This is a genomic window from Myxococcus dinghuensis, from assembly GCF_024198235.1.
Taxonomy (GTDB): domain Bacteria; phylum Myxococcota; class Myxococcia; order Myxococcales; family Myxococcaceae; genus Myxococcus; species Myxococcus dinghuensis.
This window is the reverse complement of sequence record NZ_JAKCFB010000008.1, coordinates 1-230,686: the sequence shown is the minus strand read 5'-3', so window position 1 is coordinate 230,686 and position 230,686 is coordinate 1. Positions and strand designations below refer to the sequence as shown.

At 70.7% G+C, this 230,686-nt stretch carries 188 protein-coding genes and 1 pseudogene; 83 read left to right on the top strand and 106 right to left on the bottom strand.

All coding sequences use genetic code 11. From position 1 onward, the window contains the following. Positions 1-35: 35 nt before the first annotated feature. The 3 genes from LZ198_RS14395 to LZ198_RS14385 form a co-directional block, all read right to left on the bottom strand. Positions 36-1,301 carry a hypothetical protein gene (locus LZ198_RS14395; RefSeq protein WP_253972523.1) on the bottom strand — a complete coding sequence of 422 codons (1,266 nt, stop codon included), beginning with the start codon at positions 1,299-1,301 and terminating at the stop codon, positions 36-38. Between the two features lie 105 nt (positions 1,302-1,406). Further along, positions 1,407-2,708: a PQQ-dependent sugar dehydrogenase gene (locus tag LZ198_RS14390; protein ID WP_253972522.1), complete on the bottom strand. Its 1,302-nt coding sequence runs from the start codon at positions 2,706-2,708 to the stop codon at positions 1,407-1,409. An 83-nt stretch (positions 2,709-2,791) separates the two neighbouring features. Beyond that, positions 2,792-4,033: an ankyrin repeat domain-containing protein gene (locus tag LZ198_RS14385; RefSeq protein WP_253972521.1), complete on the bottom strand. Its 1,242-nt coding sequence runs from the start codon at positions 4,031-4,033 to the stop codon at positions 2,792-2,794. A 205-nt stretch (positions 4,034-4,238) separates the two neighbouring features. Here LZ198_RS14385 and LZ198_RS14380 point away from each other — a divergent pair, with 205 nt between their 5' ends. After that, positions 4,239-4,637 (top strand): hypothetical protein, encoded by a 399-nt coding sequence (locus LZ198_RS14380; RefSeq protein WP_253972520.1) that lies wholly within the window; start codon positions 4,239-4,241, stop codon positions 4,635-4,637. Between the two features lie 6 nt (positions 4,638-4,643). Here the strand turns inward: LZ198_RS14380 and LZ198_RS14375 are convergent, their stop codons facing one another. Both LZ198_RS14375 and LZ198_RS14370 read right to left on the bottom strand, forming a co-directional pair. Further along, entirely contained in the window at positions 4,644-5,540 is an 897-nt protein-coding gene (locus LZ198_RS14375) for an NAD-dependent epimerase/dehydratase family protein (protein WP_253972519.1), read from the bottom strand. Between the two features lie 142 nt (positions 5,541-5,682). Further along, the gene (locus LZ198_RS14370) at positions 5,683-6,525 is read right to left on the bottom strand and encodes an ion transporter (protein WP_253972518.1); all 843 of its coding nucleotides are present in this window, start codon (positions 6,523-6,525) and stop codon (positions 5,683-5,685) included. Positions 6,526-6,687: 162 nt separating this feature from the next. Here LZ198_RS14370 and LZ198_RS14365 point away from each other — a divergent pair, with 162 nt between their 5' ends. Beyond that, the gene (locus LZ198_RS14365; protein ID WP_253972517.1) at positions 6,688-7,845 is read left to right on the top strand and encodes a TIGR03118 family protein; all 1,158 of its coding nucleotides are present in this window, start codon (positions 6,688-6,690) and stop codon (positions 7,843-7,845) included. A gap of 165 nt (positions 7,846-8,010) precedes the next feature. Here the strand turns inward: LZ198_RS14365 and LZ198_RS14360 are convergent, their stop codons facing one another. The 3 genes from LZ198_RS14360 to LZ198_RS14350 all read right to left on the bottom strand — a co-directional run bounded on the left by LZ198_RS14360 (position 8,011) and on the right by LZ198_RS14350 (position 14,171). Further along, complete coding sequence (locus tag LZ198_RS14360) at positions 8,011-11,199, bottom strand: efflux RND transporter permease subunit (RefSeq protein WP_253972516.1); 3,189 nt, start codon at positions 11,197-11,199, stop codon at positions 8,011-8,013. Continuing rightward, a complete protein-coding gene (locus LZ198_RS14355) occupies positions 11,196-12,383 on the bottom strand; it encodes an efflux RND transporter periplasmic adaptor subunit (RefSeq protein WP_253972515.1) in 1,188 nt (395 codons plus the stop codon). Before LZ198_RS14355 ends, LZ198_RS14360 begins: the two co-directional genes overlap by 4 nt. Positions 12,384-12,788: 405 nt before the next feature. Then, positions 12,789-14,171, bottom strand: coding sequence for a hypothetical protein (locus tag LZ198_RS14350; RefSeq protein ID WP_253972514.1), 1,383 nt, complete (start codon positions 14,169-14,171; stop codon positions 12,789-12,791). A gap of 153 nt (positions 14,172-14,324) precedes the next feature. Between LZ198_RS14350 and LZ198_RS14345 the strand changes: the two genes are divergently transcribed. Together LZ198_RS14345 and LZ198_RS14340 are read left to right on the top strand one after the other, a co-directional pair. Then, the gene (locus LZ198_RS14345) at positions 14,325-14,822 is read left to right on the top strand and encodes a 6-pyruvoyl trahydropterin synthase family protein (protein ID WP_253972513.1); all 498 of its coding nucleotides are present in this window, start codon (positions 14,325-14,327) and stop codon (positions 14,820-14,822) included. Continuing rightward, complete coding sequence (locus tag LZ198_RS14340; RefSeq protein ID WP_253972512.1) at positions 14,815-15,522, top strand: SDR family NAD(P)-dependent oxidoreductase; 708 nt, start codon at positions 14,815-14,817, stop codon at positions 15,520-15,522. The genes LZ198_RS14345 and LZ198_RS14340 overlap by 8 nt, the downstream gene beginning before the upstream one ends. A gap of 10 nt (positions 15,523-15,532) precedes the next feature. Here the strand turns inward: LZ198_RS14340 and queD are convergent, their stop codons facing one another. After that, positions 15,533-15,928, bottom strand: a complete 396-nt coding sequence (queD, locus tag LZ198_RS14335; protein ID WP_253972511.1) for a 6-carboxytetrahydropterin synthase QueD — start codon at positions 15,926-15,928, stop codon at positions 15,533-15,535. A 70-nt stretch (positions 15,929-15,998) separates the two neighbouring features. After that, positions 15,999-17,777, bottom strand: a complete 1,779-nt coding sequence (locus LZ198_RS14330; protein ID WP_253972510.1) for a serine hydrolase domain-containing protein — start codon at positions 17,775-17,777, stop codon at positions 15,999-16,001. Between the two features lie 242 nt (positions 17,778-18,019). On the opposite strand from LZ198_RS14330, the gene LZ198_RS14325 reads away from it, so the two are divergent. Further along, positions 18,020-19,564: a sensor histidine kinase gene (locus LZ198_RS14325; protein WP_253972509.1), complete on the top strand. Its 1,545-nt coding sequence runs from the start codon at positions 18,020-18,022 to the stop codon at positions 19,562-19,564. Next, positions 19,561-20,886 (top strand): M16 family metallopeptidase, encoded by a 1,326-nt coding sequence (locus LZ198_RS14320; protein ID WP_253972508.1) that lies wholly within the window; start codon positions 19,561-19,563, stop codon positions 20,884-20,886. Before LZ198_RS14325 ends, LZ198_RS14320 begins: the two co-directional genes overlap by 4 nt. A 96-nt stretch (positions 20,887-20,982) precedes the next feature. Here LZ198_RS14320 and LZ198_RS14315 read toward each other — a convergent pair whose 3' ends face one another. The 3 genes from LZ198_RS14315 to LZ198_RS14305 all read right to left on the bottom strand — a co-directional run bounded on the left by LZ198_RS14315 (position 20,983) and on the right by LZ198_RS14305 (position 24,639). Next, on the bottom strand, positions 20,983-22,929 hold the full coding sequence (locus tag LZ198_RS14315; protein ID WP_253972507.1) for a M4 family metallopeptidase: 1,947 nt from the start codon (positions 22,927-22,929) through the stop codon (positions 20,983-20,985). A gap of 427 nt (positions 22,930-23,356) precedes the next feature. Then, on the bottom strand, positions 23,357-24,034 hold the full coding sequence (locus LZ198_RS14310) for a hypothetical protein (protein WP_253972506.1): 678 nt from the start codon (positions 24,032-24,034) through the stop codon (positions 23,357-23,359). A gap of 155 nt (positions 24,035-24,189) precedes the next feature. Then, complete coding sequence (locus LZ198_RS14305) at positions 24,190-24,639, bottom strand: hypothetical protein (protein ID WP_253972505.1); 450 nt, start codon at positions 24,637-24,639, stop codon at positions 24,190-24,192. A gap of 112 nt (positions 24,640-24,751) precedes the next feature. Here LZ198_RS14305 and LZ198_RS14300 point away from each other — a divergent pair, with 112 nt between their 5' ends. After that, a complete protein-coding gene (locus LZ198_RS14300) occupies positions 24,752-25,543 on the top strand; it encodes a helix-turn-helix transcriptional regulator (protein ID WP_253972504.1) in 792 nt (263 codons plus the stop codon). A 245-nt stretch (positions 25,544-25,788) separates the two neighbouring features. Here the strand turns inward: LZ198_RS14300 and LZ198_RS14295 are convergent, their stop codons facing one another. The 6 genes from LZ198_RS14295 to LZ198_RS14270 all read right to left on the bottom strand — a co-directional run bounded on the left by LZ198_RS14295 (position 25,789) and on the right by LZ198_RS14270 (position 30,924). Continuing rightward, positions 25,789-26,547, bottom strand: coding sequence for a polysaccharide lyase (locus LZ198_RS14295; RefSeq protein WP_253972503.1), 759 nt, complete (start codon positions 26,545-26,547; stop codon positions 25,789-25,791). A gap of 242 nt (positions 26,548-26,789) precedes the next feature. Continuing rightward, on the bottom strand, positions 26,790-27,311 hold the full coding sequence (locus tag LZ198_RS14290) for a hypothetical protein (protein ID WP_253972502.1): 522 nt from the start codon (positions 27,309-27,311) through the stop codon (positions 26,790-26,792). After that, on the bottom strand, positions 27,308-27,673 hold the full coding sequence (locus LZ198_RS14285) for a hypothetical protein (RefSeq protein ID WP_253972501.1): 366 nt from the start codon (positions 27,671-27,673) through the stop codon (positions 27,308-27,310). The genes LZ198_RS14290 and LZ198_RS14285 overlap by 4 nt, the downstream gene beginning before the upstream one ends. A gap of 72 nt (positions 27,674-27,745) precedes the next feature. Then, positions 27,746-28,801, bottom strand: coding sequence for a serine/threonine-protein kinase (locus LZ198_RS14280; protein ID WP_253972500.1), 1,056 nt, complete (start codon positions 28,799-28,801; stop codon positions 27,746-27,748). Further along, positions 28,798-29,475: an RNA polymerase sigma factor gene (locus tag LZ198_RS14275; RefSeq protein WP_253972499.1), complete on the bottom strand. Its 678-nt coding sequence runs from the start codon at positions 29,473-29,475 to the stop codon at positions 28,798-28,800. The genes LZ198_RS14280 and LZ198_RS14275 overlap by 4 nt, the downstream gene beginning before the upstream one ends. A 192-nt stretch (positions 29,476-29,667) precedes the next feature. Continuing rightward, complete coding sequence (locus LZ198_RS14270) at positions 29,668-30,924, bottom strand: tetratricopeptide repeat protein (RefSeq protein ID WP_253972498.1); 1,257 nt, start codon at positions 30,922-30,924, stop codon at positions 29,668-29,670. Positions 30,925-31,036: 112 nt separating this feature from the next. Here LZ198_RS14270 and LZ198_RS14265 point away from each other — a divergent pair, with 112 nt between their 5' ends. Next, positions 31,037-31,381, top strand: a complete 345-nt coding sequence (locus LZ198_RS14265; protein WP_253972497.1) for a hypothetical protein — start codon at positions 31,037-31,039, stop codon at positions 31,379-31,381. Positions 31,382-31,508: 127 nt separating this feature from the next. Here LZ198_RS14265 and LZ198_RS14260 read toward each other — a convergent pair whose 3' ends face one another. The 7 genes from LZ198_RS14260 to LZ198_RS14230 form a co-directional block, all read right to left on the bottom strand. After that, positions 31,509-31,937: a DUF779 domain-containing protein gene (locus LZ198_RS14260; protein ID WP_253972496.1), complete on the bottom strand. Its 429-nt coding sequence runs from the start codon at positions 31,935-31,937 to the stop codon at positions 31,509-31,511. Beyond that, a complete protein-coding gene (gene adh, locus LZ198_RS14255; protein ID WP_253972495.1) occupies positions 31,937-33,457 on the bottom strand; it encodes an aldehyde dehydrogenase in 1,521 nt (506 codons plus the stop codon). Before adh ends, LZ198_RS14260 begins: the two co-directional genes overlap by 1 nt. A 166-nt stretch (positions 33,458-33,623) precedes the next feature. Then, complete coding sequence (locus LZ198_RS14250) at positions 33,624-35,609, bottom strand: sigma-54-dependent Fis family transcriptional regulator (protein ID WP_253972494.1); 1,986 nt, start codon at positions 35,607-35,609, stop codon at positions 33,624-33,626. 107 nt (positions 35,610-35,716) lie between these two features. After that, complete coding sequence (locus LZ198_RS14245; protein WP_253972493.1) at positions 35,717-35,953, bottom strand: YtxH domain-containing protein; 237 nt, start codon at positions 35,951-35,953, stop codon at positions 35,717-35,719. A 109-nt stretch (positions 35,954-36,062) separates the two neighbouring features. Next, positions 36,063-36,425 (bottom strand): hypothetical protein, encoded by a 363-nt coding sequence (locus tag LZ198_RS14240; protein WP_253972492.1) that lies wholly within the window; start codon positions 36,423-36,425, stop codon positions 36,063-36,065. A gap of 112 nt (positions 36,426-36,537) precedes the next feature. Continuing rightward, a complete protein-coding gene (locus LZ198_RS14235; RefSeq protein ID WP_253972491.1) occupies positions 36,538-37,287 on the bottom strand; it encodes a hypothetical protein in 750 nt (249 codons plus the stop codon). Beyond that, positions 37,284-37,967, bottom strand: a complete 684-nt coding sequence (locus LZ198_RS14230) for a hypothetical protein (RefSeq protein ID WP_253972490.1) — start codon at positions 37,965-37,967, stop codon at positions 37,284-37,286. Before LZ198_RS14230 ends, LZ198_RS14235 begins: the two co-directional genes overlap by 4 nt. 237 nt (positions 37,968-38,204) lie before the next feature. Here LZ198_RS14230 and LZ198_RS14225 point away from each other — a divergent pair, with 237 nt between their 5' ends. Further along, positions 38,205-39,263 (top strand): DUF6600 domain-containing protein, encoded by a 1,059-nt coding sequence (locus LZ198_RS14225; protein ID WP_253972489.1) that lies wholly within the window; start codon positions 38,205-38,207, stop codon positions 39,261-39,263. A 308-nt stretch (positions 39,264-39,571) separates the two neighbouring features. After that, the gene (locus LZ198_RS14220) at positions 39,572-40,132 is read left to right on the top strand and encodes a ferritin-like domain-containing protein (protein ID WP_253972488.1); all 561 of its coding nucleotides are present in this window, start codon (positions 39,572-39,574) and stop codon (positions 40,130-40,132) included. A 61-nt stretch (positions 40,133-40,193) separates the two neighbouring features. On the opposite strand, the gene LZ198_RS14215 is transcribed toward LZ198_RS14220, so the two are convergent. Continuing rightward, positions 40,194-41,195: a fatty acid desaturase family protein gene (locus LZ198_RS14215; protein ID WP_253972487.1), complete on the bottom strand. Its 1,002-nt coding sequence runs from the start codon at positions 41,193-41,195 to the stop codon at positions 40,194-40,196. A 351-nt stretch (positions 41,196-41,546) separates the two neighbouring features. Here LZ198_RS14215 and LZ198_RS14210 point away from each other — a divergent pair, with 351 nt between their 5' ends. Further along, a complete protein-coding gene (locus tag LZ198_RS14210; protein WP_253972486.1) occupies positions 41,547-42,035 on the top strand; it encodes an FBP domain-containing protein in 489 nt (162 codons plus the stop codon). Here the strand turns inward: LZ198_RS14210 and LZ198_RS14205 are convergent. From LZ198_RS14205 to LZ198_RS14190, 4 genes are read right to left on the bottom strand one after another with little or no spacing between them, the layout of a single operon-like run. Further along, on the bottom strand, positions 42,032-43,534 hold the full coding sequence (locus tag LZ198_RS14205; protein WP_253972485.1) for a DUF4388 domain-containing protein: 1,503 nt from the start codon (positions 43,532-43,534) through the stop codon (positions 42,032-42,034). The two genes, LZ198_RS14210 and LZ198_RS14205, sit on opposite strands and share 4 nt — an antisense overlap. A 15-nt stretch (positions 43,535-43,549) precedes the next feature. Next, a complete protein-coding gene (locus LZ198_RS43425; protein ID WP_253972484.1) occupies positions 43,550-45,400 on the bottom strand; it encodes a GGDEF domain-containing response regulator in 1,851 nt (616 codons plus the stop codon). Between the two features lie 36 nt (positions 45,401-45,436). After that, positions 45,437-46,288 (bottom strand): diaminopimelate epimerase, encoded by an 852-nt coding sequence (gene dapF, locus LZ198_RS14195; protein ID WP_253972483.1) that lies wholly within the window; start codon positions 46,286-46,288, stop codon positions 45,437-45,439. Positions 46,289-46,312: 24 nt separating this feature from the next. Next, positions 46,313-52,828, bottom strand: coding sequence for a plectin 1 isoform 8 (locus tag LZ198_RS14190; RefSeq protein ID WP_253972482.1), 6,516 nt, complete (start codon positions 52,826-52,828; stop codon positions 46,313-46,315). 105 nt (positions 52,829-52,933) lie between these two features. On the opposite strand from LZ198_RS14190, the gene LZ198_RS14185 reads away from it, so the two are divergent. The 6 genes from LZ198_RS14185 (at position 52,934) to LZ198_RS14160 (ending at position 66,666) form a co-directional block, all read left to right on the top strand. After that, positions 52,934-53,746, top strand: coding sequence for an IF-2 protein (locus LZ198_RS14185; RefSeq protein WP_253972481.1), 813 nt, complete (start codon positions 52,934-52,936; stop codon positions 53,744-53,746). A 474-nt stretch (positions 53,747-54,220) separates the two neighbouring features. Then, positions 54,221-56,728, top strand: coding sequence for a ribonucleoside-diphosphate reductase subunit alpha (locus LZ198_RS14180; RefSeq protein WP_253972480.1), 2,508 nt, complete (start codon positions 54,221-54,223; stop codon positions 56,726-56,728). A 176-nt stretch (positions 56,729-56,904) separates the two neighbouring features. Continuing rightward, entirely contained in the window at positions 56,905-57,915 is a 1,011-nt protein-coding gene (locus LZ198_RS14175) for a ribonucleotide-diphosphate reductase subunit beta (RefSeq protein ID WP_253972572.1), read from the top strand. A gap of 290 nt (positions 57,916-58,205) precedes the next feature. Beyond that, positions 58,206-58,871, top strand: a complete 666-nt coding sequence (locus LZ198_RS14170) for a site-2 protease family protein (protein WP_253972479.1) — start codon at positions 58,206-58,208, stop codon at positions 58,869-58,871. Between the two features lie 246 nt (positions 58,872-59,117). Continuing rightward, positions 59,118-65,159: an RHS repeat-associated core domain-containing protein gene (locus tag LZ198_RS14165; protein WP_253972478.1), complete on the top strand. Its 6,042-nt coding sequence runs from the start codon at positions 59,118-59,120 to the stop codon at positions 65,157-65,159. 106 nt (positions 65,160-65,265) lie between these two features. Continuing rightward, positions 65,266-66,666 carry a hypothetical protein gene (locus tag LZ198_RS14160; RefSeq protein ID WP_253972477.1) on the top strand — a complete coding sequence of 467 codons (1,401 nt, stop codon included), beginning with the start codon at positions 65,266-65,268 and terminating at the stop codon, positions 66,664-66,666. Positions 66,667-66,731: 65 nt separating this feature from the next. On the opposite strand, the gene LZ198_RS14155 is transcribed toward LZ198_RS14160, so the two are convergent. The 5 genes from LZ198_RS14155 to LZ198_RS14135 form a co-directional block, all read right to left on the bottom strand. Next, complete coding sequence (locus LZ198_RS14155) at positions 66,732-67,364, bottom strand: LysE family translocator (protein ID WP_253972476.1); 633 nt, start codon at positions 67,362-67,364, stop codon at positions 66,732-66,734. A gap of 354 nt (positions 67,365-67,718) precedes the next feature. Then, a complete protein-coding gene (gene aqpZ / locus LZ198_RS14150; RefSeq protein WP_323382562.1) occupies positions 67,719-68,561 on the bottom strand; it encodes an aquaporin Z in 843 nt (280 codons plus the stop codon). A gap of 251 nt (positions 68,562-68,812) precedes the next feature. Then, positions 68,813-69,346, bottom strand: a complete 534-nt coding sequence (gene hpt / locus LZ198_RS14145; protein ID WP_253972475.1) for a hypoxanthine phosphoribosyltransferase — start codon at positions 69,344-69,346, stop codon at positions 68,813-68,815. Positions 69,347-69,359: 13 nt separating this feature from the next. Next, the gene (locus tag LZ198_RS14140; RefSeq protein ID WP_253972474.1) at positions 69,360-70,175 is read right to left on the bottom strand and encodes a uracil phosphoribosyltransferase; all 816 of its coding nucleotides are present in this window, start codon (positions 70,173-70,175) and stop codon (positions 69,360-69,362) included. 41 nt (positions 70,176-70,216) lie between these two features. Then, positions 70,217-70,816: a thymidine kinase gene (locus LZ198_RS14135; protein WP_323382560.1), complete on the bottom strand. Its 600-nt coding sequence runs from the start codon at positions 70,814-70,816 to the stop codon at positions 70,217-70,219. Positions 70,817-71,021: 205 nt separating this feature from the next. Between LZ198_RS14135 and LZ198_RS14130 the strand changes: the two genes are divergently transcribed. The 12 genes from LZ198_RS14130 (at position 71,022) to dnaB (ending at position 80,709) form a co-directional block, all read left to right on the top strand. Continuing rightward, positions 71,022-71,402, top strand: a complete 381-nt coding sequence (locus LZ198_RS14130; protein WP_253972473.1) for a DUF5658 family protein — start codon at positions 71,022-71,024, stop codon at positions 71,400-71,402. 133 nt (positions 71,403-71,535) lie between these two features. Beyond that, positions 71,536-71,835, top strand: coding sequence for a septation regulator SpoVG (gene spoVG / locus LZ198_RS14125; RefSeq protein WP_253972472.1), 300 nt, complete (start codon positions 71,536-71,538; stop codon positions 71,833-71,835). Positions 71,836-71,880: 45 nt separating this feature from the next. After that, a complete protein-coding gene (locus LZ198_RS14120) occupies positions 71,881-72,831 on the top strand; it encodes a ribose-phosphate pyrophosphokinase (RefSeq protein WP_253972471.1) in 951 nt (316 codons plus the stop codon). Between the two features lie 180 nt (positions 72,832-73,011). Then, positions 73,012-73,695, top strand: coding sequence for a 50S ribosomal protein L25/general stress protein Ctc (locus LZ198_RS14115; protein WP_253972470.1), 684 nt, complete (start codon positions 73,012-73,014; stop codon positions 73,693-73,695). Positions 73,696-73,767: 72 nt separating this feature from the next. Then, positions 73,768-74,343 carry an aminoacyl-tRNA hydrolase gene (gene pth, locus LZ198_RS14110; protein ID WP_253972469.1) on the top strand — a complete coding sequence of 192 codons (576 nt, stop codon included), beginning with the start codon at positions 73,768-73,770 and terminating at the stop codon, positions 74,341-74,343. 269 nt (positions 74,344-74,612) lie between these two features. Beyond that, complete coding sequence (rpsF, locus tag LZ198_RS14105; protein ID WP_253972468.1) at positions 74,613-75,089, top strand: 30S ribosomal protein S6; 477 nt, start codon at positions 74,613-74,615, stop codon at positions 75,087-75,089. Between the two features lie 51 nt (positions 75,090-75,140). Continuing rightward, positions 75,141-75,518 carry a 30S ribosomal protein S18 gene (gene rpsR / locus LZ198_RS14100; RefSeq protein ID WP_253972467.1) on the top strand — a complete coding sequence of 126 codons (378 nt, stop codon included), beginning with the start codon at positions 75,141-75,143 and terminating at the stop codon, positions 75,516-75,518. Positions 75,519-75,544: 26 nt separating this feature from the next. After that, on the top strand, positions 75,545-75,988 hold the full coding sequence (gene rplI / locus LZ198_RS14095) for a 50S ribosomal protein L9 (protein ID WP_253972466.1): 444 nt from the start codon (positions 75,545-75,547) through the stop codon (positions 75,986-75,988). Between the two features lie 187 nt (positions 75,989-76,175). Further along, complete coding sequence (locus LZ198_RS14090) at positions 76,176-77,345, top strand: acyltransferase family protein (RefSeq protein WP_253972465.1); 1,170 nt, start codon at positions 76,176-76,178, stop codon at positions 77,343-77,345. Positions 77,346-77,356: 11 nt separating this feature from the next. Then, complete coding sequence (locus LZ198_RS14085; protein ID WP_253972464.1) at positions 77,357-78,475, top strand: sensor histidine kinase; 1,119 nt, start codon at positions 77,357-77,359, stop codon at positions 78,473-78,475. Next, positions 78,472-79,239, top strand: a complete 768-nt coding sequence (locus tag LZ198_RS14080) for a LytR/AlgR family response regulator transcription factor (protein WP_253972463.1) — start codon at positions 78,472-78,474, stop codon at positions 79,237-79,239. The genes LZ198_RS14085 and LZ198_RS14080 overlap by 4 nt, the downstream gene beginning before the upstream one ends. A gap of 99 nt (positions 79,240-79,338) precedes the next feature. Beyond that, complete coding sequence (dnaB, locus tag LZ198_RS14075; protein ID WP_253972462.1) at positions 79,339-80,709, top strand: replicative DNA helicase; 1,371 nt, start codon at positions 79,339-79,341, stop codon at positions 80,707-80,709. A gap of 99 nt (positions 80,710-80,808) precedes the next feature. Here the strand turns inward: dnaB and thiD are convergent, their stop codons facing one another. The 3 genes from thiD to thiE are packed head-to-tail and all read right to left on the bottom strand — an operon-like array spanning position 80,809 to position 82,988. Then, entirely contained in the window at positions 80,809-81,549 is a 741-nt protein-coding gene (gene thiD / locus LZ198_RS14070) for a bifunctional hydroxymethylpyrimidine kinase/phosphomethylpyrimidine kinase (protein ID WP_253972461.1), read from the bottom strand. Then, positions 81,546-82,310: a gamma-glutamyl-gamma-aminobutyrate hydrolase family protein gene (locus LZ198_RS14065; RefSeq protein WP_253972460.1), complete on the bottom strand. Its 765-nt coding sequence runs from the start codon at positions 82,308-82,310 to the stop codon at positions 81,546-81,548. Before LZ198_RS14065 ends, thiD begins: the two co-directional genes overlap by 4 nt. Positions 82,311-82,331: 21 nt before the next feature. Continuing rightward, a complete protein-coding gene (gene thiE / locus LZ198_RS14060; protein WP_253972459.1) occupies positions 82,332-82,988 on the bottom strand; it encodes a thiamine phosphate synthase in 657 nt (218 codons plus the stop codon). A gap of 93 nt (positions 82,989-83,081) precedes the next feature. On the opposite strand from thiE, the gene LZ198_RS14055 reads away from it, so the two are divergent. The 3 genes from LZ198_RS14055 to LZ198_RS14045 are packed head-to-tail and all read left to right on the top strand — an operon-like array spanning position 83,082 to position 84,363. Continuing rightward, positions 83,082-83,399 carry an RNA polymerase subunit sigma gene (locus LZ198_RS14055; RefSeq protein ID WP_253972458.1) on the top strand — a complete coding sequence of 106 codons (318 nt, stop codon included), beginning with the start codon at positions 83,082-83,084 and terminating at the stop codon, positions 83,397-83,399. Further along, the gene (locus LZ198_RS14050) at positions 83,396-83,710 is read left to right on the top strand and encodes a DUF1844 domain-containing protein (RefSeq protein WP_253972457.1); all 315 of its coding nucleotides are present in this window, start codon (positions 83,396-83,398) and stop codon (positions 83,708-83,710) included. Before LZ198_RS14055 ends, LZ198_RS14050 begins: the two co-directional genes overlap by 4 nt. After that, positions 83,707-84,363 carry a hypothetical protein gene (locus LZ198_RS14045; RefSeq protein WP_253972456.1) on the top strand — a complete coding sequence of 219 codons (657 nt, stop codon included), beginning with the start codon at positions 83,707-83,709 and terminating at the stop codon, positions 84,361-84,363. Before LZ198_RS14050 ends, LZ198_RS14045 begins: the two co-directional genes overlap by 4 nt. A gap of 21 nt (positions 84,364-84,384) precedes the next feature. On the opposite strand, the gene LZ198_RS14040 is transcribed toward LZ198_RS14045, so the two are convergent. Further along, a complete protein-coding gene (locus LZ198_RS14040; RefSeq protein ID WP_253972455.1) occupies positions 84,385-84,888 on the bottom strand; it encodes a hypothetical protein in 504 nt (167 codons plus the stop codon). A 263-nt stretch (positions 84,889-85,151) separates the two neighbouring features. Between LZ198_RS14040 and clpB the strand changes: the two genes are divergently transcribed. Further along, positions 85,152-87,776, top strand: coding sequence for an ATP-dependent chaperone ClpB (clpB, locus tag LZ198_RS14035; protein WP_253972454.1), 2,625 nt, complete (start codon positions 85,152-85,154; stop codon positions 87,774-87,776). An 82-nt stretch (positions 87,777-87,858) separates the two neighbouring features. Here the strand turns inward: clpB and LZ198_RS14030 are convergent, their stop codons facing one another. Then, on the bottom strand, positions 87,859-89,262 hold the full coding sequence (locus LZ198_RS14030) for an eCIS core domain-containing protein (protein ID WP_253972453.1): 1,404 nt from the start codon (positions 89,260-89,262) through the stop codon (positions 87,859-87,861). Between the two features lie 204 nt (positions 89,263-89,466). Beyond that, a complete protein-coding gene (locus LZ198_RS14025; RefSeq protein ID WP_253972452.1) occupies positions 89,467-90,060 on the bottom strand; it encodes a sll1863 family stress response protein in 594 nt (197 codons plus the stop codon). A 186-nt stretch (positions 90,061-90,246) separates the two neighbouring features. On the opposite strand from LZ198_RS14025, the gene LZ198_RS14020 reads away from it, so the two are divergent. Genes LZ198_RS14020 through LZ198_RS14010 form a run of 3 tightly spaced genes read left to right on the top strand, consistent with a single transcriptional unit; the run spans position 90,247 to position 94,059 of the window. Then, positions 90,247-90,921 (top strand): spermidine synthase, encoded by a 675-nt coding sequence (locus LZ198_RS14020; RefSeq protein ID WP_253972451.1) that lies wholly within the window; start codon positions 90,247-90,249, stop codon positions 90,919-90,921. Between the two features lie 59 nt (positions 90,922-90,980). After that, positions 90,981-92,300 (top strand): amidohydrolase, encoded by a 1,320-nt coding sequence (locus LZ198_RS14015; RefSeq protein WP_253972450.1) that lies wholly within the window; start codon positions 90,981-90,983, stop codon positions 92,298-92,300. A gap of 22 nt (positions 92,301-92,322) precedes the next feature. Then, on the top strand, positions 92,323-94,059 hold the full coding sequence (locus LZ198_RS14010) for a DUF885 domain-containing protein (RefSeq protein WP_253972449.1): 1,737 nt from the start codon (positions 92,323-92,325) through the stop codon (positions 94,057-94,059). 95 nt (positions 94,060-94,154) lie between these two features. On the opposite strand, the gene LZ198_RS14005 is transcribed toward LZ198_RS14010, so the two are convergent. From LZ198_RS14005 to LZ198_RS13960, 10 genes are all read right to left on the bottom strand, one after another. Further along, a complete protein-coding gene (locus LZ198_RS14005; protein ID WP_253972448.1) occupies positions 94,155-94,877 on the bottom strand; it encodes a hypothetical protein in 723 nt (240 codons plus the stop codon). 44 nt (positions 94,878-94,921) lie between these two features. Continuing rightward, the gene (locus LZ198_RS14000) at positions 94,922-96,691 is read right to left on the bottom strand and encodes a hypothetical protein (RefSeq protein ID WP_253972447.1); all 1,770 of its coding nucleotides are present in this window, start codon (positions 96,689-96,691) and stop codon (positions 94,922-94,924) included. Between the two features lie 54 nt (positions 96,692-96,745). Continuing rightward, on the bottom strand, positions 96,746-98,665 hold the full coding sequence (locus LZ198_RS13995) for a HEAT repeat domain-containing protein (protein ID WP_253972446.1): 1,920 nt from the start codon (positions 98,663-98,665) through the stop codon (positions 96,746-96,748). Positions 98,666-98,740: 75 nt separating this feature from the next. Continuing rightward, a complete protein-coding gene (locus tag LZ198_RS13990) occupies positions 98,741-100,861 on the bottom strand; it encodes a hypothetical protein (protein WP_253972445.1) in 2,121 nt (706 codons plus the stop codon). Between the two features lie 269 nt (positions 100,862-101,130). After that, complete coding sequence (locus tag LZ198_RS13985) at positions 101,131-101,679, bottom strand: ECF-type sigma factor (protein ID WP_253972444.1); 549 nt, start codon at positions 101,677-101,679, stop codon at positions 101,131-101,133. A gap of 313 nt (positions 101,680-101,992) precedes the next feature. Further along, positions 101,993-103,771, bottom strand: coding sequence for a sensor histidine kinase (locus tag LZ198_RS13980; protein ID WP_253972443.1), 1,779 nt, complete (start codon positions 103,769-103,771; stop codon positions 101,993-101,995). Between the two features lie 37 nt (positions 103,772-103,808). After that, on the bottom strand, positions 103,809-104,516 hold the full coding sequence (locus LZ198_RS13975) for a response regulator transcription factor (protein WP_253972442.1): 708 nt from the start codon (positions 104,514-104,516) through the stop codon (positions 103,809-103,811). A gap of 9 nt (positions 104,517-104,525) precedes the next feature. After that, positions 104,526-105,779, bottom strand: coding sequence for a vWA domain-containing protein (locus LZ198_RS13970; protein ID WP_253972441.1), 1,254 nt, complete (start codon positions 105,777-105,779; stop codon positions 104,526-104,528). 100 nt (positions 105,780-105,879) lie between these two features. Beyond that, positions 105,880-106,437 (bottom strand): Uma2 family endonuclease, encoded by a 558-nt coding sequence (locus tag LZ198_RS13965; RefSeq protein WP_253972440.1) that lies wholly within the window; start codon positions 106,435-106,437, stop codon positions 105,880-105,882. Between the two features lie 119 nt (positions 106,438-106,556). Continuing rightward, entirely contained in the window at positions 106,557-106,991 is a 435-nt protein-coding gene (locus tag LZ198_RS13960) for an arginine repressor (RefSeq protein ID WP_323382552.1), read from the bottom strand. A gap of 171 nt (positions 106,992-107,162) precedes the next feature. Between LZ198_RS13960 and LZ198_RS13955 the strand changes: the two genes are divergently transcribed. From LZ198_RS13955 to LZ198_RS13910, 10 genes are all read left to right on the top strand, one after another. Then, positions 107,163-108,173 carry an N-acetylornithine carbamoyltransferase gene (locus LZ198_RS13955; protein ID WP_253972438.1) on the top strand — a complete coding sequence of 337 codons (1,011 nt, stop codon included), beginning with the start codon at positions 107,163-107,165 and terminating at the stop codon, positions 108,171-108,173. A 56-nt stretch (positions 108,174-108,229) separates the two neighbouring features. Next, positions 108,230-109,156 (top strand): acetylglutamate kinase, encoded by a 927-nt coding sequence (argB, locus tag LZ198_RS13950; protein ID WP_253972437.1) that lies wholly within the window; start codon positions 108,230-108,232, stop codon positions 109,154-109,156. Further along, the gene (locus LZ198_RS13945) at positions 109,153-110,214 is read left to right on the top strand and encodes a M20/M25/M40 family metallo-hydrolase (RefSeq protein WP_253972436.1); all 1,062 of its coding nucleotides are present in this window, start codon (positions 109,153-109,155) and stop codon (positions 110,212-110,214) included. The genes argB and LZ198_RS13945 overlap by 4 nt, the downstream gene beginning before the upstream one ends. Further along, entirely contained in the window at positions 110,207-111,556 is a 1,350-nt protein-coding gene (gene argH, locus LZ198_RS13940) for an argininosuccinate lyase (RefSeq protein ID WP_253972435.1), read from the top strand. The genes LZ198_RS13945 and argH overlap by 8 nt, the downstream gene beginning before the upstream one ends. A gap of 24 nt (positions 111,557-111,580) precedes the next feature. After that, positions 111,581-112,774, top strand: coding sequence for an argininosuccinate synthase (gene argG / locus LZ198_RS13935; RefSeq protein ID WP_253972434.1), 1,194 nt, complete (start codon positions 111,581-111,583; stop codon positions 112,772-112,774). 2 nt (positions 112,775-112,776) lie between these two features. Beyond that, entirely contained in the window at positions 112,777-113,838 is a 1,062-nt protein-coding gene (locus LZ198_RS13930; RefSeq protein ID WP_253972433.1) for a DUF1611 domain-containing protein, read from the top strand. Further along, a complete protein-coding gene (argC, locus tag LZ198_RS13925; protein ID WP_253972432.1) occupies positions 113,835-114,902 on the top strand; it encodes an N-acetyl-gamma-glutamyl-phosphate reductase in 1,068 nt (355 codons plus the stop codon). The genes LZ198_RS13930 and argC overlap by 4 nt, the downstream gene beginning before the upstream one ends. 270 nt (positions 114,903-115,172) lie before the next feature. Continuing rightward, positions 115,173-115,496 carry a hypothetical protein gene (locus LZ198_RS13920; protein ID WP_253972431.1) on the top strand — a complete coding sequence of 108 codons (324 nt, stop codon included), beginning with the start codon at positions 115,173-115,175 and terminating at the stop codon, positions 115,494-115,496. 2 nt (positions 115,497-115,498) lie between these two features. After that, positions 115,499-116,371, top strand: a complete 873-nt coding sequence (locus tag LZ198_RS13915; RefSeq protein WP_253972430.1) for an ATP-grasp domain-containing protein — start codon at positions 115,499-115,501, stop codon at positions 116,369-116,371. A gap of 99 nt (positions 116,372-116,470) precedes the next feature. Continuing rightward, a complete protein-coding gene (locus LZ198_RS13910) occupies positions 116,471-118,075 on the top strand; it encodes a Na+/H+ antiporter (protein ID WP_253972429.1) in 1,605 nt (534 codons plus the stop codon). Positions 118,076-118,357: 282 nt separating this feature from the next. On the opposite strand, the gene LZ198_RS13905 is transcribed toward LZ198_RS13910, so the two are convergent. The 6 genes from LZ198_RS13905 to LZ198_RS13880 all read right to left on the bottom strand — a co-directional run bounded on the left by LZ198_RS13905 (position 118,358) and on the right by LZ198_RS13880 (position 124,452). After that, positions 118,358-119,290, bottom strand: coding sequence for a hypothetical protein (locus LZ198_RS13905; protein WP_253972428.1), 933 nt, complete (start codon positions 119,288-119,290; stop codon positions 118,358-118,360). Positions 119,291-119,310: 20 nt separating this feature from the next. Further along, positions 119,311-120,108, bottom strand: a complete 798-nt coding sequence (truA, locus tag LZ198_RS13900; protein WP_253972427.1) for a tRNA pseudouridine(38-40) synthase TruA — start codon at positions 120,106-120,108, stop codon at positions 119,311-119,313. Position 120,109: 1 nt separating this feature from the next. Continuing rightward, complete coding sequence (locus LZ198_RS13895; protein WP_253972426.1) at positions 120,110-121,405, bottom strand: serine/threonine protein kinase; 1,296 nt, start codon at positions 121,403-121,405, stop codon at positions 120,110-120,112. Between the two features lie 37 nt (positions 121,406-121,442). Continuing rightward, the gene (locus tag LZ198_RS13890) at positions 121,443-122,417 is read right to left on the bottom strand and encodes a class I SAM-dependent rRNA methyltransferase (protein WP_253972425.1); all 975 of its coding nucleotides are present in this window, start codon (positions 122,415-122,417) and stop codon (positions 121,443-121,445) included. Positions 122,418-122,430: 13 nt separating this feature from the next. Beyond that, positions 122,431-123,756, bottom strand: a complete 1,326-nt coding sequence (locus LZ198_RS13885; protein WP_253972424.1) for an amidohydrolase family protein — start codon at positions 123,754-123,756, stop codon at positions 122,431-122,433. Positions 123,757-123,903: 147 nt separating this feature from the next. Then, positions 123,904-124,452, bottom strand: coding sequence for a hypothetical protein (locus LZ198_RS13880; RefSeq protein WP_253972423.1), 549 nt, complete (start codon positions 124,450-124,452; stop codon positions 123,904-123,906). 225 nt (positions 124,453-124,677) lie between these two features. On the opposite strand from LZ198_RS13880, the gene LZ198_RS13875 reads away from it, so the two are divergent. Beyond that, positions 124,678-126,183 (top strand): hypothetical protein, encoded by a 1,506-nt coding sequence (locus LZ198_RS13875; RefSeq protein ID WP_253972422.1) that lies wholly within the window; start codon positions 124,678-124,680, stop codon positions 126,181-126,183. After that, entirely contained in the window at positions 126,180-128,711 is a 2,532-nt protein-coding gene (locus LZ198_RS13870; protein ID WP_253972421.1) for a YfhO family protein, read from the top strand. Before LZ198_RS13875 ends, LZ198_RS13870 begins: the two co-directional genes overlap by 4 nt. Before the next feature lie 7 nt (positions 128,712-128,718). On the opposite strand, the gene LZ198_RS43420 is transcribed toward LZ198_RS13870, so the two are convergent. From LZ198_RS43420 to LZ198_RS13855, 4 genes are all read right to left on the bottom strand, one after another. Next, positions 128,719-128,850 (bottom strand): MerR family DNA-binding transcriptional regulator, encoded by a 132-nt coding sequence (locus LZ198_RS43420; protein WP_323382546.1) that lies wholly within the window; start codon positions 128,848-128,850, stop codon positions 128,719-128,721. A gap of 50 nt (positions 128,851-128,900) precedes the next feature. After that, entirely contained in the window at positions 128,901-129,812 is a 912-nt protein-coding gene (locus LZ198_RS13865) for a cupin domain-containing protein (protein ID WP_253972420.1), read from the bottom strand. Positions 129,813-129,973: 161 nt separating this feature from the next. After that, complete coding sequence (locus LZ198_RS13860; protein WP_253972419.1) at positions 129,974-130,231, bottom strand: hypothetical protein; 258 nt, start codon at positions 130,229-130,231, stop codon at positions 129,974-129,976. A 163-nt stretch (positions 130,232-130,394) separates the two neighbouring features. Beyond that, entirely contained in the window at positions 130,395-133,232 is a 2,838-nt protein-coding gene (locus tag LZ198_RS13855; RefSeq protein ID WP_253972418.1) for a fused MFS/spermidine synthase, read from the bottom strand. Between the two features lie 78 nt (positions 133,233-133,310). Between LZ198_RS13855 and LZ198_RS13850 the strand changes: the two genes are divergently transcribed. The 3 genes from LZ198_RS13850 (at position 133,311) to mrpC (ending at position 136,760) form a co-directional block, all read left to right on the top strand. Beyond that, positions 133,311-134,288 (top strand): sensor histidine kinase, encoded by a 978-nt coding sequence (locus tag LZ198_RS13850; RefSeq protein ID WP_253972417.1) that lies wholly within the window; start codon positions 133,311-133,313, stop codon positions 134,286-134,288. A gap of 10 nt (positions 134,289-134,298) precedes the next feature. Further along, positions 134,299-135,750, top strand: a complete 1,452-nt coding sequence (locus tag LZ198_RS13845) for a sigma-54-dependent transcriptional regulator (protein WP_253972416.1) — start codon at positions 134,299-134,301, stop codon at positions 135,748-135,750. Positions 135,751-136,013: 263 nt separating this feature from the next. Next, positions 136,014-136,760, top strand: a complete 747-nt coding sequence (gene mrpC / locus LZ198_RS13840) for a Crp/Fnr family transcriptional regulator MrpC (protein ID WP_234064961.1) — start codon at positions 136,014-136,016, stop codon at positions 136,758-136,760. Positions 136,761-136,899: 139 nt separating this feature from the next. On the opposite strand, the gene LZ198_RS13835 is transcribed toward mrpC, so the two are convergent. The 4 genes from LZ198_RS13835 to LZ198_RS13820 form a co-directional block, all read right to left on the bottom strand. Further along, positions 136,900-137,742, bottom strand: a complete 843-nt coding sequence (locus LZ198_RS13835) for a LirA/MavJ family T4SS effector (RefSeq protein ID WP_253972415.1) — start codon at positions 137,740-137,742, stop codon at positions 136,900-136,902. A 10-nt stretch (positions 137,743-137,752) separates the two neighbouring features. After that, on the bottom strand, positions 137,753-139,012 hold the full coding sequence (locus LZ198_RS13830; RefSeq protein WP_253972414.1) for a LirA/MavJ family T4SS effector: 1,260 nt from the start codon (positions 139,010-139,012) through the stop codon (positions 137,753-137,755). Between the two features lie 212 nt (positions 139,013-139,224). Continuing rightward, entirely contained in the window at positions 139,225-140,796 is a 1,572-nt protein-coding gene (locus LZ198_RS13825; RefSeq protein WP_253972413.1) for an aromatic amino acid hydroxylase, read from the bottom strand. A 107-nt stretch (positions 140,797-140,903) separates the two neighbouring features. Next, positions 140,904-141,812, bottom strand: a complete 909-nt coding sequence (locus tag LZ198_RS13820) for a LysR family transcriptional regulator (protein ID WP_253972412.1) — start codon at positions 141,810-141,812, stop codon at positions 140,904-140,906. Between the two features lie 166 nt (positions 141,813-141,978). On the opposite strand from LZ198_RS13820, the gene LZ198_RS13815 reads away from it, so the two are divergent. Continuing rightward, positions 141,979-143,913: a sulfatase-like hydrolase/transferase gene (locus LZ198_RS13815; RefSeq protein ID WP_253972411.1), complete on the top strand. Its 1,935-nt coding sequence runs from the start codon at positions 141,979-141,981 to the stop codon at positions 143,911-143,913. A 4-nt stretch (positions 143,914-143,917) separates the two neighbouring features. On the opposite strand, the gene LZ198_RS13810 is transcribed toward LZ198_RS13815, so the two are convergent. Together LZ198_RS13810 and LZ198_RS13805 are read right to left on the bottom strand one after the other, a co-directional pair. Next, a complete protein-coding gene (locus LZ198_RS13810) occupies positions 143,918-144,535 on the bottom strand; it encodes a hypothetical protein (protein ID WP_253972410.1) in 618 nt (205 codons plus the stop codon). After that, the gene (locus LZ198_RS13805; RefSeq protein ID WP_253972409.1) at positions 144,535-145,284 is read right to left on the bottom strand and encodes a metallophosphoesterase family protein; all 750 of its coding nucleotides are present in this window, start codon (positions 145,282-145,284) and stop codon (positions 144,535-144,537) included. The genes LZ198_RS13810 and LZ198_RS13805 overlap by 1 nt, the downstream gene beginning before the upstream one ends. 357 nt (positions 145,285-145,641) lie before the next feature. Between LZ198_RS13805 and LZ198_RS13800 the strand changes: the two genes are divergently transcribed. Beyond that, positions 145,642-146,070 carry a hypothetical protein gene (locus LZ198_RS13800; RefSeq protein WP_253972408.1) on the top strand — a complete coding sequence of 143 codons (429 nt, stop codon included), beginning with the start codon at positions 145,642-145,644 and terminating at the stop codon, positions 146,068-146,070. A 22-nt stretch (positions 146,071-146,092) separates the two neighbouring features. On the opposite strand, the gene LZ198_RS13795 is transcribed toward LZ198_RS13800, so the two are convergent. Then, positions 146,093-147,184 (bottom strand): vWA domain-containing protein, encoded by a 1,092-nt coding sequence (locus LZ198_RS13795; RefSeq protein ID WP_253972407.1) that lies wholly within the window; start codon positions 147,182-147,184, stop codon positions 146,093-146,095. Between the two features lie 221 nt (positions 147,185-147,405). On the opposite strand from LZ198_RS13795, the gene dgcN reads away from it, so the two are divergent. The 3 genes from dgcN to LZ198_RS13780 all read left to right on the top strand — a co-directional run bounded on the left by dgcN (position 147,406) and on the right by LZ198_RS13780 (position 151,374). Next, positions 147,406-148,422 carry an N-acetyltransferase DgcN gene (gene dgcN / locus LZ198_RS13790; RefSeq protein ID WP_253972406.1) on the top strand — a complete coding sequence of 339 codons (1,017 nt, stop codon included), beginning with the start codon at positions 147,406-147,408 and terminating at the stop codon, positions 148,420-148,422. Between the two features lie 4 nt (positions 148,423-148,426). After that, positions 148,427-149,413 (top strand): N-acetyl-D-Glu racemase DgcA, encoded by a 987-nt coding sequence (gene dgcA, locus LZ198_RS13785; RefSeq protein WP_253972405.1) that lies wholly within the window; start codon positions 148,427-148,429, stop codon positions 149,411-149,413. A gap of 119 nt (positions 149,414-149,532) precedes the next feature. Next, the gene (locus LZ198_RS13780) at positions 149,533-151,374 is read left to right on the top strand and encodes a MutS-related protein (protein ID WP_253972404.1); all 1,842 of its coding nucleotides are present in this window, start codon (positions 149,533-149,535) and stop codon (positions 151,372-151,374) included. 125 nt (positions 151,375-151,499) lie between these two features. Here the strand turns inward: LZ198_RS13780 and LZ198_RS13775 are convergent, their stop codons facing one another. Continuing rightward, positions 151,500-152,672: a thiolase family protein gene (locus LZ198_RS13775; RefSeq protein WP_253972403.1), complete on the bottom strand. Its 1,173-nt coding sequence runs from the start codon at positions 152,670-152,672 to the stop codon at positions 151,500-151,502. A gap of 78 nt (positions 152,673-152,750) precedes the next feature. Further along, complete coding sequence (locus LZ198_RS13770; RefSeq protein WP_253972402.1) at positions 152,751-155,141, bottom strand: 3-hydroxyacyl-CoA dehydrogenase/enoyl-CoA hydratase family protein; 2,391 nt, start codon at positions 155,139-155,141, stop codon at positions 152,751-152,753. A 131-nt stretch (positions 155,142-155,272) separates the two neighbouring features. Here LZ198_RS13770 and LZ198_RS13765 point away from each other — a divergent pair, with 131 nt between their 5' ends. Then, on the top strand, positions 155,273-157,027 hold the full coding sequence (locus tag LZ198_RS13765) for a M1 family metallopeptidase (RefSeq protein WP_253972401.1): 1,755 nt from the start codon (positions 155,273-155,275) through the stop codon (positions 157,025-157,027). 39 nt (positions 157,028-157,066) lie between these two features. Here the strand turns inward: LZ198_RS13765 and LZ198_RS13760 are convergent, their stop codons facing one another. From LZ198_RS13760 to LZ198_RS13700, 14 genes and pseudogenes are all read right to left on the bottom strand, one after another. Then, complete coding sequence (locus LZ198_RS13760) at positions 157,067-157,948, bottom strand: DNA-methyltransferase (protein WP_253972400.1); 882 nt, start codon at positions 157,946-157,948, stop codon at positions 157,067-157,069. A gap of 213 nt (positions 157,949-158,161) precedes the next feature. Then, positions 158,162-158,431, bottom strand: a complete 270-nt coding sequence (gene rpmE, locus LZ198_RS13755; RefSeq protein ID WP_253972399.1) for a 50S ribosomal protein L31 — start codon at positions 158,429-158,431, stop codon at positions 158,162-158,164. 109 nt (positions 158,432-158,540) lie between these two features. Next, positions 158,541-159,482 (bottom strand): metallophosphoesterase family protein, encoded by a 942-nt coding sequence (locus tag LZ198_RS13750; protein WP_253972569.1) that lies wholly within the window; start codon positions 159,480-159,482, stop codon positions 158,541-158,543. 72 nt (positions 159,483-159,554) lie between these two features. After that, entirely contained in the window at positions 159,555-159,686 is a 132-nt protein-coding gene (locus LZ198_RS42880; RefSeq protein ID WP_256559536.1) for a hypothetical protein, read from the bottom strand. Then, a complete protein-coding gene (locus tag LZ198_RS13745) occupies positions 159,683-160,531 on the bottom strand; it encodes a tetratricopeptide repeat protein (protein WP_253972398.1) in 849 nt (282 codons plus the stop codon). Before LZ198_RS13745 ends, LZ198_RS42880 begins: the two co-directional genes overlap by 4 nt. An 83-nt stretch (positions 160,532-160,614) precedes the next feature. Further along, positions 160,615-162,237: a CheR family methyltransferase gene (locus tag LZ198_RS13740; RefSeq protein WP_253972397.1), complete on the bottom strand. Its 1,623-nt coding sequence runs from the start codon at positions 162,235-162,237 to the stop codon at positions 160,615-160,617. A gap of 7 nt (positions 162,238-162,244) precedes the next feature. Then, positions 162,245-163,300, bottom strand: coding sequence for a chemotaxis-specific protein-glutamate methyltransferase CheB (gene cheB, locus LZ198_RS13735; protein ID WP_253972396.1), 1,056 nt, complete (start codon positions 163,298-163,300; stop codon positions 162,245-162,247). Positions 163,301-163,382: 82 nt separating this feature from the next. Continuing rightward, positions 163,383-165,092 (bottom strand): hybrid sensor histidine kinase/response regulator, encoded by a 1,710-nt coding sequence (locus LZ198_RS13730; RefSeq protein ID WP_253972568.1) that lies wholly within the window; start codon positions 165,090-165,092, stop codon positions 163,383-163,385. Positions 165,093-166,457: 1,365 nt separating this feature from the next. After that, positions 166,458-166,574, bottom strand: a pseudogene (locus LZ198_RS43645) (hypothetical protein); the annotation flags it as partial. Positions 166,575-166,618: 44 nt separating this feature from the next. After that, positions 166,619-168,436 carry a methyl-accepting chemotaxis protein gene (locus LZ198_RS13720; protein ID WP_253972395.1) on the bottom strand — a complete coding sequence of 606 codons (1,818 nt, stop codon included), beginning with the start codon at positions 168,434-168,436 and terminating at the stop codon, positions 166,619-166,621. Between the two features lie 4 nt (positions 168,437-168,440). After that, the gene (locus LZ198_RS13715; RefSeq protein ID WP_253972394.1) at positions 168,441-170,231 is read right to left on the bottom strand and encodes a methyl-accepting chemotaxis protein; all 1,791 of its coding nucleotides are present in this window, start codon (positions 170,229-170,231) and stop codon (positions 168,441-168,443) included. Continuing rightward, on the bottom strand, positions 170,228-170,599 hold the full coding sequence (locus tag LZ198_RS13710; protein WP_253972393.1) for a protein CrdC: 372 nt from the start codon (positions 170,597-170,599) through the stop codon (positions 170,228-170,230). The genes LZ198_RS13715 and LZ198_RS13710 overlap by 4 nt, the downstream gene beginning before the upstream one ends. Positions 170,600-170,601: 2 nt before the next feature. Next, the gene (locus tag LZ198_RS13705) at positions 170,602-171,036 is read right to left on the bottom strand and encodes a chemotaxis protein CheW (protein WP_253972392.1); all 435 of its coding nucleotides are present in this window, start codon (positions 171,034-171,036) and stop codon (positions 170,602-170,604) included. 21 nt (positions 171,037-171,057) lie between these two features. Further along, entirely contained in the window at positions 171,058-171,810 is a 753-nt protein-coding gene (locus tag LZ198_RS13700; RefSeq protein ID WP_323382591.1) for an OmpA family protein, read from the bottom strand. Between the two features lie 221 nt (positions 171,811-172,031). Between LZ198_RS13700 and LZ198_RS13695 the strand changes: the two genes are divergently transcribed. From LZ198_RS13695 to LZ198_RS13675, 5 genes are all read left to right on the top strand, one after another. Beyond that, positions 172,032-173,540 carry a sigma-54-dependent transcriptional regulator gene (locus LZ198_RS13695; protein ID WP_253972390.1) on the top strand — a complete coding sequence of 503 codons (1,509 nt, stop codon included), beginning with the start codon at positions 172,032-172,034 and terminating at the stop codon, positions 173,538-173,540. A 1,212-nt stretch (positions 173,541-174,752) separates the two neighbouring features. Beyond that, positions 174,753-175,109 carry a hypothetical protein gene (locus tag LZ198_RS13690; RefSeq protein ID WP_253972389.1) on the top strand — a complete coding sequence of 119 codons (357 nt, stop codon included), beginning with the start codon at positions 174,753-174,755 and terminating at the stop codon, positions 175,107-175,109. Positions 175,110-176,177: 1,068 nt separating this feature from the next. After that, on the top strand, positions 176,178-178,010 hold the full coding sequence (locus LZ198_RS13685; RefSeq protein ID WP_253972388.1) for a hypothetical protein: 1,833 nt from the start codon (positions 176,178-176,180) through the stop codon (positions 178,008-178,010). Between the two features lie 181 nt (positions 178,011-178,191). Next, positions 178,192-178,770, top strand: a complete 579-nt coding sequence (locus LZ198_RS13680) for a hypothetical protein (RefSeq protein ID WP_253972387.1) — start codon at positions 178,192-178,194, stop codon at positions 178,768-178,770. A gap of 230 nt (positions 178,771-179,000) precedes the next feature. After that, positions 179,001-179,633, top strand: a complete 633-nt coding sequence (locus LZ198_RS13675; RefSeq protein WP_253972386.1) for a cell wall protein — start codon at positions 179,001-179,003, stop codon at positions 179,631-179,633. A 100-nt stretch (positions 179,634-179,733) separates the two neighbouring features. On the opposite strand, the gene LZ198_RS13670 is transcribed toward LZ198_RS13675, so the two are convergent. The 4 genes from LZ198_RS13670 to LZ198_RS13655 form a co-directional block, all read right to left on the bottom strand. Continuing rightward, positions 179,734-181,137, bottom strand: a complete 1,404-nt coding sequence (locus tag LZ198_RS13670) for a hypothetical protein (RefSeq protein WP_253972385.1) — start codon at positions 181,135-181,137, stop codon at positions 179,734-179,736. Between the two features lie 109 nt (positions 181,138-181,246). Beyond that, complete coding sequence (locus tag LZ198_RS13665) at positions 181,247-182,326, bottom strand: DUF6891 domain-containing protein (protein WP_253972384.1); 1,080 nt, start codon at positions 182,324-182,326, stop codon at positions 181,247-181,249. 91 nt (positions 182,327-182,417) lie between these two features. Continuing rightward, positions 182,418-182,726, bottom strand: a complete 309-nt coding sequence (locus tag LZ198_RS13660) for an AzlD domain-containing protein (RefSeq protein WP_253972383.1) — start codon at positions 182,724-182,726, stop codon at positions 182,418-182,420. Further along, positions 182,723-183,457, bottom strand: a complete 735-nt coding sequence (locus LZ198_RS13655) for an AzlC family ABC transporter permease (protein ID WP_253972382.1) — start codon at positions 183,455-183,457, stop codon at positions 182,723-182,725. Before LZ198_RS13655 ends, LZ198_RS13660 begins: the two co-directional genes overlap by 4 nt. Before the next feature lie 29 nt (positions 183,458-183,486). Between LZ198_RS13655 and LZ198_RS13650 the strand changes: the two genes are divergently transcribed. Continuing rightward, positions 183,487-184,059 (top strand): helix-turn-helix domain-containing protein, encoded by a 573-nt coding sequence (locus LZ198_RS13650; protein WP_253972381.1) that lies wholly within the window; start codon positions 183,487-183,489, stop codon positions 184,057-184,059. 63 nt (positions 184,060-184,122) lie between these two features. Then, positions 184,123-185,637 (top strand): Hsp70 family protein, encoded by a 1,515-nt coding sequence (locus LZ198_RS13645; RefSeq protein ID WP_253972380.1) that lies wholly within the window; start codon positions 184,123-184,125, stop codon positions 185,635-185,637. Between the two features lie 72 nt (positions 185,638-185,709). On the opposite strand, the gene LZ198_RS13640 is transcribed toward LZ198_RS13645, so the two are convergent. Beyond that, on the bottom strand, positions 185,710-186,021 hold the full coding sequence (locus LZ198_RS13640) for a hypothetical protein (protein ID WP_253972379.1): 312 nt from the start codon (positions 186,019-186,021) through the stop codon (positions 185,710-185,712). Positions 186,022-186,366: 345 nt separating this feature from the next. On the opposite strand from LZ198_RS13640, the gene LZ198_RS13635 reads away from it, so the two are divergent. Next, entirely contained in the window at positions 186,367-186,756 is a 390-nt protein-coding gene (locus LZ198_RS13635; RefSeq protein ID WP_253972378.1) for a DoxX family protein, read from the top strand. A 3-nt stretch (positions 186,757-186,759) separates the two neighbouring features. Here the strand turns inward: LZ198_RS13635 and LZ198_RS13630 are convergent, their stop codons facing one another. Then, positions 186,760-187,434 carry an SOS response-associated peptidase gene (locus tag LZ198_RS13630; protein WP_253972377.1) on the bottom strand — a complete coding sequence of 225 codons (675 nt, stop codon included), beginning with the start codon at positions 187,432-187,434 and terminating at the stop codon, positions 186,760-186,762. A gap of 198 nt (positions 187,435-187,632) precedes the next feature. Here LZ198_RS13630 and LZ198_RS13625 point away from each other — a divergent pair, with 198 nt between their 5' ends. Beyond that, positions 187,633-188,325, top strand: a complete 693-nt coding sequence (locus LZ198_RS13625; RefSeq protein ID WP_253972376.1) for a hypothetical protein — start codon at positions 187,633-187,635, stop codon at positions 188,323-188,325. A 111-nt stretch (positions 188,326-188,436) separates the two neighbouring features. Beyond that, on the top strand, positions 188,437-189,975 hold the full coding sequence (locus LZ198_RS13620; RefSeq protein ID WP_253972375.1) for an MBL fold metallo-hydrolase: 1,539 nt from the start codon (positions 188,437-188,439) through the stop codon (positions 189,973-189,975). A gap of 23 nt (positions 189,976-189,998) precedes the next feature. On the opposite strand, the gene LZ198_RS13615 is transcribed toward LZ198_RS13620, so the two are convergent. Together LZ198_RS13615 and LZ198_RS13610 are read right to left on the bottom strand one after the other, a co-directional pair. Continuing rightward, the gene (locus LZ198_RS13615; RefSeq protein WP_253972374.1) at positions 189,999-190,796 is read right to left on the bottom strand and encodes a LytR/AlgR family response regulator transcription factor; all 798 of its coding nucleotides are present in this window, start codon (positions 190,794-190,796) and stop codon (positions 189,999-190,001) included. Next, positions 190,789-191,868: a sensor histidine kinase gene (locus tag LZ198_RS13610; protein WP_253972373.1), complete on the bottom strand. Its 1,080-nt coding sequence runs from the start codon at positions 191,866-191,868 to the stop codon at positions 190,789-190,791. Before LZ198_RS13610 ends, LZ198_RS13615 begins: the two co-directional genes overlap by 8 nt. A gap of 189 nt (positions 191,869-192,057) precedes the next feature. On the opposite strand from LZ198_RS13610, the gene LZ198_RS13605 reads away from it, so the two are divergent. Further along, a complete protein-coding gene (locus LZ198_RS13605; RefSeq protein ID WP_253972372.1) occupies positions 192,058-192,513 on the top strand; it encodes a VOC family protein in 456 nt (151 codons plus the stop codon). 3 nt (positions 192,514-192,516) lie between these two features. Here the strand turns inward: LZ198_RS13605 and dgt are convergent, their stop codons facing one another. Further along, complete coding sequence (gene dgt, locus LZ198_RS13600) at positions 192,517-193,911, bottom strand: dGTP triphosphohydrolase (protein ID WP_323382589.1); 1,395 nt, start codon at positions 193,909-193,911, stop codon at positions 192,517-192,519. 272 nt (positions 193,912-194,183) lie between these two features. Between dgt and LZ198_RS13595 the strand changes: the two genes are divergently transcribed. Next, positions 194,184-194,699, top strand: coding sequence for an OmpA family protein (locus tag LZ198_RS13595; RefSeq protein ID WP_253972370.1), 516 nt, complete (start codon positions 194,184-194,186; stop codon positions 194,697-194,699). A 9-nt stretch (positions 194,700-194,708) separates the two neighbouring features. Here LZ198_RS13595 and LZ198_RS13590 read toward each other — a convergent pair whose 3' ends face one another. Then, a complete protein-coding gene (locus LZ198_RS13590) occupies positions 194,709-196,358 on the bottom strand; it encodes a GMC oxidoreductase (protein ID WP_253972369.1) in 1,650 nt (549 codons plus the stop codon). Positions 196,359-196,795: 437 nt separating this feature from the next. On the opposite strand from LZ198_RS13590, the gene LZ198_RS13585 reads away from it, so the two are divergent. Genes LZ198_RS13585 through LZ198_RS13570 form a run of 4 tightly spaced genes read left to right on the top strand, consistent with a single transcriptional unit; the run spans position 196,796 to position 200,552 of the window. Then, positions 196,796-197,248 (top strand): nuclear transport factor 2 family protein, encoded by a 453-nt coding sequence (locus LZ198_RS13585; protein ID WP_253972368.1) that lies wholly within the window; start codon positions 196,796-196,798, stop codon positions 197,246-197,248. A gap of 9 nt (positions 197,249-197,257) precedes the next feature. Further along, positions 197,258-198,331 (top strand): sensor histidine kinase, encoded by a 1,074-nt coding sequence (locus LZ198_RS13580; protein ID WP_253972367.1) that lies wholly within the window; start codon positions 197,258-197,260, stop codon positions 198,329-198,331. Beyond that, a complete protein-coding gene (locus LZ198_RS13575; protein WP_253972366.1) occupies positions 198,328-199,056 on the top strand; it encodes a LytR/AlgR family response regulator transcription factor in 729 nt (242 codons plus the stop codon). The genes LZ198_RS13580 and LZ198_RS13575 overlap by 4 nt, the downstream gene beginning before the upstream one ends. A gap of 56 nt (positions 199,057-199,112) precedes the next feature. Then, on the top strand, positions 199,113-200,552 hold the full coding sequence (locus tag LZ198_RS13570; RefSeq protein WP_253972365.1) for a CHAT domain-containing protein: 1,440 nt from the start codon (positions 199,113-199,115) through the stop codon (positions 200,550-200,552). A gap of 41 nt (positions 200,553-200,593) precedes the next feature. Here the strand turns inward: LZ198_RS13570 and LZ198_RS13565 are convergent, their stop codons facing one another. The 3 genes from LZ198_RS13565 to LZ198_RS13555 all read right to left on the bottom strand — a co-directional run bounded on the left by LZ198_RS13565 (position 200,594) and on the right by LZ198_RS13555 (position 206,059). Beyond that, positions 200,594-202,081 carry a hypothetical protein gene (locus LZ198_RS13565; protein ID WP_253972364.1) on the bottom strand — a complete coding sequence of 496 codons (1,488 nt, stop codon included), beginning with the start codon at positions 202,079-202,081 and terminating at the stop codon, positions 200,594-200,596. Between the two features lie 441 nt (positions 202,082-202,522). Further along, positions 202,523-205,564: a zf-HC2 domain-containing protein gene (locus LZ198_RS13560; protein WP_253972363.1), complete on the bottom strand. Its 3,042-nt coding sequence runs from the start codon at positions 205,562-205,564 to the stop codon at positions 202,523-202,525. 3 nt (positions 205,565-205,567) lie between these two features. Further along, a complete protein-coding gene (locus LZ198_RS13555; RefSeq protein WP_253972362.1) occupies positions 205,568-206,059 on the bottom strand; it encodes an RNA polymerase sigma factor in 492 nt (163 codons plus the stop codon). 241 nt (positions 206,060-206,300) lie between these two features. Here LZ198_RS13555 and LZ198_RS13550 point away from each other — a divergent pair, with 241 nt between their 5' ends. Next, positions 206,301-206,990, top strand: coding sequence for a hypothetical protein (locus tag LZ198_RS13550; protein WP_253972361.1), 690 nt, complete (start codon positions 206,301-206,303; stop codon positions 206,988-206,990). Here the strand turns inward: LZ198_RS13550 and LZ198_RS13545 are convergent. Both LZ198_RS13545 and LZ198_RS13540 read right to left on the bottom strand, forming a co-directional pair. Next, positions 206,953-209,820 (bottom strand): CHAT domain-containing protein, encoded by a 2,868-nt coding sequence (locus LZ198_RS13545; protein WP_253972360.1) that lies wholly within the window; start codon positions 209,818-209,820, stop codon positions 206,953-206,955. The genes LZ198_RS13550 and LZ198_RS13545 overlap by 38 nt on opposite strands. Beyond that, positions 209,808-213,203: a hypothetical protein gene (locus tag LZ198_RS13540; RefSeq protein ID WP_253972359.1), complete on the bottom strand. Its 3,396-nt coding sequence runs from the start codon at positions 213,201-213,203 to the stop codon at positions 209,808-209,810. Before LZ198_RS13540 ends, LZ198_RS13545 begins: the two co-directional genes overlap by 13 nt. Positions 213,204-213,700: 497 nt before the next feature. On the opposite strand from LZ198_RS13540, the gene LZ198_RS13535 reads away from it, so the two are divergent. The 3 genes from LZ198_RS13535 (at position 213,701) to LZ198_RS13525 (ending at position 216,652) form a co-directional block, all read left to right on the top strand. Next, entirely contained in the window at positions 213,701-214,231 is a 531-nt protein-coding gene (locus LZ198_RS13535; protein WP_253972358.1) for a hypothetical protein, read from the top strand. A 155-nt stretch (positions 214,232-214,386) separates the two neighbouring features. Continuing rightward, positions 214,387-216,462 (top strand): carbon starvation CstA family protein, encoded by a 2,076-nt coding sequence (locus LZ198_RS13530; RefSeq protein WP_323382528.1) that lies wholly within the window; start codon positions 214,387-214,389, stop codon positions 216,460-216,462. A gap of 1 nt (position 216,463) precedes the next feature. Continuing rightward, positions 216,464-216,652, top strand: coding sequence for a YbdD/YjiX family protein (locus LZ198_RS13525; protein WP_253972357.1), 189 nt, complete (start codon positions 216,464-216,466; stop codon positions 216,650-216,652). Between the two features lie 87 nt (positions 216,653-216,739). On the opposite strand, the gene LZ198_RS13520 is transcribed toward LZ198_RS13525, so the two are convergent. Together LZ198_RS13520 and LZ198_RS43640 are read right to left on the bottom strand one after the other, a co-directional pair. Further along, a complete protein-coding gene (locus tag LZ198_RS13520; RefSeq protein WP_253972356.1) occupies positions 216,740-217,186 on the bottom strand; it encodes a hypothetical protein in 447 nt (148 codons plus the stop codon). Between the two features lie 225 nt (positions 217,187-217,411). Next, positions 217,412-217,603, bottom strand: a complete 192-nt coding sequence (locus tag LZ198_RS43640) for a hypothetical protein (RefSeq protein WP_407667425.1) — start codon at positions 217,601-217,603, stop codon at positions 217,412-217,414. 169 nt (positions 217,604-217,772) lie between these two features. Between LZ198_RS43640 and LZ198_RS13515 the strand changes: the two genes are divergently transcribed. Next, the gene (locus tag LZ198_RS13515) at positions 217,773-218,612 is read left to right on the top strand and encodes an eCIS core domain-containing protein (protein ID WP_253972355.1); all 840 of its coding nucleotides are present in this window, start codon (positions 217,773-217,775) and stop codon (positions 218,610-218,612) included. A gap of 27 nt (positions 218,613-218,639) precedes the next feature. On the opposite strand, the gene LZ198_RS13510 is transcribed toward LZ198_RS13515, so the two are convergent. The 3 genes from LZ198_RS13510 to LZ198_RS13500 form a co-directional block, all read right to left on the bottom strand. Further along, entirely contained in the window at positions 218,640-219,812 is a 1,173-nt protein-coding gene (locus tag LZ198_RS13510; RefSeq protein WP_253972354.1) for a threonine synthase, read from the bottom strand. Between the two features lie 72 nt (positions 219,813-219,884). After that, entirely contained in the window at positions 219,885-220,739 is an 855-nt protein-coding gene (locus tag LZ198_RS13505) for an alpha/beta hydrolase (protein WP_407667424.1), read from the bottom strand. Between the two features lie 17 nt (positions 220,740-220,756). After that, a complete protein-coding gene (locus tag LZ198_RS13500) occupies positions 220,757-221,527 on the bottom strand; it encodes an exodeoxyribonuclease III (protein ID WP_253972353.1) in 771 nt (256 codons plus the stop codon). 196 nt (positions 221,528-221,723) lie between these two features. Between LZ198_RS13500 and LZ198_RS13495 the strand changes: the two genes are divergently transcribed. From LZ198_RS13495 to LZ198_RS13475, 5 genes are all read left to right on the top strand, one after another. After that, positions 221,724-222,776 (top strand): tetratricopeptide repeat protein, encoded by a 1,053-nt coding sequence (locus tag LZ198_RS13495; protein WP_253972352.1) that lies wholly within the window; start codon positions 221,724-221,726, stop codon positions 222,774-222,776. 98 nt (positions 222,777-222,874) lie between these two features. Then, positions 222,875-225,508 carry a penicillin-binding protein 1A gene (locus LZ198_RS13490; RefSeq protein WP_253972351.1) on the top strand — a complete coding sequence of 878 codons (2,634 nt, stop codon included), beginning with the start codon at positions 222,875-222,877 and terminating at the stop codon, positions 225,506-225,508. Next, a complete protein-coding gene (locus tag LZ198_RS13485) occupies positions 225,505-226,863 on the top strand; it encodes an FG-GAP repeat domain-containing protein (protein ID WP_253972350.1) in 1,359 nt (452 codons plus the stop codon). Before LZ198_RS13490 ends, LZ198_RS13485 begins: the two co-directional genes overlap by 4 nt. Then, entirely contained in the window at positions 226,860-228,230 is a 1,371-nt protein-coding gene (locus LZ198_RS13480; RefSeq protein ID WP_253972349.1) for a periplasmic substrate-binding domain-containing protein, read from the top strand. The genes LZ198_RS13485 and LZ198_RS13480 overlap by 4 nt, the downstream gene beginning before the upstream one ends. 10 nt (positions 228,231-228,240) lie before the next feature. After that, positions 228,241-229,908, top strand: coding sequence for a sensor histidine kinase (locus LZ198_RS13475; protein WP_253972348.1), 1,668 nt, complete (start codon positions 228,241-228,243; stop codon positions 229,906-229,908). 75 nt (positions 229,909-229,983) lie between these two features. Here the strand turns inward: LZ198_RS13475 and LZ198_RS13470 are convergent. Beyond that, positions 229,984-230,686: MXAN_5187 family protein (locus LZ198_RS13470; protein WP_323382525.1), on the bottom strand; the 703-nt coding region annotated here is incomplete at its 5' end.

Below are 230,686 nucleotides of genomic sequence, written 5' to 3'. Positions count from 1 at the left end.
GAATCGCCTGGCCCACCCTCCCGGAGCGTCCGGCCTCACTCCAGCGAGTCGAAGCAGGCGCGCGCCAGCCACGACAGGTCCTTGCCGGACCCGAACGGGACACGGTCGGGCGGAGGCGCCTTCGTGAGCGGCGGAGCCACCTTCTCGGCGATGAGCGCGCTGCCCGTCGTCTTCTCCAACGCCGACGTCCGCTGTTGCCATCGACCATCGTACCGGGGGCGAATCTCCAGCGGCGCTGGAACCTGGGTCGGACATTCGGCGGACACCTCGCCCACGAACTCGCACACCGCATACGGCCCGCGAGGCGTCTGGGCGAGGGACCACACGTAGACGAGCACCCAGGCATCCTCACGGACACGCAGGCTCCAGACGTCGCCGGCCGCGGGAGGGCGGCGCGGCAACGTCTTCGCCCGCCCCTTCTTGCCCGGCACGGGCTCCGCCTTCTTCCGAGCCACCTTCTTCGCGGGCCGCGCGGGCTCCAACGGCGGCGGCGGCGTGCCCTTCTGGAGACCGAACAGGGCCTCCGCGTTCTTCCACTGCACACCGTCACGGCCCCGCCAGAACCCCAGCGGCGCGTCGACCTCCACCCGCACCGAGGGACGCCGCTCGCGCTCGGCGAAGCTCACGAACCGCGTCGCCATGCCCACATGAGGCGGGGCCTCGAGCACCCCCACGAAGGCCAGCGTCTCCACGAGGGAACGCGCCGCCCCCTTGGAGAACCCCACCTCGCGCACCGCCTCGAAGGCCACACCCGGGCTGGCCTCGGGCGGGAGCCCATCGAGGGTGGCGAGGGCCCGCGAGAGGAGCGCGCGCGCCCGCGCCGTCGGCTCCCGCGCGCCCCACTCCTTCCGCTGCGCGAGGGCCACCAGCATCCAATCCATCGCGCCCGGAATCCCCGAGCCATTCCGCTTCCAGGAGAGGAACATCTCGCTCGGCTCGAGGAGCAGCTGCGGTGCGAGCCCGCAGACGCGACACCACGCCGAGGCACTCTCCGGATCCGGCGCATCCAGCGCATGTGCCGGCATGGCGTGCGCGAGCAGCACGGCCTCCAGGAAGCAGCCATGGGGCCCGTCTTCTCCATCCAGGCTGCTCACGAAGGCCCGGCTGCCCTCCTCGACGCTCCAGCCGCGTCCCGAGGACACGACGGACTCCACCACCGCGTCGTGCGACAGCGTGACGAAGGCCCAGGGGTCGAGCCCCACGGTCCGCAGCCACTCGACGTCCGAGGCCGCCATCGTCCGGGGGATGTAGGGCTTGCCGGGCGCCCCTCCGTTCCGAGGGTCATGGATACGACCCAGCAAGGACACCGCCCGGTCGGAGTCCTCGGGAGACAACACTGGCAACGAGAGAGGCAGGCGCGACGTCACGGCGTGAGCCTACCGGACGCCGCGCGTGGCGAGGACACTTCAACGCGGGGTGAGCTTGAGCACCTGCCCGTCGTCTTCGTCCGTCAAGAGGTAGAGCGCGCCTTCCGGCCCCTGGACGACCTCGCGGATGCGCGCGTTGCGTTCGGTGAGCAGCCGCTCCTCGCCCACCACGCGGTCATCCTTCACCACCAGGCGCACCAACGCCTGGCTCGACAGGCCCCCGATGAAGAAGTTGTCCCGCCACTCCGGGAAGAGGTCTCCCGAGTAGATGGTCATGCCCGATGGAGAGATGACCGGGTCCCAGTAGTACACCGGCTGCTCCATGCCCGGCCCCTGGGTGGACTTGTGGATGGGAGCGCCGGAGTACTCCTCGCCGTAGCCGATGGTGGGCCAGCCGTAGTCCTTGCCCTTGCCCACGAGGTTCAGCTCGTCGCCCCCGCGAGGCCCCATCTCCACCTCCCAGAGGCGGTTCTGCTTGTCGAGCGCGGCGGACAGCACGTTGCGGTGCCCCAGCGACCAGATCTCCGGTCGCGCGCCCGGCGTCTTCACGAACGGGTTGTCCGTGGGCACGGTGCCGTCCGGATGGATGCGGACGATCTTCCCGAAGTGGCTCTTGAGGTCGCGCGCCTGGACACGACCGGCCATCACGGAGCGCTCGCCGAGCGTGACGAACAGCGTCCCATCCGGCGCGAACACGAGGCGCCCACCCGCGTGAAGGGTGGAGTCCAACGTGGGCTGCATCCGGAAGATGACCGTCAGGCCCTCCACCCGGGGCTTGTCGCCCTCCACCAGCTTCGCGCGCGCCACCGCGAGCCCGTTGCCGCCCTCGCGCGGCTCGTAATACGTCCAGTAGATGAGCCCGCTCTTCGCGGAGTCCGGGCCCACCTCCACGTCGAGCAGGCCGCCCTGGTTGCGTCCGTCGACCTTGGGGATTCCCGCCACGGGCGCGGACTTCTCGCCCTTCTGCGTGACGATGTAGAGCTTCCCCGTGGGCTTCTCCGTCACCAGCATGCGTCGGTCCGGAAGGAAGGCGATGGCCCAGGGATGGTTGAAGCCGGAGGCCACCTCGGTGACCTGGAAGGCCGTCGTCGTCTTCACGCCCGGCGCCCGCGTCTGTCCGGGGAAGGCCGGCTTGAACTCGGGGACGTTGGGCGGCGCGGTCTCCACGGGGGCCCCCGTGGGGTTGGGCCCCTCCCGCGGTACGGATTGCTGGCTGCCCTCGGCCTTCCCGGGAGCGAGGTTCCCGCCCTGGCGCTTGGAGGTGCCGGCCCCCTGGCCGGAGGCCGTCCCGGCGACGGTCAGGAGGGTGGTACAGGCCAGGGTCTTCAACAACGCTCGCATCGGCGCACTCCTCGGAAACGGGTTCGGGACTCCGGGCAATTAAGCACTCCCGGAGCCACGCGCAGCCCTTTCGTGGGAGGACCTCAACCCCTGTCCGTGTTCGTCAGCACCCCACCGGAATAGCGCCACGAGTCGAAGTCCAGGTCCTGGGCGAAGGACGCCAGCAGGGCCTTGAAGGACGCCGCGACCGGGAGCGAGGGCCCTGTCTTCGGACTCCACCGCAGCACCTGGCCGACCTGCCCTCCCGCGCCCGGGTCCAGGTCGACGACGAGGAAGTCCCCCCGCAAGCTTCTGGCGAAGGGCACCCACCTGGGGCTCCACCACGTCCACCGCACCTGCTTCTGCGTCTTCTTCAACTCCACCGGCCGACGGATGGGCCTGGCCTCCACCAGCGGCTGTTGCCCCTCCCAGTGCGTCACGATGTCCTCCAGCCAGAGGCCATCATGACCGACGAAGAGGGGCCCCTCCCCCTTGCCGCCGCCATACAGCGCCAGCCAGGCACGCAAGTCGATGGGCAACGCCACGGCGAGCCGCTTCTCCAACGCGTCGATGGCATCCGGCTTCGCGGCGCGGGCCTTCAACCACGCGGCGGCGCGAGGCTTCACCCGCTTCTGGAGCTTCCCACCCACGATGGAGCCCAGGGCCTTCACGCGCGCGGTGGCCGCGACCTCTGGCGTGGGGCTGCCCTTCTTCCGCAGCAGCTTGGAGATGGCCGCGTGTCCCTGCGCGTCGGACATGTCCACGGCGAACAGCCCCACGCCGCCATCACGCATCGGGTCGGCTCCCGCGTCGAGCAGCACCTTGACCAGGGGCATCTTGCCGCTGTGGGCCGCGAGCATCAGCGGCGTCTGGCCATAGCCATCCGGCTGGTTCGGGTCGACGCCCGCTTCGAGCAGCACCCGCACGAGCTTCAGCGAGGGAGGCGGCGCGGAGTCCGCGAGGTTCAGCGCGGAGGTCAGCAGCGTGAAGGACCACCGGGGGTCGTCCATCCCGAAGAGCGGCGTCGCCTCTCCGCCCCGGTCCAGCAGCAGCTTCACGACGGGAAGGTGCCCTCCGTCGACGGCCACCGTCAGCGCGGAGAAGTCGTAGTTGCTGCGGAGGTTGATGTCGGCTCCCGCGTCCAGGAGCAGCTTCACCATGGCCAGGTCGCCCTTGTCGGCGGCGTCCAGCAGCACGGGGTAGAACAACTCCGGCTCGTTGACCGTCGTGCTCACGTTCGGGTCCGCGCCCTCGGCGAGCGCCTTTCGCACCGTCTTCACGTCACGCCTGTCGACGGCGTCGATCAGCGACAGGTCCACCTGCGACGGCTTCTTCTTCTTCGCCATGAAGGAAGCACCTGGGACCACCGAGGTCCCCTCCGGACAACGGGTCGGGCTGCGGCTCGCACACTACCCGCAACCCACTTCCCGGCGGCAGGCATTCTGCAACCGGGATACGACAAGGAAGCACCACGGACGCGAAACTCCACGGGGGCTGGTGGAATCCACCTCCGGGAGCGAGAGTGGAGGACGCCACTCCTGGAGCCGCCCCATGACGACGCCACCGCCCCGCCCGCCCCCCATGCCACCGCGCCCGCCCTGGGAGACCGGGGACGAACCGTCCACCCGCCATCCCATGATTCCCGAAGGGAGCGCGGACTACTCCGATGCCCTGGGGGACGCCATCCGCTACAAGGGTGGGGAGCTCTCCTTCGAGGAGCTCCAGCGGCGCGTCCTCGCGCGGAACCTGCCGCCCCATCACCTGGGAGATGAGTACTTGATGGTGACACCCCCACCGCCCCCACCGGGCGTGGTCTTCGACCCCCTCCTGATGCCCTTCGACTGGTGTGGCACCTGGGGGGAGATCGCGATGACCCTCTTCGCGGATCAGCTCACCCGCGAGGAATACGACCGCCTCCACGCGGCGGCGCATCCGACCTGCCGCCGCTGACGCGCCTCAGTCGACCGGCATCTCGTCGCGAATCCAGTCCGTGACGGAGGCGTGGCGCGGAGCCCAGCCCAGCTCTCTCCGGGCCCGCTTCGCGCGCACCCGGCTGTTGGAGCCGAAGGAGTAGCGCGCATGCCCCTCGCCCCACTCGCGAGTGGCCTCCTCGACGCTCCAGTGCCGCACCGGCCCCAGCTTCAGCCGCCGGGCGATGGCCTCGCCGATCTCCGCGTAGGACGCCTCGCCGTTCTCCACGAAGTAGAACGCGCCCGCCGGGGCCTTCTCCAGCGCCAGCGCGTAGAGCGTGACGACGTCGTCGATGTGGACGTTGGACCAGCGGTTGAGGCCCTGACCCACCACCCGCACCACGCCGCTCTTACGCGCCTGCGCCACCAACGGGGGAATCTGCACGCTGTCGCGGCCCAGGCCACGCCCCGTGCCGTAGATCATCGTGTTGCACAAGACGATGCCCCGGGCACCCGGCGTCGCGAGCACCCGGTCGTCCAACGCATGCCGGGCCTGCTTGTCCGGCTCGACGATGAACGGCGTGTCCTCGTCGAAGATGTTGGGCGACAGCGAGTCGCCCCGCGCGTCGTCACCAATCACGCTCGAGCCGCTGGTGTGGAGCAGTGGCTTGCCGGAGCCACGCACCCCGTCGATGAGCGCCTGGAGGGCCTTCTCGTGGTCGCTGCTGGCCGCGTTGATGACCCCATCCGCCCGCCGGGCTTCCGCGAGGAGCGCGTCGGTCGAGTCGAGGTCCCCACGGACCGGCTCGATGCCGCGCGCCTTCAGACGCTGGGCCTTGGCGTCGTCACGCACCAGGCCACGGATGGCGTGCCCCCGGGACTTCAGGTACTCGGCGAGCGAGCCACCGATGAAGCCCGTGGCGCCCGTGATGAAGAGGTTCATCGTGCGGTCTCCAGGAAGCAGGTGGGGCTCAAGGTGGGCATGCCCGGCGCCCGGTTGAAGCCGGGGCCTGGTCGGGAGCCTCCTCCCCGGGGTCGACACCGAGGCCCCGCCCGGCCGCCCGGCGGGAGCGCCTGGCCCGCGCTCACACCTTCTTCCAGTCCAGCTCCGTCCCGCAGTGCTTGCAGAAGCGCGCGTCCAGGTCGTGTCCCTGGGTCCCACAGCCCGGGCAGGCCTGCGTGTCCGGGCGCTGCCGCGCGGCGTTGGCCAGTTCGACGGAGACGATGCCCGTGGGCACCGCGAGGATGCCGTAGCCCATGAGCATGAGCACCGAGGCGAGGGCCTGCCCGAGCACCGTCTTCGGCGTGATGTCGCCGAACCCCACCGTGGTCATCGTGACGATGGCCCAGTACATGGACCGGGGGATGTTGTCGAAGCCGTGCGCGGGGCCCTCCACGATGTACATGAGCGCCCCCATGACGACGTCGATGCTCAGCACGGCGACGAGGAAGACGGTGATCTTCGCCCGGCTGGCGCGCAGCGCCGTCATCAGCACCTCCGCCTGTCCCAGCAGGTGCCCCAGCTTCAGGATGCGGAAGACCCGCAGCAGCCGCAGCACGCGGACCACCAGCAGCGACTGGGCGCCGGGGAACAGGATGCTCAGGAACGACGGGAGCACCGCCAGCAGATCCACCACGCCATAGAAGCTGCGCGCGTAGTCCAGGGGCCTCCGCACCGCCACCAGCCGCAGGACGTACTCCGTCGCGAAGATGGCCGTGAAGGCCCACTCGGCGACGGACAACGCGAGGCCGTACTGCTCACGCACGGAGGCCACGCTCTCCAGCATCACCGCGAGGATGCTGAACACGATGGCCCACAGCAGGGCCACGTCGAACGCCCTCCCCGCCGGCGTGTCGGCCTCGAAGATGACGGTGTGGAGACGGGCGCGGAAACCATCGTGGGGACCCTGCTCGGAGGTGCTGGACACGGCCGGCAGTCTAGCCCGCTCCCTCTCGACGTCCGGAAGCCGTCATTGACGCGAGGTCATCACTTCCTGGTCCGTGGGGGCGGATTGTGACTTCCACCCCGCACTCGCACGTTTTTGTCAGACGGAAGCGTCTCAGTGAAATTCGCACAAGAGAGGTCGACCATGCAGACATCGTCGAGTCGTTCACTGCAACCGCGGTGGGGGGAGTATGTGCTGGGTCTGTCGCTCGCCACCGCCTTCGCCCTGCCAGGACTGGCCGGCGCGCAAGTCCCCAGCGACCTGCCCAACTCCTATACCCAGCGCAACCTCGTCTCCGACGGAGGCGTGACGGCGGACCACACGGACTCCAACCTGGTCAACCCCTGGGGCCTGGCCTTCAACTCCAACGGCTTCGCCTGGGTGGCGGACAACGGCAAGGGCGTGGCGACGCTCTATGACGGCGACGGCAACGCCCAGCCGCTCGTCGTCACGATTCCCGTGCCCGCCGGCGTCACCGACCCGGCGGCGCCCACGGGAATCGTCTACAGCGGCTCCGACAGCGCGTTCGTCGTGAAGAGCGGGGACGCCAACGGCCCCGCCCGCTTCATCTTCGTGACGGAGCAGGGCGTGCTCGCGGCGTGGTCGCCGCAAGCGGCGGCGACGGATGCCATCACGCAGGTGGACAACTCCAGCTCCAACGCCGTCTACAAGGGGCTGGCGCTGGCGACCAACGGCACGGCGCCGTTCCTCTACGCCACCGACTTCCACAACGGGAAGATCGCCGTCTTCGACAGCAACTTCGCGCCCGCCACGCTCTCCGGCGACTTCACGGACCCGAACCTGCCCGCGGGCTTCGCGCCCTTCGGCATCCAGAACATCAACGGCAACCTCTACGTGAGCTACGCGCAGCAGGACGACAAGAAGATGGACGACGTCAAGGGCGCCGGGCTCGGCTACGTCAACGTCTTCGACGCGAACGGTCGCTTCATCCGCCGGCTCATCTCCAAGGGTGACCTCAACGCGCCCTGGGGCATGGCGATGGCTCCGGCGAGCTTCGGTCGCTTCGCGGGGCGGCTGCTGGTGGGCAACTTCGGCGACGGCACCATCCACGCCTATGACGCGGTGACGGGCAAGCTGGACGGCACGCTCCAGGACACCAGTGGCAAGGCGGTGACCATCGACGGCCTGTGGGCGATCGCCTTCGGCAACGGGCTCGACAACCAGCCCGCCGACACGCTGTTCTTCACCTCCGGGCCGCAGGACGAGAGCCATGGCCTCTACGGCCGGCTCGACGTGACGCCCACCAGCGGCACGCACGTCACGCCGCTGCAGGCCCCCTGAGCCAGGCGGCCATCGTCGTTCGCCAGGGGCGCGCTCGCGACGTCGGGCGCGCCCCTCGCGCGTCAGGCCCGCCAGCCGCGCGGCGGGACTCCACGGCGGGAGACGAAGAAGGGGGCCGCCCCGGACCGGGACAGCCCCCTTCATGCCACGCGAGGCCCGGACGCCTCAGTGCCCCTCGGCCCCCGTCGCCCCCGCGGGAATCACGGGCGCGGGCTGGGACTCCACGCCGCGCAGGGCGAGCTTGCGGATGACGACGTAGAAGACCGGCGTCAGCACCAGGCCGAACAGCGTCACGCCGAGCATGCCCGCGAACACCGCGACGCCCATGGCCCGGCGCATCTCCGCGCCCGCGCCCGTCGCCACCGCGAGCGGCACCACGCCCATGATGAAGGCGATGGACGTCATCAGGATGGGACGCAGGCGCAGCCGGCACGCATCCAGCGCCGCCTGCACCACGCCCACGCCTTCATCCTCCCGCGCGCGGGCGAACTCGACGATGAGGATGGCGTTCTTCGCCGCCAGGCCCACCAGCACCACCAGGCCAATCTGCGTGAAGATGTTGTTGTCCCCTCCCACGAGCCACACCCCCGCCAGCGCGCTGAGCAGCGCCAGCGGCACCGTCAGCAGCACCGCCAGCGGCAGCGTCCAACTGTCGTACTGCGCCGCGAGGATGAGGAAGGCCAGCAGGATGGCCAGCGGGAAGACGAACAGCCCCTCCCTGCCCGCGAGCTTCTCCTGGTACGTCAGGTCGGTCCACTCGAAGCTCATGCCCGCGGGGAGCACGTCCCCCGCGAGCTGCTCCATGGCCGCCACCGCCTGCCCCGTGCTCACCCCGGGCGCCGCGGCGCCGTTGATGTCCGCGGACGGGTAGCCGTTGTAGCGCAGCACCTGGTCCGGCCCGAACGACGGCTTCACGTCCACCAGCGCCGCCAGGGGCACCATGCCTCCCTGCGCGTTGCGCACCTGGAGCCGACCGATGTCCTCCGGCTCCATGCGGTGCTGCGCGTCCGCCTGGACGTTCACCTGGTAGGTGCGCCCGAACCGGTTGAAGTCGTTGACGTAGAGCGACCCCAACTGGACCTGGAGCGTCTCGAAGACGGAGCCCAGCGGCACGCCCTGCTGCTTGGCCTTCACCCGGTCCACGTGCGCCTCCAACTGGGGCACGTTGATCTCGAAGCCCGACATCAGGCCCATGAGCCGCGGGTCCCCCGAGGCCCGCTGCACCAGCGCCTGGGTGGCCTCGTACAGCGCCTCCGAGCCCAGGCCCGCGCGGTCCTCCACCTGGAGCTTGAAGCCCGCGAGCGAGCCCAGGCCCGGCACGGGCGGCGGTGGGAAGATGGCCGCGAAGCCCTCCTGGATGGCCCAGAGCTTCCCCTGCAGCCGCCCCGCGATGGCGTTGGCGGACAGGTCCGCGGACTTGCGCTTCTCGAAGTCGTCCAGGATGGCGAACACCACCGCCGAGTTGGGCGCGTTGACGAAGCCGTTGATGGTGATGCCGGAGAAGGCCACCACGTTGGCCACGCCCTCCTCGGCCAGCATGAGCTCCGACATGCGCTTGACGACCGCGTCCGTGCGCTCCAGCGACGCCGCCGGCGGGAGCTGGGCCAGCCCCACCAGGTAGTACTTGTCCTGCATGGGCACGAAGCCCGCCGGCACCTTGGCGAAGCCCGCCCACGTCAGGAAGAGCAACCCCACGTAGACGGCGAGCACCACCGCGCTGACGCGCACCACGCGCTTGACCACCGACACGTAGCCCGCGGACGCCTTGTCGAAGAAGCGGTTGAAGGGCCGGAACAACCACCCGCCCAGCCCCTTCTCCATCAGCCGCGTGAGCCCGTCCTTCGGCCCGTGGTGGCCGCGCAGCAGCACCCCCGCGAGCGCCGGGCTGAGGGTCAGCGAGTTGAAGGCGGAGAGGATAGTGGAGATGGCGATGGTCAGCGCGAACTGCCGGTAGAACTGGCCGGTGAGACCGCCCAGGAACGCGGTGGGCACGAACACCGCGGACAGCACGGAGGTGATGGCGATGATGGGCCCCGTCACCTCGGTCATCGCCCGGCGCGCGGCCTCCTTCGGACTGGCCCCCTGCTCGATGTGCCGCTCCACGTTCTCCACCACGACGATGGCGTCGTCCACCACGATGCCGATGGAGAGCACCAGGCCGAACAGCGACAGCGTGTTGAGAGAGAAGCCCAACATGTGCATCACCGCCGCCGTGCCCACCAGCGACACGGGCACCGCCGCCAGCGGGATGATGGAGGCCCGCCACGTCTGGAGGAACAGCAACACCACGAGCACCACCAGCACCACCGCCTCCAGCAGCGTGCTCACCACGTTGCGGATGGAGGCGCGCACGAAGAGCGTCGGGTCGTAGGCGATGCGGTACTCCATGCCCTCCGGGAAGGCCAGGCGCAGCTCGTCCATCCGCGCGCGGATGCCCGCGGACACGTCCAACGCGTTGGAGCCGGAGGCCTGGTTGATGCCGATGGCCACCGCCGGCTTGCCGTCCAGCCGCGCGCGCACCGCGTAGGAGTTGGCGCCCAGCTCCACCCGGGCCACGTCGCGCAGGCGCGTCACCTGCCCCGCCTCCCCCACCTTCACCACGATGTCGCGGAACTGCTCCTCGTCCGTGAGCCGGCCCTGCGTGGTGACGGTGAGCTGGAAGGCGGAGCGCTCGTCCGGCTGCTGTCCGATGACCCCCGCGGCCACCTGGACGTTCTGCTCGCGGATGGCGTTCACCACGTCGCTGGCGGTGAGGTTGCGCGCCGCCAGCAACTGCGGATCCAACCAGACGCGCATGCTGTACTCGCCCGCGCCCAGCACCGCCACGTTGCCCACGCCCGGCACGCGCTGGAGCACGTCGCGCACCTGGAGCACGGCGTAGTTGGAGAGGTAGAGCGGGTCCAGCTTCCCGTCCGGGGACACCAGGTGCACCACCATGAGCAGGTCCGGGCTGGACTTCTCGGTGAGCACCCCCAGCCGCTGCACCTCGGCGGGCAGGCGCGGCACCGCGCGCGCCACCCGGTTCTGCACCTGCACCTGCGCGGTGTCCGGGTCCACGCCCATGGCGAAGGTGATGGTGACGGACACGCGGCCGTCGCTGGTGGCCTGCGAGGACATGTAGAGCATGCCCTCCACGCCGTTGATCTCCTGCTCCAGCGGCGCGGCCACCGTCTCCGCGATGACGCTCGGGTTCGCGCCCGGGTAGGCCGCGCGCACCACCACCGTGGGCGGGGACACGGCCGGGTACTCGCTCAAGGGCAACTGCACCAGCGACAGCCCCCCGCCGATGAGCAGCAGCACGGACAACACGGCCGCGAAGATGGGCCGGTCCACGAAGAAATGGGCGAACTTCATGGCCGCGCGCCCTCCGCGTGCTCGGAGCCGGCCATGGCCACCACCGTGGGCGTCACCGTCATGCCCGGCCGCGCCAGGCCCTTGAGGACCACGCGCTCACCCGGCGCCAGCCCCGCGCGCACCACGCGCAGGCCCACCTCCGTTCCGCCCAGCTCCACCCGCCGCTGCTCCAGCGACTGGTCCGGCCGGAGGACCAGCACGTAGCGGCCCTTCTGGTCCGTCGCCACCGCGTGGTCCTGGATGAGCACCGTGGGCCGCGCCGCGCCCGTCTCCAGCCGCACCCGCGCGAACAGCCCCGCCGCCAGCTTCCCGTCCGGGTTGGGGAGCACCGCCCTGGCCCGCGCCGTCCCCGTCGCCGGCGACACCTGGTTGTCCAGGAAGTCCAGGCGCGCCTCACGCGTGAAGCCCTCGTCGCCCTTCAGCGCCACGCGCACGGGGACCGGGTTGACGCGTCCATCCTTGCCGCGCGCCCCGGAGTCATGCCCCGCGAAGCGCAGGTACGTGGCCTCGTCCACGTCGAAGAAGACGTGGAACGGCTCCACCGAGGTGAGCGTCGTCAGCAGCGTGGCGTTGGCGCCGCCACCGCTGACCAGGTTGCCGGGCGTGACGAGCGCGCGACCCACGCGTCCGGCGATGGGGGCTCGGACCCGCGTGTCCTGAAGGTCGATCTCCGCCGCCCGCACCGCGGCCCGCGCCGCCTCCACGCGCGCGCCCGCCTCCGCCTTCTCCGCGATCAACACGTCGAAGTCGCTGCGGGAGATGGCCGCCTCCGCCACCAGCTTCTCGCCCCGCTCGAACTTGCGCTCCGACAGCGTGCGGCGCTCCTCCGCCTGCTTCAGGTCCGCCTGCGCCCGGGCCAGCGCCGCCTCGAACGTGCGCGAGTCCAACTGGAACAGCACCTGCCCCGCCGTGACGAAGCCCCCTTCCGCGAAGCGGACCGCGTCGATGAAGCCCCCCACGCGCGGCCGCAGCTCCACGCTCTGCACGGCCGCGAGCACGCCCGTGTACTCGGCGCTCTCCGCCACCGGGCGCGTCACCACCTCCGCCACCACCACGGGCGGCGGCGCCACCTTCGCGCCCCCTCCCCCCTCCTGCGCCCCCGCCTCCCCCCGCGCGAGGACGAAACCGCCCACCACCAGCGGGAGCGCCAGCGCGCCTCCCGCCACCGTACGTCGCCAATTCATCGAAGGACTCCAACCGCCGCGACCCAGGCGGCCCCGGTGGCCCGCGCTCGCGCGGACACACCTCCGGCCACCCGTCACGGAACGAGACGAGGGAAAGACACACGCGCACGTCACCCGTCCGGTGCCGCCACCGGGGACGTGTCGCTTGGGGGGTATGGGGTTTCAGTGGCCGTGACGGCGTCGGCCTCCGGAGCCTGACGAGGCCCCGGTGCGCCACGTGGCGTCCCGGACGGACTTCAGCGAACCAACGTCAGCGTTGGCGACGACAGCAGCGGGGCGCGGGGGACATGGACAGCCTCCTTCCGGAGGTAAATTGCAACATGCGCCATTACTAATTACCCCCGGGTCCGCCGCGCAACGCAATCTTCCCAGGCCCTGGGAAGACGTCCCGGGTCGGCCCTCCCGTCAACGCGGGGTGCCGGCGCAGGAGGCCGGGGCCTTCCAGTCGCGCAGGGCGGAGAGGACGCCGTCCTGCGTCTTCGTCACGCCCTCCGGGGCATCCACGTGGTTCACCGTCGTCGGGCGGGTGAAGTCGAGCGCGTCGAGCGGCGCGGGGCGCTGGGGGCAGCCCTCGACGAAGGTCTTCTCCAGCGCCTCGACGAGGTGGTCCGCGTGGTTCTCCTCGGGAGACGAGGACTCGGGCCAGGTGAACTCACCCCCCAGGGGCTCCGCCCGGTCCGGGGGGAACCAGGACCAGGTGATGCGCGTCTGCCCGGAGTTGCCCCAGACGGAGCCACCCTCGACGCCGCCAGGGATGCCGAAGGGCACGTCCTCGCCCGCCCGCCACTCGAGGGAGAGGCCCTCCGGGACGGGGCGCCGCACGGCGCGAGGCCGCCCGGTGAGCTCGGCCTCGCCGTCGAGCAGGAGCACCCAGGTCAGCTCCTGGAGCTGCTCGGGCGGCAGCCGGCCCGTCTGGACGCGCGGGCGCCGGGCCGCGTCCGTCTTCGCGGCGTCCACGCGCCCCTCGTGTCCGGGGTCCTCGCGCAACACCAGGTCCGAGCAGCTCTGGGAGATCCACGCGGTCCCCGTGCCCAGGTGGTAGGCGCGCACCTCGTCACAGAACGCGTAGTGGCCGCGGCGCCCCCGCAGCACGAGCCACCCATCACGGGGCGCGCGCATCCGGACCAGGGGCATCCGGTACGAAAAGTCGGTGTGCCCGGCCACGCATATCCGCCAGGCCATGTAGCGCCAGCGCGCCGCCTTCTTGCGGGCGAACTTCTCGCACTCGGCCCACATGGGCTTGTGGGAAGGGTCCGCCGAGATGCGGGACTCCGCGCGCTTGCCGGGCAGGAAGGCCTCGTCCAGGCGGGCGAACCACGGCGCAGTCTCCCGCGCGCAGTCGACGTCCTCCACCGCGCACAGCAGCGTCCGCAGCCGGTGGTCCTCGGGCACCTGCCCGCGCGCCAGCACCTCGCGCACCTCCGGCGGCAGCACCACCACGCGCGCGCCGGGCCCGCCCAGCTCCAGGTACGACGCCGCCCACTCGCGTCCGCCATCCCGCCACCAGGCCGCCAGTTGGCTGGAGAGGACCCCCTTCTTCGGGCGCTGCTCGGTCTCCTCGCGGCTCAGCGCGAAGCAGCGCGACGCCAGGGTCTCCTGGAGCGCCGCGAAGGCCTCCTCCGCGTCCGCGTCGTCCGCGAGCGTCCCCAGCCGCGCATCCAGGGCCGTGAACCGCTCGCGCGCGGCGGTCCACTCCGGCGTGTCCCGCTGGCAGGGGACGAAGACCTTCTCGGACGGTGCAGGCTTCGCGGCGAGGACCACACCCAGGGTGAGCAGGGGCAGGAACATGGGTCCGGCAGAATCGCGCAACCCGCCCCCGGGAAGCCAGGGCCCGAAGGGGCGCCCGGGAGATAATCGTCACCGCGTTGCACATCTGGTGGACATCGGGCCGCGCGCGCCCGTTGAGGTGCTCCGGGCTTGATGCTAACGAGGTGGTCGCCCATGCCACGCATGACGACCATCGAGCTCCACAAGGAAGAGATGAAGTTCTCGGCGGGGCACTTCACCATCTTCTCCGCCACGGAGCGCGAGAACCTGCATGGCCACAACTTCACCGTCTACGTCGCGATCACGGGCGAGGTGACGGAGAACGGCATGCTCTCCGACTACAAGCCCATGAAGCGCGCCATCATCGCGCGCTGCCAGGCGTGGAACGAGACGTTCATGCTGCCGGGCCGCTCCCCCCACCTGCGCCTGGAGACGGACGCGAAGGGCGACGTGACGGCGCACTTCAACGGGGAGACGCTGCGCTTCCTCCAGCGCGACATCACCGTGCTGCCCGTGGAGAACGTGACGCTGGAGGAGCTGGCGCGCGTCTTCGGCGAGGAGCTGGTGGGCGACGGCGCGGGGCTGCGGCGCGACCGCGTCTCGCGGCTGGTGGTGAAGTGCGCCTCCGGCCCCGGCCAGTGGTCGTCGTGGGAGTGGTCGGGACATGACTGACTGGGCCATCGTCACGGGGGCCAGCCGGGGCATCGGACAGGCCATCGCCGCGCGCTTCCGCCAGGAGGGCTGGGGCGTGGTGACGTTGTCACGCAACCCCTGCCTCGTGCCGGGCGTGGTCGACGTCAACGTGGACCTGGCCGCGCCGGGTTGGGAGGGCCCCGTCACCTCCGCGCTGCGCGACGCGCTCGGCGCGGCGACGGGCCGGGTCTGCCTGGTGCACAACGCGGCGCTCTACGCGCACGACGACGCGCTGTCGCTCGACGCGGCCCACCTGCGCCAGGTGCTGGAGGTCAACGTCGTCGCGCCCGCGCTGCTCAACCGCCTGACGCGGGAGTACCTGCGCGAGGGCTCCTCCATCCTCTACGTGGGCTCCACCCTGTCGGAGAAGGCCGTCCGGGGCGCGGCGTCCTACGTGACGTCGAAGCACGCGCTCGTCGGGTTGATGCGCGCCACCTGCCAGGACCTGGCCGGCACGCGCGTCCACACCGCCTGCGTATGCCCCGGCTTCACGGACACGGAGCTGTTGCGCTCGCACCTGGGCGGCAGCCTGGAGGCGCTCGCCCTGGCGAAGAGCAAGACGACCTTCGGCCGGCTCATCACCCCGGCGGAGATCGCCGACATCGTCTGGTTCTGCGCGGGGACGCCGACGGTGAACGGCGCCGTCCTCCACGCCAACCTGGGTCAGGTGGAGACCTGACCCGCGGGCGTCACCCCTCCACGGGGTAGACGACACACTGGGACGTGCACGTCTCCGAGACGCGGATCTTCACCACCTTCGCGGTGGGGAAGGTCAGCCGCTCGAAGAGCCAGCCGGCCAGCAGCTCGCTCGTCGGGTTCTCCAGCCCCGGCACCTCGTTCAGCAGCCGGTGGTCCAGCTGCGCGTGCAGCGGCTGCCAGGCGGCGTTGAGCTCGGCGAAGTCGACGATCCACCCGAGGTGGGGGTCCACCGGACCGCGCACGGTGATTTCGATGCGGTAGCTGTGCCCGTGCACCCGCGAGCACTTGTGACCCACGGGGACGTTTGGAAGGCGATGCGCGGCCTCGAACGTGAACTCCTTCGAGATTTCCGTCACCAACGAGACTTTCTTCGAGACAGGCTCCATTGGAGGCGCCTTGTACCCGGTGTCCCTGGCGTGCGTCGAGCCAAGACGCAGCCAGGGCTCCCCTCCCCGCCTACGGACGGGCGGCCGCGAGGATGTATCGCGGCAGCAATTCCTCCCGGAACGTCTTCCAGATGTTGAACTGGGCGTAGTTGGCGCCGGTGAACACCACCGTCAGGTCCAGCTCCGGCACCACCATGACGTACTGGCCGCCGTTGCCGCCCGCCTCGTATTCCGCGTACACGCGCCCTCCCACCCGCAGCTCGTGACGCCACCACGCGTAGCCGTACGTGCGGCCGGGCTCCATCTCCGAGTGCTTCGCGACGGAGCGCTCGACCCACTGCCTGGCGACCACGCGCTGGCCGTTCCACACCCCGCCCGCCAGGTACAGCTGCCCCAGCTTCAGCGCGTCCCGGGGGCGCAGGGACAGGCCGCCGCCCAGGTACGCCTCGCCGTCCGGCATCAGGTTCATCGCGTAGTGGCGGATGCCCAGCGGCGACGCCAGGGTGCGCAGGAAGTGCTCCGGCAGCCACGTCCCCGTGGCGTTGCGCACCACGCCTCCCAGCAGGTTGATGCCCGCCGAGCAGTACACCGCCTTGGGCTCCCCCGGCGCCCGCCCCATGGGGAGGTTCAGCGTGTACGTGTACCAGTCCCCCTCCTGGCTCTGGAGGGTGTTCTCGTTGCCGGGCGACTCGTCGTCGTTGTCGTCGCAGTCGAAGCCGGACGTCATCGTCATCAGGTGCTCGACGGTGAGCTTCGCCTTGCGCGGGTCCAGGGGCCCGGCGGCGGTGTACGCGGGGAACTGCGGATACACGGGCGTCTGGGGACCGAGCTTCGCGCCCTGCTGGATGGCGGTGCCCACCAGCATGGGCGCCACCGTCTTCGACGCCGAGCGCAGGTCGTGCAGGCGCGCCTGGTCGAAGCCGTGGAAGTACTCCTCCACCACCAGCTTGCCGTGCCGGGCGATGAGCAGCCCCTGGATGACGGGCGTGGGCTGGGGGCCCGGCTGCGTGTCGAGGATGCGCTGGATCAACTGGGCGATGGGCGCCGGGTCCATCTTCACGTCCGCGAGCGACGCCGTCGCCCAGCCGTCCGAGTCCGCCACCGGCACCGTGTACGCGTAGGGCGCGGCCGGCGTGCGCGGGTAGAGCCCCACCGCCTGGTTCCGGTCGCGCTTCGTGAAGGCCACGTGCCCCAGGAAGAAGATGGGCACCGTCAGCCGGCCGAGGCGCTCGTCATACGTGCCCTCGAAGACGGTGGGGCCGCGCGGGTCCTCGAGCTTCACGGCGCCGCCGTTCATCGTGACGTTGAACGCGAACTGCCGGCCGAAGCCCTTCTCCGGGTCCCTCAGGTACGCGCCCAGCGAGCCATCCGGCCGCGCGTACACCGTGAGGTACAGCGTGAGGCGGTCCGCCCAGGGGGTGACGTCCCCCCGCCACACGCCCTTGCGCAGGGCCCGCAGCTCCACGGGCGTCGCGTACTGGACGCCCCCCGTCAGGACGCGGGGCTGCACCCAGTGCCCCAGGATCCGCCGGCCATCCGGCGACACCGTCGCGCGCAGCTCGCCCTGCCCTCCGGGCAGCGTCACGGTGAGCGTCGACTTCTCCAGCCGCCCGGGCGCCTCGAAGCCCGCGATGCTCGCCCGCCACGCGTCGCCCTCCCGGGACACCGTGAGGGGCCCCCGGGCCTCGGGGCCGTTGGTGATGTCCCCGGCCCACACGCCCACCAGCTTCTGGGCGGGGTCCGGGGCTGGGGCCGGGGCGGGCCCAGGCGGCTCCGCGTGGGCGACCGGGGGCAGGGACAGCAGGGCCAGGAGTGCGCCCAGGGAGAGGCAGACCGTGGAGGGGTTCACGGAGGAGGGGTCCTTGGAGGGAGGCCGGGTGTGACCGCTCCCCTGCTACGTCCAGGGCCGACCGTCATTGCATCTGGGTTGCAGCTCGTGCAGTCCGGGCGGACTATCCTGGGTTTCATGGACCCCCAGGCCCGGATGGCCGGCCCCCCCGCGGGGGTGCTGGCGGGAGGACGGCTTCGCTTGCAGGCGGCCCCGGGTGCGCGTAGCGATGGCGCCTCGGACGCCAGGCGGCCCGCTCTCGCATGAAGCTCTCCCTCGCCACCCGCATCTTCCTCGGCTACGCGGTGGTGCTCGTCACCTTCGGGCTGGTGTCCCTGTTCAGCGTGGCGGAGCTGCACCGCAACCGGCTGGAAATCCGGCTCGTCAGCCAGGGCTACCTCCAACTCTCCCAGGACGCGGCGGAGATGGAGATGAACCACGCCAACCAGCAGAAGAACACGGCGCGGGTGTTGGAGGAGGACAGCCCGGAGACCCGCCGCGCCATCATCCGGCTGGCGCGCATCTACGTCCCCACCACGCTGATGACGCAGCGGCTGGCCAACGCGCGCAAGCGCGCCGAGGAGGTGCGCGCGGAGGCCCCCGCGAGCGAGGTGCCCTTCATCCGGGAGCTGGAGGCGCGCATGGTGGAGCTGGACTCGCGCTACCAGGAGTACGGTCGCGCCGCGGAGAGTGTCTTCTCCGCGCTGAGCACCCAGTCCCCGGACAAGCTGGAGGTGGACCGCGCCACCGCGGACGTGCTGTCCATGGAGGACGCCATCGGCCGCGAGCTGCGCCTCTTGCGCCTGGCCCTCTCCAACCGCATCCGCGAACGGGTGGACGGCGCCGAGGAGCGCGAGCGCCAGACGGGCCTGGCCATCATCAGCCTGTCGGTCGCCGCCATCCTGCTGGGGCTGGGCGCCACCGCGTGGAGCGCGCGCACGCTGCGCCCGGTGCGCACGCTCATCGAGGGGGTCTCCCGCATCGCCCGGGGCGACTACAACGCCCAGCTGGGCGTGCGGGGTGACGACGAGGTGGCCGTGCTCGCGCGCGAGTTCGACCAGATGGCCCGCTCGCTCCAGGCGCGCGAGGCCCAGCTCAAGGCCCAGGCGGAGGCGCTGATGCGCGCCGAGCAGTTGGCCGCGGTGGGCCGCATCTCCGCGCAGATCGTCCACGAGGTGCGCAACCCCCTGTCCTCCATCGGACTCAACGTGGAGCTGCTCCAGGACGCGGTGGAGCAGGCCCGGTTCGACTCCACCGAGGAGGCCCGCGAGGTGAACCACCTCCTGTCCGCCGTCACCCACGAGGTGGACCGGCTGGCGGACGTCACCGAGCAGTACCTGCGCATGGCCCGCCCGCAGCGGCCGGACCTGGACCCGCGCGACGTCACGGCGGTGCTGGACGGCGTGCTCGACTTCACGCGCGAGGAGTTGGAGCGCGCGGGCGTGGAGGTGGTGCGCCAGTTCGCCCCGACCACGCCGGCGGTGCTCGCGGACGAGGGGCAGTTGCGGCAGGTGTTCCTCAACCTGCTGCGCAACAGCCGCGAGGCGATGCCCCACGGCGGGCAGCTCACCATCGCCACCCGCCCCCTGGAGCAGGACGTGGAGGTGACGGTGCGCGATACCGGACAGGGGATGACGGCCGAGGTGCGGGAGCACCTGTTCGAGCCCTTCTTCACCACCAAGGAGGGGGGCACGGGCCTGGGACTCGCGGTGAGTCAGCAAATCCTCCAGGCCCACGGGGGCTCGCTCTCCTGCCAGAGTATTCCCGGCCAGGGGACGGCCTTCGTGTTAAGGCTTCCCCGCGCATGAGCTTCACATCGTATCGGGACGTGCTGCCCAGCGGGCTGCGCGTCGTCACCGTCGAGACGCCCCACCTCCACACCGCCCTGCTCGCCATCTACGTCCGCACGGGCAGCCGCCACGAGGCGGCCGCCAACAACGGCGTCAGCCACTACCTGGAGCACCTGTTCTTCCGCGGCAGCGAGGGCTGGCCGGACACCGTGCGGATGAACGCCGCGGTGGAAGAGGTGGGCGGCAACCTCAACGGCGTCACCACCCGGGACCACGGGTACTACTACACGCCTTTGCACCCCGCCCACCTGCGCGTGGGCCTGGACATCCTGGGCGACATGCTCACCCGCCCCCGCCTGACGGACATGGAGGTGGAGCGGCAGATCATCCTCGAGGAGATGCTGGACGAGGTGGACGACAAGGGGCGGGACATCGACCTGGACAACCTGTCCAAGCGCCTGCTCTTCCCGGACCACCCGCTGGCGCTGAAGATCGCCGGCACGCGCGAGTCCGTCACCGCGCTGAAGCACGCGCAGGTGCTGGAGCACTTCGCGCAGCACTACGTCACCGGCAACCTGGTGGTCACCGCCGCGGGCCGCGTGCGCCGCGACGAGGTGCTGGAGCTGACCGAGCGCGCCTTCGCGCGGCTGCCCAAGGGCCCGGCCAGCACCGAGGCCCCGCCCCCCGACGCGCTGCCCGGCCCCCGGCTGCACTTCGTCTCCCACGACGAGTCGCAGACGGAGTTCCGGCTGAGCTTCCGCACGGTGCCGGAGCAGCACGACGACTACGCGGCGCTGCAGATCATCCGCCGGGTGCTGGACGACGGCCTGTCGTCGCGGCTGCCGTTCGAAATCGTGGAGAAGCGCGGACTGGCGTACTCCGTCAACGCGTCGCTGGACGCGTACCACGACGCCGGCATCTTCGAGATCGAGGCCGCCAGCGCCCCGGAGAAGGCCTCCCAGGTGGTGTCCGAGGCCTTCCGCGTGCTGGCCGCGCTGTGCGACGAGGAGATCGGCGAGGAGGAGCTGGGCCGCGCCAAGCGCCGTCACCGCATGCTGCTGGAGTTCTCCCAGGACTCGCCGGGAGAGCTGGCCGGGTGGTTCGGCGGCACGGAGCTGTTCCGCCTGCCTGAGACCTTCAGCCACCGGGCGGACCTGGTGGACTCGCAGACCGCCGCGCGCGTGCGCGAGGTGGCCCGGCGCTACTTCCGCCGGGAGAACCTCACGGTGGTGGCGGTGGGGCAGCGCAAGGGCCTCAAGGCGCTGGAGCGCGTGGTGGAGGAGGCCCCGGGCCTGCCCGGCGCCCCCGCGCTGAAGGCGGCCAGCGGCCGCCGTGGGTGAAGTCCGGCAGGAGGCCCTTCGCGACCGCCGCCGCGCGGCTGGAACGAAGGGCCATGTGCCTGGATGCGGGGCCCGCCCTCCCCGCTCCGGCGCCGTTCAGAAGGAATAGCTGAACGTCACGCCGGAGTAGGCCCTGTACGCGTTGATCATGATCCAGTACTTGCCCGCGGTGGGTCGCGCCGTGACGGTGCACACCTCCGTGTTGCCTCCCGTGAACGGACGGCAGTCGTAGAGGTTCTTCGTCGGCGCCGCGCCGAAGCGGACATACAGGTCCGCGTCCCCCGTGCCTCCGCCGATGGTGAACAGCGTGGTGGTGTATGCGCCGGCACTCGCGCAGTAGTACCGGTTCGAGTTCAGCACGCCGCTGAGGTTGGTCACCGTGCCGCTGAACGGGGGAAGGGTCGTGCAGAACACCGGGAAGTTGAGGGGGATGTACACGACCTGCCACGCCAGACTCACGGACTCCACGACGGCCGCGCTGTAGCCGAGCGCCTGCGCCGCGTACTCGGTATAGGTCTTGGCCTGCTCGAAGGTCGTGCTGGAGGTGAAGTAGTCCGTGTTGGCCTTGTAGAAGATGCGAGCGGCGGCCTCGACGCCAATGCCCGGGACTTCGATCGTCGAGCGTCCGCGCGGATGCACGCCGCCGGTGGCCAGCAGCTTGAACGCCAGGTTCGGGATGCCCGAGCCGTAGTGCACGTCGGTGCTGGACGAGTAGTCCTCGTAGGAGTCCAGCGAGGCGCCGTCCAGGGCCGGGTCGTCCATGTACCGGAGGGCGTCATTCGGCGTGGCGGGGGTCCAGATGTCCTCGCCAATCTTCCAGACGTCCGGGCCCGTGGACCACGAGGTCGTCCAGCTCTCGCACGTGGCGGCGAAGATGTCCGACAGGGACTCGCTCAGCGCGCCGGATTCGCCGGCGTAGACGAGGCCGGACTCGAAGTCCGTCACCGCGTGGGTCAGCTCGTGGACCACCACGTCCAGGTCCGTGCACAGCGGCCCGGAGTTGACGCCGTCTCCATCCCCGCACACGAGCTGCGTGCCGTCCCAGAAGGCGTTCACGTAGTTGTTGGAGTAGTGCACGGTGCTGCTGAGCGCGTGGCCCGCGTCGTCATACGAGTCACGCCCGAACAGGGTGCTGAAGCAGTCGTACGTGGTTCCCAGCACGTCGAAGTGGCTGTCCACATAGGCATCCCCCGTGGCCCCCTGGCCCTCGCTGCGCCTGAGCGTCCCCGGAAGGCTGGTGCCGTTGTTCGCGCTGTACACCTTGCGGTTGAGCAGCGCGTGGATCTCCGGCACACGCAGGACGATGGCGGTATCCATGGCGTCCACGTAGACGCGGTCGCGCAGAGGGAGGGCGGTGTGCTTGCCCGTCACCCGTACCTCCCAGGCCAGGCGCAGCGAGTCCTTCTCGGTCGCGCGGACGTAGACGAGGCGGGGCACGCCCTCCAACGCGCTCGCGCCCGGCGTCTTCCTCAAGGCCACCTGCTGGGCGGCCTCCGGAGCGATGCCGGGCTTGGACGACACCTGCTCTCCATCCCGCGCCGAGCCGTTCACCGCGTACACCTGGCCAGACGCGTCCAGGTGCACCACCAGCTCACCTCCCAGCACCGACAGGCCCTCCTTGGTCTGCGCGTACCGCAGATGGGTGCGGCCCTGGGCGTCCCGCGAGATTCGCTGGGGCACGAGGTCGCGCGCGTCCAGACGGAACGACGGGGCGATGCGCTCCAGCGCCGGGCTCACCAGCGCGTGGGCCTGCCACGCCGTGACGCCCGCGAGGGCCTGCCCCACACCGCCCAGCTCGCCATGGATCATGTACGGCACGCCGTCAGGATGTGAGCCCAGGACCTGGACGTCGGGGAACACGCTGAGCGCCGTCGCGATGTCCTGGAGGCGGGCGTCGCTGGTGAGGACCCGCCCCTCCGTCTGCGATGCGTCGGTCTTCGAGGCTTCTGCTCGTGGAGCCTCGGAGGGTTCGAGGGCTCCGGTGCCACATCCCGAAAGCGAGAGCGACAGACATGCGGCGAGCCAGCGGTTGCTGCGCATCATGGTCTACCCCTTTTGCAAGACACGATGGATTGCGTGCACGTGACAGACACGCGAGCTGCCACGACCGCCATCGTGAAGACGCCGCCCCCCTCGTCGGGCGTCTCTTCTGGAGTCGAGGCCGCAAAACGCAAAGCTCGTGCAATGCTCCCCCGGTTGGCAATTCACTAGAATTAGGGAGGAGGACGGCCGCGGTCCGCGACCCAAGGCCCTTCGGGGTCGATTCGCCGGCGCTTCGCGTGAGGCATGGGCGTGCCCTCGTCGTCCTCCGTGCGCTGGGTGGTGAGGGGATTCCAGGCGATGGACAAGGGGCGGCGGCGGCACATCAGGTGCTGGCCCGAGAGAAAATCCAGGGCAGTCAGCTGGTGCTTGAACGAGTCGCCGACGAGCGCCGTCCCGAACGTGGCCTCCCGCTTACCCGTGGGAGGGTTCAGGGCATCAGGGTCGTTCCCGGACGGGCGAGATAGGCGACCGCTTCGACCTCTCCCGCATTCCCGGCCGGTCCCTTGACCGCGGCCATGAAGGGGCCATCCCACGTGGCCACGTCATCGACGAGTCGGTCGCGGATGAACTTCTGGAAGGACTCCAGGCTGGGGTGTGACATCTCGAGCCGGCAGATGGAGCTTCGGCACTCCATCGAGACGATGCGCACGCCACGGGGGAGTTCGGCGCGCAGCCGCTCCGTCCGCTGCTCCGCGTCCCTTCTCCAGGTCGGGTCCACGCTCTCTCCGAAGAAGCGCGCATCGAGCCGGAGGACCGCGTCGTCTGGCGTTGCCTCGCGGGGCGGCGCCGCGGCGTCCTCCCGGGACGCCCCTGGTGGAGTAGCCCCCGCGCCCCCGGAGCCCACGCCGGCGGTCGCGGAGGGCTCCGCGCGAGGTCCCGAGAGCCGCGCTGCCTGGGCGGCGGCCTGGGCCTCCTGCGCCGTCCGCGTGGACTGGGCGACCGCGGCTTTCAACTCCCGGACCTGTGACTCCAGGGCCTGGAGCCCCGCGGCCTGCTCCTCCGAATCCCTCGCACGGGAGTCAGCCGCGCCGAGGAGTCGGTAGACTCCATAGGACAGCGCTCCGGTGAGGAGAATCCCTCCGACCCATGCTCCAATGCGTGTCATGCCGCTGCGCTCCAGGGGTTGTCGAATCACGTCGCTGTCCCGGGCGCATGAGCAGGAATCGCATGGCATGACGCCCGGGACCGAGGAAGAGCGAGGCGGAGTGCCCGCGACCTCATGGGCACTCCACGCTCACCTGGGACCGAATCCCGCGCCTGCTAGGCGTTGTAGTCGATGGAGATGACGAAGGCGCTCGGGTCGACGGAGCAGTTGACGTACAGATAGCCACCCGCCGGGATGTAGGCATCCGTCAGGGTGATGATCTGCGGCGTGCCGAAGCTCGTGAGCCACTTGCGGGCGCCCCCGTAGACGAGCGTCCCCTCGCGATTCATCCCGACCTCGGCGCAGCCGACGCTGTTCGCGGAGGACGCCCCCTGCGCCGCGACGTAGGCCGTCTTGTTGCCGACCGTGTCGACCGGCAGCGGGAACTCGAAGCTCTTTCGGGCCGTGCAGCCGTTGTACATGGTGCTGTAGGTCATGAGGAAACAGGCCCCGTCCGCCCAGACCGCGGGTCTGCCACTGCTGGCCGGGACGGCGCGCGCCATCACCGCGAAAGGCGCCAAGACAACCATCGTGAGGAATGCCTGGGTGAGCCGCTTCTTCATCATGTGTCGCTCCTGAGGGTCGATGTTGCGAGCACCAAACTCGTCCAATGCGACAAAGCTGGCAATTCGCTAGAACTAGGGAACACATCGACGGAGCAACGCGCTCGGAGGTCTCATGAAGGGTGCCCATCTGCGGAGTTCGCACGTGCGTGAGCTGGTGCGTCTCATCAACGAGACGCACGAGTTGCCAGCGGGACCCGGGGCGCGTCCCCGGCATCTGCTCTCCGGGATTTGTCGCATCCTCGGCTCGGACGCCGCGGTCTGTGTCAGGGAAGAGGACTTCAGGCCCGAGGGCACAGGCGCCTTCACGGCCACCGTCCTCGCCGGGTGGGGTACCGACAGACTGTCCGCGGTGCAGTCCCTCCAGCGGATGGGCAGCGCCTGCAATCCCGCCATCCGGGCATTGATGAGGCGACGTCCGGCCCCGGGTTCCGTCGTCACCGCGATGCGACGAGACCTCGTGGGAGACCGTGCGTGGTACTCCGCGCCCTATGTCGAGCACCACCTCCTCCCGACGGGACTCGATGACTCGGTCTACTCGGGACGCTGGTCGGAGCGACCAGGGGTCGTGCAGGGCATCGGCATCCACCGGGGGCGGAGCGGGCGCCGCTTCGACGCCGCGGAGCGGGAGCTGCTGAACCTCTTCCATTCCGAGTGCTGGGCCTTGCTCGGTCCGGTGGAGCAAGACGGAGATCGCCCGCAGGCTGACAGGCTCAGTCCGAGGGAACGGCAGACCCTGACGCTGCTGCTCCAGGGCCTGGGTGACAAGGACATCGCGGCGAGGATGGAGATCAGCCGCTTCACCGTGAACCAATACACGAAGTCCCTCTACAAGCACTTCGGGGTGCGGTCCCGGGCGGCGCTCCTCGCGTTGTTCCTGGAGCGGATGCACAAGGGCCCCGCGTGACGCTCACATGAAGGAGGCGTCACCGCGGGGCCGTCTGGACGCATCCGAGGCGAGGGCAACTGCCTGCGCCGAGCCGTGTCCTCCAGGGACGTGCGGACGTTCGGCCGCTCTCCCAAAGCCCTCCGCGGCGTCGTCCCGGTCGAACGGTCCGCGGGCCGCGCCGCCCCTCGGGACGGCGGCCCGGGGACTGCCGAGGCCTCAGCCCTGGGTGGGCGTGGCGGAGGGGCCCGTTGGTCGCCACCGACCTAGGGCTGCCCGGCGTCCGCCACCGGCGCAGGAGCCGCCGCCTGGGTTGCCTGCGGCATCACGTCCTCGAGGCTCGTCGCCTGCACCATGCCGTCGTGGTAGACGACGCCATCGGCTGCGACGTCCTTGTCCCGGTACAGCCCCTGCTTCAGGTAGTTCTGCATGCCCCAGTAGAGGGTCGCGGCGGGCTGCTTCGGCATGACGAGTTCGCCGTTGTAGTACAGCTCGACGAAGCCGACCTCCTTGTCGGAAGACCACTTCACGTGCAGCACGAAGTCGAGCCACTTGCCGCGCTCCAGCGGCGCCTTCCAGAGGACGCGGTCATCCCGTCCCTCGACGCGCAGGTGGATGGTCTCGCCGCGCACGAAGAACTCCAGGGGCGGCGAGCCGCTGTTGCCGTCGTGGTGCCACTGCGTGAACAACTGCCAGGTATCCACGCTGGGGAAGTCCGGCGCGAACATCGTGCTCCACTTGTAGAAGTACTCCGTCCCTTCGGTCTCGTTGCCGAAGTGGAAGAACTCGTTGCGGTTGCCGCTCGCGTGGATGGGGTCGTCCCCCTGGTGCACCGTCGTCTTCAGGGCGAACCGGCCCTCGCGCACGGGGTCCTCGACGATCTGGAGCCGATCCGCCGCCACGGCGTCGCTGCCCGTCCACTGGGAGAGGTCTCCCGATTCGAAGTCTCCCTTCCACACGGGCGAAGCCCACGTCGTCAGGGGAAGAGCCATCATCAGGAGGGCAATCGTGCCTGCTCGCTTCATTCAAGTCCTTTCCGTGGTGCGTGAGTCAGCGATGCGTGATGCGTGAATGGATCAAGACACACCGCAACGGAGCCCTCTTCCCCGAAGTGGATCGACGGGGCGCGCCGCCCATGGGCTGCAGGGGCCACTGCTGGAGCAAGAGGGGCGCCCATCCCGGGCATGCTCGTCACCCAGCCAGGGGGCCGGGCACTGGGAACGAGGAAGGAACGGGCGCCCTTCGACGCGGCGGACAGGGAGAGGGGCTACCTGCGCCGAGCCGTGCCCTCCAGGTACGTGCGGAACGCCCCGCCGGGAGGCGCCACCTCGAACCTGACGAGGAGCGTGTCATCCGAGGTCCGCAGGTTCGTGAGCCTGAAACGAGGACCTCCTGTTCCCTCCGCCGTCACGAACTCCGCGCCCGGCGGCGAATCCAACGCGCGGACGCCGTACTGGATGACGTGCCCTTCGTTGTCGAAGTAGCTCGCCCGGACGACGCCCGGCTCCGCCACGTAGAGCACCACCAGGTCCTCGTGCTTGCCCTTCGGCGTGGAGGACACGTTGCGCCGGACCAGCACATGCCCCTGGACGTCCGCCTCGAACGTGAAGCGCCCCGCAGACGCTCCCGGCGAGCCTCCGCCCTCGGCGTCCCAGGTGCCCAACAGGAACGAATAGGGCTTCAGCTCACCCACCAACTCGGCGGTCTCCACGCGAGAAGGCGCCGGAGCCGGCGTCCCGGTCGCGCAGGCACACATCCCCTCGAGCATCAGGAGCCCCAGGGACCTCATGACGCGGCCCCCCTGCGAGGCGCCTGTCCGAAGCGCTGCGTGGCGAAGCCCACGATGAGCCCCAGCAGACCGCCCGGGAGCATGATCTGGAAGTAGTGGTGTTGGCCCTGGGCGTCGGGCGTCATCGCCGCGAAGTAGCTCAGCAGCAGCCCCAACGAGAGCCCCAACACGATACCAAGCGGAAGTGATTGCAACCTCCGAGCGACGAAGCCCATCACCAGCCCCGACACCAGGCCCTTGATGGTGGACCCGATGATGATCTGAGCCATCATCGGACCGGCCTCCGGATAGAAGAACGCAGAGAGACCATCCAGCAATCCGAGGACGGTCCCCAGCACGAGCCCCAACAACGGTTTCGACACGACATCCTCCCAGGCCCGATGCGCCATGCAGGGGCCTGCCCCTCCATTACGCGTCGGCATTTCTTCCTTTTTTCAGCGCCCCGCCGCGAGCAGCAACACCACACGCATGGCGAGGTACGCCAGCACCAGCAGGACGACCGTCCTGTTCCGGGACAGCAACCGCGTCACCACGTCCCACGGTGTCTCGCGGTAGGCGGCCACGGGCAGCCCGTCCAGGAACCGGCCCACCTCCGCGGCCAGTTCCCCGGCGGACGCGTACCGGTCCTCCGGACGCCGCGCCAGCGCCGCGCGGCAGATGGCCTCCAGCACTTTGGGTATGGAGGTGTCCCGCCCCCTGAGCCCGGGCGGCTCCGCACGGAGCACCCGCGCCACGACCTCTTCGGCCGATGCGCCCTCGAACGGCGGACGCCCCTCGAGCAAGAAGTAGAGGATGGCCCCCAGCGCATACACGTCCGTCCGCGCGTCCAGCGACGCGACGTCCCCGCGTGCCTGCTCCGGCGACATGTAGGACGGAGTCCCGAGGACCACCCCCTGGAGCGTCGGCACCTCGCCCGGCGGGAAGCCACCCTCCTGCGGACCTCCGGGCACATCCTCCTCGCGGCCCTGCCCCACCACGCGGGCCAGGCCCCAGTCCATCACCAGCGCCTCGCCGAAGGCCCCCACCATCACGTTCTGGGGCTTGAGGTCGCGGTGGATGACGCCGTGCGCGTGAGCGAAGGCCACCGCCTCGCAAATCTTGATGAAGAGCCGCAGCGCCTCCGGACGCGAGGGCCTCGTCTGCGCGAGCCATGCGTCCAGTCGCTGCCCCTCGATGCACTTCATCGCGTAGAAGACGCGACCATCGGGGAGCCTGCCCACGTCGTGGATGGGGACGATGTTCGGATGCTCCAGCCGGGCCAGGATGCGCGACTCGCGCCACAGGCGTGACTCCAGCGCGCCACCGTCATCAGGGGCGACGAGCACCTTGAGCGCCACGTCCCGTCCGAGCGCGGTGTCCCGGACCCGATAGACGCGCCCCATTCCACCAGCACCCAGGCGCCCCACGTATTCGTAGCGGGTCCCCGTCAGGTCGGGCAGCTCCGCCACCTCGCGCAGGTGCTCCAGAACCGAGTCGTCGAGCCACCTCACGGACGCGCCCCGCCCAGCAACAGCCGGGCCTCCTCCCGGAACTCCTCGTCCGTGGCGGTGAGCTCGCGCAGCTTGTCCAACACCACCGCCCGGAACCGGCGCCGCGTCTGGAACAGGTGGTTGGTTACATCCGTCACGGCGATACCGTACTCAGCGGCGAGCCGGGCATAGGTGGGACGGGCATCCGGGTCGCCCAGGACGTCGTACCGCTCGAATACGGTGAAGGCGAGCGACCTCCCTCGGGCCTCGCACTCATCCCGTAACGCATCGAGGGCCAGCGCGAACAGGCTCCGCGTCCACTCCTGCTCGAAGCACCGTTCGATGGACTCCGGGGCCACGGGCTCGAGGCGCGCGAGTTCGCCCTCCGCCAGCTCGAAGTCCAGCGAGAGCAAGGGGACACCGCCGCCGCGCTTGAGCCGCCCCTCGGATTGGACCTGGTTCGCAACGAAGCCGTCCAGACACGTCCGCAGGAAGGTGCGGAAGCGCGCCTTCGACGGGTGGTAGGCTTCGAAGAAGCCCTTGTCCATCGCCTGGGCGAAGAACCCCTGTGTCAGGTCCTTCGCGTCCTCGCGAGGCTTGCGCCACCGCAAACGCAGGTGCTTGTAGATGGGCTTCCAGTAGGCGGCGACGAGCACCTGCCAGGAGCGGTGACGCTCGGCGGCGTCCTCGCTCATGGCGCCTACGAGCGCCGACCCCATCGTCGTGGGGAAACGGGCGCGGGCACCACCGGCACCCGCGCCATGCGAGGAATCGAAGAGGGACATGAACCGGTGCCCCGCATTGGAGGCCACCCGCGCGCGCCCGTCCAGGGACGGACGGCGTTCGAACCCTCGCCCCCGAGCTTGGGAAGCGCTTGCCCTGCTCGCTCAGCGACGACCGCCACGGATGATGAGCGGCCCCTCGGACTTCTTCTTCGGCTTGGGGGCCACGGAGAGGAGCTGCTTCTTCACCTCCTGGTATTCGGTGTTGTCCGGGTCGCGCTTGATGGCCTCGTCGATGAGCTTCATCGCGCGGGTCATCTGCGTCTGGAGCTGGGCGGACAGCCGCGACAGCACGACCTTCTCCTCCAGGGAGGCCTCGCCCATGTCGAGCAGGCGCTCCAGCGAGGTGTAGGCATCCACCTTCCGGTCCGCCTCCAGGTACATCCGCCACAGCCGCCCGTGGACGGGCGAGAAGCGCGGGTCGGCGCTCAGCGCGAAGCGGTAGCTCTCCTCCGCGGACTTGCGGTCGTTCTGCTCCTCCTGAGCACGCCCCCGCACATAGAGCGCCCGGGCCAGGCGAGGCCGGAAGGTGAGCGCGCGGTCCACCAGCGACAGCGCGTCCTGGCGGCGGCCCTGCGCCAGCACCGTCTCCGCCATCCACGCCAGGGCCTCGGCGTTCTGGGGTTCGGAGTCCACCAGCGGCTTGAGCGCCGCCTCCGCGTCCGCCGCGCGCCCCAGCGCCAGCATGACGCGGGCGCGCAGCATGACGACGTCCGCGCGGTTGGCGTCCTTCGGCTCGATGGCCTGCAGGTCCGCCTCCGCCATCTGGGGCACGCCGCTGACGAGGAAATACCGGGCGCGCAGCAGCCGCGCGGCGGTGTGCGCGGGGTTGTTGCCCAGCAGCTTGTCCATGAGGTTGGCGGCGAGCAGCTCGTCGCCCTTCATCAGGAGGACCTCCGCCTCCACCGCCTTCGCCTCCGGGTCGTCCGGACTCTCGCGCAGCACGCCCTCGATGGTGGTGAAGGCGGCGTCCATCTGCCCGTCCTTCGCCTGGAGCCGCGCCAGCGCCAGCACGTCCGCGTTCGTCATCAGCCCGGAGTCACGCAGGGTGGTCAGGATGGTGAGGGCCTCCGCGGTGTTGCCGTTGCCCAGGTACAGGTCCGCCAACTGCTTCTGGATGTTGGGGTCCGTGCCGGGGATGATCGCCTCGGCCTGCTTGAGGGCCATGATGGCGGCGCCAATGTTGTTGCTCATCCGCTGGGCGTCCGCCATCAGCAGGTAGGGCTCCGAGCTGTCGGGCGCGGCCGTGGCGGCGCGCCGGATGGCCGCCAGGGCTGGGGCCGGCTGCCCGTTGGCCAGGTGGGACCTGGCCTCCGCGAGGGCGGTCTGGGCCTGTTGAGCACGGTTCTGGACGGCCGCCACCTCCGGTTCCTTGCAGGCAAGCGGGAGGAGGAGCGCCAGGGTCCACGGGAGCGGTCGAATTCGCCAGTGCATCGCTGAGCCGGAGGGTAGCGGATGTTATCCTCCGCCGTCGATGGACCCATTCGTTCGGCGCCTCGTGGAGAGGCTCCATGACCCCAGCAAGCCGCTGTCGCGCAACCGGCACTTCCACACCTTCGACACCCCCGAGGGGCGCATGGCCCTCAAGGTGTTCCGGCGGCTGCGCAGCCTCCAACGCGACATCCTCGCCTGCCAGGCGGAGGGCCGCCGGGCCCGCATCTTCCGGCACGTCAACCCGGCGGGAGACCACCGCATCGAGCTGACGATGGAGCGCGTCGCCGGGCGGCGCGTCTCCGTCCTCCAGGCCGCGGAGCTGGAGCTGCTCTCCGCCCTGCCCGGCGTCCGGGACGCCCTCGAGATCCTCGACGAGGCGGCCTGAGCCGACGAGGCCCCCGCGCCTCGCCCGCACACGGGATTCACCGTGAACCCCGGACCTCCGCCTGCCGTGGGGTCCCGCGGAGCCCGGAGGGGGTTCGCTCCGGGCCCCGTCGTCCGCTGGGAGGCCCCTACTCCGGTGGCCCCCGTCGGGGTGGTGGCGCCTGCTTCATCTGCTCGTATTCCTCGTCCGTGAAGACGCGGCTCCGGGTGAGGAAGCGCACGCCCAGGGGCGACTCCAGGCTGAAGCCCGCGCCCCGGCCCTTCACCACGTCCAGGGTGAGGTGGGTGTGCTGCCAGTACTCGAACTGCGCGCCGCCGATGTAGACGGGACAGCCCTCCACTTCACCCAGGAAGACGTCCCGCTGGCCGACGCGGAACTCCCCCTGGGGGTAGCACATGGGGGCGCTGCCGTCGCAGCAGCCGCCGGACTGGTGGAACATCAACGGCCCGTGTACGGCGCGCAGCGAGCGGATGACCTCGGCGGCCTCGGGCGTCACCGCCACCCGGGCCACCGCCTCCCGCCCTCCCGCACCGGGGCCGGCGCGGGTGTCGCTCATCAGAAGAACCCCAGGGCCTTGGGGCTGTAGCTCACCAGCAGGTTCTTGGTCTGCTGGTAGTGGTCGAGCATCTTCTTGTGCGTCTCGCGGCCGATGCCGGACTGCTTGTAGCCGCCGAAGGCCGCGTGCGCCGGGTACAGGTGGTAGCAGTTGGTCCACACGCGCCCGGCCTCGATGGTGCGGCCCGCGCGGTAGGCGGTGTTGATGTCGCGCGTCCACACGCCGGCGCCCAGGCCGTAGAGCGTGTCGTTGGCGATGTGCATCGCGTCGTCGAAGTCCTTGAACGTCGTGACGCTCACCACCGGGCCGAAGATCTCCTCCTGGAAGACGCGCATGCGGTTGTGGCCCTGGAAGACGGTGGGCGCCACGTAGTAGCCGCCCTTGAGGTCGCCGGGCAGTTGCACGCGCTCGCCGCCGGTGAGGACCTTGGCGCCCTCCTTCTTGCCGATGTCGATGTAGCCGAGGATCTTCTCCAACTGGTCGTTGGACGCCTGCGCGCCCAGCTTCGTGTCGGTGTCGAGCGGGTTGCCCGGCGCCACCTTCTTCACGCGCTCCAGCGCCCGCTCCATGAAGGCGCCGTAGATGCGCTCGTTCACCAGCGCGCGCGACGGACACGTGCAGACCTCGCCCTGGTTGAGGGCGAACATCGCGAAGCCCTCCATGGCCTTGTCGAGGAAGTCATCGTCCTTGGCCATCACATCCTCGAAGAAGATGTTGGGGCTCTTGCCCCCCAGCTCCAGCGTCACCGGGATGAGGTTCTCGCTGGCGTACTGGAGGATGAGCCGACCGGTGGTCGTCTCGCCGGTGAAGGCCACCTTCGCCACGCGGTTGCTGGACGCCAGGGGCTTGCCGGCCTCGATGCCGAAGCCGTTGACGACGTTGAAGACGCCCTCGGGGAGCAGGTCCTGGATGAGCTCGGTGAGCAGGAGGATGCCCGCGGGGGTCTGCTCGGCGGGCTTGAGGACCACGCAGTTGCCCGCGGCCAGCGCCGGCGCCAGCTTCCAGGCCGCCATCAGGATGGGGAAGTTCCAGGGGATGATCTGCCCCACCACGCCCAGGGGCTCGTGGAAGTGGTAGGCGACGGTGTCCGCGTCCAGCTCACCGGCGGAGCCCTCCTGCGCGCGGATGCAGCTGGCGAAATAGCGGAAGTGGTCGATGGCCAGCGGCATGTCCGCGGCGAGCGTCTCGCGGATGGGCTTGCCGTTGTCCCACGTCTCCGCGAGCGCGAGCAGCTCCAGGTTCTGCTCCATGCGGTCGGCGATCTTCAGGAGGATGTTGGCGCGCGCGGAGGGCGCCGTGCGGCCCCACGAGACTCGCGCCGCGTGCGCCGCGTCCAGCGCCAGCTCGATGTCCTCCGCGGTGGAGCGCGGAATCTCGCTGAAGACCTGTCCGGTGACGGGGGTGATGTTCTCGAAGTATTGGCCGCGCTTCGGCTCGACCCACTTTCCACCGATGAAGTTCTGGTAGCGGGACTTGAACTTCACCTTCGAGCCTGGCTGGTTCGGGGCGGCGTAGATCATGGACGCTCTCCTTCGTGGGCTGCGGGTGGGAACCGGCGCCCGCACAGGGCAACACGCGTGCCATCCACGCCCCATCGACGTCGCGGTGCGTCGTGTCGCGCCTTGCGACACTGTCGCGGACACAGGTGGCGCGGGGCGCGACACCGCGCGACACCTCCTCCACGCGTCAGGAGCGCGGGGGCATGGCGAGGCCGAAGCGCTCCACCATGCGGTAGAGCGTGCTGCGCGCGATGCCGAGCAGCCGCGCGGCCCGCGCCACGTTGCCGCCACTGCGGCTCAGCGCATCGAGGATGGCGCTGGCCTCCAGCTCTCGCAGCCCGACGGGCTCCGAGGCCTCTCGCGTCGGTGAGGGAGGAGGCGGCACGGGGGCTCCCGACAGGGGCGGCAGCGCCTCCACCTCCAGCACGTCCGCGCCCATGGCGCGCACCAGCGCCAGGCGGAGCACCGTCTTGAGCTCGCGCACGTTGCCGGGCCACGCGTGGGCTTGGAGTCGCGCGAGCGCCGAGGGGGACACGACGCACGGAGGGTGCCCGCCCTCCTGCGCGAGTGGAGGCACCAGCGCCCGCACCAGCTCCGGCAGGTCCTCGCGTTCGCGCAGCGGCGGCAACCGGAGGGTGGCGCCTTGCAGCCGGTAGTACAGGTCGCGGCGGAACGTGCCCTCGCGCACGGCGGCGTCGAGGTCCTTGCACGTGGCGCCGATGAGTCGGAAGCGCGAGTGCCGCACGCGCGACTCCCCGACGCGGGAATAGCCGCCATCCTCCAGCACGCGCAGCAACATCACCTGCAGGGCGGCGGGCATCTCCGCCAGCTCGTCGAGGAACAGCGTCCCGCCGTCCGCCGCCGCCAGCTTCCCGTCCGCGCCCGCCGTGCGGGCCCCCGTGAAGGCCCCTGGCGCATGGCCGAACAGCTCGCTCTCCAGCAGCGTGCTGGAGAGCGCGCCGCAGTTGACCGCGACGAACGGCCCGGACGCCATCGCGCTCGCGGCATGGACGGCGCGCGCGAGCAGCTCCTTGCCCGTGCCCGTCTCCGACAGCAGCAACACGGGCAACGCCGTGGGCGCATACCGCGCCGCCTCGCGGAGCGTGGCGCGCAGCCCCGCGTCACTCCCCTTCAGCGCGGCCCAGGCGTCGCCCTCCAGCGAGGGTTCGGTGCCATGCGGCCCCGGGACGGGCACACGCGCCAGCCGGGGCTCCAGCCGGACGAGCACCGCGAGCGGCGCGCCCGAGCCGTCCCCCACCGCCTCCGCGTGGACCCGCCAGCGCGCGCCCGCGCCGGGCAGCTCGGTCTCCACCGGCTCGCCGCGCATCGCCGCGTCCTTCAGCGTGCGCCACGACAACCCGAGCGCCCGGCCCGGGGTCGACTCCAGCCCCGGCTCCACGCCGAGCAGCAGCCGGGCCGCCCCGTTGAGGTGGCTGACGCGCCCCGGCGCCTCGACGAGCAACACCGGCGCGTCCTCGCGGGCCAGCCGGGACGCCAGCGCGCCTCGCGCCGTGGACGCGATGCGGGCCCAGGCCACCTCGCGCAGCCGCGCCTCCGCCGAGTGCGCGATGCTGGCCACCGTCATCAACACCAGCGGGTCCGCGTCGCTCGCGGGCCCGGTGATGTCCAGCACCCCCACGGGCTCGCCGAAGGGGTCCCGGATGGGCGCGGCGTAGCAGACGAGGCCATGGTGTCGCTGGGCATAGTGCGCCGGGCCCACCACCGCGACCGCGGAGCCCTCGGCGAGCGCGGTGCCGACGGCGTTCGTCCCCCGGCACGTCTCGTCCCAGCACGCGCCGGGCACCAGCCGCACGTAGTCCGCGTGGTCCCGGAAGTCGCCGCCGGAGCTGCGGGTGGCGAGGATGACGCCCTCGCGGTCCGCCAGCAGCGCCACGCGCCCCGACGGCAACGGCGTCGCGGCGAGCACGTCCAGGAGGTCCCGGACCTCGTGCCACACCGGCTCCATGCGCGCGCGCCGCTCCACGAGCGCGAGCGCGCCGACACTGGGCCCCTCTTCCGGCAGGCCCGTGCTCGGCGCCCCCAGCGCGCGTGAGCGCTGCCAGCGGGGCAGGATGGGGTGAGTCTCCACACGCGCATCCGGGGCCTCGTCGAACGCGCCGACGAGGAACTGCTCCCACAGATGCGCTGACGCGCTGAGGGTGAGCGCTCCCATGGGGGCGATTATTCGGCCAGGCCCCTCACCCTCGGCAACCCAGGGCCTCCCCGAACCGCGAATGTTGAACCGACGCGGTGCGGCGTAGCGGGGAGGCGGCCGGGCGGCTACCTGTCGGTCGCGTCCTCGATCTTGTCGCCCGCCTCCTCGGCGGCGTCACCGGTCTTCTCCGCCGCGTCCTCGGCCGTGTCCTTGACCTTGTCCGCCGCGTCCTCGGCGGTGTCACCGGCCTCGTCCGCGGCGCGCTCCGCGTCGTCCTTCGCGCTCTCACGGGTGTTGCGGTGGCAGCCCGCTCCGAACGTCAGGGCGCCGAGCACCACGGCCATCAGCAGCTTCGCCTGCACCTTCTGCTCCTCGCGTAGTGACGCCGGGGCTCACGAGCCCGGGCGTCGGGATGAGGGCGGGAAGGTAGGCACGTGCGCGCATGCGCCAAGTGGCGGACGCGCGAAAAGCTCACCAGGCGCAGAGGAAGTTCGAACCACACACGCCCTGCACGCCGTCGCAGACGCATTGCCAGTCCTCGGAGCAGCGGGACACCCCGCACGTCGGACCGCCACCTCCGCCCCCTCCCCCGCCACCACCCTCGTCGGGATAGGTGAACTGGCAATAGAAGTTCACGCAGACAGCGGACTCCGCCTGGGGGCACTGGTTGGCGCACACCCAGTCCTCGGAGCAGCGCGCCACGCCACAGGTGAGCAGCGAGGGGTGGTCGCGAGACACCGGTTCCTCGCCGAGGGACTCGGCGAGGACGGGCGCGGCGAAGGTGATGAGTCCCCAGACAACGGCCCCGGACAGCGACGTGAGACGCGCGAACATGCTCGGGCTCCTCTCCACGAAGCGGTGTGAGCCGTGGGACCCTTCCGTGGGCCCGCACGGAGCCGGCGACGCTACCATGGGCCCCGCGTCGTCCGGGACGGCCGGCGGCGGGTCAGGGGTCCGGACGGGCGACGACGCGTTGGCGCGACAGCAAGGCGGCCAGCTCCTCCTCGTCCACCTTCTTCGGACTCTCCGTCGCCATCATGCAGCGGAAGGCCCCCTCCGTCGCGCGCACCCGCGGGTCCCGGGAGAACACGATGAAGTCCGCCGCCCCCTCGGGCGTCGAGGTCACGAGGATGTGCGAGGCCTCGGCCTTCTCTCGCGAGGTCCTGTCCGCGAGGAGGCGTGCGGGGACCCCCTCGGGTGAGACTCCGGAGCGGACCAGCTCGTGGGCGGGGATGCACAGCCGGTAGGTGGGTTGTTTCTCCATTTCGAGGAGGCCGGACATCGGCCACTTCCGCATCAGGAACTGCGAGCGCCCCGAGGCCAGCCACCCCACGTGGTGGGCGATGCCCACGGTGGCCATCGTCGCGGAGAACAGCAGCACCAGGGAGGCCACCAGCGACAGGCTCCAGCGCAGGGGCCACGGGCGCGCGTTCTCCGCTTCCGCGTGGACCTGACGCCACAGCCACCCCAGGAACAGATGCGTCCCGGCCGCGAGCACGCCCGCCACGAGCAGCGCCTCGACCACCGGGCCCCAGCGGATCGTCACCTCGCCGAGCACGCGCGTCAGGAACGGGAGCCACCCCAGCGCGAGGAAGAACAGCAGCTCCGGCAGCCACTCGAGCCCCGTCACCGCCAGGAAGATGAACCCGACGAAGAGGAGGAACACCGCGAGGAGCGTCTTCACGACGATGTTCACGGCGCGCCCCCCTGCTCGATGGACGCGTGGATGGTCTCGAGGGGTGCGCGGCGCACCTCGCCGTTGGTGAAGAGCACCCACCGCTCGCGCCCGAAGATGCCGGGCTCGTAGGCGAGTGGGGTCGCGCCTTCATCCGCCTTGAGGCCGCCGCGGTAGATGAAGTGCATGCCGGAATCGCCCACCACGGTCCATCGCTCCACGGGCAGCTCGGGGCCCAGGTCGCTCGCGGGGAACGCGCCCCCATGCGCGGCGGCATGCGCCCACAACGCCACGCGCAGCTCCTCCAGGCGCTGACGGCGCGCCTGCCCCACCAGGTCCGAATCCGAGGGCGGCAGGCTCGAGGTGAGCTGATACGTCACGCCCGACCGCTCCCAGGCCCCCGGGGTCATCAGCTCGCGGCCGCCCGCGATCATCGACAGGACGAGGTGGAAGCCCAGGCTGAGCAGGAACACCAGCGCCGCCGCGGAGCGGAAGGTGAGCAGGGGCAGCCGCGGGAAGTCCTTGCGCAGCCGGTTCCACAACACCCGGACCGCCAGGGCCACGAGCGCGAAGACTCCCACGAAGAAGGAGATGGCCTCGACGCGCTGCGAGGCGATGTCCGACAGCCGCACGCTGGGCATGCCCGCCAGGGCCGCGGCCGGGAACAGGAGGAAGCACGGGACGAAGACGCGGGAGCGCACGAGCGCCAGTCTGCCCCACCTCCGCTCGCACGCGCCAACAGCGGGGGAATTTTCGCGACGTGTCGGCGCCATCCTGTGACGACAGTCGCAGGGCAACCGAGCCCATCTCCTCGGACGTCGAGTGCCACATTCTCGAAAGAGCATCCCCATCTTTCGGAGGAAGGTGACCGATACGAAGAAGGGAGCGGGCACATGCGGCCCTGGCATCGAAGCTGGCGATGGATGCGGATAGGAGGCGTGGGCACGGGCGCCCTGCTCATGGCCTTCGGGTGCGCGAGCGCGCAGGAGGACTACGGCGCACAGGTCACCACGAGCTCCACGCCGGACAACGCGCCGGTGTCGACCTTCCGGGACGTGCTGTCGCCGTATGGCTCGTGGGTACAGCTACCGGACGTGGGCTGGGTCTGGCGCCCGGACCCGTCCATCGTCGGCGCTGACTTCGAGCCCTACGTCACCGGGGGCCAGTGGACGTACAGCGATTGGGGTTGGACCTTCGAGACGGGCTGGAGCTGGGGGTGGGCGCCCTTCCACTACGGCCGCTGGTACCTCGCCCCGTCCGCGGGCTGGGTGTGGTGGCCCGATGACGAGTGGGCGCCCTCCTGGGTGGACTGGCGCTGGGGGGACGGCTACGTCGGCTGGCAGCCCCTGGGGCCACCGGGCATCACGGTGGGGCTGTCGTGGAACTTCGTCGGAGCCACGGACTTCGTGAGGCCACACCTGCACCAGTACGTGGTCCCCCGCGACCGTGTCCCGGTCCTCCTCCAGCAGACCCAGTTGGTGGGAAGGCATGTGCCGGCCCGGCATGGGCAGTGGAGCACGGGCCCCGCGCCCGACCAGGTCGCCCATGTCACGGGCCACCCGGTGCCCCGCTCACGGGTGACCGCGCCCCCGACAGGGCATCCCCCCGTGACGGGAACCCATCCGGAGACACCCCGGTCGGCACGCTCCGCGCCCGTGCCCGAGCGCCCGCAGACGAACGTGACGCCCCGGCCTCCGACGCAGGCGCATCCCCAGCCGCAGGCGCATCCCCAGCCGCAGGCGCATCCCCAGCCGCAGGCTCCGGCGCAGCCGCAGGCCCCGGCCCAGCCACCCAAGGAGACGAAGCCCGCGGGAGAAGCGCACCACGGCGGGGAAGAGGAAGCGCCCTGGCCCGAGGAGCCGGCGCACACCGTGCCACGCCCCAAGGCCTCGGAGCCGCCTCCCGAGTCCCATCCCGCCGAAGCGCCGCATCCGACCGAGGCGCCCCATCCGACCGAGGCGCCCCACCCGGCGCCTGCGCCCCACCACGGCCGGTGAACCTCCCGAGGTGGCCTTCCGGAGGCCCCGGCGTCTGGCCTACGGAGGGGGCGCCCCGGGGCCCCACGGAGGGCCCCTCGCCATCACACGTGGCGGCCACCGGGCCCGCGTGGCCCCGAACCGCCCGCAAGCCCGGCGCCCCCTCCGTGAGCCAGGCGCGTTGGTTGGCGCGCGGGCGACATCGTCCTCCGACATGAGGGTGGGGCTGGCGGGCCGCGAGCGTGTCCAGCGCGCGGCGGGAGGGGTGGCCATTCCCGGGCGGGGCGGCGCAGCTTTGCGGCACGCATCCGCCAGGAGGAGGCACCGCCATGTCCGAGTCGCAGCCCTTCGTCAGTGACATCCAGGAGATTCGCCGTCGTGCCCGTGAGCACCTGGAGGAAGGCGCCGTCACGGAGAACTACGAAGGCGATGTCTCGACGACGCTGAAGCTGCTCAACGACGCGCTCGCGACGGAGATCGTCTGCGTGCTGCGCTACACGTCCCACTACATCTCCGCGGTGGGCATCCACAGCGAGGCGGTGAAGGACGAGTTCGGCGCGCACGCCCGCGAGGAGCAGGACCACGCGCTGCGGCTGGCCGAGCGCATCAACCAGTTGGGCGGCAAGCCGAACTTCAATCCCGAGGGGCTGCTGACCCGCAGCGCCAGCCAGTTCGTCGAGGGACAGAACCTGGTGGACATGATTCGCGAGGACCTGGTCGCGGAGCGCATCGCCGTCGAGACGTACCGCGACATGATCCGCTACTTCGCGGACCGCGACCCGACCACGCGGCGGCTGCTCGAGGACATCCTCACGAAGGAGGAGGAGCACGCCAACGACATGCATGACCTGCTGGTGGCGCACCAGGGGCGCCCCATGCTCGAGAATTGAGGTGCCCGGCCCGATGGGCTCCTCGGGCCGGCCCCGAACGAGCCCATCCGGCCGAGGCCCCTCAGGCGCGCGCGGACGCGTCGCGGTAGCGCACCATCCGCCCCAGGTCCGGGTCCCACAGGTTCAGCCGCAGGCAGGCCCGGATGTCCCAGGGCCACAGCGTGGTGACGTGGGCCCGCTGGAGCTCGGGGATGGCGGCCATCGCCTCCGGCAGCCGGTAGAACGGGATGCGCGGATTCAGGTGGTGGACGTGGTGGTAGCCGATGTTGCCCGTGAACCAGGCCATCACCGGGCCGCAGCGCAGATAGCTGGAGGCCTCGAGCGCGGCGTCCGCGTGGGTCCAGGCGCCCTCCGGCAGGATGCTGACCTCGTCGAAGTTGTGCTGGGCGTAGAACAGGTACGTGCCCAGCGCGTACGCGACGAAGAGCGGCCCCAGGAAGGCGCACAGGTAGACCGCCGCGCCGAAGAAGTACAGGAGCCCCCCGGACAACACCCCGTGGACGAGCAGCGCGAGCCCGGACGTCCAGTACCGCCGGGGGTTCTTCACGAAAGGCACCAGGCACAGGCTGAAGAGGAACGCCGTGAAGTAGCCGAACAGCAGCGTCACCGGATGGCGCTCCACCATGTAGCCCAGCCGCTGCCAGCCGGACGCCTGACGCCACTGCGCCGTGGTCCACGTCACGAACGTGCCCGCCGGGTCCGCGGCGATGCGCGCCGTGTTCGCGTGGTGGTGGTTGTGCGTGTCATTCCAGATGCGCGCGGGCGTGAGCGTCAGGATGCCCTGCACATGGAAGAGCACCCTCCCCCACCGCGACGTGGACAGCAGCGCGCCGTGCATGGCGTCATGGAAGAGGATGAACGCGCGGATGAGCACGAGCGCCTCCAGAATCCCTCCCACGATGCGCAGCGGCCACCACGGCGCGGCGACGGCCAGCGCCACCGCCGCCACGAGCGCCGCGTAGGTCGCGACGAGGTTCCACACGGCACGAGCCGACTCCTGCACCGCGAACGGACGGGTCCGCGCGATGAGGTCCTTGCTCGAAACAGCTGCGACTCGGTCCATGGGCAGACACTCCAATGACAGGCGGCGCGAGGGGCCACCGATTCAGGATGCGCGCGAGTCTTGTCCCACTCCCATGTCACGCCAGGGTCAGCCGGCGGACAGCAACAGACACATGCGTCGGCTCACGCGACGATGACGCGCCTGGTCGCGTCCGGTGATGCACATCGCCACCGGAGGGCACCGGGAGTGGAGCCGCCGCCGACGTCCCCGGGCCTGGCGTCGCGGGAGCGGGGGGGCTCCGGGGGCGCGCCTCGGCGGCGCCCGTCCTGCGGGGGGCTCGGCCTCCAGGTCGGTTCAGGTAGAATCAGGTGCTCCTGATTGTTAGGTCCAGACGTTCTCCAAGGAGCCGTCGTGTTCCGCTTCGAGTCCGACCAGGATCTCATCAAGTCCTTCCGCCCCAGGGATCGCCGCGTCATCGAAATGCCCGAAGGCGTGACCTTCCCGCACTTCGTCCGCGACTACCTCGCCTGGACGGAGACCTCCAGGGCGCGCGTGTACCTCGTCTTCTCCGCGCCGGGCAGCCACCAGCCCATCGGCATCATCTTCCGGAGCGAGTCGGCGGGTGGGGAGAACGTCTCGCGGATGTGCGAGTGGTGCCACCACTACGGCTCGTCGAACGAGGTGTCGCTGCTCACCACGGACGTCGACAACAAGCGCCGCGTGGGCATCAGCCTCTGCTCCGACCTGCGCTGCAAGGAGCGGCTGGAAGACGCGGCCAACCGCTCCGGCAAGCACCTGCTCGACGCCCTGGAGCAGCTCAAGGCGCGCATGTACCGCTTCGCGAACGAGGCGCTCGGCATCGAGGTGCCCCGGAGCCAGCCGCCGCGCGACGCCGCCTAGCTCGCCGTCGAGACCGGCGCCCGGTGGACCTGCGGGACGCCGGGCAGCGTGGGCGCGGGGTTGAGGGCCTGCACCAGCAGGGACCGCAGCGCCTCGCTCAGGTCGTCCACCACCGCCACCGCGCCGGCGGGCGCGCCCTGGAGCGACGCGGGCACCTCCGCGCCCACGACGATCACCGGCATCCGCGCCTCCCACGCCAGGTAGTGCGCAAGCCCCACCGCGGCCTCGGACACGTCCAGGAGCAGCGCGCCCACCGCCCCGGCGCTGAACGGCCGCCACAGGGGCCGGGCGGCCTCCGCGGGGGGCAGCACGCAGAAGTCCAGGCGCAGCACGTCGCTGAGCACCACCCGGCCCAGCGTCCCGAAGCCGCTCTTCACCGCGGTGGGCTCGGCCGACAGCGCCTCCAGCCCCGGCACCCGGGACATCACCCGCCGCGCCGCCGCCGCCCCGCTGCCGCAGACGAAGATCTTCGCCGTGGCCACCTTGGCGGGCGCCTTCGTGCGCAGGATGCGACCGCGCAGGGCGTGGACCTCCGCGGCGCCCAGGAGCTCGCTGGCGTTCGCATCCGAGCCGTCCCCATCCGCCAGCCGCGCCACGCCCCGTTGAATCAGGGTGGTGAGCACGCCCAGCACCTCCAGGTCCGGCGCGGGCGCCAGGTCGAGCACCTCTCCCAGCGCGCGCGGCTGGCGCAGCAGGTCCACCACCTGCGCCGTCACCGGGTGCTGGTCCTGCTGGAGGTCCACGTCCGGCGCGAGCACGAGGCGCGTGTGCCGGGGCGGCAGGCCCGGCAGCAGCCGGTTCACCTCGTCCGACTGCCGCATGCCCTCCAGCAGCGCGTCGTCCATGGCGCGGTTGATGCGCGAGCGGACCTGGTTCGTCCCAGGCGAGAAGGTGAAGGTCCCCTCGGCCCACGCCAGCAGGCGGAACAGGGCCTTCTCCCCTTCCACCCGGCCCAGCTTCGCGTTCACCGGGCGGCCCTCCACCACGGCGATCTCCCCGCGCTCGTTGCCGCGCTCCAGCGACAGCCGCCCGCTGCGACGGTTCATGCCGAGCAACTGCATCAGGTCCGGGATGCTGAGCTGGCTGAGCGAACCTTCGATTTCCTGCTGCTCGACCTTGAGGTCCTTGGCCGCCTCGTTGCGCCGGAAGATGTGCTCGATGCGGCTGAGCACCTCGTCCAGGTTGAAGGGCTTGCGCAGGTAGCCGTCGCGCAGGCCGCGGAAGCGGTCCCCGTCGAAGCTCGCCGTGGTGAGCACCACCGGGATGTCTTCCGTGCGCGGGTTGGTGCGGAGGATCTGGATGAACGTCCGCGCCTCCAGGAGCCGGCAGCCCTCGTCGAACAGCGTGAGGTCCGGGTGGCGCAGCACCGCGACCTCCAGCGCCCGCGAGCCATCCGGCGCGTAGTGCACCTGATACCCCTTGGTGCGCAGCGCGCGCGACAGCGCTCGAACGGACTCGAGGTCGGGGTCGGCGATGAGGATCTTCCGGACCTGGGCCACCGTGCGCTCCGCGTGTCAGTACGGCTGCAGGTCGTACTCGGCCTGCAGCTTGGAGATGAGCCCGTCCACCAGCGCGGTGTCCGAGGTATGGAAGCCCCACGTCGCGCCGCGCCCGCGCCGCTGGATGAGCGCGTAGGCCGCGTTCTCCGACAGCCAGAGGATGAACTCGTGGCGCGACACCCGCTCGTCTCCCTCCAGGAACACGGGCGTCAGCGCGGGATGCGACTCCAGGTCCACCCGCCGCCCCAGCAGGTAGATGCGCGAGGACAGGTCCGGCGGCGCCGACTCCAGCCCCGCCGCGATGGGCAGGTCCGCGCGAATCTCCGGCCCGCCCACGTAGAGCAGGCCGCGGGAGCCCGGGTCTCGCATCAGCTCGCGGGCGATCTCCGCCTGGAGCTCGTCGAAGAGGACGTCCGCGACCTTGCCCCGGCGGCTCGGCTCGGAGCGCTCGTCCACGGGCAGCCTGGGGCTGTTGGGCGTGCCCAGCAGCAGGTCCACCTCGTCCCAGAAGGGCAGGCCATCCAGCATCAGCCGGCGCTGGAGCGACGAGCGGCGCTCGTCCATGCGGCGGCGGCAGCGGTGCACCAGCTCGTCGAAGTCCTCGCCGTCCTTGGGGAAGGTGCTCGCCCCGCCCACCAGCGCCAGCGGCAGGCGCTGCTCGACGTCCTGCACCTCCGGCTCCTCGCGCACGGCGGCGACGGCGCGGCGCACGAACATCATCGCGCCGAAGAAGTCCGTCTCCGGCAGCAGCAGGTAGAACTCCTGGTCGCTCGCCTTCGCGATGACGTCCGAGTCGCGGATGATCTTGCTCAGCGCGCGGATGATGCCGCGCACCGCCTTCTTCGCGTCCGCCGCCCCGTGGCGCACCCGCACCAGCGGCAGGTTGTCGATGGAGAACGTCAGGAGCGAGAAGGTCCGGCCATAGCGGCGGGCCTTGTAGATCTCCTTGGAGGCGTAGTCCGTGAAGTAGCTGAGGTTGTACGCGGCCGTCTCACGGTCGCGCAGGCCCAGCCGCTGGAGCGCGAGCATGCGCCGGCCGTTCTTCACGCCGATGGCCGCGAAGTCCGCGAGCACGCGCGCGTCCCGGGAGTGCTCCAGGCGGAACTCGCCGCTCAGCGGGTCCGAAAGCTGGGCGAGGCCGACGATTTCCCCCGAGGCCAGCAGCGGCACGTACATCACCGCGGAGCGCTCGTCCCGGGCGAACCAGGGCTGGGCGTCCTTCAGCCGGCCCTCCAGCGGGCCCTCGGGGCTCATCTTCTCCGCGAGGAACTGCTTGTCGAGCAGGCCCCGGTACGCGCGCAGCACCAGGTCGCCCCGGTCGTCCAGCACCCACAGCGCGGCGCTCTGCGCGTCACAGACGGCGGACAGCTCGGAGATGATGCGCTCCTGGAGCCACTCCAGGTCCGACTGCGAGATGAGGTCCAGGCAGCGCTGGTGCAGGTTGTGGAAGCGGGCGAACTCCAGGTTCTCGTCGCGCAGTTGCGTGCGCTCCCGGCGCAGGGCGGCCCGCTCCAGGGCCCGGTCCACCGCGAGCACCAGGTCCGTCTCGTCCACGGGCTTGGCCAGGCAGTCCGCCGCGCCCGAGCGCAGCGCCATCTCCGAGCCCTTCACGTCCGTGCGCTGGCTCACCAGGATGACCTCCTGGTCCGGGTCGCGCTCGCGCAGGCGCGCCGTGAGGGCGAAGCCGTCCACGCCGGGCATCACCACGTCGGTGATGACCAGGTCGAAGGGCGTGCGGGCCGCCTCCTCGAGCGCCAGCGTGCCGTTCTCCACGGAGACCACGCGGTGGCCGTGGCGGGAGAGCATGTCGCTGGCGAGCTGGCGGAAGAACAGGTCGTCGTCGACGACGAGGATGGGACCGGCCACGCGCTGTCTGACCCGGGTGCGAGAGGGAAGCGGAGGTTACCGGCCCCCAGCAAGCCCGACAACGCCCTCGAAGACGAACGCGACAGGGCCACGGAGGCGGATGTCGGACAGGTCGGGGGGCACGCGGATGCGCAGGTCTCCCCCTGGCAGGGTGACGCGCAGCCAGGTATCCGCCGGCAGCCGCTTCGCCAGCACGGCCGCCACCGCCGAGGCACACGCCCCGGTACCACACGCCTGGGTGAGGCCACAGCCGCGCTCCCAGACGACGACGGTGAGCCCGTCCGCGTCCACCCGGACGAACTCCACGTTGGTCCGGTCCGGGAACGCGGCGTGGTGCTCCAGCGCCGGCCCCAGCCGGCCCGCCTCCTCCAGCGGACGGTCCAGGAGGACCAGGTGGGGGTTGCCCATGCTCACCGCCGAGGCCCGCAGGTCGGGGTGCCCCGGGAGCGGTGAGTCCAGGAAGGGCCGCCCCGTGGCGCCCGACGGCAGGTTGGCCGCGACGAGCCGCGCGGGGCCCATGGAAATGTCCACCGACGCCACACCGCCCACGTCGTAGCCAGGCATGCAGGTGAGCACTCCGGCGCCGGTCTCCACGTCGATGCGGCCGGGCTGCTCGCCGGAGTGGTCCACCAGGTACTTCACCGCGCAGCGCAGGCCGTTGCCGCACATCTCCGCGATGCTGCCGTCGGCGTTGTGGACGACCATGCGGGCCATGCCCCGCTCGGACGGCAGCAGCGAGAGGACGCCGTCCGCGCCGATGCCGAGGCGCCGGTCGCACATCCAGCGGGACGTGGCCGCGTCGATGTCCGCCCCGGAGTGGCGCCGGTCCAGCACCACGAAGTCGTTGCCCAGGCCCTGGTACTTGAAGATGCGCTCGCGAGCTTCCACGGGGGCAATCCTAGTCGCGAGCCATCACTCGTGCTCGTCCGCCTTCTTGGTCGGGGCCGGGGGGAGGTCCAGCGCGGGCACGGCGGTGCGGCCCGGCTTCACCTGGGGAATGGTGGGCATCCGACCGGGCGTGTTCCCCGAGGGGGCCGGTGGGACGGCGCCGGAGCGACGGGACAGCTCGCCCTTCACGGCGTTGAGCTCCGCGTTCGCGCGCTCGTAGATCTCCTGGACGGGGTTGTTGCCGGCGCGGGCGGACTGACGCCGCAGGGCGCCCAGCTCCGTCTCCTGGGAGGCGAGCTTCTCCTGGAGGGACTCCACCAGCGTCTGCAACTGCTCCATCTCCGCGGCCATCTCCAGGACGGCCTCGGGCTGGGCGGAGGCCTTCAGCTCCTCGACGGCCGCGAGCAGCTCCGTGCGCTCGGCGTCGAGCGTGGCGAGGCGGGCCTTCTGGTCGGCCACCACCGACTCCAGCCGCTCCCGCTCGCCGCGCTCGCCCTGGAGGCCCAGCTTCTCCGTCTCCAGGGTCCGCACCTGCTCCTGGGCCCGCGTCAGTTCGCCGAGGACCGAGGTGAGGCGGTCGGACGAGCTGCCCTCGCGCTGCTGGAGCATGCGGCGCGCCTCCTCGAGGGATTCGCTCAGCCGGGTCCGCTCGGCGCGCTCCGTGTCGAGCAGGCGCACCGCGTCCGTGGACGCCGTCTCCATGGCGGTGATGCGCCCCTCGAGACGGACCCGGGCGGCGCGGGCCACCGTCAGGTCCGACTGGAGGCGCTCGCGCTCCGACGTGGCGGAGAGGCGCTCCGCCTCGGCGCGGGACAAGCGCTCCTGGAGGGACTGGAGCGCCGCCGTGGTCTCCGTCGCGGACGTCTCCAGCTCGGTCAGACGGGCCTGCAACTCGGCGGCGCGACCTTCCAGCGTGGTGTTGTCGGCGCGAAGGGCGTCGGAGCCCCCCTCGGCCTCCGCGAGCCGGGCCTCCAGGTCGGCGCGAAGGCCCGACCACTGGGACTCCAGCGTGTCCCGCTCGGAGCGGGAGGATTCCAGGTCGGCGCGCTGCGCCTCTCCCCGGGCCGTGAGCTCCGAAAGCTGGGACTCCAGCTCGGCGCGCTGCGCCTGGGCGTGGGCGACGCTCTCGGCCAGTTGGGCCTCCAGCTCGGCGCGCCGCGCCTCGGCGCTGGTGGTGAGTTCGATGAGCCGGGCCTCCAGTTCGGCGCGCTGCGCCTCGGAGAGCGCCGTGCTCTCGGTCAGGCGGGCCTCCAGGTCCGCGTGCTGGGTCCCGAGGTCGGCGAGTCGGGTCTCCAGTTCGGCCCGCTGGGCCTCTGCCTGGGCGGTGCTCTCCGCGAGTCGGGTCTCCAGTTCGACGCGCTGGGCCTCGGCCTGGGCGGTGCTCTCCGCGAGTCGGGTCTCCAGCTCGGCCCGCTGGGCCTCGAGGCGAGCCACGTTCTCGGTGAGCCCGGACTCCAGCTCGGCCCGCTGGGCCTCACTGCTCGCCTGGAGTTCGGTGAGCTGGTGCTCCAGCGTCGTGCGCTGAGCCTCGGCGCTGGCGAGGCGAGCCTCCGTCGCGGCCCGCTGCGCATCCGCATCGGCGAGCCCCTCCGCGAGCCGCGTCTCCAACGCGGCCCGCTGCGCATCCGCGCTGGCGAGGTCGTCCCTGAGCCGCGTCTCCAGCTCCACGCGCCGCGCCTCGTTCTCCGCGAGCCGCGTCTCCAACTCCGTGCGCTGGCCTTCCGCGCGCGCCTCGTTCTCCGCGAGCCGAGACTCCAGCTCCGCGAGCTGGCGTTGCTGCTCGGCGGAGACCTCGGACCGGGCGACGGACTCCGCGCGCTGCTCCTCCAGATGACGCGTCGTCTCCGCGAGGCGCGTCTCCCAGTCCACCTTCGCGCGACCGAGTTCCTCGGAGGACTCGGCGAGGCGAGCCTCCAACGCCCCGGCGCGCTCCTGCTCCCGCCGCGCGGCCACGATGGCGGCGGCGAGCTCCTGCTCCGCGGCCTCCAGTCGCGACTTCGTCGACTCGAGGGTCGCCCGCTCGCTCTCGAGCGAGCTCTCCATGGCGGTGGCCTTGCCCGCGAAGCGGCGCGCCGTCTCCAACTGCACCATGAGCAGCTCGGCGTTCTCTCGCTGCGCGACGAGCCGCTCGCGCGCATCCACCAACTCCGCGTCGAGCCGGGAGATGTGCATCCCGCGGTCGTGCAGCGCGGCGATGGCCCGCTGGAGCTCGGCGCCCAGGCGCATGACCTCCTGGCGCGCCGCGTTCAGGTGCACGAGGTCCGCGCGCAGCGTCAGCACCTCCTGGCGGGCGGAGTCCAACAGGGCCGCCTCGGACTCCAACGCGGCGACGTGCCGCGCCTCCGACTCTTGAGCCTGACGACGCGTCTCCTCCAGCGCCCCCTCGAGTCCGACGAGCTGCGTTCGGGAGGAAACCTCCTGTCGCTCGAGCGACGCCCGGACCTCGGCCAGCTCCGCCGCGCGAGTGGTCGCGGCCTCGGAGAGCGAGTCAGCCTGCGTCTGGAGTTCCTGCAGCGACCACTCCCGCTCGGAGAGCTTCGCCTCCAACGCCGTCCGCTCCCGCGTCAGCTCGGCCCGGGCCGAGTCCAGCTCCTCGCGCAGGCTCGCCAGCGACGCCTCGGCATCGGCGCGGGCCCGTTGCTCCGCGTCGAACTGCTCACGCCACCGGGTCGCCCCACTGGCCTCGTCCGCACGGGCCTGACGTTCGACTTCCAGCGCGGAACGGGCAGCCCCCAGCGCGTCCTCGACCTCCGCGCGGGCATCGCGCTCCGCGACCAGTGACGCCTCGGTGCGTGCGCGACCCTCTCGCTCCGAAACGGCCTCGGCCTGGAGCCGGGTGACGACCTCGTCGGCGCCGAACGCGCGCTCCCGCATCCCGGCCAGCTCCGCCGACAGCGCTTCGCGCGCCTCCCGCTCCTCGGCCAGGGTCTGACGCGTCTCGACCAGCGACTCCTGCGCACGGGTGTCGCTCCGCTCGCGCGCCTCCTTCTCGGTCGCCAGCGCGGCCTGGGCCTCCGCGAGCAGACTCTCCGCTCGGACCCGCGACAGCTCCTCGTCCAGGAGCCGCGTGCGGGTCTCCTCGAGCGTGGCCTCCGCGCGAGCCCGCTGGGTCTCCTCCGCCTCGACGCGGGCCTGGGTGTCCTTCAGCTCGGACTCGGCGCGGGCGCGCTGGGTCTCCTCCGCCTCGACACGGGCCTGGGTGTCCTTCAGCTCGGACTCGGCGCGGGCGCGCTGGGTCTCCTCCGCCTCGACACGGGCCTGGGCAGCCTTCAGCTCGGACTCGGCACGAGCGCGCTGGGTCTCCTCCGCGTCCGCTCGCGCCTGGGCAGCCTCCAGCTCCGACTCGGCGCGAGCGCGCTGGGTCTCCTCCGCCTCGACGCGGGCCTGGGCAGCCTTCAGCTCCGACTCGGCACGAGCGCGCTGGGTCTCCTCCGCCTCGACGCGGGCCTGGGCAGCCGTCAGCTCCGCTTCGGCGCGAGCCCGCTCCGCTTCCTCGTCCCGAAGGCGGGTCCGCAGGGTCTCCAGGGAGGCCTCGGCCTCGCTCCGCAGGGCGGCCTCCGCCAGGAGCCGCGCCTGGACGTCGGCCAGCGTCTCCTCGACGCCGCCGCGCTGCGCGCCCTCCGCCCGGAGCCGCTCCTGGACCTCGACCAGCGCCGACGCCGCGCGGGCCCGCTCCGCGACCTCGGCCGCGAGCCGCTGCTGGACCTCGACCAGCGCCGACGCGACCCGAGCCCGCTCGGCGCGCTCCTCCTCGAGCCGGACGCGCACCTCGGTCAGCGAGGTCTCCGCGCGGTTCCGGTGCTCCGTCTCCTCCTCGAAGCGCGCCTGGAGGTCGGTCAGCGTCGACTCGACGCGGCCCCTCGCCACGCCCTCTTCCTCGAGCCGGGCCTGGACGTCGGCCAGCGTCTCCTCGACACGCGCGCGCTCCGACTCCTCGGTCCGCAGCCGCTCGCGCGCCTCCTCCAGTGACGTCTCGGCCTGGGTGCGCTGCGCACCTTCGCCGCGCAGTTCTCCCTGGGCCTCGGCGAGCGCCGCCGCCAGGCGCGTGCGCTCCTGGACCTCCGACTGGAGCTGGACCTGCGTGTCCGACAGCGCCGCCTCCCAGCGCGCGCGCCGCTCCTCCTCTTCGCCGAGCGCCTCCTTCGCCTGGGCCAGCGCTCCTCGGGCCTCCGTCAGCCCCTCGCGAGCCTCCGTCAGCGCCGTCTCCGCCTCGCCCCGCCGCTCGCGCTCCGCCTCCAACTCCACGCGCAGCGCATCCAGCGCGGAGCCGGACTGCGCCCGCCCCTCGCGCTCGGCGGCCAGCGTCGCGTGGACCTCGGCCAGCGACGCCTCCAGCTCGGCGCGCCGAGCCACTTGCGCCTCCAGCTCCTCCCGCGTGCGGGCCAGCGAGGCTTCCACGTCCGCCAGCCGCTGCGCCGCGCTCTCCAGCTTGCCGCGAGACAGCCGCAGCGCCTCCTCCGCCGCCGCGCGCGCCTCGCGCTCCTCGTCCAGGGAGCCTCCGACGCGCGCCGCCAGCGCCGCCGTGGAGTCACGCTCCTCGCGCGCCGTCTCCAGCTCCGACTGCGCGGACTGGAGCGTCGCGGCGAGCTCATCCGCCCGGACCGTCTCCTCCCGGCGGGTGCGGTTCAGCGTGGAGACCTCCGCCTCCAGCTCCACCACGCGCCGCACCAGCGCCTGGCGCTCGTCCTCCAGCTCGCCACGGCGAGCCTCGGCCTCCGCGCGGATGGCCGCCTCGGTCCGGGCCTCGTCCGACAACGACTCCGCGCGGACCTTCTCCGACGCGAGCGCGGACTCCAGCTCCGTGAGCCGCGCCTGGAATCCGGCGCGCTCCGTCTCCCAGGCACCGGCGAGGTCCTCCCGGGTCTGGGAGTGCTCCGCCTCCAGGAGGGTGATCCGCTCCCGGGCCTCGTGGAGCGACTCCTCCAGCCGCTGCGCGGTGGCGCGCGACGCGGCCTCCGCCCGGGTGAGCGCCTCCAGCTCATCCCGCAGCCGCGCCTCCAGCTCGCGGGCCGCGACCAGCTCGGTCTCCTGCCCCCGCCCCTCGGCCTGGAGCGCCTCCAGACGCGCCTCCGCGTCCTTGCGCGCGCCGTCGGCGGCGGCCACCCGCAGCGACGCGTCCGTCAACTCCCGGGCCGCGCGCGCCAGCTCCGCTTCCTTCACCGACAGCGCGGCGGCGGCCTCGCGCGCGGACTCCTCCGCCCGCCCCGCGCCGCCCTTCAGATGCTCCACCGCCGCCAACGAGGCCGAGTACTGCTCCGCGATGCGCAGCTCCCGCTCACGCGCCGCGTCCGCCGCGCGCCGCCGGTCCTCGAGCTGCTCCGTGGCCCGCTCCGCCGCGAGACGGTCCTTCTCGCGGTCGATGCGCAGCGTGCCCATCTCCTCCTGGAGCTCGCGCACCTGGGCATAGGCCTGCGTCAGCCGCTCCCGGGCCTCCTCCAGGGACGCGCCCAGCTCCTCGCGCCGGGCGCGCTCCAGCCGCAGCGTCTCCTGCCCCGCGAGCACCTGGACGCCCGCCTCCGACTGCGTGCGCTGGGCGGCCTCCACCTCCAGGCGCTGCGCCGCCAGCCGCCGGTCCGCGTCCGCCAGCCGCTCCTGCGCCACCTGGAGCTCCAGCTCGCGCCGGCGCAAACGGCCCGCCAGGTCGTCCCGCTCACGCTGGGACTCCGGCGTGCCACGCGCCTGCTCCAACTGCGCGGTGAGCCGGGCCACCTCGTCCCGGGCCACCTCCAGGGACGGCTTGAGCGACGCGACCTCCGTCTCGCGCTCCGTCAGCTCCGTGCGCAGCCGGGTCAGCGACTCCTTCAACCGGGCGCTGCGCTCCTCCCAGGACTTCGCGCGCGCCACCACCTCGTCCAGCTTGCCCTTGGTGAAGGCCAGCGGCTCCGGCGGCAGTTGCACCCAGGTGGGGTCCACCACCCGCGACGGCTCCTGGCCCGCGACGACGAGGAAGTAGGCCGCCTCGGCGCCCTTCACCAACGAGCCGTCCACCTGGAGCCCCTCGCCCTTCTCGAAGGCGAGCTGGTAGCCCAGCACCGGCAACTGCGTCGCCACCTCCACATGGGGGAAGAAGGCTGACAGCGAGTCGAGCAGCATGCCGTACGTGGGCGGCACGCCCTCCTCCGCCTCCACCAACTGTGGCAGCGCCAGGCCCGCGAGGTTGCGCAGCCCTCCCACCAGGAAGCCCTGCTTGGAGATGAGCCGCGTCAGCTCCTCCAGCAACGCCGGCGCCCGGACGTAGGGGGCCAGGTCCGCCACCATCACCACGTCGAAGCTGCCCGGCTCCAGGTCGTCGTAGATGTTGGCGCGGAAGCGCAGCGTCGGCCCGCCGTGGGCCTTGTGCGCGGCCTGGACCGCGTCGAGGTTCGCGTCACAGGCCACGACGGCGCGCGCGCCCCGCTCCAGCAGGAAGCGGGCGCTCTCACCGCCCGTGGAGGCCACCGCGTCGACCTCCAGGACCCGGCGGCGCGCGAAGAGGCTCTCGACGAAGATGTAGCGGGGCAGCAGTTCACTGGGCCCCATGCGGCGGAATGTGTGGTGCATGGGTGTGTACGGGGGTGGGAGTATAGCCGTGGGCCTCCGCGCCCCAAGGAAAGCGCCGCCATCCGCTTCCGGATGGCGCCCGGACGTCAGGAGAGCAGGCAACACATGAACGAGACACCACGACAGGGCTTCGGATACCGGGCGCGGCGCACCTTCACGCGGCTGCTGGTCTTCTGCCTCATCCTGGGCCTGGGGGGCAGCGTCGTCGTCCTCCTCTCCCAGCTCAACGCCCGGACCTTCACCCTGGCCGCCCTCGACGGACAACTGGTCGTCATGAAGGGCCGCATGGCCCCCGCCGGCGCCCTCCCCTACCGGCCCGGTGACCCGCGGATGGCGGACGCCTACGCCCCCATCCCCCTCGAGGGCCAGGACGTCACCCTCCTGTTGATGCAGAAGTTCACCGAGCGCGACGAGCTGGACCGCGCCCTGTTCCCCCTCCTGGAGTCGCTCGCCCGGCCGCGCATCGCCTCCGAGGAGCCCCCCCGCGTCGAACAGGGCCTGTACTACCTGCGGCGCGCGGAGAAGCTGGGCGGCATCACCGAGGAGCAGCGCCTCACCCTCCAGAAGCTCCTCACCGAGGTGGCCTACTTCCAGGCCCGCCAGAAGCTCGAGGATGCCCGGCGCCTCGTCAGCGACGCCCTCGCCCAGCTCAAGCTCGCCGCGGAGAGCCAGAGCCGCCACGCGCGCAGCGCGCACCAGATGCTCACCGCCGTGGGCCCCCCCGCCCGTGACCTGGAGGAAGCCCTCCGCCGCGCCGTCCATACGCTGAGCGGCCCCCAGAACACGCAGGGTGAAACACCTCCTCCCCAGCAGACGCCCCCACCCGCACCCACCCCGACCGGGCCGGAGGGGTCACCCGCGGCCACCCAACCCACCCCGCCCGTGGAAAATGACGCGGACTCCGGGACGACTCCCTGAGCAGGACGCGCCGCATGGTTCCTCCCAGGTTGGATTCCACGTGGCTCGTACATCGCGTCGCCGGCTGACGCACCCAGTGTTGTGAGCCAAACGTGACGAAGGCTGTTGGAGATCGATCATAGATTGCAAGGGCCGGACCTACCCGAGCACTAGATCTCGCGTTGACACTGGGCCACCCCCCCCATACCTTGTGCCCGGTCGATGGCGCCCCACCAAAGGCGGTGTCATCACCCAGGGCTCAGGGAGGGGTTGTGGCATCTCTACACACAGCGGTTCGCCCCACATGTCACCTGAGCCCTCCGGTCTCCCCTAGACCGTAGGCCCGTGGCGGTCGTCTCGGGCCCTTTCACTACACATCCGTACAGTCACAATTTCGTGGCCTGGGAGCCCCCTCCCTGGGCAGGCTGGTCGTCTGCCCGCGTGGTCACGTCATCGCCTTTTCCGTTCCGCCTTTCCGTTTGGAGTGAGCCGCTCGTGAACTTCGAGACGCCCGTGAAGCCGTCGTCCGCGCCGATGCCTGTCCCGCCCGCCACCAACGGCCACCCCGTGCCGGCCGCGAGCGTGACGCCGGTAGCCCCCGAGGCCACCTCGAGTGAGTTCGCCCCCACGACGATGCGGGTGCGCAAGCGCAACGGCACCGCGGAGCCGGTGGACCTGAACAAGATCGTCCGGGCGGTGGGCAAGAGCTGCGTGGGCCTGTCGCGCGTGGACGTCATGCGCGTGGCCACGAAGACCATCTCCGGCCTCTACGACGGCGCCACCACGCGCGAGTTGGACAGCCTGTCCATCCAGACCGCCGCGGCCCTCATCGTCGAGGAGCCCGAGTACGCGCGCCTGTCCGCGCGCCTGCTGGCCACCTTCATCCAGAAGGAGGTCAGCAACCAGGACATCCACTCGTTCAGCCAGTCCATCGCGGCGGGCCACAAGCACGGCCTCATCGCGGACCGGCTGCTGCAGTTCGTGCAGGCCAACGCGCGCAAGCTCAACGCCGCCATCGACCCGTCGCGCAACGACCTGTTCGAGTACTTCGGCCTGCGCACCGTCTACGACCGCTACCTCCTGAAGAACCCGCAGACGCGCGAGGTGCTGGAGACGCCGCAGGAGTTCTTCCTGCGCGTGGCGTGCGCGCTCAGCGGTGACAACGCGCGCGAGGCCATCGAGCTGTACCGCCTGTTCAGCTCGCTGGAGTACCTGCCCAGCTCCCCCACCCTCTTCAACTCCGGCACGCGCCACGAGCAGCTCTCGAGCTGCTTCCTGCTGGACTCGCCCACCGACGAGTTGGACGCCATCTACCGGAAGTACTCCGACATCGCGATGCTGTCGAAGTTCTCCGGCGGCATCGGCGTGGGCTACCACCGCGTGCGCGCGCGCGGCTCGCTCATCCGCTCCACCAACGGCCACTCCAACGGCATCGTCCCCTGGCTGAAGACGCTGGACGCCTCCGTCGCCGCGGTGAACCAGGGCGGCAAGCGCAAGGGCGCGTGCTGCGTGTACCTGGAGACGTGGCACGCGGACATCGAGGACTTCCTCGAGCTGCGCGACAACACCGGTGACGACGCCCGCCGCACCCACAACCTGAACCTGGCCAACTGGGTGCCGGACCTGTTCATGAAGCGCGTGGAGTCGGAGGGCGACTGGAGCCTGTTCGACCCCAAGGTGGTGCCGCACCTGACGGACCTGTACGGCGAGGCCTTCGACAAGGCCTACGCCGAGGCCGAGGCCGCGGGCCTGGCCATGCGCAAGGTGAAGGCGCGCGACCTGTACGCGCGGATGATGAAGACGCTGGCGCAGACGGGCAACGGCTGGATGACCTTCAAGGACATCAGCAACCGCAAGAGCAACCAGACGGGCCAGCCCGGCAACGTCATCCACCTGTCCAACCTGTGCACCGAAATCCTGGAGGTGACGAGCCAGGGTGAGACGGCGGTGTGCAACCTGGGCTCGCTCAACCTGGGCCGCATGGTGGTGGACGGGAAGTTCGACTTCGAGCGGCTGCGCGCCAACGCGCACCTGGCGCTCAAGCAGCTCGACCGCGTCATCGACCTCAACTACTACCCCATCCCCGCCGCCGCGGACTCCAACCGCCGCTGGCGCCCGGTGGGCCTGGGCCTGATGGGCCTGCAGGACGTGTTCTTCCAACTGCGCCTGCCGTTCGACGCCCCCGAGGCCCGCGAGCTGTCCAGGCGCATCTCGGAGGAGATCTACTACGCGGCGCTGTCCACCTCGTGCGAGCTGGCCGAGCAGTCCGGCCCCCACCTGTCCTTCCCGGAGACGCGGGCGGCGAAGGGCGAGCTGCAGTTCGACAGCTGGGGCATCAAGCCCACCGACGTGGCCCGCTGGGACGCGCTGCGCGCGCGCATCATGAAGCACGGCCTGCGCAACTCGCTGATGATCGCCATCGCGCCCACGGCGACCATCGCCTCCATCGCCGGGTGCTACGAGTGCATCGAGCCGCAGGTCTCCAACCTCTTCAAGCGCGAGACGCTGTCGGGTGACTTCCTCCAGGTGAACCGCTACCTGGTGCGCGACCTGCAGCAGTTGGGCATGTGGAACGAGGGCGTGCGCAACCGCATCAAGCTCGCCGAGGGCAGCATCCAGGACCTCACCGAGCTGCCCGCCGACCTGCGCGCCATCTACCGCACCGCGTGGGAGCTGCCCATGCGCTCGCTGCTGGACATGGCGGCGGACCGCGGCGCCTTCATCGACCAGAGCCAGTCGCTCAACCTCTTCGTGGAGACGCCGAACATCGGCAAGCTCTCCTCGATGTACTTCTACGCGTGGCAGAAGGGGCTGAAGACGACCTACTACCTGCGCTCGCGCCCGGCCACGCGCATCGCCAAGGCCACGGTGGGCTCGTCGAGCACCACCACCACCGCCCAGGTCGCCGCGCCGGCGCCGGTGGCGCAGGCCTCGAAGGTGACGGACGCCGAAGCGGTGGCGTGCTCGCTGGAGAACCCCGAGGCGTGCGAGGCCTGCCAGTAGCAGCCCGCTGACGTTTCGAGACTGCGGTTCCTCGCGGCCGGCGAGCGTGTGGAAACACGCGCTCACCGGCCGTGTCGTCATGAGAAGGAACTGTTGAGCACGTGCAGTTCCACAGGCGAGCGGTCGAGCCCAGGGGCTTGTTCGTGCTTCCGGTCAGCGTGGTATTGATCGCCGCCATGCTGCTCGACCCTGGATTGAACCTGACGCTGCGCCCGATGGCGTATCCGGTGTTCTTCGAGATGTATCGGAACGCCATCAAGAACACCTGGACGGTGGAGGAGGTCGACTTCTCCACGGACCTGGTGGACCTCCGCTCGAAGATGACGGACGCGGAGCGCCACCTCATCCACCGGCTGGTGGCGTTCTTCGCCACGGGTGACAGCATCGTCGGCAACAACCTGGTGCTGAACCTCTACAAGCACATCAACGCCCCCGAGGCGCGCATGTACCTGTCGCGCCAGCTCTTCGAGGAGGCGCTGCACGTCCAGTTCTACCTGACGCTGCTGGACACGTACGTGCCGGACCCGGCCGAGCGCGCCAAGGCGTTCGCCGCCATCGACAACATCCCCTCCATCCAGCGCAAGGCGCGCTTCTGCATGAAGTGGATGGACAGCATCAACGACGTGGATGTCATCCAGTCGAAGGAGCACCGGCAGCGCTTCCTCCTCAACCTCATCTGCTTCGCGGGCTGCATCGAGGGGCTCTTCTTCTTCGCCGCGTTCGCCTACGTCTACTTCCTGCGCAGCAAGGGGCTGCTCAACGGGCTCGCCGCCGGGACGAACTGGGTGTTCCGCGACGAGAGCGCCCACATGGCGTTCGCGTTCGAGTGCATCCAGGTGGCGCGCAAGGAGGAGCCGGAGCTCTTCGACGCGAAGATGGAGCGCGACGTGGAGGCCATGCTGCGCGAGGCGGTGGAGTGCGAGACGCAGTTCGCCCAGGACCTGCTGAGCGGCGGCGTGGCCGGCCTCTCCGTGCAGGAGATGCGCGGCTACCTGGAGTACGTCGCGGACCAGCGCCTGCAGATGCTGGGCATCGCCCCCGTCTTCCGCACCAAGAACCCGCTGTCCTTCATGGACCTGCAGGACGTGCAGGAGCTCACCAACTTCTTCGAGCGCCGCGTGTCCGCCTACCAGGTCGCCGTGGGAGTGGGCGCGGCCAACGACGTGGTGCTCGACGCCACGTTCTGACGGCCACACCGGGGCGGGCCCACGGGTCCGCCCCGCTCGCGCCTCGGGAGCCCTCCTCCCTCGAGGCCCACCGGAAGCACCGCTCGTCACGACTCCGTGGCGACACCAGGGCCCCCCTCACGAAGACGCAGCCCGTCATTCCGCCACGGAGGCCTCGTGGTGGGCCGACGTCATCTACTTCCGCATCCAGACACTCTTCATCCGCTGGGTCGGCCCTGACGCGGTTGCGGGCGCTCCCCGGGCGAGCAAGAGGGCCCATGGGCAGCCGTGCTATGCCTGCGGGTCGCGCCATGCCCCGCCCCGTCCTCCTCTTCTGGCTCTGGCTCTTCGCCCTGTCGCTCAACACCGTCTACGTGTTGAGCCAGGCGATGGTGGCGCGCCTGTTCGGGATGAAGGCGTCGCGCATCCAGTTGGGCTTCGGCCCCAGGCTGCTGAAGTGGCGCATGGGCGGATGCGAGTACGAGGTCCACGCCATCTCCACCACCGGCACGGTGGAGTTCGCCACGGCGCCCATCCCCGACGCGCAGGTGGAGGAAGGCGTCCTGGCGCGCCTCCCACCGACCCAGCACGCCACCGTCCTGCTCGTCCCGTGGGTGCTCATCATCGGCCTCGCGTTGGTGAGCCTCGGCTTCGGCGAGGGGCTGCACCAGTTCCTCTCCGGCTTCATGCTGCCCATCGAGCTGTGGGCGCTGCCCCGACGCGTCGACCACCTCGTGGCCATGCTCCGGCATGGCGACCTGCTGGAGGTCTGGGGGCGCATCCTCGCGAAGACGGCCGCCTACAACCTGATGCCGGCGCCCTTCCTCGCGGGCGGCACGGTGCTGCGGCTGCCCTGGCGACACCGGCGCGTGGCGATGGGGAGCCGGCTGCAGCGGTTCGCGCTCGTCTGCTTCGCCCTCATCCTGTGCTGGTCCGCGTACGTCGCGTACCTCTTCCTACGGGCCTTCTTCGCCTGACGCCGTGCTGTTGGTGGCAAACACTCACCAGGGCCTCCGGTACGACGCTCCATTCTTTGCTCGACTTCGAATCCGTCCAGGAACAAGAGTAGCCCCTGCGGTCAATCACATCTCAGACCGACCCTCCCAAGGCATCCCTCCCAGCTCGCACGCTCCCCTGGCGCGACCGCGTTCCGACACACAGTCCACACCGCGTCCGAAAACGCGGCGTGCGCGGCGGTTCTCATCCAGCCGGGAGCAGGCGCAATGGCAGACAGCGCGGGCAGACTCACGGACCGGTTCAACGTCGACAAGGACGGGGGCGCCTCGTATGCCTTCGACCTCAAGGTGCCCCCCGGCACCGCGGGCATGGCCCCCTCCCTGGGCATCGCCTACAACAGCGGAGGGAGTGACGGCCTGATGGGCGTGGGCTGGGGCTTGAGCGGCCTGTCCTCCATCACCCGCGTGGGCCGGACGGTGGCGCAGGACGGAGCCCACGGCGCCGTCCTCTACGACTCCGATGACCGGTTCGCCCTGGATGGGCAGCGATTGATGGCCGTCTCGGGCGCCTACGGGCAGCCGCAGGCCGTCTACCACACCGAAATCCAATCATGGAGGAAGGTCGTCCCCAACTACCCCTCCGGCTGGGATGCCCGACACGGGCCCCAATCCTTCACGGTCCACACCCGGGAAGGCGAGGTCTGGGAATACGGCACGACGGTGGACTCGCGCGTGCCCGCGTCGAGCCAGGTCCCCGCCATCCGCCTCTGGTCCCTCAGCCGCGTCACGGACCGCCACGGCAACTTCATGACCGTGACGTACGAGCTCGACGCCCAGAACAACGCCCACTACCCGAAGCGCATCGACTACACGGACAACGTCCACGCCCCCATCGCGCGCAAGCGGCAGGTCCAGTTCGGCTTCGTGGACCACCCGAACGCCACGACGACCTATGTCGGCGGGCACCCCATCCGCATCACCCGGTTGCTCTCGCAGGTGCAGACGTTCATCGGCGACAGCCTCGTGCGGACCTACCGGTTCGCCTACCTGCCCAGCAACGCCACCGGCCGCCCCCTCCTGCAATCCGTCTCGACCCAGGCGCGTGACACCTCCCTGCCCCCCACCACCTTCACCTGGCAGGGTCAGACGGACGCCGCCCCCACGCTGCTCCAGCCGGCCCGAGCGCTCGGCAAGACGCTGCAGGGAGGGCTGCGAATCTCCATGGACGTGAGCGGCAACGGCCTCACCGACGTGCTGCACGCCTACCACACGCAACAGCAGCTCCGGCTGGACCTGTATCTCTCCACCCGGAATGGCCTGGAGGGCCCCCACGCGGTCGACCTGCAGGGCGCGACCCTCGCCTGGGGCGGCACCTTCCATCCGCTCGACGTGGACGCCGACGGCCACATGGACCTCGTCTACGCGGCGAACAACGGAGGCAAGCTGGGGCTGACGCTCTTCAAGGCCACCGAGCGCTCGGGACGATGGACGCTGGTCCGCCAGGGACCGGTGCACGGCGCCGGTCCGGACCACCTGCTCTGGGGCGGCACGCTCCTCTCCTTGGACGTCGACGGGGACGGGCGCACGGACCTCGTCTATGCCACCAACAAGGCCTCCATGCTCGAGCTGGCCGTCCTGTACTCGAGCGGCAACGCCTTCGCCCCATCGTCCTCCGGGCCGACGACGACCTCGCTGCCGTTCGGAGGACGGCTGCTCCCGCTGGACCTGCGGGGGCGAGGGAAGACGGACCTCGTCTACGCCACCCAGGACAACGGCTTCATGAAGCTGACCTGGCTCGAGGCCCGCGCCGGTCGCGAGGGGTTCCAGCCCCAGAGCACCCCGCTGCTCCCCGCCGACGCGCGAATCCCCTGGGGTGGCAGCCTCATCCCCATCCATCTCAACGGCGACGGGCAGGTGGACCTGCTCAATCCCTATACCCAGGGAGGCACGCTCCACTTGAGGGCGCTGCACAACACGGGGACGGGCTTCGTCGTCCAGGACCTGGGCGCCACGGGCCTCGTCTATGGCGCGGCCATCCCCCAGCTCATCCCCGCCGACGTCACCGGCAGCGGACGCGACGACCTCGTCCTCGTGGGCGAGTACCGCCGCGACGGTGAGAGCACGTCCCGGCGCCTCGCCGTGCTGGTCAACGAGGCCGGCAAGCTCCGCTTCCACGAGAAGGTGTCCCAGCTCCCCGCCTTCGTCGCGACGGGAGAGTCCACCACCGCCCTGGGATTGACGGGCACGGGCAAGGCGGACCTGCTGCACGTGGACGGCTCCGGCGCGGCCCACCTGCTGGCGGCGACGGTCGACTACCCCGACCTGGTCTCCTCACTCACCAACGGCCTGGGAGGCCGCTTCGAGCTCACCTACAAGCCGCTCACCGACCCGGCCGTCTACACGCGCACGCCACCGTCGACGGACGGGGTCGACACCCAGGCGCTCTTCAACAACCAGCTCTCCGGGGCCACCTATGCCCTGGCCACGAACCCGGGCAGCCAGTCGCCCGAGGTGGGGATGAGCTTCGCCTCCCGCAGCATCCAGTACCCGCGCTACGTCGTGTCCGGCTACGCGCAGGTCTACTCGTCCACCCAGCGCTACACGCACGCCCTCACCTACGCGGGCGCGCGGCTGAGCCTCCAGGGACGTGGCTGGCTGGGGTTCGCGGCGTGGACCAAGTCGGACCCGCACACGGGCGCGGCCGGAGTCGTCACCGAGACGCGCTACCACCAGGAGTTCCCTCGCACCTACGCCGTGGACAGCCAGACGGTGCGACGCGCCTCGGACCAGGCGCTGATGGCCCGGTCCGAGTACGAGTACGCCACGCCCTCCAGCGCGGGGGTCCACCAGCTCCAGACCCTGGAGGTGCGCCGGAAGCTCTACACGTTCGCCGCCTCCGACACGCCGGACTGCGTGCGGACGAAGGCCTTCCAGTACGACGACTACGGCAACGCCATCTCCATCACCCTGACCAGCACCGGCGTCCCCACCGCGCCGCTCTATACCTGGCAGTCCTTCCAGAACGACGTGGCCCGCCACCGCTTCGGCCTCCTCACCGAGCGCCGGCTCAGCGCCGACCCCCTGGGCCATCAGCCCCTGCAGCGGGAGCGCCTGACGTACGACGCCTCCACCGGGAACCTCCAGACCCGCTCACGCTGGAGCCAGGGAGAGGCCTGGCAGGTCTACACCTACCGCTACGACGAGTGGGGCAACCGGACGCGGGTGGAGGACCCGACCGGGGCCGTGGTGACGACCCACTTCGAGTCGACCTATCGCACGTTCCCCAGCAAGCGCGAGCTGCCCGCGAAGGCGAACGAGCGGCCGCTCGAGGTCACGTTCGAGTACGACGCGGCCCTCGGGGCCCTCACCTCCCAGACCCACGCCAGTGGCGGCCGGGAGGTCCACCTGCACGACGGCCTCGGACGCCTGGTGGAGACCCAGCGCACCGGGCCTGACGGCGACCGCGTCGTCCCCACCGTGCTCCTGCGGCGGGGCCAGGACGCGACGGGCATCCACTGCGAGACCCGGACGCGCCAGGAGTGGGGACGTGACGTCTGGACGGTGCGGACGGAGTACCTGGATGGCTTCGGTCGCGTCACCCGCACGGCGACGCAGGGGATGGAGGACGGCGCCCTGGTGGGCCGCGCCATCCAGCAGGACACCGTGCACGACGCGCACGACCAGCCCGTCGAGCAGACCCTTCCCTACTTCCAGGGCGACACCCCCACGCGGGCCCAGGCGCTGACGCATGACGAGTACGAGCGCGTGGTGCGCCGGGAGGCCGTGGGCGTGGGGACGGCCCCCCTCGTCACGACCTATGCGTATCCCCGCACCAATCGCGTCCTCATCACCGAAGGCGCGGCCTCCAGCGCCCCCAGGACGCGCACACTGACCCACGGCTTCCACGGGGAGACGCAGTGCCTCGCGGAGGTCGAGGATGGACAGGGCCACGTCACGCGCTTCACCCATGACGCCCTGGGGCGGCGACTGAGCGCCACGGACCCGAAGGTGGAGACCACGTTCGCCTACGACGGGCTGGACCGTCACGTCGCCATCACCACCCGCTCGGGCAGCACGACCTTCACGCGGGAGACCTACGCCTACCAGGACGACCTCCGGCGGTGGACCCATACGGATGGCACCGGGCTCGTGACGACGTTCCAGCTCGACGCGCTCCGGCGCATGGAGTCGAAGCAGGTGGGGTCGGAGACCACGACCTATCGCTACGACGAGGCCACCAGCCCCTGGTCGCGCGGGTTGCTGACGGGTGTCCGCCTCCCGGATGGAACCGGGTACGCCTACGGGCACGACCCGGATGGCAACACCACTTCGGTCGAGCTGACGCTGGGCGGGACGCGCTACACGCTGGGGCAGACGTTCACCCCCACCCGACTCGTCTCCCGCATCGTGTATCCCGACGCGGCCCGAACCGAGGTGCGCTACCAGCGCGACAGCGTCGCGCGGCTGACGAAGATCCTCGAGGGCGAGAAGGCGCACCTCACCCAGTCCGACTTCAGCGCCCTGGGGGCGCCCGCGGTAGCGCACTACGGCAACGGCGTCCGGGCGGACTGGACGTACACGGCGGACGGACACCTGCTGACCCAGGACATCCGTGGGCACGACGAGCGCCCCTTGTCGGCCACCAGCGTGGAGTGGAACGCCTTCTGGCAGGTGGAGGGCGTGAAGGACCGGCTGGAACCCTCCCTGGACCAGGACTTCGCCTACGACCCGTTGGGCCAGTTGCTGCGGGCCCAGGGCGGAGGCCATGGCCTCAAGGAGTACGCGTATGACGCGGCCTGCAGTCTCGTCCTGAAGGACGGGCTGACGATGGAGCGCGCGGGCCATCAGGTCACCGCGGGCTTCTCCCCCGCGCTCCCGGACGCGCTGCAGGCGCGCTACGACGCCAACGGCAGCCTCGTCGAGCTGAAGTACCAGGGCACCACCACCCAGTTCAGCTACGACGGCGAGCGCCGGCTCCAACAAGCAGGCGACGTGCGCTTCGCCTATGACCAGGACGGCCGACGCCTGATGAAGGCGGAGCCCGGCCTCACGACGTACTACGTCGCGCCCTGCTACGAGGTCGTGGTCTTCCCGGGCGGCGCGCGCCAGCACACCCGCTACGTCCAGGAAGGCGAACACCTGGTCGCCTCCGTCACCGTCGCGGAGTCGGGCACGCCCCCCGGAGGTCCTCCCGGAGTCCCCACGCCGGGCACCCGCTACTTCCACGTCAACCACACGCGGAGCACCACGCTGGTGACCAACGAGCAGGGACGGTTGGCCAGCGCCCTGGACTACGACCCGTTCGGCACGCCGCGGCTGCGCTCGGGCGCCGACGACTTCCGGCACAAGTACACGGGGTTGGAGCTGGACAGCACGGGGCTCTACCACGCGTCGTCGCGCTACTACAGCCCGCTGCTCGGGGGCTTCATCACCGCCGACACGCAGCTCGGCGCGGGAGAGGAGCGGCCGGGGGCGTTCAATCGCTATGCCTACGTCCTCAATGATCCGCTGACGCTCATCGACCCGTCGGGCTTCGGCCTGTTCGGCAGCATCAAGAACTTCTTCACCAACACCCTGCCGAACTGGGTCTCCAGGAACTGGGAGGAGATCGTCTCCTACGCGGTGGACATCGCGCTCATCGCCGGGGGCATCGCGCTCTCGTTCGTCCCCGGGCTCCAGGGCGTCGCGGCCCTCGCCGTGGGCGTGGCGGTGGGCGGGTTGGTGGGCGCGGGGCTCGGAGGGCTGGCCTACAACATCAGCACGAGCGCCACCGGCAAGGAGTTCAGTTGGGGGGACTGGGGAACCCAGGTGGGCATCGGCGCCGCCGCGGGTGCCATCGGCGGCGGCTTCTCCGCCGCGGGCGAGCTGGCGGCGGTGGGCCTCAACCTCGCGAACAAGACGCTGCTGAACATCGGACTGCGCGCGGGCGTCGACCTCGTGGGCGGCGTGGTGTCCGGGGTGTCCAGCCAGTTGATTGGCAACGCCGTCGCGGGCGCGGCCCTGGGCTCGGACCTCGCCTTCGCGGCGGTGTTCGGCGGCGTGGGAGGCGCCATCGGCAGCCTCGTCTCGTCCGGGAGCAAGGCCGCGCTCAGCCGGGTGAGCAACTCCATCGACGAAGTCGAGGCGATCCCCAGTTGGGTCCGGCGGCAGGCCTACAACGTGTCGGGCAGCCTCGACGCGGTGCCCTTCGACGTGGACGGGATGAGACAGGTCGTCACGCTCACGTTGGGCGGCACGTTCGGAACGTCCCTCGGCTACACGCTCAGCTACCTGCACGCGGAGCAGTTCTTCCTGCCCGGGATGAAGTGAGCGAGTCGCATGGCTTCGGGGCCCTCGGCCCCGTGGACCCGTGTGTCCCCGTGCGCTCACCGCCGGGGGCCCGGACGCAGTTCAACGACACGGAAGGCAGGCGCAAATGGCGTCAACGACAGAGGCGAAGCCGAGGATTCTCTACACGGGAGCTCCGACGGGCGAGGACCTCCCCGTGCTGCGACAGGTGGGGGAGCTCACCACCAAGAACGGCAAGGACGGCCTTGAGCAAGCGGAGGTGCTCTGGGTCGATTGCGCGACGTCGAAACCGGACCAGTACGGCGCGCTCCTCCGGGCGGCGCTCGACGCGGGGAAGACCCTGGTGCTCAACCGCCCCGACGCCCCGGCGCATGCGGCGCTCTCCGGGCTGGTCTCCCTCCAGGTCGAAGACGGTGCCCAGGCGCTGCTGGTCAGCCGCGATACGACGAACAACACGCCCGCCCATCACATCATCACCGCGCTGGGCGGCGCGGTCACCGAGGAACCGGCGGCCGCACCGCATTCCGGCGGTGACCTGGACCCGGCGGCGCGGAGCGCGGATGGCGCGCGGCAACCCGCCCAGACGGAGGACACCCCACTCGCGCGTGATTGGGCGCGCGTGCTCGAGACACATCGCCGCCAGTCCACGCGCTCGGTGGGCGGCCCGGGGCTGATTCCCCCATCGGGCGTCATGTTCGGCATCTCCACCCTGTCGCGGAGCTTCCCGTACGACCTGACCAACTCCCACTGGACCTCCGCCAGCGGGAAGCGGCAGAGCGTGGAGGCGAGCTTCACCAGCTCGTTCTATGTCTACCGGGAGAATGGGAAGTCGAGCCCCGACTACGTCGTCATCCGGGTCCAGGAGGCGACGTTCGATCCCGGCTCGCGGATGTTGAACATCAACAACGCCAAGGGGTGCTGGCAGTACGAGTTCCAGACCGAGTGCACCAACAACCGGGGTGTGCAGCTCATCGCCAACAGCCCGGGGACCACGAATGGCCCGGGCCTCGGAGCGCAGGTCTCCCTCCCCCTGTATGTGAAATACGTCCAGGAAGGGAGCTGCACGCCCAACTACTGGTCCGCGTCGCATGGCCCGGTCCCCCGCTCCATCGAGGGCTGGGGCCTGTCGAACCGGAGCGCGGTCGGCTCCGGACGCGCGACCTGGTACTACCACCAGCGCGACACCTGGAACCCCATCAACGACCCGCCGGGTGACTTCGGTCGCTGGTGGTCCATGATGTTCGAGGGCGGCTACGGCGGCAGGGTCAAGAACCTCACCTCGCTCGCCGGCGCGTCGTTCACCGTGGAGACCGTGGCCGCGTGGCGCTTCACCGCCACCCAGGTCGCCTCCAACCCCAGCGTGACGTTCACGGAGAAGCTGAGCCGCAGCTTCGCGTCATTCGCCAACCCCTCCGGGACGGGCAACGGCCATCACCAGATTGTCTGGCACGGCCCCATGACGGAGCGCTCCGCGTCGGTCACCATCAACCTGGTGAGCATCACGGACATCCAGAGCCCCTGCCGCTGAGGGGGCCACCGCTCCACTCCGGCGAGGCCGGGGTGACGCCGTCACGGCGTTGCCCCGTCCTCAGCTCAAGGCCGCTCCTGGAGGGCCAGCCGCGCCCCCAGCGCGACGAAGACTCCGCCCGTCACCCGCTGCTGCCACGCGGCGAAGCGCGGGTTGCGGCGCAGCCACGCGCCGAAGGCTCCCGCCACGCCCGCGATGAAGGCGAGCCACGCCGTCCCCGTCAGGTCGAACAGGAGCCCGAGCACCACGAACTGGAGCCCCGTGGAGCCCCGCGTCGGGTCCACGAACTGCGGCAGGAAGGCGAGGAAGAACAGGGCCACCTTCGGGTTCAGCACGTTGGTGACGACGCCGTCGCGGAAGATGCGCCACAGGCTCGCGGGCGCCACGTCGCGGGCCAGCTCCGGCCCCGACTTGCTGCGCAGCATCTGCACGCCCAGCCACACGAGATAGAGCGCGCCCACCCACTTCACCACCGTGAAGGCCGCGGCGGACGTGGCCAGCAGCGCCGACAGCCCCAGCGTCGCCGCGGCGATGTGGAACAGGCAGCCCACGGAGATTCCCAGCGCGGAGACGAACCCCGCGCCCCTGCCCTGGCCCACGCTGCGCGCCAGCACGTACATCGTGTCGGGCCCCGGCGTGAGGTTGAGGGCGATGCCCGCGAGGAGGAAGGCCACGAGGCGCGTCGGGTCGAAAAGCATGGAAGGCTCCACCCCGTCGTCCCGGAGCGAGGAGCGGAACGTGGCACGGCCCCACGCTCCCGCGCTCGCACGATATGCCCCAAGGCCCCGAGGCGGAACACACCACCGGACGAAAGACTCCGTGGCGCAGTCCGACTCGCCCGACACCGACAGACCGGCGCCAGTCCCCTCGAGGCGTCCACGGGACGAGCGCCGGAGCGCCCGTGAGTGCCCGTCCCCCTGCGACGCGGTCTGCCCGAGCACGGCCGCTCCGGCTCACCATCTCCGTGCCCCGTCCCGCACGAAGAAGCGGGGCCGCGCGACGACGCGACCCCGCCTGTTCCTCTCGACGCGACTGGACTTCCGCGCCCCGGCTCACACCGGCGTGCGGGGCCGCGTCTCGCGGTCCGACACGATGCGCTCCGCGCGCTGAGGCTCCAACGAACGCTCGGCCGTCCGGGCGCTGATCTCCACCGCCGGGCGGAACAGCGTGCGGTAGACGGCCGCCGCGAAGGCGCCTCCCAGGAGCGGCGCGACGATGAACAGCCACAACTGGCGCAGGGCCGTGCCCCCCGCGAAGAGCGCCGGGCCCAGGCTGCGCGCCGGGTTCACCGACGTGTTCGTCACCGGGATGCCGACCAGGTGGATGAGCGCCAGCACCAGTCCGATGGCCAGCCCCGCGAAGCCCACCGGCGCGCGCGCGTCCGTCGCCCCCAGCACCGTCAGCACCAGCAGGAAGGTGAGCGCCACCTCCGTGAGGAAGGCCGCGCCCGCGTTGAACCCCTCCGGCGACGCGGCGCCGTAGCCGTTGGAGGCCAGCCCGCTGATGGTGGCCTGATAGCCCCCGGGCCCGCCCTTCGCGATGAGCAGCACCACCCCCGCCCCGACGATGGCCCCCAGACACTGGGCGAGCATGTAGCCGGGAGCGTGCTTCGACTCCATCTTCCCCGTCAGCAACAACCCGAGCGTCACGGCCGGGTTCACGTGGCAGCCGGAGATGGGCCCGATGACGTACACCATGGCCAGCAGCGACAGGCCGAACGCGAGCGATATGCCCAGGAAGCCGATGCGGTCTCCCGCCAGCACCGCCGCTCCCACGCCACCGAGCACCAGGACGAACGTGCCCACGAACTCCGCGGCGTACTTCTTCATCGCGTCATCGCCGCCGGCCACGGCGGCCTTGCCCCGGGGTTTCAACTCTGGATTCGTCGAACGCATGCGCAACCCTCTCTCGCCACGTGGCGACTGGTCGCGCGTCCACTCCCCGCGGCCGTTGCCTCGCGACACGAAGCAGTCCCACCCGGGACGCTGCGCATGCCCGCGACGACGACAACCCGACCCTCCGCCCCATGGCCGGAGGGCACGAGCCCGCTCGCAGCGCTCGAAGCGCCGCCCTCCCTCGCGAAGCCCACCCCGGACGGCGGAGCGGGCCCCCTCCCGGAGGCCGGCGCGAACGCACGCGAGCGCGGTTACTTGCCCTTCATCACCCCGATGAACGGGATGTTGCGCAGCTTCTCGCTGTAGTCGAGCCCGTAGCCGACGACGAAGTGGTCGTCGATGACGAAGCCCTTGTAGTCGATGTCGATCTTCGTCCGCGCGCGCGCCGGCTTCTCCAGCAGCGAGCACAGCTTCAGCGACGCGGGGTGCCGGGCCTTCAGGTTCTCCAGCAGGAAGCTCATGGTGAGCCCCGTGTCGATGATGTCCTCGATGATGAGCAGGTGCTTGCCCGCCATCGGCTTGCTGACGTCGGTGGTGATGCGCACCTCGCCCGTCGTCTCCGTGCCACCCTGGTAGCTGGACACCCCCAGGAACTCCAGGGTGAGCGGCAGGTCGATGGCCCGCGCCAGGTCCATGGCGAAGAACGTCGAACCCTTCAACACGCAGACGAGCGTCAGCTCCTTGCCCGCGTAGTCCCGCGTGATCTGCGCGCCCAGCTCCCGCACGCGCGCCTGCAGCTTCTCCTCGGAAATGAGGACGCCGACTTCCTGATCGTAGAACGCCAAGGCCGCCTCCGCGCTACACGTACGCGTTGTTCATGATCTCCCCGAAGCCACCGCCTCCGGGGACGATGTACTGCCGGTCATCCAGGCCCCGCTCCTTCTCCCAGAGCGCGCCCGGCGCGGTGCCGAAAACCTCGGGCGGGGACATGCCCCGGTCCAGCCGCAGCGCGTAGATGATGACGTCCGGGTGGTCCGTGGTCATCTTGCGCAGGTACTCCGGCGTGACGATGAGGTTGAGGGTGATGATGCGCCGGGGACGCCCGGGCACCTTCTCCTTGTAGAGCGTGATCGCCGTGGACAGGCTGCCGCCCGTGGCCCCCATGGGGTCCGGGAAGAGGACGAACGCGTCGTCCACGTCGCCGCCAATCTTCGCGCCGCCGATCTGCGAGCCGACCACGGCCTGCGCCGCGTCGATCATCCGGCTCATGATGATGTGGTCCTGGCGCACCACCGAGGGGTCCACCGTTTCGTTGAGCAGGTCGTACGTCACCTGCGACGGCAGCGTGCCCGCCCGGGCGATGTTCACCGTCACCACGCGCACCTGCGGGTCGATGACCTCCCCCTGGTAGAGCCCCTGCGGCGTGTGGTCGATCATCCGCGTGGGCAGGCTGACCATCTTCCGCGGGAACTCCGCGTTGACCACCGTCTTCACCAGGTCCGTGTAGAGCAGCTCCACCAACCGGTTGATCTGCGGCTGGATGACGCCCTTGGCGCACAACGTGGCCAACTGGGACAAGAGGAACGGATTTCCCACCAGGTGGACATGGGGTCCATAGTGGTGGGTCATCTCGTTCAACTGGAACGGCACGTTCGCGTACAGGGTGTCACGCATCGGTCAGGTCCTCCGGGCGCCGTGCCGGCGAGTGGGTGCTCTCAATCGAACAGCTCGAGCGTCTGCGGCGGCGTGCCCTCGGCGGGCTCCGGGAGGTGGCACTTGCGGCAGCGGGGCTCGTACGCGCCCGCCGCCCCCACCACCACCCGCTCCCCCGACGACACGATGCGCTGGGAGCGATTGGCCGGATTGCCACACACCACGCAGATGGCCAGCTCCTTCGTCACGTACTCGGCCACCGCCATCAACTGCGGCATCGGCTCGAAGGGGCGGCCCTGGTAGTCCTGGTCCAACCCCGCGCAGATGACCCGCACGCCCTTGTTGGCCAGCGCCTCCACCACCGCGACGACCTCCGCGCCGAAGAACTGCACCTCGTCGATGCCCACCACCTGGGTGTCGGGCTCCAACCGGTAAAAAATCTCTTCAGCCCGCTCCAGGGGCGTGGAGGTCACCTTCAGCCTGGAGTGGCTGACCACCTGCGTCTCGTCATAGCGGTTGTCGATGCGAGGCTTGAACACCTGCACCTTCTGCTTGCCGTAGACGGCGCGTTGGATCCGGCGGATCAACTCCTCCGTCTTTCCGGAGAACATCGAACCGCAGATGACCTCTATCCACCCGATATCTTTGGGGAATTGGTGCACGGGACGCTCGCCTGGCCTGGGGGCGGAGGGGCGCGGATAGTCTGTCACCCCCCCGCGGGAGTCAACCGCCAACCGCCAGAGGCCCCCACGCGTCCCGGCCACCGGGGCCGCCCGCCCGGCCGCCCCCCTCCCGAGCCCGGGAAGAACGGTGGCAAGCGCCTTGAAAGGGCGTCGCCCCGGATCGCGGGACCGGAGGAGGTGGGGCGTGGCGACGACGACGGTGGGGCCGCCGGTGCGCGGCGGGGTGCTGGGGGTGAACGCTTCGTTCTACGCGTCCCCGGCCTCGGTGGGGCTCCTGACGCTGAACCTGATGGACGGGCTGTTCACCCTGCTCTTCCTCCAACTGGGCGTGGCGGAGGAACTCAACCCTCTCATGCGTCTGGCTTATGAACAGCACCCGCTGTTCTTCATGTTCTCCAAGCTGCTCATCGTGAACACGGGGCTGTGGTTGCTCTGTCTTCACCGCCGCATGCGCGCCAGCCGCATCGCCATCCGCGTGGGGGCCGCCGTCTACGGCGTCATCGTCATCTACCACCTGGCGTTCCTGACCCACCTGGTCCTGCAGTGGCCAGGAGGCCTGAGGTAGGGCCGGGCGCCCACCTGGACTGTGAGCGAGTGGAACAATGGCGAGCGCTCACTCGCATCATACCCTTGCATTTTGCACCCGGTATGTCCCAGGCTTCCTGCCAGCTCCGACCTTTCGGGTTCGGGGGGGGACCATGAACATCACCGACGTCCGGGTGTTTCCGGTCGAAGAGGACAAGCTCAAGGCGTACGTCACCATCACCCTGGATCACTGCTTCGTCATACGCGACTTGAAGGTCATCCACGGCTCCTCGGGGCTGTTCATCGCGATGCCGGCGAAGAAGCGCAAGGATGGGACGTACAAGGATATTGCACACCCGCTCAACGCGGACACGCGCAGCCAGATGGAGCGCGTGATCCTCATGGAGTACGAGCGGCACCTTCATCAGGCGCAAGCCGGGTTGCTCAGTCCGATGCCAGCGGACCTCGACTAACGTTCTTCCCATCCGGGCGTGTCCAGGTTAGTCAGCGGCCCCACCATGCAGCCGCGCGACTTCAAGATCTTCGCCGGGAACTCGAATCCCGGCCTGGCTCAACGTATCTGCGAGTACCTCAAGCGGCCCTTGGGCAAGGCGGAGGTGAACCGGTTCTCCGACGGGGAAATCCACGTCGAGATCGGCGAGAACGTGCGCGGTCAGGATGTGTTCATCATCCAGTCCACGTGCCCTCCGGCCAACGACCACCTGATGGAGCTGCTCATCATGTGCGACGCCCTCAAGCGGGCGAGCGCCGGCTCCATCACCGCGGTGATGCCGTACTACGGCTACGCCCGGCAGGACCGGAAGGTCGCGCCGCGCACGCCCATCACCGCCAAGCTCATCGCGGACCTCCTGGAGGTCGCGGGCGCCACCCGCGTGGTGTCCATGGACATGCACGCCGGGCAGATCCAGGGCTTCTTCAACATCCCCTCGGACCACCTGTACGGCTCGCCGGTGTTCCTTGAGGACCTGCGCAAGCGCTTCGCGGAGCCGCAGGAGCTGGTCATCGTCTCGCCGGACGCCGGCGGCGTGGAGCGCGCGCGCGCCTACTCCAAGCGCCTGAACACGGGCCTGGCCATCATCGACAAGCGCCGCCCGCGCCCCAACGCGTCGGAGGTGATGAACCTCATCGGTGACGTGTCCGGCAAGGACGCGGTGCTGGTGGACGACATGGTGGACACCGCCGGCACCCTCGCCCAGGCCGCCGCCGCCCTCAAGGCCAAGGGCGCCCGCAGGGTGGTGGCCTACGCCGTCCACCCCATCCTCTCCGGGCCGGCCATCCAGCGCATCCAGGACTCGGTGCTGGAGGAGGTCGTCTTCACGGACACGGTGCCGCTGTCCGCCGGCGCGCAGGCCTGCGGGAAGATCCGCCTGCTCACCACCGAGCGCCTCTTCGGCGAGGCCATCGCGCGCATCCACCGCGCCGACTCGCTCAGCTCGCTGTTCGTCTGACGGAGCGCCCGGCCGCCCGCCGGGCGGCTTGACTCCGAGCGCGGGGGCTGGCATGTCCCGCCCCCACCATCAGTCCCCTCACGGATAGGGCGACGTCTTCGGGGCCCGCCACTGGGGCGGGATGCCGAGAGCGCCGGGGCGGCTGGTGGCAACGCGGTCCCCATCCCAAAGGTCATTTCCATGTCCGTCGACAAGAGCACCCTCGAGGCCCAGGCGCGTGAAGGTTCCGGCAAGGGCGTCGCCCGCCGCCTGCGCACCCAGGGTCTGGTCCCCGCCGTGGTGTACGGCAAGCACCTGGCCAAGCCGGTGCACATCGCGGTGAACCCGAAGGCCGTGCGCGTGGCCATCAACACGCCGCACAAGTTCAACACGCTCATCCAGCTCAAGCTGGCCTCGGGCACCCACCAGGTGCTGCTGAAGGACTACCAGATGGACCCGGTCAGCCGGGACATCCTCCACGTCGACTTCCTCGACGTGCGTGAGAACGAGCAGGTGAAGGTGAACGTGCCGCTCGTGCTCACCGGCAAGGCGCAGGGCGTGGCGGACGGTGGTCTGCTCACCCAGGCCCGCCGCGAGCTCGAGGTCTGGGCGCTGCCGAACGCCATCCCGGAGCGGATCGAGGTGGACGTGACGGCGCTGAAGATCGCCGAGGCCCTCCACGTCAACGACGTGAAGCTGCCGGCCGGCGTCTCCATCAAGACCAACGTCAACTACACCCTGGCCGTGCTCAGCGCGCCCGAGGCGGCCGAGGCGGCCCCGGCGGCGGCGGCGGCGGCGGCCCCCGCGGCGGCTCCCGCGGCGAAGGGCGGCGACAAGGCGGCGGCCCCCGCGGCGGCGGCTGCCAAGGCTCCCGCGAAGAAGTAGTCCTTCCCGGGTGTACCCTGGACGCGGGGCCGGCCTCGAAGAGGCGGGCCCCGTTTCTTTTTGGAGCGGCGCATGAAGCTCATCTGCGGGCTGGGCAACCCGGGGCGCGAATACGAGAAGCACCGGCACAACATCGGGTTCATGGTCGTGGACGCGCTGCTGTCGCGCGCGCGCGCGCAGCTCAACCAGGAGAAGTTCGCCGCCAAGGTGGGCCAGGGCACGCTGGCCGGCGAGCGCATCCTCTTCCTGGAGCCGCAGACGTTCATGAACCTGTCCGGCCGCTCCGTGGGCGAGGCGGCGCGCTTCTACAAGATTCCGGTGGAGGACGTGCTCGTCGTCCACGACGAGCTGGACCTGCCCCTGGGGCGGTTGCAGCTCAAGGCGGGCGGCGGCAGCGGGGGGCACAACGGCCTCAAGAGCATCGTCTCCAGCCTGGGCGCGGAGAACTTCATCCGCCTGCGCTTCGGCATCGGCAAGCCGGAGGGCCCCAACGCCCGCGAGCGCGTGTCCGGCTACGTCCTGTCCGGCTTCGACGACGCCGAGCGCCGCCAGTTGGAGGAGCTCATCGGCCGCAGCGTGGACATGGCCGAGTCCTGGGTGCGCGACGGCGTGGCCACTACCATGAACCGGTTCAACCGGAAGGCCTGAAATCCTGGACGGGCCCGGGAGCGGACGGCCCGGCACTCCGGGTGCTTGACTTGCCGGGGGCCCCCTCCTAGAAGGCCCCTTCGCTCGCCGGACGGTGATCCAGCGGGATGTTCTTTTCCAGCTTCCCGTGTTCAACCTGACACGGGACGTAGCGCGGAGGTGACGGGCGCGCGGTTTCCCGTCCCCGGTGGTGGCCCTTCCCGGTCACTCGCCGTTTCCCCGCTCCTCGGATGGTCCGAGGGGCACTCGACCCCAAGGGGAGAGAAAACATGGCAGAGACGCAGGCCGCCAAGCGGCTTCGTGAGTACGAGACCATCTTCCTGGTCAAGCCGGACCTGACGGACGACAACGTGGACAAGCTCAAGGAGCGCGTCCGTGGCATCGTCGACCGCGAGGGTGGCAAGGTCCTCCGCTTCACGGTGTGGGGCAAGAAGAAGACCCTGTTCCCCGTGGCGAAGCAGCCCCGCGCCATCTACGTGCACGCCAGCTACCTGGGCGGTTCCAGGCTGGTGGCCGAGGTGGAGCGCAACCTGAAGAACCTCGACGAGGTCACCCGCTACATCTCCGTGAAGCTGGCGGACGAGGTGGATCCCGACACGCGTCCGGTCCTCGAGGACCTGAAGCTGGCCGGCGACGTCGAGGAGACGCGTCCGGGCGCTGGCGCGGAGCGCGACGGCGGCTTCCGGGGCGACAGCTCCGAGGAGTCCGCGAGCGAGTCGGAGGAGGAGTCGTCCGAGGAGGCCTGAGCGCCACCTGGGACATTCTCTTAGGGACCTATCCAGGAAACGAGCAAGTTCATGAGCAACGGTATGGACAGCAAGACGGGCGCGGCTCCGGGTGGCCGGGGTGGCTTCGGCGGCGGCGGGCCTCGCGGTGATCGCGGTGGTGACCGGGCCGAGCGCGGCGGCGACCGCGGTGGCATGGGCGGTGACGACGAGAAGCGCGGCGGTGGCCGTGGCTTCAGCCGCAAGAAGGTCTGCCGCTTCTGCGCGGAGAAGAACGCGTCGGTCGACTTCAAGGACCAGGCGACGCTGAAGTACTTCGTCACCGAGCGCGGCAAGATCATCCCCCGCCGCATCTCCGGCAACTGCGCGAAGCACCAGCGCGAGGTGGCCACGGCCATCAAGCGCGCCCGCGGCATCGCGCTGCTCCCCTACAACGCGGTGGTCGGCTGAGCGCCGGTCCGCACAGGAGACTGAACATGAAGGTCATTCTGCGTGAGGACATCGAGAACCTCGGGAAGTCCGGGGAGCTCGTCACCGTGAAGGACGGCTTCGGCCGTAACTACCTCCTGCCCCGCAAGAAGGCGGTTCTGGCCAGCGAGCAGAACCTCCGTCAGCTCGAGCACGAGAAGGCGGTCATCACCGCGCGCAACGCGAAGCAGAAGGGCGCCGCGGAGGAGCAGGCGAAGAAGGTCGGCTCCATCAAGGTCGTCATCAAGCGCAAGGTGGGCGAGCAGGACAAGCTGTTCGGCTCCGTCACGGCGCTGGACATCGCGGAGGCCGTCGCGGCCCAGGGTCAGGGCATCGACCGCCGCTCCATCCACCTGCCCGAGCCCATCAAGACGCTCGGCAGCTTCGACGTGGAGCTGCGCCTGCACCGCGAGGTGACGGCGAAGATCAAGGTCGAGGTCGCGGCCGAGTAGTCCCAAGGCTCGGCTCCATCCCGAGTCGTTCCAGGAAGGCCGTCCGGGGCAACCCGGGCGGCCTTTCGCCTTTCGCGGCCGCCCTCCCCGTCCGGTTCGCGCCGCGCCCGGTCCGTCTGGCGACAGGCGCGTGGAGGCCTGTCGCTCCAGGGCCTATCCCAGGGCCATCCACCCTGGAGGCCCGCCCATGAGCGCCACGCCGTCGTCTCCCTCTCCCACCGCCCACCGTCCCGACCTGGACTGGCTGCGCGTGGTGGCCATCCTCCTGCTGCACCTGTTCCACACGGGGATGATGTTCAACCACTGGGACTGGCACGTGAAGGCGCCCGGCCGGCTGGAGGTGCTGGAGGCCCCCATGGAGGTGATGCACCTGCTGCGCATGCCGCTGCTGATGCTCATCTCCGGCGTGGGCACGGCGCTCGCGCTGAAGCGGCGCACGGTGGGCACCTTCGCCTGGGACAGGACGAAGCGGCTCCTGGTCCCCGTGCTCTTCGGGATGTTCGTCATCGTCCCGCCGCAAATCTACGTGGAGCGCGTGTTCCAGGGTCGGTTCGAAGGCAGCTACGCGGCCTTCTATCCCTCCGTCCTGGAGCTGGTGCCCTATCCCGCCGGCAACCTGAGCTGGCACCACCTCTGGTTCGTCGTGTACCTCTTCGTCTACTGCATGCTCGCGCTGCCGTTGTTCGCGGCGCTGGAGTCGGCGCGCGGCCGGGCCCTGCTCGCCCGGGTGGAGGCCTGGCTGTGCCGGGGAGCGAACCTGGCGTGGCTGGCGGTGCCGCTCGCCGTCAACGACCTGCTGCTCTTCCGCCACCCGCAGACGCACGCCCTCTTCGACGACCCGCACACCTTCGGTCACTACGGCCTGCTGTTCCTGCTCGGACACCTGCTCGGCCGCTGTCCCCGGGTGTGGGACGTCCTGGTGGAGCGCCGCTGGTGGCTCCTGGGCGTGGCCGCCGGGGTGTTCGCCGTCATGCTGCCGCCCAACGAGTACCCGCTCGTCCCGGAGCGGCTCGGGCGCATCGCGGCGCTGTGGTCCTTCATCCTGACGGCGCTCGCGTGGGCGCGGCACGGGGTGCGGCGAGAGCGCCCCTGGCTGAGGTACGCCCAGGCGTTGTCCTACCCGTTCTACATCCTCCACCAGACGGTCATCATCGTCGTGGGCTTCGCCCTGCTGCGCCTGCCCGTGGGCCCGTGGCTCCACTTCGCCGTCGTGCTCGGCGTGTCCTTCGCGGTGACGTGGGCGCTGAGCGACGTGGTCGCCCGCCTGTCCTGGGTGAGGCCGCTCTTCGGCCTGAAGCCCCGGGCGGCGCGTCCGGTGCCCGGGCCCGTGGCGACGACCTCGGGGCATACTGCGTGACGAGGACTCCCATGGCCCCGTCCATCGCGGCACCGACAGCCCCCACCTGGAAGTGGCCACGCCTGCGCGCGCGGCCGGTGCTGCTGTCGCTCGCCTTCAGCGTGGTGGTGGGGCTGTCGTACGGCACCGCGGTGCGGCTGGACCAGCTCGCCTATGGCAGCACCCTGCCCGCCTCCCGCGCCTACGTCTGGGAGCTGACGGGCGCGCTCTGCGCGTGGCTGTCGATGCCCCTCATCCTGGCGGCGGGGCTCAACGCGCCGTCGCCGCGCGTGGGGTGGGCGCGCTTCCTCGGGCTGCACGCGCTGGGCTACGCGCTGTACGGCACCGTCCACATCCTGCTGATGATGGGCACGCGCGCGCCCATCTACTGGCTCATGGGCTGGGGGGCGTACGACTACGGGCCCCTGGCGTTCCGGCTGCCCATGGAGCTGCAGAAGGACCTCATCGTCTACGTCCTCGTCGTGTGCTTCCAGGTGCTGCTGAACGCGTGGCGCGAGCAGCACGCGCGGACGCTGCGCGCGGTGGAGCTGGAGGGCGAGCTGCGCGAGGCGCGGCTCCAGGCGCTCACCGGGCAGCTCCAGCCCCACTTCCTCTTCAACGCCCTGAACACCGTCAGCTCCGTCATGTACGAGGACCTCGCGCGCACGGACAAGCTGCTCAGCGACCTGGGCCAGTTGCTGCGCGCCAGCCTGGAGCGGCGCGAGGCCACGTGGACGCTCGCCGAGGAGCGGGCCCACACCGAGCGCTTCGTGTCGCTGGTGACGGCCCGCTTCGGCGAGCGCGTCGTGGTGCGCTGGGACATCGCCTCGGGGCTGGAGCACGTGCGCGTGCCCAGCTTCGCGCTCCAATCGCTGGTGGAGAACGCGGTGAAGCACAACGAGGACCGGCGCGAACCCCTGGAGGTCCGGCTGCGCGCCCGGAGCGAGGCCACAGGCCTCCGGCTCGAGGTGGAGGACACGGGGCGCGGCTTCGGCGCGACCTCTCCGGCGCGGGGACATGGCGTGGGCCTGTCCCACCTGGAGCGGGTGCTCGCGCTGCTGCATGACGGCCGCGCCCGGATGGAGCGCGGACGAGGGCCCGAAGGCGGCGCGCGCGTGACGCTGTGTCTGCCCCGGCAGGAGGCCGCGTGACGCGCTTCCGGGTCCTGGTGGTGGACGACGAGGCCCCCGCGAGGGCCAAGGTGAAGCGGCTGCTCGCGGACGACGCGCGCTTCGTGCTCGCCGGGGAGGCCACGGACGGCACGGAGGCGCTCTCGCGCATCGAGGCGCTCTCGCCGGACGTGGTCATCCTCGACGTGCAGATGCCGGGCCTCACCGGCTTCGAGGTCCTGGAGGCCCTGGGCGCCGAGTCCTGCCCCGCCGTCGTCTTCTCCACCGCGCACGACGCCTTCGCGCTGCGGGCCTTCGAGGCGCACGCGGTGGACTACCTGCTCAAGCCCTATGACGCGGAGCGCTTCACGCGCGCGCTCGACAAGGTCCACGCGCAGTTGAGGGGAGGACGCGCCCGGGCCGAGCAGCTCCACGCCCTGCTGGAGGGAGTGGCCTCCCGGCCCGGCCGCCCGCTGGAGCGGCTGGTGGTGAAGGTGGGCGAGGCGTGGGTGCCCCTGCGCCTGGACGCGGTGTGGCGCCTGTCCTCGGAGGACAAGTACGTGCGACTGCACACCGACCAGGGCGAGCACCTGGTGCGCCAGAGCCTCAAGGCCCTGGAGGAGCGCCTGGACCCGGAGCGCTTCGTCCGCGTCCACCGGGGCGACATCGTCAGCCTGGACGCCGTGGCCCGGCTGGAGCCGTGGACCCACGGAGACGGCATCCTCGTCCTGAAGAACGGCTCCACGGTGGTGCTCAGCCGGACATGGCGTGAAGCCTTCCTCCAGCGGTGGGGCATGGAGGGCTGACCCGGGCACAGGTGGACCTTCCTCGCCCCACCCGCCGCTACAGGTCTGTGGCGCAAAACTTGGCCATGTCAGAGCTGCCTGTAGAGTGGACGGGCAGCCATGGAGAACACTCTCGACCTCAAGGACGGTCGCAAGGTCCACGAGGACCTGGCGGCGGAGCGCGCCGTACTCGGCGCGGTGCTGGCGGACAACTCGTTGATCGCCGCGGTGGGTGAGGTCGTCCACGCGGATGACTTCTCCAGTCCAGCGCACGCGCAGATCTTCGCGGCGATGATCCGCCTGGACGGCCAGCAGAAGCAGGTCGACCACCTGACGCTGGCCGAGGAGCTGAAGGTCCTGGGCCAGTTGGTCGCGGTGGGCGGCCCCGCCTACCTGATGCGGTTGGATCAGGTGGTGCCGCTGGCGTCCAACGCGGTCCAGTACGCGAACATCGTCAAGGACCAGGCGCTGCGTCGCCGGCTGGCCAACGTCGGCCGCGAAATCCAGGACCTCGCCAGCCAGGAGACGGGCGAGCTGGAGGTGCTGCTCGACGAGGCCGAGCGCAAGGTGTTCCTCCTCGCGGAGAAGAAGCGCGAGGGCGACCTGCGCCCGGTCAGCGAGCTGATGGAGCAGACGCTCGACCTGCTCGACAAGATGAAGTCGGCGGCGACGGGCGTGACGGGCCTGTCCACCGGCTACCTCGACCTGGACAACCAGTTGACGGGCCTGCACGCCGGCGAGCTCATCATCCTCGCGGCGCGTCCCGGTATCGGCAAGACGTCGTTCGCCATGAACATCGCGGTGCACGCGGCGCTCAAGGAGAACAAGGCGGTCGGCATCTTCAGCCTCGAAATGCCCGCCGACCAGCTCCTCATGCGTCTGCTCGCGTCCACCGCCCGCGTGGACATGAAGAAGCTGCGCGGCGGTCGCCTCTCGCCGCACGACGAGGAGAAGTTCCAGGAGATGGCCGGCGCGCTCTACAACGCGCCCATCTACATCGACGACTCGGGTGGTCTGTCCCCGTTCGACCTGCGCGCCAAGGCGCGGCGCGTGAAGCAGAAGGACCCGCGCCTGTCGCTCATCGTCATCGACTACCTCCAGCTGATGCACCAGAAGGGCAAGGTGGAGAGCCGTCAGCTCGAGGTCGCCGAAATCTCCCGCGCGCTCAAGCAGCTCGCCAAGGAGCTGGAGGTGCCCATCATCGCGCTCAGTCAGCTGAGCCGTAAGGTGGAGGAGCGCAAGGGTGGCAAGCCCATGCTTTCGGACCTGCGTGAGTCCGGCTCCATCGAGCAGGACGCGGACGTGGTGATGTTCATCCACCGCGAGGAGACGGAAGAAGGCGGCGAGGGCCAGCCCCAGGCGACGTCGAACACCGTCATCCCCGTCGAGCTCATCGTCGCCAAGCAGCGTAACGGCCCCATCGGGTCCGTGGACCTGGTGTTCCTCGCGGAATACACCCGCTTCGAGAGCCGCAGCCGCGGCCCCGAATAGCCGTCCCCAGGCGCCTCGGCCTCGGCGCCACTCCTCGTTCGACAGGGGCGGGATACGGGCGCGACGCCACCTCGCCGCCAGGTCCAGGCCGGGGCCGCGTCACTCGCGTCCCGTGCGCAGGTAGCGCACGACCAGGGCCCGCGCGGCCCGCACCGCGTCCTCCATCGGCGCGCCCCGCCCCAGCTCCGTCGCCAGGGCCGAGGCCAACCGACACCCGGTGCCCCGCCGCCCTGGCGCGCGCTCCAGCCGCCGGCCTCGCAGGACTCGCGTCCCCTCCGCCGTCGCCAGTACATCCGCCAGGCCCTGCACGTCCGGCAGGTGCCCTCCCTTCACCAGCACCGCGGAGAAGCCGTGCGCGACCAACTCTCGTGCCGCCACCTCGGCCTCGGCCACGTCGGCCGGCGCGGCGCGGCCCAGCAGCCACCCCGCCTCGTCCAGGTTCGGCGTGAGCACGACACGAGGCCCCGCGAGCGACAGGTATCGCCGCGCGGACAGCCGAGACAGCCGCTCGCCGCGCGACGTGCGCACCACCGGGTCCACCACCCACCACGCCTTCGTTCCCTGGAGGGCCTCACGCGCGGCGTCGAGCTGGGCCAGCCCCGGCACCATGCCGAACTTCACCGCGTGCACCGGGCCCAGCTCACGCGCGGCCTGCAACTGCCACCGGACCACACGCGGTGGAGAGGCCATCCACGCGAAGGTGTCGCGCCCCTGCGCCGTCTGCGCCAGCGGCACCGCCACCGGCTGCCCATCCCGGGCCCGCACCGCGGCCACGTCCGCCAGGAGCCCCGCCCTTCCCGTGGGCTCCAACCCCGCCAGCAGCACGACGCGGGGATTCACCGCCGGTGCTCGCGCGCTTTCTGGATGAAGGACTTGTACAGCCCCACGTGCACGGGAATCGTCGTCGACATGTATTCGGGGTGCCACTGCACGCCCACCGCGAAGCCGTGCACGGTGGACTCGATGGCCTCCACCACGCCGTCCGGCGCGATGGCGCTGATGCTCACGTCCTTGCCCGGCGCGCGCACCGCCTGGTGGTGGGTGGAGTTCACCATCAGTTGCCCGTGCCCCACCGCCTCCGCCAGCAACGTGCCGCTGCGCACGTCCACCGGATGCTGTGGCTGGGTGCGGTCGTGCGGCTGCTCGTGCACGCGCGAGCCCGGCACCTCGCGGCCGATGTCCTGGAACAACGTGCCGCCCAGCACCACGTTGAGCAGTTGCATGCCCCCGCAGATGCCCAGCACCGGCATGTTGCGCTTGAGCGCGCCCTTCATCAGCGCCGCCTCGAACGCGGTGCGCCCCTCCTTGAGCACGCCGAGCCCCTCGCGCGCCGTCTCGCCGTACGCCTCCGGGGGGATGTCGAACGCGCCGCCGGTGACGAGCAGCCCGGAGATGCGGTCCAGGTACGCGTCCACGCACGTCGGGTCGTCCGAATACGGCAGCACGAAGGGCAGTCCGCCGACGCGCAACACCACGTCCGCGTAGGGCACCTTCAACTCGTAGCGCGCGAAGGGCTGCCCCTCGGGCTGGGCCCAGTCCGGGGTGATGCCGATGTTGGGGCGCCGAGGCGGCTGCCCGTGGTGACGCGGATGATTGTTCATGGGGGAGTCCGTCGGTCGACCCTACTTCCCCACTCGCCCCTGTTCAAACGCACCCGCGAGCCGCCGCACCCGCTCGGCGATGTCCTGGGCGAGCAGCGCGTCGGACACCACCGCCGCGCCATGCGCCCCCGTCGCCGCCACCCGGGCGATGTTCTCCAGTCCCACCCCACCGATGCCCACCACCGGAAGCGGGCTGTCCCGCACCACCCGTGCGAGCCCCTCCAACCCCAGCACCCGCGCCGGCACCTGCTTCGTCGTCGTGGCGAAGACGGGGCCCAGGCCCACGTAGTCCGCACCCGCCTCCCGCGCCGCCCTCGCCCCCTCCACGCCGCGCACGGTGACGCCCACCAACCGGTCCGGCCCGAGCAACGCGCGCGCGTCCTCCGCGGGCAGGTCCTCGTCCCCCACGTGGACGCCGTCCGCGCCCGACAGGAGCGCCAGGTCCACCCGGTCGTTCACCAGGCACAGCGCCCCCGCGGCCCGGCACGACGCGGTGATCGCCCGCGCGGCCTCCAGCGCCTGCCGCACGGGGGTGCGCTTCATGCGCAGTTGCAGCACACGCGCGCCTCCCGCCAGCAGCCGTTCCGCCTTGCCCACCAGCGGCACGTCCGGCAGGACGGTGTCGTCGCACAGCAGATAGGGCCCGGGGGGAAGCAGCGGACGGCGCGAGACGTTCATCGGCACCAGACAGGCAGGACGGCGGCGTTGACAGGCGGCCCCTCTGCTATAAGGTGGCGCGCTGTTTTCCAAGCAATTCTGAGGATTTGAAACATGGCGGACACGGTGGACCCCAAGTACCTCGACAAGCGCACCGCGGAGCGGTACCTGCGCTCCGGCCAGCTCGACGAGAAGGCGCTCGAGCGCCACCTCAAGGGCCTGCCGGACGTGGCGGACAAGGCCACGCCGGTGGAGACGTCGATGGCGGATGACGTCGACGACTACGACGACGAGGACGATATCGACGACGAGGAGGACGACACCGACGACGCCGAGGATTCGGACTCGTCGGACTCCGCGGAGGCCTCCTCCGACGACGCGGCCGAGTCCCCCGCCAGCGGCGGTGAGGGCGAGGAGCCGCAGACTCCATGAGCCCCCAGGACGAGAAGCGCGGCGAGACCTTCGTGATGCGGGGGGAAGCGCGCTCCGCGTCCGAGGAGGCCATCTCCCTCAGCACGTTCATCATGGGGCTGGGCACCGCGGTGCTCATCCACCTGGGTGACGCGCCGAACCCGGAGACGGGCCAGACGGCGAGAGACCTGCCGCTGGCCCGGCAGAACCTGGATCTTCTTTCGATGCTGCGCCAGAAGACCCGGGGCAACCTGACGCAGGACGAGGAGCAGCTCTTCGACGGACTGCTCACGGACCTGCGCATTCGCTTCGTGGAGGCCAGCAAGCGGTGACAGTCTCGGCTTCTCGCACGGGGGGGCTGCCCGGGCGCATCCGCTTCGCGGCGCTCCTCGGAATGATTCTCGCCGCCCTCACCGGGTGGATGGCGCTCAACGAGGCGGCGGAGCTGGCCCACTTCTCCGAGGCCCGCTCGCTGCACCGCGACAGCGAGGACGGCGCGGTGCCCCTGCTGGGCATCGACCCGTCGGTGATGCAGCAGCTCATGGAGACACGCTTCTCCTCGCTGGAGCCCATGCGCGAGCCGCGGGCGCTGCTGCTGTTCGTGCTCGCCATCGCCTGCGCGTTCGTCTTCGTCTCCTCCGCGCGCATGCTGCGCCCGGACGGCATGCGTCGGGACTCCATGCGGCGGATGCTGGGGCGCGCGGCGATCACCGTCGCCGTCCTGCGCACCATCGACGGCGCGCAATGGGCCGTGGTCGCCCGCCGGATGGGCGCGGTCCTCGCCCAGTCCCTCGCCAGCCAGCCGGAGTACCAGGACCCGGTGGCCGCGCAGACGCTCGGCACCATCGCCCCGTCCATGGCGCTGGGGATGACGGTGCTCGGCACCGCGCTGGTGGCCGGCACCTTCGCCGTGCTCGGTCAGTACTTCCGCAGCAACCCGGTGCGCGAGGCGCTCGTCGCGCTGGACGGCCCCGCCGAGGAGTAGCGCGCCCTCACCCGCCCCGCGTCACGGGGCGTGCGGCGCCTCGGGGCCGGGCAGCAGCGCGTCCAGCACCGCCTCCGCGTCCGACGGCGCCCCGTCCAGCGCCAACACGCGGGAGGGCTGCGCCAGCGGCAGCCGCACCAGCTCCTTGCGCGCCACGCCGAAGACATGGGCCAGGTGCCCCAGCGGCCAGCGCGACTGCATCTGCGCGAAGGTCGCGTCGTCCACGTCCTCCGGACGGCCCGGGGGCAGCTCCACGTCCTCGTAGACCACCCGCTCACCCCCCACCCGCCGCCCGTTGCCGTAGGCGATGACGTCCTCGCCCTCGTCCGGGTCGTAGACGTACGCCTGCACGGTGGCATTGGCGGCGCGGGACAGCAGCCGGGCGAGCGCATGGTGCGCGGCGTACCAGTGCGCGCCCTGGCGCCCCGCGGTGAAGGGCCCCACGTACGCGAGCCGCACGACCTTGCGGCGGCGGATGACGGAGACGTGGAGCCCCGTGGCCCCGGAGGCGCCATCCAGCGCCAACGCCTCGCGCGCCAGCCGGAGCAGCTCCAGCCCGCCGAAGGATTCGATTCGAATGAGATAGCCGCCGTGCGCTTCCAGAGTCAGCCCCCCGAGGGTGCGCGCCGCCTATAACCGAGCCCCGCGCCCGGTGGCAACTCAAGCACCGCGAATAGCCAGTTGCTACCAGGGGTCCAAACAATTCCGCCCGGGCCACCCACCGCGAACCCCGGAATCGACGCAATGCGCCAACTTGCCAAGCCCGACTCGGCTCTTACGTTGAGTCTATGCGACTCGACAAGTTCACGGTGAAGGCCCAGGAAGCCATCCAGGAAGGCCAGGCGCTGGCCCGCCGCGCCGACAATCCCCAGTACGAGCCGGAGCACCTCGCGGCGGCGCTGCAGGGACAGAAGGACGGCATCGTCGAACCCCTGCTGCGCAAGATTGGCGCGGACGTGAAGCTCCTGTCGGCGCGGCTGGGCGAAGCGCTCGGCAAGCTGCCGCGGATGCAGGGCGGCGAGAGCGCCATGCTCGGCCAGCGGTTGATGAAGGTCTTCGACAAGGCCGAGGACGAGGCCAAGTCGCTCAAGGACGAGTTCATCTCCTCCGAGCACCTGCTGCTGGCGCTCACCCAGGACAAGGGCACGGTGGGGGAGATCTTCAAGTCGTCGGGCATCACCCGCGACCGCGTGCTGGCCGGCCTCAAGGAGGTCCGCGGCTCCGGACGCGTGACGAGCCAGGACGCGGAATCCACCTATCAGGCGCTGGAGAAGTACGGGCGCGACCTGACGGCGGCCGCGCGCGCCGGGAAGCTGGACCCGGTCATCGGCCGTGACGAGGAGATCCGCCGCTGCATCCAGGTGCTCAGCCGGCGCACGAAGAACAACCCGGTGCTCATCGGCGAGCCGGGCGTGGGCAAGACGGCCATCGCGGAGGGGCTGGCGCGGCGCATCGTCGACGGCGACGTGCCCGAGGGCCTGAAGAACAAGACGCTCATCTCCCTGGACCTGGGCGCCATGGTGGCCGGCGCGAAGTTCCGCGGCGAGTTCGAGGAGCGGCTCAAGGCGGTGCTCAAGGAGATCGCCGACTCGGCCGGGGAGATCATCCTCTTCATCGACGAAATCCACACCATCGTCGGCGCGGGCAAGGCCGAGGGCGCCATGGACGCCGGCAACATGCTCAAGCCGGCGCTGTCGCGCGGCGAGCTGCACTGCATCGGCGCCACCACGCTCGACGAGTACCGCAAGCACATCGAGAAGGACGCGGCCCTGGAGCGGCGCTTCCAGCCCGTCTTCGTGGGCGAGCCGAGCGTGCACGACACCATCAGCATCCTGCGCGGCCTGAAGGAGCGCTACGAGACGCACCACAAGGTCGACATCCAGGACAACGCGCTGGTGGCCGCCGCCACGCTCAGCCACCGCTACATCGCGGACCGCTTCCTGCCGGACAAGGCCATCGACCTGGTCGACGAGGCCGCCAGCCGCCTGCGCATCGAGCGCGACTCCATGCCCACGGAGCTGGACGACGTGCGCCGGAAGATGACCCAGCTTCAAATCGAACGCGAGGGCCTGCGCAAGGAGAAGGACCCGCACTCGGTGGAGCGCCTGGCCCAGGTGGAGAAGGAGCTGGCCAACCTGGGGGAGAAGTTCAACGCCCTCAAGGCGCAGTGGGACACGGAGAAGTCCATCAGCAACAACCTGCACGGCTTCAAGGAGAAGCTGGAGAAGGCGCGCAACGACCAGGCCGCCGCCGAGCGCCAGGGCGACCTGACGCGCGCCGCGGAGCTGAAGTTCGGCGTGATTCCGTCCCTGGAGAAGGAGCTCAAGGCCCAGACGGAGAAGCTGACGGACGTGCAGAAGTCCCAGAAGTTCCTCAAGGAGAAGGTGGACGCGGAGGACATCGCCGCGGTGGTGGCCAAGTGGACGGGCATCCCCGTCTCGCGGCTGATGGAGGGCGAGGTCCAGAAGCTCATCCACATGGAGGACCGGCTCGCCCAGCGCGTGATTGGCCAGCGCAGCCCCGTGGAGGCGGTGTCCAACGCCGTGCGCCGCGCGCGCAGCGGCCTGCAGGACCCCAACCGGCCCATCGGCTCGTTCATCTTCCTGGGCCCCACGGGCGTGGGCAAGACGGAGACGGCCAAGGCGCTGGCGGAGTTCCTCTTCGATGACGACTCGGCCATGGTCCGCATCGACATGTCGGAGTTCATGGAGAAGCACGCGGTGGCGCGCCTCGTCGGCGCGCCCCCGGGCTACGTGGGCTACGAGGAGGGCGGACAGTTGACGGAGGCGGTGCGCCGCCGGCCGTACACGGTGGTCCTCTTCGACGAAATCGAGAAGGCGCACCCGGATGTCTTCAACATCCTGCTGCAGATCCTCGACGAGGGCCGGCTGACGGACAGCCAGGGCCGCACGGTGGACTTCAAGAACACCGTCCTCATCATGACGTCCAACCTGGGCTCGCACGAGCTCCAGGCGGGCATGGCCGGCAAGGAGGAGCTGGACGACAAGACGCGCAACGAGGTGATGGACGTGCTGCGCTCGCACTTCCGTCCGGAGTTCCTCAACCGCGTGGACGAAATCGTCATCTTCGAGCCGCTGCGCAAGAAGGACATCTACCGCATCGTGGATCTGCAGGTCGCCAAGCTGTCGAAGCTGCTCGCCGACAAGCGGCTCGCGATGGAGCTGACGGACAAGGCGAAGGACCTCCTGGCGGACCGGGGCTACGACCCGACGTACGGCGCGCGACCGCTGAAGCGCGCGGTGCAGAAGAACCTGCTCGACCCGCTCGCCCTGAAGGTGCTGGCCGGCGAGTTCGTACCGGGCGACACCATCCAGGTGGATGCGGGCCCCGACGGGCTCACCTTCGCCAAGGTGCTGGTGGACGCCGCGAAGAACGTGAAGCGCTCGGCGTAGGCACCAGGACCGCCGGGTGACGGCTCGGGCCCCATTCCTTCCTCACGAAGGGGTGGGGCCTCGTCGTGTCCGGGCGCCTCGCTTAGTCGGACATCTCGGAGTCCGACGCCTCTGCCTCCGACTCGGAGGCCTCGGAGCCCATGTCGTCCATCACGCCCCAGTGCGCCTCCATCTCGGCCACCATCGTGGTCAGCGCATTGGCGCCCGCGTAGAGCTGCCCGAAGGCGGTGGGATAGGCCTTCTGGATGGAGCGGGCGTGCTGCTCGAAGGCCCGGGCGCGGAGCTGCTCCAGGGTCAGCGGGATGGCGGCGGGGTCGAACCCGAAGTTCTCGTACTCGTCGTCCACGTCCCCGTCGTCAGGGTCCGTGAAGACGTTGCGGACCGTCTGGAAGTCGAACATGCGGAACAACGCGTCGCGCAGGTCGTCATCGTCGACGATGCCCCCGGTGTTCGCGTCCCGGGCGACGGCGGTGTCCTCCGCCACGTTCCCCGCGCCTCCGCCCGCGTCGGACTGGGCCAGGGGGAGCTTGCTGCGCACGACGAGCCACTGCTGGATGTAGCGCTGGAGGGACAACGCGAGGAGCGGCGAGTCGTCGGCCAGCAGGTTGGTGGCGGCCCGCCGGTTCTGGAGTTCGACGACCGCCCCCTGGAACGCCGCCCGCTTGTTCGCCTCCAGGTAGTTCCTCAAGCCCCACCCCGGCAACGTCCGCAGGTGGTCGTCCAGGTCATTCATCGTCAGGACGGCTTCCGGGATGCTCAACGTGGACAGGTCGCCATCGAGCGTGTCCAGGTAGGACTGCCAGGGCGTGGTGTGGTGGCGCTCCTGGGGCCAGAGCGAGCCGGCGCGTCCACCGACGTTGATTTCGTCGATGTTCCCGACGTCGTCCGTGCCCAGTTGCACGGCCACCCGCTGGACGGGGGCGCCCCCGGAGACAGCCGACGCGTCCCTCCGTCGCTGGAGGGGGAGCCTCCCCACGTCGAGCCCCACCGCGCGGGAGCCCATGACGTCCGCCTCGTGCTCCAGGCCCGCGTCGTCGTTGAGCGGCTCCGACTGGAGCTGCCGCGTGGGCCGAACCCGCCCCTGCTTCTGCTGCACCACGTGCCAGGCCTCGTGCGCCAGGTGCTGCTCCTGCCCCGGCGCGACGTGGATGTCCGAGCCCTGGGTGTACGCCAGGGCCTGGAGCTGGGCGGGCATGCTCGAGTTGTAGTGGACGCGCACGTCGTCCATGGTGAGGCCCGAGAGCGACTCGACGCCCGTTTTCAAGTCATCGGGAAGGCCCGTCTCGTTGCGCGGCGCCGCACGCCGTTGCAGCGCCTGCGCCTGGTTCGCCCGCGCGGTGACTCGCGGAGACTGGTCGAACGCGCGCTGCAACTGGAGCAGGGCCCCCGAGCGGGCGGTCTTCAGACCCGGACCGCTCCCGTCGCCTTCGGCTTCCTGGACGGGAGAGTTCGAAACGACCTGCGGTTCGTGCGCGACGTCGCCCATGTGTGGCTCCCGCGGGAGTCACGCAATGTACCGTGCGCCGTTCCGGTACCGACAGGATGCCCCGGGTGTGGTGACACGCCGCCGGAGACGAACCCGACTGGGAGGTCGCGACAGGGCGACGTCGCGGGTCGCGCACGCCGCCGGCGCCAGCCCTCCCTCCCGAGAGGGCTGGCGCGCCCCACACAGGACTGCCGTCCCCCTCGCTCACGAGGGCGAGGGCGGCTGCTCCGCCACGCCAGAGCCACCACTCGAACGAACCTCCCGGTACTTCCCGACCAGCTCGTCCCACGCCCCGTCGTACTCCTTGCGGAGTCGGGACCAGTCCGCGCCCTTCGCCGTCATCAACCGCCGCAGACAGTCGCCGGTGGACTTGAACGACTGGCGCACGAAGTCGAGCTCCTGCCGCGTCAGGATCGAATCGTCGGCGCGGCTGCGGGAGACGGACGCCTGCCAGCCGTCGAACTGGGCGCCGAGTTCGCGCAGCTCCGCCTCGCGCTTGCGCTCGTAGTCGGCGCGGCGCACGCCCGCGCGCTCCTCCGCCTCGGCCACGGACTGGTTCGCGTCATCGTAGGCCCGGCGCAGCTCCGCCTTGCCCGCGTCGAAATTCTCCGTCCCCCGCTGGCGCAGCACCTCGAGCTTGCGACGGAACTCCTCGCGACGCCGCTTCGCGCCGCTCAGCGCCTGCGCCTCGTCATCCGCCTTGCGGATGTCCTCCTGTGCTTCTACCTCGGCGATGCGCGCGTCGATGCCCCGCTTCTCCGCCTCCATCTGCTGCAGATACGCCTCGCGTTCGGTCATGGTCGCTCCCTTGGCCGGGCCTCCCGGACATGGTGCCCGCATGGAAATGGATGCGGACGCACCCCGGGGTTGCGAACAGGCGGCGGGCCTGGGGCCGGCGCCCCGGGAGGGTGGGCGACAGCCACCGGGCCCTCGGATGACGAGGTGGCTTGACCTGCGCCCGGCTCCAGGCGATGAGCCGGGCGCATGAAGCCCTGGGAGACACTCGACACCGCGCAGGTCCCCGACGTGGGAGACGTCACCCTCGCCCGGCGAGGCGAGGAGTACGTCCTGCGCGTGCGCGGACAGACGCTGATGTCCAGCCGCATGCACGGCTCGGAGGAGGCGTTGGCGGAGGCGGGCTGCGCGGACCTGGTCAGCCGAGGCACCGGGCGGGTGCTCGTGGGCGGGCTCGGCTTCGGCTACACCGTGCGCGCGGTGCTGGACCGGGTGGGACCGGGCGTTCGCGTCACGGTGGCGGAGCTGCTGTCCGCGGTCGTCGCCTGGAACAAGGGCCCGTGGCTCTCGCCGCTCGCGCGCGCGCCGCTCGAGGACCCGCGCGTCAGCGTGGTGGAGAGCGATGTCGCCCGGCTCATGGCGAAGAACCCCACCGCCTTCGACGTCATCCTGCTCGACGTCGACAACGGCCCCAGCGCCCTCACCCACCCGGACAACCAGGGCCTCTACGGGCTCGACGGGCTGAACAACGCGGCCCGCGCGCTGCGCTCGGGTGGCACGCTCGGCGTCTGGAGCGCCGGCCCCTCCCCCATCTTCCAGGGCCGCCTGGAGAAGGCGGGCTTCACCGTCAAGGTGCTGCAGCCCCACGCCCACGGGAACAAGGGCCCCCGGCACGCACTGTTCATCGCGAAGCGCCAGCGCTGAAGCGGTCCGGCGCTCCGGTGTGGTGTAGTGCGGCCCTCCCGCCACCACCGGAGCCCCTGGTGAACCGCCCCTCCCTGCTCGCGTCGACCCTCGTCCTCCTGGCCCTGCTGCCGGGGAGCCCCGCCCTCGCGGCCGCGCCCTCGCCCGTGCTCGGCGGGCTCGACGGCCTCTATCCGGAGCTGGACGCGCTCTACCGGGACCTGCACCAGACCCCCGAGCTGTCCTTCCAGGAGGAGAAGACCGCCGCGAAGCTGGCGGAGCGCCTGCGCAAGCTGGGCTTCGAGGTCACCACCGGCGTCGGCGTGCATGGCGTCGTGGCGCTGCTGCGCAACGGCAAGGGCCCCACCGTGATGCTGCGCACGGACCTGGACGGCCTGCCCATGGAGGAGAAGACGGGCGTGGCGTACACGAGCAGATCGCTCGCGACCAACGACGCGGGCCAGTCCGTCCCGGTGATGCACGCGTGCGGGCATGACGTGCACATGACGGTCTGGCTCGGCACGGCGACGCTGCTGTCGCGCAACAAGAACCGCTGGAGCGGCACGCTGATGCTGGTGGGCCAGCCCGCGGAGGAGGTGGGCGCGGGCGCCCGGAAGATGCTCGCCGACGGCCTCTTCACCCGCTTCCCCAAGCCCGACTTCGCCGTCGCCCTGCACAACACCGCCACTGCGCCGTCCGGCCGCATCGAGGCCGTCTCCGGCTATGCCCTGGCCAACGTGGACTCGGTGGACATCACCCTGTACGGCAAGGGCGGCCACGGCGCGTATCCCCACACGACGGTGGACCCCGTGGTGATGGCCGCCCGCACGGTGCTCGCGCTCCAGACGCTGGTCAGCCGCGAGAAGCATCCCCTGGAGCCGGCGGTGGTGACGGTGGGCTCCATCCACGGCGGCACCAAGCACAACATCATCCCCGACGAGGTGCGCCTGCAGCTCACCGTCCGCTCGTACAAGCCGGAGGTCCGCAAGGCCCTGCTGGAGGGTATCGAGCGCGTGGCGAAGGCGGAGGCGCTGGCCTCCAACGCGCCCCGGCCCCCGGACGTCGCCGTCACAGAGGGCACGCCCGCCACGTACAACGACCCCGCCCTCACCCGCCGGTTGATGGACGCGGTGAAGCGGGTGCTCGGGGAGCAGAGCGTGGGCGAGGCGCAGCCCGTCATGGGCGGCGAGGACTTCTCCGAGTACGGGCGGGCGGGCGTCCCCTCCGTCATGCTGTGGCTGGGCACGGTGGAGCCGCAGCGCTTCGAGCAGGCCCGCGCCAGGGGAGAGACGCTGCCTTCCCTGCACTCCTCGGGTTTCGCGCCGGACCGGGAGCGCACGCTGCGCACGGGTGTGACCACACTGACGACGGCCGCGCTGGAGCTCTTGGGCAAGCGCTGACACCGCTTGGTAGAACGACGGCATGAACACCCGCGCCGTCGTCCTCTCCGCGTGTTGCCTGTTCGGCGCATGCGCGAAGCAGGTCCCCTCCCCCGCGCCCGTCGAGCCGCCCCGGGCGTCCTCGTCCCAGCGGTCCGAGACGTTCCCGGAGCTGGTGGACGCCATCTTCGCGGCGTCCTTCGACTTCGCCCCCTCCAACGGCACGGCGGTGGGCCGCCACGCGTACGACGCGCGCCTGGAGGACTGGAGCCGCCCCCGCATCGAGGCGCGCCTGCGCGAGCTGGAGGCGCTGCTGGGCCGCTTGCGCGCGGTGGATTCGGAGCAGTTGAGCTTCGACGAGCGCGTCGACGCGCGGGCCCTGGAGAGCCAGCTCCTGGCCGAGCAGTACGAGCTGGGCGTGGTGCGTGGCTGGGAGACCAACCCCATGATGTACGCGGGGCTGCCCGGCGGCGCCATCGACGGGCTGATGAAGCGCGACTTCGCGCCGAAGGCGGAGCGGCTGCGCTCCGTGATTGCCCGCCTGAAGGCCGTGCCCGCCGTCTTCGCCGCGGGCAAGGCCAACCTGGGGACGCCGCCGAAGGAGTTCACCGACCTGGCCCTCCGCATGACGAAGGGCTCCGTGGGCTTCTTCGAGGGCTCCGTGGCCACCTGGGCCCGGGACGCCGCCGGGGGTGACGCGGCGCTGCTGGCCGAGTTCACCGCGGCCAACGCCGCGGCCATCTCGGCCGTGCAGGACTACTCGCGGTGGCTGCGCGACGAGCTGCTGCCCCGCTCCACGGGCCGCTACGCGCTGGGCGAGGAGCGCTTCCTCACCAAGCTGCGCTACGAGGAGATGATCGACCTGCCCCTGTCGGAGCTGCTCGCCAGGGGCGAGGCGAACCTCGAGAAGGACTACCGGGACTTCGTGGCCACGGCGAAGCGAATCGACCCGCGCAAGACGCCCGCCCAGGTGATGCACTCGCTGGAGGACGACCACCCCACGGCGAAGGACCTCATCCCCACGGTGCGCCGCTCGGTGGAGGGCGTGCGTGAGTTCCTGGTGGCGAAGGACCTGGTCACCATCCCCTCCGAGGTGCGCCCCCACGTGGAGGAGACGCCGCCGTACGCGCGCTCCGGCTCCTTCGCGTCCATGGATACGCCGGGCGCGTACGAGACGAAGGCGACCGAGGCCTTCTACTACATCACCCCGGTGGAGTCGGACTGGGACGCGAAGCACCAGGAGGAGCACCTGCGGCTGTACAACGCGCCGGTCGTCTCCATCATCAACATCCACGAGGTGTGGCCCGGCCACTACCTCCAGTTCCTCTACGCGCCGCGCTTCCCCACGAAGGTGCGCAAGCTCGTCTCGGTGGGCAGCAACGCGGAGGGCTGGGCCCACTACGCCGAACAGATGATGCTCGACCAGGGCTACGGCGACGGCGACCCGAAGCTGCGGCTGGCGCAGCTCTCCGAGGCGCTGCTCCGGGACTGCCGCTACGTCGCGGGCATCAAGCTCCACACCGCGGGTTGGACGGTGGAGCAGGCCGCGAACCTGTTCCACGAGAAGTGCTTCCAGCAGCCCGCCAACGCCTACGAGGAGGCCCGCCGGGGCGCCTACAACCCGACGTACCTCTACTACACGTTCGGCAAGCTGGAGGTGCAGCGGCTGGCGCGGGACTACATGAGCGCCAAGGGCACGAGCCTCAAGCAGTTCCACGACGCCTTCGTGTCGCAGGGCAGCCTGCCCCTGCCGTTGGTGCGCGAGCTGCTGCTGCGCTGAGGAACCACGGCCGCGGCGAGGGCCCCGGGCCGAAGGCCCCCGCCGCGGTGGAGAAGGGACACGCCCCCCAAGGCGCCTCCCCTCTCCGCCCCCCGTTACCTGCAAGCCCCCCAGGTGATGAGCGTGCAGCCGGTGTCTCCGCACCGCGTCCAGGTCGCGCAGCGCATCGCCCCGAAGTCGTCGAAGGCCCGGACGCTGGTCGTCTGCCGTCCGCCGCCCGCCGTCGTCACGCACAGCTCGTAGTCGATGATGGGCGAGTTCGGGGTCTCGAACACGCTGTCGTCGGCGCCGAGCATGCCGCTGCCGGTCGCGCACATCAGCGCGTTGGCGGCGTTCGCCGCGCGCAGCTCCACCACGCGCAGGGCACACAGGTTCTTGTCCTGGATGCCCACGGAGAAGGTCGTCCCGTTCGGGTCGCACGTCAGCTCCGCCACGGACTGGCAGGTGCCTCCGACGCACGTCCCGCCCGCGTTGCAGACCTGGCTCCCGGACGAGTTGCAGCAGGCCTCGCCCACGTCTCCGCAGTTGCGGCAGATCTCCCCGTCGGCCTCCATCACGCACACCAGCGTGCCCGAGCAGGAGGTCGTGGCGCCGGTGACGCAGCAGCCGCTGCCCTCCGCGCCGCAAGGCACACACGTCCCGCTCCGGCACTGCAGCCCCGCGTCGCAGCTCGCGGAGCCCGTCCGGCACTCGCAGCCGTTCGTCCCCTCCATCCCCGAGGGGCAATCCGGAATCCCACTGCCCTGGCAGCTCCCGCAGCCCGCCATGACGGCCATGCACAGCATCAGCAGCCCCCGCAGGGACGTTTTCAGGTTCACGATGAAGGTCCTCGTTCCGAAGGTCGAATCAGTCCCGGCGGCGCTCATGGGACGAGCACCACGTGGACACGCTGGCCCTGGGCATCCACCGCGCGCGCCAGGACCTGGAGGTCGTTGGTGATGGCCAGCGCCTCCACGAAGCGGTAGCCGGCCTTGGTCAGCGCCTCGGGCGCCAGCTTGTCGAGCAGCACCGTCGTCTTCCCGTCCGGCGAGGTGATGAAGGCCGCCTGCGTCTTGCCATCCGACGCCGTGGCGGTGCCCACCACCCAGCCCGAGTCGTTGAGGCCCACGGCCTGGGCGGACACGAACCCCTCCGGCAGCGGCAGCCAGCGGCTGTCCCCCTTCGGCGTCCAGAGGAACGGCCGGAGCAGCTTCTCGATGCGCGCCGTGCCCAACACCATCCCCACGTCGTTGAGGGCGATGGCCTCCGACTCCTGCTCCACCAGGACCTTCGGCTCCTTGCCGAGGATGCGGACCGCGCGCGCGCCCTTCGACGTCTCCAGGGTGGTCGCCACCTCGCCCAGCGCGTTGAAGCGCAGCACGCCCTTGGCCAGGCCCTTCAGGCCCTCCTGCTCCAGCGGCCCCACCTCGTCCACGAGGTAGACGTGGTCCGGGTCATCCAGCCAGCGCACCAGCGGCACGCCATGCGCGTTGCCCGCGAGCGCCTCGAAGCCCTCCACCCACTGCTCGGCGCCGGACTTCACCGCGCTCGACTTGAGGCGGAAGGCGCCCTTCCCCTTCGGACCGTACGCGGTGCCGAACAGGTCGCCGCCGCTGTTGATGGCCTTCACGTCGACGCGCTCGGCGGCCAGCACCTCGTTGAGTTGATAGGCGTCCATCTTCGAGGTGAACAGGGTGTCCGACTCCTGGCCCTCCTGCCGGGCCACCATCGCGCCCCCGTTGAGGATGAAGCGGGGAATCACGGTGAGCGGCAGCAGCCTCCAACTGGTGAAGCGGACCGGATTGACGATGCACTTCATGAGGCCGACCTTGAGCGTCTGCACGGCGCCACCGGAGGAGGCCTGGATGACGGTGGGGCCACTCCAGCCGCCGGGCAGACGGATGGGGAAGCGCGCGACCCGCTGCGCCTCCGGGACGCGCACGTTCATCACGCCCACGGTGGAGTCCACGCTCAGCAGCTCCACCAACGTCCCCCCCGTGGGCGCGGGGGTGGACAGCGTCACCTCGCCGGAGAGTTCGGTGGCATCCGCGGACGGACACCGGTTGGTCGACGTGAGCACACGCATCGACGCCAGCCGGGGCCTCGGCACCCCCGCGTAGGCGATGAACTGGCGCATGTCCACGGCCTCCGTCCAGTTGAACTTGAAGACGATGTCCGTGTAGCCGTCGATCCACACCTGGCTGCCGGAGGTCAGCACCAGCTCGACGTTGTGGGGGCACGCGGCGCGCTCGCAGTACGGGTCGTCCGCGCCGCGAACCTGCCGCGCGAACGCCTTCAGCGTCCCCCTCACACGCGTCACGCTGTTCGCGTCGCCCAGGTAGTACGGCTGCGGCAGCGTGTCGTCGAACGTCCAGGTGATGACGTTGCCCGAGCGCGAGCCGTACATGTTCAGCGTCAGGTTCGAATTGATGCCGAAGTCACGCGCCGGGACATGGAGGTTGAGGGTGTTGGCCGACTTGCGCAGGAGCCAGTAGCCGGTGGCGTAGTCGTTGCCACGCACCCGGATGCGGGCGGCGTTCAGGCGCATGTTCGTGCCGCGCCAGACATCGTCCACGACGTCCGCGTGGGCGGCGGGAGCCAGGAGCAGGCCGAGCAGGGCCACCAGGCCCAGCCCGTTCAGACAGCGTTTCATGAGGACCTCGACGACGGTGGTGGGTTGTGGAGACGGAGGAGGACGCGCGGGGACTCAGCCCTCGCTCATCGCGGAGACCTGGGCCATCAGCGACATGACGCGCGCGCGCGTGGCGGGCTGCTGCCCCGGGCGCAGCGCGAGGACCTGGAGCATCTGGACGAAGGAGGCGCCGCCGCTCTCGAGCCGACGGGAGATGACGTTGAGCAGGTTGGACTCCGCGCCGGCGACGAGGCGGCCGGAGACGACCCAGCCCCGCAGGCGCTCCAGGTCCGCCGCGTCGAGCACGCGGGCGTCGAGCGCGTCGAGCAGCGCGTTCTGCACCTCGCGGCTCCGCTCGAAGTCCAGCGCGTCCAGCAACATGCGCGTCGCCACCTCCTGCGGCGCGCGGCGCAGCGCCTCCGCGGCGGCGGCGCGGACCTCCGTGGACTCCGAACGAAGATGGGGCGCGGCCTGGTCCAACATCTCCTCCCTGCCGGTGTTGCCCAGGGCGACCAGGGCATGCGCGCGCACCTCGTCGCTCGCGGCGTCGCGCAGCGCGGTCTCCAGGGGCCGCATGTAGGTCGCCACCTCCGGAGCGTTCGGAGGCAGGTGGGAGACGATGCCGCCCAGCGCGTAGGCGGAGGCGCGCTCGGAGCCCACGTCGCTCGCCGCGCGGGCCTGGGCGTTCATCTCCAACAGCATCCGGGCCGTCTCCGGCTCGGGCTCCTGGAGGAGCCCCGCGCGCTGCACCATGAGGCCGAAGGACGGCATGTGCTCCCGGGCGCGCGGCGTCTGGAGCAGCTCGCGCATCGTGGCCTGCGCCTGGGCATGGCCCGTCCACGTCAACACGTCCATCATCAGCTCGCGCAGCCCCGGCGCCGCGCCCTGGCGCTGGAAGGCCACCGCCAGCTCCCGGGTGCGCCCCGGCTCGAGCTTGAACGCGGCCACGGCGCGGCGCATGAAGCGCGGCAGGTCCCCCAGGGCCTCGGGCTCGTTGACCGAGGCCAGTTGCCGGAGCACTTCGTCCACCGTCATGCCCTCCGCCTGGCTGCGCAGCAACGCCATCTCCGGGTCACCGTCGAAGGCGATCTCCGAGGGCCTCCGGACGATGCCCTTCTCCACTTCGGGAGGGGGCAGGGGCTTGACCTGACGGGAGGCGAACTCCACGCGCAGGCGCATCCGGCGCGACAGGAGCGGCGAGCCATCCGTGCGCGTGGCGTCCAGGGACTCGTCGTGGAGCACCCCGGCCATGCCCCCATCCGGCGCGCGCTCGAAGCGCGTGAGCGAGCGCAGCGACTGCTGGAAGGGCGTCTCGTCGGCGGAAGCACGCAGGCGCTGGTAGCGCGAGCGACGACGCGTCAACTGCGCGTCGGCGGGCCCCTCGAAGCGGAACGTGGCCTCCACGTCCCCCGTCTGGGTGGACTCGACCGCGCTCCACTCCGCGGCGTCGCGCAGCTCGGTGGGGAACAGCTCCGCGGCAAGCGTCTGCGCGAGCTGCTGGAACAAGGCGGGCTCGGAAGGCGAGAAGCGGATGGCCATCAACGCGCCGCGGGCATCGAGCTCGACCCAGGCGGACGCGGACGGCGGGAGGTGTTGCGCCACGGCGTTCGCGTCGGGAAGGACGGTCTGCCCCGCCAGCGTGGCCTCGTGCCGGGTCAGCGACTCCAGCGCCAGCCGCAGGCGCGCGCCATCCGGGCGCACGTCCAGCGCCTGGAGCGACAGCGTCCCCCCGAGGTGCAGCGTTCCGTCCAGCGTCGAGGCCTCTCCCTGGACGGGCGTCGGCAACGTCACGCGCTGCAGGTCGTCCCAGACGAACTGGTAGGTGCGCTCCTCGCCACGCGTCCAACGGAAGAGTGGCAGCCGCGAGGCGCTCGCCACCGTCTCGACGTCGTCGCGCGACGACGCGGAGCGCGTGAAGAACCAGGTGGACACCCCGCCGGCGAGCAGCAGGGAGGACAGCACGGCCGTGCGGACGAAGGGCCTCGGGTGACGCATGGGAGACTCCTGGATGGGGCGGTGAAGAAGGGGTGGCCCGGCTCACGCGGCGCGCGAGCCGGGCCACGGGAACGACTAGAAGAGGCGCGCCAGGGGAACCGCGACGGTCTCGTTGAAGATGGGCGTCGTCACACCGAAGCCCCTCCACTTGAACACGGGGAACTCGGCCGACAGGTCACCCAGCTCGGCGTAGAGCAGGATGGCGCCATCCAAGAAGCGGGTCTCCAGCTTGAGGTCCGACCGCAGCCGCAGGAACAGCGTGTTGGGGTTCGTCGGGTGCGACGGCGAGCTCAGGTAGATGCCGACGTCGCTCGTGAGCGGCAGGTTGACGCGGGTGAGGGTCACCTCGCCACGCACCGCGACCTGGAGGAACGGGATGCCGATACCCACCGAGACGAAGCCCTTGACGGACAGGTACGGGGTGATGGTGCCGATCAGGTCGACGCCCACCAGGTCCAGGGTGCAGTCGCGCGTGACGGCGCCACCGATGCCGATGGTGACTCCCGTGTCCGCCGCGACACCGCCCTTGATGGTGACGGGGATGAACCACACCACGAACGTGGTGGAGGCGTAGGCGGCGTCCTTCTTGAAGAAGGGGGTGTCCTGCGCGAACGTGAAGCGGATGGGGTAGTGCTGGTCGAGGCCGACGATGGAGAGCCCCATGATGCGGGCATTCACCTTCAAGCGGACCCCGTTGGCCTCCGTCGCCGCTTCGCCATCCACGTGGGCCACCTCGAACGGCGTCGGGCTGAAGACGTTCACGTGCCCGGTGAACTCGCCGTACAGCCGCACGTTGCTCTCGCACCACGGCCCCAGCCCGGCGGCCTTCATCGCCGCGCCGCCCTGGATGACCTCCCAGCCCGCCTTGTACGAGAAGCCCGCGCCGAACGTGGCGTCGCCGGCATAGCCGCTGTCACCCGCCTCGCCGCCGTGGCGCGTGGAGCCCGTCGCCGGGTCCGTGGGCGCGTCCAGCGCGGCCACGTGCGTGCCGTAGGTCTCCAGGTACTGGGCGAGCAGCGTCGTGTTGAGGGTGTAGTCCTTCTGGTTCAGCGCCTTGATGTCGAGCTTGTCCGCGTTGCGAACGAAGCTCTCCGCGCTGAAGTCGTTGCCCGTCAGGAAGAGGCAGGCCTGGAGGTCCGCGGCGCGCCGTGGCCCCATGGCGACCTCCACCATCTCCTTGTAGCGGCGGGGGCTCCAGTCGCACGCCGTGACCTTCGACGTCTCGAGGCAGCCCCGCTCCTGCGCGGTGACGAGCCCCTGCTCGATGGCCTTGTCGAGCCCGTAGAGCCGCTCGGCGGCGATGGCGTTCAGCTCCTTCGTGTTGTGGTCCTTCGACCGGAAGAGCTCCGCGGTCCGCTGCCATTGCAGGTAGACGGCGTCACGCTGCGCGAGCAACGCGGTGAACGCCTCCTGCTCCCGCTGGCGCAGGTCGAGCACGTCGTCGTCGACTTCGACGAGCTTCTTGTTCATCGACTCGTGCCACGCATCCGTCGGCGCGACCCAGTTGCGGGCCTCGACGTTGTTGGCCCGCTTCGCCGCTTCGGAGGCGAACTCGTAGGGCTTGGTGCCGTCGGGGTAGCCGCCGGGCACGAACCGGAAGTACGCGTTCTTGGCCACGCGCTGGCCGTTCCAGATGGGCGCCAGCTTCTGCTTGTCGAGGCTGAGGAGCGTGCGGTTGGCGATACCGTCCTTGCCGAACGCCGCCGCGAAGAAGGCGCGCGAGTCGTCGCCGTACCGCCCCGACAGCCGCTCGAACTGGCTGAAGCCGTAGTACTTCTCGTGCACGTACTCCTGGCACGAGGTCACCTGCGTGCCGTTCTTGCCCCAGCCCTCGAGCTGCGACAGGTAGGCCTTCTCCACCTTCGTCAGGTTCTCGAGGTTCTTGAGATAGAGCACCTGGCCCTTGAGGATCTGGCCCGGGAGCGTCTGGTCCATGCCCTGGAAGCGCGTCGTGCTCGGCACGTAGGTCGTGCCCGTGGTGCCCACGGTCGCGCGCTGTCCACCCAGCTCCGGGGGCAGCTCCGTCACCTTCTTCGGCGAGGACTCCCAGCGCGCCTTCCACTCCGCCTCGACGCTCTGCTGGCAGTACGCATCGTGGACCGAACCGCACGCGCTCGCGCGGTAGTCGACGTTGGCGCACTGGTCCAGCGTGGGCGTGGGGCAATCCGCGGCGAACGCCGCGGGTGCCATCAACATCGTGAGCGAGAGTCCCGCCCATCCTGCCGGGCGCCCCAGAAGACCCTTGTTCTTCCCCTGTGTCATATGACGCTTCGTCCTTGGTGAGAGGTCGCATCCAGCGCGACCGGACGAGCCCCCAGAGCACGGCGCGTGCCGCGCACCGCTTCACTCGGGGATGAGGAAGCGCGCGCCGCCGCCGCGAGGACGTGGCGGCAACACGGCGTCGCGGAGCGTTGCCTGGGAGGCAACACGGCCCGCCTCGAACAGGGCGGAGCCGGCGTCGACCGTCAGTGGGCCACGCGCTCGCGCAGCCAGCCGCGCGCATAGGCCCAGTCTCGACGGATGGTGGCCGGCGCCACGCCCAGCACCGCCGCCGTCTCGCGGATGTCCAGGCCCGCGAAGAAGCGAAGCTCCAGCATGCGCGCCAGCCGCGGCTGGAAGGACTCGAACGACTCCAACGTCCGCTCCAGCACCTGCACGTCGACGGACACGCCCACCGGGGCCTCCGAGTCGTCGTCACTCAGATACAGCGGCGCCAGGTTCGGATCCCGCCGTCGACCGCGCAGACGCACGCCCTCCACCAGCACCCGCCGCATCGCCTGCGCCGCCGCGACGAGGAAGTGCCGGTGTTGGTCCGCCCCCACCGTGTCCCCCACGAGCCTCGACCAGATGTCGCGCAACAGCATGCGGGGACTCAGCGGCGCGAGGGAGGGCGCCTCCTTCATGGCAACGCGCGTCATCTCCTGGAGCTCCTGGTACGCCATGGACCTGAGGACATCCCGGGCCTCCGCATCCCCGTTGCGCACACACTCCAGCAGCAAGGCCATCTCCGGCATGCCCACGGTGACCTCCTGGGGCCTGGGGCCCCATCGAGCCGCGACGCACGAGCTCCTGAATTTCGGAACGAATTCCCCGAAAAATCTTGAGAACAGAGAATTGAATTTCGTGAATCACGACACTCGACGGCCCGGCGGGATGAGACACGGTGAGCCATCACACGTATGTGCGACGGCGTGATGTCTCATCCAACCGGCGTGGACGCCCCACCTGCCCGCACGTCTCCGGCCGCGCGAGGAAGGCGCCCACGGGGTGCGGGCGGAGGAGGTCCCACCCACCCGGAGCCGCCAGGCGAGCGGGGCGCCTGCGGGCTCAGGCGGACGGGAGCCAGAGGACGAAGCGCGCGCCCCCCGTGGCCACGCGCTCGTGGCGCAGGTCTCCGCGCATGCTCCGCGCGAGGCGACGACACAGGGCGAGCCCCAGCCCCACGCCAGGCGCGGAGCGCGCCGCGGCCTGCACGGACTTGGAGAAGGGTTCGAAGAGCTTGCGGGCCGTGGCCTTGTCGATGCCGGGCCCGTGGTCCCACACCGCGAGCCCGACGAGGCGGCCCCGCCGCACCAGCTCGACGTGGACGCGAGGGGCCTCGGTGTTCGCGGCGTATTTCGATGCGTTGTCCACGAGGTTGAAGAGCACCTGCTCCACCGCGGATGGGTCCGTCATCACCATGACGCCCGAAGGGAGCTCCACGCACAGCGAGAGGCCCGCCTGGGCGGCGCGCTCGCGCAGCCGCGGCTCCATGCGCTCGACCATGGCGCGCGCGTCCAGGCGCTCCAGCTTCGCGGGGGTCCGGCCGCGCTCGATGCGGGCATAGGCGAGGACGTTCTCCACGAGGTGACTGAGCCGCTCCGCCTCGCGGTGGAGGATGTCGAAGTACTCCTGGCGCCGCTGCGCGTCCGGTACCATGCCCGCGGCGAGCATCTCCGTGTACATGCGGAACGTCGTCAGGGGCGTGCGCAGCTCGTGTGTGACGGCGGAGACGAACGCGCCCCGCCGCTCGCTCAGCGACAGGACGCCCACCAGCAGCGCCACCACGGCGATGCCCGCCAGCACCACGCCGCTCCACGCCACCGTCAACACCAGGGGCAGCGACGACAGCGCGCCGGAGGACCCCGTCGCATCCGGCGCGCGCCCGGGGACCAGCCGCACGGGGAGCGCCGCGAGCAGCCGCCCCTCCCCCGACACGCCCTCCCCCTCCGCCGACCTCGCCGGCTCCAACACCGCCCGGGGGAGGAGGTCCCCCACCCGGGCCAGCAGCCACGGCTTCAAGGCGTCCCAATCCAGCCAGCATCCCTGGATGTACTCCCCGTCCGCGAGCTGGACGCGCCGGACCAGCAGCAGCGAGCTCTTCACCCACAGCCCCCGCATCTCCTGGAGCGCGGGCGCGGCCTGCTTCACGGGAAGCAGGGCCTGCTGCTGGTAGGCGTTCGCGGTCTGGATGGCGGCCTGACGCGCGCCCCGAACCCGCGCGACGTATTCGCTCGAGTTCTTGGTCCTCTGCACGAGGTCCACGAGCTTGTTGTTCGCATCCTCGTCCGCGGCCACGCGGCGCGAAGGCGTGGGCCGCTCGTCCGCCAGCGCGCGGCGGACGTCCACGGACGCGAGCAACGCCTTCACCGTGTCCAGCCGGTGCAGCCGCGCCTGCATCTCGGAGGTGTCCAGCGCGAGGTCCGCGAGCGGATGCGCGTCGGCGTCGGCGTCCGCGCCGGGTGTCTGCGGCGACGTCACGCGCCCGAACGGGTCCACCTGGAAGTGGAGCAGGACGTGCTCCGGAGGCCCGTGGCTCAGGGGCGAGGTCAGCCAGAGGGTTCCGGAGGGGACGGGCTGTCCGCGCTCATCCAACGCGTCGCGCACGGGGATGCTCGCCGAGTATGCCTCCACCGAAACGCCGCTCTCGCGCCCCACCAGGGGCATCAGCTCCGAGTCGAGCCGCCACAGCGCGAGCCGGACGTTCTCCTCCCGAGCCCCCTGCTCTCGCGTCAGCCGGTCCGTACGGTCCAGCCGCAGCGCGAACATCGACAGCCACACCACCCCCGCCAGCGCGAGCAGCAGGCATGCGCTCACGGCGATCCAGACGCGCCACGAGCGGATCATCGCGGAGCCCCCGCCGCGCGGGCCCGGACGAGAGCGCTCATCGCGCCTCCTCGGGGCCGGAGAACATGTAGCCCTTGCCTCGCACGGTGAGGATGACGCGGGGCTCGTCGGAGGCGTCGCGCAGCTTCTCCCTCAGCCGCGCCATCGTCATATCCACCGTGCGCGTCTGGATGCCCCGCGAGGGCAGGTGCCACACCCGCTCCAGCAGCTCCTCCCGGGAGATGGCGCGGCCGGCGTTCTCCCCCAGGTAGCGCAGCGCGTCCGCCTCGCGCTCGGAGAGGTCCTCGCGGGTGCCGTCGTCGAAGCTCAGCTCGCGACGCTCCACCACGAAGTGGCCTCCCGGGAACACCACCCGAGACGTCCCCACGGGCCGCTCCGCAGACCGCCGCAGCACCGCTCCGGCGCGAGCGAGCAGCTCCCGCACCGAGAAGGGCTTCACGACGTAGTCGTCCGCGCCGAGCTTCAGCCCCCGGACGCGGTCCTCCTCCTGGCCGCGCGCGGTGAGGATGATGACCGGGAGCGTGGGCCGGCTCTTGCGCACGGCGCCCAACAGCTCCAGTCCGTCCCCGTCCGGGAGCACCAGGTCCAGCAGCACCAGGTCCACGGGCGTGCGCTCCGCCAGGTGCTGTCCCTCGCCGCGCGCCCCCGCCTCGAGGACCTCGTAGCCCTCGAAGCGGAGCGCATCCACGATTCCACGACGGATGGCGGAGTCATCCTCGACGACGAGCACTCGACGCGCGGCCATGACGGCATCCTACTCCAGCGTGAGGTTGCGCTTCTTCGCCTCGTTCGCCACCACCTGACCGATGGCGCCATCCAGCGTATTGCCCGTGTCCGCCTGGTTCCTCCGCGCCTCGGTGAGGAAGCGCTGCCGCTCGTTGGCGAGCTCCTGGATGCGCGCCTGGAGCTTCGCGCGCTCCGCCTCGCGGGCCTCGAGCCACGCCTTGCGCCCCGCGGCGTCCAGTCCCCGGAGCGGCTCGGGCAGCTCCTCGGCGGGCATCGCCCCCAGGTCCACCTGCTTCTGCTTCACGGCGTCCACCAGGTCCCAGTTCGCGTTCGAGTAGTTGTGGGAGGCCTTCGCCATCGAGCGGGACACCATGGCGCCCAGGGAGGACTTGAGCGAGTTGCTGTCCTGCACGGCCTGCCGCTGCTGCAGGACCGCGCCCTTCGCGCCGCCGTAGGCGACGTAGGTCTTGTTCAGCTCCGCGCCGAGCCGGGCGATCTCCTCGTCCTGGGGCGCGGGGAGCTCCACCACCTTCGCGTCCTGGTCGATGTTCATGTAGCTGCCGCCCCCGAGCGTGGACCCCTCCTTCCAGTGGTGGGAGATGCCCGTCTCGAACCCGCCGCAGTGGATGGTGTTCACGGTGATGCCCTCCTTGCGCGCGTTCGCCGTCGTCTTGCGGAAGTCCACCGTCCCCTGGTCGAAGTCCTCGTTGCCCGCGATGAAGATGAGCCGCATCGCGTCCGGGTGCCGGCTCCAGGCGAGCTTCTTCACCGCCTCGTCGATGACCTCGCCCGCCAGCTCCGTGCCTCCCGACGTGCGCAGGGCGAAGAGCCGCTCGGAGAGCGCGTCCAGGTCCGTGGTGAAGGGCGAGACGAGGCGGATTTCATTCGAACCCGCGCCCGGGTCTCCGTTGCCGTACGCATACAGCGCGAGCTGCAGCTCCGGACTCACCCCGTCGCGCTTGGCCTTGGAGAAGCGGTTGACGATGTTCCACAACTGCGTGCGCGCCTGGTCCAGCAGCCCATCCATGCTGCCGCTGGTGTCCAACAGCAGGGCGATCTGGATGACGGGGCCCTCCCCCTTCGCCGGGGCGATGGGCGATTCGGACGAGGGGAGCACCACCTGGGCGACAGGCACGGGGGCGCGCGGCGGCGCCACGACCACGTTCGTGGGCGGCGGCGACGGGGGCGCGGCGGTGGGGGCCGGCTTGCCCAGCAGCAGCGCGGCGGCCGCCAGCGCGGCGGCCGAACCCAGGATGACGGGGAGCTTGAGGGCGGGCTTCATCGTTCGTCCTTTCGAGAGGCGGTGCCCGGATGAGCACGCCTGGGACAGTAACGACTGGCCCCCTGTCTCCGGTGTAACCGGCGTGTAACCGGAGGCCCGACTACGACTCGCCCCAGAGGGAGGACAGCTCCAGTTCGAACGCCTCGAAGGGCTCCGCGTGGATCCTGTCGCGGGCCGCGTGCACGGCCAGGAGCACGTAGCGAGAGCCCTCCAACCGGAACACCTCCAGCGTCCGCGCCAACGGGTCGACGATCCAGACCACCGGCACTCCCTCCCGCGCGTAGACGGGCAGCTTCACGGCCCGGTCCAACGACGCCGTCGAGGGCGACAGCACCTCGCAGACCCAGTCGGGAATCAAGGTGAAGGCAGCCCCCTTGGGGAGCTCCGGCATCCGCTCACGCCGCCAGCCCGCGAGGTCGGGCACCAGGACGTCCTCGTCGCCGACGTGGAGTTCGGGCTCGTCCAGGATGAGCCACCCTCCCGGCCCCCCCCGGCCGCGGTCGAAAGGCCCGCCCAGCTCGATGCCCAGGCGCGACGACGCCAGCGCGTGGGGTGGCGCGGGCCTGGGACTGACGTACAACACCCCATCGACCAGCTCCCCGACCTTCGACTCCGGAAGCGCCTCCAGGTCCGCGTAGGTCGCGCGCTTCGTGTCCATGACCACCTCGTGTCCCCCGTCCCCCAGCCCCATCTCCATGTGCATGCGCTGGGAGATAGCACCGGGGTCTGACGTGCCAGGGAGGCTCTCTCATAACCTCCCCTGGAGGTCGGGTCCACTCAGGCGCCGCGGGCCATGAGCAGCTCCACCGCGGCGCGCACCTCGCGCAGGCGCGACGGGTCCGTCACCGCGACGAAGATGGTGTCGTCGCCCGCGACGGTGCCCGCCAGCCCCGGCACCTCCGGCTCACGGTCGAGCGCGAGCGCGAGCGCGGGCGCGTAGCCCGGCCGCGTCTTCACGACCAGCATGTTCGGCGGCGCCTCGATGATGCTCACGCGGGCCCGCTCCGGGATGACCACCGGCTCGGCGACGACGCGTTGGTAGCGCCCGCCCACCTTCTGGACGCCCAGCTTCTTCAGCCGCCGCGACAGCGTGGACTGGCTCGGCGCCTGGCCCTCCGCCTCCAGCAGCTCCTGGAGTACCGCCTGATCGCTGATCTCCTGCTCCGCGATGAGCCGGAGGATTTCCTCGTCCAGGTTCATTCCCACCACCATGCATGCGCCTGAATTTCCATGCAAGGAACCCGCATGGAATGCGCGGGGGAACAATACCCTTGCGCGCCGCGTCTTTCTGCATAATATCCGCGCCCTATTCGCGGCAATGCACGCATTTTCGTGCATATTCACCCACCAATGCATCCGATTCCGGTCGGGGAGCGCAGGCCCATGAAGCACGTCACCCACATCAAGGATCTCGGCCCCGAGGGCGTGGAAGCCGTCCTCGCGCAGGCGGAGGCGTGGAAGAAGCAGGCGCCGGGCGCGCTCTTCCCGGGGAGCATCCTCGGGATGGTGTTCTTCAATCCGTCCCTGCGCACGCGCACGTCCTTCGAGGCGGTGATGCTGCGCGGTGGCGGCAACGCCATCATCCTGGACGTGGGCGCGGGCGTGTGGAAGCTGGAGCACCGCGAGGGCGCGGTGATGAACGCGGACCGGGCCGAGCACCTCAAGGAGGCCGCCCCCGTCCTGTCGCGCTTCGTGGACATGCTGGGCGTGCGGACCTTCTCGCAGGGCGGCGGCGACGAGGAGGACGAGGTCGACCCCATCATCAACGCGTTCCGCAAGTGGGCCACCGTGCCGGTGGTGAGCATGGAGTCCGCGCGCGAGCACCCCTGCCAGGGCCTGGCGGACGTGCTGACGCTGCGCGAGACGTTCGGCTCCACCCAGAAGCTGCCGGTGACGCTGACGTGGGCGCCCCACATCAAGCCCCTGCCCAAGGCGGTGCCCAACTCGTTCCTGCTCAGCGCCGCCGCCGCGGGCTGCGAGATCCGCGTCGCGCACCCCCCGGGCTTCGAGCTGCACCCCGCCGTGCGCGCGGAGGCGGAGGCGTACGCCAAGGCCACCGGCGGCAGCATCACCTACACCCACGAGCAGGACGAGGCGCTCACCGGCAGCCGCGCGGTGTACGCCAAGTCGTGGGGCCCGGCGTCCGCGCAGGCGTACTCGGCCAACGACGTCACCGCGCTCCTGGCGTCCTACTCGGGGTGGATGCCCACCCTGCGCACCATGTCGCGTGCGGCGAAGGACGCCGCGTTCCTCCACTGTCTGCCGGTGCGGCGCAACGTGGAGGTCCACGACGAGGTGCTGGACCACCCCAGCAGCCGCGTGGTGGACGAGGCGGGCAACCGCTTCCACGTCCAGCGCGCGCTGCTGCACTGGATGCGCTCGCAGTCCCGCTGAGCGGCGCCCCCCTCCCGGGCCGTCGCCATCCCATCTCTTTTCTTCCGAGGTCTCCCGTGCCCTTGTCGCCCGACCCGTACTCCGCGCTTCGCAACGCCGCGCGCTACGTGCAGCAGTTCCGCCGCAAGACGTTCGTCGTGAAGCTCGGCGGCGCCATGCTCAGCGACCCGCGCCTGCGCCGCTCCGCGTGCGAGCAGATCGCCCTGCTGTGGACGTTCTCCATCCGCCCCGTCGTCGTCCACGGCGGGGGTCCGGAGCTGGACACGCTGTGCGACGCGCTCCACCTGCCGGTGGAGAAGGTGGCGGGCCGCCGCGTCACGTCCGCGCCGGTGCTGGACGCGGCGAAGATGGTGCTCGCGGGCAAGCTGCACACGGACCTCCTGGCGGACCTGCAGGCCGCGGGCGTGCCGGCGGTGGGCCTGAGCGGCGTGGACGCCGGCCTCATCAAGGCGCGCAAGCGCCCGCCCGTCATGGTGACCGAGCCCGGCGCGACCGAGGGCAAGCTCGTGGACTACGGCCTGGTGGGTGACATCGAGGCGGTGGACACGCGCGTGGTGGAGCACCTGCGCTCCGCGGACTACGTGCCGGTGGTGGCCCCCCTGTCGGGTGGCGCGGACGGCGCGGTGTACAACACCAACGCGGACACCGTGGCGGCGGCGCTGGCGGTCGCGCTGGCGGCCGAGAAGCTCTTCTTCCTCGTCCAGGTGCCGGGCCTCCTGCGCGACCTGAACGACCCGACGTCGCTCGTCACGCTGGCGAACCTCACGGACCTGGCGACCATGGAGAACCAGGGCACCATCTCCGGCGGCATGCGTCCCAAGGCGCACGCCATCCGCCACGCGCTCGTGGGCGGCGTGGGCAGCGTGCACCTGGTGAGCGGCGTGGCGCCCAACGCGCTCCTCGAGGAGGTCTTCACCAACGAGGGCAGCGGCACCATGGTCGTCCGCGAGTCGGCGCCGAAGACGGCGGGGTCCGTGGGATGACTCCGGCGGAGCTGCTCCAGGCGCTGGTGGCCATCCCCAGCGTGTCGGGTGACGAGCGTCTCATCGCGGACACGGTGTCCGGGTGGGCGGAGGGCTGGGGTGCGCGCGTCCAGCGCAAGGGCCACAACGTGTGGTTCTCCGTGGGCAGTGGCCCGCGCCGGCTGCTCGTCAACTCCCACCTGGACACGGTGAAGCCGTGCGCCGGGTGGACGTACGCGCCCCACGCGCCCGAGTGGCGCGAGGACCGGCTGTACGGCCTGGGCAGCAACGACGCCAAGGGCTGCGTGACGGGCATGCTCGTCGCCGCGCGCACCCTGCTGCGGGAGGGGGCTCCCGAGGGCGGCGAGGTCGTCTTCGCCTTCACCGCAGAGGAAGAGACGGGCGGCAACGGCCTGGGGCCGCTGCTGCCGGAGCTGGGGCCGCTGGACGCCGCCGTCGTGGGCGAGCCCACCAGCCTCAAGCCGTGCACCGCGCAGCGAGGCATGCTGCTCTTGCGCTGCACCGCGCACGGCCGAAGCGCGCACGTGGCGCACGCGCACTCCGCGCAGGCCGTCAACGCCATCCACATGGCCGCGGGCGACATCGCGCTCCTGTCGGAGCTGCGCTTCCCGCACCACCCGCTCCTGGGCGAGGCGCGGGCCCAGGTGACGCAGATTTCGGGCGGGCTGGCGCGCAACCAGGTGCCGGACACCTGCGAGTTCTTCGTCGACCTGCGCACCACGCCGAGCATGGACCACGCGGAGGTGGCCCAGCGCATCGGCGGCATGCTCAGGAGCGAGGTGAAGGTCCACTCCGCGCGCTACCTGCCCAAGGCGACATCGGACGCGCAGCCCATCGTCCAGGCGGCGCGCAAGGCATCCGGCGCGGAGCCGGTGGGCTCCAGCACCACGTCGGACTGGGCGTTCCTGGGCGACCTGCCCGCGGTGAAGGTGGGGCCCGGCGACACGCTGCGCAGCCACCTGGCGGACGAGTACATCACCCGGGCGGAGCTGGAGGCCGGCGCCGTCTTCTACACGCGCCTCCTGCGCGGCTACTTCGAGGAGGTGGCTCGTGGCTGACACCTTGTGGGGCAAGGGCGCCGCGCTGGACGCGGTCATCCACCGCTTCACCGTGGGCGACGACCCCGTGGTGGACCTGTCGCTGGCGCCGCACGACGCGCTGGGCAGCGCCGCGCACGCGCGCATGCTGGCGCACGTGGGCCTGTTGAAGCAGGACGAGGCGCGCGCGCTGGTGAAGGCCCTCAAGGGTCTGCACGACGAGGCCCGCGAGGGCCGCTTCACCATCCTCCCGGAGCAGGAGGACGGCCACACCGCGCTGGAGGCCGCGCTGGTGGAGCGCGTCGGCGACGCCGGCAAGCGCATCCACCTGGCGCGCTCGCGAAACGACCAGGTCCTGCTCGCCGTGCGGCTGCTCTTGCGCGAGGAGCTGCTCGCGCTGGGCGCCGGCGCCGTGGGGCTGGCGGAGTCCTTCCTCGACTTCGCCCAGCAGCACGCCCAGGTGGCGATGCCGGGCTACACCCACCTGCGCCGGGCGATGCCGTCCACCTTCGGCATGTGGGGCATGGCCTTCGCGGAGGGGCTGCTGGAGGAGCTGGAGGCGCTGCGCGGCGTGTGGGGCCGGTTGGACCGGTGCCCGCTCGGCGCGGCGGCCGGCTTCGGCGTGCCGCTGCCCATCGACCGCGAGTACACCGCGAAGCTGCTGGGCTTCAGCCGCGTGCAGCGCAGCCCCATCGACGCGCAGAACGGCCGCGGGCGGCACGAGGCGGCGGTGCTGGGCTGGGCCTGCTCGGTGGCGGGAACGCTGGAGAAGTGGCTGTGGGACGTGCAGTTGTACAGCACGGACGAGTTCGGCTTCCTCGGGCTGCCGGACGCGTTCACCACCGGCTCGTCCATCATGCCGCAGAAGAAGAACCCGGACGTGGTGGAGCTGGCGCGCGGTCGGTGCCGGGAGCTGCGCGGAATCGCCCACCAGGTGGAGGCGGTCGCCGGCGGCCTGCCCTCCAGCTACCACCGCGACTTCCAGTTGCTCAAGCGCCCCACCCTGGCGGGAGTGACTTCCGCGCGCGCGTTGTTGGACGTGCTCACGCGCCTGGTGCCGGTGCTCCAGGTGAAGGCGGACGCGGCGGCGCGCGCCTGTGACGACACGCTGTATGCGGCGCACCACGCCTACGTGCTGGTGGCCGGAGGACTCCCCTTCCGCGACGCCTACCGGCAGGTGGGCCGGGAGCTGGCGGACGGCACGTTCCATCCGGACCGGAGCGCCCTGACGGCCACCCACCTGGGTGGCGCCGGCAACCTGGGCCTCGCCCAGGCCCGCGAGGAGCTGGCCGCCGCGCGTGGCTGGCTCGATGACACCCACCGCGCCCTGGCGAAGGCCGCCGAGCGCGTGTGGGCCGACTGATTCTTCCCCGTGAGGAGTGACGACATGAGCAAGAAGAACGTGGTGCTGGCCTTCTCCGGCGGACTCGATACCGCATTCTGCACCGTGTACCTGCGCGAGCAGGGCTACGCGGTCACCACCGTCACGGTGGACACCGGAGGCTTCCCGGCCGAGCAGTTGGCGCGCATCGAGGCCCTGTCGACCAAGCTGGGCGCGGTGGCGCACAAGACGGTGGACGCGCGAAACACCCTCTTCCAGGGCTACCTGCGCTACCTCATCGCCGGCAACGTGCTGCGCGGCCAGCTCTATCCGCTGAGCGTTTCCGCGGAGCGCGCGTGCCAGGCGGTGGAGGTGGTGCGCGTGGCGCGCGAGCTGGGCGCGCAGTCGCTGGCGCACGGCAGCACCGGCGCGGGCAACGACCAGGTGCGCTTCGACGTGGCCTTCCGCTCGCTGGCCGGTGACCTGGAGCTGCTCACCCCCATCCGCGCGCTGGGCCTGAGCCGCCAGCAGGAGCTGTCGTTCCTCGCCGAGCGCGGCATCCACATGCCACCCAAGCTGGGCGCCTACTCCGTCAACGAGGGCATGTGGGGCACGTCCGTGGGCGGCAGCGAGACGCTCAACTCGTGGAGCGCGCTGCCCGAGGCGGCCTTCCCCTCCGGGGAGATTCCCACCGACCTGAAGCCCCGCCCGCTGACCATCGGCTTCGAGCAGGGCGTGCCCACGTCGCTGGACGGACAGGCGATGGGCGCGGTGGAGCTGGTGGAAGCGCTCAACGTGCTCGGCCGCCAGTACGGCATCGGCCGGGGCGTGCACCTGGGCGACACCATCCTGGGCATCAAGGGCCGCGTGGGCTTCGAGGCGCCGGCCGCGCACCTGCTCATCACCTCGCACCGGGAGCTGGAGAAGCTGGTGCTGTCCGGCAAGCAGCTGTTCTGGAAGGAGACCGTGGGCAACCTCTACGGCTCGCTCTTGCACGAGGGCCACTTCTTCGATCCGCTGGTGAAGGACCTGGAGGCGTTCCTCACCTCGTCGCAGGAGCGCGTGACGGGCGAGGTCCGGCTGGTGCTGCACCCGCGCTCCATGGTGGTCGAGGGGGTGCGCTCGCCGTTCTCGCTGATGGACGCGAAGGTGGCGACGTACGGTGAGGCGAACGTGCTGTGGACGGGCACCGAGGCCGCGGGCTTCGCCAAGCTCTACGGCGTGGCGCAGATGCTGTCGCACAAGGCGAAGGGAGGCTGAACATGAAGGTCTTCGTCGACAAGGTGGGGAGCGTCACCCGCAACCTGGGACTGGGGCGCACCGTGCACCTCACCCCCGAGGTGCGGGCCGAGGAGGGCGCCGTCATCGCGGTGCGCATCCACGGGGAGAAGAGCGTCTACAACCAGCTCGAGGACTGCCACGGACGGCTCGTCACCCTGCACGCGGGCGACATCATGGTGGGCGCGCTCGGCCACCGCAACGCGCTGCACGGCTACGAGGGCGTGGTGCCCGAGTCCGTGACGGTGGGCGAGCGGCTGCACGTGCTCAACATGGGCGGCGTCATCGGCAAGTGCACGTCGCACAACCCCGGCGTGGGCACACCCTTCGAGGCCGAGGTGCTGGGCCAGGTGCTGGAGTTCCCCGAACTCCTGTCGCGCAACGGGCAGCCGGCGCACATCACCTCCGGCGCGCTGAAGGGCTCCACCACGCCGGTGAAGTGCCCGGTGGTGTACGTGGTGGGCACCTGCATGAACGCGGGCAAGACGTACGCGGCGAGCGCCATGGTGCGCAAGCTGGCGCAGGCCGGCTACCGCGTGGGCGGCGCGAAGCTCACCGGCGTCTCGCTGATGCGCGACACGCTGAGCATGCAGGACTCCGGCGCGGACGTGGTCATGGACTTCACGGACGCGGGCATCGTGTGCACGGGTCCCCGCACGGCGGCGCGCGTGGCGCGGGTGCTGTTCAGCGAGCTGGCGGCGGCGGACGTGGACGTCATCGTCGCGGAGACCGGTGACGGCATCATGGGCGAGTACGGCGTGCAGGCCATCCTGGCCGACCCGGAGCTCAAGGGCCTGGCGGGGGCGTGGGTGATGTGCGCCAACGACCCGGTGGGCGCGGCGGGCGGTGTGCGGCACCTCAAGGAGACGTACGCCATCGACGTGGACGTGCTCGCCGGCCCCGCCACCGACAACGCGGTGGGCGTGCGGTTCGTGGAGCAGGTGGTGGGCGTTCCCGCCCGCAACGCCCGCGCGGATGCCGCGGCGCTGGGTGGTCTCATCCTCGAGAAGCTGTCGCCGAAGCTGGGCGCTGGAAGGAAGTCATGACGCGGGCGCATATCTACATCCTGGGGGCCTCCGGCTTTGGCGGTGGCGAGCTGCTGAGGATCCTCTCCAACCACCCGGCGGTGGCGGGCATCCGCGTGGTGTCCCGGCACCACGCGGGCGAGCTGGTCCACAAGGTGCATCCGCACCTGCGCGGGCTGGTGGAGGCGCGCTTCGAGGCGGAGCCGGACTGGCGCTGGCTGTCGGACTCGCAGCAGCCGGTGGTGTTCAGCGCGCTGGGCCACGGCGAGCTGGCCACCCAGTTCGTGGGCCTGGAGAAGAAGTGGGCCGAGGTGGGGCTGGCCGACCGCGTCCTGCTGGTGGACCTGTCGTCCGACTTCCGCCTGGACCACCCGGGCCGCTACGCGGGCGCCTACGGCAAGCCCCACCCGGCGCCGGACCTGCTGGGCACCTTCACCTACGGCCTCACCGAGTGGAAGCGCGAGGCCCTCAAGGGCGCCAAGCGCATCGCCAACCCGGGGTGCTTCGCCACTGCGGTACAGTTGGCGCTGCTCCCCATCGCCTCCACGCCCGGCCTGGGCCTCCTGGCGGTGTCGGGCGTGACGGGCTCCTCCGGCTCCGGCTCGCTGCCCGGCGAGGGCACCCACCACCCCACCCGCGCGCATGACTTCCGCGCCTACAAGCCGCTCGAGCACCAGCACGAGGCGGAGGTGGAGGTCATGCTGGTGGCCCACGGCGCCCAGCGCCACCGGCTCGCCTTCGTGCCGCACTCGGCCCCCATGGTGCGCGGCATCTTCGCCACCGTGCAGTTCGAGTGGCCGGAGCACGGCGGCGCGGTCGTGACGCAGTCGCTGACGGAGAAGTTCCGCCGCTACTACGAGGGCTCGAAGTTCGTGCGCATCGTCGAGGGCACCCCGCGCATCGCCGCCGTCACGGGCAGCAACTTCTGCGACATCTCCGTCGCCACGAAGGGCCGCTCCGTCGCCGTCATGGCCGCGCTGGACAACCTGGTGAAGGGCATGGCCGGCCAGGCCGTGCAGAACTTCAACGTGTCGCTCGACCTGCCCGAGGACACCGGGCTGCGCCAGGCGGCCTGCTACCCGTAGCCCCCTGCCCCTCCCGCTCCGGCCCTCGTCCGGCCGGAGCGGTGAGAGGGCCGTCGTCAGGCTCCACCCGGCCACCGCGTCGGGTCCCAGAAGCACCCTTTCCTCCTCGAAGCCGAGCACGTGGCCGGGCGTGAGAATCCGCCGCCCAGCGTCAGGCTCCGCGTGTGCCCGCGTCTGGGCTGCGCTCGCGTCCCCTCCCCGTCCCGCCCAGGTCGAAGTCCTGGATGTACCGGGGGGTGGCCGCGCAGACTCCTCGACGAAAGGCCGTGCATGCCCCTCGCAGAATGTGCTGGAGGCTGTCCTCGTCTCGTCTCCCTCTCCGTGGACCCCGGGGGCAACCCCATGGCGGCCGCGGACCCGGCGCGCTTCCGCGTCCGGTATCACCATTGTCCGGCGTGCCAGCGCTTCTGGTGTGATGGCTGTGAGCAGGGCGGGTCCCCCTGCCGGAGCTGCGGCGGCGCGTTGGAGGGCCCCACGCCGCGACACGCGCTGGAGCTCATCTTCGGCGGACGGGGCCGGGTTCCCGAGCGACTGCTCGCGACGCTCGTCCTGAGGGGCACCGTCTTCGAGGCCCGGCGCCGGGGAGGGAACTAGCCATGGCCCGTCCCGTCCGCGCCGTCCTCTTCGGCCGCAATCCCGGCCAGTACGACACCTTCGACGTGGAGGCCGAGGCCGCGGAGTCCCTGGGCCTGGAGACGTACCAGGTGGACCTGGCCGCGCTCCTGTCCGGGAACACCGCCCGGGCGCTCGAGGCGGTGCCCGAGCACGGCGCGCTGCGGCTGCTCTACCGGGGCTGGATGCTCACCGAGGACGAGTACACCGCGCTCGACGAGGCCCTGCGCGAGCGGGGCCACCGCCTGTTCACGTCCCCCGAACAGTACGCCGCCGCGCACTACCTGCCCCAGTGGTATCCGGAGCTCGCGCCGTACACCGCGCGCTCGGTGTGGACCGAGGACACGGACGCGGACGAGGCCTGGCGCGCCGCACAGGCGCTCGGGCCGGGACCGTGGCTCATCAAGGACCACGTGAAGTCCGCGAAGGAGCGCTGGGCCGAGGCGTGCTTCGTGCCCGCGGGCGCCACCCGCGAGGACTTCGCGCGGACGTGCGCCGCGCTGGTGGAGGAGCGCGGCGAGCGGTTCGAGCGGGGCATCGTCGTGCGCCGCTACCTGCCCCTCAAGGTGTTCGGCCGCACGCCCACCGGCCCCGCGCACCTGGAGTTCCGCCTCTTCTTCGGACGCGGGCGCCTGCTCGCCGCCGAGCCGTACCACGAGTTCGACGTCGAGGTGCCGGACTTCACCGCCTTCGAGCCCCTGGGCCGCCGCGTCGACTCGCCCTTCTTCACCCTCGACGTCGCCATGCTGGAGGACGGCGGCTGGGTCGTCGTCGAGGTGAACGACGGCGGCGTCTCCGGCCTGCCACCAGGGCTCGACCCTCGCCTGCTCTTCGAGGCCCTCCTGGGAACCGGGTAGGCGACCACCCGCCATTTCCCCGAGATTGGAGGGTCCTCACCACTCCGCGACTGCGGTAGGGTTCCCGACCCGTTTGAATTCAAAGCAGGCAAGGGAACGATGCATTTCGAGCTGGCCTTCGTCCTCATCTTCGCAGTCGCGACCGCGGTGGCCATCGCGGCGCGGTACTTCAAGATTCCCTACACGGTGGCCCTGGTGGTGGCGGGGTTGTCGCTGGGCGCGGTGCACGCATTCGAGCCCCCGCACCTCACCAAGGAGTTGCTGTTCGCGATCATCCTCCCCGGCCTGTTGTTCGAGGCGGCCTTCCATGTGGAGTTCCGCAAGTTCTGGAAGAACAAGCTGACCATCCACTCGATGGCGATTCCGGGCGTGGCGGCGTCCGCGGGTCTGACGGCGCTCATCCTGTCGCCGCTGGTGGAGCGGATGAACGTCGTCGAGGGCTTCGGCGTGATTCCGGCGCTGGTGTTCGCCGCGGTCATCGTGTCGACGGACCCCATCGCGGTGGTGGCGTTGTTCAAGTCGCTGGGCGCCCCCAAGCGGCTGCTGCTCCTGGTGGAGGGCGAGAGCCTGCTCAACGACGGCACCGCCGTGGTGCTGTTCACGCTGGTGGTGAACGTGGCCATGGGTGGCCACTTCACGGTGGGCGGGGCGGTGTTCGACTTCATCAAGGTGGCGGGCATGGGCGCGCTGGTGGGCACGGCGGTGGGCTACGCCGCCGCGCGGGTCATCAAGCGCGTGGACGACGCCATGGTGGAGATCACCTGCACGGTCATCGCCGCGTACGGCTCGTTCGTGGTGGCGGAGCACTTCCACTACTCGGGCGTCATCGCGACGGTGGTGGCGGGCATGCTGTGCGGCAACTGGGCCACGCACGAGGGCATGAGCCCCACGGTGCGCGTCGCGGTGGAGAGCTTCTGGGAGTACTGGTCCTTCGCGCTCAACTCGGTGGTGTTCCTCCTCATCGGCATGGAGGTGGAGGTCAGCTCGCTGCTGGCGTCGTGGAAGCCCATCCTCGCGGCCTACATGGCGGTGCTGGTCGGCCGCGCGGTGGTCGTCTACGGCGTGTCCGCCCTCTTGAGGCGCACGTCGGAGCGCCTGCCCTGGTCGTGGACCGCGGTGCTCACGTGGAGCGGCCTGCGTGGCGCCATCTCCATGGTGCTCGTGCTCGGTCTCCCGCCGGACTTCCCGCACCGCGAGCTGCTGGTGAACATGACGTTCGGCGTCGTGGTGCTGTCCATCATCGTCCAGGGCCTGACCATGGCGCCGCTGCTGCGGCGGCTGGGCATCACGGGCATGAAGGACGAGTACCAGGAGCAGTACGAGCTGGCGCGCGGCCGGCTGGGTGCCATCCACGCGGCGCTGGCCGCCCTGGAGGCCATGCGCCGCACGCGTGAGATTCCCGCGGACGTGCTGGGCCAGTTGGAGCGCGAGTACCAGCAGAAGGAGACCACGACGGAGAAGGAGCTCACCGAGCTGAAGCAGCAGTCCATGCGCTTCCACGAGGAGGAGCACCAGGAGGCCGTGCGCCGCGTGCTCATCGTGGAGAAGGAGTCGCTGCTCAAGGCCTACCAGTCGGCGACCATCGGCAAGGAGGCGTTCGAGCACCTCACCGCGGAGCTGGACGAGCGCATCGCCCAGGCGGACGCCGCCGAGGCCCATACCAACGTGCCGGCGACGCCGCCCACGCCCGCCGTGGGGACCTGAGCGCGGGGACGTTCGGCCACCTCCACGACGGAGGTGGCCGGGTCGGCCCGGATGGACGGCACCGAATCACGACGACGAGGCCTTGGCGTGAGCCTCCCGTCGTTCGGCTGAGGTCGCGCGGCATCGAGGCTCACGCCTTCGGGGCTTCGCCGAACGACTCGGCCCGATTCGGCCGGGCCTGCCCGGCATTGATGCTCGCGCGCAGGCCGCCAGAGACAGCGGAACGTCGGCGGGGGCCTCCGCCCCATTCGACGGAGGCTGCTCGGCGCTGCGACTCGCGCGTCAGGCCCCTGGAGACTTCGGCGCTTCGGCAGGGGCATCTGCCCCATTCGGCTGAGCCTGCGCCGCGTCAGCGGAGACCTGTTCCGTCGAGGCCTGCGGCGCGGCGAGCACCTCTGCAGCGATGCTGGATTCGGTGCGGGGCACCGCTTCGAGACGGGCGGTCCCCTCCCGGACCTCCACCGAGGCGTCGCCCCCCTTCCCATCACGCGCCACATCCAGGAGCGCGGCGGTCGCGACGTCGATGCGCCCGGTATCCGGCATGGGGCGCGAGTCAGGCACGGCCCCCACCGCGGTATCGACCTTTCCAGTCTCCACCGCAGGCGACGTCTCACTGGGGCCAGTCCCGGTGGCGACCGACGCGGAGGCGCTCGCGGCGGCCGCGGCCTCGCGCTGTTCGAGCCGGGCGCCGCCCTGCTCCGCCGCGCGGAGGAACTCGTCGTACTCGGACCGACGATCCTCGGACTTGTTCTGCGCCTTCTGCGACTGCATCTCCGCCGCCGCGCGCCCCATCATCACCGCCCGGGCGCAGATGACGACGCCCACACCGAAGGCGAGCACGTTCAGCACCGAGCCCAGCCCGCCGAACCAGAGCGAGTCCACGCCCCCCTGTACGAATCCCAGGGCCAGCACGAACCCCGCCCCGGACACGGCCGAGCCGGCCGCGGTGTTCCACGGCTTCAGCTCCATCACCCGCGCGGCGCCGTAGCAGAGCACCGGCAGCACGACGAGGACCCACAGGTTCTCCAGGACCACCGCCATCAGCGTCTTGAGCGCGCCGAAGGGCAGCGACTGGATGCGCTGGGACAACCGGAGGGTCAGCGAGACACTGAGAATCGAGCCACCAATCAACGCCAGGAACCCCAGTCCCACGATGAACTGGAAGCGGCGGATGCGGACGCGAAGCGGCTCGAGGGCACTCGTCTTGGGACTCACGGAGGGCAGCCTACCTCAGTTCAGCCCTCGTCCTCGTCCGTGTCCGTCTGGGCCCCTGGCGTCCGAGGAGGCGGCCCGTCCCCGTAGAACACCTCCTCCATCACCAGCCCATGGGCCGGCGCGGTGGGCCCGGCGCGCTTGCGGTCCCTGGCGGCGAGCACCTCCGCGACCCAGGCCTCCGGCTTGCGCCCCTTGCCCACCTCCATCAGCGTCCCCACCAGGTTGCGCACCATGTGCTTCAAGAAGGCCGTGCCCTCCACCACGAAGGAGATGTCCCCTCCCGGAGTGCCCTCCACGGCCACCTTCCACACCTCGCGCACCGCGTGCTTCGCCTGGCAGTCCGCCGCCCGGAAGGACGAGAAGTCGTGCCGTCCCACCAGGGACGCCGCCGCGCGGCGCATGGCCTCCACGTCCAGCGGCGCGAAGACCTCCCAATGGGTCGCGCGACGCAGCGGAGAACGCGACCGGCGATTGCTCACCCGGTACCGGTAGCGCTTGCCTCGGGACCAGCGACGTGGGTCGAAGCCCTCCGGCGCCTCCACCGCGTCCACCACCGCCACGTCCTCCGGCAGCAGGCTGTTGAGCCCCATGACGTACGCCTTCAGGGGCAGCGTCCGCTCCGTGTCGAAGCTCACCACCTGCCCGGTGGCATGGACGCCCGCGTCGGTGCGCCCGGCGGAGCGCACGGACACCGGCGCGCCGAGCAGCTTCGCCAGGGACGACTCCAGCACGGATTGGAGCGACGGACCGTTGGGCTGCACCTGCCACCCGACATACCCCGTGCCCTCGTACTCGAGCGTCAGCTTCAGCCGGGGCATGTCAGCGGTACTTGAGCCAGGCTTCGAGGAGCTCCGCCACCATGCGCCCGGCCGGAACGCCGTTGCGGCGCGCGACGGCATCCAGGGCCTCCGCCACGTCGCGCGAGAGGGGGACGGCCAGCATGTGCGGCTCGGTGCGGACCTCGGGGCCCCCCGGCGCCAACGCCGCGATGCCCGGCGGGAGGGTGATGGGCGCGGTGGTGGCGGGAGACGGCTCCGGGACGGGGGGCTCGGGGGGCACCGGAGGCCCCTCCGTGTCCAGCGCGGCCACCACCTCCGACAGCTCCAACGCCTCCTCGGACGTGGGCGCGGTGGCGGCGCGAGCACGATGGCGGCGCTGCTCCTCCTGGAGCTCCTCCTCGAAGAGCTGCTTGATGAAGTTGGCCAGGTGCAGCGGCGTGGGCGTGAAGTCGTAGGCGTCCAGGAACGCGTCCAGGTCGCGCTGCATCTCCTCCGCGGACTGGTAGCGCCGGTCCCGGTCGCGCTCCAGCGCCTTCATGAGGATGGCCTCCACCTTCTCCGGGAGGTCCTCGCGGAAGTACGACGGCGCGTAGATCTTCCCCTCGGTGATGCTGCGCATCACCGCGACCTCCGACTCGCCGGTGAAGAGCTTGAAGCCGGTGAGCCACTCGTAGAGCACCACGCCCAGGGAGAAGACGTCGCTGCGACAGTCGAGCGTCTTGCCCAGGCACTGCTCCGGGCTCATGTAGCTGAGCTTGCCCTTGATTTCGCCGGTGCGCGTCTGGCCCACCTGGTTGGCGGCCTTGGCGATGCCGAAGTCGAGGATCTTCACCGAGCCGTCGAAGGCGACGACGATGTTCTCCGGCGACACGTCCCGGTGAACGATGTTGAGCGGGTTGTCGTAGAGGTCCACCTTGGTGTGCGCGTGATGCAGCCCCGCGCAGACACACGAGGCGATCTTCACCGCGTACACCAGCGGGAAGGGGATGCCGAGCGCCTCCGCCTTGGGCACGACGCGCCGCATGTCCCGGCCCGCCACGTACTCCATGGCGATGAAGTAGCTCTCGGCGATCTTCCCCAGGTCGTGGATCTGCACGACGTTGGGGTGGTTGAGCTGGGCGGCCAGCCGCGCCTCGTTGAGGAACATCTTCACGAAGGCCGCGTGCTTGGACAGGTGCGGGCGGATGCGCTTGATGACGACGGACGTCTCGCGCCCATCCTCACCTTCCTGGTTCGCGAGGAAGATTTCGGCCATCCCTCCCACGGCGATCCGGTCGATGAGCCGGTACTTGCCAAAGCGTCCGGTGTCACGCTGCTGCGGTGCGGCGGGAGACATGTCGTTACGGAACATTACCCGTGACCGCCCTGGCGCGCTAACGAAGTTGGACGAAGGCCACCTTCAGGGCGGGCTCCTGTCCCGCCGGAGCCGGGAAGTCGAGGGCCGAGGGACCCGACGAGCCCACCACCCGCCCCTGCCGTCCCGCCAGGGCGATGCCCTCCAGCACCATGCCCTCGAAGCGCTTCATGGGGAGGCCGGCGTGGTTGCAGCAGGCGACCAGGCGTCCTCCCGGGGCCACCACACGGGCGGCGGCCTCGGCCAGCCGGGCGTAGTCGCGGGCCGCGGAGAAGCGGGCCTCCTTCGTGTTGGAGAAGGACGGGGGATCGGCGATGACCAGGTCGAAGGACTCGCCCTTCTTCGCCAGCCGCCGGAGCCAATCGAAGACGTCCCCCGCGATGTAGTCGTAGCGGTCCACGGACTGTCCGTTGAGGCGCGCGTTCTCCTCGCCCCATTCCAGGACGCGCCGGCTGGCGTCGATGTTGAGCGCCCGCTTCGCGCCCCCCGCCCGCGCCACGACGCCGAAGGCGCAGGTGTACGCGAAGAGGTTGAGCACCGTCAGGCCCCGGGCCTGCCCCAGGAGCCACGCGCGCGTGTCGCGCATATCCAGGTACAACCCCACCGACAGCCCTTGCGCGGGGCGGATGAGGAAGGACAGGCCGTTCTCCAGCGCGGTGAGCGACTCCACGGGCGCGCCCCTCGCGACGTCCTCCGGCGCCAGGGTGTCCTTGGCGACGTTGGCCAGCACGCGGGCCTCGCGGGGGCGGCGCTTGAGGTAGACGCTCGTGGGCGCCCACGCGGCCACGGCGGCGTCGAGCAGCGCCGCCTCCTCCTGGGGCGTGAAGTCGCGGTAGAGGCTGATGACACACAGGCCGCCGAACTGATCCGCCGTCACGTCGGGCACGCCGTCCGCGTCGCCCTGGAGGACGCGGAAGGCGGTGGTGTGGGAGTCGGTCAGCAGGGAACCGCGCCTGGCGCGCGCGGCCCGGAGCGTGTCCACGAGGGCGGGCATGGACGCCCCTGTATCAGCTTCCCAGCCGCGCGCGAGACCAGACGCGCTCCAGGGCCTCCGTGGCGGCGCGGGACAGGTCCACGTAGTCGGACCCGAGCAACTGCCCCTCTCGCACGCACACCCGCCCGTCCACCACCGTCCAGGCCACCGGCGAGCGGGAGAGCTGGCCGATGAGGTAGGGCGAGTAGCCCGTCTCGGGGTCCGCGGCGGGGATGGAGTCGTAGACGACGAGGTCCGCGAGGCTGCCCTCCTCCACCGTGCCCGAGGGCAACCCGAACAGGCGCGTGCACAGCTCCGCCGGGCCGTTGACGAGCAGGTGGGCCAGCGTGCTGTCCACGTCGGGCAGGTGGCCCGCCCGGGAGATGCGCAGCACGCCCACGAGCGCCGCGAGCAGCTCGTCCTGGAGGGTGCCGTGACCGCCCGTGCCCAGGCCGAGCAGGTGCAGCCGCAGGAGGATGGCCTCCATGGGATCGGTGCCGCGCTCCAGCGTGCGCACACCGCGCGCGGCGAGCGAGACGAACGTCCCGGTCTGCTCCAGGCGCGTGGCCTCCGCGTTGTCGAGCGCGCGGGCATAGCCGGCGACGGCGCGCGGACCGAGCAGGCCCAGCGCATCCAGCCGGGGCACCACCCGCTGCCCGTGGCGGGCGTAGGTGGTGCTCAGGTCGTCCTCGTTCTCCGCGAGGTGGAAGACGGTGGGCACCTCCAGCTCCGTGCTGAGCCGGGCGATGCGAGACAGGAGCGCGTCCTCGCAGGTGTAGGAGGCGTGGAAGCCCAGGGCGCCGCGCACCAGCCGGTGCTTCGCGTGGCGGCGCGCGAAGTCGACGTTGGCCTCGAGCCACGTGTCGGCCTGGGCGGCGCCGTCCATGCTGTGCGTGGCGTGGCTCAGCAGCATGCGCAGGCCCACGCTCTCCGCGGCGCGGGCCTGGGCGGCGAGCCCTCCCGCGACGTCCGCGCACGCCAGGTGCTCCACGACCAGGGTGACGCCATCGCGAAGGGAGCGGGCGGCGGCGAAGCGGGTCAGCGCCTCGATGTCCTCGGCGGTGAGCAGTCGCGCCACGCGGCGCATGCGCTCCAACCGCTCACGCGGCGGCAGGAGCAGGAACTGGCCATTGGGCGGCAACAACTGCCCGTTGACGAGGTGCGAGTGACTGTCGACCAGGCCGGGGGCCACCAGACGACCTCGACACGCCACCTCCCAGTCGCCCGGCAACACGGGCACCTGGGCATCCAGCGCGACCCGCCGGATGATGCCGCCCTCGACGACCACGGCCATGCCCCGACGGACCCTTCCGTCCGCTCGGAACACAGCGCAGTTCTTCAGCAGCAGGCGACCTTCCATGTCCGGGCTCTTTCATAGCACGGCTCCAGGAAGACGAAACCAGCACAAGTCCTGAAAGTCCGGGCTGCCCCGGGACGACAGTCCATGCCCCGTGCCGGTGTGGAACCCACCTGGGCCGACCACGCGGCCGGCCCGGGTGTCTCTCCTCTATGGGTGTTTGAGATTCGCGCTGAACCACACGTAACGTGGCGTGACTCCAGCCGAGGGGCTGACTCCCGGTGGCAGGATGCCGAGTTGCAGTTGGGCCGTCTCCAGCGCCTTCGCCTCGAGCTTCGCGCCGCGGATGATGACCTCCAGGACGAGGGACCGGGCTCGTGGCAAGAGCTTCTTCGCCCCCATGTGGCTGGGAAACTTCTTCGCGTAGGTCGCGACGTCGTAGACGCCGATGTCCGGCGCGAAGGGCTTCGATGACGTGGCGTTCGTCACGGGGTTGTACACGGCCCCATTGGCGGTCAGCCGCACGTCTCCGATGACGGGTTGACTCGGAGGTGATTCGGACGGCTCGACGAGCCAGACCAGACGTCGCCCTCCTCCCGAGACTCCGTGAGGCGTCTGCCGCTCGCCACGTGTCAGCTCAGACACGGACAACAGCGTGACGCGCAGCCCCTCCATGGAGATGGGATCCCCTACCCGCGCCTCCGGCTCCGCGGCCGAGGCGACACCTGAAACGACCAATGCGACCGCAATCGCTCTCAAGACAACCATCGTTCCACTCCCCCCGAGGGCATCCGGCCCCGCCGTCGAGAACCTCTTCCAACGCCTCCCCATGACATCAGGGGACAGCGCTCCTTGCACGCGTCGAATCCACCTCGCGGTGCGCCGCCGCTACACCGGGGTCCCTCGCCCCCGTGGCAATCGAGCCGTCCCCTGGAGGGCATGTCCTCGCGGGAGCCGCGGAGACGAAGTAGTCTCGGGGCCCACATGCGCTCGCGGTCCTTCCTCCTTCCCGGCCCTGCGGCCCTCGCGGCACTGGTGCTCGCCGTGCGGCTCGGGATGTCGCCGCTCAAGAACTTCGACCTCTTCTTCCACCTCGCGGGCGGCCAGTTCGTGCTGGAGCACGGTTTCACGCGGATCGACCCCTTCAGCATCACGGGCACGGCGGGCTGGGTCCCTCACGAGTGGGGCTTCGGCGTGCTGTGCGTCATGCTCGTGCGGTGGCTCGGCGCCGCGGGGCCGGCGCTGCTCGTCGGGGCGCTGGTGGCCCTCAACGTGATGTTGCTGTGGAAGGCGCTCGCGCGCGCCGCCTCGGGGCAGCAGGGGCTTGTCTCCGTGGCGGCCCTCGCGGCCCTGCTCGTCGTCTACGGGCCCACCTTCCCCCAGGAGCGGCCGTACCACCTGGGGCACCTGTTCTTCACCCTGGCCGTGTTGCTCGTCCAGTCCTGGCGCGCGGGCAACGACCGCGCCCTCTGGGTGTTTCCGTTCCTCGGCGCGCTGTGGGCCAACGCCCACGGCAGTTGGTTGCTCGGCCCCGCGCTCCTGGGCTCCACCGCCGTGGGCCAGGCGCTCGACGAAGGGACACCCGAGTCCCGACGACGCGCGGTGAAGGCCATCGGCTTCAGCGTGGCGGCGTTCCTCGCGGCGGGACTGGGCCCGGACGGCATCAACATCTACCTGTATCCGCTGCACCACTCGCTGCTGCCCTCGACGCAGACCATCGTCGAATGGCGCCCGCTCAACCTCGACCTGGCGTCGAGTTGGGCCTACCTCGCGCTCGCGGGCGCGGCGTGCTTCGCCGTGGGACAGGCCCGCCTCCGCAAGGTCGCCACCCTCCTGCCGACCTTCGTGCTCGGCGTGGCGGCCATCAAGGTCCAACGCCATGCCCCGTTCGCCGCCGTCCTGCTCGCGCTGGCGCTGCTGGAGCACGCGCGCCTGTCGCGTGAGGCACACGCCGGGACGCCCCAGCCGGGAGCGTGGAAGCGATCTTGGGCGAAGCTCGACGGGCTGACGACTCGCTGGAGCGCGGGAGCCCATGGCGCCATCTGGCCCGCGCTGGCGCTGCTGGGGCTCGTGGCCATCCACCTCCAGAACCCCATTCCCGTCGAGCAGGGCGTGAAGCGCTCCATCATCCCGCTCCCGGTCTTCCAGGCCCTGCGACAGCAGCCGCCGGGCAAGGTGCTCAACCCGTTCGTCATCGGGGGGCCCATCTCGTTCTTCTCCGGCGCCGACTACAAGGTGTTCATCGACAGCCGGAACGACCCGTTCCCCATGTCCATCCACGAGGACTACGACAAGCTCGTGTGGGGTGAGCCCGGGTGGGAGGACGCCCTGGCGCGGTACGATCCGGACTACCTGCTCTGGGACATCGAGAACCCGGGCAACATCCTGCTCGACAACCTGCGCAACCAGGGAGGCTGGCGCGAGCAGGCCCGGGACGGGAACTGGGTGTTGTGGATCCGCGAGCGCGCCACCTCGACGGCGAAGCCATGAGCGCGAGGCGAGGCCCGGGGACGAAGGGGTGGTTGGCCATCGCGGGGCTGCTGGCCCTGCTCGCGTTCGCCTACAGCCCGGCGTTGCGAGGCGAGCTGCTCGCGGGGCGAGACGTCTTCCGCGTCTTCTTCCCGGACTCCGCCTTCCTGCTCGAGTCGCTGCGCGCGGGCGAGCTTCCCCTGTGGAATCCCTACCTGCGCCTGGGCCAACCGTTCGCGGCGACGCTCTACTCCCAGGTGTTCTATCCGCCGCGGTGGGCCGCGGTGCTCGTCGCAGGACCCATCGTCTCGATGACGGTGCTGCACATCGCGCACGCGGCCCTCGCGGCCGTGGGCGTCTTCCTGCTCGCGCGCAGGCTCCGGGCATCCTGGCCCGCGTCGCTCGTCGCCGGCGCGATGTTCGGTCTGTCGCCGATGATGACCGACCTGGGCATCCAGCAGAACGTCGTGGACGCGGCGGCCTGGAGCGGCTTCATCCTGCTCGCGGCCCATGACCTCGCGCACCGCCCCTCGCGCGGCGCGCTGGTCCGCCTCGCCATCTGCTCCGCGCTGTCCCTCTTCGCTGGCTCTCCGGAGACGACCCTCTGGCAGGGCATCCTCGCGGTGCTCGTCACGGTGCTGAGTCCCCTGTCGCGCGCGTCGGCCTCCCGGACGACGACTTCCTCTCCTGCAGCGGAAGGCATTGCCCCCATCGTCCACCTGGGGTCCTCGGGAACGCACGACGAACCGCCCGCCGTCGCGGTCGCGCAAGCGGGAGTCGGGGTACCCGATGCGATGAGCTCTCACGCCACGACACGTGACGTGGTGCCCGCCGAGACACGGATGGAGGCGCACGCGCTCGACGTCCCCCTCCGCGATGGTCCACCCGCCCCAGCGCAAGCGACGTCATCCTCCGACCCACGCAGTCGACCGAGGGACGAGGCAACCAGCGCTCGTGTTCGTGCCATCGCGCTGGCCCGTGTCGTCGGCGGCTTCGTCCTGTCCGCGGTGCTCGCGTCGGTGGTCTTGCTCCCCGCGCTGGAGTTCACGCGCAACTCGTTGCGCTCGCAGCGTGGGTGGTCCGAACAGCTCGCATGGTCCGTCTCGTGGCCGCAGGTGCTGTCCACGGTGTGGCCACTCGCGGACTGGCCCCGGGACAGGTACTGGGGCGAGGACCAGTGGTTCATCCTCAACCTGTTCCTGGGCACCCTTCCCGTCGCGCTCGCGGTGGTGGGAGCCTTGCGAGGTCCCCGTCGCGCACGGCCGTACTGGGTGGGCGCGCTCCTGCTCGTGCTCCTGAGCCTGGGCCGCCACTTCCCTCCCGCGGCATGGGTCATCCAGACGCTGCCCCCGTTCTCCCTCTTCCGCTATCCCGCGAAGTACTTCGTGGGCGCGGCGTTCTGTCTCTCCGTGTTGTCCGCCTTCGGCATCGATGCCATGGGGAGGTTCGCGCACCGCGTCCCACCCTCACGACTCAAGGCGGCGGTGGCGTTCGTGGGCATGGGCGTGGCCATCGGCGCCGTCGGCCCGTTGGTGCGGATGCTCCCCATGCGCGCGTCCGCCGAGGCCGGCGCGCCCTGGGTCCCGTTCTCCCTCGGACTCGCGGCGCTGGTCGTGTTGCTGCTGCCCTGGTCCTTCGCGCGTCCACGACGTGTCCGGCATGGGCTCGCGGCGCTCGCGGTGCTGGAGCTGGCTGGCGCGCACTCGCTGCTGGGCGTGCCCAAGTACACCGCATGGGAACCGCTGCGACAGCCGTTCTCCCTGCGGAGCCTGCTGCCCTCCCCCTTCCAGGGACGCATCAGCGCGGACATCGAGGGTCCGGAGGACCCGACGCGAGCCGTGGTGACGAACACCATCGAGCGCAGCCTCGACCGCCTCATGCCCAACCGCTTCGTGGAGGAGCGGCTGCCCGCGCTGGAGGGCTATGGCGCGCCCGAACCGCTGCGCACCGACCGCTTCCACCTCGCGGGGGAGCGTGGGGTCTACGACCTCGCCGGCGTCACGCACTACATCCGCCAGGGCCCCCCGCCCTTCGAGGACCTGGAGCTGCTCCACGAGGCCGAGGACGGCACGACACTGTCGCGCTCGCGCACCGCCCTGCCCCGCGCCTTCCTCGTCCAGCACGCGCGGGTGGTGACGGACGCGGAGGCCCTGGAAGCCGTCATCGCTCCCGAACAGCCCTTCCGCAAGACGGCCTTCCTCGCCTCGGGAGCGCCGCTGGAGCGACCCGCGTGTGACGGCGCCGTGAGCACCGTGAGCGCGGGCCTGCAGCATCTGGAGCTGGACGTGGAGGCCTGCGACGAGAGCTACCTCGTCGTCTCCGACAGCCACTACCCCGGGTGGCGCGCCACGGTGGATGGAGAGGAAACCCCCATCCACCGCGCGGACCACTCCCTGCGCGCGGTGCAGCTGACGGCAGGGGCACACCGCGTCCGCTTCGACTACGCGCCGCTCAGCTTCCAACTTGGGCTGGGGCTGTCCCTGCTCGGTTGGGCGGGCGTCGCGGGCGTGGGGTTGGGGCTCGACCGGAGGCGGCGCCTCCTCGGCTGAGGCCTCGCTACGTCGCCCACTGGCGAGTACAGCCCGTACTGCGCTCCGATGGACACAGCAGGCCCAACTCGTCGTCGTGATGCAACGTCCGAACGCTGACCTTCGCCAGTCGGGCCACATGGCTGACCGTCAGCGCCATCTCGCACCTCACCTCGGCTGAGATGTCTCAGGCCTCACGTCGCGTGAGGGTCACCCCCCGCGAGCCACCTCGGCAGGCGGCGCCAGCGGCGGCACGAACAGGTACAGCACGAGAGACGCACCCTCGTCCGGCCGGACCGTTCCACGGCGACGCAGCACCCAGAGCTGCCCCTCCTTCATCGGACGTGTGTCGTCCAGCGCGACCACGCCCGAGCCCCGCGCCACGTAGAGGATGAGCGGCTGCTCGCGCGAGGCCTCCACGAGATGCTCGCCCTTCTCGAGCACGATGGCGCCCATCCGCGCCGTCTCCATCACCGGGAACGGCACGAGCGAGACGTCACGGCCGCTCGCCTCCAGTTCGGCCAGCGCCTGGACGGGGTCGAAGGTGAACGGGGCCCTGCCCCTCGCCATGCGTGGGTCGTCCGCGTCGACGTACAGGTTGCCGTCGAAGCGCGGCGCGGCGAAGACCAGGTTGCCCAGCATCCGCTCCGAATCGCGGTTGAACCAGGCATGACCGGTGAAGGGCGCGGAGGCGATCAGCTCGCCCGGCAGATGCGTGCCCCGTCGCTCCTGCAGCGTCGTCCCGCCTTCGCCCCAGCGCTGCTGGACCTCCGCCTTACCCGCGACGATGACGGTGGCCTCGTGCGTGCGCCGGTGGATGTGCAGCGGACACGCCTGCCCCCTGCCCATGACGTGCAGGTGGACGGTGGAGCCGTCGGCGAAGAAGAACGTGTCGGAGACGTCCGCCGCCTCCGGGTCCTTCGCGGCCAGCCGCTCGAAGACGGCGGGGACGTCGAAGACCTCGACCTCCGGATCCTCCGGCACCGTCATGGCCCGCTTCACCGCCACGAGCACGGCCAGCAGCGACACGGCCAGCAGCAGCGACAACGCACGGTAGAGGGCCACGCGGCGGCGCAGCGAGTCGGGAGCCACGGCGGAGGGGATGCTCGGGGAGGAGGACATCAGGTGACTCCGGCCAGGCACGGGAGCCAACCGCTCGCCCCGACGCCCGCCTGCCCGTCAAAAAGAAACATGGCGGGGCCCTCCGTGAGGAGGACACCCGCCATGGACCGGAATCAGGCCGCCGCGCCGAGGCGAAGCGACCCATCCCGAGGCGACGACGCTCAGTAGGCGTTGTTCTCGCCGAAGCTCTTCATGGTCTTCTTGTTCAGCGTGGCGTTGGAGCTCTGGCCGTCGTTGGCGACGTTGGAGTTACCGGCCAGGGCCGCCGCGGAGGCGCCGAACAGCTTGCGGATGTTGTCGCCGAACAGGGTGACCACGCCGATGGCGGCGATCGCGATGAGGGCCACGATGATGATGTACTCGGTCATGCCCTGACCACGAGCCTTGCGCAGCTGGTTCTTCTTCGAGATCGCCTTCATGGAAGTCTCCTGGGGTTCGAACTGGGAAATGCACCCTGTGACTGAGGGTTGAAAGGCACACTAAAGGAGATCCCACCTGCACCTCCATCCGTCATCGGGAGGATGGGAAGAATCTTCTGTGATTCCGCGTGGATGGCCGTTTTTTGAGAACTTGGCAGGCCGCTCAGGGTCCCACCGGGGCCGCCACGGGGGTGTTCGTCGGGGCACACACCCCGGCGGGGAGAGCGTCGCAGAGCTGTTTCACGGCCCGGGAGAGCTCCGCGTCCTCGGGGTGAGCCTGGGCCACCTCGCGCCCCAGCACAAGGGCCGGGCCCACCTCCACGGGTGTCCACACCGTGCGCGTGGCCCAGGCGCGCTCCGCGACCAGGCGCAGGTACGCGGCGATCAGCTCCGGCTCCCGGCCGCCCTTGGCGACCTCGGGCTCGAGCAGCGACGCGGCCAGGGTCAGGTCCTTCTGCGCCAGCGCCGTCTTGCCCAGGGCCACCGCCGCGTCCCGGCTGTCCGGCGCCACCTGTCGCCACAGCCCCGCCACGCCTCGCACCAGCGGATCATTCGCCGCGTGGTAGCGCTCCATGTTCCGGAACAGCAGGCCCGCCTGCTCCGCCGTGGGCGGGTGCTGGTGCAGGTAGTCCTCGATGAACAGGCGTGAGCTGCCGTCCGGCGAGCGCCGCTCGTCCTTCACCCGCACGTCGATGTTGGCGACGAAGAAGGCGATGGGCGAGGCGTACTCCAGCAGGTTGTGGTCGTCCGTGTTGATGGGCCCGGGGCCCGCGAAGGCCAGCTGCCCCGCCTCGCTGTGCACCTGCTTCGACAGGAGCGCGAACACGTCGTTGATGCCCACGCGAGACAGGTCCTTCTTCACCTCCGGCGCCTCCATGCGGGCGGCCAGACGCTCGGCGTCCATCACCAGGGGCTTGCGGCTGGCCACCATCACCAGGTCGTGCGGCCCCAGCCACGTGGTGGCGTGCGGGAAGGTGTCGCGCATGGTGCGGACGACCAGCTTGATGAGCTCCTCGTTGCTCTCGTAGGTGTGGATCCACTGCACCAGCACGCCGTCGTCGGCGAGGTGCCGGTCCACCGTCTGGAAGAAGTCGCGCGTGAAGAGGCCGGACACGCCCGCCACCCACGGGTTGGAGGGCACGCTCACCACCAGGTCGTACTTGCGGTCCGCCAGCGCCATGAACGTCTTCGCATCGTCGATGTGGACGCGCGTGCGCGGGTCGTCCACCGCGTTGCGGTTGTCGTCCTTGAACAGGCGCGCCGCGTCGATGACCGCCGGGGCGATCTCCACCATGTCCAACCGCTCCACCGGATGCGCCAGCACGCTGCCCGCCGTAATCGCCGCGCCCGCGCCCACCAGCAACACGTTCTTCGGGTCGCGCGCATGCAGGAGCGCGCCCAGGTGCCCGGCCACCACCTGCGTCTCCACGTCGCTGCCGTTGGAGGCGTCGATCTTCCCGTTGAGCTTCATGAAGCGCAGGTGGTCCCTGGGGTAGTCGGCCACCAGCACCGTCGCGAACGTGTCGTCCTGGTAGAAGACGGGGCGGATGTCGCGCTCGGTGTCCTCGACGAGCTTCGCGTAGCTCTCCGGCGGCTTCGTGTGCGAGCGGATGGAGGCGATGCCCGACAGGCGCACCGACCAGCCGCTCATGCTCCCCAACACCCCCAGCGCCAGGACCGCGGCCACGGCCGCCGGCCACAGCGCCTTCGCGGGGCTCGCGGGCCGCCCCGGCAGCGCGTGGAAGGCCAGCACCGCGGCGAGCAGGTTGGACACCACGCCCGCGATGAAGTTGCCCTCCATGCCCCACCACGGCATCAGCACCAATCCGCCCAGCGCGGAGCCGGTGATGGTGCCCACCGTGTTCCACAGGTACACGCTGCCCAGCTCGCGCCCCACCTCGGACACCTTCGCCGTGGCCACGCGCGCCACCGCCGGGAACGCCGCGCCCATGAAGAAGGTGGGCACCAGCAGCACGAGGCAGCAGAAGCCGAACGTCAGCAACTGGAACAGCGGCCAGGTGTCCACCGAGCGCGTCAGCATCCACTGCGCCGTGCGGAACAGGTGCGGCAGCCGCACGTACAGGGGCAGCGCCACGCAGAGGCTCGCCACCAGCGCCACCTGCATCCACCCGAACAGCCGCAGCGGATCCACCTTCTGCGCCCGCGTCATCAGCCAGAAGCTGCCCAGGCCGATGCCGAGGATGAACGCGGTGAGGATCAGCGTGAAGGCGTACGTGGACGCGCCCAGCACGATCGACAGCAGGCGGATCCACGTCACCTGGTACATCATCGACGTGAAGCCCGACAGCAGCACGCCCATCAGCGCCGCCCGCACCGCCAGCCGGGGATAGACGACGTCCGCCCCTTCGGCCGACGCGGGCGCGGCCTGCCCCGGGGCCAACGCAGGAGGATGACGCCGGGCCAGGAGCAGCGCAGCCACCGCCAGGAGCAGGTTCAACCCCGCCGCCATCTTCGCGGACGCGGACAGGCCCAGCGTGGGGACGAGCTTCGTGCCCGCCAGGAACACACCCACCGCGGCGCCCAGGCTGTTGACGGCGTACAGCCGCGCCAGCTCGCGCTGCACCCCGGACAGGCTGTCCGCGAAGTGCCGCACCAGGGCCGGCAGGGTTCCCCCCATCAGCAGCGTGGGCACCACCAGCGACAGCGCGGCGACGAGCAGCCGCGGCCCCACCCGCCATCCGTCCGGTACGCCCGGCGCCACCGACAGCCATAGCGAACCGAGCGCGTCGAGCACATATGGAAAGGCCAGCGCGTACAACGCCACGCCCAGCTCCAGCACGCCATACAGCGCCAGCGGGCTCTTCACCCGGTCTGCTGTCCGCCCGAAAACAGAAGCCCCCAGCGCCAGCCCGCCCATGAAGGTGGCGAGCACCACCGCATGCGCCTGCCCACTGTTGCCCAGGACGTTCCCGAGATACTTGGACCAGACCAGCTCGTACACCAGCGCGGTGCCTCCGGACAGGAACAGGAGGACCGCCACAAGGTTCTTCGGGAAACGTGCCATGAGGGACATAAGGGGACAGCGCGGAACCTTACTCGGTATGTTCGGGACCCACCAATGAACGCCCACCTGCTCCAAGCCGCGTTGCTCGCCTGGTCTCCGGGCCTTCGGGTGACCCGGGCCGAGGGAGACTGTGCCTCCGTGCTCCGCCGCGCCCCGGAGGAGCTCCTGGACCGGCCCCTGCATCTGGCCCTCGGCGTGTCCGCGGAGCGGGCCCGCGAGCTGGACGCCCGCGCCCGGGAGGACCGCCGGGCCGTGGAGTTCACCTCCGCGCTGCTCGGAGGGACCGAGGACGCCACGCCCCTGCGGGTGACGCTGGGGCTGGACGGGGACGAGGCCTCCGCCGCGGTCCAGGACCTCAACGCCCTGCTGGAGGGCGCGCCCCCGGTGCAGATCTCCCGGCTCTCCTCGTCGCTGAGCCATGAGATCCGCAACCCGCTCTCCTCCGTGAAGATGGCAGTGCAGACGCTGGCGCGGAACACCGGCCTGTCGGACCGGGACCGGCGGCGGCTCACCATCGCCAACCGGGAGATCCGCACCATGGAGCGCATGCTGTGGCTCCTGTCCGAGTACGGGCGCGACACGACGCCCACCCTGGACGCGCACGCGCTGCGCTCGGTGCTGCAGGAGGCCACGGGCATGGTGGCCCTGGAGCTGGCCGAGCGGCGCATCGAGGTCCGCGTGGACGAGGAGGCGGAGCTGCCGCGCGTGCGCGTGGACCCCAACCGCCTGCGGCCCGTGCTCGCGCAGGTGCTGCTCAACGTGGCCATGGGCCAGCCCGAGGACAGCCCGGTGGAGGTCGCCCTGCGCCGGGGCGCCCCGGGCCGCGTGCTGATGGTGCTCAAGGACCCGGCGGCGGCCCTGCCCCCGGAGGAGCGCGGCACCCTCTTCGAGCCCTTCGGCTCACGCCTGGCGCGCGGTGCGGGCCTGTCCCTGGCCGCGCTGCGACGGGTGATGATGGGCCAGGGGGGCGACGTGGCCGCGGAGGGCAGCGCCGAACCCGGCATGGTGTTCACCCTGACGTTCGCCACGTGAGAAGCGCGCCATGGAGACCCTTCTCATCGTCGACGACGACGTATCCCTCCTCGAGACCCTCAAGATGCACTTCGAGGAGATCGAGCACGACGGCCAGCCGCGCTACCAGGTGGCCACCGCCACCAGCGCCGCCGCGGGGCTGAGGGCCGCGCAGGAGACCATGCCCAGCGTGGTCATCCTCGACATGATGCTCCCGGACCGCACGGGCCTGGAGATCATCGAGGAGATGAAGGGGCTGTGCGGGGACGCGCGCATCATCCTCGTCACCGCCTACCACGACATGGAGACCACCATCCGGGCGATGAAGGCGGGGGCCTTCGACTACATCCACAAGCCCTTCCCGGACCCGGCCGCGCTGGACCTCGTCGTGGAGCGCGCCCTGGAGTACCGCCAGCTGTCGCGCCGCGCGGACGAGGTCAACCGGGAGAACGCCGCCGTCCGGCTGGGCGACATCGTGGGGACCAGCCCCCTCATGCAGCAGCTGGTGAAGGAGATCGGCAAGGTGACGGGCAGCCACGCCACCGTGCTCATCTCCGGCGAGAGCGGCACCGGCAAGGAGCTCATCGCCCGCGTCATCCACAACTACTCCTACGACGAGTCGCGGCCCTTCATCGGCATCAACTGCTCCGCCATCGTCGACACGTTGCTGGAGAGCGAGCTGTTCGGCCACGAGAAGGGCGCCTTCACCGGCGCCGTCGCGGGCAAGCCCGGCAAGTTCGAGCTGGCCGAAGAGGGCACCGTCTTCCTCGATGAGATCGGCGACATGTCGCTGATGCTCCAGGCCAAGCTCCTGCGCGTGCTCCAGGAGCGCGAGTTCGAGCGCGTGGGCGGCGTCAAGCGCATCCGCCTGCGCGCCCGCGTCATCGCGGCCACGCACCGCACCCTCGCGGAGGAGGTCGAGGCCGGCCGCTTCCGCGAGGACCTCTACCAGCGCCTCAAGGTCATCACCCTCCAGATTCCCCCGCTGCGCGAGCGGCGAGAGGACATCGCGCTGCTCGTCAAGCACCTGCTCGAGCGCATCAACGAGAAGGTCCACAAGCGCGTCACCCGCGTCCCTCCCGAGGTCATGGAGCGGCTGACCCGCCTGCCCTGGCGCGGCAACGTGCGCGAGCTGGAGAACGTCCTCACCCGCGCCGTGGTGCTCGCCCCCGGCGACGTGCTGCGGGGCGACGACCTGCCCTCCCTGGAGACGCCCCCAGGCCCGGAGACGGGGGGACGCCCCTCCGCCGCCCCCATGTTCACCGCGCCCGCCGTGGACGACGCCAGCCTCATCCCCACGCTGGACGAAGCCGAGCGCCTGCTGATCGCCCGGGCCATGGCCGTCACCAAGGGTCACAAGGGACGCACCTGCCAGATTCTTGGAATCAGCCGCCCGACGCTCGAGCGAAAACTGCAGAAGTACAATCTTTCACAGGGACAGAGCACGTTGGGGCAAGGGTTCCCCGTGAAAGACGACCCGTGAACACTGTCCGTGTCGTGACAGTCACCCGGCGGGATTGAACGTTTCGTTCAAGCTGATCAGACTGTTTGAACGTTTTGTTTCGGGTTTTGGACACAGACAAGGGGGTGCAGCGCCCCTGTAGCGCTAAGTACCCGGCATTCTTGGATGTGTTCCCCCGGGAGCACTTCATTCCCCGCTGGCACGTTCCTTGGAACTGGAAAGTCCCGTCGCCGCCAGAGCAGGCGGCCGGTCCTACCCCCGATTCCTTCCACGGAGTGAATGCCATGCACGGTTTCAATCGCCCCCTCGGCCCCATCGGTTCCAATGCTGTGGCCCCTCTCCCGGCGACTGGATCCGGGATGGTCGTCACCGCCAACCGCATCGTCCCTGGCCAGGAGGCCATCGACTTCAAGGGGTACTTCAAGGTCGAGTCCTTCCCGCACAACTCGACCATCTACCGCCCCGGTGACAACACCGACCGCGTCTATCTGCTGAAGTCCGGCCGCGTGCGCCTGATGCGCATCGGCAAGAACGGCACGCGCTCCGTGGTGAGCATCCTGCGTCCGGGCGACCTGTTCGGCGAGCTGTTCCGCCCCGAGGGTACGCCCATCGAGGAGATGGCCATCGCCGCGGGCGAGGCCGAGGTGTGGAGCATCGAGGGCCGCGACTTCCGCGCGCAGCTCGAGGCCCGCCCCGCCCTCGCGGTGGACGTGGTCCGCGCCTACGCCGAGCGCGTGCGCGCGCTGCGCAAGCGCGTGCTGGGCCTGACGTTCAAGGAGGTCCCGGCCCGGCTGGCGGACACGCTCCTGACGCTGGTGGAGGCGCACGGCGAGCGCTGCCCCCACGGCGGTGAGACGGACCTGCGCGGCATCACCCAGCAGGACCTCGCGGACCTGGTCGGCGCCTCGCGCTCGTTCGTGTCCACGCTCATCAACGAGATGAAGCGCGAGGGCGTGCTCGGCAACGTCGGCCGCATCCTCTGCGTGCGCGACCAGAAGGCGCTGCGGAAGATTGCCTCCAAGGAGAAGTGAGCCGCACCGCTCGCGAGAAGACGCTCGCGGCCTCGACAGGCACTCACCGACGACGGGCCCGCTCGTGCACGCGCTGCATGGCCGGGCCCGTGGTGTTTGCCGCGGTTGAACGGAACGTGCGACGGGGCGACGCGCGGCCCTACCGCTTCCACCAGATGTTGGCTTGCGCGTCCGGCCGGGCCTCGTGCCGGTCGGAATCCGCGAGCTTGTCGACATAGCGCCCGATGAAGCCCTGGTAGGAGCCGCCCTCGTCGATCTGCCGGCCGCGCTTCTGGTCGCGCGCGCTCATGCACTTCCAGAGGAACGGGAAGCGCGCGCGCCCCGTGGCCTCGTCGAGGAGGAAGCGGTTGAGGTTCTCCGGGCACGAGAAGTGGCTGTGGTACCGCGTCTCGCGGTTCGCCAGGTAGTCGTCGATGTCGTCGGGCGGAGGCGGATCGTATCCGGGCCTGTCGAAGAGGCAGTCCCACATCGAGCCCTTGAGCGGACCCGGGTCGACGGGGGGACCGAACGCGTAGATGTACTGGTACAGCTCCAGGGGCGTGTGGTGGTACGCCTCCTGTTCGTGGTCCACCGCGATGACGTACCACTGGACCCGGTGGGTGTACTCACCGTGGTCGCGGCTGACACCGACGTCCTTCATCGGGTGGCCTCGCGACACGAGGTCCAGGAAGACCGGCCCGGGGATGATGCCGGTGAGGGTGGGCACCTCCCGGACGGAGGCCTTGAAGCCGTGCGCCAGCTCCTTCTCGCGGAGGACGAGCGCCATGACGCCCTTCTCCGCGTTCTGGGACCGCTCCGCGCGAGCGAGGAGTCGCTCCGGGTCCGAGTAGGCCGCCTGGACGGCCTGCTCCAGGACCTCCAGCCGCGTGAGGAACGCATCCTCGTCCAGCATCAGGCGCTGGATGCGTTGGTAGTCCTGGAAGTAGCGCTTGTTCTTGAAGCGCACCCAGGTGCTGAACTCCTTCTCGAGGTCCAGGGGCATGGCCGCTCCGCTATCGGGTCGACGAGACAGGGGCATCCGGGAGGTACCGCGCCGACAGCTCCTCGACCAGGGTCCGGTAGGTCCGCAGGGCGGCCTCGTGGGCCTGGGTTCGGACCTGCTCCACCGCGACGCGGATGATGGCGTGGACACCCTCCCAGATGACGCGTGCGTCCGCTCGCGCCTGGACCTGTTCGACGATGCGCGGAGCGAGCGCGTAGTACGCGTCGATCAGCTCGGGGCCGCCTGCGGAGCCACGCAGGAACCCGTCGCGGAACGCGCGCAGGACCTGGAGCTCCTCGCAGTCGTCGGGCAGGCCCTGTGCCTCCACGCACGCCGTCGTCAGGAAGCAGTGCCCCTTCTTGCGCTCCTCCTCCGCCCGCATCTCCAACACACCCATCAGGCTCCCCTTCGGGACCTTCATGGGGCTGGCGACGTAGTACGTCTTGGGACTCTTCTGGGAGAGCTTCTTGTCGATGTAGCCCTGACGGTCCTGGTACAGGTCCGCGCTGGCGCGCTTCGCGTAGCGCTGGGTGATGATTCGACTCAGGGTGGGGTACGTGGCGGCGAACTGCCCGTAGGCCCCCGCGTACTTCGCGTCGATGAACTCCATCTCCGCCTGAAGTCCGCCGTGGTTCTCCGCCAGCCACGCCCGGTCCATCAGTTGGGTGCTGAAGACCTCCGGATTGGCGATGCCGTCGACGTCGGGGGCGAAGCCTGGGTGATAGCCCGCGCCGCGGTCGAGCAGCGCGTCCCAGAAGCCCTGGTTCCCCTCGGGGTCCATCGGCCAGTCCGAGGGCTTCAGCTTCACGCCCGCGGTGTTGATGCCGATGAGCAGCTGGAGCGGCGTGTAGTTCCATCCCCGCGGCGCCACGCCCTTGACGTCCTCCGTGAAGCCGCTGCTCATCGCGTGGAAGATGACGTACCACTGCAGGCGGTGGGTGTATTCGCCATGCAGATACCCCGCGCCGACGTCCTTGAAGAGCATCCCCTGCCCGCCGTAGCGCCCGAACTCCTCCGCGGTGAGGAAGCGCATGTAGATGGGGGCCATGGGATTGAGACCACAGGACACCTCGGCGGCCTGGAGCGCGGTCGTCAGGGCCTTCTTGAGCGTGCCCTGCGTCTCCAGATACCTCACGAGCTGCTGCTCGAGGTGGGCCAGTCCCGGTCCGTAGTCCGTGGACATGAGCCGCCGGACCTCGATGCAGTCCTCCAGCAAGCGCCGGTTCGCTGCGTCCCGATCTCGCACTGCCTCCAGGTTGACCGGAGCCACGGTGCCTCTCTTCCCGAAGAAGGAACGTCTTCGAGTCAGGATGACACCTCCATCTTTGTTACATCAAGGCGTCCGCCGCCCGCGTGGCGACGGGACCCGATGGAGTCCCGCGACGTGGGGCGCCGGGCCTACCCACGACGGGGTTTCGAACCGACGAGGTCCGCAGCGACCTGGTGGCACACCCCGCCCTCGCGGTCCCTGACGACGGGCCCTCAGTGGCGGACGCGCAGCTCGTCGACCTCGGTGCGCAGCAGCCAGTCGTCCTTGAAGTCCGTGGCGGCGGCGGCGATCTGCGCCAGCCGCTCCGGCTTCGCCTTCCCCGCGTCCCGCAGGTTGCGAACCTCGCGGTAGAGCGCCGCGAGCGACGGGTGCAGCGCCAGCGCCTTGCGCGCGCGGGCCTGCGCCTCGCCGTCCCCTTCCGCGAACGCGGCCGCCTCTCCGAACCAGCGGTCCCACGTCTCCGGGTCGGACGGCCCGCCCGCGACGGACGGCAGGTGCGGCGTGACGAAGAGCTTCGCCACCGCCGGAACGTCCAGCTCACGTCCACCCAGCCGCGCCCGCAGCGCCAGCACCTCGCCACCGTCGGAGGCGAAGCCCTCCAGCTCCAGGCCGCTCTCCAGCGCCAGCTTGAACGGCCCCCGCCGGGGCAGCGCGCCCGCGCCGAAGGCCACCAGCGCCGGGCCATTCCACGGACGGCCACCCTCGCTCCGCCCCCCGCGAGAGACGATGACGGGGCCTTCCATGCGGACCAGCGCGGCCGTCAATCCCGGCGCCACCGGACGCGGCGCCGGCACCGACTCCAGCACCCGCCCCGTCACCTCGAGACCGTCCGCGAGCACCAGGTGGTTCACCGTCCGAGCCTTGCGCGCCTCCTCGATGCCGTAGTCCCCGCCGCGCTTCCACGCCAGCGTGGACTCGAACTCCGCCAGCACCTCGAACAGGTGCTCGAAGTCGCGCGCCACGAACAACTGCGGCTGCATGCGGGTGATGTCGAAGTCCGTGTCCGCGCACGACACGTCCAGGCGCAGCTTGCGCACCGCCGGCGTGAGGCAGTGCTCCGCCTCCGCGATGCTCGACAGGATTCCCGCGCCGTAGATGCGAGGACGCTCCAACTGCCCCACGAGCCCGTACTCCGCCGTCCACCAGTACAGCCGCGTGGCGCGCGTGCTCTCGCTGACGAAGCGGCGGCTGGCGTTCGCCGCCACGAGCCGCGCCTCCGCGTGGGCGACCTCCTCCGCGCTCGCGTCCGGGTCCTCCTTCACCACCGACAGGTTGCGGATGGCGTCGAAGGACGCCTGGTCCTCCACGCTCGCGATGGACTTGAACCCCACCAGGCCACACGCCTTCAGGTACTCCGCGTAGCGGCGGTTGGCGATGATGGGCGCGTGCCCCGCGCTCTCGTGGACGATGTCCGGCGCGGGCGTGTAGTCGATGTGCTCGTGCGTGCGGATGTCCGCCGCGATGGCCAGCACCCCCAGCGACTGCAGCTCCGTGAAGACCGCCGGCGGGATGAAGCCGCGCACGCCCACGCACGACCAGCCCATCCGCGACAGCTTCGCGTTCATCTCGTCGAGGCTCGGGATGCGCTCCGCGCCGATGCCCGTCGCCTCCAGGCCCTCCAGGTAGACGGCGTGGGCCTTGTCCGCCAGGTGCCCTCGCAGCTTGCCCAGGATGTGCCGCCAGACCGCGTGGTCCCTCGGCGTGTACGCCTCGTAGTCCTGGCTCACCACGTAGCGCCGCAGATGCGCGGGCAGGCGGGAGATGGTCTGTTCCGTTGGCGTCATAACCGGGCACCCCTGGTGGAATCTTCCAGCCACGAGAAGATACCCAGGGCCCCACGATTCGGAAATCCGGCAGAATCCGACGTCTTCGTCGTTTTATCGAACGTTGTTCATACGGGTTGGCGGAGTCCACCCAACAGGGAGGCCGCGCCCGGGCTGAGGGCGCCGGAGGGCCAGAGCGCGACGACCTCCACCGCCTGGGGCTCCTCCTCGCGCAGGGGCCAGGCGCGGATGTCCGGGGGGAAGGGGTGCATGAGGCGCAGGTCCGGGGTGATGGCGCACGCGCGGAAGGCCCGCAGCAGGTCGTACAGCAGGAGGAAGCTCTCCGCGCGCGCGACGTCCTGGACGGAGACCCCGTGCGCCGCGAAGCGCGCGCTGTTGGCGCCGCCGTAGGGGTCGTCGCGCAGCCAGTCCACGAAGGGCAGCCCCTCCAGCTCCTTCACGTGCAACGACTTGCGCCCGGCCGCGGAGGCGACGAGCGCGCTGTCGGGGCCGGCGAGCACCACGAAGGGCATGCGCAGCAGTGACTCGGACTCCACGCCCTCGTGGGGAGGCAGCGGGGTGAAGTCCAACGCCAGGTCGAGCTGCCGCGTCTGGACCTGGCGCGTCAGTTCGTGGGGGCCGCCGAAGCTGAGCACCAGCTTGAGGCCCGTGGCCGCCGCGTTCCGCGCCACCTTGCCCACCAGGGCAATCGACAGCGTGGGGTTGAGGCCCAGGCGCACGACGGGCTCCGCGCTGGCCAGGTCCCGCAGGCGCTTCATGTCCAGTTGGTGCAGCGGCGTCTGCGTGCCCGCGAAGAGGCGCTCCCCCCGGGCGGTGAGCTGGAGCCTGCGGCCCGGCCCCCGCTCCAGCAGCGTGGCGCCCTCGGCGAGCGCCAGCTCCAGCGCGCGGATGTGCTCGCTCACCACCGAACGCGCGACGCCGAGGTGCTCCGCCGCGGCCTCGATGCTGCCCGCCTCCACGGCGGCGGTGAAGGACTCCAGCCAGACGAGGGGGCGCGCGAGCTTGCGTGGAGGCATGCCCCCATCCTCGCACCGCTCGCCGGGCGCGGACACGAGCCATGTGAGCGTCCGCGGGCCGCATGACGCGGCGTGCCCGACGGCGGCCAGCCCCCGTGGCGGGAGAGCGGGCGGGGCCCGCGTCCTTGCTTGAACATCCGCTGGGGGCAGGCTAGCAGGAGGCGCGATGTCATCGACGTGGACCACCCCCTCCTCCTTCGCCGCGAGGCGCCCCCGTCGGTGGGTGGAGGCCCTGCCGCTCTGGGGGCCCGCGTTCCTCTGGTGCCTGCTGCACGGGCTGCTCGCGCTCGCCTTCTTCGGCGCGCCCCTATTGTCCGCCGTGGAGCGGCTGGCGCCGACCCTGCGCCCCCTGCTGCTCGTGGGAGGCGTCATCCAGGCGCTGTTCCTGGGCCTGGTGACCTTCGTGGCCACGCTGCCGCTGTCGCTCTTCGGCCGGCGCTACGCGTACGCGCTGCCGGCGGTCGTGGCGGTGGGCGTGGCGTTCCTGGGCGTGGACGCGCTCGTGCTGTCCTCGCTCGGCTTCCACATCAACGGCCTGGTGCTGGCCGTGGCGCTCCAGCCGCGCGCCCTGGCGGAGACGGGCCTGGCGCCACACGAGGTGGCGCTGCTCGGCCTCGCGACGCTCTGCGTGCTGTCGCTCGACGCCTGGGCCGGAGCCCGGTTCCTGACGAAGGGATGGGGGCCGCGGCCCCGTCGCACGGCGTGGGCGGTGCTCGCGCTGGTGGTGGTGTGCACCGTGGAGCGGCTGGGCAGCGCCTGGCTCATGTTCACGCACGGGAGCGCCGTGCTGCACGCGGCCACCACCCTGCCCCTCCAGGCGCCGGTGCGGATGAGTTCGCTGCTCGCCCGACTCACGGGGCGGACGCCCGCTTCCGGGTTGCGCCTGGGCGTCAGCCCCGAGGCCGGCGCGCCCGCGTCGCGCATCGACCCTGCCTCCGTGAAGTTCACGCGGACGCCGGACATCCTCCTGGTGCTCGTGGAGAGCCTGCGCGACGACTTCTTCCGCGAGGACGTGATGCCCCACATGTGGCGGCGCGCGGCGAAGGGCACGCGCTTCCTGCGCCACCACAGCGCGGCGAGCTCCACGGACTACTCCCTCTTCAGCCTCTTCTTCGGCCTCGAGGCCCAGCGCCGCGACGCCGTCGTCGGCGCCGGCCGCGCGCCGCTCCTGTTCCCCGCCCTGAAGCACAACGGCTACCGCCAGGCCTTCTTCGCCGCCTCGTCGGTGGACTGGATGGGGTTGAAGGACACCGTCTTCCGCGACGTCCAGGGCGGCCTGCGCACCGACTACGAGGGGAGCAGCCACGTGCGCGACGACGCCATGGTGGAGGACGCGCTGCGCATGGCGGAGCAGACGCCCCGCGACACACCGCTGTTCCTGTTCGTCTTCTTCGCCGGCACCCACTTCGACTACGACTATCCACCGCGCTCGGCCGTGTTCTCCCCCGCGTGGGACGGCAAGGGCGGACTGACCACGGCGCGCGTGCCCGCCGAGCACCTCAAGGCGCGCGCGTGGAACTCCGCCTACGAGGTGGACACGAAGGTGGAGGAGCTGCTCACGCGGTGGGAGGCCACGCGCGGGACACGGCCCCTGGTCATCTTCACCGGCGACCACGGAGAGGAGTTCCGCGAGCACGGCCGCGTGGGCCACGCCAGCGACGTCACGGAGCTGCAGCTCCACGTCCCCATGCTCGTCTTCGACGAGCGCCTCCCTCCCGGAGAGGTCGACGCCGTCACCGGCCACATCGACCTGGTCCCCACGCTCTTCGACCTGCTGGGAGACCCCCACCCGCCCGAGCAGCTGGGCGATGGCGTCCCCATGAGCCACCCGGACCCGCGGCGCTACCTGCTCACCACCATCGGCTGGGAGCCGCGCTACGCCCTCATCGGCCAGCAGCTCAAGGTGCGCTTCGGCGCGGGTCTGCCGGGCACGGAGCTGTCGGACATGTGGGATCGCCCGCTGCCGGATGCGCAGGAGCGCTTCGCCGCCGAGGCCCCGCGCATCCTGCGTCGCCTGCGCGGCGAGCCCGCGGGGAGTGACGCGCCCCCGGCGGCCGCGCCCCCCGCGCCCCCCGCCACGGCGACACCTCCCCGCCCCTGAAGCGTCAGAAGCGCAGCCGGGCCCCCAGCGCGAGCGACACGAGGCCCGTCTTCACCGTGGCGGGGTTGTGGAAGAACTGGACCATGCGGAAGTCGGTGGCGACCAGCTCAGCGTAGGCCTCCACGCGGTCCAGGTCGAACATGCGCGCGGTGTGGCCCACGCTCGCGCCCAGGATGAGCGCGGGGCGCAGCGCCGTGCGGAACCAGTAGTAGCCATCCGGGTAGCGCCCCGGCTGCGACAGGAAGTAGTCCCCGCCGAAGGTGTAGCTGAACATGCCGCCCACGGAGAGCGGCCGCACGGTCCAGTTGCCATAGCGGAGCCGGATGGGGTTCCAGCGGCCCTTGAGCGTGAGGGTGATGAAGTCCGCCCCCGCGATGGCCCGAGGCGACCAGCCCAACAGCACCTCCGTCTCCACGGCCTCGTCCCAGAACGACCAGCCCGGTCCCGCGGAGGTGAAGCCGATGGAGCCGGCGAGCTGCATCGCCGCGTGGCTCGGGACGTACCAGGGCCGCGCGTGCTCCTCCCGGGTCTCCACCACCTCCTCGTCCGCCGCCCACGCGGCACCTCCCCCGACGAGGAACACGAAGGCGCCGAACCACCTGACGAAGTGAAGGCGTGCCATCAGTAGTAGACCCGTTCGACGTCCACCGAGCCACCCGACACGGTGACCAGCAGGTAGTTGCGGCTCTCGAGCGCGTCGGCGACGAAGTAGCGCACGCCGCGCCGCACCTCGCTGGAGTAGCGATGGGTGTGCGCGTGGAAGGAGAGGGAGACGCCCGCCTCGGCCTGGAGCTCCTCCAACGGCTCCGTCAGGTCCGGGTCGAAGTCGGAATGCCCCGGGGGCACGTGCGAGAACGTGAAGATGTGGCGCAACCCGGGCTCGGGCACGAGCGCCTCGCGCAGCCGGACCAGGTCCGGCACCCTGCCGGAGAAGCCGTACTCGAGCGAGTTGGAGTCGAAGAGGACGAAGCGGCTGCCCTGGTAGTCGAAGGACTGGAACGTCGGCCCGAAGGTCCGCAGGTAGAGCAAGCCCCCCTTCCCCATCAGGTCGTGGTTGCCGATGACGGCGAAGGTCGGCACCGGAATCCTCGCCAGCATGCGCGCGACCCATTCGTACTCCTGCGCGGTGCCGTACTCGGTCAGGTCTCCCAGCTGCACCACGAGGTCGATGTCCCGGTGCGCCAGGTCCTTCACCGCGTCCGCCGAGTCATCCAGGAACAACTGGATGTCGCCCATCACCGCGAAGCGGAAGGGCCGCTCCGGCTCGTCGCGAGGCAGCCGCGCCAGGGCCTTGGCGTTGAGCGCTTCCTCCCCCCCGCGGATCTCATACGGATGGAACTCGAAGACGCCACACCCTGCGCCCAGGAGCACGAGCAATGATGGAATCCAGGCCCTCACGACCTCCGAGCTAACGATGATGAGAGGGACATTCAAGCGACGCGTTCGAGCGACCGGGCCCGCGCCGCACCATGGCTCATGGTTGTCATCATCTGCCGGACACCGCGCCCTCCGTGGAGTCAGCTTCAGTCCAGCGGCCCCATCCCGGAAGGGACGCGGCGACCTCCAACAGGGTCGGTGTCTCGGAGCAGGCGGGCACGAGGACCCGCGCGGTGACGCACCCAGGCGTGGAGCATCCACACCGCATTTGACGGCTTCGGCACGCGCCCGCCGCGCCGGAGAGATATGCATGCCGACACGGCGGGGCGGACACCCCCGGCCGACTCCGTCATGGGACGCCTGCTCTCATTCGCCCTCGTCGCGGCCAGCCCCTTCGGTGGCGTGCTCGCCGCCGTTCCGCTCGGCGTGCTGGGCTTCGGCTATCCCCCCTGGGCCGTGGCGCTCGCCTGCGTGCCGCTGGGCTACCTCCAGGTCGCCGTGGTGGACCTGGGATGGGACGGACTGGAGCGGCTGCGGTGGTGGCGAGCGTTGCTCGGGCGGCCCCGGAGCGCCCTGGTGCAACGGCTGCTCGCGCACTGCGGTGGCTTCTGGTCCACCGCGGCGCTCGTCCCCTTGTTGGGCCCCTGGTTGGTGATGGGCCTGATGCGCGCGGCGGGCGTCCCCCAGCGCCGCGTGGCCGCGCCCATCCTCTTCGCGCTGGCCGTGGTGTCCTGCGTCCTCGCCGCGTCGTGCCTCCTGGCACCGGAGCGGATGCGGTGAGTCTGCGCGAGACACGTCGCGACTACGCGGCGGCCTTCGCTCCCGCCCAGTCCTCCACCTCGTAGAGGAACCGCGAGGCGCCCACCAGCTTGCGGTTGGCGGAGGTGCTCTGCACGAACACCACGTACTTCTCGAGGTTGGCGGGGCGGATGCGCACCGTCTCCCCCGGCGGCAGGCAGAGCAGCTCCCGCGCGCGCTCGCCGCTGAAGAGGTCCCCCGTCTTGCGGTCCATCAACACGACCTCCTTGTGGCCCTGGATGGTCTCCGTCTTGGTGAACTCGTAGAAGCCGCGCCCCGTCTTGAACGCCAGGCCGTTCTCCGCCACCAGTTCCTTGATGGGCATGTCCCGGTCCACCTCCAGCACCTGGAAGCGCCCCGGCGGCACCGCGCGCAGGTCCGCCTCGCCGAAGGACGCGGAGACACTCCGGCCCAGCATGGTGCCGAAGATGGCATCGAGGCCGCGGTTCATGCGGCCCTGCTTCACCACCTCCGCCTCGTACGCCTGGAGCCGCGCGTCCGACGACTGCTTGTAGCAGACGGCCAGCAGCATGTCGGTGACGTGCGCGAACTGGGCGAGGCTCAGGTGGAAGCCGCCCGACTTCTCCGCCAGCTCCCGGTAGAACGGCGTCGCGTGCGCGCGCGCCAGCGCCTGCACCCCATAGACGGGCACGCCCATCCTACCCAGCGCATCCACTTCCTTGCGCCAGTCCAACCGCTTCGGGTTCGACGCGGGCGGGTGCGGGACGTCATCGCCAATCAACACCAACGCCCGCGTGTAGCCCGCGGTCCATGACAGGGATTGCGCCTCGCGCAGCACCAGCTCATAGCACTCCGGCGCGTCTCCACCGCCCGTCTGCCCCACGCGGTCCACGAAGCGGACCACCGCCTCCACGTCGTCCGACAGGTCCAGCACCTTCGTCACGTACGTCGAGCCCGCGTCGCAGTAGTCGCCATGCGCGATGATGCCGATGCGGATGCCAGGAATCTCCTTCATCAACCGGGACACGGTCCCTCGCAGCTTCGTGCGCACCTGCGCGAGGCAGGGATACATGCTGCCCGTGGTATCGAAGCTGAAGACAATCTCGACGCGGTTGTCGACGACAGACGTGCTCATCTCTCGCTCCCCTCATGCGTACCGACGAGGAGAAAGATACGGGACAGGTCTGACATTCGAGCCGCCGCGCCACGACCTACGTCCAGGGTGGGCGCACCCCACGCCGCCGACGTTTCCGGGCGCCCCAGTCCCATCCCGGATACTCGGGCCTTGCTGCTCTTCCGGGGTCATGCTGAAACGCGCCGCCACGGCCCCAGTCCGGGGTCGCGGGGAGGACGTTGGTGGAGATTCAGAAGCCCTACCTGTTGTTCCTGGGGGACGTGCCGGACCAGCTCGCGGCGAAGACGGCGCACGGCATCGTCGACTGGCGGCCGGAGTGGTGCGTGGGGCAACTGCGGCTGCCGGGGTGCCAGGCCGACTGCGGGCTCCAGGACATGGACATCGCCGAGGCGAAGGCGAAGGGGGTGCGGACGCTCGTCGTGGGCGTGGCCAACGCGGGCGGGGTGTTGCCGGAGCCGTGGGTGGGCAAGCTGGTGGAGGCGCTCGACGCGGGCCTGGACGTGGCCACGGGGCTGCACCGGCGCCTGTCGGCCTTCCCCGTCATCGCCGCGGCGGCCGAGCGCAACGGGCGGAGGCTTCACGACGTGCGCATCCCCGACATGGAGTTCGCCACCGGCAAGGGCACGAAGCGCTCCGGGCTGCGCCTGCTGACGGTGGGCACGGACTGCTCGGTGGGGAAGAAGTACACGGCGCTCGCGCTGGAGAAGGAGATGCGCGCGCGGGGCCTCAAGGCGGACTTCCGCGCCACGGGGCAGACGGGCATCTTCATCTCCGGGCGGGGCGTGGCGCTCGACGCGGTGGTGTCCGACTTCGTCGCGGGCGCGGCCGAGTGGCTCTCTCCCCCCAACGCCGACGACCACTGGGACCTCGTCGAGGGACAGGGCTCGCTGTTCCACCCGTCGTTCGCGGGCGTCACGCTTTCGCTCCTGCACGGCGCGCAGCCGGACGCGTTCATCGTCTGCCACGAGCCCACGCGCACCCGCATGCGCGGCGTCCAACATCCCCTCCCCACCATCCAGGCCGTCATCGACCGCACCGTCCTGGAGGGGCAGCTCACCAATCCGCGCATCCAGTGCACCGGCATCGCCATCAACACGGAAGCCCTGGACGAGCCCCAGGCCCTGGCGCTGCTCGAGGAGACCGGACGCGCGCACGGCCTGCCCTGCGTCGACCCGCTCCGCACCGGCGTCGGTCCGCTCGTGGACGAGCTGGCGCGGCGCTTCCCTCCCCAGGCCTGAGCCCATGCGAAAGCTCACCGTCCGACACGAGAGCTGGCCCATCGCCGGCCGCTTCACCATCTCCCGGGGTTCGAAGACCTCCGCCGAGGTGGTGGTGGTGACCCTGGAAGAGGATGGCGCCGTGGGCCGTGGAGAGTGCGTCCCCTACGGCCGCTATGGCGAGACGGTGCCGGGAGTCCTCGAGGCGCTGGAGGCCGCGCGCCCACGCATCGAGGCGGGGCTGGGACGCGCGGAAGTGCCGGAGGTGCTCGCGCCCCGGGCCGCGCGCAACGCGCTGGACTGCGCGCTGTGGGACCTGGAGGCGAAGCAGGCGGGCCGCCCCATCTGGGCGCTCCTGGGCATGGCCGAGCCCCGGCCGCTCGTCACCGCGTATACCCTCAGCCTGGACACCGCCGAGGCCATGCGGCTCGCCGCCGAGAAGGCCGCGCACCGCCCCCTGCTCAAGGTGAAGCTGGGGCGCGGTGGAGACGAGGACATCGAGCGGCTGCGGGCCATCCGGGAGGGCGCGCCCGGAAGCCGCCTCATCGTGGACGCCAACGAGGGCTGGAGGCCCGAGGAGCTGCCCACCCTGCTCGCGGCCTGCGCGGGACTGGGCGTGGTGATGGTGGAGCAGCCCCTGCCCGCCTCCGACGACGAGGCCCTGCGGGGGCTGGAGCGGCCGGTGGCGGTCTGCGCCGACGAGTCCGCCCACGACCGGCACGGGCTGGGGGCGCTGGTCGGCAAGTACGACGCCCTCAACATCAAGCTCGACAAGACGGGCGGGCTCACGGAGGCCCTGGCCCTGGCCGAGGCGGCCCGGGGCCACGGCCTCCAGCGCATGGTGGGCTGCATGGTGGCCACGTCGCTCTCCATGGCGCCGGCGGCGCTCGTCGCCCAGGGGGCGGAGGTGGTGGACCTGGACGGGCCGCTGCTGCTCGCCCGGGACCGCGAGCCGGGCATCCGCTTCGAGGGCAACACCCTGTTCTGGCCTCCACGCGAGCTGTGGGGCTGAGCGGGGGCGGGGATTGACTCACCGGGCCGTTCGTCGCGGCCCTTGCGTCGCGCCGACGCCACACGGTGACAGGAGGCACTTGCCCTGGCGGGGCTGGAGGCACAGCATGCGCGGCCACCGTGTCTCCCCACTCCGCGAGCCCGAATCCCCACCGCACGTACACCGAGCGCCGCGCCACCGCGCAGGCGGAGCTGACCGCCCTGGACCGCGTCAGCGCCCGCTACGCCAACCTGCGCACCGTGGCCTTCCTGGCGGCGGTCGCCATCTCCGGGTTCATCCTCGCGGACCGCCTTTCGCGGGACTGGTGGTGGGGCACCGTCGGCGCCCTCGTCCTCTACGGCGTGCTCGCCGTGCTGCACCACCAGGTCTTCCGTCGCGAGGAGCGCCAGCGGCTCTACGTGCTGCTCAACGACCGGGGCCTCGCCCGGCTGGGCCCGGGCTGGCACGAGTTCACCGAGCGCGGTGAGCGCTTCGCGTCCGCCAGCCACCTGTACACCCCGGACCTGGACGTCTTCGGACAGGGCAGCCTCTTCCAGCTCCTCAACGAGACCGCCACCCGGGCCGGCGAGGAGCGGCTCGCGGCGTGGCTGTCGGCTCCCGCCTCCGTGGCGGAGGTCGAGGCCCGGCAGGGCGCCGCGCGCGAGCTGGCGCCGAGGACCGACTTCCGCCAGGACCTGTGCGTCGACGCGCGCACGGTGGCCAAGGAGAAGGCGGACCCCAGCCTCTTCATCCAGTGGGCCGAGTCCAGCCCGTCGCTGACGTCCATCCGTTGGTCGCTGCCGCTCGCCCTCATCCTGCCGCCCATCACCCTGACGCTCTTCATCCTGGGCCAGGTGGGCGTCCTGCGCGGCGCGTGGGTCTGGCTGGGGCTGGGCGCGCAGTTGCTCGTGGCGGTGCTCACGCGCCGCACCCTCAAGGCCATGGACGACGCCGTCGAGCGCGGTGAGCAGGGCTTCGTCCGCTACGCCCCCCTCTTCGAGCGCGTGGAGGGCCAGCGCTTCGAGCATCCCCTGCTGCGCCAGCTCCAGTCCGGGCTCCAGCAGCAGGGCGAGCCGGCGGTGTCCGCGCACTTCAAGCGCTTCAGCCAGCTCTACTCGCTCATCGAGTTCAAGCGGCACCAGTTCCATGCCCTCGTGCACTGGGTGACGCTCTGGGACATCCACGCGCTGTTCGCGCTGGAGCGCTGGCGCGCGCGGTACGGCGGGAAGGTGCGGCACTGGTTCTCCGCGCTCGCGGAGCTGGAGGCCCTGTCGTGCGTGGCCGGGCTGGCCCATGACCGCCCCGCCTTCACGTGGCCCGTGCTGGAGGCCCAGGGGCCGCGCATGGAGGCGAAGCAGTTGGGGCACCCCCTGCTGGACGCCCCCGTCCCCAACGACGTGGCCCTGCCCGGCCCCGCGCACGCGCTGCTCATCACCGGCTCCAACATGAGCGGCAAGACGACGCTGATGCGGGCCATGGGCGCCAACGTGGTGCTGGCCCTGGCGGGCGCGCCCGTGTGCGCGGAGGCCTTCCGGCTCTCCCCGCTCCAGGTGCTGACCAGCATGCGCGTGAAGGACTCGCTGGAGCGCGGCGTGTCGTACTTCTACGCGGAGGTCCAGCGCATCAAGGCCGTGCTGGACGCGGCGCGCGCGGCGGACGGACAGGCCCTGTTCCTGCTCGACGAAATCCTGCTGGGCACCAACACGCGGGAGCGGCAGCTCGCCTCGCGCGAGGTGCTGCGCCTGCTCCTGGCCACCGGCGCGTGTGGCGCGGTGACGACGCACGACCTGTCGCTGACGGCGCTGGCCGAGGAGCAGGGCGCGCGCGTGCTCAACGTCCACTTCCGGGACCACCTCGAGGACGGGAAGATGGTCTTCGACTACAAGCTGCGCGAGGGCGTGGTGGACACCACCAACGCGCTGCGCGTGCTGCGGCTCGCCGGCGTCCCGGTGGACGACCCGGAGGCCCCGTCCGCGTCCTGAGCGGCGCGACGGGGGCCGCGCCCTGCGGCCCCGGCCTCGCGGACAGGGCGCTGGAAACGACACGGGCCCCGGGAAGCGAATCCCGAGGCCCGCGTTGATTCCTCGATACAGCTCGCGCGTGGCGACTACTTCGCCAGCTCGATGAGCGCCGCGGCGCCCATGCCGCCACCGATGCACATGGTGACGACGCCGTAGCGGCCGTTGCGGCGCTTCAGCTCGCGCAGGATGGTGGCGACGAGGCGCGCGCCGGACACGCCCAGCGGGTGGCCCAGGGCGATGGCGCCGCCGTTGGGGTTCACCTTGTCCAGGGGGATGCCCAGCTCGCGGATGCAGTACAGCGCCTGCGGGGCGAAGGCCTCGTTCAGCTCGAAGACGTCGATGTCCTTCACCTCGAGCTTGTTCTTGGCCAGCAGCTTGCGCACCGCGGGCACGGGGCCGATGCCCATGACCTCCGGAGGCACGCCCGCGACGGCGAAGTCGATGAAGTAGCCCAGCGGCTTGACGCCCAGCTCCTTCGCCTTCTCCTCGCTCATCACCACCGCGGCGGCGGCGCCGTCGGTCAGCGGCGACGCGTTGCCCGCCGTCACCACGCCCTTGGCGTTGAAGGCCGGCTTGAGCTTGTTCAGGCCCTCGAACGTCGTCTCCGGCCGGAGGATGGTGTCCACGGACACCGTCACCGTCTGCGCGACGCCGTTGTCGTCGTAGACCGTGGTGGTGACGGGGACGATCTCCTCCTTGAACTTGCCCTGCTCGCGCGCGGTGGCGGCGCGGCGCTGGCTCTCCGCGGCGAACTTGTCGGAGTCCTCACGCGACACGTTGTGACGGGAGGCGATGTTCTCCGCCGTCACGCCCATGGACGTGTAGATCTCCGGGTGGTTCGCCATGATCTCCGGGTTGGCGCTCACCTTGTTGCCGCCCATGGGGACCATGGTCATCGACTCGGTGCCACCGCCGATGCCCACCTGGATGTGTCCCGCCTGGATGGCCGCCGCGATCTGCGCGATGGCCTGCGTCCCGGAGGAACAGAAGCGGTTGATGGTCATCGCCGGAACGTCCACCGGCAGCCCCGCCAGCAGCGTGGCCTGACGGGCCACGTTCATGCCCTGCTCGGCCTCCGGCATGGCACAGCCCAGGACGACGTCCTCCACGTCCGACGGCTTCAGGCCGGGGACCTGGGCGACGGCCTCCTTGATGGCGACGGCCGCCAGGGTATCCGGCCGGGTGTCCTTGAACTCTCCCTTGTGCGCGCGGGTGAACGGCGTGCGGACCGCGCTGGCAATCACGACTCGACCAGCCATTTCAGTGTCTCCTCGCCCGGGGGGCACCCAGGCATGCAGCGAATCTCTTTGTCGTGGTCAATGAGTACCGGCCAGCGCTCAGTTCCGCAGCGGCTTGCCCTTCTCGATCATGTGGGTCAGGCGGTCCTGGGTCTTCTCCTCGCCGCACAGGCTCAGGAAGGCCTCGGCCTCCAGCTCGAGCAGCTTCTCCTCGGTGACGAGGGCGGAGGTGCTCGTGTCACCACCGGTGAGCACGCGCGCCAGCTTCTGGCCGATCTTGCGGTCGTGGGCGCTGACCTGGCCGTTCATCTGCATGTCGTACAGCATCATGTCGATGGTGGCGTAGCCGCTGGGGCCGCCCAGGCGGAAGCGCGTGGGGCGCGGCGCGCGGAAGCCCGCGTCCGCCATGCCCAGCACGCGCGCCTTCGCGTCGGACAGGAGGAAGTCGCGGTTGGCGCTGATGCCGTCGGAGGCGGACAGGAAGCCCAGCTCGCGGGCCTCCTCGGCGCTGGTGGCCACCTTCGCCGTGCCGATGGACAGGAACACCTTCTTGAGGAAGGGCAGCGGGTCGAAGTCCTTGTCCGTGGAGTACGCGCCGTAGACGTTGCGCAGCAGCTGCATGTTGCCGCCACCACCGGGGATGAGGCCCACGCCCACCTCGACGAGGCCCATGTACAGCTCGGCGCTCGCCTGGATGGCGTTGCCGCCCATCGTCACCTCGGAGCCGCCGCCCAGGGTGAGGTTGAAGGGCGCCGTCACCACCGGCACCGGGCTGTAGCGCATGCGCTGGTTGGCGGCCTGGAAGCCCGTCACCAGCTTGCGGATGGACTCGTACTCGCCGCTCTTCGCCGCCCACACCAGCGCGACGATGTTGGCGCCCGCGGAGAAGTTGGCGCCGTCGTTGCCGATGACGAGGCCCTTGAAGTTCTTCTCCGTCTCGTTGAGCGCCGTGTCCATCATCTCGATGATCTGGTCATCGATGGAGTTCATCTTCGTGTGGAACTCCAGCAGCGTCGCGCCATCGCCCAGGTCCCACAGGGTGGCGGAGTCGTTGCCGACGATCTTCTTGTTGCCGCGCTTGAGGTACTCCACGCGCTGCGTGCGGGCGTTCTCCGGCACCACCTTCACGGACTTGGACGGGATGTCCCAGTAGGTGTCCTTGCCGTTCGCCACGCCGTAGAAGGACTCGCGGCCGGCGGCCAGCATGTCCTCCACCCACTTCGCCGGCTTGAGGCCCAGCGCCTTCATGCGCTCGACGCCCTTCTTCACGCCGTACGCGTCCCAGACCTCGAAGGGGCCCAGGTCCCAACCGAAGCCCCAGCGCACGCCACGGTCCACGTTGACCACGTCGTCGGCGATCTCCGGGATGCGGCGGCTGGTGTAGGCCAGCACGTCCAGCGTCACCTGCTCGGCGAACCTGGCGGCCTTGTCCGTGCCGTTCAGGACGACGGCCACGCGCTCCTTGACGTCCTCGACCTCGCGGGCGGCGCCCAGCGACTCGTAGCGCACCTTGCCCTGCGCCCGGTACTCGAGCGTCTTCAGGTCGAGCGCGAGGATCTCCTTGCCGCCGCTGCTCTTGTCCTTCTTGTAGAAGCCGCCGCCGCTCTTGTCGCCCAGCATGCCCTTCTCCACCATCTTCTGGAGGAAGTCGGGGATGGCGAAGACGTTGCGCTCCTCGTCCTGCGTCAGCGTGTCGTAACAGTTCTTCGCCACGTGGACGAAGGTGTCCAGGCCCACGATGTCCGCGGTGCGGAACACGGCGGACTTGGGACGGCCCATCGCCGGGCCGAAGATCTTGTCCACCTCCTCGATGGAGAGCTCCGCCGGGCCCATGGCCGCGATGGTGCGCATCATCCCGTACACGCCGATGCGGTTGGCGATGAAGTTGGTGGTGTCCTTGCCGTAGACGATGCCCTTGCCGAGCACCTCTTCGCCGAAGCGGTGGATGGCCTTCATCACCGCCGGGTCCGTGTGCTCGCCGGCCACCAGCTCCAGGAGCTTCATGTAGCGCACGGGGTTGAAGAAGTGCGTGACGAGGAAGTTCTTCTTGAACGCCTCGCCGCGGCCCTGCGTCATCCCGACGATGGACATGCCGGAGGTGTTGGACGAGATGATGGCGTCCCTGCGGGCGTGCTTCTCCACCTTCTCGAAGAGGGCCTGCTTGACGGCCAGGTCCTCCTTCACGACCTCGATGACCCAGTCGCACTCGGAGATGCGGTGCAGGTCGTCGTCGAAGTTGCCCACCTCGATGGCGGTGAAGACCTGCTCCGACATGATGGGGCTGGGCTTCTGCTTGCGCATGTTGGCCAGCGCGCCGGCGGCGAACTTGTTGCGGAAGGCCTTGGACGAGGTGTCCTCGCCCGGGGCGGCCTTCGGCGGAACGATGTCCAGCAGCAGCGCGCGAACGCCCGAGTTGGCCAGATGGGCGGCAATGCCGCTACCCATCACTCCGGCGCCCAGCACAGCTACCTTGCGGATCCGCGTCGTCATTGGGAATGGCTCCCTTGCTTGTGGGAAGGAGGGGACTGCACAAATGTAGGCGATTGACCCGAAAGTCAATCTGTTCGGCGGGTCGTCGTGCTCGCCACGGGGTCGTCACACCGACTACAAACCAGGCCGCCATGGCGCGCCTCGACCCGCACTCGTACAACGACAGCACGCAGCCCGAGACGGAAACCCTCGACTGGAAGGCCCGCGTCGATTTCCGGACGCACCGCCTCCACGCGGAAGCGACCCTGACGCTCAAGGAAGCCTCCGCCGGTCCCCTCGACCTGGATACCCGGGATTTGGAGATACTGGGAGTCACGGACGGCAATGGTCGTCCCTTGCCCTACATCCTCGCTCCGCCTGAACCGATTCTTGGAAGTCGATTGCGCGTGGAGCTGCCGTCGGGGCTGCGGCAACTGACGGTGCGCTACCGCACGGCGCCCAACGCCAGCGCGCTCCAGTGGCTGACGCCCTCGCAGACGGCGGGGGGCCAGCACCCGTTCCTGTACAGCCAGTGCCAGGCCATCCACGCACGCAGTGTGGTCCCGCTCCAGGACACGCCGAGGATCCGCATCCGCTACCGGGCGGCGCTGCGGGTGCCCAAGGCGCTCAAGGCGGTCATGGCGGCCAGCTTCGTGCGCCGCGAGGAGCACGGGGTGGAGGCGGAGGAGCACTACGAGATGCCGCAGCCGGTGCCCCCGTACCTGCTGGCCTTCGCGGTGGGGAGCCTGGCGCCGAAGGAGCTGGGCCCGCGCTCGCGGGTGTGGGCGGAGCCGGAGCTGCTGGAGGACGCGGCGGAGGAGTTCTCCGGCGTGGACGACATGCTGCGCGCGGCCGAGTCGCTGTTCGGCCCGTACGACTGGGAGCGCTTCGACCTGCTCACCATGCCGCCCTCGTTCCCGTATGGCGGCATGGAGAACCCGCGGCTGACGTTCCTGACGCCCACGCTCATCGCGGGGGACAAGAGCCTGGTGAACGTGGTGGCGCACGAGCTGGCGCACTCGTGGACGGGCAACCTGGTGACGAATGCCTCGGCGGAGCACTTCTGGCTCAACGAGGGCTTCACCGTCTTCGCCGAGCGGCGCATCCTCGAGGCGATGGAGGGGCCGGAGGTCGCCGCGCTGCACGCGGCGCTGGGACGGCGGGCGCTGGAGGAGGCGCTGCACCACTTCCGCGAGCACCCCTACCTCACCGCGCTGCGCACGCACCTGACGGGCGTGGACCCGGACGAGGCCTTCTCCCAGATTCCGTACGAGAAGGGCTACCTGCTCCTGCGCGCCATGGAGGAGGCCGTGGGGCGCGAGGCCTTCGACGGGTTCCTGCGCCGCTACCTGGCGACGTACCGCTTCCGCGCGCTCACCACCGAGGAGTTCATCGCCTTCGTGGAGCGGGAGCTGCCCGGCGTGCTGACGAAGGTGGACGCGGACGCCTACCTCAACCGCCCGGGCATCCCCCCGGGGGCGCCCGCGCCCCACTCCAGCCGCCTGGAGACGCTCGAGAAGCTGCGCGGCACCGTGCCGTCCGAGGACGTGGTGAAGGACTGGACGCCCGCGGAGTGGCAGTTGTTCCTGGAGTGGCTGCCCCAGGACACGCCCCGGGACGTGTTCCGCCAGTTGGACGAGCGCTTCAGCCTCACGAAGAGCCGCAACTCGGAGGTGCTGGTGGCGTGGCTCGTCGCGGCGCTGCGCGCGGGCTGGGAGCCGGCGGTGGGCCGCACGGAGGCCTTCCTCGGCGAGGTGGGCCGGATGAAGTACCTCAAGCCGCTGTACGGGGTGCTCGCCGCCTCACGCGAGCACCGCGCGCTGGCGCGCTCGCTCTTCAAGAAGTACGGGGAGCGCTACCACCCCATCGCCCGGCAGGGCGTGGAGCTCATCCTGTCGCGCGCCTGAGGCCCCGCGCGGGCCCCGGCGGAGTCAGCAGGCCGGGGCCTACTTCGCGGAAGCGGCCGTGAGGCGCTTCTGCGCGAGGTCCAGGTACTTCGTGTCCAGGTCGATGCCCACGTAGCGGCGGCCCAGCTTGAGGGCGGCGACGCCCGTGGTGCCGCTGCCGTTGAAGGGGTCGAGCACGAGCGCGTCCTCGGGGGTGCTCGCCTCGATGATGCGCTCGAGCAGCGCCACGGGCTTCTGCGTGGGGTGGCTGCCGAAGGCCTTCTCCTCGCCGCCGCGCGGGACGGTGAGCGTCCACAGCCGGCCCTCGCCGTCCGCGGTGACCTCCGCGTCGCCGGAGGGCGGCAGCGCCCACGCGTCGCGCATCTGCTTGCCGCCGTTGTCCGCCTTCATCTTGGAGTAGTTGAAGACGTGCTGGAGCTTGCCGCCGGACTTCGGCGAGGCCCAGATGAGCAGCTCCGTGGAGTGCGTGAAGTAGCGGCACGCCAGGTTGGGGCTCGCGTTGGGCTTGAACCAGGTGACGGTGTTGAGCAGCTTGTAGCCGAGCTTCTGCATGGCGAAGCCGGCGTTGAAGATGACGTGCTGGGTGCCGCTCACCCAGAGCGTGCCGGTGGGCTTGAGCAGGCGCTGGCAGGCGGCGAGCCACGCGGTGGTGAACGCGTGGTCCTCCTCCACGCCGCGCGACACGTCCCAGTTGCCCTTCTGCACGGACACCCGCTTGCCGCCCTTGCAGGTGGTCCCCCCGTTGGAGAGGAAATACGGCGGGTCCGCGAAAATCATGTCGAACGTCTGGGGCTCGAACTGCTGCAGCAGCTCCAGGCTGTCCCCGCGCAGGAGCGTCCAGGCGTCACCCTTGGCGTGCACGCTCTCGTTGAGGGAGCGCCGGACAATCTTCAGGTTTGGGGCAGCAGCTTCCGCGAACATCTCGCCTCCGTCGGACTCTTCGTCGTGGGACGCCGCGGAATGTCAGGCCACTTCGGTGCTACGTCTAATTTCTGGCCTGTAGCACCCTGAAACTTGACGGGTGCGCCGGGCCGTAGAAGCGCCGCGAGCAGGGCGGCAGCGCCTCTCGTGGAGGCCCTGCGTCACCCTGCTCGTCGGATGCTGCTTCGGTGCTGTGAAGCGGCGAGGCCCGAATCAGGCCTTGGCCTTCTTGCCACCCTTGGCGGGGGCAGCGCCCTCCGCGGGAGCGGCGGCGTCCTTCGCCGGCTGCGCGGCGTACTTCTTGCGGAAGCGGTCGATGCGACCCTGGGTATCCAGGAGCTTGTACTTGCCCGTGAAGAAGGGGTGGCAGTTCGAGCAGATTTCCACCGAGAACGAGCCGCGGGTGGAGTGGGTCTCGACGACGTTGCCGCAGGCGCAGGTGATGCGGGACGGCGGATAGACCGGGTGCATTTCAGGCTTCATGACGCTCTCCAGGGTGCCTTGCCCCCACCCGCCCACGGGAGGGAGGTCCGGCACTGTAGTGGCCGGCGCTTATAACGGCGCGCCGGCCGGGGCACAAGACCAGCACGGGCTAGTGGGCGGCCGAACCGGGGGGTTCGACGCGCTCCACCGACTTCTGGACGACCGGGTCCGCCGGAACGTCCGCGCCCAACTGGATGTACGACAATAGATGCGTCCGGGGGGCCTGCGTTGCGCCCTGCCCCGCCGTCTTCTCCAAGGCCGTCCGCCGGGCTTCCAGGCTGGCGACCGCCTCCGTCAAGGCCCGCTTCCCGGCCGCATCGGTGGTGGACTGGAGCCGCTCCCGGGCCTTCGACAGGCTCATCTCCACGATGCGCAGGTTCTCCTTCGCGCGCAGCGGCTCGGAGTTGTCCACGAAGCGACCGGGGCCGTCGACGGACAGCTCCAGCCGGGCCAACTGCCGCCCCCGGTCTCCCGGCGGGACGACGGTGGTCAGTCCCTGCCGCTGGGCGATGCCGGAGCCCCGGCCCTCGTGCGACTGCACCACGAAGTCCACGCCCTCCACGGAGTCCGCCACCTGGACGACGTCCACGTAGGGCGCCGCCGCCAGCAGCAGCACCAGGTCCACCTTGGATTGCTCGCGCAGGCGCTTCACCTCCGCGGCGATGGCCGGCTGGAGCGGCAGGCCCCGCATCGTCGAGCCGGCGGCCTTGCCCGTCGCCTGCGGCTCCATGGGCAGGGGCTCGGGCGTGGCCGGCGACACGCCCACCACGCCCACCTTGAGGCCGCCCACCTCCGTCACCACCGAGGCGGGGAACAGCAACTTGCCCTGGCCATCCACCAGGTTCGCGGACAGCAGCTTCAGCTTCGACTTGCGCGTCTGCTTGCGCAGGAAGTCCACGCCGAGCACGAGGTCGCGCGCGCCCACGGCCATGGCCGTGGTGCCCTGCGCGTCCATCTGCGCCAACAAGAGCTCCGCGCGCGGGCGCGCATCCGGGGCCATGCCGCTGTCCCGGCTCTTGAAGAGCGCGTTGCCCGCATCCAACACGAGCACGGGCACGCCCTTCGCGCGCTCGTTCTCGATGGCCTTCTTTCGTCTGGCCAGACCGCCAGACGGGTTGTGCCTTCAACCACAGGGGGCGACTTCGCCCCCATTGTCTCCGGTGAAGAGCAGCACGAGCTTCTTGGGCGCCGCCACCGCGACCAGGGGCAACAGCAGGAACGCCAGCGCCGCGAGCCGCAGCGGACGACCGCTCATTTCTTGGCTCCCTTCTTGGGAGGAGGCGCCTTGGCCTTGTCCAGCTCCGCGATGCGCTCCTTGGCCGTCTTGGCGGCGGCGGACTTGGGATAGCTCGCCACCAGCTCCTCCAGCGCCAGGCGCGACTCGTCCTTCATCTTCAACTGGGCGAAGCACTCCGACAGGCGCAGGTACGCGTCCGGCGCGGACGGCGTCTTCGGGTAGTCCTTCGCCAGCTTGCCGTACTCGCTGACCGCCTCGGCCCACTTGGACTCGCCGAAGTACGTCTCGCCCAGCCCGAAGTAGGCCTCGCCCACGAGCGCGTCCTTCGGCCACTTCTTCATGAACTCGTTGAAGAGCTGGCGGGCCACGAGGACCTCTCCCTCCTTGGCCTTGGTCCGCGCCAGCGCGAGGAAGTCGTCCTTGTCGGCGGGACGCTGGAGCGCCTCCGCCTTCTTCTTGGCCTCCGCCTCCTTCACCGCGGCGGTGCCCTGGAGCGCGAGGAGCTTCTGGTCCTGCGCGCCGAGGGCCGTCTCCAGCTCCGTGATCTTGTGGAGGTAGGTCTCCACCTGGCCCCGGAGCTGGGCGAGGTCCTCGACCGTCTTCTGGAACTGGATGCCGATGTCCGCGTCCTTGCGGCGCGACGCGGTATCCAGGCCGTCGAGGGCCTTGGTGACCTGACCGATCTTCTCGTCGATCTTCGGCAACGTGGCGGCGAGCTGTTCGCGCGCCTCCTTCAACTCCGCCTGCATCTGCGCGGAGTCGGCGCCGAGCCGGTCCACCTTCGCCTCGAGGGCGCGGCCACGGTCAGCGGGATAGAAACACCCTGGGAGAACGAACAGGGCGAGCAGGGCGAGCCTTCGCATGGGTCGGGCATCTTACGGCCAATTCGGCGCCGCGTCCGGACTTCTCGCGGGCCCCCGGGGGCCGGCCGCCCGCCTGCCCTCGCTCAGCGGGCCCCTCCCAGGGCGTCCAGGCGTCCCGCGGCATGGGCACAGGCCACCCGCAGCCGCACCGGGTTGAGGAAGAACGGCACCGGGCGTGCGCGCCCCGCCTCCAGGGACTGGAGGCCCCGGCGGTACTCGACCACCGCCTCGAAGGGCCGGCGGCACTGCTCCAGCAGCAGTCCGAGCAGATAACGCGCCGCCGCGTGGTCCGGGTCCAGCGCCAGGCAGCGCCGCAGGTCCCGCTCCGCCACCGCGTCGGAGACCCCGGAGGCCGCGCCATCGAGGACGCAGGCGAAGAGCAGGTCGGCCTCCGCGAAGGCGGCAGGCTCCGTCCCCTCGGAAGCGCTCACTCGAGAGACATCCACGGCCACGAACCGCCCGGACTCACGCACGGGTACGGACGGTGAAGCCCCTTCCGTGCTCGGGGTGCCCTCCGGGGGGACGCGCCCAGGCGCCTCCCCCCCGAGCGCGGGCGCCGGTGTCGCACTCGACGGTGTCGGCGCGCCAGGGCGACCGACCTGCCCCGACGGAGCCCTCGCCCCTGGGGGACTCGGTGCCACCAACGCCGCGAACCGGCCGGACTCGCGCGAGGAGCCGGAGGGAGACACCGTCTCGACGGGGCCTGGTGTCCCCACCACGGAGAACCGGCTGGACTCACGCGAGGAGGTGGAAGGCGAGGTCACCCCCGCCGTCCCCTGGACGGGCTCCCGCGGGGCGGGCGTCGACGGCGTCACGACCGTGGCGAACCGGCCGGACTGTCGCGCCGGCGGCGCGCGGACCGCCCCGGAGGTCACCGCGAGGTCCGGCTCCGGGCTGACGTCGACGCGCTGATAGAAGAACGCCGTCTCCGTGCGGAAGACGCGCAGGGTCGCCGGGACCTGGAGCAGGGGCTCCGACGCGGACAGCACCAGCAGGCCGCCTGGAACGAGGCTCTCCGCGAGGGAGGCCACCGTCCGCAAGAAGGCCTCCTGCGTGAAGTAGATGAGCACGTTGCGACAGAAGATGACGTCGAACCCCTCCCCGCCCGTCGCCATGGGATACGGCGCGTCCATGAGGTTGTGCACCTGGAAGCTGGCGCGCGCGCGCAGGGGCATCACCAGCGTCAACCGCGAGCCCAGGGGCGCGAAGTAGCGCTCCCGCGAGCCCGCGGGCACGCGGCGGGCCTGCTCGGGGGAGAACGCCAGCGAGCGCGCCTTGCGCAGCGCCGCCTCGGAGATGTCCGTCCCCAGCACCGTGCTCGCCGGGTCCGCGCCCGCCTCCGCCAGCAACATCAGCAGCGTGGCCACCTCCTCGCCGGTGGAGCAGCCCGCGCTCCAGATGCGCAGCGGGCGGCGCCCCACCCGGTCCATCAACGGCGGGAGCACCTGGTCCCGGAAGGCCGTCAGCTGCACCTCGTCCCGGAACAGGTCCGTCTTGTTCACCACCACCGCGGAGATGAGCGCCTCCAGCTCCGCGGCGCCCGAGGGAGAGCGGAGCAGGGCCAGGTACTGGTGCGGCGTCATCCCGCGACAGCGCTCCGTCAGCCGATCATCCAGCCGCCGGAGCTGCGGCCCGCTGAGCGCCATACCCGTACGCGACGTGAGGAACGCCCGCACGTAGCCCCATTGGGCGCCCGGGCCACGCACGCTCGGTTCACCGCCCCACTGCGAGAGATTCACCCCGGGCCAGTCGCGCCAGCGAGGACGCGACTTCATCGCCGTGGATGAGGTGGTCCACCGCCTTGCGCTCCACCGCCGCGCCCGGCATGCCGAACACCACGCAGGACTCCTCGTTCTGCGCCATCGTCAGGCCTCCGGCCTGTCGGATCGCCAGCAGACCGTCCGCGCCATCCGCCCCCATGCCCGTGAGCACCAGGCCCACCGCGCGGCGGCCATACGTGCGGGCCGCGCTCTCCAGCAGCGTCGTGCCCGACGGCATGTGCCCGTCACGCTCCACGCCCTGCTTGAGCCCCACGCGCCCGCGGAACGGGATGACGGTGTGCATCCCCGGCGGAGCGATGAGCACGTGCCCCGGCATCAGCGGCTCGCCGTCCTGCGCCAGCCGCACCTTCAGCCGGCTGGCGTTGGCCAACCACCCGGCCAGCGACTCCGCGAAGGCCGCGTTGATGTGCTGGACGATGACGATGGGCGCGGGGAAGTCCGCGGGCAGCTCCGACAGCATCCGGTACAGCACCTGGGGACCGCCGGTGCTGGCGGCCACCACCACCACGCCCATGGACACGGCGGGCAGCACGGACGTCGTCACGCGCGGCGGGGTGATGCCCTTCTGGGGCCGGCGCAGGTGACGGATGACCCGCACCGACGACAGCAGCCGGATCTCCCGCACCAGGTTCCAGGCCTCCGGACCGGCATCGATTGCGGGCTTGATCTGCAGCGCGAGCGCCCCCAGCTCCAGCGCCCGGTACGTCAGCTCCGGCGCCTGGGAGCGGGGATCCGCCGTCAGCACCAGGATGGGCGTGGGACACTCCGCCATGATGTGCTCGGTGGCGGTGAGCCCGTCCATCACCGGCATGTCCACGTCCATCGTGATGACGTGGGGGCGCAGCTCCTTGGTCATCTCCACGGCCTGCTTGCCGTCCGCGCACGTCCCCACGACCTCGATGTCGGGGTCCTTGCTCAGCGCCTCGCAGATGAGCTGTCGGCAGATGAGTGAGTCATCGACCACCAGCACCGACACTTTCTTGCCCATGCCCTGTCCATACCCCGTACGCGAGGTGTGGAGTATAGCCAATGCGGGGACCCGTCCCGACAGGGGTTTGAGGCGATTTGGCTCAACCCAACAGCCGGCCCACCACATCCACCAGGTCCTGGCGGACCAGATCGCCCTTGGTGATGTAGCCGTCCGCCCCCGCGGCCAGCCCACGCCGCCGGTCCTCCTCCCCACCACGGGTGGTGAGGATGACGACGGGCAGTCGGGAGCGGACGGGGTGCCCCTTGAGGTGCCGCGTCAGCTCCAGGCCATCCATCCCGGGCATCTCCAGGTCCGTCACCACCAGGTCCACCGGCGCGGCGGCCAGCACGTCCAGCGCCTCCGCGCCATCCGCCGCCATGACGGTGTCGTACCCCACCGCCTCCAGGAGGTTGGAGATGAGCTCCCGGGTGAGGGGGGAGTCGTCCACCACGAGGATGCGCCGCCGCCGGGCCTCGACGTCCGGGGTGGCTGACCGGGGCAGCCGCACCGCGCTCGTCCCATGGGCGCTGGCGGTGAGGTAGGCGGCGGACAGGACCATGGCCAGCCGCCCATCCGCCAGGGACGTGGCGCCGGTGAGGTGGCTGAACCGGGCGACCAGCCCCCGCAGGGGGAGGATGGCCTGGACGCGCTCCTCGAGGACCCGGTCCACCACCAGCGCCGCGGCGCCACCCTGGCTGCGGACCACCAGGACCAGCTCCCCCTCCTCCACCGGTCGCTCCGGCACCAACCCCAGCAACGTGCCGAGCGACGCCAGCGGTAGCACCCGACCCTCCACGAGCAGCGCGGGACGCCCCGCCACCTCGCACAGGTGCAGGGGCTCCACCTTCAGCGCCCGGGAGACATGCGTCGCGCTCAGGGCGAGCGTCTCCGTCCCCACCTGGATGAAGAGCAGCGGCGCCACCGTCAGGGACACGGGCACGCGCAGCTCGAAGATGGTGCCCCAGCCCGGCGCGGACTCCACGCCGACGTCGCCGCCCAGGCCCTGGATGGAGGCGCGCACGGCGTCCAGGCCCACGCCGCGGCCGGACAGGTCCGTCGCCACCTCGCGGGAGGTGAAGCCGGCCTGGAAGATGAGCTCGCGGGAGGCGGCGTCCGACAGGGCGTTGGCCGCGCTCTCGTCCAGGAAGCCCTTGCGCACGGCGATGCGCCGCAGCGCGGCCGGGTCCATGCCCATGCCGTCGTCCTCGACGCGGAGGATGATGCGGCTGCCCTCCCGGGCCGCGCGCAACGTGAGGCAGCCGCGGGGGTGCTTGCCCGAACTGACCCGGTCGACCCGCGTCTCCAGGCCGTGGTCGAGCGCGTTGCGCACCAGGTGCATGAGCGGCTCGCGCAGCGCCTCCACCACCGCGCGGTCGGCCCGGGTGTCCTCGCCGTCGATGACCAGCTCCACCTCCTTGCCGAGGGCGCGGGACAGGTCGCGCACCATGCGTGGATAGGGTTCGAAGAGGACGGAGAGCGGGAGCATGCGCAGCCCCTGGACCTCCTCCATCACCATGCCCAGGTCGCGAAGCTCCTCGTTCGAGAGGAGCTTGGACTCGCGGTGCAGCGCGGCGGCCAGCTCCTTGGCGGTGCCGAGCCGGGCCACCAGCGACGCGGCCGCGGGCCCCAGGTCCTCCGCCTCCCGGGCCAGTTGTCCCAGCTCCCGCGCCAATGCGAGACGCCGGGCATTGGCCCGCTCGCGACGGCGCGCCACCTGCGCGAGGTTGGTCGCCGCGCTGGTCAACACGTCCAGGCTGGCCACGCCGATGCGCACCGCCGTGTCCATGCGCGTCTCGGGCTGGCGCGACACCGTCGTCCCCGCCGAGGCCCCCTGAGTAGCGGAGCCCTGGCCCCGCGCCGGGCCGCCTTCCGTCGAGGAGGCGACTGCGTTGGAGGTCTCCGCGCGTGGAGCGGAGGGCCAGCCGCGAGGACTGGCCGTCGACGGAGACGTCGTACGGCCCGCTGGGACTTGCTCGCCTCGGACATCCGCGGTCGTGGTCGACTCCACGCGAGATGCGCCCGGATTCGTCGCCCGTGCGGGAGCGATGAGCGGAGAGCCCATCCGAGGCGCCCCCGGCAAAGGGCCACCTGCGCCCAGGCCCCCCGAGCCCCCGGAGGAACCGGACGAACGGGCGCCCTGCCCCAGTTCCACGGAGGACACCCCGACGCCGGCTGTACGCGGCCCCTCTCCGGAGGACCCGACGCCGGATACGCCACGTGGGCTCTCACCGGATGACCCACCGCTGGATACGCCTCGTGGGCTCTCACCGGATGACCCGATGCCGGATACACCACGCGCGCCCTCGCCAGATGCCCCGACGCTGGATACGCCACGAAGGCTCTCGCCAGATGCCCCGACGACGCCGGATACGCCACGTGGACTCTCGCCGGATGACCCGACGACGCCGGATACGCCACGTGGACTCTCGCCAGATGCCCCGACGACGCCGGATACGCCACGTGGACTCTCCCCAGATGCGCCAACGCCGGCGACACCACGAGAGCCCTCACCGAGGGCCCCACCTGGAGACGTGACACGGCCACCTTCAGCCTCAGACGACGGAGCGGTGTCTCCCGTCACACGTGACTGCGCGCCCTCGACGCCACGAGGGGACAAGTCACGTCCCACGCGTGCATGAGTCGCATCGGAACCACGGGGCACGGAGGCACCATCGGCGCCGACCTCCACACGGTCGGTGCCACGCGACGACACGTCACTTCCCGGACGCTCCGGAGTCCCTTCGACACGCGGGGAGGCGTTCCCACCGCGTCCGCCGCCTGACGACACATCCTCGCTCCCGTGGGCGCTCTCCCCCGGGCTCCCGGCCCCGCCGCGTCCGTCCGCCGATGCGACCACGGGGGACAGCGTCTCGCCCACACGGGCCGAAGCGATGGCCCGGGCCGCCTCTTGAACGGAGACCCGGACCGCATCGCCCTCGGCCATGGCGGGTGTGTCCTCGGTCTCGGTGCGGATACATGCCTGGAGCCAATCCACGAGGCGAGTCACCTCGGACGAGGAGCGCGGAGCAGGAGCCGCGACCGAGAGGACGAGCACCGCGTCGGCGGCGCTCAACAGCGCGTCGGTGGAGTCCGCCGACAGCGAGTAGCGCCGAGGCTCCGCGCAGCGAACGAGCTCCTCCATCTCGTGCACGAGCGCGTTGATGTCGTCGAAGCCCATCATCCGGGCCTCGCCCTTGAGCCCGTGCAGCTCCCGCAGCGCGCCGCGCCCGGCCTCCACGTTGGCGCCCACCTCCAGCTCCATCAGCGCCCGGTTGATGCGCTCCAAACGCACCGTCACCAGGTCCCGGAACTGCCTGAGGAGGCGCTCGCTCGGGTTCACCCGCCCTCCTCCCTCAGCGGCTCCTGGCCGATCTGGAACCGCTCCACCACCTCCCGCAGGTCCCTCGCCAGCACGAGCAGGTCCGTGTTCGCGGTGCTGACCTGCTTGGTGGAGTTGAGGCTCTGCTGGGTGATCTTCAGGATGTCCGCCATCGTCTCCGCGAGCTGGTCGGTTCCCGTCTGTTGCTGCTGCGTGGCCAGGGAGATGCTGCGCACCGCGTCCGACGTCTTGCCCGCGAGCTTGGTGATCTGCCGCAGCGAGTCCGACACCTGCTGCGCGAGCGTCGTGCCCGTCTCCACCGCGCGCACGCCCCCCTCCGTCGCGGACACGGCGGCGGCGGACGCCTCGCGCACCTCCTCGATGAGGCCCTCGATCTCCTTCGTCGACTCCAGCACGTTCTCCGCCAGCCGCCGCATCTCCGCGGCCACCAGCGAGAAGCCCCGCCCCACCTCCGCGGCCTTCGTCCCCTCCAGCTCCGCGTTGAGCGCCAGCAGGTCCGACTTGTCGGCCACGCCGTTGATGAACTCGACGATCTTGCCGATCTGCTGGACGCGCTTGTTGAGCCGCACCACCGCGGAGGCGATGGCCCCGTTGTCCTGGCGCATGCGCTCCATGGACCCCAGGAACGCCTCCGCCGAGCGCTGGCCCTGCTGCGCGGCCCCCAGCGTCCGCTGGGCGATCTGCGCCACCGAGCCCGCGTTCTCGGCGATCTGCCGCGCCGAGCGCGCCAGCTCCTCCGTCGTCGCGCTCGTCTGGTCCAGCGAGCTGGCCTGCTCCGCCGCGCCCGCCTCGTAGCGACTGGACGTCGTGAGGATCTCCTCGGTGGTGGCGGAGATCTGCGCGCCGGCGCGCTGCAACTGCGACATCACGTCCGCCAGGTGCGCGCGCATGGTCGTGAAGGCGGCGGACACGTCCCAGATTTCATCCTCCGCCGGCACCACGCGCGGACTCGCCAGGTCGCCCTCCGCGATGCGCCGGGCCTCCCCGGACAGCTCGCGCAGAGGGCGCCCCAGCAGCGTGCCCCCCAGGTACGCGGTGGTCAGCGACAGCCCGAAGACGAGCAACACCAGCGGCCCGCCCGACGCGAGCGCCTCCAGCCGCAACGTCGCCGCCAGCTCCAGGCTCGGCGTGCCACGGGACACCAACTGCCCCAGCGCCTCCTCCGCCAGCGCGGACGACAGCTGCGCGGAGAGCACCGCCGGCGTCACCACGGAGATGAACGCGAAGGCCACCAGCCGCGCGCGAATCTCCACCCGCCGAGGCATCGCCTCGATGAGCTGAGCGTGCGTCATCCCCAGCTCCCCCAGCCACAACACCACCTTGCGCGAGCGCAGGATGACGAGGCAGTGCACCAGGAGCGCCGTGAGCGGACCGAACAGGAGCCCCAGCCCCGCGATGCGCCGCGACACCTCCATGTCCCTGCCCGCCATCCCCCACATGGCGGCGCCCAGCGACACGGTCGTCAGGAGCCACAGCCCCAGCGACCCGAGGAAGGCCTCGTCCGGCGCCCGCGTCACCTCCGCCACCGCCGCCTTCAGCGCCTCCGGCGTGGGCCGCACGTCCCCGCGCTCCAGCCCTCGCAGCGTCCGCAGCCGGCTCAGCGCCGCCGCCGCGCCCAGCACCATGGCCAGGCCACACAGGAGGCCGCCCATCTGGAGGAGCACCCGCATCCGCCCCTCGACCGACAGGGCCTCCGCCAGGGTGAGCCGCGCGTAGTGCAGCCCCAGCGCCGCGCCCACCAGGTTCGCCAGGGGCACCGGCCACATCACGTGCCGGCTGAAGGAGGCCCGCCGCGGGCCATGTCGTGCGCTCATCCCCTCACGCCTCCTCTCCCGAGACGACGTGGAACCGCTCGACCGCGCGCTTCAGGTCCCTGGACAGCGTGGACAGGTCCGCGTTGGCCACCGCCATCTGCTTGGTCGCCGCCGAGTTCTGCTCCGTGACGCGCAGGATGTCCCCCATGGCCGCCGCCAACTGGTCGGTGCCCGTCTGCTGCTGCTGCGTGGCCAGGGAGATGCTGCGCACCGCGTGCGACGTCTGGCGCGCCAGCTCGAGGATGAGGCTCAGGCTCTCGTCCACCTCGGCCGCCAGCACCGTGCCGGACTCCATCGCCTTCAACCCCGCCTCCGTCGCCATCACCGCCGCGTGCGTGGCGTCGCGAATCTCGTCGATGAGCTGCTCGATGGCCTTGGTCGAGCGGATGACGTTCTCCGCCAGCCGCCGCATCTCCGCCGCCACCAAAGAGAAGCCCCGCCCCACCTCGCCCGCCTTCGTCCCCTCCAGCTCCGCGTTGAGCGCCAGCAGGTCCGACTTGTCGGCGATCTCGTTGATGAACTCGACCACCTTGCCAATCTGCTGGACGCGCTTGTTGAGCCGCACCACCGCGTCCGCGATGGCCTCGTTCTCCTCCTTCAAGCGCTGCATCGCGCCCAGGAAGGCCGTGGCGCCCCGCTGGCCCGTCTGCGCGGCGGCGAAGGTAGACTCGGCGATGGCGGACACCGACTCCGCGTTGCCGGCGATCTGCTGCGCCGAGCGCGCCAGCTCCTCCGTCGTCGCGCTCGTCACGTTGAGCGAGCTGGCCTGCTCGTCCGCGCCGGCCTCCTGCTCGCCGGAGGTGGCCACCAACTGCTCCGTGGTGGTGGAGATCTGCAACCCCGCGCGCCGCAACTGCGTGAGGGCCTGGCCCAACTGCGCCTGCATCTGCGCGAACGCGGCCGACGTCGCCCAGATTTCATCCTCGGCGGGGATGACGCGCGGCGGGCGCAGGTCCCCTTGCGCGATGCGGGTGGCGTCCTCGGTGATGGCGCGCAGGGGCGCGGCGATGACGGTGCCGCCCAGGTGCGCGGTGAGCAGCACCAGCACCGCGATGAGCCCCGCCACCGCCAGCCCCTGGCCCCGGTCCGCGCGCTTGAGCGCCGCGTCCTGGGCGCCCGGGGAGCGCGCCGCCACCACCTCGTCCATGGCCCGCAGCGTGCGGGAGATGGTGGCGTCGAGGATGAAGAGCGAGGGGCTGAGCACCGCGATGGCCGTGAACAGCACCAGGTGCCGGCGGATGTGCATGCGCCGGGGCGGCGCCGTGGCCACGACCTCCAGGGGCGACAGCCCCCTCGCGGCGATGACCGCCACCGCGCCACGACACCGGCGCACCACCAGCAGGTAGATGAGCAGCGCCGTCAGCGGCCCCAGGGACGCGCCCACCAGCAGGATGCGGAAGCCCAGCCCCAGCGACGCGTCCTGCCAGGGGATGAAGACGAACGCCACCGCCAGCGCCCCGCCCACCCAGCTCTGCAGCGCGAAGGAGAAGCACCGCGTCGGAAAGGCACGCGCCTCCAGCAGGGCGGCCCGCAGGTGCTCCGCCGTGGTGGGCAACTGCCCCGCCCCCAGCGCGTACAGCGTCCGCAGCGAGCGCCGCGCGTGCCACTGGACGAGCCCCTGGGACAGCACCGTCACGACCGCGACGAGCACCACGAGCCCTGGCCACCCGCCCTCGGGCACCGCGTCCGTGAGCAGCCCATGCAGGAGTGCCAGCGTCAGCCCCACGCCGCTGGCCGGGGGCACCGGCCGCACCAACCACCGCGCCATCTCCCCGAGGTCGTCGGGCGCCTTCATGCCACCTCCCCGCCGAGCCCCCGGAGGAAGCGCTCGAACTCCACCAGCCCCATCAACGGCCACAGGACGCCGCGCGCCAGCACGAAGCCCCGCAGGCTGCCCCCGGAGGCCCGCACCGCCACGGGCGGCGCCGGCAGCACCGGGTGGGCCTCCGCGTCGATCTCCAGCGTGTCCACCCCCACCGCCCCACCGGAGGCCGCCACCAGCACCCGGGTGGCGCCCGCGGGGGACCGGAACGCCAGGCGCGCCGAGGCCGCCTCCTCGCCCGCGGCCGCGGCGATGGCGAGCACTTCGTGCGCGAGGAACGCGAGCCGGTGCGCTCCCGCATGACACAGCAGCATGCCCCGCACGGGACTGGGTGGCCCCATGTTCAGGCCCCCTGGCTGAGGTGGTCGAACAAACCTTCGGGGTCGATGACGGCCACGTCCCGGGGGCCGCTCTTGGCGGGGCCGCGCAGGTGGACGTGGACGCCCGTGGGGCCCAGGGGCTCCAGCGCTCCCGTCACCGGGGAGACGCCGGCCACCGTGGTCGCCGTGAGGGCCAGGGTCCCGCGGGGCAGGCGCACCAGCACCGCCCGCCGCGAGGATTGGCTCACCCCGGCCACCAGCAGGCCCATGTCCACCACCGGGATGACCTCACCCCGGTGGGCGAACACGCCGAGCAGGTGGGCCGGGGCGCCAGGTACCCGCGTGAGCTCCGGGAAGGTGACCACCTCCGCCGCGCTCTCCGCGGGTACCGCGTACCAGCTACTGCCACAGGCAAACACCAGATAGGACTGACGCGCTTCAGGCTCGTGGACGGCCATGTCGCGCCAGCCTACCTCGAACTAGCGCTGGAACTCGACGCGGCGGTTCTCGGACCACGCCTCTTCCGTCGAGGCCGTGTTCAGCGGGCGGGTCTCACCGTAACCCACCGCCGTCAGGGTGTTGCCCTTGACGCCCAGGTCCGTCAGGTAGCGCTTGACGGCGGCCGCGCGGCGGTTGGAGAGCTGGAGGTTGTACTCCTCCGTGCCGCGCTCGTCGGCGTGGCCGGCCAGCGTCACCTTGCCCTGCGCGCCCGTCTTCAGGCACTGGGCCAGGTCGGACAGGCGCGACTGCGCCTCCGAGGTCAGCGAGGACTCGTTGAAGCCGAAGCGGATGGGGCTCCAGTCGCACTTGTCCGCGGAGGCCGTCACGCAGCGGCCGGCGCTGCACTCCTGGCCGTCGCCGCAGTCGGCGTTGGAGGCGCAGGTGTCCTGCTGCACCTGGCAGCGGCCCGCCTGGCACTTGCTGCCGGAGGGGCACGCCGAGTCGTCCTTGCACTGGGCCTGGGCGCACTTGCCGGCCTCGCAGATGCGGCCATCACCGCACTGGTTGTCGACCGTGCACTCGGGCGGCTTGGGCGCGCACTTGTTGCCCTGGCAGGTGAAACCTTCCTGGCAGTTGGCGTCCGTGGCGCACTGCTGGCAGGTTCCCTGGACACAGACCTCGCCCTTCTCGGAGCAGGTCGAGTCGTCCTTGCAGTTGGGGTAGCTGGGGGGGCAGCCGGTCAGCACCGCCACCGCGAGGGAGAGCCCCGCGAAAAGAGAAATCCGACGCATCATTCCTCCCGGAATCTTGAAAACGAAAGAAGCACCCGCAGGGGACGGGTTGTGGGGTCGCGTGTAGTCGCAGACGGCCGGGTGAGTCAAAGCATTTGTCCCTTTCGCGACACCCCTCCGCGCCCCGAAACCCTTGATTGTCCAAATATTTTCCGTGAGATTGTCCCGAGTCCCCCGTGAGCAGCCGAGCATTTCTCGCCTTTGCGCCGGGAGCGCCCTCCATGCCCGCATCCGTCCTCATCGTCGATGACGAGAAGAACATCCTGCTGACCTTGAGCCAGGCGTTGCAGCTGGCGGGGTATCAGACGCAGCTGGCGAGCAGCGGCCAGGTGGCGTTGGACGTGGTGAGCGCGCGTCCGGTGGACGCGGTGTTGATGGACGTGAAGATGCCGGACATGGACGGGCTGACGGCGCTGGCCCGGCTCACGGAGCTCAAGCCGGAGCTGCCGGTCATCATGATGTCCGGCCACGGCACCATCGACACGGCGGTGAAGGCGACGCAGTTGGGGGCGCGGGACTTCCTGGAGAAGCCCATCGCCCGCGAACGGCTGCTGGTGGCGCTGCGCAACGTGCTCAAGCACCAGGCGGCCATGGAGGAGCTGCGGGAGCTGCGCGAGCAGCTGGGCCGCTACGACATGGTGGGCAGCGGCCCGGCCATGCAGCGCATCTTCTCGCTCATCCAGCGCACGGCGCCGTCCGAGGGGCGCGTGCTCATCACCGGGGAGAACGGCACGGGCAAGGAGCTCATCGCGCGGGCGCTGCACCAGCACTCGCGGCGCAAGAGCGGGCCGTTCGTGAAGCTCAACTGCGCGGCGGTGCCGCACGAGCTCATCGAGAGCGAGCTGTTCGGCCACGAGAAGGGCGCGTTCACCGGCGCGGTGAGCGTGCGCCGGGGCAAGTTCGAGCTGGCGCACGACGGCACCCTGTTCCTGGATGAGATTGGGGACATGCCGCAGGCGATGCAGGCCAAGCTGCTGCGCGTGCTCCAGGAGGGAGAGCTGGAGCGGGTGGGCGGGGCGGAGACGCTCAAGGTGGATGTGCGCGTCATCGCGGCGACGAACAAGAACCTCGAGAAGGAGATCGCCGCGGGGCGCTTCCGCGAGGACCTCTACTACCGCATCAACGTCGTCCAGATTCACTCGCCCCCGCTGCGCGAGCGCCGCGAGGACCTGCCGGACCTCATCGACACCTTCCTACGAGAGGCGTGCGCGAAGAACGGGCGCCGGCCCCTCACGCTGTCTCCGGACGCACTCGCGGTGATGAGCGCGTACGACTACCCGGGCAACGTGCGGGAGCTGCGCAACCTGGTCGAGCGGCTGGCCATCCTCTGCGAGGGCCCCATCGTCAGCCGCGCGGACGCGCTGGAGCTGCTGCCCCGGGGCCGAGGCACCGTGCCACCTCCGGTGGAGCTGCCAGCGACGCCGCCTCCGCCGTCCCCCAGCGTGGACGCGGCCGTGGTGGCCGCCGCCAGCACGCCGGCCCCGGCGCTCGTGACCCCCGCCCCCGTGGCCGCACCGCCCCCGGCATCCCCTCCTCCCGGGTTCCGACCCCGCGCGGACAAGACCTTCCGCGAGCAGGTGGAGGACGCCGAGCGGGAGATCATCCTCTACGTGCTTGCCCATACACATGACAACGTGACCGAGGCGGCGCGACTGCTCGACCTCGAGCGTGGGCATTTCTACAAGAAGATGAAGGCATTGGGATTGCGGCGAGGAACTTCCGAGTCGTAGGGGCCTGCCCGGCTCCTTCGGACCACGGATTCCGAGAGCGACGCCGTCGGACCCACGATGTGAGGTGTCTCGAGGCATATGTGTCCGCACGGGAACGCTGACGTGGTGGAGGGACGCAGCAAAGCCAGTGCGCTCTTCATCCCTGGCGCCTGACTACCGACGCGCTCGCCGAATCCACCTCGTCCTCGACAACGCCGCCGCCCACTCCAGCAAGAAGACACGCAAGGTGCTCGCGCAGCTCGGCGGGAGAGTCGTCCTCTCCTTCCTGCCGCCCCACTGTCCGCTCCGCCCAGTGCGCTGCCAGTCCATCCCTGCGCCGCTCCGACCTCAGGCGCACCACCTGAGGCCGGACAAGATTCACGATCCTTGGTTTAGGAGGGACAGACAAACTTGTACGGCGGCTTGACGGAACCCAGTTTTGAGCAGACGCAGGTGTTCTCCCAGGAGTACGCCCCCTCGTCGACACAACAGCGGGTGACTTCTCCAGCGATGGTGCACCGAGTACCCGCCACGTCCAGACAGCTCGGCAGAGTCGATGGACATGTCGGCAGCGGAGGCTGAGCCGGACAAGCAGTGGTGACGCCATCGCACGTCACGCCCACCTCATTCGTTGCAGTACAGGTCGTGGTCGTCGAAGGACAGCTCACATTCCCCCATTGGCAGGTGGCAGTGCACGTCGACAGTGACTCCGACGACACGAACAATTCCTCATCAGCCATTTCGGATACTCCACCGCACCCGGTGGCGAGCACGACCACACAGGCAAACAGCCACGGCTTCAAGCGCTTCATGGTGAGTCCCCTGTCGTGAAGGTGCGCGAGCGAAGAACGACCGGGCCGGGCGCAGCTTCTCGCAATTCGCGCAACAACAGCAACTGCGAACACGAACTCGCGCTGTCGCCACATTGGCGGACACCGTCCTCCCCCAACAGGAGGATGCGCTTCGTCGGTCCCGTGCAGACCCAAAATTCAAGGCGCCCGCGACCGCCCCTCGTTCCAAGTGGCGCCATTCCCTCTCCGGTACCGGGGAAGGCGTGCCTTTCCCTGGAAGTGCCCATGCCGACCTGCAGCCAGTCCATCCTCTCGAACCACTCTCATTCCTCTTCGAGCCATGCCTGATTCGCAGTGCACGGGTTCACAGAGGGAGCCTCTCGTGAGTCGCTCGTTCGGGAAATCTGGGGTTATGCTGCCAACTCCTACCGGAGCCCCACTCATGCAAACTGCCGAGATCAAGGACGCCGTACTGCAGATTCTCATGGAACAACCTGAGAGATTCTACAGCGCATACCAAATCTGCCAGCGGCTCGAGGTCGACCATCCCAACCTATGGAAACGACTGGTGGCGGACTATCCATCAACGCATCCGAGTACGCCCATGGGTGAGGGCACCGGCAATCAGTATTCGCCCGCCTCGTTTGTCGCCAATGCGTTGGCCCAATTCGTGAGGGAAAAGGTAGCCGGCCTGACGCAGGAAACGCTCGACGCTGCGGGGGTCTCATTCGGCACCACCGTCCCTGGATTCACTGGCAAGTACGTGGGAATTTGGGCGTTCAAGACACCGACGGTCTGACCCCCGGCTCATCGGCGCAGGCTTCACCGAGGTTCGGCTTGGGGTGGCACGGGAGCAGACGGGGCCCGAGCGCCAGCCCTCATGAAAACCAGGTCCGGGCGGCGTTCCTGCTTGGACCTACGTCTTCCGACGTCCTCGGCCTCGGCAAGCACGCGCGCCCTCCCTCTCTCAGCAACACCCGACACCTCTTGCTTCGACATCTTGGCGCCAGGGACGAGCAAATCACTGGGGCCACCACAAGCAACGAGACCTCCCAGCCAAGACAGCAACACCACACTCAGCACGCGCAGCTTCATCTCGACTGTCTCCGGTCCCGGAGCGCAGCAACCACGATGGAGCGCCCCTCGACTGGCAGCAATTCTAGAATTTCCGCATCGAACGAGGAGGCGTGACTGAGCGTCAGCCTCCGTGAAGGCGGGGCCACGAGGATGAAATGCCCTGCGGCCTTCGGAGCAGTGATTGGATGGCATCTCCATCCACCCAGCCTCGAACTGGGACAGACGCAGCACGGACTGCCATTCCTCGACGGGGTCATGAGCGCCACAAGCCGCTGGGGCCCACGGCGCGGTGCGCTGTCCTTCTCGTCGTTTGGGCACGACGTCCCCTTGTGGTCGCAGGGGATGAAGGCGCGGCCGGGCGAGCACGTGGACCATGCCCTCCCACGGGGATCCCCTCATCGAGAGAGGGGCCCTGAGAGGCACTGCGCGGCGAGGCACTCTCCCCGGTGTCTCGGAGGGAGGAGGGACACCCTCACCTCGCGAAAGGGAAGACCATGTGGTCAACAGCCATCACCCACCCAGGGTTTGACCTGCCTTTGCTGCGAATTCCTATACTCGCGCCCGCCGCCTGGTTTGTCCCCGCCCCACACCCCGCGAGGCGCGCACGAGCCCCACCTCACAACGAGGAACACTCATGACTCTGTTTGGAAGAGCATTGGCCTTATCCGCCGCCGTGACTTTTCTCGCGATTCCCGCGGCCCATGCGGCCATCGGTGACCGTTGCAGTCCCCCCATCTCGAACAACGCCACGGCCCCATCCGTCTGCGCCCCGGTCTGCGCACAGTACGGGATGGTGTTCGCGGGCAACTGGAGCAACAGCCCCACCCATCCTCCCGTGAAGGCATGTCTCGACTCAGGCGGAGGCCAGGCCGTCTGTGGATGCGCGCTCCCGGCCCCCTCCGGGAACGCGGCGATCTCTCCCGCGGTCCACTTCGTCGACGCGGCCACGCCCCTGCGCGTCCCCGTCGAGCTGAAGAAGTCCTGTATGCAGGGACCCGACACGCTGCTCCCCAGCGACATGTGCCCCGTCGTCACGGCGAACGGCATGACCTACTGGGCCCTGAGCTACCTCGACAACAGGCTGGGGATGGCCGTCGTCGCCTATGACGCCAACGGCAACGTCGTGGGCCTCATCGAGAAGACAGGGGCCCGCTATGTCTGGGACATCGCGGTGGACGCCACGACCAACACCCTGGTCTTCAAGGGCCAGGGCGGGAACACCTTCACGCTGAAATGGACCGACCTCATCGTCCCCCAGATGAACGGCACGACCACGGCGAACTACGTCATCTGGCCCACGGCCCTCAGTGGCCAGGTCTGGTGGACGGACGGCGCGTTGAATTACGGCGCCCCCGCCCCCTTCGGCAGTGGTTCCAATCAGATCCTCGACCCCTACGTGGAGCACACCGCCGGCAAGCAGCTTTGCGCGGCGAAGCTGCAGCCCTGGTTCGACTTCGTGAGCTCCACCGTGACCTCGCCGTCCTCGACGGTCACCTGTATCGCGCCGCCCTCGCCAGGACAGCCCACCTACAACGCGGCGATGAACGCCTTGCTGAACGCGGCGGTCACCGACCACAGCCTGATGGCCGCCTTGCGCACCGCCACGACCGACTCCCTCCTCATCTCGCTCGCGGCCACCCGGGGGTTCACGCTCACCTCCGCGGATATCGCGCAGAGCCGAGGACATGGTGCCGGATTCGCGGAGTACACCCGCGAGCCAGACGCATGGGCCAGGACCGCGGCCACGGACGCGACCTGTGGCGGTGCCAATCAGAAGCCCTGCGTCCAGTGCACCCAGGAGGTCTGTGTCTACTGGCCGTTCAACTTCTGCTGCATCAAGGAGTCGTGCTCCTGCTCCCAGTACAGCAGCGCATGTGCCGCGGGCCTGGAGGTCAATGCCAATGGCATCTGTCAGCCCGGCTGCCCTGCTGGCCAGATCTGCAAGGACTTCCCCGTCTACCTCGAGTACAACGACAACGGGACGGTCGCCAACGGCGTCTGTGAATCCTGGCTGGGGCGCTCCACCTGCTCGAAGGGAATCCCGAACGACGCGCTCGCCGCCTACGAAGTCATCTTCAGCGGCGGGGTCGCCTTCTACAAGACGACCAACACGCGGGTGAACACCTGGGCCGTGAGCGCGGAGAGCGAGACCCTGTACGTCATCGATGCCCGAGACGGCCGGATCTACATGATCAACGTCGACGGCCGGTACATCCAGATTCGCGGCTCGGCCAACTGCATCAACGAAAACAAGCCGCAGGACTCCTCGACCCGCGCGTGCACCAAGCCGCGGTTGACGACCCATGCCGGGCTCTTGATGGGGTCGATCGCCGGCCTGCCCACGCCCAACGCTCCGCCCGGCCCCGACGTGCGGCAACAGCTCAAGGTCATCGGCGCGGGCACGGTCAAGGTGAACGACGGCGTCATCCAGTGGATCACCAACGACAGCGGGCACTTCAAGCCCTCCCAGGACAATCTCAAGAACACGCTCGCCCATTTCAAGTCCGCCGGGTTCCCGAACTTCCCGCCCCTCGGCTCCTGCACCTACGACTTCCAAGCCGTCACCGGGAAGACAGGCGTCTATCGCCAGAACGCCCTCACGAACGGACATTGCGAGCTGTGACGCAGCCATGAAGTAGCCAGGGAGCCGGAGCTGACGTCGAGAGGCTCCGGCCCCCTCCCCCGGCTGCTCGCCCGGCGTGGCGACGCCGCGGCGTAATGCTTGGCAATCCCCCGTGCATCGCCCGTTCATCTCCGGCCGACAACGTGTCGTCCCGCCGCGCCCTGGCGCGAAAGGAGAACGGATGTCGACCTGCCCTCGGCTCGCGCTGCTCTGTGCGAGCCTCCTGTCCACGGCCTGTGCCACCAGTTCGGAGACGGAGCGCCCCCGAGGACCTCCGCCCAAGGCCCTCTTCCAGTCGCCGCTCGCCCTCCTGCTCGAGCATCGTGGGGAGCTGACACTCACCGCGGACCAGGTCACCCGCCTGGAGTCCATGGAACGAGCACTGGAAGAGAAGAACGCCCCCCTTCGCGAGAAGATGCGGGAAGCACGGGCAGCCCGGCCGGAACAGTCCGGGCGCGGCCCCCCTCCAGGTGGCGGCGGCATGGGCGGCGGTGGCCCCCGCGGCATGGGCGGCGGAGGAGGAGGCGGTCGGGGAATGATGGGCGGGGGTGGCCCGCCTCGTCGCGGCGGTGGAGGCCCCCGCTCGGAGGAGACGACCCGTGAGCAGAAGGCCCTCCTGCGAGAGATGGAGGACCAGGAGACAGCGGCATACATGGAGGCCGAGAAGCTCCTGGACGACACACAGCGTTCACGCGCGCGCGAGCTGTTCTCACAGCAACGCGAGGAACGCCTGCGCTGGCGCGAGTCCGCCCAGGGGTAGCCGCTCCCCCGGGCCCCGGCCACGCCACGCGGGGGGTTCTTCGGTCGACAGCCCCCGCGCACGGTCCACCTCCTGGGGCCTGTCCATGTGACAACTCCCCAGGTCGCCTTGATTCCGATGTACGCGCGCCCCCCAAGCCGTGATACGCCAGAACATACATGGCCAAAGCACGTCGCCGTCGCGTTGCCCCCGCTTCTCGACACCCCCTCACATCGCGAAGTGACTCCCCCGTGGAGCTCTCCCTGGACGAGGCGTTCCAAGCCATCGTCCGCGGGGCCGTGGAAGAGTCCTTCGCTCCACTGGAAGCCTCGCTGCGTCGCATCTCCGCGCGGTTCTCCGGTGACGTAGAGCCTGTTCGAGCAGCCCCTCGACCCACGCCGCGCCCCCAGAGCGCTCCCACGCCGCCTCCGCCGCCGCCCGCGGTCAAGGCCGTCACGGAGAACGTCGCGTGCGCCATCGTCGGCTGTAAGCGCCCCAGCCGCTCCAAGGGCTATTGCTCCGCGCACTACCAGAAGCGCCGCAACCTGGTGGCCACCGGCCGGCTCCCCGCCTCCTGGCAGGAGTTCGCCGCCCCGCAGAGCATCCCCGACATCGCCCTGCCCCGCGGACGCGCGGCCAGCAGGGAGCGCGCGCCCAAGCCCCAGGCCGTCATCCCCCCGCCCGCGCCCACCGGGCCGCGCGTCTGGGTTCGCAAGAAGGGCCAGCCCCAGCTCACCGAGGCCATCCCTGGCAGCTCCGACGGCACCACGCAGGCGCCCATCCTGACGCCGTCCATCCTGCCCCTGGCCGCCAAGGGCGTGGACGTCGAGTCCACCGTGAAGCGCTGGGCCGCGGAGTTCCTCGCGGACAAGCGTCCGCGCTGAAAAGACAGACGAAGGCCCCTGCCGCGATGTCTCCCCGCCGCGGCAGCGGGCCTGTCATTCCCTGACACCCGCCGACCTCACGAGCCGGCCCCCCTGAGCGTCACAAGGACTGCTGGCTCGAGCAGCGAGGCGTCTGGCTCTCCGCCGTCAGCCGGGTGAGCGACTTCCGGCTCGCATCCGTGTAGGGCGACACGCCCACCACGAGACACGTGCGATACACCAGCGACCGGTTCGCGGGGTACGCGACGATGGGCCGCGACGTGGTGTCGTTGAAATAGACGGTGGTGAATGTCGAGCCATAGAACGGGCTCGAGCCCCAGGCGACCTTCTTCCCCGTCACCGGGGTCGTCCCGAGGCCGCTGTACTGCGCGGACTGGAAGGGCCACTCCCCCTCCGAGAAGCCCCCACTGTTCAGGGCATTGCCGGTGGCCGCCTTCGTCGAGCCGTTGTTGAGGCTGTAGCCCCCGTACACCAGCCCCGCGTCCGTGCCGAGCTTCAGCTCGACGAGGCCCAGTTCGTACAACACGCCCGTGGAGGAGTGCCGCGCGAGCAGCACGTTGTACTTGCGCGAGGCGGCGAGGGGCTCGTTCCACGTCCAGTTCGCCTGCGTCGTCAACGCGCCCGCCGCGGCGACGCCGGTCGAGAAGTGGTTCAACGAATCACCCCACTGCACGTTGTTGAGCGTCGCGTTGGGGTCCGCGTCCGCGAACTCCATGGGCCCGTAGGGGCCGCGCACGTCGAAGGACACCTGCCCCGCGGTGGCTTCGCTCAGGTCCAACCGGGTGTCGATGCGCGGGAAGTCCATCCCCTTCTCGAACACCCAGCGGATGCTCACCGGCACCATGAACTTCTGGTGCGCCGAGGCCGCCGCCTGCGTCGTGGCCGTCACGTCCGACATGGCGACGCGCGTGCCCCACTTCGGATAGCGCAGCGTGACGGTGTGGGTGACGACCGTGTCGCTGGCGGAGAGGGCCGGGCGGACCTCCTCCACCGGGAAGCCCAACCCCAACGGCGAATCATCCTCGCCGTGCAGCGCCGCGATGGTGCCCGACGTGCCGTTGTCGAAGCTCCGGTACAGCTCATGGGCCACGAAATAGCCGAAGCCCGATTCGCCGCCGCCCGTCCCATCCAACGTCACCGTGCGCCACTGCGTCCCCGCGCGCACCTGGTAGGTCATCTGGACGGCGTAACCGCCGTTGCTCCCCGGGGACTGCCGCTTGAGCGACACGGTGCGCTCGCGCCCCTCGGAGTCCATCCACGCGTAGCGGTCCACGGAGATGCCCGCCACCGTCGTCGCCTCGCGCGAGACGCCGTCCCCGGACTCGCGGGCGGCCCCGGTGCCGCCATCGCTGCCGCCGTCCGAGGTGCCCCCGTCGCCCCCATCCGGAGCCCCGCCGTCCGGCGTCCCGCCATCCCCACCGCCCCCATCCGGGCCCGCGTCGGAGACCCCCGCGTCCTGCTCCGGCGGGTCATCCGAGCCGCACGCCCCCAGGGCCAAGGCCATCCCCAACCACACCACCGCGAGCCGTCGTCCGTTCGTTCGCATATTCCGTTGTTATCGCGAAGAACGAGGGGCTCACGCCAGGGCACCCCGGGTGGGCTCCCGCCCGACGTCAGGAAGGAGTGTTCTCTTCTGGCACCGGCGCGGCGGCCTGGGCTTGCGCCGCGAGGAGGGAGGGGGCGATGCGCAAGATGCGCTCCCGCAGCTCGCGAGCACTGACGGGCGGAATCCGAGGCTGGCCATACAGCGGGAGGAAGGCCCCGTAGAGGCGCGCACTCTCCTGGAGCTGCGCGAGGTCGTCATCACGCTGCGGGAGCACGAAGAGCAGCTCGTCGTCCGCATCCACCGCCAGTCCCGCCGCGCGCGCCTGGGACACCGGCACCGTCCCCACCACGCCCTGCGCCGCGTCGTCGGCCACCGTGTGGACGACCTGGAAGAGGACCACGCGCGAGGAGGCCTCGTCGAAATCCGCCTCGAACACGAAGCCCGGGCCATAGTGCGCGTGGGCCAGCTCGACCATGACCCGGGACAGCGCGGTGACGGCGACCTCCCTGGGGACGTCATCCTGCGCCACGAGCCCCCGCAGCACGCCGCCCACCATCCAGTCCCGGATGGGCTCGTTGCGCCGGCGCTTGCGCCACACGAAGCCTGGAATCGAGAGCGGTGACTCCGCGTCGCCGTCCCAGTGCGCCTCGACCCCGTGCCGGGCGAGCGCCGCCTTCACCTCGTGCCCGATGGCCCGCACGGCCTCCGCGTCCGCGGTGCCCTCGGCCACCAGCGCGCCGAACTCGAGCCGGAGCGGCTGCTGGTGGAGCACGACGCCCTCCAGGTCCTCGCCGTGGAAGAAGGTGGCGCCCCGCACCGGCCCCGCCTGGCGCTTCGCGGCGTCCTGGACCTCCGGCCAGCCGCTCGACACCTGCGAGCCGATGCCCTGGAACGCGAGGATGCCCGCGCCCCGCAGCTCCTCGAAGGCGCGGTCGATGGCGTCGTTCGTCGTCGGCTCGGCCCAGCCCGACTCCACCCGGTCCTGCTCACTCAGCTTCTGCCAGGCCTGACCGACCGTCTCGTGGAGCGCCGCCACCTTCGACGAGCCCTCGGCCGCGAGCAACGCCTCCACCTTCGCGAGCACCTCGCCGTCGCAGCCCAGCCCGCTCTTGACGATGACCTCGACCTCGGACTCCAGCCAGCTCATGTACGCCCCCGATGCGTGTCCCAGGAGACGAACGATGGCCCACGAGGTCGCATGGCGACCACCTGTTTCGTCCTCGACTCGCGCGCGACCGCTACGGCAGCCCCGCCAGGCGCAGCCCCGCCGCTGCGAGCGCGGACGCCGCCACCACCACCACGAACGGCAGCCGGCGCCAGGCCAGCACCGCGCCCACCAGCACCCCCGCCGGACGCGCCCAGCCGGAGAAGCCCCCGGACGCCGTCAGCGTCGCCGTCGCCACCAGGGCGGACAGCATGGCGATGGTGGCCAGGGACATCAGCTCCTGCGCCCGGGACGAGACGTGGAGCCGCTCGCTCAACAGCGGCCCGGCGAGACGGAAGGCATAGGTGCCCGCGGCGAGCACCAATATCCAGAGCACGGTCATCGCAGGGCCACTCCCACGGCCAACAGCGCGAGCAGGATGGGAACCCCGGCGGGCAGCAACGGCGTCGTCACGAGCGCGATGACCGCCCCCACCAACGCCACGTGGCGCGCCCGCGTCGCCTTGGCCCGCGCCACCGCGTCGTCCGAGGAGGGCGTCCCCGCCGGGGCCGGCTCCTTCCGGGGTGGCAGGAGACCGGGCAGGAGCAGCGCCAGCAGGCTCGCGGGGAAGGCCGCGTCGAGCCCCAGGGTCGCGGGGTCGCCCACCGTGCTGCCGGCCACGCTGCCCACCGTCACGCCCAGGTTCCAGCCGACGAACAGGAGCCCGCTGCACCACCAGTAGGCGGCGCGCCGCCGGGCCAGGTCGGGCTGGGCCAGGGCGAACGCCACCGACTCGTCCACCATCAGGTGCGCGCCCAACAGCCGCGTGGGCCACCGCCGCCCCAACACGTCCGCCACCGCCAGCCCGAAGGGCAGGTGCCGCGCGTTGAGCAGGAGCCCCGCGAGCACCGCCGCCACCGGGCTGCCTCCGGCCGCCACCACCCCCACCGCCACGAACTGCGAGCCTCCGGCGAACACCACCACCGACATGAAGAGCGCCAGCCAGACCGGCATCCCCGCCGACACCGCCAGCGCCCCGAACGACACACCCACCACGCCCGATGCCAGCGCGATGGCCGACACGTCCCGCACGAGGGCGCGATCCACGGTTCCCATGCGGACCAATGTGGACAAGCGCGCCTCGTTCGTCAATAAGAACAATCATGCCGGTAAAACGAACACCCAAGCCGACGGGTCCCCTGGATGTCATCGCCTCCGCGCTGCGCCGCGAGCGCGAGCGGGCGGGCGTGTCGTTGTCGGAGCTGGCGCGGCGCGCGGACGTCTCCAAGTCCACCCTGTCCCAGTTGGAGGCGGGCACGGGCAACCCGAGCATCGAGACGCTGTGGGCGCTGGCGGTGGCGCTGGGGGTTCCCTTCAGCAGGCTGGTGGACCCGCCCACGAGGGAGGTGCGCGTCATCCGCGCGGGCGAGGGCGCGGCCATCCGCTCCGAGCAGGCCCACTTCACCGGCACCATGCTCTCCGCCTGTCCTCCGGGCGCGCGGCGTGACCTCTACGTCATCCGCCTGGAGCCCGGCTCCGCCCGCCACGCCGAGGCGCACATCCCCGGCAGCGTCGAGCACCTGGTCGTCAGCACCGGCCGCCTGCGCGCGGGTCCGAGTGGGGCCACCGTGGACCTGGCGCCCGGCGACTACGCCACCTTCCCCGGCGACGTGCCGCACCTCTACGAAGCGCTCGCCCCCCACACCGTCGCCTTCATGGTCATGGAGCACATCTAGGGACACCCACCCCGCGTGTGGTCGGTTCTCCCCGCTGCGCGGACGTGAAAGACTCGGGGGCTCATGAGCACCGCGGCCATCCTCGGCATCGACTTCGGGACCACCAACACCTCGGCGGCCTTCTTCGACAAGGCAGGCAAGCTGCGCGTGGTGCCGGTGACGGACAAGAGCTTCACCTTGCCCTCGGTGGTGTGGTTCCACGCGAAGGACAAGGCCATCGTCGGGCACGCGGCCCGGCGGCAGATCATCGACGACCCGCGCCACACCGTCTTCGGCGCCAAGCGCTTCCTGGGGCGGCGCTTCCAGTCCGAGTACGTCACCCAGCACAAGGACAAGTACGCCTTCGAGCTGGTGGAGGGCGAGGACGGCTACACCGCGGTGCGGATGTACGGCAAGGTGACGTCGCTGACGGAAGTCACGCAACTGGTCATCCGGCAGATCCTCACCCTGGCCAACCACGCCGCGGGCGAGCCCTTCCAGGAGTGTGTGCTGACAGTCCCCGCGCACGCGTCCATCCGCCAGCGCGAGGCGGTGCGGCAGGCCGCGGAGCAGTGTGGCCTCACGGTGCGCGCCATCATCAACGAGCCCACCGCGGCGGCGCTCTACTACGCGAACCTGCGCAACCCCGAACAGACGGTGATGGTGTTCGACCTGGGCGGCGGCACCTTCGACGCCACGCTCCTGGCGGTGCACAACCGCGTGGTGAAGGTGCTGGCCACCGGCGGTGACGCGTTCCTGGGTGGCGCCAACTTCGACGAGCGCATCGTCGAGATGCTGGTGGCGGACTTCCAGCAGAAGCACGGCATCGACCTGCGCGGCAACAAGGTGGTGATGCAGCGGCTGGTGTTCGCCGCCGAGTCCGCGAAGATGGCGCTGTCCACGCGCGACGCCACCGTGCTGCGCGTGCCCTGCATCGCCCAGAAGGACGGCGGCTTCGTCGACTTCGACTACACCCTCACGCGCAAGCAACTGGAGCAGATGGTGTTCCAGCTCATCGAGCGCACCGCGTCCGCGAGCGACGACGTGCTCGAGCGCGCCCGGCTCAAGGCGGACCAGATCGACGAGCTGGTGCTGGTGGGCGGCCAGACGCGCATGCCCGTCATCCGCGAGCGCTTCTCGCACTTCAAGCGCCTGTCGTCGGACCGCGAGGTCAACCCGGAGCTGGGCGTGGCCGTGGGCGCGGCCATCCTCGGGCGCAACCTGGCGCGCGGCATCGCCGGGCTGTCGGACGTGGTGCCCATGCCCATCGGCATCATGGTGCCCGGGGGCGCGCAGCACGAGGTCATCCCCGCCAACACGCCCGTGCCCGCGACGAAGACCGTCACGCTGGAGCTGCCGCTCATCCCCGGCCCCATCTCCGTGGCCCTCTTCGAGTCGCTCGACACCACGACGGTGGAGCGCGAGCTGCTCGGCACGGTGCGCATCGAGCTGGACTGGCGCACGACGCACAAGGGCCCCACCACGCTGGAGCTGCGCATGGGCCAGGACTTCGTGCTCGGCGCCGCGCTGGTCTCCCCCCAGGGTGAGCGTCACCCGCTGGCCATCACCGACCTGCGCGCCCCCAAGCGCACGGCGTAGTCGACGCGCGCGGGGCCCCGTCCGCGAGTGGAGACACCGCGAGGACGGAGCAGCCCCCGCCCCGTCCCACGCCTACTGGAGGCGACGCGGGATGGCGTCCGCGATGGACCTGCCCTGCCCCGGGTCGAGGATGATGACCTCCGCGGCCACGTGGACGCCCCCGGCGATGAAGTAGCCGACGCGGACGTCGGCCGTGTCGGTCAACCGTCCCTCGTCGCGCGCGTCGTTCCAGACGTACGTCGTGCGGTCATCGATGCGCAGGGTGATGTCCTCGCCCGCGCCGATGTCGTGCACGGTGAGGTGGTCGGGCCCCGCCTCCACGATGGCGCCCGATATCGCCTCCTCCACCCGCTCCAGGTTCATGCGTGGGTTCTCGGTCTGCATGACGCTCCCGTTCCGGGAAGGCACCTCGCCCCGACCCGCCCGGCCCCCGGGCACGCCCGAGCCCCCTCGCCCGGCCGTTGCGACGAGAGGAGTCCTTCCTCCAATCCACAAGCTGACGTCGACGAGGCTCGGGGGCCAGCCACGAGCAGGCTCCTGCTCCACCGGCCCAGCGGACCGGATGCGTCCTCCCGGGCAGGCGGGCACGTGGACCGCTCGCTCGCCGGGACGGGGATGCGCGCGCTCGGACGCCGCGGAATCGAGGTCCGGCGACGTTCCTGGCGGACAGGCCCGCGCGGAGCAGGCATCCTCGACGGACGACGTCGCGCGCAACGCGAGGAGGACATCATGACGGGACGAATGGCGCTGGGTTGGACGCTGGTGCGGGTCGTGTTCGGGCTGACGCTGGGGCTGGGGCACGGCTGGTCCAAGGTCAGCGGCGACATGTCGGGGTTCGCGCGGGGCGTGGCGGAGCTGGGCTTCCCCTTCCCGCTCTTCTTCGCCTGGTGCGCGTCGCTCGCGGAGTTCCTCGGCGGCCTGCTCGTCGCGGTGGGACTCTTCACCCGTCCGGCGGCCGCGTTCGCGGGCTTCACCATGCTGGTCGCGCTGTTCCGGCACCGCGCGGACCCGTTCGGCCGCATGGAGCTGGCGCTGCTCTACCTCGCCGTCATGGCGGCGGTGATGCTGGTGGGCGCCGGGCCCCACAGCCTCGACGCGCGCCTGCGCCGCAAGGCCTGAGGCCTACGCCGCCACGCGCTCCACGCAGGCCGGGATGTCTTGCGTGGGCGCGTTGACGACGCGCGAGACCTCGTAGGCCTCCAGCCCCGTGTCCGCCGAGGGCACCAGCAGGGGCAGCAACACGGCGGCGTCCTGGGGCTCCGGACGCAGCCACACCTCCTGGCCCTCCGGGGTCAGGATGACGGGCATCCGGTCGTGGATGGGCGCCATCAGCGCGTTGGGGCTGGTGGTGATGATGGTGCAGGTGCGCAGCACCTCGCCGGTGTCGGGCGCGGTCCACTCCTCCCACAGGCCGGCGAGCGCCAGGGGGCGGTCGTCCTGGCGATGGAAGAAGAAGGGCGTCTTGGGCTTCGTGGTCTGCTTCCACTCGAACCAGCCGTCCACCAGCACAAGGCAGCGGCGGCGCTTGAGGGCGCTGCGGAAGCTGGGCTTCTCCGCGACCGTCTCCCCTCGCGCGTTGATGAGCTTGTTGCCGATGGACGCGTCCTTCGCCCACGAGGGGATGAGCCCCCAGCGGAACGCGTCCAGCATCCGCGCGCCGTCATTGGGTACCACGGGCATCGATTGCGTGGGAGCCAGGTTGAAGCGCGGTCGTTCGACCGCCGCGCGGATGCCCGCGAGCCCCAGCTCGACGACGAGTTGATCAGGAGAAGTCCGGACGGTGACTCGGCCACACATGCGCGGCAGTATCGCCCTCTCCGACACCAGACCCAAGTCATCCGTGCAGGGTCGCTCCGGAGGCGACCTGTCGGCCGTTCGGGCCTGACGCGCTCGCGTGTCGGCGCTGCGTCGACGAGTCGTCAGAAGGCGTCTTTCGGCACGGGCCAGGGATGGAAACCGGCCCGCCTCTCTCGGGGCTGGACTACACAGGCGCGCATGCACCGGTCCACGCTCCTGTCCACCTGCGCCGCCCTCTCGCTCCTCGCGTGTACGGAGCGGCCCCCCGCCCCTGCCTCGAACCCCGACGCGGCCCCCTCCGCGGTGCGGCCCCCCAATCCCCCGGAGCTCGATGCCGGTCCCACGGTGGTCACGCCCTCGACTCCGGACGCGGGGAGCGTGAGCGATGCGGGGCTGGTGGCGGCGGACGCCTCGACGCCGGGCGAGAGCTGCTCCGCGGCGCGACTGCCCCCCGCCCCGGTGAAGGCGGCGAAGCCCTCCGTGCCCGCGCCGACGGAGGCCATGCGGCAGCGCATCCTCATGGCCGCGCGGGCCTGCGACTACGCGGCGCTGGCGACCCTGGCGAACGAGAACGGCCAGGGGCTGCGCTTCACCTTCGGCGAGGGCAACGACCCCGTCGAGTACTGGCGTCAGGCGGAGGCCCGGGGCGAGCCGGTGCTCGCGCGCATCGCGCAGGTCCTCGAGCTGCCCGACGCGAAGGAGGGCGCGCTGTACTACTGGCCCTCCGTCCACGTCACCGGGATTCGCAACGCCTCGGACTGGAAGCCCCTCGTGGGCCTCTATCCCGAGAAGCAGCTCCGGGCGATGAAGAAGGAGGGCGGCACCTACTACGGCCTGCGCGTGGGAATCACGGCCGAGGGAGACTGGCAGCTCGCCGTCCAAGGGGATTGAGGGCGCCGCGCCGCCCGCCGTTCACTGCACGGGGACGGCCATCCGCCGCGACGGGCCCTCCGTTCCCTGCATGCGCCAACCCGGGGCGCGGGGCCACCGCATCCTGGGGGCATGCGACGAACGACTCCGCCGTGGCTCCTCGGTTTGCTGCTCCTGTCGGCCCCCGTGCTCGCCGGGGATGCGCCCGCGCGACTCCAGGTCCAGGCCGCGGCCCAGGCCATGGGTGGCGAAGCCCGGCTCCGTGCCCTCCCCGCGCTGCGAATCCAGGGCATCGGCCACTGGAACCTGTTGGAGCAATCCGAGCGCCCCACCCCGCCCTGGCTCGTGAGTTACGAGCAGCTCGACGAGTTGCGCGACCCGGCACACCGCCGCCTGCGTCAGAAGCTCGAGGGCCGCAGCCCTTCGGCGGGCCTGGGCACGTGGCAGTCGATGACCGTCTTGATGTCCGACGGCGCGGTGGCCCTGGAGCGTGAGGGGAAGATGGTCCCCGCGGGTGCCGCGCAGCGACAGGACCTGGAGGAGCGTCTGGACTTCGCCCCCGAGCGCGTCCTGCTCACGGCCCTGGACGCGAAGGACCTCCGCGCCGCGCCGGATGTCGTGCTCCAGGACGTGCCGCACCACGTGGTGACGTTCCACCACGGGCGCGCCACCGCGCGGCTGTTCCTCAACGCCCACACGGCCCTGCCGACCCAGGTCGAGACAGTCGACGCCCATCCCGGGGACTTCTTCTGGAACGTCTGGGGAGACGTCACGACCCGCCTCACCTTCCAGTCCTGGTCCCTGGAGCCCGGAGGACTGCGCTACCCGCGTCACTGGAGCTGGGCGCGCAATGGCAACGAGTATCACGCGTTCACCGTGACGGGCCTGGAGCTGCCCCCCCAGGTGTCGGACACCGACTTCGCCATTCCGGAGGACGTGCGGAAGGGCTTCGCCGCTCGCGGTCAGCTCACCGTCGAGTCCCTGCCGCTGGGTCGCCCGGACAAGCCCGCCGTCGAGCTGGTCCCCGGCGTGGTGCTGATTCCGGGTCGGTGGAACGTCGCGCTGGTGAAGCAGGACGACGGCGTCGTCGTCATCGAGGCGCCCATCTCGTCGGGCTACTCCGCCGCCGTCCTGGAGGAGGTCCGCCGGCGCCACCCGGGCGTGAAGGTGAAGGCCGTGGTCTCCACCAGCGACGCGTGGCCCCATGTCGGCGGGCTGCGTGAGTACGCGGCCCGCGGCATCCCCATCCACCTCCTGGACCTGAACCGCCCCCTCGCGGACCGGGTGCTGAAGGCACCACGCACGCTCTCACCGGACGCCCTGGCCAAGACCCCTCGCCGCGCGACGCTCCACGCCGTGAGCGGGCGCACCGCGCTGGGCAGCGGGAAGAACCGGCTGGAGCTCATCCCCGTCCGCACCGAGACGGGTGAGCGCATGCTGTTCGTCTGGCTCCCCGAGCATCGACTGCTCTACACCAGCGACCTGGTGCAGCCGACTCCAGGCGGCGCGTTCTTCAACGTGCAGCAGGTCGCCGAGTCCGTGGAGGCGGCCACGCGGGAGCACCTGGACGTCGCGCGAGCGTTCGGCATGCACCTCGAAGGCACGGAGTGGACCGCCGTCACCCATGCCGTGGAGCAGGTGGGCGCCGCCGCGGAGGAAAGCCCCCACTGAAGTCCGAGCATCGGCGAGGCCCGTCAGCGGGCCTTGCCGAGCCTGCGCTCCAGCGCCTCGCGACGGCTGCGACTCACCCGCAGCCGCAGCCCCTCCTTGAGCACCACCACCGTCTCCGTGGGCGAGGCGTGGTGCAGCTCCCGGATGCGCTCCACGTTGACGATGGCCGAGCGATGGATGCGCACGAAGCGCTCGGCGTCGAGCCTCGACTCCAGCGCCGCGAGACTCTCCCGCAGCACGTGCTCCTCCCGCCCGACGTGCAGCGTGACGCAGTAGTCGTCGGCCTCCACCCAGTCGATGTCCGCCACCGGCACGAGCACGGACCGCGTGCCCACCCGCACCATGAGCCGCGCCAGGGACTCCGGCGCGGCGCTCCCGGTGGCCGGCGCCGCCGGGCCCGACGTCTCCGCGAGCAGGGCCGCCAGCTTCCGGCCCAGCTCCACGGCCTCGCCCTGTCGCAGCCGCTGTCGCACGCGCTGCATCGCCTCGTCGAAGCGCTCGTCCGCGAAGGGCTTCACCAGGTAGTCCACCGCGTGCACGTCGAACGCGCGGACGGCGAAGGCGTCATACGCCGTGATGAAGACGACCGCGGGCATCCGCTCCGCGCCCACTTCCCGGATGAGGCCGAAGCCGTCCAGCTCCGGCATCTGCACGTCGAGGAACACCAACTGGGGGCGCAGCTCCCGGATGGCCACCACCGCCTCGCGCCCGTCCCGGCACTCGCCGCAGATGCTCACATCCGGATGGCGCGCCAGCGCATGCCGCAGGCCACGACGCGCGAGCGGTTCGTCGTCCACGAGCAGGACCCGCAGCTCAGCCATTCCCAGCCTCCCCCCTCCGGAGCGGCAGCTCGACCGTGGCCACGACGCCCGTCCCCATCTGCCTCGAGGTGAGCCCGAGCCGCCCCGCGTCGCCATAGAGCCGCGTCAGGCGCTCCCGCGTGTTCGCCAGTCCGATGCCCGCGCCGCGCTCCAGCGAGAACGCCGCCGGCAGCCCCGGGCCGTCGTCCTCCACCATCAACGTCAGCACGCCGTCCTGGTGCCGAGCGCGGATGGTCAAGGCCCCCGCCGCCGTTCGCATGGACACGCCGTGGCGGATGGCGTTCTCCACCAGGGGCTGGAGCACGAGGTAGGGCACCCGGGCATCCAACACCGCGTCCTCCACCTCCCAGCTCACGCGCAGCCGGTCCTGGAAGCGCAACTGTTGAATCTCCAGGTAGCGGGACAACAGGGACACCTCTTCCCGCAACGACACCTCCTGCGTCGCGCCCTGCTGGAGCAGGCGCCGCAGGATGTCGCTCAGCGCCACCAGCATCCTCGCGGCGGCGTCCGTCTCCTTCTCGCGGACCAGCACGACGATGGCGTTGAGCGTGTTGAACAGGAAGTGGGGGTGCAACTGCGTCTGGAGCGCCTGGAGCCGAGCGTCCGCCAGCTCGACCGCGAGCCTCGCCGACTGGCGCTCCTGCTCACGCTCCCGTCTCTGGGAGTCGAGCGCGTGCGCGATGCCCAGCACCGCCGCGTAGGCCATCGCCATCATCGGCAGCCACCCGAGCCAGAAGCGCAGGAGCATCCGGGAGAACTCAAGCGACGCGCCCCCCATGTCGCGCGCCAGCGCGAGGTTGCACAGCGTGTAGGCGAGACCGAAGGCCCCTCCCATTCCCACCCAGGCCAGCAGATGCACGCCGACCGAGCGCGCCTGGAAGGGACGCCCCAGGGGGAATCGCCTCGCGAGAAGGAAGAGCCACGGCGTGGCGGGGACCCAGACGTACCAGGCGGGGACCTGCGTGGCGAAGGCGCGCCACAGTTCGATGGGCCGGGCGCTGGAGAGCGCGAAGAAGTACGTCTCCACCGCGGAGAGCACTCCCGGCGCGGTCCAGGGGCCGAGCCGCCACATCCACCTCCACCCCGCGGAGGCCGGGGCCTCGTCCGTCCGTGACACAGTGCCGCGAAGTGTAGCGGAACCTGCCCCGGGCACCTATCGCCCACCGGGCCCTCCGCCGCTCCCTCTCCCTGAGTGGGGGCCCACCGGGTTGCAAGGCCTCCACGTCATGCCCAACCGAGAGACAGGGAGGGAGGACACGTCATGTCATTCGCGCGAACGAAGGTCGTGCCCACGCTGGCGGTGACGGACCTGGAGGCCGCCCGTGTGTTCTACGGCGGCCTGTTGGAGTTCGAGGAGATTCCCACGCCCGAAGGTGAACAGGGCGCCACGATGTACCGCGTCGGCGAGGGCTCGTTCCTGCTCGTGTACGAGCGCCCCACGCCCTCCGGCTCCACCGCCACGGCCTGCGCCTTCGCCGTGATGGACGTCGAAGACTCCGTGAAGCGACTGCGCAAGAAGGGCGTGGCGTTCGAGGAGTACGACATCCCGGAGCTGGGCATCCGGACCCGCGACGGCATCGCCGACATGGGAGAGATGAAGGCCGCCTGGTTCAAGGACCCGTCCGGCAACATCCTGGCCATCGACGACTCGCTCTCCCTGCTGGAAGGGCGCGGCCTGTCGCGCCCCACCGGTCGGGAAGAGGGCCTGCACGCCTGAGGGCTAGGTGGGCAGCTTGATGCCGGACAGCCGCTGATAGAGCTCCACCGCGAAGCCATCCGTCATCCCGGCGATGGAGTCCGTCACGCACAGGAGGCGCTGGTACATGGTGAGCCGCGCGAGCGCCTCCCCCATGTCCTCGCCCCGCAGCGGGTTGTCCGGCCGCTGGAACAGCTCCAGTGGCAAGAGCTGCCGCAGCTTCTTCTCCTCGCGGTTCGGACGGTCCGTCACCACCGCCGTCGCGAACATGTCCAGGAGGCCCCCCAGCGTCTTGAAGCCCGCGCTTTCGATCTGCAGCACGCGCTCGCTCTCGTAGCCATGGCGGCGGGTGGCGTCCTTGATCTCCCGCAGCGGCACGCGCACGTCGTCACGCGCGGAGATGAGCGGCAGCTCCCACTCACCGTCCTCCATCCCCCTGACGTTCTCCAGGAACACCTTCACGCTGGCCTGGATGAGCACGCCGATGGTCCGCGCCCGCGCCTGCGCCAGCCGCGTCTCCGGGTGCGCGGGAGGCGGACGCTTGTCCTTCACCGCGGGCGGGAGCACCGCGTCGAGCAGCTCGCAGGCCTGCCTCGTGGGGATGAGCCCCAGCTTGGCGGAGTCCTCCAGGTCGATGACCGCGTAGCAGATGTCGTCCGCCGCCTCGACGAGGAAGGCCAGCGGGTGGCGCGAGAAGACGCCCGGCTCGCGCTCGCGCAGCCCCGTCGCCCGGTAGGCCTCCAGCGCCAGCACGCGGTCGTCCTGGAAGTATCCGAACTTCTTCTCCGACACGCGCGCCCTGTCCGCCGCGCGGCCCCCTGGCAACACGGAGGGGCGGGGATACTTGCTCATCGCCCCCAGCGTCGCCGCGGTGTACCGCAGGCCGCCCCGCCGCTCGCGTGACTGGAGCCGGTTGAGGATGCGGAAGCCCTGCGCGTTGCCCTCGAAGTGGGCCAGGTCGCTCCACTCCTCGTTCGTCTCGAAGGGGCACTTGCGGCCCTGGGCCTCCTTGCCGGGCTCGGCCAGCCGCTGCTCCACCCAGTGCTGGATGGCGGCCTCGCCCGAGTGCCCGAAGGGCGGATTGCCGATGTCGTGCGCCAGGCACGCCGCCGCGACGATGGTGCCCAGGTGCGACGGCTCCACCTTCACGTCCTGCATCCGCAGGCCCCGTCCCGCCAGTTGCCCCAGCGAGCGCCCCACGCAGGAGGCCTCGATGCTGTGGGTGAGGCGGGTGCGCGTGTAGTCGCTCGACGACAGGGGGAACACCTGCGTCTTGTCGTGCAGACAACGGAACTCGCTGGAGAAGACGATGCGGTCGTAGTCCACGTCGTACGGCGTGCGCTCGTCCAGGGGGAGCGAGTCGTCCGGGACGGGAGGGCGCTCGACCACGGCGTCCGCCGGCTTCGCGTCCGACCCCACCCGGTGTCCCGAGAGAAGATACCGCCACCGCTCCGTTCGACTGCTGCTCACGGCTGCCTCGCTGTCACGCTCACTGCCCGGACCGACCCGAGCGCCCATGCTCCTCCGCCCACACGCCGAGGCAAGTTTTCCCGGAGCCCCCGTCACACCCACCGGGCGAGCGGGCGCCCCGGCTCCCCGGGAGGGGTGCGTGTCCGTGCTGGACGGACGGGCCCGCGCTGGGCAGCCTTCGCGCGGCTCCCTTCCTTCCTGGAGCCCAAGGAGTTCCACGTATGAAGCTCAAGGCGTTGTGCATCGCCGTGTCGCTGCTGGCCGTCCCCGGTGTCGCCGCCGCGCAGAGCCCCTTCGACTCCATCAAGAAGTCCGCGACCGACGCGGGCAAGGGCGCCGTCGAGAAGCGCGTCAACACGAAGCTGATGGACGAGGGCCGCAAGAACCAGTGCAGCTTCAAGACGGGCACCGCCGAGCTGACCGCCGGCTGCGACGCGAAGCTCAAGAAGCTCGCCTCCGCGCTCATCGACGCCAAGAAGCAGCTCACCTCCGCGGGCGTGAAGAGCTACAAGTTCGAGGTCTCCGGCCACACCGACTCGACGGGTGACGCGGGCAAGAACAAGAAGCTCAGCGAGCAGCGCGCGGAGACCATCGTCAAGGAGCTCATCTCCCGGGGCATCGCGCGCGATGAAATCATCGCCGTGGGCTTCGGCTCCGAGAAGCCCCTGGTGAAGCCCGACGACACCGACGCGAAGAAGGCGAAGAACCGCCGCTACGAGCTCCAGGTCCGCCTGTAGCCGCCGCCGTCAGGTCGCCTCGTGCCGCGCGGCCACGGACGCCGCCGGCACGGGAGCCGCCTCCCCTCCCGTCACCGTCTCGGGCATGGACCGCGAGGCCGGGACGAAGGTCATCGCCCGCTCCGCGAGCGCGGCGATGGTGAGCGAGGGGTTCACGCCCGGGTTGGCGGAGATGGACGAGCCGTCGATGACGTACAGCCCCTCGTAACCGAAGACGCGATGGCGGTGGTCGATGACGCCGGACCGCTCCGAGTCGCCCATGCAGCAGCCCCCGAGGATGTGCGCGGTGGTGGGGATGCCCGCCAGCGTCTCGCTCACCATCGTCATGGGATAGCCATCCATCTTCCCCGCCACGCGCCGGGCCAGCTCCACCGCCTCCGGGATGTTGGACGTGGGCGCGACGCCCGACTCGACGCCCGTGACGAGCCCCCGCTTGAGCGCCGTCAGGAAGCCCCGTCCCCGACGCATGCGCAGCGCGCCCTCCTGCGTGCGCATGTAGAGGAGGATCATCGTCCGCCGCGCGAAGTCGGGCACGAACCAGGCCTTGAGGAAGCGCCACGGGTGGCGCGCGAGCATGCCCACGAGCTTCGCCAGCCGGGACAGCATCGTCGCCCCGGACACCTGCGGCGCCATGAGCAGCCGGAAGAAGCCCGAGCCCGCCGAGTAGCGCACCGGCTCCAGGTGTGAGCGGTCGTCGGTGTGCAGGATGGAGCCGATGGCGATGCCTCGCGACAGGTCCGGCTCCTGGCGTCCGCTGACGACGCCGATGAGCGCTTCGGAGTTGGTGCGCACGCCATCACCCAGCCGGGGCGACAGCCCGGGCAGACCGTCCTCGCGCTCCTTGAGGCGCAGGAGCAGGTCCATCGTCCCCAGCACGCCTCCGGCGAAGATGACGTTGCGCGCGGTGAAGCGCAGCGGTTCGCGGAACAAGCGCCCCGTGCCTCGCCGCGCCTGGACCTCGTAGCCGCCGCCCGGCAGGGGACGCACCCACGTCACCTCCGTGTCCGCGTGCAGCGTCAGGCCGCGCTTCTCCGCCAGGTGCAGGTAGTTCTTGTCGAGCGTGTTCTTCGCGCCGTGGCGACAGCCCAGCATGCACCCGCCACACGCGATGCAGCCAGTGCGCTCCGGCCCCTCTCCGCCGAAGTACGGGTCCTTCACCGTCACGCCGGGCTCGCCGAAGTACACGGCCACGGTGGAGGGCTGGAAGTCGGGCCGGGCGATGTCGCGTCCCACCTCCTCCAGCACCTCGTCCGGGAAGGTGCGCAGCGGGTTGACGCTGACGCCGAGCATCCGGCGCGCGGTGGTGTAGTGCGCCGCGAGCTCGTCCTTCCACTTCGCCAGGTGGCCCCAGCTCGTCGCCTCGAAGAAGTCGTCCTTCGGGATGGGCAGTGTGTTCGCGTAGACGAGCGAGCCCCCGCCCACTCCCACGCCCGACAGGACGGTGACGTGGCGGAAGAACGTCATCTTGAACAGGCCCCGCCAGCCCAGGCCGGGCATCCACAGCCAGCGCCGGAGGTCCCAGTTCGTCTTCGGGAAATCAGCGGCCCGGAGTCGGCGGCCCTTCTCGAGCATCACCACCCGGTAGCCCTTCTCCACCAATCGCAGGGCGCTGACGCTTCCACCAAAGCCCGAGCCGACGATGAGCCAGTCGCAGTCCATCCGTGTTGGTCCTCGAGAATCCCGGTGCGATACACCCGACAGGGAGCACCTGGCGCAGGCGCTCCGCGCGGGACTCTATGCGAAACATCCGGGGCCGCAGCGCTCGCGGACACCCCCACCCCAAGGGGCACGCCGCCCGCCTGCCTGATGGGAGGGTGGAGAACCGGAACTCGCGCCGGGTCCGAGGGGAATTCCCGCTCCGCATGGCACACGCGGGAGGGGCCGGGCGAGTCCCGCCCCCTGCGTGGCGCGAGGCCCCAGGCCCCGGGTGAAGCGCATGGCCCCGGGACCACTCGTCGCCTCCTGTCGCCGCCTGACGCGCCCTGGCCCCGCTGACAGACGCGTGTCCTGGAGCACCGGTCGGCCCGGCTATCACCGTGGGGCGGGCCCTCGCTGGAGCGACATCAGACGGGGCGCGCCCATCACGGGAGACACACATGAAGACATGGTTTCGACGCGCGGTCGGATTGGGCGGCGTCACGCTGGGGGGCGTTCTCGCTGGGGGGCTGGCGCTCGCCGCGCCCTCCACCTCCGAGGACGAGGCCGGCGCGCGACGGGCGGTGGAGCTGTACCTGCAAGGCCATGTCACCGGGCAGGTGGCGCCCTTCCAGGAGGCGTTCCACGACGAGATGAAGATGTACCTCAACCGCGACGGCGCCCTCGTGCGCAAGACGAAGGCGGAGTACCTGGAGGGGGTGAACGGCAAGCCCGCTCCGGACGAAACCCGCCGCAAGCGGCGCATCGTCCAGCTCGACGTCACGGGCGACGTGGGCGTCGCGAAGGTCGAGCTCGACTACCCGAACGCCTTCATGACCGACTACCTGACGGTCATCAAGACGGGCGGGAGCTGGAAGATCATCGGCAAGGTGGTCCACATCCAGAAGCGGTAGAAACGAGGGATGCGACTCGGCCCGAGCTTCTGGAAGGCCCAGCTCTGGGGATGGGGCGCGTACGCGCTCGCGGGGTACATCCTCTCCATTCCCAACATGCTGGGTGACTCCAGCGCGCTGGGGCCCCTTCCCATCGGCCTGCTGAAGCTGCTCCGCTCGGCGCTGGGGTTGTTGCTCAGCGCCGGCATGGCCCAGGTGCTCGACCGGATGTGGGCCCGTCGCCCCTCGCTGTGGGTCCTCGGGGTGACGAGCCTCGCCATGTCCACGGTCCTCGCGGCGGTGTGGCAGACCGCGCTGCGCTGGATGTTCGGCCTGACGCCCGTCTTCCACCACGGCTTCCCGCACGACGTGCTCAACTACCTCGTCGTGCTGCTCGCCTGGAGCGCGCTGTTCCTGAGCAATGCCTACCGGATGGACCTGGACGCGGAGCGGGAGCAGGTGCTGCGAGCCCTGTCGCTGGCCACCGAGGCCCGCTGGCAGATGCTGCGCTACCAGGTCAACCCGCACTTCCTCTTCAACGCGCTCAACTCCATCCGCGCGCTCGTGGACGAGGAGCCCGGGCGGGCCCGGCAGATGATCACCGAGCTGGCGGACTTCTTCCGCTACTCACTGCTGGAGACACGGGAGCGGGATGTCCCCTTGGGGGATGAGCTGCGCGCCATCCGCAGCTACCTGGAAATCCAACGCATCCGCTTCGAGGACCGCCTGCGTGTCTCCTTCGACATCGAGCCTGGCACCGAGTCCATCCGCCTGCCGGGGTTCCTCATCCATCCCCTCGTCGAGAACGCGGTGAAGCACGGCCTGGACACCCAGAAGGGCCCCCTGGAGCTGCGCATCCGCGCGCGCGTGGAGGGTGGGTGGCTGGAGGTCGAGGTGGCCAACTCGGGGCGCTGGCGTCCTCCCGAGGTGGGCTCGGTGACGCCCGGCCCGGGAAGGCCCGACGGTACGGGGACGGGACTGGCCAACGTGCGCGAGCGGCTGGCGCACGCGTACCCCGAGCGTCATCGGTTCGAGGTTCGCGAGGACGCGGGTTGGGTGAAGGCCACCCTGCGTGTGGAGCAGGGTCAGCGGGAGGCGGCATGACGAGGCTCAAGGTGTTGCTCGTGGACGACGAGCGGCTGGCGCGCGGGGAGCTGCGCACGTTGCTCAAGTCCCATCCCGAGCTGGAGGTCGTGGGCGAGGCGGCGGACGCGGACGAGGCCGAGCGGCGCATCGCCGAGCTGGACCCGGACGTCCTCTTCCTCGACGTGCAGATGCCCGAGGCCTCCGGGTTCGACTTGCTGGCTCGCGCGGAGGTCCGCGCCCAGGTGGTCTTCGTGACGGCGCATGACGCGCACGCGCTGCGCGCCTTCGAGGTCAACGCGCTGGACTACCTGCTCAAGCCCGTGCATCCGCAGCGGCTGCGCGCCACCGTGGAGCGGCTGCTCCAGAAGACGGGGGCGGCCCAGGGGACGGCCGTGGGGCGTCCGCTCGCCATCGACGACCATCTCTTCCTATCGGGCGAGCGCCGCTCCCGCTTCGTCCAGGTGGGCGACATCGCGTGCCTGTGCAGCGCGGGGGACTACTCGGAGCTGGTGACCCGCGACGGCCAGCGCTACCTGACGCCCCGCCCGCTGTCGGAGTGGGAGGCCCGATTGCCGGAGAAGCACTTCGTGCGCATCCACCGCGGCGCCATCATCCACCTCGCCTGCGTGGAGCGCGTCGACGGCAACCTGGACGAGGGCCTCCAGGTCCACGTCCGAGGCGCCGACGCCCCACTGTCCATGAGCCGACGACATGCCGCGCGACTCAAGCTGCTCATGACGTGAGGCGGGCGACGAAGGCGTGAGCGGATTAGTGTTGCGCGACGACGCGAGGAGGGAGCATGCGCCCGCAGCACGCGACGATTCGTGACACGTCGGAAGCGCCCCTGCGCATCTTGCTGAAGGTCGTGCGCGCGGCGCCCGAGAACGGCACCTTCATCGAGCCTTCTGGACGGCAGGCGTATCGGGTCTTCGTCGACGACCACTGGTCGAGCGCGGTCTCGCTCGACTGGGGCGAAGTGACCCCATACCTGTCGGACCTGGCGAGCACCGAGGAGGCAAGGGCCCCTTCCGCGGCCCGCGAGCTGGGCGCGCGCCTCACCGGCCTGCTGACACAAGTCCCCACCTGGGCGATCGCCACCGAGCACATGCGCGAGGCACTCCGGCAGGGCCGCCCTGTCGATCTCCTCATCCAATCCGAGGCACCGGAGCTCTATGGCCTGCCCTGGGAGCTGGTGGCCGGCCCCAACGGACTCGCGCTGAGTTCGAACAGCTCCGTCCTCGTCCAGTACATGTGGCCGTCGGCCTCGACGACCACCGCACAGGATGTCCTCGCGCGCGATAGGTCCGGGCCCATCGTCTTCGGACAAGCGGGCGACGTGGAGTTGCTGCGGCTCGACCGCGACGTGGTCGCGTGCTGCGAGGCTGTGGATTTTCCTCGGCGGAGCCTCCACCTCCTGCCCCAGATGAGTCTCAGGAGCCTGGGAGAGACGCTCGGCGCGCTCACCGGTCCCGTCGCCGTCCTCCAATGGCTCTGTCATGGCGCCCGCGCACCGGACGGAAGCTTCGGCCTCGCCATCCCCACGTCCGACGACCCGCATGTCCCCCATGTCGGTGACGCGGAACAGATGGCCCAGGTGGTGGGCAGCCCCGCGTCGAGGGTGCGGCTCCTGCTCATCACCGCGTGCCAGGGTGGCGACACGGCGCGGTCGACGGCGCTCCGCAGCAGCGTCGTCCAGCAGCTCCATCGAGCGGGTGTCTCCGTCGCGGTGGCGTCACGACTCCCGCTCTCCACGCGAGGAGCACAGCAGCTCACCCGTGCCCTCTATGCCCACTTGCTCCGGGGCGGGAACATCCGGGAGGCCTTGTGCGCGGCGAGAAGCGCCCTCTACGCCAACGGGACGTTGGACTGGGCCTCCCTCCAGGTCTACGTGGCCCATGAGGAGGCACTGTACGCCCCACTGTTCCCCACGCCCGCGACATCGTCGACGCACCAGGAGACATCCTCCTCGTGGCAGGGAGGAGAGGCCGACCTCCCGACCGACGAGGAGCTCATCGAGATCGCCGTGCGCGGACTCGACCCGACCGCGCTGAAGAGACTGGCGGCACGATTGAACGTGCCGCTCGCCGTCCACACCGACAACAGCACCCAGGAGGAGCAGACGCGGGAGTTCCTCCAGGACGTCCAACGGCGAGGGCTGCTGGCGCGGTTCCAGACCTTGATGCTCCGTCATCACGCGCGGCTGGTCGAACACCAGCTCTCTCGCCTGCGCGAGGCATGAACCTCTCGCGGGCGGTCGCCTCGTCGTTACCGCGCGGCCCCTCAATCCCGTCGTGCAGGCACGGACAGCCGTGCGGCGGGGTCACCCACCAGGATGTAGGCGGAGAGGTCGCAGTACGTCATCCACAGGAGACCGCGCCTCAGGCGCCAGGCCGGGGCTCTCTGCCCCCCTGCCCTCTCGCGCTCATCCGCGTCCTGGTGCCGGAGGATATCCAGCGCCAGGGAGATGGCGGAGCGCGCCAGGACATTCGCGCCGATGCCGAAGCGCTCACCCGCGATGAAGGAGCGCATCGCGCTGGTGAAGGCCCGTGCCTCGCTTCGGCCGCGCTCGTCCTGGAAGCTGTTCGTCCAGGCGAGGTCGACATGGCCGAGCACGGCCAACGGCCCGTCTCCGTTGGCGAGCGCGGCCTTCACCGGCCCGGAGACGAACGGGCGCTCCGGCATGTCGCCGATGACGGGAACCACACGCTCTGGTGGCACATAGGAGCCGACCTCCTCCAGCGCGCGCACCAGCCAGTGCCGGAAGAGGCTCGTCGCCGGCGTGCCCGCGCCGAAGCAGGCCACCGGCAACCAGAGACCGCCGGGCAGGAAGGGCCTCGATGAGAGCACGTCCGCGCCCAGCAGCTCGTTCCCGAGACACAACGCGCCTTGATGGGCCCGCTGTTCGGCGGGGGACCACGACCGGTCTGCCGGAGGCCCCAGGCCGTGGCTCAGTGACAGCAGGACGCTGGGGTGCTGCTCGCACACCTGCGCCAGCAAGACGTCCCGGGACCACTGGGAAGGAGTGCTCAACTCCTGGACCACGCTCGCCGGCAGCTCGCGGTGGGCCAGTTGCTCCAGGCACTCGGAGACGGCGTGCTGAATCAGTCGCGGGTAGCCCCACCGCGTCGCCTCCGAGCCGTCATGTGCGCAGAAGAACAGCGCCTTGGGCAAGAGAGGACGGAGGCGAACCTCCCACGACAGCACCTTCTCGACGTAGGCCCTCCAGTCCCGCTCGCGGTCGAAGGCGAGGCGACCCACGAACCGGTCTCCCGCGAGGACCTGTTGGAGTTCGAGCGACACTTCATGGAGGTCCCCGAGGATGAGCAGATAGCGGGGCAGCTCGCGCTCGCGGGCCGAGGGACGGAAGACGTCGCGGAGCCACTGCACCGACTGGGGCCCATCCATCCCAGGAGGCACGGAATAGACACGCGCGGGAGCACGCTGTTGCAGCTCCCGGAGGGCGCGCAGGGGCGCACACCAGGAGAGCAGCTCTTCCCGTCGCGCGGGGTCCTCCGGAACGACGAGCCCCCAGCGCTGGAGCGTGAGGTCCCCCGGGTCCCCGCCCGGCGCGTCGAGGTAGCCGCCTGCGGGAGGCAGACGGTGCATCGACGCCTCCGTGAGCGCAGGCGGGTCGAGGAGCCCTTGGGAGGACAACACCTTCGCGGGCCGCGGCCCCGGGCCCCGCGCCATGAGCAGGCCCAGCGAGACGTCGGCGGGTGACTCCGTCGACGGCGACGCCCCCGCGGAGCGACCCGCGATGCCACTCATGACCAGGACATCCCGCTCCCCGTGTTCTGGGGTGACGCGCCCTTCGGAGGCACCGCGCCGCCATGCTCGGACCCGAGGGACGTGCCATCGTCCTGCCCCTTCGGGCCAGGGGGCGTTGGAAGTGAGCCACTGGTGTTCCCCGTCATCGGTCCGCCAGGGCCGCCTGGGGACGTCAGGAAGGGGTCCCGCATGGACGCCCCCTTGTCATCCACCACCTTCAACGTCGCACCCGCGCTCTCGACCTGCTGAAGGAACTCCGCCAACCGCGGTCGTGGCCCCTTCACCGCGAAGACGACCGGTCCGCCGACCGCCTCGAATCCCTCCGCATGGAACTCCTCTCCGGTCAGCACCACATGAACATGGCGCTTCGTGTTCCACAGCGACTCGCCACTCCATTCCTTCAGGTCCCGAGACATGCGCACCTCCGGTTTGCTCCAGCCATCACTCGAACAGCAACACACTGCGAGCCCAGTCCTTCTTGCGGGCACTCCATTCCACGCGCACGTCGCGCAGCGCCTTCGCGGGAGAGACTCCCTGGCGGATGCGCAGGCGCAGCTCCTCGAAGAAGGCCTGCGCGCCATCGCCCGTCGGAATCGGCACGGTCGCCGCGACGACGCCACGAGCCCCCGCGCTCACGAAGGCCGCCGGCAGGCTCATGGAGGCATGCACCGCGGAGCCCGCCTTCGCGGCCTGACACGCCACCAGGATGACGAAGGGCTGGCCTCGCAACGCAGGGATGCGGTCGATCCCCAGCACGTCCCCCTCTTTGTCTCCCGGCGCGAGCACGAGATACGTGGACTCGGAGGCCAGCCCCATCACGCCATGGGTCACGAGGTCGATCTCCGTCGCGTCCCGCATCGCCGCGCTCACGCGCGACGGAGTGGCCCTCGGCCCTGAGAGGGACACGATACCCATCGCCTGCACTGGGGGATTCCACTCGTCGAGGCGCGGGAGCTTCCGCTCGGGTGCATAGGGAACGTTGTCGACGACCAGGTGCGCCCCTTCGCGAGGAGTCGATGCCGCGGACGAGGAAAGCCTCCGGGCGAAGCGCCACGCCATCGTGGAAGGGAGGATGCCCGCGCGGCCATAGAGCGGCCCCCGCGCGAGTACCGAGACCTGCTCGCATCCCTCCAGCGAAGCAAGCGCCTCCGCGTCGACGAAGCCCTCCAGGTCCTGGGGCAGCGGGGCGACCAGGGTGTCCACGTAGTGTCCCCGCAGTGAACCGCCCTGCCCCAGCACGACCCACATGGCCCGCTCCGAGTCCTCGGTCAGCCCCACCACGCACCGGGTGGGCAGCGCGGCCCCGTCTCCCTCGAGTTCCTCGACGAAGAGACGCAGCGCTCCCGAGAAGTCGCCGGACTTCCCCGCCTCCAGGATGAGTGAGCCATAGCTGTAGGCGATGGACCGGACCGCGTCGACGTCCCGCGTCTCAGCGGCCCCCAGGCGCTCACGTCCCTCTCGAATGGCCTGGCGTAACAACCCCCGCCCCTTCTGGAGGTCCTTCTCCAACCAGAAGCGCCCCAGGATGTGGGTGATGAGCGCGTTCTTTCCTGGCGAGTACCGCGAGCGCTCACTCTCGAAGGCGGCGAAGGCGTCCAGGTCTCGTGTCTGGGGACGCAGCCGCGCGATGTCCGACAGGGCCATGGCGCCCACGGGCGTCAACGGCCCTGACAGCTTGAGCACCTCGTTGATGGCCGTCCGTGCCCGGTCGAACTGGAAGGCGTTCAGCTCCACCTGCGCGAGGCTCTCCTGCTGGAACTGGATGCCCGCGCCGTCATTGGACAGGCGGCGGCGCTCGGAGGACTCCTCGAGATAGGCCCGGGCCAGTGGGAAGTCGTCCTGCATCCGGGCCGCCGCCGCGAGGGCCTCGATGAACGTCGCCTCGTGCCCCCATTCCCCCGCGAGCACGGCGAGGTTCCAGCCCTCCAGCGCCGTGCTCCGCGCGGCGTCGAACAGGTCCAGGCGCAGGTAGATGTCCGCGAGGAAGTGACGGATGCCCAGGCAGCGGTAGGTCAGCCGCGCCTGTTCGCATGCCGGGAGCGCCCGCTCCAACCGCGCGCGCGCCGCGTGCAGGGCCCCGGCCGAGGCCTCCGCGTTCGCGCGGTTCACCTCCGCCAGCGAGGTGAACCAGGGGTCTTCCATCGCCACGGCTCGGCGCGTGAACTCGTCGACGTAGCGCTGGGCGCCGTCCGTCAAATAGAGCAACCCCAGGACGAGGTCGTCTTCGTCCGTGGCCAGCATCTGATTGAGCAGGGCGGCGACCTGCGGGTCCGCCAGGGACGGCGAGGTGCCCACCAGTCCGCGGTAGGCCTCCGCCAGGGGGCGTCTCTTGGAGAAGTCCCGCACCGCCGTGCGCTGGATGTAGCGCTCCAGTGCATCTCCCCCGGAGACGGCATCGAGCTGGCGGGCCAGGTCGAGCAGCCCCAGCACACGGCCCGCCGAGGTCGCGCTGCGGACGGCGTCATAGAAGTAGAGCCGCAGGATGGGGCTGCGCACGTCACTCGTCGTGGGAAGGGCCCCGGTGTCGACCAGGGTCCGCCCGGCTGCGCACTTGCGCTCCCATTCCTGGTAGCGCGCCGTCTCGCCGTCCTTCAACGTCCGCTCACGATGGCGGGCTTCGTCCGACCACCCCTCCTCTTCTCGCAGTGCAACGGCCTCGAAGGCGCGCGCCGCGCTCAACGGGAGCGCGTGCTGGTCGAGGTTGCGCAAAGCCAGGCCGCGGTTCCACATGGCCTGGGTGAGGTCCGGGTGGCGCACGAGGGCGCCATCGAGCAGCCGCAGCGCCTCCTTCTCATGGCCACGTCCACTCGCGAGCAGCGCGACGGCGCGGTCGTTGTCCACCTCCGGTCCCTTGTCGAGCGTGCCGAGGATCTGCGCGGCCTCGGACGTCAGTTGCGGGACGCCGTAGGCCAGCAGCACGGCGGCGAAGGCATGCGGGTCGGTGCGTTGGAGTCGCTCCAGGTCCTTCACCGGCGCGGTGGCCAGCAGGGAGCTGATGGGGCCGGACTCCGCGCCGTAGTGGCCGCGACGCAGCGGGAGGTAGCGGTCCGCGGACTGATAGGCGAGGCGGAACTCCAGCCGCCGCTCCGGACCCAGCGAGGCGAACAGCGGCTCCGGCTCCGCCGTGGACCGGCCCAACAGATAGGTGACGCCCGCGAGGAGCGCGACCCCCGCGGCGAGCGCCAGCCCCACCCCGAGTCGACGCGGAGAACCCGCGCGGGGTGGACGCGTCGAGGATGACTCCGTACCTGCCTCGCCGTCGGAGCGCGGCGCCGTGGCGTCCACGAGCCCCAGCCCCCTGTCCAGGATGACCTCGGCGACCATCTGGAGGCTCAGGACACGCTCCAGTTCGCGCTGACACGCCTGGCAGCCGGTGAGGTGGTCGGCGAACGCCGTGCGCTCCTCCGGGTTCAGCTCTCCGTCGACGAAGCGATGTAGGTCCTCGCAGGTTGCTGCTCGCGAGTTCTCGGTGTGATTGGACATGTCTCAGTCCCGGTATCCCAGTTTCTGCGCCAGGGCCCCGCGCGCCTCGCAGATGCGCTTGGCGACGGCCTCCGGCGAGGTCTTGAGTCGCTGTGCGATCTGCCGGTAGCTCAAGCCACCCTCGCACAGCAGAGAGAAAGCGGTGCGCTGCCCGTCGGTGAGCTCGGCCATCGCGCGCAGGAAGGACTCGCCCGTCACCCCCGGCGGTTCATGGGGGCTGAGTTGCTCGCGGATGGAGACGACATTGCTCAACTCGGACTCGCCACCACGGCGCAGCTTGGCCCGCCGGAAGTGGTCGATGACGCAGGACGAGAGCACCGCCGAGAGGTAGTTGGCGCACTCCTCCTCGCTGGCCCAGGACTTCGGGCGGTTGCGGGTGGCGAGCAGGAACCGGACGATGGTGTCCTGCACCACCTCCTCGACCTCGGGAGAGTCCGGGCCCAGCATCCGCCGGGCCCGGGCCCGCAGTCGGGGGCGGAGCCTGTCGAGCATCATTCCCACATCGCGACGGAGACGCCCCTCGTCGCTCGAGTCCATCCAGCCGACTCCTTCGGGCCCGTTCATGCCAGCGCAAACGCGCGGCCCACGAAATCCTTACGTCGAGTCCCCTGAGTCCCCTCCCCACCCTCGGCGGACCCGGATGGTCGCCTCAATCCCTGGCGGGAAGCAAACCCCGTAAGCCCTTGCCAGCCTCGTGCGTTTCCCTCGGTGCCCCATCCCACCCGAGGAGGAACCCATGGGAGCGACACTTGAGGTCGTCATCGGACATGCCCGCGAGGACGAGGAGACCGCACGCAGGTTGGCCCAGGAGCTACCCCGGGTCCGCAAGGACCTGATTGTCCACACCCGCCCACTGGACGGCGGCGGCATGGACTCGACGCGGAGATGGGCAGAGGAGGGCCAAAGAGGCCAGTACGCGGTGGTCCTCGTCTCCGAGTTCCTGCCGGAGCTGCGGGCTGCCTCCCGCTGGATGCTCGAATTCACGCAGCGGATCGTCACGCCCGTGCCCGTGCTCCTCGATGAACGGAACGACGTCGACGAGGAGCTGCGCAAGCACGCACCCGCCAACCTCGCCCGGGGCTTCGAAGCGGGACTGCGACAGCTCGTCGATTTCTTCGAGCGCGAGCAGGGCACGGTCGTCCCTCGTCACGCGAGCACCGCGAATCCCCTGCTGTTGAACGCCTCTCGCTCCGCGCTGCGCCGCATCGCCTTCGCCTGCCTGGACGAGGTCGCCTTCTATTCCTTCCTGTACGAACAGGAGATCCACCCGAACACCATTCCCGGGCGGACCCATCAGTTGCAGATCCTCTCCCTCATGTGGCGCATGGACATGGAGGGTTCGCGAAAAGTCTTCGTGGAGTTCCTCGAGGAGGAGTGCAACGCCTGCGTCAGGCACCAACTCGGAGTCTTGCAACGAAGCGCTTGAAACGCTGCCACCACCGGATGGGCCAGCGCGCCCACGCCCTCACGGGCGCGCCACGTACATACGCCACATAGCCCGCCCAATGGGTGGGCTCTCCCGGCCTCAGCAGCCATTGACGCTGGGTCTCCGCGAGCGCGCGAACGGGCCCGAGCTTCGCGAGCCGCCCGTAGAAGTCTCGCTGGAAGTCACCTCCCATCTCGGTGTCGATCTCCCAGAGCGCGGCCACGGCACATCGGCCCCCTTGCTGGATGAACGCCGCCGGGAGACTGAGCATCTCCCGGCCCGGGAGGAGCGTGGTCTGCGCGCCCCAGCAGGCCCCCATCACCGCCAGGCGGAGGGATTCCATCGGCAGCGTCCGGAGGTCGCCCACCGTGATCCACTGGTTGGACAGGGCCATGCCCGAGTCCAAGGGACAGGAGGGTTTGGACTCACCGTGACAGGCGAAGTGCGCCAGTTCGACGATGCGCAGTTCGGCCATCACAGCCTCCCGGGTGACCTCACGGGACAGCGACTTGAACCGTGCGGGAGGAATAAGGGCCGCCACGGCGGTGACGTCACAGTACGCATCCGCGAGAGGCGGAAGATTGTCTGTTCCGAGTTGGGGGGACTGGACCGCGACCGCGAGCCCCGAACGAAAGCGAGGGACGCGAGACTCAAGCTCCCAGCCAGGCAGCGGCAGGAAGGAGATCGCGAAGCGCCGCACCAGCGGTGTTCCGTCGGAGAGCGGCAAGGCGCAGAACGGCGCGTGGAAGGTCACGTCATCGGGGATGATGCACAGGTGGGTGATGCTGGCCGCAAGGAAGCCCGCGACCTCTCGTATTCCCAGACTCTCGGTCAGCGCCTTGACGCTCTTGTTATCCGAAGCCGACTCCCAGCTGTTCGCCTTGTAGAAGCACTGCTGTGCATTCTTCACCCGTTCCCACAACGCCACACGCCCCGTCATCGTGTGGAGACGGATGGGCGTCACACCGCTCGACTGGATGAGGAACAGCTCGAGTCGATCAGGGAGCGAGACGTAGGCCAGCACCGCGGTGTCGGGGGAGAGGACTCCGAAGGGAAGGGAGAACAACTCGGGCCGGTCGAGAGGACGACGCAGCGCCACCACGGCCTCGGCCACGGTCGACGGCCTCCTTGCAGCCCTCAGCTCCGCTCCGGAGGCGTCCTCGGGCCAGGGCCACCGGACGCGTGACAGGACCTCACGGAGTGCGCACGCACTCTCCTCGCGAAACCCCCGCCAGCCCCGCGGAGCGCCGTATTCATCCTCTTCCGAGGGAAGGAGCGACCACAGCCGTGCGCAATGCTCGTGAACGCTGTCGTCGAGGGTGGACCACTTGTCGAGCATCGCGAGAGGACGATCCCTATCGGAGAGCCGCCGCGAGAATCCTTCCAGCAGCGCCACGCTCCTCGCCTTCAAGCTTGGGAGCTCCGGGGCCTTGGGGCTGTGCGCGCGCAGGGCACAAACCCACAGGTCGCAGGCTTCCCACTCCCGCAGGCTCAACCCCATCCGGGCATAGCCCTCCGTCGCCGTTGCGGCGAGTCCCGTCGCCGTCTCCCATCCACCTGCGTGGTAGGCCACCAGCGCCCCCACATGCAGGAACTGCGTCGCGGCGACCTGCGAATCGAGCAACCCGCTCCATTCGGAGAGTTGCGCATACCGCTCCCTGGCCCGCTCGAGTCGTCCGGCGTGGAGGTCCAGGAGGATGTCGTTCACCCATCGGGACCAGTCGTCCCAGATGCGCTGACTCTCTCGTCGGTCCCGGAATGGAGCGGGATCCGGAGACTTCGATGGTGCGGCACCAGAAGTCCCGTCCGCCAACTTGTCGTTCCGTTTCGGAGGCTGGAGTTGCTGGGTGCTCGTCACTTCGCGGCGCGCGTCCAGCACGGCCAGCAGTTGCCCATGATTGAAGCCCCGCACCTGCCCGCCCCCCAACGACGCCTTCACGAGCGCCTCGGCCTCATCCGTCCGGTTGAGCGTTAGGAACACGTTCGACAGCAACCACGTCGCCGAATCCACGAGCCGGCGGGGCTGCGCCTGCTCGGAGGGTTCCAGGATCCACTGAAGCCGCTGCGCGGCCTGTGACGGTCGTCCTTGGAGGTGGAGCAGCAAGGCTTCGAGACAACGCCATGCGCGACGCGCCTTGGGTGAACGGTCCAGGAACGCTCGTTCCTCACTGAGTCGGACGAAGGCATCGAAGTTGCCGCGATCCAACAGGACCTCCCCGAGCAGCAGCGCGAGGTCCTCCGTCACCACCCGGGGCTCCTGGTTCCGGTCCTGGAGGCGCAGCGCGAGGTCCAGCGCCTTGGCGGCCTCCCCCAGCATGCCCCTGGCCGCCCAGACACAGCCCAGGGCATGCAACATCCGGATGCGGAACCCCTGGCGGCTGGCGTGGGACACATCCGGAATGTCGAACCGTGCAGCGTGCGCCAGGAGTTCGGAGCTCGCCCCAGGAGCAGCGTCGAGGATCGACTCCAGCAACAGCAGCGCCCCATCCAGTTCCAGGGACTCGACCTTGGCGTGGAGGTCATCGAGTTGGAGCTCGCACCACATCGACCAAGCTCGCTCGGAGAGCGCTCGCCCCGCCAGTGCCGCGAGGATCTTGTCCGCGTCCTCGCGATGGCCCTTCCGCCGCAGGTCCGAGACGAGCATCCGCAGCACGACGTACTCGTTGTGGGAGTACGGGGACGTGTCGTCCCCTTTCCGGGCCGCGTCGACCAGTGCGGAGGACAACAGCCACCGGAGCGCCGGGCCAACGACGTTGTCCCCTCGCCGCGTTGACGCATCGAGTTCCCGCAGCAGGACCTCGATCGCCGGATCATCCCTCAGTCGTGGCATTCCGAGCTGCCCTCGAATACGGCGAGCATGGCCTTCTTCGACGAGTCCTCGTCTGCTGGCTTCGCGCGGGCAGGATTCTTGGTGACGCGGTAGTGGCGCACGCCCCTGACAGCGGACTGGGCCCCATGTGCGCCATTGCCCTCCCATCGAGCAAGGCGCTCCGTGCCCTCTTGAAGCCGACTGACCTTCTCCAGGCTCTTGGCGGGCTCGATCAGTTCCTCGAATTGGAGCGTGGGATTCTTCAGCACCTCGGTCATCGTCTCGCCGCGCGAGGCCACCTGCTCCATCCCCAGCTTTCGCTGGAGCGACCTGGACATCCACAATTCGGTGCGGGCCATCTCTTCCGGATGGTTTCCGAGCACCTCGAGGGATTCCCTGGTCACGGGTCGGCTGGCCATTCGCTCCGGATTCACCAGGGTGGAGTAGACAGCCTGACCTTCCGGAGTCAGCGAGTATCTGAAGGCCGCATCCGCCGGCCGGACAGCCTCGGCCTGGATGTACCGCGCAACCTCCAACCCATCACGACCATCACTCCGGAGCACATCGTCGAGCCAGGACCAGTCGGTCGTACGGGATACCAATCTGGGGCGGAGATCTTCGATTGCTTTGACAGCAGGGATGAGTTCTCCCTTCCGAAGCTTCTCCAGCGAATTCTGGAGTGTGGGGAGCAGTTCGGGCGGGGGAACCTGCTTCGGCTGAGCAGCCACGATACGCCCGGTCTCAGCGAACTCCGCCGGCGGAAGGAATCCGCCATCACGAGGGAGGTTCTTGGCTTTGGTCAGCTCGGAGACATAGGCGTGAGTGAAGGACTCACGAGCAATGATGTCGTTGAAATCACCCTGGGCCTCAGTGGCAGTCGGGCGACGAAGGTAGAGCGTTCCTTGTCGGTCGACATAGGCCTCCACCGACCGCATGCCTCTGCCCCGAAGCGGCAACGTGATGAGCCTTGCTTTCCGGGAAGGTCCCGTCGCGGTAAACACACGCTCGAGAAGCCCATCACCGGGCCTGGCACGGATCCGTTGCCACGGCATCTCACTGAGTCTCCGCGAGAGTTCCGCATCCGTGAACGGGAAGGTCGAGGTGGCCTCATTGATCATCAGCGGCAACTGAGACTGGGATTGCCTCCTCGCCCCCACAGCGTGGGCCAGGATTCGCGTTCCGATCGAGTCGGCGGAGCCCCGCTGGAGGATTTCCACTCCACTCGGACCCTCGACGAGGTAACGCCCTTCCGAAGCAATGCGCCAGCTTGCACGAGCTTCATTCGCATATTTGCCTGCCTCAACGGCAGTGTTGATCTCACGGCTCACGGCTCGCGCCTTGTCGAGAGTTCCCTCGAGCCACTTCAACTGGATTCGTCCGGCAATCTTCGCGACCTCCAGACTCCCCAACTCGATACCCCCGACATGGACGTGCACCGCGCCAAGTGGTGCGTCGGGACGAGCGGCATAGCGGACGGTCATCTGTGGCGCGCTCAACTGAAGCGACTCCGCGCGGAGACGTGCGGACGCTGGTGGGCGAACCACGACCTCGAGGGGATTGCCATGGCTCCCCACACCCAACTCGAAGGCAGCCCCATCGCGCCGCACGATCTTGCCAGGAATGGAATGGACGTAGTCCAGCCCTCCTCGGCCCTGGGGCCGCGTCACCTTGCTCGGCACCACTGTGGCGTCCGTCAGGGTCCGGGAGTTCCCGCCGGAGACACCTCCACTGATGACCGACAGTCCTCCCCCAAACCGGAATGGGTACGAGACGAGCAACTCCATGCACTCGGTTTTTGACTGGGTCCTCTCAGAGGGCAGGAAGCGGACATCCTTGCGAAATCTCAGATTGGGCGTCTGCTGGTACCACGACAGGAATCCCGTGGACCGGTCCACTGTCCGGCCACGGAGAAAATCCATCAATCCCTGGTCAGAAAGCCATCCGGCGACCGCCGACCATTTCATTCCCTGGTTCAGGAGATGGTATTGCGGCTCGTAGGCCGCAAGCCGCGCGTAATTTCGATCCCACCAACCGATGACCCTTCGCGAGGTCTCCGCCGGCAACGATTCCTCTGCGGGATCGAGGGGATTGGAGCCCGCTGCGAAGACCCTCGTACCGATGTGGGCGAAGTTGATCTCCCGCTCATCGGCGGTTCTCGACACGCCCTCTGCCTTCGGTCCAAACCAGATCCGCGTAGAGGGGAGCCGCTCCTCTTCTCCCTGGTATTCGTCCCCTACGGAAGGCGCGACCCTCGGGTCCGACTGGAACCCCTCGATGTCGTCGACAGGAGCAGACCTGTAATAGTCTGTAGAAGCCCAGACCTTGGCGAGCAGGTCCCCGTAGAAGAAGGTATTGCCAATCCGGGTGTTTTGGAGTCCCCCATCGTAACGCGCGCATTGGAACGAGTTCTCCGAAAGAACGAGGCTCACGGCATCGCGTGCGAAAGGATTGGGCTCCACCCGCTGCTCCAGCTGGTTGAGCAGCTCCCAAGGCGACCCTTCCCTCTCCCGAAGCGCTTGGAGCGTCTCCTGGATAGCCTTACGTGAATCCTCGTCAATGCCCGGCTCGTCTTCTGCAAGGGCCCTCAAGACGAGCCACCGCGAGTCCTGGACCACGATGGGCATCGCATCTATCGGGTGCTGATTTCCAGGCGCCCTTACCGTCTTGATGGCGCGCATGAAAAAGACGTCAGGAGCGCTCAGCAGTTCCTCGAGCCCATGAATCGCCCCGGCACGATCCGTTGTCGGATCCAGCGAAAACCCAGGCTCACTCTTGGGCGGCACCAAGCCCGAGAGTTGGGATGCAGCCTTTGCCTCTGCATGTCCCTGATACAGCGCGGCGACATCCTCCAATCTCAGTCCCGGAGTCCGCTCCTCCTCGAAGCAGCGTCCACCGAACTCCAGGGCACCGAAGTCGTTCACACGTGACAGGTGGGAGAGGTCGTCCACCTTCGCCAGCCACCGCATGAGGTCCCGTGACGAGGAGACTCGCGCGGCCACATAGCCGAACCGCTTCGAGAACAACTCCTCGCCCGGCACCTGTCGCTGGAGCGTGACGTGGATGAGCCCGGACGAGACCTCCGGCTGATAGCTGAACAGCACGAAGGAAGGAGGCACCGCGCCCAGCTCCATGCGCACCTGGTCCGCGAGGCGCGCCAGGGTCGCGCGCGGAGCAGGGTCCGTCTCCGCGTAGAACAGCCACGCCGAGCCATCCGGGAGGAGCGCGCGACGTCCCCTCCCGTACGCCTGCTGCGTGACCTCCCGGAACATCGGGTCGCGCAGGGGGAGCTGGTCGTACCAGGCGCTGCGTACGTCCTCGGCGGAGAGGCCCATCTGGACGAGGCTGCCGAACACCGCCCAATCCGCGAGCTGCTCGGGCTGCTCATCGCCCGGGAGCGAGTCCAACCAGGACCGCACTCCACTGATGGCGATGTCGAAGCGCGTGCCAGGCTGGAAGCGCGACGTGCTTCCCCCCTGGTCGGACGCGACAGTCTGACGCGTCGGGCCGGGCGCCGCTTCGCACCCGACACCTCCCACGAGCCACATTCCCAACAGCCCGCACATGGTGAGAGCGCGAACGACGCGCATGGCACCGCGTCCCGGCCTGTCCTGGCCGGCCAACCAAGCCCTGCTCATATGGACCTCCCTGCATGACTGCCCGAGGAGCAGGACTGAACGAAGCCCCGCCCTCTCGCGCTCAACGGAGGGCGCGAGGAATCCTTACGTCCCACGGAGTCCGTCGACGGCCCGCCCCAGGACCTCGGGCCCCCGCATCGCGCCACGGGCCAGTGCGGGGATTGAGACACGCGCCCTCCCCGCGGGTGCGGTCGCCGGAGCACGTGGGGCGGGTTTACCCCTCCGGCGCGCTCCGATCTTCCGTCGGAGGCACTGGAGCAACAGGAATGTCTTCGTCTTCGCGCCACCTGTCACGGTGGTTCTTCGTCGTTGCCGCTCTGCTGGGGACCTCGTCGTTCGCGCAGTCCGGCCTCCATGCGCTCACGTGCATCGGGGCTCAAGACATGGCGTTCAGCCCGGGACTCAAGCTCCTCCCGGCGAACGTCACGCTCACCGCGACCACCCTCCTGGACACCTGCTGGTCGCTGGAGCCGGACATCACGTCGGGGACCTTCCAGGTCGAGTCCACCAGCAACGCGAGCTGCGCGCGCGGCTCGTTCCAGGACGAAATCCTCATCACCTGGAACACGGGGGAGACGAGCACCATCAGCCTGAACACGCCCGTGGAAGTGCGCCCCCTGAGCCCCTCGGGGACCACGGCCTACGGCACCGTGACCGCCGGCCGGTTCGAGGGCTCGCTCGTGGCCACCACGATGCAGTCGATTCCGGGCGATCGCGACCTGCTCAACTGCCTCACCGGCGGCCTCACCCAGGGACTGGGCGTGGTGAGCGTGTCGATCCTCAACGTCCAACCCTGAGCCCCACGACCCAGGCACGCGTGGGGAGAAGGTGACACGCGGTCTCCCCACCCTGCATGCTCCAGCCGGTCCACCCCCATGGACCGCATCCAGCCTGGAGCATGCATGCCGACCCGACATCGGGCCTCCGCCCCCTTTCCAGGAGGCCCGTTCCCGTGAGCGCTCCCACCACCCGCCTCGCCCGGATGCTCGGCTGGGGCCTGCTCGCGGTCGTCGGCGCCACCTGCCTGGGCGTGCTCGCGCTGCATCGAGGCGAGTCCATCAATGCCATCTGGCTGCTGGCGGCGGCGGTGTGCGTGTTCCTCGTCGGCTATCGCTTCTACGGGCGCTTCGTCTCCCTCCGCGCCCTGCGATTGGACCCGACGCGGGCCACGCCGGCCCGGCGCCACAACGACGGCCTCGACTACGTGCCCACGGACCGCTGGGTCTTGTTCGGCCACCACTTCGCCGCCATCGCCGGCGCTGGTCCGCTGGTGGGCCCGGTGCTCGCCGCGCAGATGGGCTACCTGCCCGGCACGCTGTGGATCCTCTCCGGCGTCGTGCTCGCGGGCGCGGTGCAGGACTTCACCGTGCTGTTCCTGTCCGTGCGCCGCGACGGCAAGTCGCTGGGGGACATGGTCCGCATGGAGCTGGGCCCCGCCGCGGGCGTCGTAGCCATGGTGGGCGTGTTGATGATCATGATGATCATCCTCGCCGTGCTGGCCCTCGTCGTCGTGAAGGCCCTCACCTTCAGCCCGTGGGGTACGTTCACCGTGGCGATGACGATTCCCATCGCCCTGTTGATGGGGCTGTACCTGCGCGTCCTGCGCCCGGGCCGGGTGCTCGAGGTCTCCGTCGCGGGCTTCGTCCTGCTGATGCTCTCCATCTGGCTGGGAGGACACGTCGCCGAGTCCCCCACGCTCGCGCCGCTGTTCACCTACGACAGCAAGGCCCTCGCGTGGCTGCTCATCGGCTACGGCTTCTGCGCGTCGGTGCTGCCGGTGTGGCTCCTGCTCGCGCCCCGGGACTACCTCTCCACGTTCCTCAAGATCGGCACCGTGCTCCTGCTGGCGGTGGGCATCGTCCTGGCCGCGCCCGAGCTGCGCATGCCGGCGCTCACGCGTTTCACGGATGGCAGCGGTCCCGTGTTCTCCGGGAGCCTCTTCCCCTTCCTGTTCATCACCATCGCCTGCGGCGCCGTGTCCGGCTGGCACGCGCTCATCGCCTCGGGGACGACGCCGAAGATGCTCGCGAGCGAGGGCGACGCGCGCATCGTCGGGTACGGGGCCATGTTGATGGAGGCCTTCGTCGCCATCATGGCCCTCATCTCCGCCACCGTGCTCCAGCCGGGCGTGTACTTCGCCATGAACGCCCCTCCGGCGTTGATCGGCACCACCGTGGAGCAGGCCGCCCGCGTCATCAGCGAGTGGGGCTTCGTCGTCACGCCGGAGGTGCTGGCCCGGACCGCGCGCGAGATTGGCGAGTCCTCCATCCTCTCCCGCGCGGGAGGCGCGCCGACGCTGGCGGTGGGCATGGCGCAGATCCTCCATGGCCTCGTGGCGGGCGAGGGGATGATGGCCTTCTGGTACCACTACGCCATCCTCTTCGAGGCGCTGTTCATCCTGACCACGGTGGACGCGGGCACGCGCGTGGGCCGCTTCATGATCCAGGAGCTGGCGGGCCTGGTGTATGCGCCGCTGAAGAAGACCGAGTCCTGGGGCGCCAACCTCGTCGCCACCGCGCTGTGCGTGACGGGCTGGGGCTATTTCCTCTACCAGGGCGTGGTGGACCCGCTGGGCGGCATCAACACCCTCTGGCCCCTGTTCGGCATCGCCAACCAGATGCTGGCCGCCATCGCGCTGACGCTCGTCTGCGTCGTCTTCGTGAAGATGAAGCGCGAGCGCTACGTGTGGGTCCCCGGCATCCCCGCCGCGTGGCTGGTGTGCTGCACCCTGGTGGCCGGCTGGCAGAAGGTGTTCGGCACGGACCCGCGCATCAGCTTCGTCGCGCACGCGCGTGGCTTCTCCGCCGCCGCGGACGCGGGCAGGGTGGTGGCCCCCGCGCAGTCCGTGGAGGACATGCGACGCATCATCACGAACGACTACGTGGACGCGACGCTCACCGTCTTCTTCATGCTGCTGGTGGTCGCCACCGTCGCCTTCGGCCTCCGGGCCGCGCTCGCCGCGCTGCGCGCGCCCGGGCCCACCGCCCGGGAGACGCCCTACGTGCCCGTGGCGACGGAGGGTGCCTGAGATGCGGCTGCTGCGACGCGGCTGGGCCTGGGCGGTCAGGACCGCGCGGCTGATGATCGGCGTACCCGACTACGACACGTACGTGGCCCACATGCGCCTGAAACACCCCGAGCGCCCGGTCATGAGCTACGCGGAGTTCTTCAACGAGCGCATGGCCGCCCGGTACCGCGCGGGGGGCCGCTGCTGTTGAGCCCGTGCGCGGACTCGGCGCCGCGCGCCCCGACTTCCTCCAGACGCGGGGGCACGCGGCGCCTGATGCCGTCACGGACAGCCCGGCTCAGCGCCGCGCGACCATCCGGCGGGTCCTGCGCATCATGGGCACCACCGCCCGATGCGCACGGCCACGGCGGGAGACCATCCGCTTGCGACGCGCCGGCATGGACTTGCGGCGGGCGCTGACACGCGACGAGGTCGCCTTCTTGCCCACGCGGCGCGTGGGCGTGCGGCGCACGCGGGCCCATGCCGAGAGCGATTTCTGGGCAGGGGTCTTCCGCCCGCGGTAGCCGCCCCCCGCGCGCTCGTACTCGGTCGCGAGCATCTGCGCCTTGCGCGCGCTCCACACACCCGCGGGCCCACCCCGGCTCCCCTGCATCAGGCGCTTGCGGATGCGCTCGCGCATCATCGGGTGCGTATACCGGCTGCTGGACACGCGCCGCGAGCTGACGCCCGAACGGCGCCGGTGCGCGCTCACGCGGCTCACCTTGCGCGCGGGCGTGCGAGACATGGCGCGACCGCGCCGCGTGGAGACGCGAGTACGTGACGGACTGCGAGACGAACGGATGCGCGACATCGCGCGCGAGTTTTTCCTGGCGACCATCAAGGCCCTCCTCCCAGTGACTGGATTGCGAGCCAGAGGTGTGGACGCCTCGGACACGTCGCAATTGCCCGAGTCATCCGCGTCGCCCTCGCGGCAGGGGCCCGCTGGACCTGTGTGCCCGACCCTGGAGGGTCAGGCTTCGCGCGGAGGTTCCGCGGGACGGAACAGCGCGCAAGCCCGCACGGGCTGCGGCGGGTACTTCTGGGGCAACAACGGGCAGAGGACGAACACCGACGTCCGCGACCGCACATACCGGGGCGGCGCCCCACAGCGGTGGCAGAGGCTGTCCGGAAAAGGAAGCTCGGGGGGCGGTGTCGTCGTCATGACCTGTCGACGCAGACCCTCTCACGTCCCCAGGCACACCGCATCCACGCGGGTCCACGGCATGCCGCTCCGCGGCATTCTCAATCCTCGAATCCTGAGGAAACTCCGACAAGACGCCGCGGATAACTCCTGTGACTGACCCTGCCCCACACCCCTGAGGAGTCAATCCATGGCGCCCCCCGTTCGCATTGAAGGCAGCCGTACGACCGCATACCGCCGTCCCGAAGAAGACGTCGCGCCCAAGCGCACCGCGAAGCCCGCGGAGTCCCCCAAGGCCGTCGCCGCCCCCATCAAGGACGAGTTCGTCCTGCCCACGGGCCCCACCGCGCCCAAGGAACTCCTCAAGACGTTCCAGGACGCGGCGGCGAAGCTCGCGGGAACGCCGCTCTCCTCCGAGCAGAAGAAGGACCTGGAGGGCATCTTCGGCGACAGCGTGAACCTGGATGACGTGCGCGTCGTGAAGGGACCGGCGGAGATTTTCGACCACCTGCCCCGCCACGTGCCCGCGGTCACCCTCGGCAACAAGGTCGTGGTCAACCCGAAGGACTTCCCGCCCTCCAAGGACCTGCTCGCGCACGAGGCCACGCACGTGTGGCAGTACCAGAACCACGGCATGGACTACGCGGCCAAGGCGCTCGTCGCCCAGAACGCGGGAGACGGCTACGACTGGAAGAAGGGCGTCGCCGAAGGCAAGAAGTGGGGCGACCTCAATCCCGAGCAGCAGGGCCAGCTCATCCAGGACGCCTACGCGGAGGGCTACTTCGACGGCAAGCGCCCCATCACCCTCGGGGGCAAGGACTACACCTCCTTCATCGACGAGTCCGTGAAGCAGATGCGCGCGGGCAAGGGCGACCCGGACTGGGACTTCTCCAAGGTGACGGAGAAGGTCGAGGACGTCGTGGAGGGAGCGAAGGACGCCGCGGGCAAGGCCTGGGAGAAGGTGAAGGAGCCGTTCATCGCGGCCAGGGAAGGCCTGAAGGACCTGGCCAATCCCCGCCGGTGGTTCTGACTCACGTCGACCCAGGCGGTGTTCGCCTCACCAGAGAGGCGCCATGTTCTCCACGTACTTGAAGCCGGTCCCCGTGTTGAACAGCACCACGGACTCCTCGGGGCGCACCTGCCCCGAGGCCAGGAGCTTGCGCAGCGCGGCCACGCAGGCCCCTCCCTCCGGGGCCATGAAGAAGCCCTCGGTGGCGCTGGCGTCCTTCGTGCCTCGGACGATCTCCGCCTCCGAGACGGAGACGGCGGTCCCCCCGCTCTCCCTCACCGCGCGGAGGATGAGGAAATCCCCCAGCGCCTTGGGCACACGCAGGCCATGCGCGTGGGTCGTCGCGTCCGGCCAGGGAGGCGCATCCGGGCGGCCCTCCACGTAGGCCTTCACGATGGGCGCGCAGCCCTCCGCCTGCACCGCCACCATGCGAGGCCGCTTCGAGCCGACGAAGCCCATCGTCTCCAGCTCCTCGAACGCCTTCCACATGCCGATGAGGCCCGTGCCGCCCCCCGTCGGGTAGAGGATGACGTCCGGCAGCGTCCAGTCGAGCTGCTCCGCCAGCTCGTAGCCCATCGTCTTCTTGCCCTCCACGCGATAGGGCTCCTTCAGCGTGGCGCACTCGTACCAGCCATGCTCGCGCGCGAGCGCCGCGCACACGCGCCCCGCGTCGGTGATGAGGCCTTCCACCATCTCCACCCTCGCGCCATAGGCCCGCGTCTCCATCACGAAGAGGTTCGCGATGTCCTTGGGCAGGAAGACGTGGGCCTCCAACCCGCCCCTCGCCGCGTAGGCCGCCAGCGCGCTGCCCGCGTTCCCCGCCGACGGCAGACACACCGCCTTGGCTCCGAGCGCCTTCGCCATGGACACCGCCGCGGACAGTCCCCGTGCCTTGAAGGAGCCCGTGGGATTGCCGCTCTCGTCCTTCACCAAGACGCGCTTCGCCCCCAGCAGCGCGCCCAGCCGGGGGGTCGGCAGCAGCGGCGTGTAGCCCTCGCCCAGGCTGAGCCGGTGCGCCGCGTCCTCCACGGGCAGCACCTCGTGGTAGCGCCACATGGAGCGCTCCCGCCCGGCGAGCGTGTCCGGGCGGAGCGTCTTCCGCGCCTGTTCCAGGTCATAACGCGCGAAGAGGGGCGCGTTGCAGGACAGGCAGAGGTTCATCACCGCGCCCGGCGCATAGGTCCGGTCGCACTTCGTGCAGTCGAGTCGGATGGCGGGCATGCGAGGGCGCAGTCTACGTCAACGCCTCTCGCCCCGTGAGCCACCCCGGCCGGAGCACGTCCGGCGCCACGACTACGGCGTGGCCTTCGCCTCGCGCTTCACGGGGGGGAGCCACTTGCGCAGCACCGTGGGCGACGACTCGCGGTAGATGTTGTCGTGACGCAGGTCCGGACGGGGCTCGACCTCCCACTTCAGCCCCGAGGGCGCGCCCGCTCGGAGGATTTCGTCCAGACGCGCGACCCCGGGGACGATGTCCTCCTTCTCGTCGGCCGAGGACACGTACAGCCCCTTCGTCAGCGTCTTGTGGGTGGCGAGCCGCTCCGCCGCCTTCGTCACCAGTTCGCCACCGTTCCACCAGAGGCTCGGGCTCAGCGCGAGGTACGTGTCGAACAACTTCGGCTCGAGGAAGAACGTCTCGACGATGAAGAGCCCCGCGAGCGACTCGCCGATGATGGCCGTCTCCCCACTCACGCGGTAGCGGCGCCGCACCTGGGGCATCAGCTCGTCGCGGAGGAAGGCGCGGAACGCGGCGGAGCCCCCGACACGGGGGGCGATCTTCCGGTCCCCGTCGACCGTGGTCGGCCCCGTCATGTCCCGGCGCCGCTCCGTGTTCTCGATGCCGATCACGATGAGCGGACGCAGCTCGCCCGCGCGAATCGCCGTGTCCACCGTCGTGGCCACGTGCGGGAAGTCCTCCTTCAGCCCGCCGTCCGGCATGTACAGCACCGGATAGCGCTCACCCTTCGCCGCCGCGTAGCCGGGCGGCGTGTAGACGCTGATGCGACGCGTCTCCTTCAGCTTCGTGGACTTCAGCGTGAAGAGGTGGTGCTCGGGCACCGGCTCGGCAGGAGCCTCCTCGGGCTGGGCCATGGCCACGCCCGCCACCAACACGCCCATCAAACACAGCCACTGCCGCACCGTCGTCATCGTCATCCTCCTGGAACTCAACCCCGAAGCTCCAACCACACCGGCGCGTGGTCGGAGGGCTGCTTGCCCTTGCGCGCCTCGCGGTCCGTGTCCGCGCCCACCAGGCGGGGCACCAGGGGCGCCGACACGTAGAGGTGGTCGATGCGCAGGCCCCGGTTCTTCGGGAACGCGAGCATGCGGTAGTCCCACCACGAGAAGCGCTGCGTGTCGGGGTAGAGCTTCCGGTAGGCATCCGTCAGGCCGAAGGCACACAGGTGTTGGAGCGCGTCGCGCTCCTTGCGCGTGAAGAGCGTCTGCCCCTCCCACTCCTTCGGGTCGTAGGTGTCGATGTCCTCGGGTGCCACGTTCCAGTCGCCGCCGAGCACCAGCGGCTCGTCCGCCTCGTGCCGCGCGTCCAGGTAGCGCCGCAGCCGGCCGTACCACTCCAGCTTGTACTCGTACTGGGGCGAGTCCACCGACTGTCCGTTGGGCGCGTACGCGCTCACCACGCGGATGCCGCCCACCGTCGCGGCGATGAGGCGCGCGTGGGTGTCGTCCACGCCGTCCGACAACCCCTTCACCACGTCGCGCGGCTCCTCCTTCGCGAGGATGGCGACGCCGTTGTAGGTCTTCTGCCCGTTCACCGCCGCGTGGTAGCCGGCCTCCCTCACGGCCTCCATGGGGAAGTCATCCTCCGTGCACTTCAGCTCCTGAAGGCACACGACGTCCGGCTGCGAGGTCTTCAGCCACTCGAGCAACCGCTCCTGCCGGGCTCGCACCGAGTTCACGTTCCAGGTGGCGATCTTCATCGCGGGCACCGTCGCACGACACCCACGCCCCCGCCATGGTTTTCCCCGTGCGTGCGGCTCCAGAGCCACACCCGGTCTCACGCCCCAGGCGGAGCCCTCTGGCACGACCATCGCAATAGCCCCGGAGTGGGAGGTCTCCCACAGGAGCCCTCCTGGAGCGTCCCTCCCGGACGCCCGCCTGGAAGCCGAGGTCGCCATGAGCACGAGGACGAGGAAGGCCCCCCGCCGCACCGTGGGTTTCACCCTGCCCCCCGCGCTGAAGAAGGCCCTGCTCCCCGCGAGCCTCGCCGCCCTCGGACTCGCCGCGTGGCGCGACGTGCCGCTGCCGCCCGCCTGGCGCCCCTGGGTCGTCCTCGCCGAGCAGCACGTGCGTGGGCCCCAGGCCCCGGACGCGCCGAGCGTGCCCGGCCCCGCCCCCCTCGCCACGACCGAGGAGCCGCTCCTCCCGGCGCCAACGGTCTCCGCCAGCGCGGGCACGACGCCCGTCGCAGAGGACCCGCTCACCCTGCCGCACGAGCATGGTCGCCGCGTGGACCACCTGGGGCGGGCGCGCCTGCTTCGCGAGCTGGGGGACTTCTCCGGCGCGCTCACCGAGCTGCGCCGCGCCCTGCACGACGCCCCCACCGACGAGGAGGCCCTGGCGCAGATGGCCCGCCTCGCGCGGCTCCAGGGCGCTCCGGAGCTCGCGCTGCTCGCGTACGCGCGGCTGGGGAGCCTGCTCCCCGAGGACGCCGACGCCCTCGTCCAGCAAGCCCGACTCCTGGTGAGCCTGGGGCGCTACGCGGAGGCGGTGCGCGTGGGCGAGGAGGCCGTGGTCCGGGCGCCCGAGGACGCGGAGGGCTACCAGGTGCTCGGCCGCGCCCACCTCGCGGGCAACGAGCTGGCCTCCGCCATCCTGCGCTTCCAGCAGGCGGTCCACCTGGAGCCGGAGCACGGCCACGCGCTCAACAACCTGGGCTTCGCCTACCTGCGCGCGGGCGAGGACGCGAAGGCGGCGCGGGTGCTGGAGCGCGCCGCGGAGCTGCTGCCGCACGTGGCCTACGTCCACAACAACCTGGGCGTGGCGTGGGAGCGGCTGGGTCGGCTGGAGGAGGCCCGCACCGCGTACGCCACCGCGACCCGGCTGTCGCCGCGCTACGTCCAGGCCCGCGTCAACGCGGACCGCGTGGGGCGTGTCGCGCGGGTGGACCCGACTCCGGCCGCCTCCCTCACCCCGGCTCGTGTCGAACCCGGCGCCCCGCTCCCGTGACGCGCTTCCCCGCCTGGAGACCGGCGTCCAGGCGGGCGTCGAGCCGGTTCCCGTCGCCGTCCCATCGGTCTAACGTGCGCCCCCGTCGAGAAGCACCCATGAACCTGGCTCCCGTGATGCCCACTCCTCCCGATGTCCCCCCGCCGTCGCCCGCCGCGGCGCCTCCGTCCGCCCCGCCCCCGGGACTGGGCGCCCGCCTCTGGCGCTGGACGAAGCGGCTGATCCTCATCGGCGTGGTGGGCCTGGTGCTCGCGTTGCTCACGGGCGCGGGCACGTACGTCTACTACAGCCGGGACCTGCCCTCCGTGGACGCCCTGCGGCACTACGCGCTGCCCCAGGTCACCAAGGTGACGTGTGGCGACGGCACGGTGTGCGCCGAGTACGCGCACGAGAAGCGCACCGTGGTGCGCGTGGAGGACCTGCCGCCGCACGTGCGCGACGCGTTCCTCGCGGCGGAGGACGCGGACTTCTACAAGCACGTCGGGTTGGATCCGTTCGGCATCGCGCGCGCGGCCATCAAGAACCTCATCCCCGGCAGCCGCAAGTCCGGCGCCTCGACCATCACCCAGCAGGTGGTGAAGAACCTGCTGCTGACGCCCGAGCGCAGCCTGTCGCGCAAGATTCGCGAGTGGATCCTCACGCCGCGCGTCGAGGAGGCGCTGACGAAGGATCAGATCCTCGGCCTCTACATCAACCAGTCGTACTACGGACAGCGCCGCTACGGCCTGGAGGAGGCCGCCCTCTTCTACTTCGGCAAGCGCGCCAAGGACCTGGCGCTGGGCGAGGCGGCGGTGCTCGCGGGCACGGTGCAGTCGCCCCACCGCATCAACCCGGTGACGAACATGACGCGGGCGAAGTCGCGCCAGCGCTACGTCCTGGGGCAGATGGCCCAGCACGGCTTCGTGCAGCGCGACCTGGTGGCGGCGGAGCTGGACAAGCCCATCGTCCTCGCGCCGCGTCCGGAGCAGGCCGTGGGGCCGTACTACACCGAGGAGATCCGCCGCACGCTCATCGAGCGCTACGGCGAGAAGGCGGTGATGGAGGGCGGCCTGCGCGTGGACATCGCCATGGTGCCCCGGCTCCAGCGCGCCGCCGAGCAGTCGGTGCGCGCGGGGCTGGAGGCGCTGGACCGGCGACAGGGCTACCGCGGCCCGCTGGGCACGCTGGACGCGGCGCAGTGGGCGCGCTTCCGCGGGCTCGTCGTCACGCGCATCGAGGAAGCGGGGCGCCGGCAGAAGGACCAGGGGTACGTGGCGGACCTGGCCCCGCTCGCCCAGGCGACGAAGAGCGCGCAGGCCCCCGAGGCGGCCGCGCCCAAGGGCGACGAGGAGAGCGGCGCGGAGGAGCAGCGTCCGGACCTGACGTCCGAGGAGGAGCCCGAAGCCCCTCCGTCCGAGGAGCAACTGCTGGCGGGGGCCGTGCGCCTCAAGCCGCTGGAGGAGGGGCTGCGGCTGGCGGGCTACGTCACCGAGTTGGACGAGAAGCGCAACATGGCGCGCGTGGACCTGGTGGGCCGCACCGCGGAGGTGGCCTTCCCCACCGTCACCTGGGCGCGGCAGAAGGGCAAGGCCGCGCCCAAGGGCATCGCCGACGTCTTCGCTCCGGGACAGCTCGTCTTCGTGCGCGTGCTGAAGGCGCCGCCGGCGCCCGCGTTCGTGGAGGCCACGCTGGACCAGATCCCCGAGGTCGAGGGTGGCCTCGTGGTCATCAACCCCGCCAACCGCAACGTGGTGGCGCTGGTGGGGGGCTATGACGCGGAGCGCTCGTCGTTCAACCGGGCGACGCAGGCGAAGCGCCAGCCCGGCTCGTCCTTCAAGCCCTTCCTCTACGCGGCGGCCATGGCGAGCGGGCGCTACACGCCGCTGTCCATGGTGAACGACGCGCCCGAGGCCATCCGGGACCCGTACACGGGCAAGACGTGGAAGCCGCAGAACTACGACCGCCAGTTCGAGGGGCCGATGACGCTGCGCCAGGCGCTCACCAAGTCGAAGAACACGGTGTCGGTGCGGCTCATCGAATCGCTGACGCCGGCCACCGTCATCGACTTCGCGCGCCGCGCGGGCATCCGCTCCACGCTCCCGGAGAACCTGACGCTGGCGCTGGGCACGGGCGAGGTGACGATGATGGAGGCGGTCAACGCCTACGCCACGCTCCAGGCGAACGGTCGCTACGCGGAGCCGCTCTTGCTCCTGCGCGTGCGCGACTCGAGGGGCCGGGTGCTGGAGGAGCACCAGCCCGCCTTCGAGGAGACGCTGCCCCCGGCGGTGGCGTTCCTGGCCACGTCGCTGATGCGCAGCGTGGTGGAGGAGGGAACGGCCCGCGCGGTGCGCGAGCTGAACCGGCCGGCCGCCGGCAAGACGGGCACCACGCAGGAGTCCAAGGACACGTGGTTCTCCGGCTACACCGCGGACTGGGTGGCCAGCGCGTGGGTGGGCTTCGACAACAACGCCCCGCTGGGCAGCAGCGAGACGGGTGGCCGCGCCGCCCTGCCCATCTGGCTCCAGTTCATGCGCGTGGCCCACGAAGGCGTCCCCGCGCATGACTTCGAGGTGCCCGCCGGGGTCCTCCAGGTGCGCATCGACCCCGCCACCGGGCTGCTCGCCGGCGCGTCCGTCCCCGGTCGGCTGGAGCCGTTCCTCGAGGGCACCCAGCCCACCGCCGAGGCGCCGCCTCCGGGCCAGGTGACGACCGACGAGTTCTTCCTCAACGAAGGCAACAGGAAGGGTCTGTGAGCCGAGCCCTGCTGCTCACGTCGCTGCTCGCCGCGCTCGCGGCGGGCGCCGCGTCCAATCCCACCTCCGTCCCCGACAAGGCCAGCGCCGTCACCCGCCTGACGTGGGCGCTGGCCGACGACCTCCGTGCCCTCCCCGTCGAGGCGCCCGTCGCGCTGCACCTGTCGGGCGGCTCGGCCGAGCTGCGCCGCGCGGTGGGCAGTCTCCTGGCGGCGCGGCTGGCCGTCATGAACCTGGCGCCGACCGTCTTGGACGCCCCCTCGCCCGAGGCCGCGGAGGCCCTCGCCCGCGCCCAGGGCGCGCGCACCCTGGCGCGGCTGACGCTGGACGTGGAGACGGGGATGCTGCGCGCGCGCGGCGACGTGCTGGGCACCTGGGTGAACTTCTGGTCCGGCCGCACGCCCACGCGTCCCGCTCGGCCGGCGGGGGCGTTGTCGGAGGCCGTGGACGCGGACCCGGAGGTGCTCGCCCTGGCCGCCGTGGGCGGACCGCCCCAGCCCCCCACGCCGCAGCCCGGCGTCCGGGGCATGAGGTTCCTGGGCGCCACCTTCGCGCGCCTGGACACGCCGGTGGCGGCGCTCGCCGCGGGGGACCTGGATGGCGACGGCAAGGACGAGGTCGCCGCGCTGACGGAGCACGAGGTGTCCGTGTTCGCGGCGGATGGCCGGCTGCTGGCCCGCCGGGCGCTGGATGGAATCGCGCCCGCGAGCGTCACCACCCGCGAGCCCTTCGGCGCGCTCGCCGTGCTGACCGGCCCGCCCCGACTCGCGGCGTGGAGCACCCGCCACGCCCACGGCGAGCTGCTGGTGCTCGACGTGGCGCGCGCGGTGCTCAGGCCCGTGGGCACGCTGGACGCCGCGCCAGTCGGCCCGCTCGAGCGGGGCGCCTTCGTCCCGGGACAGACCGCCTTCCAGCCCGAGGTGCGGATGGCGGACGGCAAGCCGCTCACGGTCGTCGCCCCCTTCACCACCGCCAGCCTCGCTCCGCCGCGCATGCTCTTCGTGCATCCGGATGGCGTCGCCTCGCTGTTCTCGCGTCCAGGCACGGCGTTCACGCGGCTGTCCGGCCTGGGCGCGGGCAGCGCGCTGGGAGACCTGGACGGCGACGGCGTGCCCGAGCTGCTCACCACGTCTCCGCTGCTCCAGCCGTCACCGGACGTGTTGCGGGTCCATGCCCTCCAGGACGCCGACCCCACCACGCACGAGCCGCTGTGGCAGGGCGCGCTGCCGGCGGGGCGCGCGCTGGGCGTGGTGACGGCCGACCTGTTCGGCGACGGTCGTCGCGAGGTCATCGTGGCCCTGTGGAAGCCGGATGGCACCAGTGAGCTGTTCCTCTTGCGCCAGGGTGCGCCATGAAGCGCCGCATCGCCCTCGCGGGCCTCGCCCTCCTCGCCTCCGCTCCATCGCTCGCGGCGAGCCGTCCGCGCTATGGCGGCGAGGTGCGCGTCGCCCACGTCGGCCCTCCCGAGGTCGGGGAGCCCGCGCTCGCCGACACGCCGCTGGAGGCCACGCTGCTGGGCCTCCTGTCCCGGCCCGTGTGCACCCCGACTCCGGACGAGGGCGCCCGTCCCGCGCTGGCGCGCGACCTGACGCGACCGACGCCGCAGGTCGTGAAGGTGGTGCTGCCCAACGCCGCCACCGCGAGCGCGCTGGCCCGCGCCTGGACGCGGCTGTCCAGCGCCGACGGCGCCTCGCCCTACCGCGCCCTGCTCTATCCGCTGCGCGGCGAGGGGCGGCAGGTCTCCGCCAGCGGGAGCACGCTGGAGCTGGCGCTCGCCTTCCCCTGGCCGGACCTGGAGCGCGCCCTGTGCCACCCGGCCCTGTCCGCCCCCGTGTCGGCGTCGCCGTCCGGCCCCTTCAGCGCCGCGGGGAGAGGCGCGCTGGAGGCGCAGCTCGGCTGGCCCCAGGGCCGGCCCTATCTGGACCGGCTGCTGCTCACCGCCACGGATGAGCGCGGGCTCGCGCGGATGTGGGCGTCCCGGCAGGTCCAGGTCGAGATGGGTGTCTCGTCGGAGACGGAGGCCCCGTCCGGCGCGCTCCTGCATGCCACCTACCTGGCCTTCTCGCCCCGGCGGCTGCCCACGGACTTCCGCCAGGCCGTGGAGAGCGCCATCGACCGGGAGGACCTCACCCGCCTCTTCGTGCGCAGCCCCGCCGTGCCCATGCCGCACCTGCTGCCGCCCGCGTTGTTGCAACAACCGCCCAAGCCGCGTCCCTCGGCGCCCGCCGCCCTGGCCGCGCGCACGGTGACGCTGCTGTACGACGCGGCGCTGGAGGACCAGCGCGCGGTGGCCGAGCGCATCCAGGTGAAGCTGCACGAGCGCGGGTACACCGTGGCGCTCGAGCCCCTGTCCCGCGCGGCGCTGAGGGCCCGCTGGGCCAAGGGCGACTTCGAGCTCATGCTGCACGCCCTGCTGCTGCCGCCGGTGCCGGGCCCCGCGCTCGCGGTGGTGCTCGACGCCGGGGGACGCAAGGACCTGCTCGGCGTGGAGCTGCCTCCCATCGGCGTGCTGCCGGACGCGAGCGCTCGGGACGCCCGGGCCCGCGAGCGGGCGGTGGCGGTGGCGGCCTCGGTGCCGCTGGTGCCGCTGTACGCGCAGGGGCTCGGCGTGCGCGTCGCGCCGGAGGTGATGGGGCTGGAGATGGACGCGCAGGGGCTGCCGACGCTGGACGCGCTCTTCCTCGCGCCTCCCGAGGCGACCGCGACGGGCGGACGGCCGTGAGGAGCCCCACATGCGCTTGAGGACGCGCCTGGCGCTGGCCTTCGCCCTGCTCGCGCTGGTGCCGCTGGCCGTCGTGGTGTTGCCCACCCTCTCGCGACTGCGCGACACGCTGTCCCGGGAGCTGGACGCGCGCATGGAGGCGGCCACCACGAGCGCCCAGGAGTCGCTGGAGCGCTCCGGCACCACCGCCCGTCGCGCGGTGGAGGAGCTGGTGGACAGCGCCGCCATGGAGGACCTGGCGCGCGAGGCCCGCGAGCGCCCCACCCGCGCCATCCAGGCGGGCACCGCGGGCGCGTTGATGAAGACGCGTGGCCTGACGGTGCTCTCGCTGTTCGACAAGGACGGCACGGTGCTGTCCTCCGGCCACCTGCCCGCGCGGCGGGGAGACCCGGACCCGGCCCTCTTCGCCGTCACCAAGGAGCGGTCCGCGAAGCCCGTGCCCGTGCGCGTGGAGGTGCGAACGCCCTCCGGACTCCGGCAACTGCCCGCGCTCGTCACCGCGCGCCCGGTGGACTACGGCGACCTGCGCCTGTGGGCGGTGGGTGGAGTCCTCCTGGACGAGGGCCTCACCCAACACCTGGCGCGGCTCACCCAGGCCCAGGTGTCGCTCGTCGCGGACGGCGCGGCGCTGGCGACGGCGGGCACGGCGGCGCCGCCCACGGTGGCGCGCGAGCTGCCGCTGGGAGACGCGGCCACGGTGCGCCTGGTGTTCAGCCGCGCCGCCGCGCGCGAGGCCGAGGAGGGCGTCATGCGCGCCTTCCTGCTGCTGGCGGGCCTGGGCGGCGCCTTCGCCGTGCTGCTGGGCCTGCTGGTGTCGCGGTGGATGACGCGGCCGGTGGAGGCGCTCACCGAGGGCGCGCGGCGCGTGGCCGAGGGGGCGCTCGACGTGCGCGTGCAGTCGGACGCCACGGGCGAGGTGGGCGAGCTGGTGCAGACGTTCAACCACATGACGTCCGAGCTGAAGGCCACCACGGAGCGGTTGGTGGCCAGCGAGCGCATCGCCGCGTGGCAGGAGGTGGCGCGGCGGCTGGCGCACGAAATCAAGAACCCGCTGACCCCCATCCGCATGTCGCTGGAGACGCTGCTCGCCGCGCAGGAGGCCCGCCACCCGCGCTTCCCGGAGCTCTTCAAGGAGAGCGCGGGCGTGGTGCTGGAGGAGGTGGACCGGCTGCGGCGCATCGTCGACGAGTTCAGCCACTTCGCGCGCATGCCCAAGCCGCAGCTGGCGCCGGTGGACCTGTCCGAGCTGACGCAGAGCGTGCTGTCGCTCTACGCCACGCCGCCGCCGGGCATCGAGGTGCAGCCCTCCTTCCAGGCCGGCGTGGTGGCGCGCGTGGACCGGGACATGCTGACGCAGGTGCTGGTGAACCTGGTGAAGAACGCCGAGGAGGCCATGGCGGACAAGGGCGGCAGCCTCCGCGTGCGCGTCAAGGGCACGGAGGCGGACGCCATCATCGAGGTGGAGGACAGCGGCCCGGGGATTCCCCTCGAGAACCGCGCCCGCATCTTCGAGCCCTACTTCACCACCAAGGAGGGCGGCACCGGCCTGGGGCTCGCCATCGCCGCGCGCATCCTCCAGGAGCACGGCGGCAAGCTGGAGGCCGGCGGCGAGCCGGGACAGGGCGCCCGCTTCAGCGTGGTGCTTCCCCGCGCGGAGGGCGGCGCCCCGGCGCGCTGACGGTGCCCCGGAAGCACGAAGGCCCGAGGCGGACGTGCGCCCCGGGCCCTCGGGTGGTGCCGCGACGGAGCGACGTCAGTCCTTGACCGGCGTCGCCTTGAGGGCCGCCTTGCCTTCCTTGACGTAGACCTGGAAGCGCACCGTCTTGCACGCGTACTTCTGGACGAGCTGCTCCTTGTTCTTGCGCAGCTTCTGCACGAACTTGTCGTACGTCAGGCCGTCCGCCGGCTCGCCGCAGCGCTCACGCGTGGTGACGAACTCGCGGAAGACCTCCTGGAAGTGCTGCTCCTCGGAGAGCGCCACCGCGGAGTTGCCGGAGCCCGCCAGGCCCGGCAGGGGGATGGCGGCCGGAGCCGGAGCGCCGCCGCGCGGAGGCAGCGGGATGGGCATCTCGCCCGTCGGAGGACGCGCGGTGGCCTGGAGCAGCTCGCGAGGAATCGCCGCGACGCGCGTCGTCTCGGAGTTCTCCGGGGACTGCGCCGCCGCCAGCGCGAACGGGTCCGCCGCCTGCTGGAGCGAATAGGCCGCCGTCGGCTGGTCCTCGAAGGCGAAGGCCCCCCGGCGCGGCGAGGCCGTCGACAGCGGCTCGTTCTGCGAGTCGAAGCTGTTGGGCCCGGGCTCGAACGGCATGGACGCCGCGGAGAACGCGCTCGGCGCGGCGGGAGGCGGCGGCGCGGCCGCGGGAGGCGGCGGCGCGGGGAACGGGAACGGCTCGGCCGAGGCGAACGGGTCCGCGCCGAACGGGCTCGGCGCGGCGGCAGGCGGCGGCGCGGGGGGC

Excerpts from the sequence above, each read along its gene's own strand:
- LZ198_RS13765 (WP_253972401.1), top strand. The coding sequence starts at position 155,273 with ATGGCGCGCCTCGACCCGCACTCGTACAACGACAGCACGCAGCCCGAG.
- LZ198_RS13690 (WP_253972389.1), top strand. The coding sequence starts at position 174,753 with ATGCAAACTGCCGAGATCAAGGACGCCGTACTGCAGATTCTCATGGAA.
- LZ198_RS14300 (WP_253972504.1), top strand. The coding sequence starts at position 24,752 with ATGAAGGGTGCCCATCTGCGGAGTTCGCACGTGCGTGAGCTGGTGCGT.
- LZ198_RS13870 (WP_253972421.1), top strand. The coding sequence starts at position 126,180 with ATGAGCGCGAGGCGAGGCCCGGGGACGAAGGGGTGGTTGGCCATCGCG.
- LZ198_RS14165 (WP_253972478.1), top strand. The coding sequence starts at position 59,118 with ATGGCAGACAGCGCGGGCAGACTCACGGACCGGTTCAACGTCGACAAG.
- cheB (WP_253972396.1), bottom strand. The coding sequence starts at position 163,300 with ATGGGCAAGAAAGTGTCGGTGCTGGTGGTCGATGACTCACTCATCTGC.
- LZ198_RS13795 (WP_253972407.1), bottom strand. The coding sequence starts at position 147,184 with ATGAGCACGTCTGTCGTCGACAACCGCGTCGAGATTGTCTTCAGCTTC.
- LZ198_RS13630 (WP_253972377.1), bottom strand. The coding sequence starts at position 187,434 with ATGTGTGGCCGAGTCACCGTCCGGACTTCTCCTGATCAACTCGTCGTC.
- LZ198_RS13545 (WP_253972360.1), bottom strand. The coding sequence starts at position 209,820 with ATGCCACGACTGAGGGATGATCCGGCGATCGAGGTCCTGCTGCGGGAA.
- LZ198_RS13875 (WP_253972422.1), top strand. The coding sequence starts at position 124,678 with ATGCGCTCGCGGTCCTTCCTCCTTCCCGGCCCTGCGGCCCTCGCGGCA.
- LZ198_RS13965 (WP_253972440.1), bottom strand. The coding sequence starts at position 106,437 with ATGGACACGAAGCGCGCGACCTACGCGGACCTGGAGGCGCTTCCGGAG.
- LZ198_RS13980 (WP_253972443.1), bottom strand. The coding sequence starts at position 103,771 with ATGATCCGCTCGTGGCGCGTCTGGATCGCCGTGAGCGCATGCCTGCTG.
- LZ198_RS13960 (WP_323382552.1), bottom strand. The coding sequence starts at position 106,991 with ATGGTGGTGGGAATGAACCTGGACGAGGAAATCCTCCGGCTCATCGCG.
- LZ198_RS13975 (WP_253972442.1), bottom strand. The coding sequence starts at position 104,516 with ATGGCCGCGCGTCGAGTGCTCGTCGTCGAGGATGACTCCGCCATCCGT.
- LZ198_RS14350 (WP_253972514.1), bottom strand. The coding sequence starts at position 14,171 with ATGTTCCTGCCCCTGCTCACCCTGGGTGTGGTCCTCGCCGCGAAGCCT.
- rplI (WP_253972466.1), top strand. The coding sequence starts at position 75,545 with ATGAAGGTCATTCTGCGTGAGGACATCGAGAACCTCGGGAAGTCCGGG.
- LZ198_RS13520 (WP_253972356.1), bottom strand. The coding sequence starts at position 217,186 with ATGTCTCGCACGCCCGCGCGCAAGGTGAGCCGCGTGAGCGCGCACCGG.
- LZ198_RS14375 (WP_253972519.1), bottom strand. The coding sequence starts at position 5,540 with ATGAACCTCTTCATCACGGGCGCCACGGGCTTCATCGGTGGCTCGCTC.
- LZ198_RS14310 (WP_253972506.1), bottom strand. The coding sequence starts at position 24,034 with ATGACACGCATTGGAGCATGGGTCGGAGGGATTCTCCTCACCGGAGCG.
- LZ198_RS13515 (WP_253972355.1), top strand. The coding sequence starts at position 217,773 with ATGGCGCCCCCCGTTCGCATTGAAGGCAGCCGTACGACCGCATACCGC.
- LZ198_RS13705 (WP_253972392.1), bottom strand. The coding sequence starts at position 171,036 with ATGGCCGTCCACGAGCCTGAAGCGCGTCAGTCCTATCTGGTGTTTGCC.
- LZ198_RS14090 (WP_253972465.1), top strand. The coding sequence starts at position 76,176 with ATGAGCGCCACGCCGTCGTCTCCCTCTCCCACCGCCCACCGTCCCGAC.
- LZ198_RS13615 (WP_253972374.1), bottom strand. The coding sequence starts at position 190,796 with ATGGCTGAGCTGCGGGTCCTGCTCGTGGACGACGAACCGCTCGCGCGT.
- LZ198_RS13890 (WP_253972425.1), bottom strand. The coding sequence starts at position 122,417 with ATGCCCGCCCTCGTGGACACGCTCCGGGCCGCGCGCGCCAGGCGCGGT.
- argG (WP_253972434.1), top strand. The coding sequence starts at position 111,581 with ATGAGCAAGAAGAACGTGGTGCTGGCCTTCTCCGGCGGACTCGATACC.
- LZ198_RS14290 (WP_253972502.1), bottom strand. The coding sequence starts at position 27,311 with ATGAGGTCCCTGGGGCTCCTGATGCTCGAGGGGATGTGTGCCTGCGCG.
- LZ198_RS13825 (WP_253972413.1), bottom strand. The coding sequence starts at position 140,796 with ATGACGCCAACGGAACAGACCATCTCCCGCCTGCCCGCGCATCTGCGG.
- LZ198_RS14315 (WP_253972507.1), bottom strand. The coding sequence starts at position 22,929 with ATGATGCGCAGCAACCGCTGGCTCGCCGCATGTCTGTCGCTCTCGCTT.
- LZ198_RS13860 (WP_253972419.1), bottom strand. The coding sequence starts at position 130,231 with ATGAAGGCGATCTCGAAGAAGAACCAGCTGCGCAAGGCTCGTGGTCAG.
- mrpC (WP_234064961.1), top strand. The coding sequence starts at position 136,014 with ATGCACGGTTTCAATCGCCCCCTCGGCCCCATCGGTTCCAATGCTGTG.
- LZ198_RS14055 (WP_253972458.1), top strand. The coding sequence starts at position 83,082 with ATGGCGGACACGGTGGACCCCAAGTACCTCGACAAGCGCACCGCGGAG.
- LZ198_RS13745 (WP_253972398.1), bottom strand. The coding sequence starts at position 160,531 with ATGCGAAGGCTCGCCCTGCTCGCCCTGTTCGTTCTCCCAGGGTGTTTC.
- LZ198_RS13535 (WP_253972358.1), top strand. The coding sequence starts at position 213,701 with ATGTCTTCGTCTTCGCGCCACCTGTCACGGTGGTTCTTCGTCGTTGCC.
- LZ198_RS13850 (WP_253972417.1), top strand. The coding sequence starts at position 133,311 with ATGAACGCCCACCTGCTCCAAGCCGCGTTGCTCGCCTGGTCTCCGGGC.
- LZ198_RS13985 (WP_253972444.1), bottom strand. The coding sequence starts at position 101,679 with ATGCCGGAGATGGCCTTGCTGCTGGAGTGTGTGCGCAACGGGGATGCG.
- LZ198_RS13605 (WP_253972372.1), top strand. The coding sequence starts at position 192,058 with ATGTCATTCGCGCGAACGAAGGTCGTGCCCACGCTGGCGGTGACGGAC.
- LZ198_RS13895 (WP_253972426.1), bottom strand. The coding sequence starts at position 121,405 with ATGTCTCCCGCCGCACCGCAGCAGCGTGACACCGGACGCTTTGGCAAG.
- LZ198_RS13555 (WP_253972362.1), bottom strand. The coding sequence starts at position 206,059 with ATGATGCTCGACAGGCTCCGCCCCCGACTGCGGGCCCGGGCCCGGCGG.
- LZ198_RS14215 (WP_253972487.1), bottom strand. The coding sequence starts at position 41,195 with ATGGACCGAGTCGCAGCTGTTTCGAGCAAGGACCTCATCGCGCGGACC.
- LZ198_RS13640 (WP_253972379.1), bottom strand. The coding sequence starts at position 186,021 with ATGCAGACCGAGAACCCACGCATGAACCTGGAGCGGGTGGAGGAGGCG.
- LZ198_RS14295 (WP_253972503.1), bottom strand. The coding sequence starts at position 26,547 with ATGAAGCGAGCAGGCACGATTGCCCTCCTGATGATGGCTCTTCCCCTG.
- LZ198_RS13610 (WP_253972373.1), bottom strand. The coding sequence starts at position 191,868 with ATGTGGCGGCTCGGCCCCTGGACCGCGCCGGGAGTGCTCTCCGCGGTG.
- LZ198_RS14140 (WP_253972474.1), bottom strand. The coding sequence starts at position 70,175 with ATGCGTGACACCCTGTACGCGAACGTGCCGTTCCAGTTGAACGAGATG.
- LZ198_RS13595 (WP_253972370.1), top strand. The coding sequence starts at position 194,184 with ATGAAGCTCAAGGCGTTGTGCATCGCCGTGTCGCTGCTGGCCGTCCCC.
- LZ198_RS14020 (WP_253972451.1), top strand. The coding sequence starts at position 90,247 with ATGAAGCCCTGGGAGACACTCGACACCGCGCAGGTCCCCGACGTGGGA.
- LZ198_RS13550 (WP_253972361.1), top strand. The coding sequence starts at position 206,301 with ATGGGAGCGACACTTGAGGTCGTCATCGGACATGCCCGCGAGGACGAG.
- LZ198_RS13845 (WP_253972416.1), top strand. The coding sequence starts at position 134,299 with ATGGAGACCCTTCTCATCGTCGACGACGACGTATCCCTCCTCGAGACC.
- LZ198_RS14390 (WP_253972522.1), bottom strand. The coding sequence starts at position 2,708 with ATGCGAGCGTTGTTGAAGACCCTGGCCTGTACCACCCTCCTGACCGTC.
- LZ198_RS14220 (WP_253972488.1), top strand. The coding sequence starts at position 39,572 with ATGTCCGAGTCGCAGCCCTTCGTCAGTGACATCCAGGAGATTCGCCGT.
- LZ198_RS13970 (WP_253972441.1), bottom strand. The coding sequence starts at position 105,779 with ATGAAGCCCGCCCTCAAGCTCCCCGTCATCCTGGGTTCGGCCGCCGCG.
- LZ198_RS14320 (WP_253972508.1), top strand. The coding sequence starts at position 19,561 with ATGAGCTTCACATCGTATCGGGACGTGCTGCCCAGCGGGCTGCGCGTC.
- LZ198_RS13660 (WP_253972383.1), bottom strand. The coding sequence starts at position 182,726 with ATGACCGTGCTCTGGATATTGGTGCTCGCCGCGGGCACCTATGCCTTC.
- LZ198_RS14000 (WP_253972447.1), bottom strand. The coding sequence starts at position 96,691 with ATGAAACGCTGTCTGAACGGGCTGGGCCTGGTGGCCCTGCTCGGCCTG.
- LZ198_RS13700 (WP_323382591.1), bottom strand. The coding sequence starts at position 171,810 with ATGCGTCGGATTTCTCTTTTCGCGGGGCTCTCCCTCGCGGTGGCGGTG.
- LZ198_RS13590 (WP_253972369.1), bottom strand. The coding sequence starts at position 196,358 with ATGGACTGCGACTGGCTCATCGTCGGCTCGGGCTTTGGTGGAAGCGTC.
- LZ198_RS14360 (WP_253972516.1), bottom strand. The coding sequence starts at position 11,199 with ATGAAGTTCGCCCATTTCTTCGTGGACCGGCCCATCTTCGCGGCCGTG.
- LZ198_RS14025 (WP_253972452.1), bottom strand. The coding sequence starts at position 90,060 with ATGACCGAACGCGAGGCGTATCTGCAGCAGATGGAGGCGGAGAAGCGG.
- LZ198_RS13815 (WP_253972411.1), top strand. The coding sequence starts at position 141,979 with ATGTCATCGACGTGGACCACCCCCTCCTCCTTCGCCGCGAGGCGCCCC.
- LZ198_RS13865 (WP_253972420.1), bottom strand. The coding sequence starts at position 129,812 with ATGTCCTCCTCCCCGAGCATCCCCTCCGCCGTGGCTCCCGACTCGCTG.
- LZ198_RS43420 (WP_323382546.1), bottom strand. The coding sequence starts at position 128,850 with ATGGCGCTGACGGTCAGCCATGTGGCCCGACTGGCGAAGGTCAGCGTT.
- LZ198_RS14170 (WP_253972479.1), top strand. The coding sequence starts at position 58,206 with ATGCCCCGCCCCGTCCTCCTCTTCTGGCTCTGGCTCTTCGCCCTGTCG.
- rpsR (WP_253972467.1), top strand. The coding sequence starts at position 75,141 with ATGAGCAACGGTATGGACAGCAAGACGGGCGCGGCTCCGGGTGGCCGG.
- LZ198_RS14190 (WP_253972482.1), bottom strand. The coding sequence starts at position 52,828 with ATGCACCACACATTCCGCCGCATGGGGCCCAGTGAACTGCTGCCCCGC.
- LZ198_RS13720 (WP_253972395.1), bottom strand. The coding sequence starts at position 168,436 with ATGAGCGCACGACATGGCCCGCGGCGGGCCTCCTTCAGCCGGCACGTG.
- LZ198_RS14155 (WP_253972476.1), bottom strand. The coding sequence starts at position 67,364 with ATGCTTTTCGACCCGACGCGCCTCGTGGCCTTCCTCCTCGCGGGCATC.
- LZ198_RS13715 (WP_253972394.1), bottom strand. The coding sequence starts at position 170,231 with ATGAAGGCGCCCGACGACCTCGGGGAGATGGCGCGGTGGTTGGTGCGG.
- LZ198_RS13525 (WP_253972357.1), top strand. The coding sequence starts at position 216,464 with ATGCGGCTGCTGCGACGCGGCTGGGCCTGGGCGGTCAGGACCGCGCGG.
- LZ198_RS14065 (WP_253972460.1), bottom strand. The coding sequence starts at position 82,310 with ATGAACAATCATCCGCGTCACCACGGGCAGCCGCCTCGGCGCCCCAAC.
- LZ198_RS13580 (WP_253972367.1), top strand. The coding sequence starts at position 197,258 with ATGCGACTCGGCCCGAGCTTCTGGAAGGCCCAGCTCTGGGGATGGGGC.
- LZ198_RS13500 (WP_253972353.1), bottom strand. The coding sequence starts at position 221,527 with ATGAAGATCGCCACCTGGAACGTGAACTCGGTGCGAGCCCGGCAGGAG.
- LZ198_RS14385 (WP_253972521.1), bottom strand. The coding sequence starts at position 4,033 with ATGGCGAAGAAGAAGAAGCCGTCGCAGGTGGACCTGTCGCTGATCGAC.
- LZ198_RS13810 (WP_253972410.1), bottom strand. The coding sequence starts at position 144,535 with ATGGCACGCCTTCACTTCGTCAGGTGGTTCGGCGCCTTCGTGTTCCTC.
- LZ198_RS13650 (WP_253972381.1), top strand. The coding sequence starts at position 183,487 with ATGCCGGTAAAACGAACACCCAAGCCGACGGGTCCCCTGGATGTCATC.
- LZ198_RS42880 (WP_256559536.1), bottom strand. The coding sequence starts at position 159,686 with ATGAGCGGTCGTCCGCTGCGGCTCGCGGCGCTGGCGTTCCTGCTGTTG.
- queD (WP_253972511.1), bottom strand. The coding sequence starts at position 15,928 with ATGGAGCCTGTCTCGAAGAAAGTCTCGTTGGTGACGGAAATCTCGAAG.
- LZ198_RS14305 (WP_253972505.1), bottom strand. The coding sequence starts at position 24,639 with ATGATGAAGAAGCGGCTCACCCAGGCATTCCTCACGATGGTTGTCTTG.
- LZ198_RS14260 (WP_253972496.1), bottom strand. The coding sequence starts at position 31,937 with ATGAGCGACACCCGCGCCGGCCCCGGTGCGGGAGGGCGGGAGGCGGTG.
- LZ198_RS13565 (WP_253972364.1), bottom strand. The coding sequence starts at position 202,081 with ATGAGTGGCATCGCGGGTCGCTCCGCGGGGGCGTCGCCGTCGACGGAG.
- LZ198_RS13560 (WP_253972363.1), bottom strand. The coding sequence starts at position 205,564 with ATGTCCAATCACACCGAGAACTCGCGAGCAGCAACCTGCGAGGACCTA.
- adh (WP_253972495.1), bottom strand. The coding sequence starts at position 33,457 with ATGATCTACGCCGCCCCGAACCAGCCAGGCTCGAAGGTGAAGTTCAAG.
- LZ198_RS14250 (WP_253972494.1), bottom strand. The coding sequence starts at position 35,609 with ATGGGAGCGCTCACCCTCAGCGCGTCAGCGCATCTGTGGGAGCAGTTC.
- LZ198_RS13620 (WP_253972375.1), top strand. The coding sequence starts at position 188,437 with ATGCGACGAACGACTCCGCCGTGGCTCCTCGGTTTGCTGCTCCTGTCG.
- truA (WP_253972427.1), bottom strand. The coding sequence starts at position 120,108 with ATGCCCCGGCTGAAGCTGACGCTCGAGTACGAGGGCACGGGGTATGTC.
- LZ198_RS14240 (WP_253972492.1), bottom strand. The coding sequence starts at position 36,425 with ATGTTCGCGCGTCTCACGTCGCTGTCCGGGGCCGTTGTCTGGGGACTC.
- LZ198_RS14355 (WP_253972515.1), bottom strand. The coding sequence starts at position 12,383 with ATGAATTGGCGACGTACGGTGGCGGGAGGCGCGCTGGCGCTCCCGCTG.
- LZ198_RS13505 (WP_407667424.1), bottom strand. The coding sequence starts at position 220,739 with ATGACGACGGTGCGGCAGTGGCTGTGTTTGATGGGCGTGTTGGTGGCG.
- LZ198_RS13570 (WP_253972365.1), top strand. The coding sequence starts at position 199,113 with ATGCGCCCGCAGCACGCGACGATTCGTGACACGTCGGAAGCGCCCCTG.
- dnaB (WP_253972462.1), top strand. The coding sequence starts at position 79,339 with ATGGAGAACACTCTCGACCTCAAGGACGGTCGCAAGGTCCACGAGGAC.
- LZ198_RS43640 (WP_407667425.1), bottom strand. The coding sequence starts at position 217,603 with ATGACGACGACACCGCCCCCCGAGCTTCCTTTTCCGGACAGCCTCTGC.
- LZ198_RS14160 (WP_253972477.1), top strand. The coding sequence starts at position 65,266 with ATGGCGTCAACGACAGAGGCGAAGCCGAGGATTCTCTACACGGGAGCT.
- LZ198_RS13490 (WP_253972351.1), top strand. The coding sequence starts at position 222,875 with ATGAACCTGGCTCCCGTGATGCCCACTCCTCCCGATGTCCCCCCGCCG.
- LZ198_RS14380 (WP_253972520.1), top strand. The coding sequence starts at position 4,239 with ATGACGACGCCACCGCCCCGCCCGCCCCCCATGCCACCGCGCCCGCCC.
- LZ198_RS14265 (WP_253972497.1), top strand. The coding sequence starts at position 31,037 with ATGGACCCATTCGTTCGGCGCCTCGTGGAGAGGCTCCATGACCCCAGC.
- spoVG (WP_253972472.1), top strand. The coding sequence starts at position 71,536 with ATGAACATCACCGACGTCCGGGTGTTTCCGGTCGAAGAGGACAAGCTC.
- LZ198_RS14175 (WP_253972572.1), top strand. The coding sequence starts at position 56,905 with ATGCTGCTCGACCCTGGATTGAACCTGACGCTGCGCCCGATGGCGTAT.
- argC (WP_253972432.1), top strand. The coding sequence starts at position 113,835 with ATGACGCGGGCGCATATCTACATCCTGGGGGCCTCCGGCTTTGGCGGT.
- thiE (WP_253972459.1), bottom strand. The coding sequence starts at position 82,988 with ATGAACGTCTCGCGCCGTCCGCTGCTTCCCCCCGGGCCCTATCTGCTG.
- LZ198_RS13915 (WP_253972430.1), top strand. The coding sequence starts at position 115,499 with ATGGCCCGTCCCGTCCGCGCCGTCCTCTTCGGCCGCAATCCCGGCCAG.
- LZ198_RS13995 (WP_253972446.1), bottom strand. The coding sequence starts at position 98,665 with ATGCGTCACCCGAGGCCCTTCGTCCGCACGGCCGTGCTGTCCTCCCTG.
- LZ198_RS13710 (WP_253972393.1), bottom strand. The coding sequence starts at position 170,599 with ATGGGGCCACCCAGTCCCGTGCGGGGCATGCTGCTGTGTCATGCGGGA.
- LZ198_RS13475 (WP_253972348.1), top strand. The coding sequence starts at position 228,241 with ATGCGCTTGAGGACGCGCCTGGCGCTGGCCTTCGCCCTGCTCGCGCTG.
- LZ198_RS13885 (WP_253972424.1), bottom strand. The coding sequence starts at position 123,756 with ATGGAAGGTCGCCTGCTGCTGAAGAACTGCGCTGTGTTCCGAGCGGAC.
- LZ198_RS13480 (WP_253972349.1), top strand. The coding sequence starts at position 226,860 with ATGAAGCGCCGCATCGCCCTCGCGGGCCTCGCCCTCCTCGCCTCCGCT.
- aqpZ (WP_323382562.1), bottom strand. The coding sequence starts at position 68,561 with ATGCGTTCGACGAATCCAGAGTTGAAACCCCGGGGCAAGGCCGCCGTG.
- LZ198_RS13625 (WP_253972376.1), top strand. The coding sequence starts at position 187,633 with ATGCACCGGTCCACGCTCCTGTCCACCTGCGCCGCCCTCTCGCTCCTC.
- LZ198_RS13835 (WP_253972415.1), bottom strand. The coding sequence starts at position 137,742 with ATGCCCCTGGACCTCGAGAAGGAGTTCAGCACCTGGGTGCGCTTCAAG.
- rpmE (WP_253972399.1), bottom strand. The coding sequence starts at position 158,431 with ATGAAGCCTGAAATGCACCCGGTCTATCCGCCGTCCCGCATCACCTGC.
- LZ198_RS14085 (WP_253972464.1), top strand. The coding sequence starts at position 77,357 with ATGGCCCCGTCCATCGCGGCACCGACAGCCCCCACCTGGAAGTGGCCA.
- LZ198_RS14185 (WP_253972481.1), top strand. The coding sequence starts at position 52,934 with ATGAACGAGACACCACGACAGGGCTTCGGATACCGGGCGCGGCGCACC.
- LZ198_RS13670 (WP_253972385.1), bottom strand. The coding sequence starts at position 181,137 with ATGGCCTTGGCCCTGGGGGCGTGCGGCTCGGATGACCCGCCGGAGCAG.
- LZ198_RS13920 (WP_253972431.1), top strand. The coding sequence starts at position 115,173 with ATGCCCCTCGCAGAATGTGCTGGAGGCTGTCCTCGTCTCGTCTCCCTC.
- LZ198_RS13495 (WP_253972352.1), top strand. The coding sequence starts at position 221,724 with ATGAGCACGAGGACGAGGAAGGCCCCCCGCCGCACCGTGGGTTTCACC.
- LZ198_RS14120 (WP_253972471.1), top strand. The coding sequence starts at position 71,881 with ATGCAGCCGCGCGACTTCAAGATCTTCGCCGGGAACTCGAATCCCGGC.
- rpsF (WP_253972468.1), top strand. The coding sequence starts at position 74,613 with ATGGCAGAGACGCAGGCCGCCAAGCGGCTTCGTGAGTACGAGACCATC.
- LZ198_RS13635 (WP_253972378.1), top strand. The coding sequence starts at position 186,367 with ATGACGGGACGAATGGCGCTGGGTTGGACGCTGGTGCGGGTCGTGTTC.
- LZ198_RS13575 (WP_253972366.1), top strand. The coding sequence starts at position 198,328 with ATGACGAGGCTCAAGGTGTTGCTCGTGGACGACGAGCGGCTGGCGCGC.
- LZ198_RS13930 (WP_253972433.1), top strand. The coding sequence starts at position 112,777 with ATGAAGGTCTTCGTCGACAAGGTGGGGAGCGTCACCCGCAACCTGGGA.
- LZ198_RS13945 (WP_253972436.1), top strand. The coding sequence starts at position 109,153 with ATGACTCCGGCGGAGCTGCTCCAGGCGCTGGTGGCCATCCCCAGCGTG.
- LZ198_RS14365 (WP_253972517.1), top strand. The coding sequence starts at position 6,688 with ATGCAGACATCGTCGAGTCGTTCACTGCAACCGCGGTGGGGGGAGTAT.
- LZ198_RS14340 (WP_253972512.1), top strand. The coding sequence starts at position 14,815 with ATGACTGACTGGGCCATCGTCACGGGGGCCAGCCGGGGCATCGGACAG.
- LZ198_RS14325 (WP_253972509.1), top strand. The coding sequence starts at position 18,020 with ATGAAGCTCTCCCTCGCCACCCGCATCTTCCTCGGCTACGCGGTGGTG.
- LZ198_RS13645 (WP_253972380.1), top strand. The coding sequence starts at position 184,123 with ATGAGCACCGCGGCCATCCTCGGCATCGACTTCGGGACCACCAACACC.
- LZ198_RS14115 (WP_253972470.1), top strand. The coding sequence starts at position 73,012 with ATGTCCGTCGACAAGAGCACCCTCGAGGCCCAGGCGCGTGAAGGTTCC.
- LZ198_RS13585 (WP_253972368.1), top strand. The coding sequence starts at position 196,796 with ATGAAGACATGGTTTCGACGCGCGGTCGGATTGGGCGGCGTCACGCTG.
- LZ198_RS13665 (WP_253972384.1), bottom strand. The coding sequence starts at position 182,326 with ATGAGCTGGCTGGAGTCCGAGGTCGAGGTCATCGTCAAGAGCGGGCTG.
- LZ198_RS13990 (WP_253972445.1), bottom strand. The coding sequence starts at position 100,861 with ATGTTGATGGCACCCGCGGCGTTCGCCGCGGATTGCCCCACGCCCACG.
- LZ198_RS14010 (WP_253972449.1), top strand. The coding sequence starts at position 92,323 with ATGAACACCCGCGCCGTCGTCCTCTCCGCGTGTTGCCTGTTCGGCGCA.
- LZ198_RS13820 (WP_253972412.1), bottom strand. The coding sequence starts at position 141,812 with ATGCCTCCACGCAAGCTCGCGCGCCCCCTCGTCTGGCTGGAGTCCTTC.
- LZ198_RS13695 (WP_253972390.1), top strand. The coding sequence starts at position 172,032 with ATGCCCGCATCCGTCCTCATCGTCGATGACGAGAAGAACATCCTGCTG.
- LZ198_RS13770 (WP_253972402.1), bottom strand. The coding sequence starts at position 155,141 with ATGACGACGCGGATCCGCAAGGTAGCTGTGCTGGGCGCCGGAGTGATG.
- LZ198_RS13775 (WP_253972403.1), bottom strand. The coding sequence starts at position 152,672 with ATGGCTGGTCGAGTCGTGATTGCCAGCGCGGTCCGCACGCCGTTCACC.
- LZ198_RS13680 (WP_253972387.1), top strand. The coding sequence starts at position 178,192 with ATGTCGACCTGCCCTCGGCTCGCGCTGCTCTGTGCGAGCCTCCTGTCC.
- LZ198_RS14030 (WP_253972453.1), bottom strand. The coding sequence starts at position 89,262 with ATGGGCGACGTCGCGCACGAACCGCAGGTCGTTTCGAACTCTCCCGTC.
- LZ198_RS14050 (WP_253972457.1), top strand. The coding sequence starts at position 83,396 with ATGAGCCCCCAGGACGAGAAGCGCGGCGAGACCTTCGTGATGCGGGGG.
- dgcA (WP_253972405.1), top strand. The coding sequence starts at position 148,427 with ATGCGAAAGCTCACCGTCCGACACGAGAGCTGGCCCATCGCCGGCCGC.
- pth (WP_253972469.1), top strand. The coding sequence starts at position 73,768 with ATGAAGCTCATCTGCGGGCTGGGCAACCCGGGGCGCGAATACGAGAAG.
- LZ198_RS13910 (WP_253972429.1), top strand. The coding sequence starts at position 116,471 with ATGCATTTCGAGCTGGCCTTCGTCCTCATCTTCGCAGTCGCGACCGCG.
- clpB (WP_253972454.1), top strand. The coding sequence starts at position 85,152 with ATGCGACTCGACAAGTTCACGGTGAAGGCCCAGGAAGCCATCCAGGAA.
- LZ198_RS13800 (WP_253972408.1), top strand. The coding sequence starts at position 145,642 with ATGGGACGCCTGCTCTCATTCGCCCTCGTCGCGGCCAGCCCCTTCGGT.
- LZ198_RS13760 (WP_253972400.1), bottom strand. The coding sequence starts at position 157,948 with ATGTTCGCGGAAGCTGCTGCCCCAAACCTGAAGATTGTCCGGCGCTCC.
- LZ198_RS14275 (WP_253972499.1), bottom strand. The coding sequence starts at position 29,475 with ATGAGCGAGGACGCCGCCGAGCGTCACCGCTCCTGGCAGGTGCTCGTC.
- LZ198_RS13510 (WP_253972354.1), bottom strand. The coding sequence starts at position 219,812 with ATGCCCGCCATCCGACTCGACTGCACGAAGTGCGACCGGACCTATGCG.
- LZ198_RS13955 (WP_253972438.1), top strand. The coding sequence starts at position 107,163 with ATGAAGCACGTCACCCACATCAAGGATCTCGGCCCCGAGGGCGTGGAA.
- LZ198_RS14345 (WP_253972513.1), top strand. The coding sequence starts at position 14,325 with ATGCCACGCATGACGACCATCGAGCTCCACAAGGAAGAGATGAAGTTC.
- LZ198_RS13685 (WP_253972388.1), top strand. The coding sequence starts at position 176,178 with ATGGTGTTCGCGGGCAACTGGAGCAACAGCCCCACCCATCCTCCCGTG.